A 230,686-nucleotide genomic window follows, 5' to 3' on the forward strand; every position below is an offset into this window, starting at 1 on the left:
TCAAGGCTGCGCTGCAGGGGATTGATTGGGGCGGGGTGGCGTGGCCGTTGACTGCCGATTCGATAAGAATGATTCAAAACGCGGTCATGCCGAAATTGGAAGACGCGCTTGGTGCCGGGCCCTTTGGATTACCACGACGCGATGCCGCTAGTCCGGAAACTAGTGATGGCATGCCACAGATCGTGATAGTCGATCCAGAGCGGACAACGCAGTACAACCTGCGACAGGACGTCAGTGCCGCGTTCATCGGGAAGTACTGGCTTATCGCCGTCAACGAGAGCGAGATCGCGCACATCGTCGAACTCAAGCACCAGCCGACCTTGCTGGATAACCGCCTCAAGGCATTTGCCGACACGCTGTATCACGAGTGCCGCCACTGCCAACAGTACTTTTGGATGTTTTCTTTGCTTCAGCACTTTCCAGACGACTACAAAGACCTGCCGAATGTCCAGAGGTTGTATTGGTCGACGATTCTAAAAGAAGCCTATACAGCGGCTGGAAACACGCCACTACCTGACGATCGCCGCGTTCACATCGGTCTGCACAGGATGCTTGTCTTCCACTACTACTGGCTGGTCTCTTACATGCGGGACATGCCCGGTTGGGAGTATCTCAGCCGAGATCTCCCGCTTGCCGAAAGGAAGGTATGTGACCTGCTGAACGTATCTCCTGAAACAGCACAAAAAATGGTGCAATTCGAAACCGGCTATAGGAGCCAACTTCATGAAGAAGATGCCTATGCCTGCGCGGAAGTGGTCCAGGCCTACTGGCAAAATCCTCGTGATCCTCTCGTTCGCAATCCCGGTACATGCACAGCTCAGTACACCGACGCCCTCAGGATCGTCGGGGCCAGGAGTTGAGATGAGACCGACTGTGACCGACGCCCAGCGCGATATGGCATTCAGCATTTTGACCACTGCAATAGCGATCCTGCGGGACGACCAGCCATTCGATCCCGCTCATACGATTTTCGGCCGCATTCTTGCGGCTGACCCTCTGCGCGGCAAAGGAGGTGGGACGGAGTATTTCTTCGTGAATCCGGCTTTCCCGCGGACGCAAATCATTCTCTATGTGGTACCCGATCCGCTTGCTCCCTCCGCCGACCGCACGAAAGTCAAGCAAGTCGTGACCCACTTCACGATTCGCTTCAGTCCACTATTGACCGACGTTAACCGCTCGACACTGGAAGATCTCCTCCAGGTCGATATCGGTTACTGGATCGACGGCAATGGCGAGCGGCGGCCCGGCAATGATATGGGCACGGCTCCGCCGCAGATTCGGCTGCATAGCTATCGCTATCGTGCTTCGAATCTGCCAACGAGCCAATTTCCGGTGGACGTCGAATTTGCTTTCGGCGACCCGGACCCAAACAATCCAGCGCCTGATGAACCCAAAACGCCGGTCCTAATGGACGTTCTCCTGAATCGTGACTATTCCGCGCTGAAACCGCGACGCCATGGACAGAACCCTTCTTGAGTGACCTGTTGAACGTCTCTGCGGAAACAGCACAAAAGATGGCGCAATTCAAACCCGGCTATAGGTGCCACCTTCATGAAAAAGATGCCTACGCTAGCACGGAAGTGGTCCAAGTATACTGGCGGAATCCTGATGATCCTCTCATTCGCAACCTCAGTACCTGCACAGCCCAGTACGTCGACGCTCACGGGACCGTCAGCGCCAGGAGCGGCGACCAGAGAGACCGTGACCGACGCGCAGCGCGACATAGCCTTCAGGATATTGACCACTGCAATGGCGATCCTGCGGGACGACCAGCCCTTCGATCCCGCTCGTACGATATTCGGCCGCATTCTTGCGGCGCGGCCTGAGCGCGGTGTGGTGGGTGTTACGGAGTATTCCTTCGTGAATCCGGTCTTGCCGGATACGCAAATCATCGTAGTTGCGATACCCGATCCGCTCGTCCCCTCCCCCGACCGCGCAAAAGTGAAGCAAGTCGCGACGCACTTCACGATCCGCTTCAGTCCACTATTGACCGACGTTAACCGCTCGACACTGGAAGATCTCCTCCAGGTCGATATCGGTTACTGGATCGACGGCAATGGCGAGCGGCGGCCCGGCAACGATATGGGAACAGTACCGCCGCAGGTTCGTCTGCATCACTATCGCTATCGTGCCTCAGACCTGCCAACCAGCCGATTTCCGGTGGACGTCGAGTTTGCTTTCGGGGACCCCGACCCAAAGGACCCGGCGCCCGACGAATCCAAAACGCCGGTCCTGATGGACGTTCATTTTGATCGTGACTATTCCGCGCTGCGACCGCACCACCGTGAACAGAATCCGTCGTGAACAGCTGGTGGCAAAGGGTGTCACCCGATGACGAAGAACAGGAGTGAACTGGCGTGGTCCCAAACCGTTTTCGCAGGCGTTTCAGAAGCAAACGCCAGGCGCAAACCTGTTCCCCGGTGATCTAACCTCAGCTCCGAACACTATTCCTCCCCAACCGTCTCGACATAGTTATCAACCGCACTACTGACCGTCGGATGAAAGCGCGCATCGCCGATCAGATCGGTCAACTCGAAGCGCCTGAGCTTGTCGCGAACCGGGTCCTTCATCTCCGCAAAGTGCAGTGCAATCCCGCGCTCGTCGAGCGTGCGCGTCAGCTCCCGCAGCATGTCGGCCGAGGTGACGTCCACGCTCGTCACCGGTTCGGCCGCCACCACCACGCGCCTGACCGGTGGCGGCGATTCGGCGACGGCTTCGAGCAGGCGCTCCTGAAACTGCTCGGCATTCGCAAAGAACAGCGGTGCGTCCCAGCGAAACAGCACCAGTCCGGGGATTCGCTTCCCGTGCGGATAACGCTCCAGGTCGTGATAGCCGCGCAAACCCTCGACGCGACCGAGCACCGCGTAATGCGGTCGCCAGCCGTCCCACAGAAACTCGATGACCGCGATCACCACCGCGAAACCGATGCCCGGAATCGCGCCGAACACCGCGACGCCGGCAAAGCAGGCCATCGACAGCCAGAACTCCCATTGCTGGATGCGGAATATCCGCTTCAGGTCCGTGATCTCGAACAGACCGATCGCCGCCGCGATGACGACCGCGGCGAGCGCGCTGTTGGGCAGGTAGTGCATCAGGTTGGGCGCAACCATCAGCAGCGCCGCGACCGCCAGCGCGCCGACGACGCCCGTCAGTTGCGTCTTCGCGCCCGCCGCCTCGGCGACCGGGGTGCGCGACGAGCTGCTGCTGATCGGGAAGCCGTGGAACAGGCCGGCCGCGAGATTGGCCACGCCGAGCCCGACCATCTCCTGATTCGGGTCGACGCGGCTGCGAAAACGCGCCGCGAATGTCCGCGACAGCACGCTGGTATCCGCGAACGAAATCAGCGCGACCGCGCACCCGCCGAGCAGTATCTTGACCAGATCGGCGTCGGTGACCCACGGTAGCGCAAAGGTCGGCAGGCCCTGAGGAATTTTGCCGAGCACCTTCACGCCGACGCTATCGAGGTGCAATGCGGTCACGCACAACGTCGCGACGATCACGGCGATCAGGATGCCCGGCAGCTTCTCGAAGCGCTTGAGAAACAGGATCAGCACGAGGCTTCCCGCCCCCACCGCGAAGCTGTACCAGTTGGATTTGCCATCGGCGATGGCCTGCACGAGACTCAGGATGTCCCGCAGTGGGCCGCGCTCTTCGATCGAGATGGCAAACAGTTTGGGTAACTGGCTGATCAGCACCGCGAGCGCGATGCCGTTCATGTAGCCGTATCGAATGGGCTTAGACAGCAATTCAGTGATGAATCCCAGCCGCAGCAAGCCCATCACGATACAGAACACGCCAGACACGATCGCCATCATGCTGGCCGCCGCAATCGCGCGCGACGGGTCGCCCGCCGCGACTTGCACGACGACCGCGAGGATCGGAGCCGCGAGCGCGGAGTCGGGGCCGAGCACGAGAATCCGGCTCGGGCCGAACAGCGCATACGCCAACAACGGAACGATCGTCGCGTAGAGGCCGAACACGCCGGGCACGCCCGATGCCGCCGCGTAAGCGATCCCGACTGGCACCAGCATCGTGGTCAGTACCAGTCCGGCCGTCAGATCGCTCGGCAGCCAGCTCAACCGGTACGTCTTGAGCACCGTCAGCCCCGGCAGCCAGCGCATCCAGCGGCGCGCGCTGCTTGCAGCGGTCTGTTCTTTGGGAGGAACTGGCCTGTCCGCTTCCATTTTTGGAATGTTCGCAGTCGATGACGCCGCGCCACGGATCGTGGGGGCACTGTCATTCGTAGAATAGTCCAGAGCCTCCATCGGCGACAGTGAGGTGGCACACCGTTTGCGCATCAAGGCCGCTTGCGCCTCAGCAGCCACCCAACGCCGCCGGCTAGCGCCACCACCGCCGCGCCGTACACCGCATTGCGATGCCGGTCGGTAAACAACTCCCAGCAGTACGCACGCGCTTCATCATCGAAGCGGCCATGCGCGGCGTAATGGCCGGGCACCGGCTCATAGAGATTCGCGGGCGCATCGGCGGGCAATGGCTCATCGGTCAATTGCCCGTCGTAACCGGCACGCGCGAGATAGTGGTCGAGCAGCGTCGGCGCGATCCGGTTCGCAAGGATCGCCTTGACCGTCGACCACCCGACCCACACCTGGCGCCGCCGATGGGTGGCCGCGAAATAGATCGCCCGCGCCGCCACCTCCGGCTGAAACACCGGCGCCACCGGCCGCGCCCTGCGTCCCGTGCGATTGAGCGCCCAGTCGAATTGCGGGGTATTGACCGCGGGCAGATCGACCATCGTCAGATGGATATCGACTCCGTCGTGCAGCAACTCGGAACGCAATGAATCGGTAAAGCCGCGCACGGCGAACTTCGCTCCGCAATAGATCGACTGCAACGGCACCGACCGGTACCCGAGCGCCGAGCCGACATTGACGATCGTCCCGTGCCCCCGCGCGCGCATCACGGGGAGCGCCGCCAGCATGCCGTTGACCTGCCCCAGATAGGTCACCTGCGTGCCGCGTTCGACATCGCGCGCGCTGAGCGCGGACACCGGCGCAAACGCGGTCGCCATTGCGACGTTGACCCAGACGTCGATGCCGCCCAACTCGCGATCCACGCGCTGCGCGGCGCGCTCGATCGCGTCGGCATCGGCGACATCGGCGGGCAACGCGAGTGCGCGCACGCCATAGGTCGCGGCGATCTCCTCGGCGGCACGCGCGAGCCGTCGCGGCTCGCGCGCGATCAGCCCGACGTCATAGCCCTGCCGCGCGAATTCGGACGCGGTGGCGCGCCCCACGCCGGCACTTGCCCCTGTAATGACGACGACGCCCTTGCGCTCGACGTCGCCGCCGCGGGTGTCGGTTTGCACCGTCATAGCGTCGCTGGCCACTTTGAACACCTCCGAGGTTGCGCATCCAGTGAGGTGTGAAGCAAAGCGCAGTCCCGCAAATTCGAACCGGACAGCGGTGCCGGAAAAACAAATGGCCGCAGCGCGAGGCTGCGGCCATCTGGTAGCGGTTAAAGAGGCTTAACTCACGTCACATTCATCGCCAATGCACTCTCACGATAGTGCTGGCTCGCCTTGTCGGTGTCTCCAAGCTGCTCGTGCAGACGCGCGAGCGCGCGATGCGAGCGGATCTTCAGCGTCTCGTTGTCGGCGAGCTTCAGCGCGCGTTCGAGGAACGACTGCGCCTTGCCCCACAACTGCTGATGCAGGCACAGACGCCCCAGCGCAAACATCAGGTCCGCGTCTTCCGGCCGATCCTTCTGCCACGCCTCGGCCTTCTGGATCAGCGGCAACGCATCGCCGGCGGCCGTATCCGGATAGCGGCGCAACAGGCGCGCATCCCAGTTCTGCGCAAGCGCTTCCTCGACGATCTTGCGCGCCTCCTGCGGACGGTTCAGCGCGACCAGCAGTTCGGCGGCGGTATCGGCGAGACGCGGCGAATGACGCTCGGTCGCCGACAGCGAACTCCACAATTCGAGCAGCGCGTCCGCGTTGTGGCGACGATCGCGCAGCAGATTCTCCGCCGCCAGCTGACGCAGCCGCACCGCGACCGCCGGATGGATCGCCTCGCGCTTCTCCAGCGTCTTCACGAGCTTCAGCACTTCGCCCCAGTTCTTCAACTGCTGCTGCGCGCGCAGCATGATCTGCTGCGCGTGGATCCGCCGTGCGCCCTGCGATTGCATCTCGGTCAGCGCATGGAGCGCGCCGTCGGCGTCGCGGCCATCGGCGCGCATGTCGGCGGTGGCCATCAGGCGTGCGTCCTGCCACTCGGCTTCGTCGATCTGCGCGAGCCATTCGTCGCGCCGCCCGTACTCATGCATGCGATGCGCGGCGGTCGCCGCGATCAAACCGGCCGCGCCCTTGTTGTCGCCATTCGTGAGCGCGTCCTTGGCGGCCTTTTCCGCGCGCGAGAAACGTCCCGCGTACAGGTTGCCGATCGCGTCGCGCAACGCCGCGTGCGCCTTCGCGACCCGCGCGCGCGCCCGGTACGCGGCGACGCGCTGCGGCATGCGCCAGATATTGCGGATGATGCGCAACAGCGCGTAGAGCAGGATGAACAGCACCACCAGCCCGACGATGAACAGATTCAGCGACATGTCGACGCGATACGGCGGATAGATCAGCAGCACCTGCCCCGCGTCGAAGCGCCCGCCCACCGCGAGCATGACCGCGACGGCGAACAGCGCCGCGAGCCACAGAAGTCCCCGGATCGCCATGATTAACCCCGGTTCCGGTATTGATTGACGGCCTGCAGGCTCGTGTCGAGGTTCGGCAGCTCGACCGCGGCCGAACCGGCGTCCACCTGCTTGACCAGATCGATGACCATCTGCGTGTCTTTCGACGACGTGTCGAAGTAGCGCGTCAACGCGGACTGCGCCGCCTGCAGGTCGGACTTCAGCGTGGTCTGGTTGCGCGACAGCAGCGCGAGACGCGCCGACAGCAGACGCAGCTTCAGGTTCTGGCGCACGAAGTAGCCTTGATCCGGCGAGACCAGCATCGCATCGGCGTTATCGATACGGCGCACCTGCACGAGGCTCGACAGCTGTTCGCCGATGCCGTGCGTGATCTCGTCGATCCACACTTCCCAGCGCGGCTTGCCGGTGGCCGCTGCGACCTTCGCGGTGTCGGCCCGCGTGGCCGCGTGCGGCGTGGCACGCGGAATCGGCGCTTCACCCGACAGCGGCAGGCCGCTCACGTGATCGATCGCGTTGTCGAGTTTGATGGCCAGGCCAGTCAGATCGGTGGACGGTGCCGCCTTCAGTTTGTCGATATCTTGCGCGATGGCCTTGCGCACCGCGACCGCTTGCGGACTGTCGGATGCCGCGAGGCGCGTATCGGCGCTTTGCAACGCGAACAGCGCGAGCTGCGTATTGCCGGTCAGCTGCAACTGCTGGCTCGCCGCCGACAGCATTTGCCCGACCTCGGCGAGGGTCCAGTCGTCCCGATTGCGCGCGAGATCCGCGTACTGCTGTTGCAGCGCCTGCTGCGCGGCCTGCGCATCGGCGAGCTTGCCTTCGAGCTGCGCAACCTGCGAGTCAGATTGATGCACGGTGGCGAGCGCCTGGTCGATCTTGATGCGCAGCTCGTTGGTCTGCGTGTCGTTGGCCTGCTGACGCTGCGCGAGCTCCTGCTCGGTGCGCACCAGCTTGCGGTTCATCGCGAAGCCGCCCACGCCCACCGCGCACGCGATGACCACGATGACAAACCACAGCAGCGGTCCGCTCGTGCTGCGGCGCTTTTGCGCTTCGTACGGCGTGAAGGGTTGGTTCGGCGACAAGGGAGCGCTTGCCGGCGGCTGAGGTGAGGCGTTCGTGGATGCGTTCGTTTCAGTCATGCGTGATTGAGCCGGGTTGGACGATACCGGTTGGACGACGGGAGGCACGGCGGCCGCGGCCACGAGGGCTCGGACTATGCGTTCGTCGCCCGCGCCGGACACCGTAATCCTATCAAAACCCAATGCCCGCGCGGTCTGCGCGATGCGGGGATGCGGCGTGACGAGCGGCGCGTGTTTGAGCTGCTCGATCTCGCCGGCGGTCAGGTGTTCGTGTGCGAGTTCCTGCAGATTGCGTACGCCTTCGGAGCTGGTCAGAAGCCATGCGTGCGGCGCGCCCGCGAGCAGTTCGTGCACGCGCGCCCAGGCGCCGATCGACGGCTCCGGCACGATGCGCCGGTACGCAGCGACCGTGTCGACTTCGGCGCCAGCTTCACGCAGGCGCTCGCTCAGCCATTCGCGGCCGCCGTCGCCGCGCACGATCAGCACGCGCTTGCCTTCGAGGCCCGCGGCGCCGAATTGCGCCTCGATCGCGGCAAACAGGCCCTCGGAGTCGAAGCTCGTCGATTCGTCGTCGGCGCCGGCCGCGGGGCTGATCACGCGATGCTCCGGCGCGCTGACGCCGTGGCGCGCGAGCGCATGCACGCTGCCCGGGCCGACCACGCCGACCGGCAGCGCGTGCGGCCAGATATCGTGATGGCGCGCGAACGCGTGATCGACCGCGTTCGGCGACACGAACACGACCAGCGCATAACGTTCGAGCGACGCGAGCGCGGCGCACAACGGCGCGTCGTCGATGACGGGCGCGATGTCGATCAGCGGGAAATCGAGCGACGCGAGTCCGGCTGCTTCGAGCTGTTCGACGAGCTCGCTCGACTGGCCGGCCGGCCGGGTGATCACGACCGTGAACGGCGCCTTCTCCGGCGTGCCGGCGGCCATCACTCGCTGGCCGCCGCGCCGGGCGCGGCAGCGGGACCGCTGGCGGTACTGAGCGCGCGGACGATCTCGAGTGCGCCTTGCTGCGCGAGCGACTGCGCCACTTCCTCGCCGAGCGCGAGCGCGCGTTCGACGGTGGGCGCAGGCGCCGACGCCTGCGCGCTCAGCACGCGCTGGCCGTCCGGCGTCGCGACGATGCCGCGCAGATGCAGTGCGCCGTCGCCCCAGGTTGCGTAGGCGGCGAGCGGCACCTCGCAGCTGCCGCCGAGCGCGCGCGACACCATGCGCTCTGCCTCGACGGCTGCCGCCGTGTGCTGATGATGCAGCGGCGCGAGCCATGCGGCGAGGTCCGCGCGATCGGCGCGAATCTCGATGCCGAGCGCGCCTTGTCCCGCCGCGGGCAGACTATCCTCGGGATCGAGCAGCGCGCGGATACGATCGGCGAGACCGAGACGCTTCAGCCCGGCCGCGGCCAGAATGATCGCCGCGTAGTCGCCGCGATCGAGCTTGGCGAGTCGGGTATCGAGATTGCCGCGCAACGGCCGCACGTCGAGATGCGGATAGCGCATGCGCAGCATCGCCTCGCGCCGCAGACTCGAGGTGCCGACCACGGCACCGGCCGGCAGCGCGGCGAGCGAGTCGTACTGATTGGATACGAGCGCGTCGCGCGGGTCCTCGCGCTCCATGATGGTGGTCAGCGCGAAACCGGCGGGCAACTCCATCGGCACGTCTTTCAGCGAATGCACCGCGAGGTCGGCGCGGCCATCGGCGAGCGCGGCTTCGAGCTCTTTGACGAAGAGCCCCTTGCCACCCACCTTCGACAGCGTGCGATCGAGAATCTGATCACCGCGTGTGGTCATTCCGAGGATTTTTACGTCACAAGATGGATATAATTTGTGCAGCGCACATCGCACGTGCTCGGCTTGCCACATGGCAAGGCGGCTCTCTCGCGACGCAATCACAAGCGTGTGGGGTGGCGTGGAAAACGTCTCGGTGTTCATTAGCTTGCGGCTTGATGTCGGGATGGAATAACAATCAATGTTAGCACGCGCCCTTATTTGTGCCCTTGGCTTGCAAGGCACCGCGGGGCGCCGTGCGGAAGCGGTATCGACGGAGGAGACGGGCTTCGCGCCGCGCGCGAAAGCCCCATTCAGCGTTGCCACGCACGGTCGTTCGCGCACCACGCGGCGGCATGCGGGATGATGCAATGCGGCGAACATGCTGCGGCAATGCGTGCCGCGCGTTCAGTCTCTTCGCGGGCTGGCAGCCCGTGGCTCCCCTCTCCCTCGTCGGCGTCGCGCGATCGGCAGCGCTTGCGTCGTTTCTCGCAGGCGGTGCGGCGAGCGCGGCTCGCTTCGTAGTGGGTCGAGCAATCGCCGTTTGCAGTCGCCGTCTCGTCTCTGTTGCAGTCGCATTAGCAGTCTGTCTTGTAGTCCGTTGCGCAGTCCCTGTTGCACGCAGTTCACGTTGTATTGCTGGTTGCAGTTCCGCAGTCGCAGTTCATCAATCAACAGACCCTGGCTTTCCCGAGGAAACTCATCGTGACGTCTTCCGGATCGGCGCGCCCCGCCCGCCGCAACACTGCCTCGCCCACCGCTCGCCCGGCCGACGCCGCGGCGCCCGACGTCCTGTCCGACGCTGCCGCGCACGGCAGATCGTCGAGCGTCGCCGACCAGCGCGCGAAGCGCCGCGCCATCGCCGCGCAAGCCGCCAAGGCCTCGAAGGCCTCGCAAACCTCAGTGCCCGTCAAGCAGGACAAGGCGCAAAAGGCACCGAAAGCCGGCAAGGCCGAAAAAGCCGCGACTTCGGCCACCGCCAGCAAACCGGCCAAGGTCAAGATCAAGGTCGACGGCGACGCAACGCCCCCACGCGCCGCGAAAGCGGAAAAGCTCGAAGCCATGCCGCAGGCTGAGTCCGCCACCGCCCCCGCCGTCAAGAACGGCGGCCGCACGCGCGAGGACAAGGACCACCCGCTGTTCCAGGACATCCGCTATCTCGGCCGCCTCCTCGGCGACGTGCTGCGCGAGCAGGAAGGCGACGCCGTGTTCGACGTCGTCGAAACGATCCGGCAGAACGCCGTGCGCTTCCGTCGCGAGGACGACAGCGCCGCCGCGCAGACGCTCGACAAAAAGCTGCGCTCGCTGACGCCCGAGCAGACGGTCAGCGTCGTGCGCGCGTTCAGCTACTTTTCTCATCTCGCGAACATCGCCGAGGACCGTCACCGCAACCGTCGTCACCGCATTCACGCGCTCGCGGGCTCGGCCTCGCAGCCGGGCACGATCGCCCATGCACTCGAGCGGCTCGTCGCGGCCGGTGCCGCCGCGACGCCGGTGCTGCAGCGGTTTTTCGACGACGCGCTGATCATGCCGGTGCTGACCGCGCACCCGACCGAGGTGCAGCGCAAGAGCATTCTCGACGCGCAGCACGACATCGCGCGTCTGCTCGCCGAGCGCGACCAGCCGCTGACGAACCGCGAGCGCGCGCACAACGAAGCGATGCTGCGCGCACGCGTCACGTCGCTGTGGCAAACGCGGATGCTGCGCGACGCGCGTCTGACGGTCGCCGACGAAATCGAGAACGCGCTGTCGTATTACCGCAGCACCTTCCTCGAAGAACTGCCGGCGCTTTACGCCGATATCGAGGAAGCGCTGAAGGAGCACGGCCTCGAAGCGCGCCTGCCGCCGTTCTTCCAGATGGGCAGCTGGATCGGCGGGGATCGCGACGGCAATCCGAACGTCACCGCCGAAACGCTCGAAAACGCGATCACGCGTCAGGCCGCGGTGATCTTCGAGCATTACCTGGTGCAGGTGCACAAGCTCGGCGAGGAGCTGTCGATGTCGAATGTGCTCGTCGGCGTGAGCGATGCGCTCAATGAACTCGCGGACATCTCGCCCGACCACTCGCCGCATCGCACCGACGAGCCGTATCGTCGCGCGCTGATCGGCATCTACACGCGGCTCGCGGCGAGCGCGCGCGTGCGTCTCGGCGAAGGCAGCGTGCCGCTGCGCAGCGCCGGCCGCGGCGTCGCGCCGATTCGCGCAACCCCCTATGACGACGCCGCCGACTTCGTGCGCGACCTGCACGTGTTGATCGACTCGCTGGCCGAGCATCACGGCGCGCCGCTCGCCGCGCCGCGTCTCGCGCCGCTCGCGCGCGCGGCCGAAGTGTTCGGCTTCCATCTCGCGAGCATCGATCTGCGGCAAAGCTCCGACATCCACGAAGCGGTGATCGCCGAGCTGCTCAAGCGCGCCGGTGTCGAGGACGACTACGCGGGGTTGTCGGAAGCGGACAAGCTCAAAGTGCTGCTCGCCGAGCTCGCGCAACCGCGCGCGCTGCGCGTGCCCTACGCTGAGTACTCCGACCTCGTGAAGAGCGAGCTCGCGGTGCTCGAGGAAGCCCGCATCACGCGCGAAAAATTCGGCGCGCGCGCGGTGCGCAATTACATCATTTCGCATACGGAGACCGTCAGCGATCTGGTCGAGGTGATGCTGCTGCAGAAGGAAACCGGCCTGTTGCTCGGACATCTGGGCGACGAGCACGACCCCGCGCGGGCGGGCCTAATGGTGATCCCGCTGTTCGAGACGATCCCCGATCTGCGCAACGCGCCGCACATCATGCGCGACCTGATCGCGCTGCCGGGCATCGACGCGCTGATCGAACATCAGGGCAACGAGCAGGAAGTGATGCTCGGCTACTCGGACAGCAACAAGGACGGCGGCTTCCTGACGTCGAACTGGGAGCTGTATCGCGCGGAGCTGGCGCTCGTGTCGCTGTTCAACGAGCGCGGCGTGACACTGCGTCTGTTCCATGGACGCGGCGGCACCGTCGGCCGCGGCGGCGGCCCGACCTACCAGGCGATCCTGTCGCAGCCGCCGGGCACCGTCGCCGGTCAGATCCGTTTGACCGAGCAGGGCGAGGTGATTGCGAGCAAGTTCGCGAATCCGGAAATCGGCCGGCGCAATCTGGAAACCGTCGTGGCCGCGACGCTCGAAGCGTCGCTGCTGCCGCACGACCACACGTTGGCCGAGCTGCCCGTGTACGAGGAAACGATGCAGCAGCTGTCCGATACGGCGATGGCCGCGTATCGCGCGCTCGTCTACGAAACGCCGGGCTTCAAGGAGTATTTCTTCGAGTCGACGCCGATCGCGGAGATCGCCGAGCTGAACATCGGCAGCCGCCCCGCTTCGCGCAAGCTGCAGGACCCGAAGCAGCGCAAGATCGAGGATCTGCGCGCCATTCCGTGGGGCTTCTCGTGGGGCCAATGCCGGCTGCTGCTGACCGGCTGGTACGGTTTCGGCAGCGCGGTCACCGAGCATCTGGACAGCGCGCCGTCCGACGCCGAACGCGCGCGCCGTCTCGCGCTGCTGAAGAAGATGCACAAAAGCTGGCCGTTCTTTGCGAACCTGATGTCGAACATGGACATGGTCATCGCGAAGACCGACCTCGCGGTCGCGTCGCGTTACGCCGCGCTCGTGACCGACAAGAAGCTGCGCAAGCACGTGTTCGAGCGCATCGTTGCCGAGTGGGAACGCACGTCGAAGGTGTTGTCGGAGATCACCGGCAAGAGCGAGCGGCTCGCCGAAAATCCGCTGCTCGCGCGTTCGATCAAGAACCGCTTCCCATACCTCGATCCGCTCAATCACCTGCAGGTCGAATTGCTCAAACGCTATCGCGCGGGCGACACGAATGCGCGCGTGCGGCGCGGCATTCATTTGTGCATCAACGGGATCGCGGCGGGGTTGCGCAATACCGGTTGAGGCTGGCGTTGAAGAAAGCAAAAGCCGGGTGTGGCCAACGCAGGCCACACCCGGCTTTTTTCATTGCGCGTCGAGATGCCGAACAACGCGTCGCGCGAATCCAGCCGCTACAATAGAGCCCGCCATGTACCAGTACAAGTTCGGCAATTATTCTGGTATCTCTATTACTCCCCTCCACGCGCAGCCGATAGCATGACGACGCCGTCCTCCGCCGATCACCCGCCGCCGCTCGACGCCACGCCAGCCCGCGCGCTCGGCGACTTCATCCGTGCCCATCGCGAGCGGCTGTCACCGCAGGCGGTCGGTCTGCCGCCGGGGCCGCGCCGCCGCACGCCCGGTCTGCGGCGCGAGGAAGTCGCGCAGTTGTGCGGCGTGAGCCCGACCTGGTACACGTGGATCGAGCAGGGCCGGCCGGTGTCCGCTTCCGCCGATGCGCTCGCGCGCATCGCGGTCGCGTTGCAGCTGTCGCGCGCCGAGCGCGCGTATCTGTTCGAACTGGCCGCGCAACGCGATCCGGCCGAGCCCGACCCCGCCGCCGCCGATGCGCCCGCCACGCTGCTGCAAACCGTGCAACTGATCGACACGCCGGCCTATGTGCTCGACCGGCAGTGGAATGCGCTCGCGTGGAACGAGCGCGCGGCCGATCTGTTCGTCGGCTGGCTCGACGGCGCGTACGACCGCAACCTGCTGCGCTACACATTCACCGAGCCGGCCGCGCGCGCGTTGATCGTCGACTGGGAAACGCGCGCGCGGAGGCTTGCCGCCGAATTCCGCGCCGACTCGATCCGCCATCTGAACGATGCGCCCACGCGCGGGCTGATCGATTCGCTGTCGGGTGCGAGCGACGAGTTCGCGCGCTACTGGGCCTCACAGGACGTCGGCGGGCGCGAAGGGGGCAGGCGCGAGTTCAACCATCCGCGCGACGGCCGCATCGTTTATGACCAGATCACGTTCAAGCCCGCGCATCGCGAAGATCTGAAGCTGGTGGTGCTGGTGCGCGAATAGGCTCGCGAATGGGGCCGCGAATGGGTCCGCGTTAGGCGGCAGCGCCTTGGCCGCCGTCGCCCGGTGTTAAAATCTTCGTCTTTCTCCGCTGCGGTGGCGCTTTTGCACGACTCGCGCACTCGCGCCGCCAGCCTCTTCACCGCTCGTTTTTACCGCCCAACACCATGACGTCCCAACTGCACAAAAAAGGCGAAGCCTGGTCGGCTCGCTTCTCGGAGCCGATGTCGGAGCTCGTCAAACGCTACACGTCGTCGGTCTTCTTCGACAAGCGTCTGGCGTTCGTCGACATCGAAGGGTCGCTCGCGCACGCGTCGATGCTCGCCGCGCAGAAGATCATTTCCGCCGACGACCTCGCCGCGATCCAGCGCGGCATGGCGCAGATCAAGGGTGAAATCGAGCGCGGCGAGTTCGAATGGCAGCTCGATCTCGAAGACGTGCACCTGAACATCGAAGCGCGTCTGACCGCGCTGATCGGCGACGCCGGCAAGCGCCTGCACACCGGCCGCTCACGCAACGACCAGGTCGCGACCGACATTCGGCTGTGGCTGCGTGGCGAGATCGACCGCATCGGCGAACTGCTGACCGGGTTGCGCGTCGCGCTGCTCGAAATCGCCGAGAAGAACGCCGCGACCATCATGCCGGGCTTCACGCACCTGCAGGTCGCGCAGCCGGTCACGTTCGGCCACCATCTGCTCGCCTACGTCGAGATGTTCTCGCGCGACGCCGAGCGCATGGTCGACTGCCGCAAGCGCGTGAACCGTCTGCCGCTCGGCGCGGCCGCGCTCGCCGGCACCAGCTATCCGATCGACCGTCACGCCGTCGCGAAGACGCTCGGCTTCGACGGCATCTGCGCGAATTCGCTGGATGCGGTTTCCGACCGCGACTTCGCGATCGAATTCACGGCCGCCTCGGCGCTCGTGATGACGCACGTGTCGCGCTTCTCCGAAGAACTGGTGCTGTGGATGAGCCCGCGCGTCGGCTTCATCGATCTGGCCGACCGTTTCTGCACCGGCTCGTCGATCATGCCGCAGAAGAAGAACCCGGACGTGCCCGAACTCGCGCGCGGCAAGACCGGCCGCGTGAACGGTCATCTGATGGCGCTGCTCACGCTGATGAAGGGCCAGCCGCTCGCGTACAACAAGGACAACCAGGAAGACAAGGAGCCGCTGTTCGACACCGTCGATACGGTCGCCGACACGCTGCGCATTTTCGCTGAAATGGTCGCCGGCATCACGGTCAAGCCGCAGGCGATGCGCGAGGCCGCGCTGCAAGGCTTCTCGACCGCGACGGACCTCGCCGACTATCTGGTCAAGCGCGGCCTGCCGTTCCGCGACGCGCACGAAGCCGTCGCGCTCGCGGTGCGCGTGTGCGCCGATCGCGGCTGCGATCTCGCGGACCTGACGCTCGACGAAATGCGCAGCGAGTTGCCGAACGTCGCGCATCTGATCGGCGACGACGTGTTCTCGTATCTGACGCTGGAGGGCTCGGTGGCGAGCCGTAATCATCCGGGCGGCACCGCGCCCGAGCAGGTACTGGCCGCGGTGAAAGCGGCGCGTACGGCGTTGAAGTAATCGGTGATTGGGCCGCGTCGTGAGCCTTGGCTCGCGGCGTGGCTGGTTGAACCGAGATCGAAAAAGGCGAACCCTTTCGGCGGGCTCGCCTTTTTTATTGCCGCGTGTGATCGGCGAATCGCAGGCAAAAGAAAGCCCGCCAGAAGCGGGCCGAAAAGACTTCCACCGATGCCTCAGCATGAGGCCACCAGAGTGTAGGCGGGTTTCGCTCGCCGACCAACGCGCGCACATTTCCGGCCATTACATCGGCAAGCAAAGCGCCCCGTCGGAGCACGCGCAATGACATCCAGCGGGCGAACGCCAATTGAATCCCGGCGGTTTTTGACTACCATTCAATCAGGTTCTCCTCGCGGTTGGTCGACGATGCTCTCGCGCACTTCTCCCCCTCCTGTTCCCCGTGTGGCCCAGCACTTCTTCATCGCGGCACGCAGACATCGGCTGTTGCTCGCCGTGCTCGGCGGCCTCGCCGTGGCCGGTTGCACGATCACTCCTCTGACGCGGCACGAAACCGTCAGCACACCGGTGGCCGCGATCAACAGCGCGACGCTCGATCAATATCGCGACGCGGTCGCACGACGAATCGTCGAACGCAATCCGTCGTATGTGCTCCAGGGCAGACCTCAGCCGATGCTGCGCTCGCTGGTGGTGGTGTCGTTCACGGTCGATCGTGATGGACGCATCGTCCAGTCGTCGGTGTATCGCACCAACGGCGACGACGAAGCCGAAAGCACCGCGCTCGCGTCGCTGCGCCGCTCGGCGCCGCTGCCGCTTCCGCCCGGCAAGCTGCTGAACGGGCGGGGCCAGCTCGAGCTATTCGAAGACTGGCTGTTCAACGACAACGGCAAGTTCCAGCTGCGCGAGCTCGCCTCGCCGCAAGCGGAAACGTACGACTGAGCGCGGTTGGCGCGTGCGCCGACACGCGCCATCACGCGCATCACCGCATCGGGCGGGCCACGCGTGACCTGCTCGAGTCATGGCGCATCGCTCTTAACGCACCCCTCGTTGCCGCTCGAGCTTACGTCGCCATTGCTGCGCGACGAGCGCGCTCGCTATAATTTTCGGATTCCCCGCGCCGGAGCCTTCCGGCATGGCTCACGCCGCCCGCACACCCGCCGGCGCGGCGCATGAGCCGACTGCAGTGCCGCGACGCCACCCGCGTGCGGCGCCCAAACCTATACCTCAACGAGGATGCCGCCCTTGCGCGCGCCGCCTGTCTGCGAAGCAAGGCTCAGCGCGCCGCGGCCCCACGACAATTGGAGACCCCTGCATGTCCACTTCGCCGATTTCCGCGGCTCAGCCCGCAAGCGGGCAAAACAGTAGCGCGCGGATCATCTTCGCGAGCTTCATCGGCACCGCGATCGAGTTCTACGATTTCTATGTCTACGCGACCGCCGCGGCGCTCGTGATCGGACCGGTGTTCTTCCCGCACGGCTCGGCCACCGCGCAAGCGCTGTCGGCGTTCGTCACGTTCGGCATCGCGTTCGTCGCGCGACCGATCGGCTCGTTCCTGTTCGGCCACTTCGGCGACCGTATCGGCCGTAAGTCAACTTTGGTCGCGTCGCTGCTCGTGATGGGCGTGTCGACCACGCTGATCGGCTTCGTGCCGGGCTACGACGCGATCGGCAGCCTCGCGCCGATCCTGCTGTGCGTGCTGCGTTTCGGCCAGGGTATCGGCCTCGGCGGCGAATGGGGCGGCGCCGCGCTGCTCGCCACCGAAAACGCGCCGGCCGGCAAACGCGGCTGGTTCGGCATGTTCCCGCAGCTTGGACCGTCGATCGGCTTTCTCGCATCCAACGGCCTGTTCTTCGCGCTCTCGATGTCGCTGTCCGACGAGCAGTTCCGTAGCTGGGGCTGGCGCGTGCCGTTCCTCGTCAGCTCGGTGCTGGTCGCGCTCGGCCTGTATGTGCGGCTGAAGATCGCCGAGACGCCCGCGTTCCAGGCAGCGATCGAGCGCAAGGAACGCGTGCGCGTGCCGATCGCGACGCTGTTCTCGCAGCACTGGGTGCCGACCGTGCTCGGCGCGCTCGCGATGGTGGTCTGCTACACGCTGTTCTACAACGCGACGACGTTCTCGCTGTCGTATGGCGTCGGCTCGCTGCATATTCCGCGGCAGACGTTCCTCGGCCTGCTGTGCATCGCGGTCGTGTTCATGGCAATCGCGACGCCGCTGTCGGCCCGCGCGAGCGACCGCTTCGGGCGCAAGCCGGTGCTGATCGTCGGCATCATCGCGGCGATCCTGTCGGGCTTCACGATGGCGCCGCTGCTCGGCAGCGGCGAGCCGTTGCTGGTGCTGCTGTTCCTCGTGATCCAGCTGTTCCTGATGGGCGTGACTTTCGCGCCGATGGGCGCGCTGCTGCCGGAGCTGTTTCCGACCAATGTGCGCTATACGGGCGCCGGTGTCGCATACAACCTCGGCGGGATTCTCGGTGCGTCGGTCGCGCCGTATATCGCGCAGGTGCTTGCCGCGCATGGCGGCTTGCCGTGGGTCGGCGCGTACGTGTCGGTCGCGGCGGCCGTGAGCCTTGTCGGCGTGCTGTGCATGCGCGAAACGCGCAATGCGAGTCTGATGAAGTGATGCAATGCGAATCGACGCATCCACGCTTGCGTCGATTCGCGTTTGCCGAAGTTCGACCGATGTCACACGCGCGCAGTTGTTACGCGACTTCGGCAGTATGCAGCGGGCATTATTGCCTCGCCGTTTCCGCTCGGCGGTCCGGGTAAATCCCCCGCCTTGCGCGTCTTTTTGACTTGCCTATACTCCCTGACATAACCCTATAAAAACCAGGGAGACTCGCATGAACGTCCATCTTCACAATGCCGATATCGTGATGATCATCGCGCTGGCCTTGCTCGGCTCGCTATTGCTCGCGCTGCGCTTCCGCCCGGCGTCATGGAAATCCATCGTCGTCGAAGCGCTGGCCGCGAACGCCGCGGCCATTGCCGCGGTGGTCGCATTCGAAATGCTGGTCGCCTGAGGTCAGTGGCTTCGGCCCGAGCGCGGCTTAGCGATAGTAGCCGTGATGGTAGTAGCCACCGCCGCCGTAGTAGTAGCCCGGCGCCGGCGCGATGACGCAGCCGCCGAGCGCCGACGCAAGCAGTGCGCCGGCCACGAGAGTCAGGATCAAGCGTTTCATGTTGTTCTCCATCGAGTCAGATTGATTCGAGCGCAAACCCCGAATGACCCGATTGGACACGATGCGCGCTGCGCCGAGCGTTGCCATTTGTAAGGGAAGATCACCGGGCTGTTACAGGATCGGCGCGCCGGATCGGCCCGGTCGATCGACACGCCCCGCTGTCACCTGATCACGCCGCCAGGGCGGAAAACACCGCCTATACTCCGTTGAGTGCACCGTCGCGATAGAAGCCTTGCTGGCCGCACCAGCGTCGCCGCAACGGAACGGTTCAACGCGCGCCGCGCGAGGCTCGATGTACCGCGACCTACCGGTTGGCCGCCTTCGCGTGCGCGCATCGGACGCCGCGGTGTCCAACGAAAAGCGACAGTTTTAACAGACGTGTAATCGATTCCTCTCCGCCCGCTGTTCCCCGACACGGGCGTTCTTTGAGGCGCGACGATGCAGTCCCCGCCCGTAAGGGTGGACTACGCGTCGCGCCTCTTTTTCTTTTGCGCAAACGATTGCGCGATCGCGAGAACGAACTCAGGCGGCGGCCGATCCCTGCTGCATCCCGAGCACCGGCTCTGCCGCGTATACATAGTCGATCGCTTCGAGTGCCGCGCTGATGGGCGGCACCGAGCGACCGTCGCCGATCGAAGTAGAGCGATACGGCGTCTCGACGCCGCAATGCGACGGCGACGTCGCGACGAAGATCATCACGGTGCGCTTCTGCAGCGCATGCGCGAGATGCACGAAGCCCGTATCGGTACCGACCACGAGCGCGCACGCGTCGATCATCTGCGCGACTTCGGTCACGCTCATTGGCGGCAACACCGTCGCGCCCGGTACCTGTGCGCAGATCTGCCCGGCTTCGGCGAGCTCGCCGTCCGAACCCCACGGCAGAACCACACGAAAACCGCGCTCGCTCAACTCGCGCCCAACAGCCACCCAATGCGTGAGCGGCCATTTTTTGTCGGCTTTCGAGGTGGCATGAAACAGCGCCGCGACAGGCGCGTCCTGCGTCGCGAACGGCTGCGGGACGGCGTCGGGTAGCTGCAGGTCGTAGATGGGTGGCCCTTCGACTTCGTAGCCGAGCGCCTCGCTGGCGCTGATGCGCATGCCGTGCCACGCGCTGCCTTGCGGGCGTGGCCCGAAACGTCCGGTATAGGCGAACGCGGCGCCTCGCTCGCCCAGATCCTGAGATTGATAGCCGATGCGCCGCGACGAGCGCGCGAGGAATGCGATGATCGCGCTCTTGTAGACGCCGTGAATGTCGATGATGTAGTCGTAGTGATACGCGCGCAGCTCGCCGATCGATGCCAGGATCGCCTTCAGATCGCTCCAGCGACGCGCCTTCTTGAAGCGGCGCAGCGGCGCGCACAGCACGCGATCGACGCCCTGGCTCCACTGCACGACTTGCGCAAATGCTTCGTCCGCCGCCCAATCCACCTGAACACCAGGAAATGCGCGTTTGATATCGGCGACGACTGGCAACGCCTGCACGATATCGCCTAGTGAAGTGACCTTGACGATTAGGATTCGCTTCATTGAGGGTCCCTTCGTTTTCCGAAGTGGAAACTATTCTAGCTGACGTTTTTACCGCTCCCTCGCCAAATGGGCATCGCGCTGTCCGGTTCTCGATACGGCGAATGACAACAAAAGGTCTGCGCCTGACGATCCAGCGTAGTTCATTTTTTCAAAAGTCTTTCACGCGTTCTGGTCGGTCCCGCACGTTTTATACTTTGGCCTTTGCACTAATCCAATTCATGTCCCGGCCCTTCCCTTCCCGTTCGCACGCTGTCATGCGTCGCGCGAAACGCCTGTGGCGGCAATACGGCATCTTCTGGCTCGGTGCCATCGGCGTCGGTCTGGTCGCGGTGCTCTATGCGCGCCTGATCGACTGGGGCTATGACGCGTTTCTCGATCTCCGGCAGCGGCATCCGTGGGCACCGCTCGTGATCACACCCGCGGTCGCGGCACTCGCGGTCTGGCTCACCCGCAAGTTCTTTCGTGGCTCCGAGGGCAGCGGCATCCCGCAGGTGATCGCGACGCTGCACACGAAGCAGCGCGGGTACGGCGCGAGGCTGCTATCGCTGCGAATTCTGCTCGGCAAGATCGGCGTATCTTTTATCGCGATTCTCGGCGGCTTGACGATCGGCCGTGAAGGACCGACCGTGCAGGTGGGCGCCGCGCTGATGTTCAATCTGCGCCGCTTCTATCCGCGCTCGAATGCACAGATAGAACGTCAGCTCGCGTTGGCGGGCGCGGCAGCGGGTCTATCGGCGGCGTTCAATACACCGCTCGCGGGCGTCGTGTTCGCAATCGAGGAATTGACGCGCAGCTTCGAGGCGCGCACGAGCGGTGTGCTGATCACGGCGATCGTCGTTGCGGGGGTTGTCGCGCTGGGCTTGAACGGCAACTACACGTATTTCGGCACGATCAGGATTGGCGCGCATTTCCCCGATCTGCTGGCCGTCGCGGTGGTGCTCACCGCGATCGTCACGGGAATCGCGGGCGGCATCTTCGGCTGGCTGCTGCTCAATACCGCGCGCTGGATTCCGGCGCCGCTGCGCCGGTTGCACGGCGAGCGGCCGGTCGTGTTCGCCGCGCTGTGCGGCTTCGCAATCGCCGTGGTCGGCGTGATTGCGGGCGGCACGACGTTCGGCAGCGGCTATACCGAAGCGCGTGGCCTGCTCGAGGGACACGGGCAGTTGTCGGTGTTCTATCCGTTCCTGAAGATGATCGCGATGGTTGGCTCGTACCTGCCGGGCATTCCGGGCGGCATCTTCGCGCCGTCGCTGTCGATCGGCGCGGGCTTCGGCAATCTGCTGCACATCGTGTTCGGTTCGATGCAGTTGCCGATGCTGATCGCGCTCGCGATGGTCGGTTACCTGGCCGCGGTCACGCAGTCGCCGATCACGTCGTTCGTGATCGTGATGGAGATGATCGACGGCCACGCGCTCGTGATTTCGCTGATGGCCACCGCGTTGATCGCGAGCCGCGTATCGCGCCTGTTCGCACCGCCGCTCTATGAGTCGCTCGCCGAGCGCTACATGGCGCCGCTGCCGCAACCGGCGCCCGCGCCGGTGCCGGAAGTGCCCGAGGCCGAGGTGCCGGAAGCGGAAAGCGTCGACGGCGAGCCGCCCGCAGGTGATAGCGGAGACGACCTCACGACGGATACGTCCGGCTCGCCGCGTCAGTAGACGACCACGCGCGGCGCATGCACATACAGCGGCCGCGCGAGCACGACGACGCAGCCGGCCAGCATCACCGCCAGCGCGGCGAGCACGAGCAGATTCTTTGTCATTCGCATCTTCTCCACGGTCACGTTGATCTGCACGATCAAAGGCGCGCCATTGGCACGCCCGCCGTGGAGGCGCGAAGAGGCGGCTTCACAGAGAAGCCAGAGGAACAGCCGAACGCCGCACGGCATCGCGTCGAACCAACACGACGCAATGCGACGTCCTGCACATGATGCGAGATGGACCGCGGTCCATCCGAAGCTCAGGCCTGCGGTATTTCGATCTTGACTTCGAGCACCTCGAGATCGTCCTGACGCTCGAGACTCACGCGAATGTCGTCATCGGAAATCTTCACGTACTTCGAGATCACGGCCACCAGTTCGCGTTGCAACGCAGGCAGATAATCGGCGGGTGCATGACCGCCGGCGCGCTCGTGCGCGATGATCAACTGCAGGCGTTCCTTCGCTACCGACGCGGACTTCTTTTTCTCGCCCAGCAAAAACGAAAGAATCGACATTACGTGCGCTCCCCTTACTTGGTGCCGAAGAGGCGCTGCAGCAGCCCGGGCTTCTGGTAATCGACAAAGCGAAGCGATTTCTGCTCGCCGAGGAAACGCGACACGACGTCCTTATAGGCTTCGGCCACATCGGTGCCGTCCAGATGCACGGCCGGCAGACCCTGGTTCGACGCGTGCAGCACCGCTTCCGATTCCGGAATCACGCCGATCAGATCGATGCGCAGAATTTCCTGAATGTCGGTCAGCGACAGCATTTCGCCTTCGCTGACACGCTTCGGGTTGTAGCGGGTAATCAGCAGATGCTCCTTGATCGGCTCCTTGCCTTCGATCGCACGCTTGGTCTTCGACGACAGGATGCCGAGAATGCGGTCGGAGTCGCGCACCGACGACACTTCCGGGTTCGTCACGATCAGCGCTTCGTCGGCGAAGTGCATCGCAAGCAGCGCGCCCGACTCGATACCGGCCGGCGAATCGCAAACGATGTATTCGAAGTCCATCGCGATCAGATCGTTGATGACCTTTTCGACGCCTTCCATCGTCAGCGCGTCCTTATCGCGCGTCTGCGATGCCGGCAGGATGAACAGGTTTTCGCACTTCTTGTCTTTGATCAGCGCCTGGTTCAGATTCGCTTCGCCTTGAATCACGTTGATCAGGTCATACACGACGCGGCGCTCGCAGCCCATGATGAGGTCGAGGTTGCGCAGGCCGACGTCGAAGTCGATCACGGCGGTCTTGCTGCCGCGCAACGCGAGGGCCGACGCAAAGCTCGCGCTCGTGGTCGTCTTGCCCACGCCACCCTTGCCCGAAGTCACCACAATGATTTTTGCCATTACCCTTACCTTGTGTTCGTCAAATGCGTCAATTGGTGCGCGGCGCGCGTCGCCCTGAAACGCCGCATGCCGAAATCGCTCGGGCAGCGCGCGTTTCTCGGCGCTTTACGTGAGCCGCAGCGGTTCGATCATCAGTTTTTCGTCTTCGAGCCAGATCTGCACCGGCTTGCCGAGCACGTCGGCCGGCAGCGGGTTCTCGGTCGTTCGATAGATACCCGCGATCGAGATCAGTTCCGGTTCGAGACACGTACAGAAGATGCGCGCGTCGTGATTGCCCTGCACGCCGGCCAATGCCCGGCCGCGCAGCGGCGCGTAAATATGGATGTTGCCTTCCGCGATCACCTCGGCGCCATAGCTGACGAGACCGAGCACGACCAGATCGCCTTTCGCGTAGATGCGCTGGCCGGAGCGCAGCGGCTTGTCGACCACCATCGTTTGCGGCGACGTGGCGAGGCGCACCGGCTCGGCCGCGGACGTGGGCTCGCCGGCGGCGGCAGCGGTGCTGGCGGTTGCGGATGCGGTGCTGGTGGCAGTGCTCGTAACGGCGCCTGCCTCGGTGCCTGATGCCGTGCTTGCCGCGCTGGACGTGTTGTCCTCATCGGCCTGCCTGGCCGGCGCGCCGCGTCGGTCGCGCGCTTCGAGCAGCGGCAATCCCGACTCCGTCGCCCACTGCTGCTCCGCATTCGCGACCACGCCGACCGGACGCATGCGCACGCTGTCGAGCAGTTGCGCGATGTCGGCGAGCGGCACGCGTTCGTTGTCGGCGAGGCGCCGCACGTCGATCGCGACGACGTCGTTAGCGAAGAATTCGGGGGTCGCCTCGAAGCGTCGCGTCAGCTCTGCACGCATCGCATCGAGGTCGGTCGTTTTGACCACGAACATCAGCGTGTCGACAGAGCCGCTGCGCAGTTCGAAAAAGGGCGATTTCTTGGGCGACATAGCGTTCGGCAAAAAATTTTGCGTATTTTACAGGCGTACGTGCGCGCGGCCACTATTTTTCCCGGGAGAATCAGTGCTCGCACGCGTGGGCGCAACGCGTGTCGTCGATGCAATCGACGCGCGACGGTGCGAAAGAAATGCTGGCGGGAAAAAGACCGTGATGAACGGACGGCGAAGACGAGCGGCGCGCGCGACGCGCCGCCTGGGTGATCACTGTTGAAGCACTTGCGAAGTGGTCGGCACGTGCCGCACCAGCAGACTTTCGACCTGCTCCGGCGCGCGCTCGACGCGCCGGTGCTCGCCGGTCGGGCCGAAGCCGAGCGCCTCGTAGAAGCGCATCGCGTTGCGGTTCGTGTCGGCGACCCACGCGTAGATTTCCGTGGCGCCCGCATTCGCGAGCCAGCTGCTCGCGGTGTCGACGAGCAGTTCGCCGCCGCGCAGATGACGCACGGCCGGCGCCACCCACAATTCGCAGACGAACGCGCGGCGCGCCGCGGTATCGTCGAAATGCGCCTCGACGAGGCCGGCCGGATGGCCCTCGGTGTAGAGCAGGAACGTGCCGACGGACTGCGAAACCGCGTGATTCGCCGCAGTCGCGTCGAAACTGGCGGCATCGGCCGACAACGCATCCTCGAGCGTCGCGCCGAAGGCATATGGCGCCTCCCGCAGCGAGGCGGTGCGGAGTTCGCGAAATACGGCGCCCTGATCAGCAGTGATGCGGCGAACGGTCAATGACGGACTCATGCAGACGAATACCCCTGGAAACCCTAACGCGTAGCTTTAACCGAACCGGCCGGCGAGTCAAATTTATTATTGACCAGAATATGCGATCCCGCTCACGGCGCGTCGTAGTTGCCCGTGCCGTCCGGCCACGGCGTCAGTAGTTCATAACCGTCGTCGGTCACGGCGACCATGTGTTCCCATTGCGCCGACAGCGAGCGGTCCTTCGTGATCACGGTCCAGCCGTCGCGCTGCACCGACGTGCCGGCGCGGCCCGCGTTGATCATCGGCTCGATCGTGAAGACCATGCCCGGCTTCAGGCGCACGCCCTGCCCCGGCTGGCCGTAGTGCAGCACCTGCGGGTCCTCGTGATAGACCTTGCCGATGCCGTGCCCGCAGTAGTCGCGCACGATCGAGAAACCCTCGCGCTGCGCGACCTTCTGGATCGCGTGGCCGACGTCGCCCAGCGTCGCGCCCGGCTTCACCTCGCGGATGCCGGCCACCATCGCCTCGTAGGTCGTGTCGATCAGCGCACGCGCGACCGTGCTCGGCTGGCCGACGCAGTACATGCGGCTGGTGTCGCCAAAATAACCGTCCTTGATGATCGCGACGTCGATGTTGATGATGTCGCCGTCCTTCAGGATCTCGCCGCGATTCGGAATGCCGTGACACACGACATGGTTGACCGACGTGCAGACTGTCTTCGGAAAGCCCAGATAGCCTACGTTGGCCGGAATCGCCTTCTGCGTGTGGACGATGTAGTCGTTGCACAGCGCGTCGAGGTCGTCGGTGGAGACGCCTGCCTTGACGTGCTCGCCGATCATTGCCAGCACATCGGCCGCGAGGCGGCCAGCAATGCGCAGCTTCGCGATATCGTCGGGAGTCTTGTAGGTAATGGCCATGAATTCAGTCGATGTGAGTCGCGGGTCAAACGCGAGATGACCCGCCGCGCCCGAAAGCCCGGCGGCCCGCAACCGCCGCTCGATGGGCGATTTCGGGCAATTGTACAGAGGATCGCGGAGGGACTCGGAGCAAACCGGCTGAAGAGATGCTCGGAAGGCGGCGGCGCTGGCGGGGCACGCGCCCGAATCAGGGTGACCCGTTCGTGCGTGGTGGGCTCGCCCGGCCTGCGCGTTCACATGGAGTTGCGCAGATAAGGCTCGAACCTTCCTCGAGCCATGCAACGCCATGCCGACCCAGAGCCGGAACGCGCGAATGAATGCTTTCTCCGACGCATGATCGACGCTCTGCGGCGCTCGTCGAGGAAAGCGCGGCGGCGGGCGCGTCACTCGCGGATCAGGCCCGGGCGTTGACGGAGGTGATGAAGGGGTTGCGGATGGCATGAGGCGCCCACCCCCTCGCCTCGATACGCTGAGGCAAGGGTTCGGGCGCGATTCTTATCGACGCTCAGGGCTGCTTGCGTCGATATCTGCGGCTTAGTTGTCGGGATGCGCCGCCGTGAAGCTTTGGAACGCACTGTACGCCGGATTCAACGGCGTGCCGTTTTTCATGATGCCGAACGTCTGGTCGCCGCTGTCGAGCACGTAGTACATGACGCCCTGGATATTGTGCGTCTTGCGATTCTGATAGTACTCGCCGAGCCTCGTCGTGATGTAGTTCCCACGATAGGTCTCGTTTTGTTCCGGTCCGGTGTTCCACTCGGTGATGAGGAACGGCACGCCGTAACGGGCCTTGCAATAGATCGGCAGATCGAAGCCCGGTTGGGCGCCGTCCGCACCGAGGGAGAACACGTCGCCATACACCTCGTAGTTGTGCCACGTGGTGATGTCCCAGCGCACGGTCGGGTGGCCGCCGCTGCCATCGGGCTGCATACCGTCCCACAGCGCGTCCGCTGCGCCGATATCGTTCACACAGAAGTTGATGCCGCATTTCGCGTTGGACTGGACCGACTTCACACCGTCGATCATGCCGCGCATCACGCCGCGCATCACCGGCCAGTTCGTGTTGTTGAAGTCCGACGCCTTCGTGCCCGCATAGGTGAAGTTCATCACGGTGGCGTTAGTGCGCGTCAGCTCGTTGCCGCATTCGTAAATGGTCACGCCATACGGCTTCAGTGCGTTCGCGATGCCTTGGGCGACCGAATAACCCTGGTTGTAAGCGGCACTCTCGTTGGCGAACAGGTTGCCATTGGAGTCGTAGACGCCCTGATTGATCAGCACGATCAACGTCATGCCCGCCGACTGGAAAGCCTGCGCAAGCCCGATCAGTGCGTTCAGCTGGGTCGAAGTGTTGGTGCAGCCCACGCGATAGCTGGTGCAGCCCATGCCCTTCAGGATCGACACGACCTGTTGAGGCGTGTAGTTGTAGTCGAAGTGGCCGTTCATGCCGTAGAACATGCCCGCGGCCGGTTCGATCGCGATGCGTGGATCGTTACATGCCAGCCAATGACCGGCGCTGTCGTTGTTCACGTAGAACTGGCCACCCGTGCCGCAATGCCAGATCTTGCCGCCGTACCACAACAGCAGCGAGACGTTGTACGTGTTGCCTACGGTCGCCCCATTGCAGTAAATAACACCGTTGGTCACCGTCCAGACGTTGTTGGACTTGTCGATGATGTACGACGAACCGGGGATCGTGGTGCCATCAGCCGAGGTGCCGCCGAGGCGCGGGTCGAGGCTACCCTTCCAGCCCGAGCCCGTCCATTGATAGAACTGACCACCCGTGCCCTCGTGATAGATCACGCCGGCGTAAAACAGGATCATCTGCACGTTGTAGGTGTTGCCTGCCGCCGAACCGTTGCGGTAGACCGAGCCACCGACACCTCCGGACAGCGTCCAGACGTTGCCGGAGTTGTCCGTGATGGACGAGGCGGGCGGAATGGAGGCACTGTTCGGATCGCTCGTCTTCGCGACGGCCGTTTTGGAAGCCGCGGTACCTGAAGCGCCGGTTGCACCGGCAGCAGCGGCAGCCTTGTCGTCCGTGGTGCCGGAGCCGCCACCACCACATGCGGCCAAAAGATAACTTGCGCTCAGGGCCGTCAGGCCCCCAATGAATTGACGTCGTTTTATCATCGCGGAGTAATTCCAAATGTCGGGAAAATTCCCGATAAAAAGACCAAAGGTGAATTCGCTGTGATTCGGACGGACAATGCATAAGGATTCGATGCAAATGAATTTGCATTCCTTAAAAACATTTGTCCCGAGGGTGCTTGGAACGCACGTCTGTGATGTCCGATTGAACCGATGCGCGCGAAGAGGCTCCTCGCGGTGGTCCAGATTGACAATGCTGGTGCGCGTCAGTCCGCAAACGTTTGCCTTGCGAACCTTTTACCGATTACTGCGACAGCTGTTGTTGGTAGGAAAAATCTTCCCGTAAAAGCTGCTGACGGCGTAAATCGTACCCTGAACGAATGACCGAGCCCAGCCAAAAATCGTATTTATTTGTAAAAAAAGGCAGTTCTTGCGGATATCTGTGGGGTCGGCGTAGATTCGCACTTTAAGAAGTCGATCGGGGGGCGGGTTGCCCGCGAATTTTCTTACTTCGACCCCTTATAGCATGCAACAGCCATCTGCCTAATATGTCCGGCATATCAATTTGGGGGACAGTGACGCACGTATCGTTAAAGGTATTTGTATGGAAATGGAAACGAAAAAGACCACGAGCAACCGATAGCTCATGTACAAAAAACCGGAACAATGAATTTCGCCAATAGAAAGGATGCTTGAACTATTTCGGATTGCCTTGGCAAAACAATTCGAAAACCCAAAACAAAAACCCCTTGATCTCGGTGAAATCAAGGGGCTTCAGAATTTGGCGGAAAGGGTGGGATTCGAACCCACGGTACGGGGAAACCGTACGCCTGATTTCGAGTCAGGTACATTCGACCACTCTGCCACCTTTCCGGGTATTCCAACACGCTGCTGCTTCGTCGGATCCAAGCGGGTCGTTGCTTGGGAGAAAAAGATTATAAAACAGCTCGAATCGGTTTTCCAAGCCCCTCGACGAAAAAACTTCTAAATTTTTTCGAAAGACCTGGCTGCCGGCAGCGGCACCGTCAAACACGCGACGATACCGCGCCTACGCACATGCCAGCGACACTCATCAAGCAGCCGGCACCTCCAGCCGCTCGACGCCGCCGAGGTAAGGCCGCAGTGCCGTGGGCACGGTCACCGAACCATCGGCGTTCTGGAAGTTCTCGAGCACCGCGACGAGCGTGCGACCCACCGCGAGACCCGACCCGTTCAGCGTATGCACGAGCTCAGGCTTGCCCTGCGCGTTGCGGAAACGCGCCTGCATGCGTCGCGCCTGGAACGACTCGGTATTCGAGCAGCTCGAAATCTCGCGATACGTGTTCTGCGCGGGCAGCCACACTTCGAGGTCGTAGGTCTTCGCTGCGGAGAAGCCCATGTCGCCGGTGCACAGTGTGATCACGCGATACGGCAGTTCGAGCTTCTGCAGAATCGCCTCGGCATGGCCGACCATCTGCTCGAGCGCGTCGTACGATGCATCAGGCGCGACCACCTGCACCATCTCGACCTTGTCGAACTGATGCTGGCGAATCATGCCGCGCGTGTCGCGGCCGTACGAGCCCGCCTCCGAGCGGAAGCACGGCGAGTGCGCGGTCAGCTTGATCGGCAACGCGTCCGCATCGACGATGCTCTCACGCACCGTGTTGGTCAGCGAAATTTCCGAGGTCGAGATCAGGTACTGCGTGACCGTGCTTTCACCACTGCCCTTCTCGACGCGGAACATATCGTCGGCGAACTTCGGCAGCTGGCCGGTGCCGTACAGGATGTCCGGATTCACGATGTACGGCGTGTAGATCTCGGTATAGCCATGCTGCTGCGTGTGCGTATCGATCATGAACTGCGCGAGCGCGCGATGCAGCCGCGCAATCTGGCCGCGCAGCATCGTGAAGCGCGCGCCCGACAGCTTCGCGCCAGTCTCGAAGTCGAGGCCGAGCGGCGTGCCGACGTCGACGTGATCCTTGACCTCGAAGTCGAACTGTCGTGGCGTGCCCCAGCGACGCACTTCGACGTTATGGGTTTCGTCGTTGCCGACCGGCACGCTTTCGTGCGCGAGGTTCGGCACGCCGAGCAGCAGATCCGACAGACGCGTCTGGATGTCTTCGAGCTTGACCGCCGACGCTTTCATCTCGTCGCCGATGCCGCTCACTTCGGCCATCACCGCCGACGTGTCTTCGCCACGCCCTTTCATCGCGCCGATCTGCTTCGACAGGCTGTTGCGGCGCGCCTGCAGTTCTTCGGTACGGGTCTGGGTATCGCGGCGTTCCGCTTCGAGCGCGGTGAACGCCGCGACGTCGAGGGTATAGCCGCGGTCGGCGAGGCGCTTGGCGACGCCGTCGAGGTCTTTGCGCAGCAACTGGATGTCGAGCATGGGATGGGACGGATGTTCGTTGTATGAAAACGCGATTTTAGCGCACCGGCACAGGCGAAACGCCTCAAGCCTTCTTCGGCTTGTTCTCGGCGCGCCATCGCGCATCGAGCTCGCCGAGGCGCGCGAGCTTTTCGCCGATCTTGCCTTCGAGACCACGCGGCGTCGGCTCGTACCAATGCGGCTCGCGCATGCCGTCCGGCAGATAGGTCTCGCCGGCCGCGTACGCATCGGGCTCGTCGTGCGCGTAGCGGTAGTCGTGGCCGTAGCCGAGTTCCTTCATCAGCTTCGTCGGCGCGTTGCGCAGATGCACCGGCACCGCGCGCGACTGGTCCTTGCCGACGAAGCGCCGCGCCTCGTTGTACGCGTTGTATCCGGCATTCGATTTCGGCGCGACCGCCAGATAGATGATCGCCTGCGCGAGCGCGAGCTCGCCTTCGGGCGAGCCGAGACGCTCGTAGGTTTCGGCGGCGTCGAGCGTGATGCGCGCGGCGCGCGGGTCCGCGAGGCCGATGTCTTCCCACGCCATGCGCACGATGCGACGCGCCAGATAGCGCGGGTCCGCGCCGCCGTCGAGCATGCGGCAGAACCAGTACAGCGCGCCGTCCGGGTTGCTACCGCGCACCGATTTATGCAGCGCGCTGATCTGGTCGTAGAACGCGTCGCCGCCCTTGTCGAAGCGGCGCAGATTTTCCGCGAGCGCGCTGCCCAATAACGCGCCATCGATTTCAGTGGTCTTCTGCCGGGCGGCCGCGCGCGCGACGATCTCGAGGTTGTTCAACAGCTTGCGGCCGTCGCCGTCGGCAGAGCCGATCAGCGCGGTGCGTGCTTCGTCGGTGAACGTGAGGCCGCCGAGCTCCTTCTGCGCGCGCTCGAGCAGCTCGCGCTGTTCGTCGTCGGTCAGGCTCTTCAGCACGTAGACAGCGGCGCGCGACAGCAACGCGCTATTGACCTCGAACGACGGATTCTCGGTCGTCGCGCCGACGAACACGAACAGGCCCGACTCGACGTGCGGCAAGAACGCGTCTTGCTGGCTCTTGTTGAAGCGATGCACTTCGTCGACGAACACCAGCGTCTGATGGCCGTTCGCGCGATGGATCTGCGCGGTCTCGACCGCCTCGCGGATATCCTTCACACCCGACAGCACCGCGGACAACGCGATGAACTGCGCGTCGAACGCATCGGCCATCAGCCGCGCGAGCGTGGTCTTGCCGACCCCCGGCGGGCCCCACAGGATCATCGAATGGGCCTCGCCCGATTCGAACGCGACCCTGAGCGGCTTGTTCGGACCGAGCAGATGCGACTGGCCGATCACTTCGTCGATATTGCGTGGCCGCAGGCGTTCGGCGAGCGGAACATTGGCACGGGTTTCTTCAAACATGACGTTTTGGGGATAATCTCGGCTTTCCGGGTACGCGCCGCTTCGGAGCGGCGCCGCGCGGCACAAGCGCAAAGCCCGCGCACGGCCGCAAGCAGAGGCAACAACGCGGGCAACGTCCTGCATTATGACAGTGACGGCGGCGGCGCGATGGCCGACCCGGCGCGCCGGCGGCGCAAATATTCACAGCAAAGAGCTTCACCGCACCACCAGGAGGAACACACATCAGATGGCTCAAGATACTGTCGCCGGCGAAGCCGGCTCTACCTACGCGCCGCTCACGCCGGTGCCCGACGCGCGCCGCGCGTTCCGTACCGGCGACGCGTTCGCGCTGTGGTTCTCGCTCGGCATCGGCCTGCTGGTCGCCCAGGCGGGCGCATTGCTCGTGCCGGGCTTGTCGCTGCCGCACGCGCTCGTCGCGATCGTGCTCGGCAGCGTGATCGGCGTCGTGCTGCTCGCGCTCGCGGGCGTGATCGGCACCGACACTGGGCTCGCGGCGATGTCGTCGCTGCGTCCGACGCTCGGCGTGCGCGGCGCGTCGGTGCCGGCCGTGCTGAACATGGTGCAACTGGTCGGCTGGGGCTCGTTCGAGGTGATCGTGATGCGCGATTCCGCCGATGCGCTCGCGAAACAGGCGTTCGGCCTGTCGATGCCGCTCGTGTGGACCGTGATCTTCGGCCTGCTCGCAACCTTGCTTGCGATCAGCGGCCCGCTGTCGTTCGTGCGGCGCTTTTTGCGCAAGTGGGGGATCTGGCTGCTGCTCGCGGGCGCCGCGTGGCTCACGTGGAACCTGCTCGCGCGCCACAATCTTGCCGACCTGATGCAGCGTCCCGGCACCGGCGACATGTCGTTCGGCGGTGCGGTCGACCTCGTGGTCGCGATGCCGCTGTCGTGGCTGCCGCTGATCGCCGACTACACGCGCTTCGGCCGCCGTGCTGGCGAGACGTTCCGCGGCACGCTGTACGGCTATGGCATCGCGAACATCTGGTTCTATGCGCTCGGCGCGGTCTATGGCCTCGCGGCCGGCGGCGGCGACGCATTGCTGACCGGCGCGCTCGCGCAAGCGGGCGGCGGATTCGCGCTGCTGCTGATCCTGATCGACGAAATCGACAATGCGTTCGCCGATATTCACTCGGCTGCGGTATCGACCGGCACGTTCTGGACGCGCGCCAGCGTGCCGTTGCTGTCGGCCGCGTTCGGCGCGCTCTGCACGCTGATCGCGCTGCTCGTGCCGATGGCGAAGTACCAAAACTTCCTGCTGTTGATCGGCTCGGTATTCGCGCCGCTGTTCGGCGTCGTGCTGATGGATCACTTCGTCGTGCGCAAGCGTCGCATCGATGCCGCTGTGCTCGCCGATGTGCGCGGCCGCTACGGCTTTTCGGGCGGCTGGCACCTGAGCGCGTTCGTCGCGTGGGCGATCGGCATCGCCTCGTACCAGGTGATCAATCAATGGTTGCCGAATCTCGGCGCGACACTGCCGTCGCTCGCGATCGGCGCGGTGTGCTACTACGTGTTCGTATCGACGCGAAAGACCGCGTATGCGTGAGCGCGTCAGTTCGAGCGCGTTGCATTAGACGCGGCTGCCAGAAAATAAAAAAGACCTGCAATGCAATTGCAGGTCTTTTTTTTATGACCTCGAAACCGCCAGCCGCGGTTCGCGCCGCCGGCTATTTTTTCGCGGCTTTGCGCCGACGCGATTCGACCTTTCGACACAGGTCCGTGAGCAGCCAACGGGCGACGGTCTCGGGCCGGTTCGGTGCGTACGACGCGAATTTGCTCTCGTTCGCGAAATGGACGATGACGGTGCCCGTCATCACGCGATAAGTTCCGGCATAGTTCACGCCGCCCACTTCCACGCTGAGTGCGTGCGTAGTTTCATATTCCGCGAAAGTCAAAGTAAGAGCGATATCTCAAAAACGAGACATTATCGCTACGATTTTTCGGAAGTCCAAAAAGATATGCAATTCGTTGCATATTGAAATATTACCGACAGGTAATCATTGCGGTTTTTTGCGCGGCACCAAAATAATGTGCACGTTATATGCAGGAAAATTCTCCGGTCTATTGCCGCTCAAAGGAAACCGCCTGCGCATCGGAGAAACGTTCGAGCGCGCGATTGCCTTCCCGATGGGCTTCGGCCTCATCGAGAAAGGTTGTTTCGCTATATGCAACGACCTTGAAACCACTTCCGGCCGACCGCGGAACCGTGATTCCCCAATGCCATCCGCCCTCCTGTTCGAATACATGGAGGGACGGGGCCAAGCATAACTCGTGTGAAGAAGACAATCTCATGACATGCCTCACCTTTCCAGACATTCGAAGCGACAACCAGCTTCGACCAGTTTAGGCGTTATTTTGTTGCGTCGCAGCAAAAAATTGTTAGAGACTGCGCGCCCAATCCTGGAATGATCGGAGGCGCTAACTCGAGCCCATCTGCGATGCCGGTCTTTACAGTCTCGCACTAAATCATTACGTCTGCCGGTACGACGAAATGAATTTCATCGCGGCGCAGAGCGCGCATCATAAGCAATCCACGCGCCGCATGCCCGCGCGAAATAAAAAAGCCGCGCTCGACAAGCGCGGCTTCGCCGGCGTTTGCGAAGGCGCCGCGCGTCGGCGCCCATCGCGTGGATTATCCGTTGATCACATCCGCGCCCTTCGGCACCGTGAACTTGAATGCATCGGACGGCAGCTGCGGATTTTTCTGGATGTTCGAGAACGTCAGCAGCGTGACATTACCGAACACGTCGTGCAATTCCATCGCTTCGAGATTGCCGTCCTTGAAACCGATGCCAACCCGCTCGAACTGCGTGTCCTTCGCTTTCGGCGTCAGTTCGAGCCAGTCGATGCCGGCCTTCACGCCCGCGTCGCGCAGCGTGAAATTCTTGTCCAGGTCGTTGCTGCCGAACAGAATTGCCGCCGGACTCGCGCCGAGCGCGTTGCCGAGCGCGCGCACTGTCACCTGGTTCAGATCCTTGTCATAGACGAAGAGCTTGTCGCCGTCCGCCTGCAGCAATTGCGAGTAGGGCTTCTCGTATTGCCAGATGAACTTGCCGGGCCGCGCGAACATGAAGGTGCCGCTCGACGTGGTCGGCTTGGCCGGGTTCGCGGTGGACAGCGCACCGCTCGCGCCCTGCGCCTTGCTCGGCGCGCGCACCTCCTGCTGCACGAAGGTTCCGCGCGCCGAATGGACCTGCGAGACGAATGCCTTCAGTTGCTCGGTGCCGCTCGCGAACGCGTGCGACGCAACGAGCAGCGACGCACCGATCCCGACACTGCCAGCGGCGCGCGCGATCCTGCGGGCGAGTCCGCCGAGGCCAACCGCTCGACGCTTTCGGGCGTCCTGCTGCGCGATTGCTTGCATAGGTTTTTCTCCCTTGATTGAATTCGGTGATGGGCCGGGCCGATCCACTCGCAGAACATAAAGTGATTGGCGCGACGTCGAGCCATAACGGTGCGCACACCACGGTGCGCGCGGCGGCGCACGCAATGGCCGCAAGCGGCGACGCTATTCCGCTTCGCGCGCCGGCGCCAGAATCTCGCGATTGCCGTTCGACGACATCGCCGACACCACGCCCGAATTCTCCATCTGTTCGAGCAGACGCGCCGCCCGGTTGTAGCCGATGCGCAGGTGCCGCTGCACCAGTGAAATCGACGCGCGACGATTCTTCAGCACGACGTCGACTGCCTGATCGTATAACGGGTCCGACTCGCCTTCGGAGGACGCGGTTCCCGCCGAGCCTTCGTCGCCCTCGCCGCTCACGCCGCCTTCGAGAATGCCCTCGATATAGTTCGGCTCGCCCTGCTCCTTGAGCTTGTCGACGACGCGATGCACTTCTTCATCCGACACGAACGCGCCGTGCACACGCACCGGCAAACCCGTGCCCGGCGGCAGATACAGCATGTCGCCCATGCCGAGCAGCGACTCGGCGCCCTGCTGATCGAGAATCGTGCGCGAGTCGATTTTCGACGACACCTGGAACGCCATCCGGGTCGGCACGTTGGCCTTGATCAGGCCGGTGATCACGTCGACCGACGGACGCTGTGTGGCGAGAATCAGATGGATGCCGGCCGCGCGCGCCTTCTGCGCGATCCGCGCGATCAGCTCCTCGACCTTCTTGCCGACGACCATCATCAGGTCGGCCAGTTCGTCGATGACGATCACGATGTTCGGCAAACGCGTCAGCGGTTCCGGATCGTCCGGCGTCAGGCTGAACGGATTCGGCAGCTTCTCTTCGCGCTTGGCCGCTTCGTCGATCTTGTTGTTGTAGCCGGCGAGGTTACGCACGCCGACCTTGCTCATCAGCTTGTAGCGGCGCTCCATTTCGGCGACCGCCCAGTTCAGCGCGTGGCCCGCCTGACGCATGTCGGTGACGACCGGACACAGCAGATGCGGAATGCCTTCGTAGACACTCATTTCGAGCATCTTCGGATCGATCAGGATCATGCGCACCTGCTCGGCGCTCGCCTTGTACAGCAGCGACAGGATCATCGCGTTGATACCGACCGACTTGCCCGAACCGGTCGTGCCGGCGACCAGCAAATGCGGCATCTTCGCGAGATCCGCGCACACCGGCTTACCGCCGATGTCCTTGCCGAGACCCATCGTGAGTGGCGACGCGGCATCCGCATACACGGTCGAGCCGAGAATTTCGGACAGGCTCACGGTCTGACGGCGCTGGTTCGGCAGCTCCAACGCCATGTAGTTCTTGCCCGGAATCGTTTCGACGACGCGGATCGACACGAGCGACAGCGAACGCGCGAGGTCCTTCGCGAGATTGACGATCTGACTGCCCTTCACACCCGTGGCCGGCTCGATTTCATAGCGCGTGACGACGGGCCCCGGATAGGCGGCGACCACGCTGACTTCGACGCCGAAGTCCTTCAGCTTCTTCTCGATCAGGCGCGACGTAAATTCGAGCGTGTCCGCGGAAATGGTTTCCTGCGCGGCGGGCGCGGGGTCGAGCAACGAGATGGGCGGCAGCGTCGAGTCGCCGGGCAGATCGGTGAAGAGCGGCACCTGGCGTTCCTTCTCGACACGCTCCGACTTCGCCGGCGTGGCGAGCGGCGGCACGATCACCACCGGCTCGTGCTCTTCGATGCGCACGCGGCCCTTCTCGACCTTGCCTTCGCGCTTCACGGCGGCCGCTTCGCCGAGCTTGCGATCGAGCCCGGCCTCGCGGCGCAGCTTCGCGAACGTCACCGCGGAAATGATCGATTCGCCGACCTTCTCCGCGACCGACAGCCACGAAAAACGGAAGTACAGCGACAGCCCGATCCCGAGCCCGAGCAGTAGCGCGAGCGTGCCGCCGGTGAAGCCGAGCGCATGCGAGATGCCACGCGCGACAGCCTCGCCGATCACGCCGCCGGGCGCTCGCGGCAACTGCACTCTCAGCGACCACATGCGCAGCGCCTCGAGGCCGTTGCACGACAGCAGCACGAGCATGAACGCGAACGCATCGGCGAGCCAGCTGACGCCGCGCGGCGCGTCGTCGTCCTGCGGATCTTCGTTGCGGGTGATGCGCTTGTAGTTCGCGGAGATGTGGCGGCCGAGCAGCACGATCCACCAGTAGGCGGACAGGCCGAACAGCAGCAGCAGGATGTCTGAGGTCCAGGCGCCGACGCGGCCCGCCCAGTTCGAGATATGGTCGACCTGCGCGGCATGGGTCCAGCTCGGGTCGTGCCTGCTGTAGCTGACGAGGGACATCAGCAGGAACACGCCGAGGGCCACCTGCAGAATCCAGCGGATTTCGGTGAAGAGGCGCGACATGCGGTGCGGCAATGCCTGCGCGCTCGCGGTATAGGGAGCTTTTGCCATTGATCCTGTTGCCTGGGGTAGCCGGTTCAGGCTGAAACTGCCGCCGGGAACGCGGCCCGAGCCTCGCCGCGCGCGGCTTCGGGCCCGATCCCGGCTACCGGAAACTTCGATCCGGGCTATTGTAAACGCTGTGTCCCGCGCGAGGCTGTAAATGACGGTAACTTGGCGGTTTGACCACAGATGCGTGCGCGACGCGCGCTGACTTCGTCGTATCGGGCCCCGTGCTCACAGCGCGCGCGCAAGCCGCCACGCTATCGCGGCGATGAGAAAGCTTGATGGCGCAGCCACGCGCCCCGCCCTTTATAATGCCGGTCTGATACCCATCTACAGTTTCAGTTCAAAAACGCACGGCTACGCAATGGCGAGCCGCGCGCCGTTCAAGGATTCGATCATGCCCGCAACTGCAACGAAACACGCCAAGGTTCTGATTCTCGGTTCCGGCCCCGCCGGCTATACGGCGGCGGTTTACGCGGCGCGCGCCAACCTCGCGCCGGTACTCGTCACCGGCCTCGCGCAAGGCGGCCAGCTGATGACCACGACCGACGTCGAAAACTGGCCCGCCGACGCGAACGGCGTGCAAGGCCCGGAACTGATGGCGCGCTTCCTCGAGCACGCCGAGCGCTTCAACACCGAAATCATCTTCGACCACATCCACACGGCGAAGCTCGATGAGAAGCCGATTCGCCTGATCGGCGATTCGGGCGAATACACGTGCGACTCGCTAATCATCTCGACGGGTGCATCGGCGCAATATCTCGGCCTGCCGTCGGAAGAGGCGTTCATGGGCAAGGGCGTGTCGGCCTGCGCGACCTGCGACGGCTTCTTCTACAAGCAGCAGCACGTCGCCGTGATCGGCGGCGGCAATACGGCCGTCGAAGAGGCGCTGTACCTCGCCGGCATTGCGAAGAAGGTCACCGTGATCCATCGCCGCGACAAGTTCCGCGCCGAGCCGATCCTGATCGACCGTCTGCTCGCGAAGGAGAAGGAAGGCGTCGTCGAGATCAAGTGGAACCATGTGCTCGAAGAAGTGACGGGCGACGATTCCGGCGTGACCGGCCTGCGCATCAAGCACACGCAGACTGGCGAAACCACCGACATCGCGTTGCAGGGCCTGTTCGTCGCGATCGGCCACAAGCCGAACACGGACATCTTCGAAGGTCAGCTCGAAATGAAGAATGGCTACATCATCACGAAGGGCGGCCTGAACGGTTTCGCGACCGCGACGAGCGTGCCGGGTGTGTTCGCCGCCGGCGACGTGCAGGACCATATCTATCGCCAGGCGATCACGAGCGCGGGCACCGGCTGTATGGCCGCGCTCGATGCACAGCGCTATCTCGAGACCATCAACGAGATGGCCGGCGAGCACGCGATGAGCGCCGAAGCGGACCGCTGATGCGCGGTGCGCCGCCATCGCGGCGGCGCGAAGTCGCGGCAACGGGCGCGACAGTAAAATGACGGTGGCGCGCAGCGCAACCGTCATTGGCTCACGAAGGCCGCGGCTGCAATGCCGGCGGCCTTTGTCGTTTCTGCCGCCTCAGTTCCGCACTACCCACCGACCTTTCCGCCTGTATTGCCGACATGCCGAAAAATCAGCCCCATCCGAACGAACCGAAACGTCCGCAAGCCGCCACCCGTCCCGCGCCCGCAACGGCTGCGCCCGCCGTCGCGCCGAAGCTCGATCGCGCGGCCGGGCTTGCCGGCCTCGGTGCGTTGCGTGATGCGTTGAAGGGTGACGCCGAGCGGCGCCAGCGCGAACAGGCGGCCGCGCGAGCGGCGCAGCGCGAAGCGGCCGCCGATGCCGATCTGTTCCGCCGCGAGATCGGCGAAGTCGCGCCGCTCGCGATTCCGCCACGTGCGACGCTCACGCGCAATCCCCCGCCGCCGCTGCCGGTGCAGACGCTGCTCGATGAGGAAGCGGTGCTGCACGAAGCGATCTCCGACGAGTTCGACCCTGAAGTCCTGCTCGAAACCGACGAAACGCTGTCGTATTGCCGCCCCGGCGTGAGCCGCGACGTCGTGCGCAAGCTGCGGCGGGGCGACTGGATCGTGCAGGCGCAGATCGACCTGCACGGCATGCGGCGCGAGGAAGCACGCGAGGCGCTCGCGGAATTCATCCGCGAATCGGTCAAGCGCGGCCTGCGCTGCCTGCGCGTGATTCACGGCAAGGGTTTGGGGTCGATCGGCAAGGAGCCGGTGCTGAAAGGCAAAGTGCGCGCGTGGCTCGTGCAGAAAGCCGAAGTGATCGCGTTCTGTCAGGCGCGCCCGCATGACGGCGGCGCCGGCGCGGTGGTCGTGCTGTTGCAGCCGGGGGCGTTGCCGCCGCATGGGGCAAATGTGAAGGTCTGAGGTCGATTTTTTCGGCCGTCGTTCGTCGTGGGGTAAACGGCCAGCCTGGCCGTCGCGCGGTGGCTCTCGTCGCCACCGTGGATTCGTGCTGTGCAACCTTCAAAGGTGATCGCGATGCCCCTGAAGCTTTATGCCCATCCGTTCTCGTCGTACTGCCAGAAGGCCTTGACCGCGTTGTACGAAAACGGCACGCCGTTCGAGATGCGCGTGCTCGCGTACGACGACCCGCAGATCATGGCCGAATTCGCCGCGCTGTGGCCGATCAAGCGCTTCCCGGTGCTCGTCGACGGCGGGCGCACGGTGGTCGAAGCGACCATCATCATCGAGTACCTGGGCCTGCACTATCCGGGGCCTGTCGCGTTGTTGCCGGCCGACCCGCGCGCCGCGCTCGAGGTGCGCATGTTGGACCGCTTCTTCGACAACTACATTTCGACGCCGCAACAAAAGGTCGTGTTCGATAGCCTGCGTCCCGAGGCCGAGCGCGACGCGCGTGGCGTCGCCGATGCACGCGCGATGCTCGACACCGCTTATGCCTGGCTCAACCGCCACATGGCCGAGCGCGAATGGGCCGCCGGCGACAGCTTCAGCCTCGCCGACTGCGGCGCCGCCCCGTCTCTGTTCTACGCCGACTGGACGCATCCGATCGACCCCGCGTTCGCGCACGTGCGCGCGTACCGGCAGCGGCTGCTCGCGCGGCCGTCGTTCGCCCGCGCGGTCGACGAGGCGCGGCCGTATCGGCCGCTATTCCCGCTGGGCGCGCCGGACCGGGATTGAGCCGCGAGCGGCAGGCTGATTCACGCGAACGAGGCACGGCAGACAACCTGATTTCGTGGCTGTAGACTTCGTGTCGTGTCGCAAACCTGCCCCGCCCTTCTTTTGGCTCATCACCCACAAGGCACACCATGGACCGTTTCGAAGCGATGGAGATCTTCACGCGCGTGGTCGAAGCGAACAGCTTCACCAAGGTTTCGGAATCGCTCGATCTGCCGCGCGCGAAGGTCAGCCGCACGATCCAGGCGCTCGAGGAACACGTCGGCGTGCGGCTCCTGAACCGCTCGACGCGCCAGGTCAGCGTGACCGAAGACGGCGCGTCGTTCTACGAGCGCTGCGTGCGCATTCTGGCCGACGTCGCCGATGCCGAGTCGTCGCTATCGAACAAGCGCGAGAATCCGGCCGGCACGATCCGCGTCGACACGTCCGGCACGCTCGCGCGCTCGCTGCTGCTGCCCGCGCTCGACGACTTCTACGAACAATACCCCGCGATCGACGTGCGTCTCGGTCTGGCGGACCGCAACATCGATCTGATCCAGGACGGCGTCGATTGCGTGATCCGCATGGGCACGCCCGAAGAGTCGAGCCTCGTCGCGAAGCGCATCGGGCTTGCACGCATCGTCACATGTGCATCGCCCGCGTATCTGCGGAAGTTCGGCACGCCGACCACGCTGGCCGACCTCGGCGAGCATCGCGCGGTCAACTACGTGTCCGCGCGCAGCGGCCGTACCTTCCCGTTCGAATTCGAAGTGGACGGCGAAATCGAGCGCGTCGCGATGGATAGCACGCTCGCCGTCAACGACGGCTCGGTCTACATCACCGCGGGCGTGCTGGGCCACGGCATCATCCAGCCGTCGCGCTTCATGGTCGCCGAGCTGATCGAGCAAGGCGCGCTCACGGAGATCCTCGGCAACTACACGAGCCCCGGCACACCGCTGTCGATCCTCTATGCGCATCGCCGCAATCTGAGTTCGCGGCTGCGCGCGTTCATCGATTGGGTCGGCGAGCTCGCGCGCAGTAATCCTGATTTGCGTTTGCCAGAGTCGGCGTAACGGCTGCAAAAAAGCAAAAGCCCCACGCGCAACTGAACGCATGGGGCTCTTCTGAAGCGACGTCTCTAGCGCGTATACGACCGGTTACGCAATGCGCTCTTCATTCGCGGGATCGAACAACACCGCCTTCGACGTATCGAACAGCAGCGTCGCGTTCTTCTCCGGCTGCGGGTTCGACGCCGGGTGCACCCGGCTCACGATGCGCTTGCCGTTGACCTGCGCGAACACCAGCGTGTCCGGACCGGTCGGCTCGATCACATCGACCTTCACTTCGACCGGCTGCAGCTTCGAGTCGTCGCCGTGCGCGCTGCGCGCATCGGTGATGCGCTCCGGACGCAGACCGAGAATCACGTTGTTGCCGACGTGCGAGCGCACCTTCGCCGAATCGAACGGCAGCACCAGCACCTTGCGCCCGATGCCCGTATCGAGTTCGATGCCGACGCCCGAGCCCTGCTCGACCAGCTTGCCTTCGATGAAGTTCATCGGCGGCGCGCCGATGAAGCCCGCGACGAACAGGTTCGACGGCGAGTCGTAGATTTCCTGCGGCGCGCCGAACTGCTGGACGATGCCGTCCTTCATCACCGCGATGCGGTCGCCGAGCGTCATCGCTTCGATCTGGTCGTGCGTCACGTAGACGATCGTCGTGCCAAGGCGCTGATGCAGCAGCTTGATTTCCGAGCGCATTTCGATACGCAGCTTCGCGTCGAGGTTCGACAGCGGCTCGTCGAACAGGAACATCACCGGATCGCGCGCGAGCGCGCGGCCCATCGCGACGCGCTGACGCTGGCCGCCCGACAGCTGGCCCGGCTTGCGGTCGAGCAGATGCTTGATCTGCAGCGTGTTCGACACGCGCTCGACGATCTGCGTCTGCTCCTGCTTCGGCACCTTGCGGATGTTCAGGCCGAACGAGATGTTGTCGCGCACCGTCATCGACGGATACAGCGCGTACGACTGGAACACCATCGCGATGTCGCGATCTTTCGGCGACAGGTTGTTGACGGTCTTGCCGTCGATCTGGATCTCGCCCTTGGTCACGGTTTCGAGACCGGCAATCATGTTGAGCAGCGTCGATTTACCGCAGCCCGAGCCGCCGACCAGAATCAGGAACTGGCCGTCTTCGATGTCGATGTTGACACCCTTCAGAACCGGCACCCCGTTCGGGTAGGTCTTGTACACGTCACGGATGGAAAGGCTTGCCATGCTGTGAATCCTCTTGTCTCTGATACTGCCTGAAAACGTCTGTCTGACGGCGGCGCCCGATCAGTCGCGCTGATTCGCCGAAGCGCCGCCGCGCTCGCAGGGGTACGCCCCCCGGGTTAAGCTGGTTAGCCCTTCACCGCGCCCGCGGTCAGGCCGCGCACGAAGTAACGTCCGGCGATGATGTAGACGAGCAGCGTGGGCAGCGCCGCGATGATCGCGCCGGCCATGTCCACGTTGTATTCCTTCACGCCGGTCGAGGTGTTCACGAGATTGTTCAGCGCCACGGTGATCGGCATCGAATCGACGCCGGAGAACACGATACCGAACAGGAAGTCGTTCCAGATCTGCGTGAATTGCCAGATCAGGCACACCATGAAGATCGGCAGCGACACCGGCAGCAGGATCTTCGTGAAGATCGTGAAGAAACCCGCGCCGTCGATACGCGCAGCCTTCACGAGTTCAGCCGGCACGCTGACGTAGAAGTTGCGGAAGAACATCGTCGTGAACGCGATACCGTAGATCACGTGCACGAGCACGAGGCCGGTCGTCGTGTTCGACAGGCCGAGCATGCCTTCGAGGCGCGCCATCGGCAGCAGGATCGCCTGGAACGGAATGAAGCAGCCGACCAGCAGCATCGTGAAAATCGGATCGGCGCCGCGGAACCGCCAGTGCGTGAGCACGTAGCCGTTGAACGCGCCGATGATCGACGAGATCAGCACGGCAGGAATCACCATGCGCACCGAGTTCATGAAGAACGGCTGCATGCCGTCGCAACGCACGCCCGTACACGCGCCGCTCCACGCCTTGATCCATGGGGCGAAGCTCCAGCTCGTCGGCGGCGTCAGCAGGTTGCCGGTGCGCAGCTGGTCGATGTCCTTGAACGACGTCGACAGCATCACGTACAGCGGGAACAGGAAGTACACGGCGAACAGAACCAGGGCCGCGTAAATGACGGCACGGCTAATCGTCATCTTAGGCTGCATTGCGGGTGCTCCTCGATTCCAGGTACATCAGCGGCACGAGCACGGCCACCACGGTGGCGAGCATCATGATCGACGATGCCGCGCCGACGCCGAGCTGCCCGCGATTGAACGAAAACGTGTACATGAAGATGGCCGGCAGCGACGACGACGTGCCCGGACCGCCGGCGGTCAGCGCGACGACCAGGTCGAAGGTCTTGATGGTGATGTGGCAAAGAATCAGCAGCACGGAGAAGAACACCGGCCGCATGCTCGGAATCACGATCTTGCGGTAGATGGTCGGCAGGCCCGCGCCGTCCATCTGCGCGGCCTTGAAGATTTCACTGTCGACGCCGCGCAAACCGGCGAGGAACAGCGCCATCACGAAGCCGGTGGACTGCCAGACCGCCGCGATCACGATACAGAAGATCGCCCGGTCCGGGTCGCCGAGCCAGTTGAACTCGAAGCTCGTCCAGCCCCAGTCGTGAAACACCTTCTCGATGCCGATGCCCGGCGACAGAATCCATTGCCACGCGGTGCCGGTCACGATGAACGACAGCGCCATCGGATACAGGAACACGGCGCGCAGCGCGCCTTCGTTGCGGATCTGCTGATCGAGCAGGATCGCGAGCAACAGACCCAGACCGATGCAGATAGCGATGAACGGAATGCCGAACCAGCCGAGGTTCTCGGCCGAAGTCCAGAACACGTCGTTCTGGAACAGCTCGCGATAGCGGTCGAGACCCGCGAATTCCCAACGAGGCATCAGTCGCGAAGTAGACAGCGACAGATAGCCGGTGATTGCGATAAAGCCATACACGAAGATCAGGCTGATCACGACGCTGGGTGCGAGCACCAGCTTCGGAATATAGCGATCGGCAAGGGCCGCCATGGGCGACGTGCGGCGGGTGACGGTGGCCGTTTTCCCGTTCCCGCTGATGGAAGCAGTCACTACTCGACTCCTGCTGAAACTGTACCGCCGGGCTGCCCGTGCGCGCATGGCGCGGGACCGCGACGGCCTGGGTGTGACTCCATGAAACCCGGGTAAGCCGCGTTGTACCGGACTGCGCTGCGAACCAAAGCAGCTCGAGGTCCGACCCGACACGGCCCGAAGGGGGCGCCCGGCGCTTCAGATGGAAGCCGCCGGGCGCAACGCTTCGTACCTACGCTTACTTGGTTTTCGCCGCCTTCGCGAGAGCCTGAACCGCGGTCTTCGAATCTTGCTGCGAGTTCATGAACTTCGTGACGACGTCGGAGATCGCGCCTGCAGCGGCATCCGGCTGAGCCATGCCGTGAGCGAGCGACGGCACATAACCGCCGGCCTTGATCGCAATCTGCTCATCCGCGTACGACTTCTTCGCGCAGTCGTCGAACTTGTCCATCGGCACGCCGAGACGCACCGGGATCGAGCCCTTGTACAGGCTGAACTGCTCCTGGAACTCCGGCGACATGATCGTCTTCGCGAGGGAAAGCTGACCCGGCGTCGCGGCCTTCTGGCCCTTCTGCTGGAAGAACACGAACGAGTCGACGTTGAACGTGTAGGCCTTGTCCGTTTGCGGCACCACCGCGCAGATGTAGTCCGTGCCCGACTTCTTGCCGGCGTTGGTGAACTCGCCCTTCGCCCAGTCGCCCATGAACTGCATGCCGGCCTTGCCGTTGATGACCATCGCCGTGGCGAGGTTCCAGTCACGGCCCGTGCGGCCCGCGTCGAAGTAGCCCTGGATCTTGCGGACGGTGTCGAACACCTGAACCATCTTCTCCGAGGTCAGCGTCTTCTCGTCGAGGTCGACCAGCGCCTTCTTGTAGAAGTCCGCGCCTTCCGACAGCACCACGTCTTCCCACAGCGTCAGGTCTTGCCACGGCTGGCCGCCCATCGCGATCGGCTGGATGCCCGCGGCCTTCATCTTGTCGGCCACCGCGAAGAACTCAGGCCACGTAGTCGGCACCTTGCCGCCTGCCTTGTCCAGTGCTGCCTTGTTGATGTACAGCCAGTTCACGCGATGCACCGAGAACGGCGCGCCGACATAGTGGCCGTCCGCTTGCATGATCTTGTCGATTTGCGGCGGCAGGTTCTTCTTCCAGTCGCCCGCGACCGAGTCGATCGGCACCAGCACGCCCTGCGAAGCCCAGTCCTGGATCAGCGGACCCTTGATCTGCGCGGCGCTCGGCGCGTTGCCCGAGATCACCTGCGTCTTCAGTGCCGTCATCGCAGCCGCGCCAGCGCCGCCTGCGACCGCGAAGTCCTTCCACGTGTAGCCCTGCTTCGTCATGTCGTCCTTGAGGACGCCGACGGCCCTGGATTCGCCGCCCGAAGTCCACCAGTGCAGCACTTCGATCGACTCGGCGGCCTGCACGGCCGACACGCCACACATCAGACCCGCAGCGCACAGAGCGCCCATGATCGCGCGAAATTTCATTGCTTATCTCCTCCAGACACCTGAACAAAAAAACGAATGGCCCCTGATGTCGCCAGGGTGCTGTGGTTGGTTCAAACAGGCAAAACACCGGGCGATCGAGCATGGTCGGGCGCATGCGCGAGGGCATGTGCCGGCGGACCGATGTCCGGCCGCTGGACGCTCAAGAGGTGAGTGGTTCGGGATGCAACTGACTGTCTCCTCTTTTGATTTTTGCCTGCCCGCATCGCGCGGCAGACTCGAGGCACCTCATACACCAATCCGACGCCAGCCTGACGTCGGCCACGGGAACGACCCCGCAAGCCCGTCGACTCCCCGACTTCCCCTAAGGTCCGCCGGCACCCTGCTGGCGCGTACCGGAAAGCGTTGCCCCATTGTCCGTTAGCATGCCGGGGACGCCCGCCGATTCGCAAAAAGCGTGCATTTCGTCTGCACAGCGCACGCTTTTTTCTCCGAATTAACGCTACCTCTTGATTTGGATTGTAGTTAAACTACAATTCAGTGTCAAAAAATATTTTATCGGACTACGGTCGCTTTTCCGGGTCGCTGCACGTGCAGTGTCCGATCAGCGCGGCGGCCTTTCAGGATATCGACGGAGACTCATGCATACCGACTCAAGCTTCACCTTCGTTCTCTTCGGCGGCACCGGCGATCTGTCGATGCGCAAGATCCTGCCCGCGCTGTTCGAAGCACACCGCGCGGGCGGCATGCTTGCCGACGACGGCAAGATCGTCGCGGTCGCGCGGCACATCGCGGATCGCGGCGAGTACCTGCAGTGGGTCGACGAGCACGTCAAGCCGCATGTGTCGAAAAACGGCCTCGACGAAGCCGCGTGGACGAGCTTCCTCGCGCGCATCGAGTTCGTGAAGATCGATCTCGGCAATCCGGATGACTTCGCGCAACTGCGCGACGCGATCCAGGACATGCCCGGCATCCGCGTGTTCTATCTGGCGACCGGTCCGTCGCTGTTCGTGCCGATCTGCCATGCGCTCGCCGCGGTGGGTCTGAACCACAACGCGCGCATCGTGCTCGAGAAGCCGCTCGGCTACGATCTGAAATCGTCGAATGCGATCAATGACGCGGTCGGCGAAATTTTCGCGGAAGAGCAGATCTACCGGATCGACCACTACCTCGGCAAGGAGCCGGTGCAGAACCTGCTCGCGCTGCGCTTCGGCAATGCGCTGTTCGAGCCGCTGTGGCGCCGCGAGTGGGTCGAGAGCATCCAGATCACGATCGCCGAGGAACTCGGTGTCGAAGCGCGCGGCGATTTCTACGACAATACTGGCGCGCTGCGCGACATGGTGCAGAACCACCTGCTGCAACTGCTGTCGATCGTCGCGATGGAGCCGCCCCACTCGATGGACTCCGACTCGGTTCGCGACGAAAAGCTGCGCGTGCTGCGCGCGCTAAAACCGGTCGATTCGCAGGACATCGGCAAGGTCGCGGTGCGCGGCCAGTATCATTCGGGCGTGATCCGCGGCAACACGGTGCCGGCCTACGCGACCGAGCACGGCGTGAAGCCGGATAGCTCGACCGAGACCTTCGTCGCGCTGAAGGTCGAGATAGAGAACTGGCGCTGGGCCGGCGTGCCGTTTTTCCTGCGCACCGGCAAGCGGCTCGCCGATCGCGTCGCCGAGATCGTCGTGAATTTCCGCGCGGTGCCGCATTCGGCGCTTGGCGCGTCGGCGCTGCGCGCGGGCGCGAACCGCCTCGTGATCCGTCTGCAGCCGAACGAGACGATTCGGCTGTACTGTCTCGCGAAGCAGCCCGGCGAGGGGATGAACCTCGCGAGCGTGTACCTCGATCTCGCGTTCGACCGGTTCTTCCGCGAAGGCCAGATGGAGGCGTATCAGCGGCTGCTGCTCGACGTGATTCACGGGCGCCTCGCGCTGTTCGTGCGGCGCGACGAACAGGAAGCCGCATGGCGCTGGGTCGAGCCGATCCTGAACGATTGGAAGGCCTCGACCAAACCGCCCAAGCCGTACGCGGCGGGCACGTGGGGACCGGCCGCGGCGAGCGCGATGCTCGCCCAGCACGGCACCTGCTGGCTCGAAGAAGAGAATTGAGTTTGATGAATTGACGGACGGCGCCGCGCGCGATGAACATCTCGGCGCGCGGCGCCGGCAACACCACCGACGAACTGAACGGAGTCGCGCCGGTATCGCGTCAGGCGTCTGCGGGCCACCCCGCCTTGCAGGCATCGCGCGACAGCAGTCAGGCTGATTCCGCAGATCCAACAAGAATGCAGCACGGAGGAGAAGTGATCGAGCTTCACGCTTTCGACGACCAACGCGCCCAATCCGACGCGCTGGCGAAAGCGGTGGGCGATGCGTTACATGCGTCGCTTGCCGCACAGGCGGCCGGCACCGGCACGTCAACCCCGCTCGCGCGCCCGGCCATGCTGGCCGTGTCCGGCGGCAGCAGCCCGCGTCCGTTCCTGCAAACGTTGTCGACGCAGACGTTCGACTGGCCCCGCATCGCGATCACGCTGGTCGACGACCGCTGGGTGCCGGAGACCGATAGCGCGAGCAACGCGCAGCTCGCGCGCGCCACGTTGCTGCAAAACGCCGCGCAACACGCGACCTTCTGGCCGCTCGTCGACACCAGCCAGGATCTGCACTCGCACGTCGCCGCGCTGAACGCGGACGCGCGCTTCGCCACCGCGCCCGATGTCGCGGTGCTGGGCATGGGCGAAGACGGCCACACCGCGTCGATCTTCGCCGACGCGCCCGAATGGGATCACGCGATCACCACGACCGAGCGTTTCGTCGCCGTGCATCCGGGCGCGGCGCCGCACGCGCGCGTGAGCTGGTCGCTGTCCGCGCTGAAGGACGTCAAGCACCTGTTTCTGCTGATCGCAGGACCGCGCAAGATGGACGTGCTCAACGCCGCATCCGCTGCGCTACAAAAAAATGCCATCTCGCAACTGGCAAACGACAAGGGAGTGAGACTCGATGTCTACTGGTGTGCAAACTAAAGCTGTGCCGGGCGCGGCCCAGCACGCCGATGGACCGAGGCTGCTGGCCGACATCGGCGGTACCAATGCGCGTTTCGCGCTCGAGACGGGCCCCGGCGAAATCGGCTCGGTGCAGGTCTATCCCTGCGCCGAGTATCCGAGCGTCGCCGATGTCATCAAGAAGTACCTGAAGGACACGAAGATCGGCCGCGTCAATCACGCGGCGATCGCAATTGCGAACCCGGTCGACGGCGACCAGGTCAGCATGACCAATCACGACTGGACCTTTTCGATCGAAGCGACGCGCCGCACGCTCGGCTTCGACACGCTGCTCGTCGTCAACGACTTCACCGCGCTCGCGATGGCGCTGCCCGGCCTCACCGACACGCAGCGCGTGCAGGTCGGCGGCGGCCAGCGCCGGCCCAACAGCGTGATCGGCCTGCTCGGCCCCGGCACCGGCATGGGCGTGTCGGGCCTGATCCCCGCCGACGACCGCTGGATCGCGCTCGGCAGCGAAGGCGGCCACGCCACCTTCGCGCCCGCCGACGAGCGCGAAGAGATCGTGCTGCACTACGCGCGCAAGAAGTGGTCGCACGTGTCGTTCGAACGGGTGGCCGCGGGTCCGGGCCTCGAGGTGATCTATCGCGCGCTCGCGGGCCGCGACAAGAAACGCGTGCCGGCCAGCGTCAACCCGGCCGATGTGGTCAAGCGCGCGCACGAAGGCGAGCCGCTCGCGGCCGAATCGGTCGACGTGTTCTGCGGCATTCTCGGCACCTTCGCCGGCAACATCGCGGTGACGCTCGGCGCGCTCGGCGGCATCTATATCGGCGGCGGTGTCGTGCCGCGTCTCGGCGAGTTGTTCGCGCGTTCGTCGTTCCGCCAGCGCTTCGAGGCGAAGGGCCGCTTCGAGGCGTATCTGCAGAATGTGCCGACCTATGTGATCACCGCCGAATACCCGGCGTTCCTCGGCGTATCGGCGATTCTCGCGGAGCAGCTGTCGAACCGCGCGGGCGGCAGCTCGTCGGCGGTGTTCGAGCGGATTCGCCAGATGCGCGACGCGCTGACGCCGGCCGAGCGCCGCGTCGCCGATCTCGCGCTGAACCATCCGCGTTCGATCATCAACGATCCGATCGTCGACATCGCGCGCAAGGCCGACGTCAGTCAGCCGACCGTGATCCGCTTCTGCCGCTCGCTCGGCTGCCAGGGGTTGTCGGATTTCAAGCTGAAGCTCGCGACCGGTTTGACCGGCACGATTCCGGTCAGCCACAGCCAGGTGCATCTCGGGGACACCGCGACCGACTTCGGCGCGAAGGTGCTCGACAACACCGTGTCGGCGATCCTGCAGTTGCGCGAGCATCTGAACTTCGAGCACGTGGAACGCGCGATCGACCTGCTGAACGGAGCACGGCGCATCGAGTTCTACGGGCTCGGCAATTCGAACATCGTCGCGCAGGACGCGCACTACAAGTTCTTCCGTTTCGGTATTCCGACCATCGCATACGGTGACCTGTACATGCAGGCAGCCTCGGCCGCGCTGCTCGGCAAGGGCGACGTGATTGTCGCGGTGTCGAAGTCGGGGCGCGCGCCCGAGCTGCTGCGCGTGCTCGACGTCGCGATGCAGGCCGGCGCGCAGGTGATCGCGATCACGTCGAGCAACACGCCGCTCGCGAAGCGCGCGACGGTCGCGCTGGAAACCGATCACATCGAGATTCGCGAGTCGCAGCTGTCGATGATCTCGCGCATCCTGCACCTCGTGATGATCGACATTCTGGCGGTCGGCGTGGCGATTCGCCGCGCGGTGCCGAGCGACGAAGTGGCCGAAACCGTCGAGAAAGCGCGCGAAGGCGCCGACGACGACGCGACGGCCGTACTCGACTGGCTGAGCCACGGCGCGGCTTCGTCGGCGCGCGACTGAGGTTAAGTTAGCCGCTGTCCCGCTCCGCTCGCGGTAAACGAACCCGCGGCGTGTGCATCGTCCGTGATGTGCACGCCGCGGGTTTTTCTGTTCGGGCCACACGAAAAGCAATCGATAATAGGCGCTCTATCGCTTCAGACGAACCGCGCGTCCATGATCATTCGCCCGCATCTCCACTGGTTCCGCATGCTGCTCGCGTGGCGCGGCTCGGTGCTGCCGCAGTTGCTGCCGCGGCTCTTCCTGATCTTCGTCATCTCGATCATTGCGCTCGCCGCGCACGATCATCTGCTGCCTGTCAGCCTGAACCTGAACTCGATTGCGCCGTTCTCGCTGGTCGGCATTGCGCTCGCGGTGTTTCTCGGCTTTCGCAACAACGCGAGCTACGACCGCTGGTGGGAGGCGCGCAAGCTGTGGGGGCAATTGCTCAACGAGTCGCGCTCGCTGACGCGCCAGGCGCTGACGCTGCCGTCGCGCGAGTTGCCCAAAGAGGAAGCCGCCGCGTTTCTGGCGATATTGAGCGCGCTCCCGCATGCGCTGCGTCATCAGTTGCGCAAGACCGAAGCCCGCGACGACCTTGCCGCGCGGCTGCCCGGCGCACTGTTCGAGCGGGTGATGGGATCACGCTACAAGCCCGCCGCGCTGATGCTGTGCCTCGGCGAATGGGTGCAGCGCGCGGCACGCGCGGGCAGCCTCGATCCGATGTCGGTGCTCGCGTTCGACCGCAATCTGAACGGACTATCGGACGTGATCGGCGGCTGCGAGCGCATCGCTTCGACGCCGTTGCCGTTCGCGTATTCTGTGATGATCCACCGCACCGTGTACTTCTTCTGCGCGTCGCTGCCGTTCGGGCTCGTCAACAGCATCGGCATTTTCACGCCGGTGTTCGCGGTGTTCGTCGCGTACACGTTCATGGCGCACGAAGCGATCGCGTCGCAGCTCGAAGAACCGTTCGGCACCGACGACAACGACCTCGCGCTCAACACGATGTCCGCGATCATCGAGGATGCGATGCGCGATCTGCGCGGCGAGCCGGCGCTCGCGGCGCCGCAGCCGCGCGCAGACGGTGTTCAATGGGATTGAAGCTGCGGCAGGTCGCGCCGCTCGGGGGCCGTCAGTGGTTGCCGGCCGTTTCGGAGAGCCGTTTGATCGTCGCGACGCGCGCGCCGATGATGTCGATACGTCCGCGCTCGTCGACGAGCGGCGTCGATGCGGTCAGATACGCATTCCACGCGCGTTGTGCGTGCACCAGCGTCGGCCGCGACTTCGCCGGCATCTTCGATTCGAGCACACGGTAGTAGCGGTTCAGATCGAACATCGCGTGTTCGCAACGCGCATCGGCGTTGCACGCGCGCGGCCGGCGCGGCGCCGGACCGCTCGCATCGGCGAGTGCGCTGCGCAGCACGAGCGCACGGTCGCGCACCGGCTGCAGCTGCATGTCGGCTTCGGAAAGCACGTACATCGAACCCTGGGTCGTCGCGAAGACGGCGGCGAGCAGCTGCTTCTCGGCATCGCGCGACGCGAGCCAGCTCGACTGGCTCTTCTCCCACAGCCTGCGCCGCGCCGGCGGCACCTTCGCGAGCAACTGCTGGTACGCGTTATCGACCGCGGCCATCCAGCCGATGCGCGCATTGTCCATGCATTGCACCTGCCCGATGGTCGTCGACATGTCGGCGCGCGCGAGACACGTGCGCATCGCCGCATCGATCGGATCGGCGGCGGCGACCTCGGCACGCGCCGCCGGACTCGCGACGGCGCCGAGCACCAGTGTGCCGGCCGCGAGCGCGAAGGCCAGCACGCCGGCCCCGCGCCGCCAACGCCCGATAGCGGGCAGCCCCGTCAGCAACTTCACCCACCCCATCGTCAGATGCGCACGCAATCGACGAAATATTCGATGCGCCCGTTGACCATTTCGCCGACGAGCCCGTGGATATCCGTATGGAAGCCCGGGAAGCGCTCGTTGAACTCGCGCGCGAAACGCAGATAGTTGACGATGGTCTTGTTGAAGCGCTCGCCCGGAATCAGCAGCGGAATGCCCGGCGGATACGGCGTCAACAGGATCGACGTGACACGGCCTTCGAGCTCGTCGATCGGTACCCGGTCGATCTCGCGGTGCGCGAGCTTCGCGAATGCGTCGGACGGCTTCATCGCCGGCTCCATGCTCGACAGGTACATCTCGGTCGTCAGACGCGCGATGTCGTTCGCGCGATACACGCCGTGGATCTGCTGACACAGATCGCGCAGGCCGACACGCTCGTACATCGGATGATGCGCGACGAACTCGGGCAGCACACGCCACAGCGGCTGGTTGGTGTCGTAGTCGTCCTTGAACTGCTGCAGCTCGGTCACCATCGAGTTCCAGCGGCCCTTCGTGATGCCGATCGTGAACATGATGAAGAACGAATAGAGGCCCGTCTTCTCGACGATGATGCCGTGCTCGGCCAGGTACTTCGTGACGATCGCCGCGGGAATGCCGGTGTCGTCGAAGCCGCCATCCATGTTCAGACCCGGCGTGACGATCGTCGCCTTGATCGGGTCGAGCATGTTGAAGCCTTCGGCGAGCGGGCCGAAGCCGTGCCACGCGTCGTCCGGGCGCAGCATCCAGTCTTCGCGCGAGCCGATGCCTTCCTCGGCGAACTGGTCCGGGCCCCACACCTTGAAGAACCAGTCGTCGCCGTATTCGGTGTCGACCTTGGTCATCGCGCGGCGGAAGTCGAGCGCTTCAGCGATCGACTCTTCGACGAGCGCGGTGCCGCCCGGCGCTTCCATCATCGCCGCGGCCACGTCGCACGACGCGATGATCGCGTACTGCGGGCTCGTCGACGTATGCATCAGATAGGCCTCGTTGAAGCGATGCTTGTCGAAGCGGCTGTTCTTCGAATCCTGCACGACGATCTGCGACGCCTGCGAGATGCCGGCGAGCAGCTTGTGCGTGGAGTGCGTCGCGTAGATCATCGCGCCGATGCGCGGACGGCCCGCGCCGATCGCGTGCATGTCCTGGTAGAACTCGTGGAACTCCGCGTGCGGCAGCCACGCTTCGTCGAAGTGCAGCGTGTCGAGCCATTCGCCCAACATCTCCTTGATCATCTCGACGTTGTAGACGACGCCGTCGTACGTGCTTTGCGTGATCGTCAGGATGCGCGGCTTCAGGTTCGGGTTCTTCGCGAGCGCTTCGCGCGCGAACGGGTTCGCCTCGATCTTCTTGCGGATGTTCTCCGGTTCGAACTCGCTGCGCGGGATCGGACCGATGATGCCGAAGTTGTTGCGGGTCGGCGTCAGGAACACCGGGATCGCGCCGGTCATCGTGATCGCGTGCAGGATCGACTTGTGGCAGTTGCGGTCGACCAGCACGATGTCGCCCGGCGCAACCGTGCCGTGCCAGACGATCTTGTTCGACGTGGAGGTGCCGTTGGTCACGAAGAACACGTGATCGGCGCTGAAGATGCGCGCGGCGTTGCGCTCCGAGGCCGCGACCGGGCCGGTGTGATCGAGCAACTGGCCGAGTTCGTCGACCGCGTTGCAGACGTCGGCGCGCAGCATGTTTTCGCCGAAGAACTGGTGGAACATCTGGCCGAGCGGGCTCTTCAGGAACGCGACGCCGCCCGAGTGGCCCGGGCAGTGCCACGAGTACGAACCCTCTTCCGCGTACTGCACCAGTTCCTTGAAGAACGGCGGTGCGAGCGAATCCAGGTACACCTTCGCCTCGCGGATGATATGGCGCGCGACGAATTCCGGCGTGTCCTCGAACATGTGGATGAAGCCGTGCAGTTCGCGCAGGATGTCGTTCGGCAGATGGCGCGAGGTGCGCGTCTCGCCGTACAGGAAGATCGGGATGTCGGCGTTGCGGCGGCGCACTTCGGTCACGAACGCGCGCAGCGCGACGATCGCGGCCGCGAGCTCGGGTGTCTCGCCTTCGACGACCACGTTGTCGACGTACGGCAGCAGTTCGTCGTCGTCGATCGACAGGATGAAGCACGACGCGCGGCTCGACTGCTGCGCGAACGAGGTCAGATCGCCGTAGCTCGTCAACCCGAGCACTTCCGCGCCTTCTTTCTCGATGGCTTCGGCCAAAGCCCGGATGCCGGAACCGGAGATGTTCTCGGAGCGGAAATCTTCGTCGATGATGACGACGGGGAAACGGAACTTCATGGGCGATTCTCCAAAAAGAAAACGACCGCTGCGTTACGTAGAAAGCGCAGCGGTCACCCGAATAACTGGTGGGTCGAGACGCTGCCGACGTCAGGTCTTCGGCAACGTGACGCCGTGCTGACCTTGATACTTGCCGCCGCGATCCGAGTACGACGTTTCACAAATCTCGTCGCTTTCGAAAAACAGCACCTGGGCGACGCCTTCGTTCGCGTAGATTTTCGCAGGCAAAGGTGTCGTATTCGAGAATTCGAGCGTGACGTGCCCTTCCCATTCCGGCTCGAACGGCGTCACGTTGACGATGATCCCGCAGCGCGCGTACGTCGATTTGCCGAGGCACACCGTGAGGACGCTGCGCGGGATGCGGAAGTACTCGACCGTGCGCGCGAGCGCGAACGAGTTCGGCGGGATGATGCAGACGTCGCCCTTGAAATCAACGAACGACTTCTCGTCGAAGTTCTTCGGATCGACGATCGTCGAGTTGATGTTGGTGAAGATCTTGAATTCGTCGGCGCAGCGAATGTCGTAGCCGTAGCTCGAGGTGCCGTAGCTGACAATCTTCCGGCCGTCTTGTGAGACGCGAACCTGATCGGGCGCAAACGGCTCGATCATCTTGTGCGACTCGGCCATGCGCCGGATCCACTTGTCAGATTTGATGGTCATAGGTGAACGCTGCTCGACGTGAATGTCAGGTGTGACGGAAAGATAGATGAAAACTGCCGGCGGCGCTGCGGCGCTCAGCCGGCGAAGGCCGCTTATTTTACGCGATCACGGAATCGCTGCCGCCGATGGCGTCATGCGCGCCACCGAGCTGTGGCCTGGCAGTGAAAGCGCGCTCGCCGTTCACTGCTGGCGGATCACGCCGCAGGCGATGGCCGTGCCAGCGCCATGCTGAGGGTACGCGTAGGGATCGGTCGCGTCGCGGTGCAGCAAGACCGCGCGCTGCAGCACCGAGCGGATGCCGTCGAGCGCAACGTCCGGCGCGACGATGAAGCCGGTGGCCACGCCGTTCGCGTCCGCATGGATATTGCCGAGATCGCCCTCGACGCGCGCGCCGGCCTTGAGCCGTTCGGCCGCCGGCGAAAACACCGGACCGGCGCTGGAGCCGTCGGCGGCGTTGCAGTCGCCGCGCTCGTGCACCTGCAGCGCGTGGTCGCTATTGGGCGGCAAGCCGGTGAGATTGTAGGTGACCTGGACGCCGTCCGAGCGCTCGATAAAGGTCACGAGACCGTGTGCCTGATTGCCCACGGTGGGCAGCAATTGCGCGTCGGCGCGCTTTTCCTGTGGTCTCAGGAAGACGCCACAGCCGCTCAACAGCACACAGCCGGCGGTCAGAACGATGAACGCATGTACCGCGTGCCCGTCGATTCGTTTTCCCATGCGATCCTCTTGTCGGCCTGGCGGCCGCCCCTGCGGCCGCCGAGCCGAACTCGTGAAGTCGACATGATACCGCGAGAGCTCGTGAAAACAGGGATCGAGATCGCCCCTAATCCCTTGCCCGAACGGCCGCTCAGGTGTTTTGCACGACGATGTTCGGAAACTTCGAGCTCATGTCGCGCGCGCGTTCGGCGATATGCACCGCGACCTTGCGCGCGATCGAACGATAGATCTCCGCGATGCGCCCGTTCGGGTCCGCGGCGACCGTCGGATGGCCCGAGTCGGCCTGCTCGCGGATCGTGATGTCGAGCGGCAGGCTGCCGAGCACGTCGACGCCATATTCCTTGCTCATGCGCTCCGCGCCACCGGCGCCGAAGATGTGCTCCTCGTGGCCGCAATTCGAGCAGATGTGCAGACCCATGTTCTCGACGATGCCGAGGATCGGGATGCCGACCTTCTCGAACATCTTGAGGCCCTTCTTCGCGTCGAGCAGCGCGATGTCCTGCGGCGTCGTGACGATCACGGCGCCCGTGACCGGCACGCGCTGCGCGAGCGTCAGCTGGATGTCGCCGGTACCGGGCGGCATGTCGACGATCAGGTAGTCGAGTTCGTGCCAGTTGGTCTGGCGCAGCAGCTGTTCGAGCGCCGAGGTCGCCATCGGGCCACGCCATACCATCGGGTTGTCCGCCTCGATCAGGAAGCCGATCGAGTTGGCCTGCACGCCGTGGCCGGTCATCGGGTTCATCGATTTGTCGTCGGGCGATTCGGGGCGGCCCTCGATGCCGAGCATGGTGGGCAGCGACGGGCCGTAGATGTCGGCGTCGAGAATGCCGACCGACGCGCCCTCGCTCGCCAGCGCGAGCGCGAGATTCACGGCGGTCGTGCTCTTGCCGACGCCGCCCTTGCCCGACGCAACCGCGACGATGTTCTTCACGCCGGGCAGCAGTTTCACGCCGCGCTGCACCGTGTGCGCGGCGATCTGCTGCGAAATTTCGACGCGCACGTTTGCGACGCCCGGCACCGCGCGCAGCGCATCGCCGAACTGCTGGCGGATCGCGTCGAACTGGCTTTTCGCCGGATAGCCGAGCGTGACCTGAAGGCTGACCGCGTCGCCCTCCACAACCACGTTGCGGATGCTCTTCGCGGCCGCGTACGGCGCGCCCGTGTTGGGGTCAGTGACGGCCGCGACGGCGGCGTCGACCAAAGCCCGATCGATACTCATTGATACTCCGTGGGGAAGAGGTGCGGCGTGGCGAAGTGGACGAATCGACCACGCGGCGGAATTTGCAAGAAATTGTTATGCGGCATTGCGAAAATCTTACGTGCCGGGCACCCTTCGGGGCACGCGGGACGCCGTAGGGACGCATCGCTGCGTGTTCAGGCATATTGTAGTGTCTGACGGCACAAGGTGCCCGAAGACCCTGCTTCGCTGTCGGACCGCGCGAAGCAAGGCGCAGGAATCGTTCCTGACTTTCTGAGTGGTCGCTGCGTTGCCGTAATGTTCGCTGCATAGACTGACCGCTACCCGCTGGTTTATTCGCACCCGAAAGGAACCCAAGATGAATGCAAGAATCATGACTCGCGTGGCCGTATTGGCCGTGGCAGGCTCACTGGTGGCAGGCTGCGCGACCCAACAGGGCACCAACACAGCAGTCGGCACGGGCGTGGGCGCCGGTGCCGGAGCCGCGCTCGGCGCGATCTTCGGCGGCGGCAAGGGCGCGGCGATCGGCGCGGCCACCGGTGCTGCAGTGGGCGGCATCACCGGCTACAACTGGGACAACATCCGCAACCGCATGTCGGGCGCGACCAAGGGCACCGGCACGCAGATCACCGAGCAGCCGGACGGTTCGCTGAAGCTGAACATCCCGAGTTCGGTCACGTTCGACACCAGCAGCTACGCGATCAAGCCGACGTTTGCGCCGGTGCTCGATCAGCTCGCCCAGACACTGCAGCAGAATCCGGAAGTCGTCGCGTCGGTCGTCGGCCATACGGACAACACCGGCTCGCTGCAATACAACCAGACGCTGTCGGTCAACCGCGCGCAGAGCGTGACCGGCTACCTGACGCAACGCGGTATCGCACCGCAGCGCCTGTCGGCCACCGGCATGGGCCCGAACCAGCCGATCGCCGACAACAACACCGAAGCCGGCCGTGCGGCGAACCGCCGCGTCGAAATCTATCTGCGCGCCACCGCCCAGCACGCGACGCAATAAGGGCAAGTCCCAAGGAGAAGCCGCCGCCGGGCCGGCCGGGCGTTTCAGCAGCAAGAGCCCGGCTGGCGGACGGGACAGGCCGTCGGACAGGTTTGTCGCTGAATCGAAAAAAATTTCGAACTCTACGGAAAATCCGCGGTCTGTCTTTACGGTACGTGACTGGCGAAGCCGTCACGTCACCATTCTCCTCTTGTCGTTGTTGCTCCGGGGTTTATCGACCCCGGTTTTTTTTGCCCGCGCGGTTTTGCATCCCGCTTCGCGAGACGTCGCTTCCCTCTTTCGGCCATCGCTCGCGACCATCCCCTCTGCTCCGCTCGTCCAGCCCGCCGCGCCCGGCCCGCGTGCGGCGTGCGCCCTGCTAAAATCACCGTTTCGTCCCACCGCAGGCACCCCCGATCCTTATGTCAGCACCCGCCACCGACCTTTCCGCAGGCGCGCCGTCCGGCCGCCGTCAGATTCTCGTCACGTCGGCCCTTCCGTATGCGAACGGGCAGATTCATATCGGCCATCTGGTCGAATATATCCAGACGGACATCTGGGTCCGGGCGCTGCGAATGCACGGCCATGAGGTCTACTACGTCGGCGCCGACGATACACACGGCACGCCGGTCATGCTGCGCGCGGAAAAAGAAGGCCTGACGCCGAAACAGCTGATCGATCGCGTGTGGCTGGAGCACAAGCGCGACTTCGACAGCTTCGGCATTTCGTTCGACAACTACTACTCGACCGATTCCGACGAAAACCGTGTGCTCAGCGAAAACGTCTACCTCGCGCTGAAGGAAGCGGGGCTGATCGACGCACGCGAGATCGAACAGGCCTACGACCCGGTCAAGGAAATGTTCCTGCCGGACCGCTTCATCAAGGGCGAGTGCCCGAAATGCGGCGCCAAAGACCAATACGGCGACAGCTGTGAAGTCTGCGGCTCGACCTATCAGCCCACCGAGCTCGTCAATCCGTACTCGGTCGTCTCCGGCGCGACGCCGATTCGCAAGACTTCGACGCACTACTTCTTCCGCCTGTCCGATCCGCGCTGCGAGAGCTTCCTGCGTGAATGGGTCGGCGGCCTCGCGCAGCCGGAAGCCACCAACAAGATGCGCGAATGGCTAGGCGACGCCGGCGAAGCCAAGCTCGCCGACTGGGACATCTCGCGCGACGCGCCGTACTTCGGCTTCGAGATTCCGGGCGCACCCGGCAAATATTTCTACGTGTGGCTGGACGCACCGGTCGGTTACTACGCGAGCTTCAAGAACCTCGCCGAAAAGCGCGGCCTCGACTTCGACGCGTGGGTTCGCAAGGGGTCGACCGCCGAGCAGTACCACTTCATCGGCAAGGACATCCTGTATTTCCACACGCTGTTCTGGCCCGCCATGCTCGAATTCTCGGGCCATCGCACGCCGACCAACGTGTTCGCGCACGGCTTTCTGACCGTCGACGGCGCGAAGATGTCGAAGTCGCGCGGCACCTTCATCACCGCGCAAAGCGTGATCGACACCGGCCTGAATCCGGAATGGCTGCGCTACTACTTCGCGGCCAAGCTGAACAGCACGATGGAAGACCTCGACCTGAACCTCGACGACTTCCAGGCGCGCGTGAACAGCGATCTGGTCGGCAAGTACGTGAACATCGCCAGCCGCGCGGCCGGCTTCCTGATCAAGCGCTTCGACGGCCGTGTGCAGGACAGCGCGATGCACCATCCGCTGCTCGGCACGCTGCGCGCCGCGCTGCCGCAGATCGCCGCGCACTACGAGGCACGCGAGTACAGCCGCGCGCTGCGTCAAACCATGGAACTCGCCGACGCGGTCAACGCCTACGTCGATACCGCGAAGCCGTGGGATCAGGCGAAAGACCCGGCCAACGCGGTCGCGCTGCACGAGACCTGCAGCGTCAGCATCGAGGCGTTCCGTCTGCTGTCGCTCGCGCTGAAGCCGGTGCTGCCGAAGCTCGCCGAAGCGGTCGAGGCGTTCCTCGGCATCGAGCCGCTCGTGTGGGCCGACGCCACCGCGCCGCTCAGCTCGGCGCGCCCGATCAACGCGTACAAGCATCTGATGACGCGCGTCGACCCGAAGCAGATCGAGGCGCTGCTCGCGGCCAATCGCGAGTCGCTGCAGGCCACGCCGGAGGCGGCGGCGGCCGACGCGAAGGCTAAGGCGAAGGCCCACTCCAAGGCCGCCGCCGCCGCGAAGGAAGAAGAGTCCGGCATCATCTCGATCGACGACTTCGCGAAAGTCGATCTGCGCATCGCGAAGATCGTCGACTGCAAGGCCGTGGAAGGCTCGGACAAGCTGCTGCAACTGACGCTCGACGTCGGCGAGGAGAAGACCCGCAACGTGTTCTCGGGCATCAAGTCCGCGTATCAGCCCGAGCAGCTGATCGGCAAGCTGACCGTGATGGTCGCGAACCTCGCGCCGCGCAAGATGAAGTTCGGCATGTCCGAAGGCATGGTGCTGGCGGCTTCGGCGGCGGACGAGAAGGCCGAACCGGGCCTCTACGTGCTCGAACCGCATAGCGGCGCAAAGCCCGGCATGCGCGTGAAGTAACGCGAGGCGCGTTCGGGCGCCCCACCCCACCTCGCAGCAGGCAGGTAGGACAAAAACGGCACGCTTCCAGGCGTGCCGTTTTTTTATGCCGCCCGCGTCACCACGCGATCCGATCGAAGCGCCGCGTGTAGAGCACGTCGGCGCCATAGAACGTGCCGCCGTAGACGACCAGCGACCAGTACCGCGTCAGATTGATCGTCGCCTTGATCGCATTGCTCGCCGACTGCAGCCCCTGCTCGTAGCCGATCACGAGCCACTCGTTGATCGCCTTCGACACCATCACCACTTGCGGATCGGTCAGACCGACGTCGCTGCGGCCGATCGAAAACTCGTCGAGCCCGACGGTCTGCGCGATCCGCGCGCCCGTCGCGCTGCCGAGCAGCGCGAGCGCGGTCGTCATCGTGCTCTGCTGGCCGAGGTTGTTACCCTGGTCGGTGCCGTGGCCGAACAGCAGCCACGACAGTTTCTCGTTGTCCGGCACGCTCGGCTCCGACACGAGCCGCGCGACCGGCGCCTGCAGCGTGCCGGTCACCTGCACGCCGGCCTCGACCTGCTGGTTGCGGCGCATCGCGAGAATGTTGATGCCCGGATTGGTGACCGGCCCGTTGAACGTGAAGAAACCGTTCTCGATCGCGAGCTTGCGGCCGAACGCGGTGTAGGTCGAACCCGGCGTGACGCGCACATTGCCGACCGCGCGCAGCGGCGTATTCGGCGCGCTCGTCGCGGTGATCGTGCCGGCGAGGCCGAGGTCGGCGCCCTTGCCGCGGAAGCGGAAGTCGTTGCCGAGCCCGATCTCGATGTTCGCGCGTGGCGCGAACGGGCTCGCCGGCGGCTGGCCGCCTTCGATCGGACGCGGCCGGCCGCCCGAGCGCGTGCCGTCCGGGCGGATGATCACGACGTCGTCGCCGAGGCTCGGCGCGGCCTGCTCGGGCAGATCGAACAGCGCGCTGTCGACCACGAACTTGCCGTCGATCACGGGGCCGCGCTCCACGCCGCCGTTCGAGATGTTCGCGCTGCCCGACAGCGACAGATGGCGGTCCGGCGACGCGAACACATCGAGCTTGTCCGCGACGATGCTCGCAGTCATGTCGGGCTCCGCGCTGTCGAGGCGCACGCGCCCGGTCGCACGCAGCGTGCCGCTCGCGCCGTGGAACTCGACCTGCTGAAAGTCCACCGTGTTCTGCGACAGCGCGATGCGCACGACGCCGTCCTTCAGTTGCACGCCCTGGCTCACGACGGTCGCGGACAGACCGTCGCCGGTCAGCGAGCCGGTCACGTTCGGCTTCGCGACCGTGCCGCCGAGCGCAAGCTGCAGCGCGAGACGGCCGTCGAGCAGGTAGCTCGGGCCGAGCAGGCCGCCCGTCGTGCGCAGCGACGGCACGTTCGCGTTGACGTTGCCCGACAGCGCGCTTTGCGGATCGACGGTCAACATGCCGTCGCGCAGCACGAGCGGCGTGTGCGCGTCGGCATCGATCACGCCGATGCGGCTCGCCTGCGCATGCACGGTCGCGTTGAGCCGGTTGCCGCCGGTGAATTCGGCGCGCGCGCGGATCGCGCCAATGCCCATCGACGCGAGCCCGCGGCCGATTTCGACCGTCACGTCGCCGCTGCGCCGGCGCAGCTCGATGTGGCCGCTCGCCGTCGCGCCGAGCGAGAAGTCCCAGTCGCCGTCGAACACGAGGTCGGTGCGCACGGCGGGCGGCTCGCCAGTGATCTGGCGACGCAGTTCCTGCAAGTGCGCGAGCGACACATCGGTCAGGCTACCGGCCGACTGGATGCGGCCGTGATCGAACGCGAACGACTTCAGGGCCAGCACCGAGCCTTCGATCGTCAGGCGCGTCGCGCCGAGCGTCAGGTGACCCGGCCCGGCGCTGACCGCGAGCGGCGCTTCGAGGTTCAGCGCCGGCGTGCCGCGATTCTGCAGACGCGTGACGGTGCCGTCCCAGCGCGAGCCGTCGCGCGTGTCGGTCAGCTTGCCATTGGCGGCGAGCGTCAGGTCCAGTGGACGGTCTTGCAACTTGCCGGTCGCGGCGGCCTCGAGCGTGTGATTCGCACGCGTGCCGGACAGGCGGGCGGTCAGCGTGGCGAGGTCGACGCCGCCCGCGCTGACATTGCGCGCGTCGGTCGTGAACGCGAGCGCGCCGTTCGCGCCGTCGCGCAACTCGGCGTGGCCCTGTGCGTGGCCGACACGGTTGCTCGCGAACACGACGCTGTCAGCCTTGTAGTTCAGCGTCACGTTCGGATGCGCGAACGAACCGGTGACATCGCCGTCGGCGGCGATCGCGCCCGCGAGGCCGAAGCCGAGCCGATCGAGCTGCGGCGCGTCGATGGCGAAGCGCAGCCGGTCGCCGGCCGCGCCGAAGCTGCCTTGCAGATTGACCTGATTGCCCGCCACGGAAAGATTGGCGCGGCTCGGCAGGATTCGCGAGCCGGCCAACTGGATCATGCCGCCGCCCGTCAGCGGCAGGTCGTTGTAGACGCTCGGGCCGAGCGTGAATTCGGCGCGCGTCGTGAAGACCGGCGCGAGCACGCCGGCCGCGCTGATTGTGGCGTTCACGCGCGCCTCGATCCTGCGCGCGGGCGTGGCCGGGCGCGGGGCCGCGTGCGCGGCTGCGCGGGGCGCATGGGTCGCGCGATGGGCGGGCGCTGGCGTCCTGCGCTCGAGCACTTCGGTCTCCACCGCGGCCTTTGCGGTGTTCTGCGCGATGGCCGCGGCCTGATCGCCGGGCGCCGCACGCTTGGCGCCGGCGGTGCTGCCCGCGAGCGCCGCGGCCTGCGCTTGCCGCTCGCTCCGCCCGCCGCTCGCGGCGGGCGCGCCGGAACTCGTGACCGGCGTGCGCGCGGGCATCTGCGAGGTCAGCGACAGCGGATCGAAATCGGTCAGTTGCGCCTTCAGGTTGTAGGTCGAGTTCGCATCGTGCTTCAGCGCGCCCGATAGATCGATGCGGCCGCGACCCGACGTGACGCGCACGTCGTTGAAGCTGATGCGCGCCGGATCGAACGTGATCTTGCCCTGCGCGCGCAGCGCGGCGGCGGGGTCGGCGAGATCGAGCGTCAGGCTCTGGATGTCGTCGTTCAGGCGAATGCCGATCGGGCCGGACAGTTGCGTCGGCCGCACGGTGGCCTGCAGCGCGTTCAGGTCGAGCCGCGCGACGTTCAGATCGAGCTGGCCGTGCCGGCCGCTCAGCGTGCCGCCGCCGGTGAGCGTCGCGTTGCGCACGAGCCGCACGTTCAGGTTCGAGATGCTCTGCGTGCGGGCGTCGAGCCGCACGTCGGCGTTCGCGTCGATCAACGGCAGCAGTTTCTGGTCGATTGCGCCGGGTTTCGCGTTGACGATCGAGATGTGACCGGCGACGGCGAAGCCCGCCGCCGGTTTGGCCGGCGCCTGGTGGCCGAAGACTTGGTGCGGATGGCTGGCGGCCGACGGTTCGGCCGCGCTGGCTGTGCTGGGCGTGCTGGCCGCGCTCGCTGTGTCCGCCGCGCCGTGCTCCACCGGCTGCAACTCGGCGCGCACCGCCAGATCGGCCAACGGCGCACCGGGCGCGAAGGCCTGCGGATTCACGTGATCGAAGCTCAGCGTCGCGCGCTGCAACGGCACCGCGGCGAACGGCGCCGCTTCGACCCGCGCGTGACCGGCGAGCTTCATGCCGCTCGCATCGAGCTCGGCGACCAGCTGCTCGAGCGTGCCGCTCAGGTGACCGGCCACCTGCACCGCTTCATCGTTGACCTTGCCCGAATAACCGACTTCGCCGGTGAGCGGAAACGGCTGCACGCCATCGAGTTTCGCCGCTGCGGTCAGCGCGCCGAACGGCGTCTCGAGCCGATCGATCGCCGCCTCGTGATGACGCCCGTCGCTGCGTCCATGAAATGCGAAGCTCGACAGCTCGGTCGTCGACGATCCCTGATGCAGCAGCAGCCGCTCGACTCGCACATCGCGGATCTCCAGCTGCATCGGCAATTGCAGATCCTGCGGCAGTTTCATCGGCTCGTTGCTGCTCGGCGACGACGGGCCGACACGCGCCTCGATCGTGCCGACGTGCAGATAATCGATGGTGAACCGCCACGGCTCGCGCGCGAGCGCCCAGCTGCCCGCGACCCGGTCGATCTGGATGTCGGTGCCGTTGCCGTCGAGGCTGCGCCAGCGCACGTCGCGCAGTTGCACACCGTGCGCGAGCGTGCCGCCGTCGAGCGTGCCGGCGAGCCGGCCGCCGAGCAGCTTGACGGCCGCGTGCCACACGTACGCGGTGCCGCGCTCGGTCGTCAGCGCGCCGTACAGCAAGCCGACCGCGAGCACGGCGAGCAGCACCAGCATGATCACCGTGCCCGCGATCGTCTTCAGCAGCAGCCGGCCCCAGCGCCGCTTCGGCGGCGGCGTGTCGGGCGGCTGCTGCCCATCCGGCGGTGCTGGCGGCGTGGCGCCGGGCGGCTGCGCGGGGGGCGGGTCGGTGACGTCGGTGGTCATGCGCGAATACGGTGGCAAATAAGGTAGCGGGTTGTCGTCAAAACATCAGAACGCGATGCCGAGCGTGATATACGGCCGCACCCTGTTATCGCGTATCCCGTAAGCAACATCGAGATTGACCGGGCCGACCGGGCTGCGCCAGCGCGCGCCGACGCCGGCGCCCGGATAGAAAATTTTCTCGCCCCAGGTGTCGGTGGCGGTGCCGATGTCGAAGAACACGGCCGCGCCCCAGTTGCGCGAGAACCAGTGCTGGTATTCGGCTGCGCTCGTCACCAGGTATTTGGTCGGCAGGACCGAGCCGGCGACGTTGTTACCGATGCTCTGAAAGCCGTAGCCGCGCACCGAGTTCGAACCGCCCGCGCGGAACAGCAGCGACGCCGGAACGCCGCTCGAGCTGCCGCTGGTGAAGACGCCGCCGAGCTCGGCGCGGATCAGCACGATGTCGTTGTCGCCGATCGGGAAATACTGCTGGCCGCGCGCGTAGCCGCGGATGAACGACTGATCGGCGAGCACTCCCTTGACCGCGAAGCCCGCCTCGACGTGGATCAGGTTGCCACGGCGCGGGAACAGCGGGTCATCGGTGTCGCGCCGCGTCCACGACCACCCCGGCACCAGCGCGTGCGCGCGGGTCGGCGGCGCGGCGTTCTGATTGAGCTGATCGTTGTAGAACAGCAGCGAATAGCTGTAGTCGAGAAACTGCGACGTGCGCGAGCGCTGCACGCCGCCGCGGATGCTGTAGATACGCGTGTCCGAGACGTCGGTGGTCGTGTACGACGCGAGCACGCTATTGGTCCACCCACGCTGGCCCGGCGGCATCGATAGCTGGACCTGGCCGTATTGCTGCGTCTGGTCGGCGCGGCCCTCGACGGTGAACGGCCACGCCGCGCCGAACGTGTTCAGATAGGTGTAGCCGCCCTGCACGAGCGGGCCGTTGTCAGTCGAATAGCCGACGCCGCCGCGGAAGCTGTGATACGGAAACTCCGACACCTTCACGTGCACCGGCGTGTCGAGCGGCTTGCTGGGGTCGTTGTCGAGGTCGATCGCGACGCTCGCGAAGTACGGCGTGTTCTGCAATTGACGCTGCAGTTCCGCGACGGTGCGCGTGTCGTAGATGTCGCCCGGCGAGATCGGATTGACGTTATGGACGATGCGTTCCGGATAGCGCTTGGTGCCCTGAACGTCGAGTTGGCCCATCGTGAAGGTCGGCCCGCTGTCGTAGATCACCGACAGCTTCGCCGTGTGCGTGCGCGGATCGATCAGCGCCTCGGAGTGATAGATCTTCGCGGCGAGGTAGCGGCGCGATTGCAGCTCGCGCAGCGACCCGTTCTTCGCGTCGTCCCAGTCGCCCTGCGAAAACGGCTGGCCCTCGCGCAGCGAGAACGCGAAGCGCGTCGCGTTTTCGCGCGACGGGTCTTCGGTCAGCACCGCGCCGCGAAACGACAGATCGACCGACGTGACCTTGGTCTGCGGGCCCGGCTCGACGCGCACGGTGACCTGCCGCGTGTTGTCGACGGTGCGCACGTCGGTGCTGACGAGCGGCGAGAAATAGCCCTGCGTCGCGGCGAGATCGCGCACCTGCTGCGGCGTCGCGGTGATCAGGAACGAGAACTGGTCTTCGGTGACGTCTGGGCGCTTCGCGAAACGCGACACATCGAGGTGCTGTTCGAGCAGCCGGCGCAGCGCGCGCGGCTCGGCGACCACCTCGACCTTGTAGCTCGGCGCCTTGCTCGCCGCGTAGGCCTCGCCTCCGGCGAGCAGCAACATCAGGAGGCCGAAGGCGAACGACACGCGCAGCCAGCACCGCGCGAGCGCCTCGCGCTCACGCGCGCGCCCTCGCGTGTGGCCGGTCTCGCCGCGCCACGCACGCGGCTTGTCGATCGTACCTCCCGCCAAACAGGACCTCCGGCCTCAATGAGTGAATTCTCGCGCCCCGGCCGCGCTGCGCGATCGAGCCATGCTATTTGACCACAATGCGACCCCAATCGGCCCCTATCGTGCCCCAGGTGGCGCCCCGCGCTTCATCTCTAAATAGACGGCCTGCGGTGATTTTCGACCGCGCGCTACGCATGCGGTAAAATCGCGGACGACGGCGCCCTCCTCGCGGCACCGCGCAGCGGCCAGCCCGAGAGCCGCCACCTTACCCACCACGGACGTCGAGCCATGTATCAATCGGACATCACCCAGTTCCTGAACCAGCTCAAGCAACAGAAGCCCAATCTCGAGGCCGAGCAACGCAAAGGCCGCGCACTGCTGTGGGACAAACAGCCGATCGATCTGGAAGAGCGCGCCGAGCAGAAAGCTTCGCGCGTGCAGCAGACGCCTTACTCGTACTACCAGAACTTCTAAGCGCCCAGTCACGCCGACGATGAGTCACGCTGACGAGGTGCATGGTCCGCTTCACGGACCCATACCCGGCCCGGTTCACGGCCCGGCGCCGGCACCGTCCGACACGGCGCTTTCCACGCCCGCCACCGATTCGACCCCCGACACGGTCGACGGCGTCGCTTTCGCGCGTTTGTACGGCGAGCCGCTGTTCAAGCTGCCGAACGACCTGTACATCCCGCCGGACGCGCTCGAGGTGTTCCTCGAGACCTTCGAGGGGCCCCTCGACCTGCTGCTGTACCTGATCCGCAAGCAGAACTTCAACGTGCTCGACATCCCGATGGCGGATGTCACCGAGCAATATCTCGGCTACGTCGAGCAACTGCGCAAGACCAATCTCGAACTCGCGTCCGAGTATCTGCTGATGGCCGCGATGCTGATCGAGATCAAGTCGCGCATGCTGCTGCCGGTCAAGAAGGCCGACACCGGCGAGGAAGCCGAAGACCCGCGCGCCGAACTGGTGCGCCGCCTGCTCGAATACGAGCAGATCAAGCTCGCCGCGCAACGCATAGACCAATTGCCGCAGCTCGGACGCGATTTCCTGCGCGCCGAGGTCTACATCGAGCAGAGCGTCACGCCGCGTTTCCCGGACGTGAACAGCGACGACCTGCGCGCCGCGTGGGCCGACGTGATCAAGCGCGCGAAGCTGGTCCAGCACCACAAGATTTCGCGCGAGGAGCTGTCGGTGCGCGAGCACATGAGCCTGATCCTGCGGCAATTGCAGAACGCGCGCTTCATCGAGTTTTCAGATCTGTTCGACACGAGCCGCGGCGTGCCGGTCGTGGTCGTGAACTTCATCGCCGTGCTCGAGCTGTGCCGCGAATCGCTCGTCGAAATCACCCAGGCGGAGCCGTTCGCGCCGATTTACGTGCGGCTGGCGTATCTGCCGGCCTGAGCGCGGAGTGACGGCCGCTTAACGGCCGGACCGCGGCCGGACCGCGGGAACATCGTTATGAGCCGTCGCAGCGAAGCCTGGCGGGCCTCAGCGGGAACTGCGCGACAAGCGCGCGGCGCGCCGCTGCTAGGAGCCACCGCGATTCGGTGCGCCCGCTGCCCAAATCCACTACAATCCGCGCTCCGAACCCGTCATTTGCCGGCGAGGCGATGACCGCGCGATTCCGCCCGGTGTCGCGCCAACCGGATCGCGCGCCGCGCGAGCCTATCCCTGTCCGATCATGAAAGTCATCAGCTCGATCCATGAATTGCGCGACCAGTTGCGCGGCCAGAATCGCACGGCCTTTGTGCCGACGATGGGCAACCTGCACGAGGGCCATCTGTCGCTGATGCGCCTCGCGCGCCAGCATGGCGACCCGGTCGTGGCGAGCATTTTCGTCAATCGCCTGCAGTTCGGCCCGAACGAGGATTTCGACAAATATCCGCGCACGCTCGAAGCCGACATCGAAAAGCTGCAGAAGGAAGGCGTCTACGTGCTGTTCGCGCCGACCGAAAAGGACATGTATCCGGAGCCGCAGGAGTATCGCGTCCATCCGCCGCACGATCTCGGTGACATCCTCGAGGGTGAATTCCGCCCCGGCTTCTTCCACGGCGTCTGTACCGTGGTGATGAAGCTGATGTCGTGCGTGCAGCCGCGCGTCGCGGTGTTCGGCAAGAAGGATTACCAGCAGCTGATGATCGTGCGCCAGATGTGCCACCAGTTCGCGCTGCCGACCGACATCGTCGCCGCCGAAACCGTGCGCGACACCGACGGCCTCGCGCTCAGCTCGCGCAACCGCTACCTTTCGGCCGCCGAGCGCGCCGAGGCGCCGATGCTGGCCGCCGAACTCAATCGCGTGCGCGACGCGGTGCTCGCGGGCGAGCGCGACTTCGCGAAGCTCGAAGAGTCGGCCAAAGCGACGCTCGCGGCGCGTGGCTGGAATCCCGATTACATCGCGATCCGCAAGCGCTCGAACCTGATCGCGCCCGGCGCGCAGGACGCCAACGCACCGCTCGTCGTGCTGGCCGCCGCCAAACTCGGCGCGACCCGGCTCATCGACAACCTCGAAATCTGACGCCGCACCCGCCCGCGCAAACCCAGTTACACTGCGCAGTCACTCAGGATTGGATTGATCATGCAACGCAATATGCTGAAGTCGAAGATTCACCGCGTCGCGGTCACGCACTGCGAGCTCCACTACGAGGGCTCGTGCGCGATCGACGAAGACCTGCTCGAAGCGGCGAACATCGTCGAAAACGAACGGATCGACATCTGGAACATCAACAACGGCGAGCGCTTCTCGACCTACGCGATCAAGGGTGAGCGCGGCAGCGGCATGATTTCGCTGAACGGCTCGGCCGCGCGGCGCGCGCAGCTCGGCGATCTGGTCATCATCGCGGCGTTCGCGGTGGTCGACGAGGCGGAGCTGAAGGCGGGCTGGAAGCCGGACCTCGTGTTCGTCGATGAAAACAACAAGATCAAGGGCAGCCGCGACCACGTGCCCACGCAGGCCTGGAGCTGAGCGCAGCTCATGATGCTTCACTGATGGCGGGCAGCCCCCGCCTCAACCCTTCTTCCCCGTGCCGTTCGTCCACTCGACGATCGGCTGCCATTGCTCCAGATCCTTCTCCACGCGGCTTTTCGCGACGTCCCACAGCGTCAGGCCGTGCGCCGCGAGCTGCACGTAGTTTTGCGTGTCGCGCAGAAAGCCGAGCACCGGCAGCTTCAGTCCCTCGACGAAACGATGCAGCTGCTCGGCCGAGCGCGTGCGTGCATCGACGCGCATGCCGACCACGCCGATCTCGATCGCGCCCTTCCTGACCGCCTTTTCCTTCGCGAGCCGCTCGAGAAATTCCTGGGTCGCGAGAATATCGAACAGCGACGGCTGGAGCGGCACGATCACCTTGTCGGCGAGATCGAGCGCGATGTTCATGCGATTGCCGTGCAGGCCGGCCGGCGTGTCGACGACCGCGTGCTCGAGGCCTTTCGGCGGCTTGGCGGGCGTGTCGGGATTGACCTCCCAGGTTTCGATGGTCGGCAGCGTGGAGGGCCGCAATTCGAGCCACGCATGCGCGGAGTGCTGCTTGTCGAGGTCGGCCAGCGCGACCCATTCGCCCTCCGCGGCGAAATAGCCGGCCAGATTGGTCGATAGCGTGCTCTTGCCCACGCCGCCCTTCGGATTCGCCACCACGATCACCGACATGAAATCTCCCGGAAAGAAGGCTGGACCGCTGCCAGCCGGTTTGCCGCGCTATTGCTCCGTACCCGCCGATCCGCTGTGACCGGCGCCGGCGGGCTCCACGATCGCTGCCGTTCGATGTTCGGTTTCCAGGTACGCCCACCGGTTCAGCCGTTGATAATATCGACAAATCCCGCGCGGCCGAAACCCCCGCATCGCGAATCGGCCGCCGCAACCCGCCGTTTTTATCGACAAGGACCTGAATCTCATGAGCAAACTGCGCCCGGAATACACCGTCGAACGCCTGCAGGAGCGCCAGAAAGGCACGCTGCCGGACCTGCTGGGCCTGCGCGTGCTGACCGTGGACCAGGGCACGCTGATCGCCGAACTGACCGTGCGCGAAGAGCTGCTCGCGCCGAACGGCTTCCTGCACGCGGCCACCGTGATCGGCCTCGCCGACACCGCCTGTGGCTACGCGTGCATCGCGCATCTGCCCGAAAACTCGCGCAATTTCACGACGGTCGAGCTGAAGAGCAACTTCCTCGGCACCGCCACGCAGGGCACGATTCGCGCGGTCGCGAAGAGTGTCCACCTCGGGCGCAGCACGCAGGTCTGGGACGCAACGGTCACCGGTCCGGATGGTAAGACCATCGCACTGTTTCGTTGCACGCAGATGGTGTTGTACTAAGCGTACCGCCCGCGCAGCAATGACGCTCAAACCGATGAAAAAGTCCGGTCCAAAGCGTCACCCCAGCGCCGCAAACAGCCTGCGCATATCGACATGCGCGGCGAGCGTGTCGGCCAGCCGCTCCAGCGACGCCTCGCGCAACGCCGGATAGTCGACCGCTTCGGCGCCGCTCAACCCCGCCCACGCGAGCAGCGCCGCGCACGCGGCCGGCGTGTCGAACAGGCCATGCACGTAGGTCGCGAGAATCTGGCCGTCGGCGGACAACGCGCCATCGGGACGGCCAAGGTCCGCGCCGCCCTCGTGCGGACCAGCACGATCGAGCCGCAGCGCCGGCGCGTCCAGGGCCGGCCCGCGCGTCTCCCCCATATGAATTTCGTAGCCGGCGACGTCCGGTGCGCCGGGCAGCGCGAGGCGCCCGCTCACGTTCTTCAGCGTCTTGTCGCGCGTCAGCACCGTCGCAAAGTCGAGCCAGCCGAAGCCCGCGAAGGTGCCGGGTGCGCCCTCGACGCCATGCGGATCGGCGATCTCGCGGCCCAGCATCTGCATGCCGCCACAAATGCCGATCACGCGGCCGCCATAGCGCAGATGCCGCGCGAGCACCTCGCCCCAGCCCTGCGCGCGCAGAAACGCGAGGTCGTCCGGCACGTTCTTCGAGCCCGGCAGGATGATCAGATCGGCGGCCGGTGGCGGCGTACCCGCGCGCACATAGTGAAAATCGACCTGCGGATGCGCGCGCAACGCGTCGAAGTCGGTGTGGTTGCTGATGTGCGGCAGCACCGGCACGACCACGCGCAGCAGCCGGCGTGCATCACCGCTCGCCGCAGCGCGCAGCTCGGGCGGCAGCATGTCCTCGGCGTCGAGCGTCAGGCCGTGCAGGTATGGCACGACCCCGAGCACCGGCTTGCCGGTCTTCGCTTCCAGCCAGTCGAGCCCGGGCTCCAGCAGGCCGATGTCGCCGCGAAAGCGGTTGATGATGAAACCGCGCACGCGCGCCTGCTCGCTGTCGGACAGACACGCGAGCGTGCCGGTCAGGTGCGCGAACACGCCGCCTCGGTCGATGTCGGCGACCAGCACGACCGGGCAATCGACCGCCTCCGCGAAACCCATGTTCGCGATGTCGCGCTCGCGCAGATTGATCTCGGCCGGACTGCCCGCGCCTTCGACGAAAATCGTGTCGTACGACGCGCGCAGCCGCGCATACGACTCCAGCACCGCCTCGAACGCGACCGGCTTGTAGTCGTGATAGGCGCGCGCGTCGAGATTGATGCGCGCCTTGCCGTGGATGATCACCTGCGCGCCGCGATCGCTGGTCGGCTTCAGCAGCACCGGGTTCAGATCGGTGTGCGCGTCGATGCCCGCGGCGAGCGCCTGCAATGCCTGCGCGCGGCCGATCTCGCCGCCGTCGACGGTGACCGCGCTGTTCAGCGCCATGTTCTGCGGCTTGAACGGCGCGACCCGCGCGCCCGCGCGCCGCGCGAGCCGGCACAGTCCCGCGACCAGCGTGCTCTTGCCCGCGTCGGACGTGGTGCCCTGGATCATCAGCGTGCCGCGCGGCACGGGCAGGGTGTCGGGAGAAATGGGCATTCGGGTCACGGCGATGCAGGTGGAAGGTGGACAGTGGCGTTGCAATGGAATCGAGCGGCATTATCCCATCGCGCCGGTACAATCATAGGATGACTCCCCGCGACCTCACCTTCGTCCTTGGCGGCGCCCGCTCGGGCAAGAGCGCGCATGCCGAGCGGCTCGCCAGCGACAGCGCCCTCCCCGTCACCTACATCGCCACCGCCCGCGTCACCGACGACGCCGAATTCAACGCGCGCATCGCGCATCATCGCGAGCGGCGGCCCGCGCATTGGGGGCTCGTCGAAGCGGACGACGATCTCGCGGGCGCCCTCGCGCAACACGACGCGCCGGGCCAGTGTCTGCTGATCGACTGTCTGACGCTGTGGCTCGCCAACCTGCTGTGTCCCGCCGACGGCGCCGCGCCGCCGCTGTCGCACTACTACGAGCAGGCCGCCGCGTTCGAAACTGCGCTCGCCGGCGCACGCGGCAAGATCATCATCGTCAGCAACGAGATCGGCCTCGGCGTCGTGCCGCTCGGCGAAGCGACCCGTCTTTACGTCGACGAACTCGGCCGCCTCAATCAACGGATCGCCGCATTGAGCAGCGCGGCCACGCTGATGGTCGCGGGACTGCCGCTCGCGCTGAAAAGCGCGAACCGCGCGTGATGCCCCCGCTGACGATGCCGCTGATCGCGACGCTCGCGGTCGCGGGCGTCGCCGTCGATCGCTGGTTCGGCGAGCCGAGCCGCCGGCATCCGCTGGTCGGCTTCGGCAACTGGGCCGCGCGCATCGAGGCGCGCTTCAATCACGACCGGCGTCTGCGGCTCAAGGGTCTGCTCGCATGGGCGCTCGCGGTGCTGCCGCCGGTGCTGATCGCGTGGTGGCTGGTCGCCGTGCTGCCGTTGTTCGCGGCCTGCGCGCTGCATGTCGCGCTGCTGTGGTTCGCGCTCGGCGCACGCAGCCTGCGCGACCACATCGCGCCGATCGCGCGGGCGCTCGGCCAACGCGATCTCGCCACCGCACGTGAGTTGACCGCGCGGATCGTGTCGCGCGACACCAGCCAGTCCGACGAAGCCGCGCTCGCGCGCGCCGCGGTCGAATCGGCGCTCGAAAACGGCAACGACGCGATCTTCGGCGCGCTGTTCTGGTTCGCGCTCGCGGGCGGGCCTGGTGCGCTCGGCTTTCGCCTCGCCAATACGCTCGACGCGATGTGGGGGTATCGCACGCCGCGCTATCTGCGCTTCGGCTGGGCCGCGGCGCGCATCGACGACGTGCTGAACTGGATTCCCGCGCGGCTGACCGCCACCAGCTACGCGCTGCTCGGCGACACGCTGGCCGCATGGCGCTGCTGGCGCGAACAGGCGCCGCGCTGGGACAGCCCGAACGCGGGCCCGGTGATGGCGTCCGGCGCCGGCAGCCTGAACGTGCTGATCGGCGGGCCGGCCGTGTATCACGGCACGCTCGAGCATCGGCCGACGCTGGGCTTCGGGCATCCCGCCGAGGCGCGTCACGTAGGCGCCGCGTTGTTGCTGGTCGAACGCACGGTGATTCTGTGGCTGGCCGTGCTGATCGTGCTGGCGTTGTTGAGCGTGCCCTTCCATGGCTGAGCGGAGCGACACGCGTAGCGATGGGACGAGCGCATGACCGAGCGGATACAAGCGCGCGAGCACGCCGCAGGCGATCCGATCGCGCACGGCGGCAACCTGCACGAAGCGGCGGCGCGCTACGGCATTCCGTACGCGCAGTGGCTAGATCTGTCGACCGGCATCAATCCGCACGGCTATCCGGTGCCGCCGCTGCCTGCCGATGCGTGGCGCCGTTTGCCCGACGACGGCGACGGCTTCGCCGAGCGGGCCGCGCGCTACTACGGCGCGCCCGATGCCACGCACGTGCTGCCGGTGGCCGGCAGCCAGGCGGCGATTCGCGCGCTGCCCGCGTTGCTGCCGCGCGCGGCGGTCGGCATCGCGCCGCTGACCTACGGCGAGTACGCGCCCGCGTTCGCGCGCGCCGGACACGAGGTCGCGCCGCTCGACGTGCAGCGAGACACGCTGCCCGCGGCGCTCACCCATGTCGCGATCGTCAATCCCAACAATCCGACCGCTACGCATCTCGATGCCGCGAGGCTGCTGCGCTGGCACGCGCAGCTGCGCGAACGCGGCGGCACGCTGCTCGTCGACGAGGCGTTCGCCGATACGCTGCCGGCCGCACGCGTCGCGTCGCTGGCGGCGCATACGCAGCGCGACGGGCTCGTCGTGTTGCGTTCGCCCGGCAAGTTCTTCGGGCTCGCGGGGGTGCGCGCCGGCTTCGTACTGGGCGCGCCCGCCATGCTCGCCGCGTTGCGCGACAGATTGGGGGCGTGGACGGTCAGCGGTCCCGCGCGTCATGCGGTGAGCGCCGCGTTCGCCGATGCCGCGTGGCAAACGCAGATGCGTGAGCGGCTGATCACCGAGAGCGCGCGGCTTGCCGGGCTGTTGGATGCGCATGGATTCGCGACACACGGCACGCCGCTTTTCGCATGGACCGACGATGCGCGCGCCGCCGCATTGCATGAAGCGCTCGCACGGCGCGGCGTGTGGACGCGTCTTTTTCCGCCATCGCCCCGGGTGCCATCGGCCAGCGTGCGCTTCGGGCTGCCGGGCGATGAAGCCGAATGGACCCGCTTCGAACAACTGCTGCAACAGGCGGTTGAATCGATCGATGGCGCGCGCTCGGGCTAGCGGATCGTCCTTTACACCTGACTCGTTCAACGCTTCGTGTTTCGCCCTCGCCCGATGACCTGCCTCACTCGCTCCGCTCGCTTTGCTCGGCCCGCGCGCCGCTTGATCCATTGGTTCAGCGCCGCAGCGCTCGCTCTAACTGCACTGAGCGCGCACGCCGCGGTCACCGTCACCGACGACAGCGGCGCGACCGTCACCCTCGCCGCGCCCGCACAGCGCGTGATCAGCCTCGCCCCGCACGTGACCGAATTGCTGTACGCCGCGGGCGGTGGCCCGAAGATGGTCGGCGCGGTGTCGTACAGCGACTATCCACCCGAAGCGAAACAACTGCCACGCGTCGGCGACAACAAGGCGCTCGACCTCGAACGCATCGTCGCGCTGAAACCGGATTTGATCGTCGTGTGGCGGCATGGCAATGCGCAGCGCCAGCTCGAGCGCTTGCGCGAGCTGCACGTGCCGCTCTTTTTCAGCGAGCCGCGCCGTCTCGACGATATCGCCGTGTCGCTGACGAAGCTGGGCCGGCTGCTCGGCACCTCGACGAGCGCGGACGCGGCGGCGGCCGTCTATCGCGAAGACATCGCCCGTTTGCGCGCGCTGTATGCGAATCGCCCCGTAGTCAGCGTGTTTTATCAGGTATGGGACCGGCCGCTGATGACGCTCAACGGCGAGCACATGATCAGCGACGTGATCGCGCTATGCGGCGGCCGCAACGTGTTCGCGGACCTGCAGCCGCTCGTGCCGACCGTATCGACCGAAGCGGTGCTCGCGGCGAATCCGCAGGCGATCGTCACAGCTGCGTCCGGCGCGACGCAGCCCGACACGACGCTGCCCCAACTCGACACATGGCGCGCGTGGCCGCGTCTCGCGGCCGTCGCGAACAACAACCTGTTTGCGATCGACGGCGATCTGATCAATCGCCCCGCGCCGCGCATCGCACAAGGCGCGCGGCAACTGTGCGAGGACCTCGAACTGGCGCGCTCGCGCACAAACAAACCCGCGCCATGACGCGCCGCGGGTCGCCCAAGAAACACGCTCAGTTCTGCGGATGACCACGCGGTTCACGCATTCCATCGCACCAGCGACCACTGCAGCGTCTCGTCGTTACGCCGCAACCAGACGATCCCCGCCATATCGAGCGACCACTGCAGACAACGCGCGAGCGGCACCTCCAGCACCCACGACGCGATCGCGCGCATCACGCCAGCGTGCGTAACCACGTACGCGGGCGACAGCTCGCGCGTCAGCGCGAACGCATCGAACCACGCTCGCACACGCGCGACGAATTGCGCGACGCTCTCGCCGCCATGCGCGCGCGCATGCTCGAAATTGGCGGCCCAGTCGTCGAGCTGGGCGCGATCGATCGTATCCCAGCGCTGCGCTTCCCAGTCGCCGAAATCCATCTCCTTCAGACGCTCGTCGTGGCTGACCACGCAGCCGAAGTCGTTGGCGATCTCGTTCGCGAGCGCGGCGCAGCGCGTGAGCGGACTCGTGATCAGCACGCGCGGCGCCGGCACCTGCAAGCTCGCGAGCTTGACCGCCAACGCATTGGACGTGACCTCGGCGCTTTCCGCCAACGCGACATCACTATGGCCGTAACAAACCCCCGCCTCGAGCGCGACAGCGGGATGTCGAATCAGGACGATATCCATGCAAGCCCCACCAGATAGATGCTCAATTCGAAGATCTGCTGCGCGAAGCCGAGACAGTCACCGGTATAGCCGCCGATGCGTCTGACGAAATAACGGCCCATCGCGAAGCGCAGCGCCAACAGCACCACACCCGTGAGCGCGGCGAAACGCCAGTCGGGCGCGCCGGGGCCGTTCGGCCACAGCAGCCACGGCAGCCCGAACAGCGCGGCGCACAGCAGCTCCGGCCCGCTCAGACGCTGCGCGACCGGCTTGGCTTTGCCTGCGGCGCGCACATAGTCGAGCGTGGCCAGATAACTGATCGCGCACGCGCGGCTCGCGCCATGCGCCGCAACCATCAGACTTGCGGCGCAGAGCGGCGGCAAAGCGGCGAGCGTTTGCCACTTGATCGCCAACGCGATCACGAGCGCGATGGCACCGAAAGCACCGATGCGCGAGTCCTGCATGATGCGCAACGCATCGTCTCGCGTATAGGCGCCACCGAACGCATCGACGCAATCGGCCAGACCGTCCTCGTGGAACGCGCCCGTCAGCAGCAGCGACGCGGCCATCGACAGCAGCACCGCGACGCCCGCCGGAAACACACGCAGCGCGGCCAGATAGACGAGCGCGCTGAAGCCGCCGACCAGCACGCCGACGAGCGGAAAATAACGCGCCGCCGCGTTCAGATAATGCGGCTCATAGCCGACCCAGCGCGGCACCGGCACGCGCGTGAAGTAACCGAGCGCCGTGAAGAAATAGCGCAGTTCCGCGAGCGGGTTCATGGGCGTGACGAGTGCATGTTTGCAGCGATGCGGGCGGAGCTTCGCGTTCCCGCGAAGCATGGGTTCGAGCGCGTCACGGTTCGCGATCCGCGACGCCTGCGGAATCGAAGCTGGCCATCTCGTTGACGAAGGCCACCGCCGCGCGCAGCAGCGGCACCGCGAGCGCGGCGCCGGTGCCCTCGCCGAGCCGCATGTCGAGCGACAGCAGCGGCTGCGCGCCGAAATGGTCGAGCATGCGCCGATGGCCAGCCTCGTTCGACGCATGCGCGAACACGCAGTACTCGCGCACTGCGGGCGCCAGCGCATCGGCGACCAGCAGCGCGGACGTCGCGATGAAGCCGTCGACGAGGATCGTCATGCGCGCCTCGGCGGCCGCCAGAAACGCGCCCGCCATCATCGCGATTTCGAAGCCGCCGAAGGTCGCGAGCACGTCGAGCGGCGCGCATGCGTCGGCATGACGCGCGAGCGCCGCCGCGAGCACGTTGCGCTTCTTCGCGAGTCCGGCATTGTCGAGACCGGTGCCGCGGCCGACGCAGTCGTCGATCGGCACGCCGCACAGGCGGCTCATCAGACACGCGGCCGCCGATGTGTTCGCGATGCCCATCTCGCCGAAGCCGATCACGTTGGTGCCGAGCGCCGCATGATGACGCACGCGCGCGGCGCCCGCCTGCATCGCGGCGAGCGATTCGGCGTGCGTCATCGCTGGCTCGTGAGCGAAGTTGCGCGTGCCGCGCCCGACCGGAATGTCGACGAGTCCGTCCGTCGACGGCAGCGGCGTCGCAATACCCGCGTTGACCACTTCGAGTTCGAGACCGGCGACGCGGCTGAGCGCATTGATCGCCGCGCCGCCCGCAATGAAGTTCGCGACCATCTGCGCGGTCACCGCTTGCGGATACGGGCTCACGCCTTCGGCGGCGATACCGTGATCGCCCGCGAAAACGATCATCGCGGGACGCCGCACGGTGGGATGTGTACTGCGCTGGATCAGACCCATCTGGCGCGCGAGCGTCTCGAGCCGGCCGAGGCTGCCGGGCGGTTTGGTGCGCGTATCGATGATCCGTTGCAACTCGGCGCGCAGCGTCTGATCGAGCGGCGCGACTTCGGGCAAACCGGCCGGGAGTGGGATGCGAGTCATAGGTGTGATTGAGACAAGATATGGGGGTAAATATCAGCCTGACTGTCCGTCATGTCCGGCTGGCGATTCATGACGCGTGCGCGGCGCGGGAATCAGCGCCTCGTGCTCGCCGTCGCGAATCAGAATCAGCGGATAGCCGAACGCGCGGCTCGTCAACGCGGGCGTCAGCACGTCGCGCACCGGGCCCGCATACGCGCCGCCCGCGCCGTCGAGCAGCAACGCGTGCGTCGCGAAGCGGCGCGCGAGGTTCAGGTCGTGGCATGAGAACAGCACGCTGCGCGGTATGTTGCGTCCCGGTTCGCGCGTCCATGCGACGAGCGCTTCGAGGCAGTCGATCTGATGATGCAGGTCGAGATGCGACAACGGTTCGTCGAGCAGCAACAGCGGCGCGTCCTGGCACAGCACTGCAGCAAGCGCGACGCGCTGACGCTCGCCGCCCGATAGCGACAGCACGTCGCGCGCCGCAAAGTCCGCAAGGCCGAGCGATTCGAGCGCCGCCTGCGCGGCCGCGCGATCTTCATCGCGCTCCCAGCCCCAGCCGCCCAGATGCGGGAAGCGGTTCAGCAGCACGATGTCGAGCACACTTGCATTGAACGCATCGGCCGCGCTTTGCGGCATCAGCGCGCGGCGCCGGGCGAGCGGCAGCGGCTGCCAGTCGGCCACGCGCACGCCATCGAGTTCGACATGGCCCGCCGCCGGATGCAACAGGCCTGCCAGCGTCGACAGCAAGGTGGTCTTGCCCGCGCCGTTCGGCCCGGCGATACACCAGACTTCGCCCGCGTTGAAGGTGTGCGTGAACGCGTCGAGCAAGGTGCGCGCGCCGGCGCGCAACGTCAGGCGCTGCGTGCTCAGCATGGCAGAGGTCGGGTTGGGTTCGGCTTGCATCATCGGCGGCGTTTGAGCAGCATCCACAGGAACACCGGCACGCCGACCAGCGAAGTAATCACGCCGACCGGCAATTGCGCGGGCGCGATCACGGTACGCGCGATCAGATCCGCGCCCATCACCGCGACACCGCCGCCGAGTGCGGCCGCCGGCAGCAGCATGCGCTGGTCGTTGCCGAACGCGAGCCGCAGCATGTGCGGCACGACGAGGCCGACGAAGCCGATCGTGCCCGCGGTCGTCACCGCCGCGGCCGCCGCCAGCGACGCGACCAGATACACCCGCAAACGCAGCGGCATCACCGCGACGCCCAACGCTTGCGCGGCCGCGTCGCCGCGCAGCAGCACGTTCAGACGCGGCGCGGCCGGCACGATCGCGAACAACACGAGCGCGAGCGCGATCAGCGCGGTCCACGGCAGCGCGCCGCCGTTGAGGTCGCCGGTCAGCCAGAACAGCATGCCGCGCAGACGGCTATCGGGCGCGAGATTGAGCAGCAGCGTGATCATTGCGCCCCACCCGGCCGCGATCACCGCGCCCGTCAACAGCAAACGCGGCGACGTGTCCTGCGGCTCGCCGCGCCACAGTTCGCGACGCGCGAGGCCGAGCACCAGCAGGATCGACACGAACGCACCCGCGAACGCGCTCGCATCGACGATCCACCATGCGCCGCCCGCGATCATCGCGACCAGCGCGAAGGTGGCCGCGCCGCCCGACACGCCGAGCACGTACGGCTCGGCCAACGGATTGCGCAGCAGCACCTGCAGCAGCGCGCCGGCGAGCGCGAGCAACGCGCCGCACGCGAAGCCCGCGAGCGCGCGCGGCAAACGCAACGTGCGCACGATTTCGCCGGCGAGATCGTCGGTGCCCGTGGCGCCGAACGTGTGCGTTGGCACGAGCGCTGCAAGCACACGCGACGGCGCGAGCGGCACGCTGCCGAGCACCAGCGACGCGCCGAGCAGCCCGACGGCCGCGAGCGCGAGCCCGAGCCAGATCGCGGCCGCGCGTTTCGCGTTCATCGGGCGCGGCGTTGCCATCGCGGCGGATAGAGAACCCGACGCGCGACTCATCCGCGTGCGCTCACGCATGCGGCCAACCCGGCGCGCGCGTCACTGCTGCTGCCAGCCGAGCGTGACGTACGCACCGCGTCGCGGCGAGTTATACGAGTAGGCCGTTTCATAGTCCTTGTTGAACAGATTGTCGATTTGCGCGCTGACGTACCACGCCTTCGTGACGTTGTAGCGCGCGGACAGATTCACGATGCCATAGCCGCCCAGGTTGCCGGTGCTGTCGGTACGCGGACCGCTGACGATCCACTCGCCGCCAACCCGCCATCCACCGATGCTGCGGTTCACCGCGAACGACCCAAAGCGTCGGGCGCGCCGCACGAGGTCGGTACCGCTGTCGAGATCGACCGGGTTCTGCACCGTAAACGTCGCGCGTACGTCGGTCTTGCCGACATGACCGCTCCACGATCCTTCGAGTCCCTGCACCTTCGCATGGCCGACGTTCTCCGCGAGATAGATGCCGGGGATCGTCTGCACGTAGTTGATCAGATTCGTATAGCGCGTCTGGAATGCGTTCAGACGCATCACGCCGAGCGCATCGGTCGCGTACTGCACAGCGGCTTCGACCGAGTGACTGCGCTCGGGCTGGATCGACGGGTTGCCGCTGATCGGATAGTACAGATCGTCGAAGCTCGGCGCGCGGAACGCATCCGAATAGCTTGCGGTTACCTTCCAGTGCGACGTGATGTCGAAACCGTAGCCGAGATAGTAACTGTTCGCTCCGCCGAAATCGGAGTACTGGTCGCGGCGCACGTTGGCCTGAATCTGGTTGCGCCCGAAGCGCGCGCTGTAGCCCCCGAAGACCGAATCGACGTGACGGTCGGGCGCGGCGAAGGTGTCGGAGTCGAGAGTCTGGTCGAGATGCTCGTAGCCGAATTGCAGCTTCTGGTTCGCGGCGAGCGCGAAATCGTTCTGCCACGTGTACTGGCGATTGTCGGTATCGAAGCGGTCGTCGTAGATGCCATTGGTGTTCGATACGCTGCGGTCGTCGCCCTCGGCGACCGTGAAGTGAGTGGTCCACCAGTCGGTCAGCTTGCCGTTCGCGAACACCGACACCTGACGCACCTTGCTATAGAGGTTGTTCAGATCGGTCGGCACGCCGTACGCATTGTCGTAGCTGTTGTTGTTGTTCGACTGAAAGTAGCTGACGCCCGCGTCCCACTTGTCGGTGAACTTGTGACGCAGCGAAGCGCTGATGCTCTCGTTCAGATTGCCGTTCGCGTTCGGATTCGCGGCCGGCGCCTCGAGCGGATTGAGCGACGAAAAGCCGTCGTCCTTCGTGCGCGCGAGCGAGATGTTGAAGGTCGTGCGGCCGTCCTGATCGAGCGCGCCGTTCACGCCGGCCGTTTGCGTCTGCGTGTGATAGCTGCCGTAGCCGACCGAGAAATTGAAACGCGGCGGATGAGCGCCGCCGTCTTTCGTGAACACCTGCACGACGCCGCCGATCGCGCCCGAGCCGTACAACGCCGACACGTTGCCGTTCACGACTTCGACGTGATCGACCTGGTCGAGCGGAATCTGTGCGAGCTGAGCGGAGCCGAGACTGACCGAATCGACGCGCACGCCGTCGATCAGCAGCAGCGATTGCGTCGACGACGCGCCGCGCAGAAAGAGGCTCGTGGTCGAACCGGGGCCACCCGCGCGCGAGATTTGCGCGCCCGGCGCGAGTCGCAACAGGCCGGGCAGATCGGTCGCGGTCGTGTCGGCGATGTCCTGCTGATCGAACTGCGTGGTCTGCGGGATCGCGTCGCGCAACGCTTGCGCTCCGCGTTGTGCGGTCACGACGATCGGCGACAGCACGTTGCCCGGCGCATCGGCGGAAGTGGAATTGGCCGCGTCGGCAATGTTTGCGGCGTTCGCGCTGCTGGCATCCGTAGCGGACGATGAAGACACAGGCTCGGCGCTTTGCGCATGCACGACGAGCGGCAGGCTCGCGAACGCGAGCAGCGTCGCGCGGGCGATGGGGGACAGCATGGGATGACATTCCTGTGGATAGCGTGCGCGGCCTGCTTCCCCGCGGGCCGACGCGTCACGAGGCGTCCCCTTGTTTAACGTTTTCGCGGGGACGTCCCTCTTTTCTGGCCGGTATCCGGGCTACGACACATCGATCCCGCCTTCCCACGCGTGACGCGCAGTGGCACACTCGCAGGTTGAACTTCCAACCTTGCGATTAGGACCGACCTGCATGAGCACATCACATGCGGTCGTTTACCGTTGCGGGGGCAGCGCAGGTTCGCGCATCCGGTTTTGGCACCGCGCGCGCCCTGCTTCCCGTTTAACTGCGCGCGCCGAAAAGCGCGCGCGGGCACCAGAGTGCGGGAAGTGTAGGAGCGGCCTCGCGGGGCGTCAAGAAAGGTCCCTAGGAGCGCAAGCCGTTCTGTTGAATGCAGGTTATTGTCCGATGGATTGCCGGCCTTTTATCTTATGGTCGACGATACAACTCGCAACGAACCTGCACGAAGCGATGCTGTTACGTCTCGAAACGAGACAATTGTCGGAACCTGTAATATTCCGCGCTAAAATGCGATGTCTTTAGAGGACGCAGCACATGCTCACCGAACTCGAATCACTCTCCCAGAATATCGGCAAGCTGATTGCGATCAGCCAGCGCCACAACGAAGCGCGGATCGCGCTCGAAGAGCAGCTCGCGCAAACGCGTGCCGAAGTGCAAGCCACGCACGCGGAACTCTCGCAATTGCGTGCCGAGCGCGACGCACTGCAAGCCGAACGCGACGCGCTGTCCGCCAAGATCGACGACGCTCAAGTGCGCCTGAATGCGATTCTCGAAAAATTGCCGCGCGCACGCGCGAGCAGCGAACCGGATAACCAGCTCGATCTGCTCGAGTCCGCCCAGCCCGAACACGAGGAAGCGGAAAGCGACGTGAGCCGACACGGAGAAAGCGCATGACCACCAAGCAGATCGAAGTATCGATTCTCGAAGTACCCTACCGTCTCGCCTGTTCGCCGGAAACGGAAGGCGCGCTGCTCGAGGCGGTCGCGCGCGTCGACGCCGAGATGAAGAAAATTCGCAGCGGCAGCAACGTGCGCGGCACCGATCGCATCGCGGTGATGGCTGCGCTGTCGCTGGCATCGGAACTGCTTAAGCTGCAAAGCAGTGTGCGACACGGAGAAGCATTTCCTGCTGAAGAAATCCGGCGTACAATGCAGCAAATGAACGAACAGCTAGGTACTGTGATTGAGCAGTACAACATGCAGTAAGCAGTAGTTGACTCAATAGCAGGCCGGTTTCGAACCGGTCACTTGTTCAACGGTTGGTGTTGTTGCTTCATCGGTTTAGCTTCCCTGCCTGGTTCGCCAAGGTCATATATTCCTTGAACCAATGCCATGTGCACGGTTGCGGAAATTTGTAGCACGGGTGTGCGCGTCACTCTGTCTGATGTACCCGAAGTGTTGCTAACTGCGACCAATTCTGAACCCTCGGTTCAGGATGCCGGCCTAGCGGCTAAGGCGGGGACCTTATCTGGAACGGCATCGGACTTCGGTTCGATGCCGTTTTTCTTTGGTCGTCGTTTTTTCGTTTGAGTGCCTGTTTCAGGGGCTTTTCCGCACGCGCCCGCTATTGTCGCGCGTCGTTCAATCTCACACGCTCACTCCGATTCATGCGCTACTGGCTGATGAAGTCCGAACCGGACGAAGCAAGCATCGACGACCTCGCCAACGCACCGCATCGCACGTTGCCGTGGACCGGCGTGCGCAACTATCAGGCGCGCAACTTCATGCGCGACGTGATGCAGGTCGGCGACGGCGTGCTCTTCTACCATTCGAGCTGTCCGGAGCCCGGCATCGCGGGTATCGCGGAAGTCTCGTCGACCGCGTATCCGGACCCGACGCAGTTCGATAAAAAGAGTCCGTACTACGACGCAAAATCGTCGCCGGAAACGCCGCGCTGGATGCTCGTCGATGTCGTGTTCAAGAAGAAAATCCCGCTGATTTCGCTTGCCGCACTACGCGAGCATGCCGAATTGCAGGACATGCGCGTGCTCGCCAAAGGCAACCGTCTATCGATCACACCGGTGACCGACGCCGAATGGCGTTTTATCACTGAACAGCTGGTTTAACGGCAAATGCGCGACGCGGGCACTGTCGTGATCGCGTCCAGGTCATCGTTTCCGATGCGGCGGCGAAGCACTAATTGGGGAACCAAGCGTCGGTAAAACCCGCCTAATCGGACGACGAAAGCGCGAGCTCGGACCAACCGCTAGACGGCACCCGATCCCTTCGCCAGCGCAACCGTCGAACCGCGCGCCACATTGCGTCATCACGCGGCGCTCGCGTCGAACGTGCACAACCTGCTCAAACAAGGATTCCAGCCATGACGACAAAACCCGCACGGGCCCTCGCACTTGCGCTCGCCTTTGGCGCGCCTGTGGCGCTCGCGCTGAACCCGGCGCCCGCTCGCGCGCAGACCATGATGCCGCAGCCTTCGGGCGTGCTGTCTCTGAATGCGCAGGCGAGCGCCGAAGTCCCGCAGGACGAAGTCGAAATCACGCTGTTTTACGAGCAGGAAGCGAGCGAGCCGTCGGCCTTGACATCGACGCTGAACCAACGCGCCGACGCGGCATTGCAGAAAGCGCGTGGCGTCGCCGGCGTGACCGCGCGCTCGGGCGCGTTCTCGATCTTCCCGTCGACGGACCGCGACGGACGCATCTCGGCGTGGCGCGGCCGCACGGAAGTCGTGCTCGAATCGCGCGACTTCGCCGCGGCCTCGAAGCTCGCCGGACAGATGGCATCGATCATGCAGGTGGGCAACGTGCGTTTCTCGCTGTCGCCGGAAGCGCAGCGCGCCGCCGAACAGCGGCTCAGCGGCGAGGCGATCAAATCGTTTCGCGAGCAGGCCGCGGCGTCCTCGCAGGCGTTCGGCTTTAGCGGCTATTCGATCCGCGAGGTCAACGTGAATCACAGCGGCGTGATGCCGCGTCCGATGATGATGATGAGCGCACGCGCGATGGGTGCCGACGCGAAGAGCGCGCCGATGCCGCTCGAAGGCGGTACGTCGACGGTGACGGTCAACGTGTCGGGGTCGGTGCAGATGAAGTGATGCGCACGCGCGAACGCCAGCGCATCAAAGAAAACGCCACGGCATCCATCGATGCCGTGGCGTTTTTTCATGCAGCGTTCGCTACGCCGGCCGGGGCGCGGTTCAGTTCGCGCCAACCGCCTGCGCCGGCTCGCGACGCGCACGGCGATACGCCCACACCATCAGGCCGATGCCCGCGAGGATCATCGGCAGCGACAGCCATTGACCCATCGACAGCCCCATCGCGAGCAGGCCGAGGAAATCGTCCGGCTCGCGCGCGAATTCGACCGTGAAGCGCGCGAGCCCATAGCCGATCAGGAACATCGCGGAAATCGCGCCGAGCGGCTTTGGCTTGCGCGAGAAGAAGATCAGCACGAAAAACAGCGCCACGCCTTCGAGCGCGATCTCGTACAGCTCGGACGGATGCCGCGGCAGCATGTGATATTGCGCAAACACTTCGTTCAGATGCCATTGCGCGGCCAGTTGCGGATGCGCGGCGAGCCAGCTGGCGTCGTCGGGCGCGGCGCCGGGGAACAGCATCGCCCACGGCGCGGCCGGATCGGTCACGCGGCCCCACAGCTCGCCGTTGATGAAGTTGCCGAGCCGCCCCGCCGCGAGGCCCGTGGGCACCATCGGCGCGACGAAGTCGGTGACCTGCAGCCACGAGCGCTTGCGCTGATACGCGAACAGCATCATCGCGATGGTGACGCCGAGAAAGCCGCCGTGAAACGACATGCCGCCTTCCCACACCTTGAAGATGTCGAGCGGATGCGCGAAATAGAAGCTGGCCTTGTAGAACAGCACATAGCCGAGCCGGCCGCCGAGGATCGTACCCAGCACGCCGAAGAACAGCATGTCGTCGATGTCCTTCGCGGTCCAGCCTTGCGCGGCGACGTACGGCAGCCGCAGCCGCAGCCGGGCGACGACGATCGCAGCGACGAACGCGACGAGGTACATCAAGCCATACCAGCGCACGGCGAGCGGCCCCAGATGGATGGCGACAGGGTCGAAATTCGGGTGAATGAGCATCGTGTAGTTATGGGCAGTTCAGGTTCGAAAGCAGTTTTACAGGAAGAAAAAGCGGGATCTAGACACGCGACGCCACGCTCGCCGCATGCGCGCGCACGATATCGATGAAGCCCGCCAGCACCGGGCTGACCTCGTCGGTGCGCCAGACGAGGCCCGTTTCGATTGCGGGCACCGACTCGGACAGGGGCCGGTATACGACGCCCGTGCGCCGCAGGTTACGCAACGATTGCGGCACCAGTGCGACGCCCATGCCGGCCGACACGAGACTCACGATGGTTTGCATCTGGATCGCCTCCTGGCCGATCCGCGGCGCGAGGCCGGCGACGCCGTAGCAATCCATAATGATGTCATAAAAGCCTGGCGCGAGACGTCTTGGGAAGACCACGAGCGGCGCGTCGCCGAGATCGCGCAGGCTGACGGGCGTATCGAGCCATCCGGCGGCGGGGTCTTCATTTGGCTTGCCCTTGCCCGTTTTGTTCACGCCGCCTTGCAAGCGTTGCGCCATCTCCGTCGACATCGCGATCACCAGCGGCTCGCGCGCGATCGGCAGCCATGACAGCTGCGCCGCATGCCGCGACGGCAGCGGCGCGATGACCAGGCCCGCGTCGATACGCCCGGCCACCAGTTCCTCGACCTGCACGTCGCTGGTCGCCTCCGTCAGCTCGAGCCGCACGCGCGGATGCCGTGCGCCGAAATCGCGCAGCAGGAGCGGCAGCAGGCCGTAATCCGCGGTCGATACGAATGCGAGCGACAGCACGCCCGCCTCGCCGCGCGCGAGGCTCTGCGCGAGCGGCCTCAACCCTTCCGCGGCCGCGAGCAGCCGCTGCACCTCCGGCAGCAGATCGGTGCCGACCGCGGTCAGCTCGACCGAACGCTTGGTGCGCGCGAACAGCTCGACGCCGAGCGTCTCTTCCAGCGCGCGAATCGCCTGCGACAGCGGCGGCTGCGTCATCGACAGACGCGCGGCTGCGCGCCCGAAGTGCTTTTCCTCGGCGACGGTGACGAAATAGCGTAACTGGCGCAGATCGGGAATCGTCGGCAGCATGATTAATATATTTTACGACCTAAATAGCCGCGAATAATACACGCGACGCGCGTCATGCAAAACCGCCTGTTTGCACGGTCTGGCGGAACTACACTGAACGGATGCGCGCGCGGACGCCGCCGCGCGCATTGATCAGAACAGCCAGACTTGGAGCTCCCCATGGCCTACAACCGTCGTTCTAAGAACATCACGCAAGGCATCGCGCGTTCACCGAATCGCTCGATGTACTACGCGCTCGGCTATCAGAAGGAGGATTTCGACAAACCGATGATCGGCGTCGCCAATGGCCACTCGACGATCACGCCGTGCAACGCCGGCCTGCAGCGGCTCGCCGACGCAGCCGTCACCGCGATCAAGCGCGCCGACGCGAATCCGCAGACCTTCGGCACGCCGACGATCTCGGATGGCATGTCGATGGGCACCGAGGGCATGAAGTACTCGCTGGTATCGCGCGAGGTGATCGCCGACTGCATCGAGACCTGCGTGCAGGGGCAATGGATGGACGGCGTGGTCGTGATCGGCGGCTGCGACAAGAACATGCCGGGCGGCATGATCGGCCTCGCGCGCATGAACGTACCGGGCATCTACGTGTATGGCGGCACGATCCGCCCGGGAAACTGGAAAGGCACCGATCTGACGATCGTGTCGTCGTTCGAGGCGGTCGGCGAATTCACGGCGGGCCGCATGTCGCAGGAGGATTTCGAGGGCATCGAGAAGAACGCATGTCCGTCGACCGGTTCGTGCGGCGGCATGTACACGGCCAATACGATGAGCTCGTCGTTCGAGGCGCTCGGCATGTCGCTACTGTATTCGTCGACGATGGCCAATCCCGATCAGGAGAAAGTCGACTCGGCCGCCGAATCGGCGCGCGTACTCGTCGAAGCGGTCAAAAAGGATCTGAAGCCGCGCGACATCATCACGAAGAAGTCGATCGAAAACGCGGTTGCCTTGATCATGGCGACCGGCGGCTCGACCAACGCGGTGCTGCACTATCTGGCGATCGCGCACGCGGCCGAGGTCGAATGGACGATCGAGGACTTCGAGCGCATGCGCAAGAAAGTGCCGGTGATCTGCAACCTGAAACCCTCGGGCCAGTACGTCGCCACCGATCTGCACAAGGCGGGCGGCATTCCGCAGGTGCTGAAGATCCTGCTCGACGCCGGGCTGCTGCACGGCGATTGCATGACGATCACCGGTAGAACGATCGCCGAGGAGCTGAAGGACGTACCCAGCAAACCGCGCGGCGATCAGCAGGTGATCTTCCCGATCGATAAGGCACTGTACGCGGAAGGCCACCTCGCGATCCTGAAGGGCAATCTCGCCGAAGACGGCGCGGTCGCCAAGATCACCGGGCTGAAAAACCCGGTCATCACGGGTCCGGCGCGGGTATTCGACGACGAGCAGAGCGCGCTCGAAGCGATCCTCGCCGACAAGATCGTCGCCGGCGATGTCGTGGTGCTGCGCTATCTGGGCCCGAAGGGCGGCCCCGGCATGCCGGAGATGCTCGCACCGACCTCGGCGATCATCGGCAAGGGGCTCGGTGAATCGGTCGGGCTCATCACCGACGGCCGCTTCTCGGGCGGCACGTGGGGCATGGTGGTCGGGCACGTCGCGCCGGAGGCATTCGTCGGCGGCACGATCGCGTTCGTGCAGGAAGGCGATTCGATCACGATCGACGCGCACCAGCTGCTGCTGCAGCTGAACATCGACGACGCCGAGTTGCAGCGCCGCCGCGCCGCATGGCAGGCGCCGAAACCGCGCTACACACGCGGCGTGATGGCGAAGTATTTCGCGCTCGCGCTGCCGGCGAATCGAGGGGCGGTCACGGGTTAATTACTACAGCCGGCGCGCCCCGCTCCGCGGGACGAACCCGCCGCCACGCTACGCAAAAACGCAAGGGGCGCACGAAAATCCGTGCGCCCCTTTGCTCTTATAATGCGTGCACCACGAGCCGGGCATCTGCACTGGCGGAGACCATAATGAAATCGATGTCGTACGCAGCCGTAGCAGCTTCTGTTGCGCTCGCCGCCGCATTGAGCGCCACGAGTCCCGCAGTCCGTGCCGAAGCAGCCGGCCTCGCGCTCGCCCAGCAGAAGAACTGCATGAGCTGCCACTCGGTCAACCGCCCGTTCATGGGGCCGGCATTGCACGACGTTGCGATCCGGTATGCGGGACGCGACGACGCCGCGACCTATCTGAAGCACAAGATCCTCGATGGCAGCACCGGCGCATGGGGAACCGTGCCGATGCCCGCGAACACGCAGCTGACGCCGGATCAGGCAGCCACGCTGGCGGCCTGGGTACTGACGCTCAAATAACGGACCTCTCGTGTCGCCGTGGCGTCAACGCGAGCGCCGCGCGATTTCTTCTTCCACCGCTTCACGTACCCAATCGGTCATCTCGGCTTCGAGCGTCTGCGCGACCTCGCGCGTGATCTGACTCACGAGCAGACTCGCGTGCTGCTGCACTGCATCGCGGCAGCGCGCCTCGATGATGCCGCGCCCTTCGCCTGTCAGAAAACTCTGGAAGCGTCCGTGCAAACGTGCGGCGAGTGCGTCGGCGTCGAGTGGGAGCTGAGCGGGAGCGGCTTCGTGCGCGCCCTCATGATCGAGATCCGGCGGTACGGTCGCGCCGGCTTCGAGCGGTATGAAGGGCTCGGTGCGATCGAACACGCCGGGCGACACCTCGGCCACGTCCTCATGCAGGCCTTCATGCCGGCCTTCATGCAGTTCCTCATGCCCATGTCGCGCATGAATGCCGTGATGCGGCCGCGCCTGTTTTTTCGCGTGAGTGTGATCGGCCACGTGCGGCCGGTGAAGTTCGGTCTGCGCCGGCTCGGGCGCGAGAACCGGCTCCGGCGAACTCAGTTGCTCGGGTGTGGGCACTGGCTGCGGCGCGAGCACGGGCTCGAGCGCAAGCGTCGGTTCGGCCGGATGCGCGGCCGGCGGCGCGAACGCGGGCTCGGCGCGCAATCCCGGCTCGCGCGACGCCGGTTGCGCGGCGGCTGGGGCTGCGGGTTTGGCGCCCTGGGGCACGGGTGCGGCGGCATCGGCCGACGCCTCGCGCGTCTCGCGCGCGTGGCCCGGCACGAGGACCTCGCTCAGGACCGGAATCGAATTGTCGTGGGGATCGGACACGTGCGCTCTCCGTGTTTTGAGTCGAAGCCAGGGCTGGCGGTCCGCAGCCGCGCTCCTCGCGGCCGTGACGCGAGAGCGGAACGAACTAGCCGCCCTGCTTGTAGTTGTTCAAAGCATAGCCGCGATCGCGATAGAAGCGATAGCGCTCGCGGCCCGCAGCGAGTTCCTCGTGTGCGTTACCGACCACTTCGAGCAATCTTTCGAAGCGCGCGAACTGCGCCGGTACCGTTGCGCCCAGATTGAGCAGCACCTGATGATGCGGCACGTCGTCGAGATTCGTGGCCAGCACGACGGGCGTATCGGCGGCAAGCGGCGTGCCCGCCATGCAGTGCGGTATGAAGTCGAGCGGCGAGAAGGTCCACAGCATCTCGTCGAACGCGCGCAGGCGCGCGGGCTCGGCCAGCACGACGAGCGGCTGGCCCGCCAGGTATGCCTTGCGCGCGAGGCGGCACGCGTACAGCAGCGAATCGCCGACGTTCGAGTGAAAGTCGATTCTGGTCATCGGCCGCCCCGTCCCGCTTGCCGCGCGCCGTGTGCGCGCTTACCGCACTGCGTCATTGGCCGGCGCGGTCGATCAGGAACTGCGCGAGCAGCGGCACCGGACGGCCCGTCGCGCCCTTCGCCGCGCCGCTCTTCCACGCGGTGCCCGCGATGTCCAGATGCGCCCACGGGTACGAATCGGTGAAGCGCGACAGGAAGCACGCGGCCGTCACGCTGCCCGCCGGACGTCCGCCAATGTTCGCGACGTCCGCGAAATTCGACTTAAGCTGATCCTGGTACTCGTCGTCGAGCGGCAGGCGCCAGGCCGGGTCGGCCGCTTCACGCGACGCGTCGAGCAGTTCGCCCGCGAGCGCGTCGTCCTTCGAGAACAGGCCGCTGTTGTGATGGCCGAGCGCGATGATGCAGGCGCCCGTCAGCGTCGCGATGTCGATCACCGCGGCCGGCTTGAAGCGCTCGGCGTAGGTCAAAGCGTCGCACAGAATCAGACGGCCCTCGGCGTCGGTGTTCAGCACCTCGATCGTGAGGCCCTTCATGCTGGTGACGATGTCGCCCGGCTTGGTGGCCGTGCCCGACGGCATGTTCTCGACGGCCGGGATGATGCCGACCACGTTGATCTTCAGACCCATCTCGGCGACCGCGCGCAGCGTGCCGAGCACCGAGCCCGCGCCGCACATGTCGTACTTCATCTCGTCCATGCCCTCGCCCGGCTTCAGCGAGATGCCGCCCGTGTCAAACGTGACGCCCTTGCCGACCAGCACGACCGGCGCGGCCTTCGCGGCGCCGCCCTGGTACTGCAGCACGATGAACTGCGCCGGCTCGACCGCGCCTGCGGTGACCGACAGGAACGAGCCCATTTTCAGCGCTTCGCACTGCTTCTCGCCGAGCACCTCGACCTTCAGCTTCCAGTCTTTCGCGAGCTTCTTCGCGGTGTTCGCAATGTAGGTCGGCGTGCAGACGTTGCTCGGCAGATTGCCGAGGTCGCGCGTCAGGTCCATGCCGTTCGCGAGCGCGGCGCCCTGCTTGGCAGCGAGCTTGGTGGCCTTCTCGTCGCCGGTGTTGACGCTGAACACGATGCGCTTCAACGCGCGCGGCGTGTTGTCGGCCTTGCTCTTCATCTGCGTGAAGCGGTAGGTCAGCTCGCGCAGCGCGAGGATCGCGGCGCGCACGCACCAGTCGGCCGTGCGTTCGAGCACCGGCAGTTGCGCCAACGTGAACGTGACCTGCACGATCTTCGTGCCGAGCAGCGCGCGCCATGCCGCACGGACCGCCTCGCCGTAGGCTTTCTGACTGAAAGCATCCTGTTTGCCGAGGCCGACGAGCAGTACGCGCGACGCGCCGATGCCCGACACTTCGTGCAGGAACAGCGTGGTACCCGCCTTGCCGTCCATGTCACCCGCCTTGATGATGCGCGTGAGCAGGCCCTTGGTGGCCGCGTCGATCTCCAGCGCAGCGCCCGACAGCGTTTGCGACTCGAACACACCGATCACGATGCAATCGGATTTCCCGGTCAGGAAACCGTTCGTCGAGCCTTTGGTCCAATCACAGGCTTTTATGCTAAAGTCCATCGCGCTTGTCCTCGGATAAAATCTGGGCTTAGGATGAAAGCCGCAATTATCCGCTATTTTTCCCGCGGCGGCTGCACCGGAGGCGTGACGGGAACGAACCCCCGCGTCGCCGTGAGCGCCCCCTCTCGTCATCAATAATGATCTTCGAACGCTCCCTCCAGCGCGAGCTCGCGTACACGGCTGGCGCCGTGTTCATGGTTCTCCTCACGCTCGTGCTGACGACGATGATGATCCGCATCGTCGGCTTCGCGGCCTCGGGTGAGATCGATCCGCGCGACGTACTGGTCCTGATCGGCCTCACCGTGATCGGCTATCTGGCCATCATGCTCGTCGCGACGCTATTCGTGTCGATCCTGTTCGTGCTCACGCGCTGGTACAAAGACTCCGAGATGGTCGTGTGGCTATCTTCGGGCGTCAGTCTCACGCAATTCATCAAGCCGATCGGTATCTTCGCCACGCCGATCATCATCCTGATCATGTTCTTCGTGTTCGTCGGCTGGCCGTGGTCGAATCAGCAGAGCAAGCTGATCCGCGCGCGCTTCCAGCAGCGCGACGAAGTCTCGCTGCTGGCTCCTGGGCAGTTCCGCGAATCGCCGAGCACGCACCGCGTGTTCTTCATCGAGAAGATGTCGCCCGACCAGGGGCACGTGGAAAACGTGTTCGTGACGAGCACCGAGGGTGGCAAGGTCAACGTCGTGGTGTCGAAGAACGGCCACGTCGAGACGCACAAGAACGGCGACCGCTTCGTCGTGCTGGAAAACGGCCGCCGCTACGACGGCGAGCCCGGCCACCCCGATTTCCGCATCATGGAGTTCGAGCGCTACGGCGTGAAGATCCAGAGCCAGCCGGTCGTCAATACACCGACCACCACCGGCTTGCCGACGATGACGCTGCTGCGCAATCCGACCAACGAGAACCTCGCCGAATTCGCGTGGCGCGCCGGTCTGCCGTTGATCGCAATCAACCTGATGCTGCTCGCGATTCCGCTCGCGCACCAGAACCCGCGGCGCAGCCGCACGATCAACCTCGTGATGGCCGTGTTGATCTACCTCACCTATTCGAATCTGCTGAACGTCGTGCAGGCATGGATCGAGCAGGGCAAGATGTCGTTCGGCATCGGGCTCGTGATCCTGCACGTGATCGTGCTCGGCATCGTCGCGTTCATCTTCTGGATGCGGGTGCGCAACCGGCCGCTGTTCACGCGCGCCATGTTCAGCCGTTCGCAGGGAGCCTGACCGATGCGCATTTATGAAAGGTATTTCGCGCGTCAGATCTATCTCACGTTCGTGTTCATCCTGTTTGCATTTTCAGGTCTGTTCTTCTTCTTCGACCTGATCAACGAACTGAACTCGGTCGGCCACGGCAACTACAAGTTTCAGTACGCGGTGCTGCGCGTCGCGCTGCAAACGCCGTCGCGCTTTTACGAAATCATTCCGGTCGCGGCGCTGATCAGCGCGATCTACGTGTTCGCGCAGATGGCGGCGAACTCCGAATACACGATCTTCCGCGTGTCCGGTCTCGCCACCAACCGGGCGCTGCGCTCGCTGCTGAAGATCGGCATTCCGCTCGTGATCGTCACCTATCTGATCGGCGAAGTGGTCGGCCCGTACACGGATCAGTTGTCGGAGCGCGTGCGGCTCGAGGCGCTCGGCTCGTCGGTGTCGAGCAACTTCCAGTCCGGCGTGTGGGTCAAGGACACACTGACCGAGCGCGCCGACGGCGAGCAGGTCACGCGCTTCGTCAACGTCGGCGAACTGAGACCCGACGCGACGATCAGCAACGTGCGCATCTACGAGTTCGATTCGAAGTTCCGTCTGTCGAACATCCGCATCGCGCAGAGCGGCCGGTATCAGCCGCCGGGCCACTGGCTGCTGACCGGCGTGACCGACACGCAACTGCTCGACGTGGCCCGAGTTCCCGGCACGCCGGCCGATGCGCTCAATCCGGTGTATCGCGCGAACCAGGTCACGCTGCCCGAGTATTCGCTGCGCTCGGAGCTGACCCCGCAGATTCTGTCGGTGCTGCTGGTGTCGCCGGACCGGATGTCGATGTTCAATCTGTTCCGCTATATCCAGCATCTGACCGAAAACCATCAGGACACGCAGCGCTATGAAATCGCGCTGTGGAAAAAGGTACTGTATCCGTTCGCGGTGTTCGTGATGCTGGTGCTGTCGCTGCCGTTCGCGTATCTGCATACGCGCGCGGGCGTGGTCGGCGTGAAGGTGTTCGGCGGCATCATGCTCGGCATGAGCTTCCAGCTGTTCAACACGCTGTTCTCGCACATCGGCACGCTCAATACGTGGCCTGCGCCATTGACCGCGGCGACGCCGGGGCTCATCTACCTGGTGCTCGGGCTCGTCGGGTTGAAGTGGGTCGACCGGCACTAACTCACAACGCCAGAGGGCGTTGAGGGGCATCGTCAGGAGCTGACGCGATGGCTATCCACGGACTGATACTGTTTGGCCACGGCGCGCGCGATGCGCGCTGGCGCGAGCCGTTCGAGCGGCTCGCCGACAAGCTGCGCGCCGCGCGCGCGGCGACGAGCGAAGCTCAGGCGGTAACGCTCGCCTTTCTGGAACTGATGGAACCGGACCTGCCGACGGCCGTCGCGCAACTCGTCACGCAAGGCTGCGCTGCGATCACCGTGGTGCCGGTGTTCTTCGGCCAAGGCGGACATGTCCGCCAGGATTTGCCCGCGCTCGTCGATCAATGCCGCGCCGCGCATCCCGGTGTCGAGATTCGCTGCGCGGTGGCGGTCGGTGAGGATGATTCGGTACTGGATGCGCTCGCGCAGTATTGCTTGCGGCAACTCTGATTTTTTCGTTCTGCTTGTTCAGATTCGCCGCTGTCGGGCCGGCCCTGCCGGGACATTCAGGCCGCGGCGACCAGCATCCCGTTCGACGAGCGCTTCGCCTCGGTCTGCCGCGCCGCGAACGCCTCGCCAATCATCAACAGGCTCGGCTGCGACGCATCGACCCAGCACTGCGCAACGCCCGCCGCCAGATCTTCCAGCGTCAGCGTCAGCATGCGTTCGCGCGGCGTGCTGCACGCCTCGACGATCGCCACGGGCGTGGTCGCGGGCTTGCCGGCATCGATCAGTTGCTGCGCGATCTCGACGCCGCTGTCGCGGCCCATGTAGAACACCAGCGAATCGGCGTTGACCTGCTCGCGGATTTCATCGGAACCGGGCGCGCGGCTGAACGTCGCGAGCGCGACGCTGCGCGACACGCCGCGCAGCGTCAGCGAACGCTTCAGCGTGGCCGCGCTCGCGAGTGCGGCGGTGATGCCCGGCACGACTTCATAGTCGATGCCCGCGGCTTCGAGCGCGCGCATCTCTTCGTCAGCACGGCCGAACAGCATCGGATCGCCGCCCTTCAGACGCACGACCACGTCGTGCTCCAAAGCCGCATCGACGATCTGCTTGTTGATGAACTGCTGGGCCGTCGATAGCTGGCCGCAGCGCTTGCCGACCGCAATGCGCTTTGCGCGCGCGGGCGCGTAGTCGAGCATTGCCGGCTCGACCAGCGCATCGTGCAGCACCACGTCGGCGGCACCGAGCAGCCGCGCGCCGCGTACCGTAATCAGGTCCGCGGCACCGGGTCCCGCGCCGATCAGATAAACCTTACCCATTGACCTCAACCTGTTCGTTGGAGCGTACGCGGCGGCGCGTTGCGCCGCCTGCGTAGCCCTTCCGTCGCCTGCCTGCCAGCCGATGCCGTGCTCAGGCAGAAAACGCCCGGATCATGCCGGCCGCGACGGTGTGGTTCGTCGCCTCGTCGATCAGCACGAACGCGCCCGTGCCCTGATGCGCGTCGTATGCGTCGCACACGAGCGGCTTCTGCAAGGTCAGCGCGACACGACCGATGTCGTTCATCGCCAGTTCCTTGCGATCGGTCGCCTGCGACAGCGTATGCACGTCGAGCACTTCCTTGATCGCGCCGATCTTCGCGAACACCGTGTTGGTGGTCTGCTTCAGCAGATACTTGCGCTGCGTCGACAGCGGCGTGTCGTCGAACCAGCACAGGTCCGCTTCGAGCTTCTTCGCCGGTTCCGGCGCCGCTGCGCGCAGCACGAAGGTGTCGCCGCGCGACACGTCGACGTCTTCGGCGAGACGGATCGTCACCGTCTGACCGGCGAACGCGCGGTCCACCTGCGCGGTACCGCCGACCACCGGCGCGATGATCTCGGCCACGGTCGCTTCGCGATTGGCCGGCAGCACGACGATCGTGTCGCCCAGCTTCACTTCGCCCGATTCGACGCGGCCCATGTAGCCGCGGAAATCGTCGGCCTGGCTACCGTCCTGACGCGCGACCCACTGCACCGGGAAGCGCAGCGCCTCGCCACTAGCGGTTTCGACCGGCAGCGCTTCGAGCACGTCGAGCAGCGGTTGGCCCGCGTACCACGGCATTCGCTCGCTCGCGGTGACGATGTTGTCGCCCTTCAGCGCCGACACCGGCACGAAGCGCACATCCTGCAGACCGAGGTGACGCGCGAGCTCGACGTACGCGTCGCGGATCTCGTTGAAGCGCGCTTCGCTGTAGTCGACGAGGTCCATCTTGTTGATCGCGACGATCACGTGCTGCAGACCGAGCAGCTTGACGATCGCGCTATGACGCTTGGTTTGCGGCAGCAGTTGCGCGACGCCGTTCTCGAACGTCACGCGCGTCGCGTCGACGAGGATGATCGCCGCATGCGCGGTCGACGCGCCCGTCACCATGTTGCGCGTGTACTGCTCGTGGCCCGGCGTATCGGCGATGATGAACTTGCGCTTGGCGGTCGCGAAGTAGCGGTACGCGACGTCGATCGTGATGCCCTGCTCGCGCTCGGCTTCGAGGCCGTCGGTCAGCAGCGACAGATCGATTTCGTCGCCGACGGTGCGCTTGTTCTTCGCGCGCGACAGCGCCGACAGCTGGTCGCTCAATACAGCCTTGCTGTCGTACAGCAGGCGGCCGATCAGCGTGCTCTTGCCGTCGTCGACGCTGCCCGCGGTGATGAAACGCAGCACGCCGAGGTCTTCTGGTTGATGAATACTGCTCATGATTGCATTGCCCTCGTCGTGTGCTTAGAAATAGCCTTGCTTCTTGCGTTGTTCCATCGCAGCTTCAGAGACCTGATCGTCCATCCGCGTCGCGCCGCGTTCCGTGATTTCGGTAACGGCGGTCTCGGCGATGATCTTCTCGATGTCGTCCGCGTCGCTTTCGACCGGGCACGTGCAACTGATGTCGCCGACCGTGCGGAAACGCACCAGTGCCTGTTCGCTCGTCTCGCCTTCGCGCATCGGCGTGAGCGGCGTGACCGGCACCAGCAGGCCGTTGCGGCGCACGATCTCGCGCTGGTGCGCGTAGTAGATCGACGGCAGTTCGAGCTGTTCACGCGCGATGTACTGCCACACGTCGAGTTCGGTCCAGTTCGAAATCGGGAACACGCGCATATGTTCGCCGTTGTGCAGACGCGCGTTGTAGAGGCTCCACAATTCCGGGCGCTGCGCCTTCGGGTCCCACTGGCCGAATTCGTCGCGGAACGAGAAGATGCGCTCTTTCGCGCGAGCCTTTTCTTCGTCGCGGCGCGCACCGCCGATCATCGCGGTGTAGCCGTATTGCTCGATGGTTTCGAGCAGCGTGACCGCTTGCGCGGCATTGCGCGAATCCGTTTCGCGACGCAGACGCACGGTGCCGCGCTTGATCGAATCCTCAACGTGACCGACCACCAGTTCGGCGCCGATTTCTTGCGCGCGACGATCGCGGAAGTCGATCACTTCGTCGTAGTTATGACCGGTGTCGATATGCACGAGCGGGAACGGCAGCTGCGTCTTGCGGTTCGCGCCGAGGCCGAACGCCTTCAGTGCAAGCGCGAGCACCACGACGGAATCCTTGCCGCCCGAAAACAGCAGCGCCGGCTTGCTGCACTCGGCGACCAGTTCGCGCAGGATGTGAATCGACTCGGCTTCGAGCCAATCGAGGTGATCCATCCGGTTGACCGTGTTGGCAAGCGGAGCGTTGACAGCGGAATCGAGCGTGGTGCTCATAGCGGGTCCTTCGTTGGTTCGCCGGCAAGCGCATGCATGCGGGCGGAAGTATTCAAATCGGTTTCGGCGGCGGTCGAGTGCGAGCTCGGGGCGCTGCGGTCAGGCCGGCGCGTTTTCGTTGCGCTCGACCGCGATCGGGGTAATCGCCGTGATATGCAAGCCGCATTCCTTCGTATCGCGCGACTCCCACCACCAGCGCCCCGCCCGGCTGTCTTCGCCGGGGCGGATCGCACGCGTACACGGCTCGCAGCCGATGCTCGGATAACCGCGCGCATGCAGCGGATTGACCGGCACATCGAACGCCTTAAGATAATCCCAGACTTCGGCTTCGGTCCAGTCCGCGAGCGGGTTGAACTTGGCGATGTTGCGCGCGCCGTCGTGCTCTTCCTCGTGCAGCTCGGCACGCGTGACCGACTGCTCGCGGCGCTGCCCGGTCACCCAGGCGCTGACGTCGGCAAGCGCGCGATTGAGCGGCTCGACCTTGCGGATCTCGCAGCAGCGCTTGCGCAGTTCGACGCTTTCATAGAACGCGTTCAGGCCATGTTCGCCCACGTACTGCTCGACCGCAGCCGTCTGCGGATGAAACTGCTCGATGTCGTAACCGTAGCGCTCTTTCACGCGATCGAGCATGCCGAGCGTTTCCGCATGCAAACGGCCCGTGTTCAGCGAGAAGATGCCGATCTTCACGCCGCGCGACAGGATTGCGTGCGTGAGCAGCATGTCTTCGGCGGCGAGGCTGCTCGCGAGCTTCACGTTCGCGTGACGCGCGGCGATCGAATCGAGCAGCGCGTCGAGTCGATCGGCCTTCGCCGCCAGCTCCGGGCTCAACGATTGAGCGGTGCTCATGCCGGCACCTTGTCGACGCCAGCCTGTGCGGCACGGCGGCGGAACAGCGGCGACGGGTCATCGACGGCGCCCTGGTACTGCACGGTGAAGTCGTCGAACGCCTTCAGCGCGTCGTTGATGTCCTTGTCAGCGCGCACCGCGAACGCGTCGAAGCCGCAGCGGAACATCAACCTGACCTGGTCGCGCAGCACGTCGCCGATCGCGCGCAGTTCGCCCTTGTAGCCATAGCGCTCGCGCAGCAGACGGCCGATGCTGTAGCCGCGGCCGTCGCGGAACACCGGGAAATCCACGGCGATCAGCGCGAGCTTGTCGAAGTCGCCGGCGATGTCCGCCGGTTCGCTATCCGGCGCGAGCCACACGCCGATTTCGGTGGCGCCGCGCGCGGCGACCAGCGCTTCACGCTCGGCCTGCCACAGCACCAGCGGCACGATGACCTTGCCGGCCGGCAGTTCGCTCACCGTCGGCAAAGCGCCGTCTTCCGCGGCACGCACGACGCTCCAGTCGTCGTTGACGATGTCTCGGTTCTTGATGATAGAAGCCATCTGTTCAGTATCCTTTTCGCGGTTACGCGTGTGCCGGTTGACGCGCGGCGTACACGCGCTCCTTGAACGGCGTGATGCCGATGCGGGTGTAGGTATCGATGAAACGCTCGCCTTCCTGGCGGTTGTCCACGAACGTATCGATCACCTTGGTTATCACGTCGGGCATTTCCTCGGCCGAGAACGACGGGCCGATCACGCGGCCAAGATGAGCGCCGGTCGCGCCCGTACCCTGCTCGCCGCCGAGCGTCACCTGGTACCACTCGGAGCCGTCCTTGTCGACGCCCAGAATGCCGATGTTGCCGACGTGATGGTGACCGCACGCGTTGATGCAGCCCGAGATGTTCAGCGACACGTCGCCGAGGTCGTACACGTAGTCCAGATCGTTGAAGCGTTCCTGAATCGCGAGCGCGATCGGGATCGACTTCGCATTCGCGAGCGAGCAGAAGTCACCGCCCGGGCACGAGATGATGTCGGTCAACAAGCCGATGTTCGGCGTCGCGAAACCCTGCGCCTTGGCCTTTTCCCACAGCGCGAACAGGTCGCGCTTCTTCACGTCGGCGAGAATCAGGTTCTGTTCGTGCGACACGCGGAGCTGGCCGAACGAGTACTCGTCGGCCCAGTCGGCGACCGCTTCCATCTGCACGTCGGTCGCATCGCCCGGCGCGACCGTGGTCGGCTTCAGCGACAGCGTGACCGACGCATAGCCCGCGACCTTGTGCGGACGCACGTTGCGCTCGACCCAGCGCGCGAACGCGCGGTTTTCCAGCAGATGCTTTTCGAACGACGTATCGGTGTCCGGCAGCTTGTCGTAAGCGGGCGGCGCGAAGTACTGCGACACGCGATCGACTTCCGCTTGCGTCAGCGTCGACGGGCCGTCCTTCAGGTGCTGCCACTCTTCCTCGACCTGCGCGGAGAATTTCTCCGGCGACAGCGCCTTCACCAGAATCTTGATCCGCGCCTTGTACATGTTGTCGCGGCGGCCGTAGCGGTTGTACACACGCAGCACGGCTTCGGCGTAGGTCAACAGATGCTGCCACGGCAGATCGCGGCGGATGATCGCGCCGACGATCGGCGTACGGCCGAGACCGCCGCCTGCCAGAATGTCGACCACCAGTTCGCCTTGCTCGTTCTTCTTCAGATACACGCCCATGTCGTGGATCTGCACGGCCGCGCGGTCTTCCTTCGAACCGGACACGGCGATCTTGAACTTACGCGGCAGCCATGCGAATTCCGGGTGGAACGTCGACCATTGACGCAGGATTTCGGCCCACGGACGCGGATCGACGACTTCGTCGGGCGCGACGCCGGCGAATTGATCGGCGGTGATGTTGCGGATGCAGTTGCCCGAGGTCTGAATGCCGTGCATCTGCACGGCGGCGAGCTTGCGCAGGATTTCCGGCGTTTCTTCTAGCTTGATCCAGTTGTACTGGATGTTCGAGCGGGTCGAGAAATGGCCGTAGCCGCGGTCGTGTTCGCGCGCGATCTGAGCAAGCACGCGCATCTGGTCGCTGCGCAGGTTGCCGTACGGGATCGCGATGCGGTGCATGTACGCGTGGCGCTGGTAGTACAGGCCGTTCTGCAGGCGCAGCGGACGGAACTCCTCTTCGCTCAATTCGCCCGACAAGCGGCGGCGAACCTGATCGGCGTACTGCGCGACCCGTTCATCGACGATGGTCTGGTCGTACTGATCGTATTGGTACATTCGGGGACCCCAATTTTTTTCGAAACTTGCGTGACGCACGACGGTCCGGCGGCCGGCGCTCCGGTTCCGCTGCGGCTCGAATATCCGTGTTTGTCAGCTGTGGCAAGCAGGCGTTTAGACCCATCGCTCATTTGCTTATAACAAATACAGATATCCATATTGAAAAAGATGGACAGATCGTAATAAACTCGCCTTATATTTCAAACGACTAAAAAATTCTTTTTATATGCGGCGAGGTTATATATGAACCTGCACCAATTCCGCTTCGTCCGCGAGGCTGTGCGGCAGAACTTCAACCTCACCGAAGCGGCCAAGGCGCTGTTTACGAGCCAGCCGGGAGTCTCGAAGGCGATCATCGAGCTGGAGGACGAACTCGGCGTCGAAATCTTCACCCGCCACGGCAAGCGCGTGCGCTCGCTGACCGAGCCGGGCCGCATCATATTGCAATCGATCGAGAAAATCCTGCAGGAAGTCGAAAGCCTGAAGCGGGTCGGCAAGGACTACGCGGCGCAGGATCAGGGCAACCTGACGATCGCCGCGACCCACACGCAGGCGCGTTACTCGCTGCCGGCGGCTATCGCCGAGTTCAAGAAGCGCTTCCCGAAGGTCCACCTTTCGATTCTGCAAGGCAGCCCGACCCAGGTCGCCGAGATGGTGCTGCACGACCAGGCCGACCTCGCGATCGCGACCGAGGCGATCTCGAACTACAAGGATCTGGTGTCGCTGCCCTGCTTCCAGTGGCACCACGTCGCGGTGATGCAGCCGGACCATCCGCTGCTCGACCGCAAGCTGCTGTCGCTCGACGACCTGACCCAGTACCCGCTGATTACGTACGACAACGCGTTCGCCGGCCGCACCAAGATCAACGAGGCGTTCCGCCTGCGCGGGCTGCATCCGGACATCGTGCTCGAGGCGATCGACGCCGACGTGATCAAGACCTACGTCGAGCTGGGCCTCGGCGTCGGCATCATGGCCGACATCGCGTTCAACGGCGAGCGCGACCGCCATTTGCGCGCGATGCCGGTCGGCCATCTGTTCGGCAGCAACGTGACGCGCGTCGCGCTGAAACAGGGCGCGTATCTGCGCAGCTACGTCTACACACTCGTCGAGCTGCTGTCGCCGAGCCTGAACCGCAAGCTGATCGAGCAGGCGCTGAAGGGCGAACACGAAACCTATGAGCTTTGAACCGCTTCCCTATCGCTTCCATACCGCTCTCTCGCTACGGAGACACTTCTGATGAAGTTGCATAACAATAAAGTACGCAACACCCTGCGCGGCCTCGCGGCCGCGGCGCTGCTCGTCGCCGGCGCGGCGCACGCCGACCTGAAAGTCGGCATCGATCTGTCGAATACCGGGCCGGCCGCCGTGATCGGCATCACCAGCAAGAACGCGATGCTGATGTGGCCGCAGACGATCGCCGGCCAGAAAGCCGACTACATCTTCCTCGACGACGCATCCGACCCCGGCAACGCGGTGCGCAACATCCGCAAGCTGATCAACGAGGACCACGTCGACGTCGTCGTCGGCCCGAACATCACGCCGGCCGCGATGGCCGCGCTCGATCCGGTCGCCGACAGCCAGACGCCGATGATCACGCTGATCGGCTCGGCGAGCGTCGTCGAGCCGCAGGAAGGCAAGAAGGTGTGGGCCTACAAGATGGCGCAGACCGACAGCGCGATGGCCGACGTGATGACGCGCTACATGTCGAATCACAACGTGAAAACGGTCGGCTTCATCGGTTTCGCGGACGGCTACGGCGAAAGCTGGCTCAACGAGTTCAGCAAGTTCGCGGCGCCGCGTCATATCCAGCTGGTCGCGACCGAGCGCTACAACCGCACCGACGCGAGCGTGACCGGCCAGATCCTGAAGCTGATGGCCGCGAAGCCCGACGCGATCCTGATCGCCGGCGCGGGCACGCCGACGGTGCTGCCGCAGCGCACGCTGATCGAGCGCGGCTACAAGGGGCCGATCTATCAGACGCACGGCATCGCGACGCCGGAGTTCATCAAGCTCGGCGGCAAAGACGTGGAAGGCACGCTGTTCCCGACGCAGCCGGTCGTCGTCGCGCGCACGCTGCCGGCCGATCATCCGTCGAAGAAGGCGGCGCTCGCGTTCGTCGACGCGTACGAGGCGAAGTATGGCCCCGGCAGCGTCACGCAGTTCGCGGGCGACGCGGCCGGCGTGTACCCGCGCCTGCAGGACGCCGTCGCGCGTGCGTTGAAGACCGCGCAGCCCGGCACGCCGGCGTTTCGCGTCGCGTTGCGCGACGAACTCGAGCACGCGCATGAGCTGGTCGTGCCGAACGGAGTCGTCAATACGAGCCCGAAGGATCACGTCGGCCTCGACCAGCGCGCGAGCGTGATGGGCACCATCAAGAATGGCAAGTTCGTTTATCTGAGCCAGTAATCTGGCAGCGGGGCGTCGATGACGCTCCGCCTTCCGGTAGAACTGCCCTCCCGGCGCCTCGGCACGATCGGCCACACCGCGACAGCGAACGCCTACACTGCATGGAGTTCGCGTCACCGTTGACGCACGGGAGGCAAGATGGCCACCGCTTCGATCGCAGAGAACGCCAGCACTGGCATCGTCACGGTTCCAAGCGCCCACGCGGGCAGCGCGACCGCCGAGCGCCTGCAAACCCTGATTCTGGAGCGCGGCCTGACGGTTTTCGCGTGCATCGATTTCAGCGGCGACGCTGAGCGCGCGGGACTGGCGATGCCGTTCAGCCGGCTCCTGATCTTCGGCAATCCCAAAGCCGGCACGCCGTTGATGCAACTGGCGCCGACCGCCGCGCTCGATCTTCCCCTGAAGGTGCTCGTGTGGGAAGACGCGGACGGCCGTGCGTGGTTATCGTTCAACTCGACGGCCTATCTTCGCGAGCGTCATGGCCTGCCGGACGACTTGATGAAGCCGGTGAGCGGTGTGGCCGCCCTCGTGGATGCGGCCGCGCGGTAACACGTCGAACGGTCCCGAACAACCCTACAAAATCAGCGCCGTCACGCGACTCAGGTATGCTGGGCCCTTTGTAACTGCTTCCGTTCGAGGGGAGACCATGCGGCGCGTTGTATTCAATCAGAAAGGTGGCGTAGGCAAATCGACCATCGTCTGCAACCTGGCGGCCATCAGCGCGAGCGAGGGGCTGCGCACGCTGGTGATCGACCTCGATGCCCAGGCGAATTCGACCCAGTATCTGCTCGGCCCGCAGGCGAGCGAAGTCCACCCCACTGTCGCAGGCTTCTTCGAAACCGCGCTCGGCTTCAGCTTCAAGCCCGTCGAAGCGACCTCGTTCATCCATCCGACGCGCTTCGAGAATCTCGACGTGATGCCCGCGCATTCCGACCTCGACACGCTGCACGGCAAGCTCGAATCGCGCTACAAGATCTACAAGCTGCGCGACGCGCTGAACGAGCTCGACATCTACGACGCGATTTACATCGACACGCCGCCCGCGCTGAACTTCTATACGCGCTCGGCGCTGATCGCGGTCGAGCGTTGTCTGATTCCGTTCGACTGCGACGACTTCTCGCGTCGCGCGCTCTACACGCTGCTCGAAAACGTCAAGGAGATCCAGCAGGATCACAACGACGCGCTGCAGGTGGAAGGCATCGTCATCAACCAGTTCCAGCCGCGCGCGAGCCTGCCGCAGAAGCTCGTCGACGAACTGATCGGTGAAGGCTTGCCGGTGCTGGGGTCGCGCTTGTCATCGTCGGTGAAGATCCGTGAGTCGCATCAGCTGGCGACGCCGGTCATTCATCTCGATCCTGGGCATAAGCTTTCCCAGGAGTATCGGGCGTTGCATCGCGAGTTGAGCGAATAAGCTCGGGCGGCGTCATTGGCCCAGCGACCTCAGCAGCCGTGTGAGATTTTGCGGCTCGATATGAATGATCCCACCTCGCGGACTGTCGATGTCCGCGATCAGCGTCAGCGACAGCGCAACCGTGACGGGCAGCACGATGATCAGGATGCCTCGTCGAACGCTGCCTCTCGCTCCATAACCCTGCACGACGCACGCAAATAACCCGATCAGGATCATCAGCGTCCACGCGCCCAGCGGAATCCGGTTCAACAGCGCCGCCTCGGAATAGTCCTGCGAGTTGAGGACATCGTTCATGCCGGTCATCACGACGGCGCCGATCGGCGTCGGCTGATCCTTCGCGACCTGTGCCGCCAGGCGCCACAGCGCGGCCTGAGACTTCGCTGTGTCTGCCTCGATGCGAGCGATTTCCTGCGCGTCTCGTGTTTGAAAATGGGCGAGCCTCAATTGCGCGTAATGCGTCAATTCAGCCTTGAGCTGCGCGCTGACGGGCGGCGCGACCACATCGGCCCGGACGTACTCGGTGCCGATCGCGTTCGCTTCGTTTTCTTCCAGGTTCTTGCGCTGGTCGTAGCGGTTGACCGCCATCGACAGATTGAAGCCGATCAGCAGCGCGAGCAACGTCAACGTCGACGTCTCCACGATCGTGAAATCTTCGCGCTCCTCGCTCTTCAGTGCGAAAACGCGTCGAAGCGCCAATGCGCCAAAAGTGATCGCGCCGATGAAAGCGACCAGCAGTATCACGAACAGCGTGCCAGGACGATCGACCAATGCTTGCATGCAATGCCTCCGTTTCGGACATCTGCGTTAGACGCGGTAGCTTGGGCGGCCGGCTAGCCGGTCGCCCGCGCGCGGAAAATCACCGACGCCGGTTTGCCGGTTCGCGGATGCAAAGGCACTTGCCACCCTTCTCCACAGCCCAGGTCGAGGACCGTGGCCGGGTCGCAAGCGAGGACCGCGTCGAGCACGGCCTGATCGGTGACCAGTCGGCGGCTGTCGATCTCACCCGCGCGCACCGCATTCGTCCACGGCGACGCGTCGCGCTGCCAGCTATCGATGATCTTGCCGTCGCTGAGCGGGTCGAGGCTCATCGGGTGTTGTCGTGCGTGGGTGCCAACCGCACACCGTCAGCAAAATTGTTAAAGTAACGCTCTCTCTTCGATCAGCGGCCGCAGTCCCCATCATGCGCACCACCCGAGCCATCCACGCCGTCGAGCGCCTGAAAACGCGCACCGGCAACCCGCGCTTCGCCGCGATCAGTCTATCCGGCGGCCTGTTCTATCTGGTCGACAAATCGAGCGGCGTCGACAACAAAGTATCCGACCCACTGACGCTCGACGACTTCGTCAAGTTCGTCGACGCCTACGGCCCGCAGAAACCGCGCAAGGCCAGCAAGCTCGATATCGCGTTCGAAGCGCAGATCAAGAAAAGCAAGGGCGGTTGACGCTGCGGCATCGCCGACCTTGCGCTTGGTTGCAACGCTCTACGCCCCTTCGATCTCCACCCACCGTCCATCCGCCGCACTGCTTTTCAGTACCGCGTCGATAAACCGCAAACCGTCGACGCCATCATCGACCGTCGTCAACAACAGGCTTTCCGCCGGCGGTGCGCGACCTTCGTTCAATGCATCGATCTGCAACGCCGCATCCTTGTACAACTGCGCGAACGCTTCCAGATAGCCTTCCGGATGCCCGGCCGGCACGCGCGTCGCATGCGCGGCAACCGGGCTTTTCACTCGCGCGCGCGTCAATCGTTCGGCAGCGCCGCCCAGTGGCGTGAACCACAACGCGTTCGGCTCCTCCTGATCGAACGCGAGTCCCGCCTTCGTGCCATACACGCGCAAGCGCAGCGCGTTTTCCGCGCCGCTCGCCACCTGGCTCGCCCACAACATGCCGCGCGCGCCGTTCGCATAACGCAGCATCGCCTGCACGTGATCGTCGATACGACGCCCCGGCACGAACGTGTGCAGCTCGGCCGATAGCGCGCGCGGCATCGCCCCCGTCACGAAGGCAGCCAGCTGATAGGCGTGCGTGCCGATATCGCCGAGGCACCCGGCCGGCCCCGCCAACGCCGGATCGGTGCGCCAGCCCGCCTGCTTGTTCGCGCCGCCCGTTTCGAGCGGCTCGGCGAGCCAGTCCTGCGCGTATTCGACCTGCACGACGCGTATCTCGCCCAGCTCGCCACCTTCGACCAGCTCGCGCGCATGCCGCACCAGCGGGTAGCCCGAATAGGTATGGGTCAGCGCAAACAGGCGCCCGGTCGACTGCGCGAGCTTCGCGAGCGCTTCGCCTTCGGCGAGCGAAACCGCCAGCGGCTTGTCGCAGATCACGTGGATGCCCGCTTCGAGAAACGCCGTCGCGACCGGCGCATGCAGATGATTCGGCGTAACGATCGCGACCGCGTCGATGCCGTCGTCGCGCGCGGCCTCGGCGCGCGCCATCTCGCGCCAGTCCGCGTAGCTGCGCGCGATACCCGCTTCGACGGCGCTCGCCCGCGCGCGCTCGGGATCGGACGACAGCGCGCCCGCCACCAGTTCGAAACGATCGTCGAGCCGCGCGGCGATCCGATGCACGGCGCCGATGAATGCGCCCTGCCCGCCGCCGACCATGCCCAGCCTGAGCCTTCTTCGCTGCATCGTTTGCGCTCCCATGTCAGATGCCCAGCACGCTCTTCAACTGCGCGGTATCGACACCGCTGCCCGCGAAGTCATCGAATGCTCGCTCGGCCACGCGGATGATGTGCCGGCGAATGAACTCCGCGCCTTCGTGCGCGCCGTCGTGAGGATGCTTCAACGCGCATTCCCATTCGAGCACAGCCCAGCCCGGAAAATCGAACTGCGCCATCTTCGAGAAGATCGCGCCGAAGTCGATCTGCCCATCGCCGAGCGAACGAAAGCGCCCCGCGCGTTCGACCCAGCCGCTATACCCGCCGTACACGCCCTGCTTGCCGGTGGGACGGAACTCCGCGTCCTTCACATGAAACGCCTTGATGCGCTCGTGGTAGATATCGATGAACGCGAGATAGTCGAGTTGCTGCAGCACGAAATGGCTCGGGTCGTACAGGATGTTCGCGCGCGGATGCTGATTGACCGCCGCGAGAAAGCGCTCGAACGTCACGCCGTCGTGCAGGTCTTCGCCCGGATGCAGTTCGTAGCAGACGTCGACGCCCGCCGCGTCGAACGCATCGAGAATCGGCGTCCAGCGGCGCGCGAGTTCGTCGAACGCGGCCTCGACGAGACCGGCCGGCCGCTGCGGCCACGGGTAGATATAGGGCCACGCGAGCGCGCCCGAAAACGACACGTGCGTACTCAGGCCCAAGCGACGCGACGCCTGCGCCGCGAGCTTCATCTGCGCGATCGCCCACTCGGTGCGCGCCGCCGGATTGCCGCGCACATGCGGCGCGGCGAAGCCGTCGAACAGCGTGTCGTAAGCCGGATGCACGGCGACCAGTTGGCCCTGCAGATGCGTCGATAGTTCGGTGATCGCGACGCCCGCGTTGTCGACGGTCTCGCGCAGTTCGTCGCAGTACGCGTCGCTCGTCGCTGCCTTGTCGAGATCGATCAGGCGCGGGTCGCACGGCACCTGGATGCCCTTGAAGCCGAGACCCGCGGCCCATTCGGCGAGATGCGCGAGGTTGTCGAACGGCACGTCGTCGCCCATGAATTGCGCGAGAAAAATCGCTGGCCCTTTGATGGTTTTCATCGTACGGTTCCTCGAACGTTGCGCGCGGGCCGGGCCCGCGCGCGTTAGACGATGCTCCGAGCGCCGCTCAGAACGGCGAGTCGGGGAAATAGAACTGCTGGGCGTTTTCCTTCGTGATCAGCACCGACGGAATGATCGTCGTCGGCGGCAGCTTGTCGCCCTTGAGCCGCGCTTCGGCCGTCAGCTTGATCGCGTCATAGATGAATTTCGGCGAGTACGACACGTCGGCCTTGATCATCGGCGCGCCGTCCATCACGTTCTTCACCATGCCCTTCGAGCCCGCACCGCCGAACACGATCTTGATGTCGTTGCGCTTGGCCTGATCGATCGCCTTCAGCACGCCGACCGCCATGTCGTCATCGGCGGCCCACACGGCGTCGATGTGCTTGAAGCGCGTCAGGTAGTCCTGCATCACCTTGAACGCGTCGTCGCGATTCCAGTTCGCGTACTTCGCGTCGAGAATCTTGATGTCCGGGTAGTTCTTCAGCACGCCGGTGAAGGCGGTCCAGCGCTCGTTGTCGAGCGTGGTCGGAATGCCGCGCAGCGCGACGATGTTGCCCTTGCCGTCGAGCGCCTTCGCCAGATACTCGGCGGGAATCTTGCCGAACGCGGTGTTGTCGCCGGCCACGTAGGCATCCTGCGCACTGGTGTTCGTCAGGCCGCGATCGACCACCGTCACGTACACGCCTTTACGCTTCACCTGCTCGACCGGCTGGGTCAGCGTCGCCGATTCGTACGGGAAGATCACGAGCGCGTTGATCTTGTTGACCGTCACGAGATCCTGCAACTGGTTCGCCTGCTCGGGCGCATTGGCCGCGGTCTTCACGATCACTTTCAGATCGGGATGCGCCTTCTCGAGATCCTCCTTCGCCTTGTTCGCCCACCAGACGATGCCGCCGGTAAAGCCGTGATCGGCCGTCGGAATCGCGACGCCCAGCGTGACCTTGTCGTCGGCGCGCGCCGCGCCGCTCGTGCCCAGCATCCCCAACGCCAGCACGCCGGCGCCGATCGCTCGAATGACTTGCTTCATGGTGTGTGTCTCCAGTCAAGAGGCGTTCGCTCGCCCCGATTTTTCGGACCTGCCGTTGGTTTACCGCGCCTGCCTTGCTACACCTGCTTGAAACGCACGTCTACCGCCGCCCGCGCTGCACGAACGCGACGAAGATAATCACGACGCCCTGCACCGCCGCGTTCAGATACACGCTGATGATGCTGGTCAGGTTCAGGATATTCGCGATCACCGACAACAGGATCGCGCCGATCACGGTGCCGATCACGCGTCCCTCGCCGCCCTTCAGCGCGGTGCCGCCGACCACCACCGACGCGATTGCTTCGAGTTCCCACAACAGGCCCGTGGTCGGCGTGGCGGAGCCGAGGCGCGGCACGTAAAGCACGGTAGCCACGCCCACGCAGACCCCGAGCAGCACATAGGTGACGATCTTGACCGTATCGACGCGAATCGCCGCATAACGCGCGACCTGTTCGTTCGAACCGATCGCCTGCACGTGCCGGCCGAACGCGGTGCGATTCAGGATCAGCGCGCCGCCCGCCGCGACCACGAGAAATACCCAGATCGGCACCGGCACACCGAACAGGCTCGCGTAATAGACGGGACCATACAGATTGGAGAGAGAATCATTGAGCGTCAGCGCGCCGCCATCGGCGAGCCATGTGAGCACCGCGCGAAATATCCCCAGCGTGCCGAGCGTGACGATGAAGGGCTCGATGCGCCCTTTGGTGATCAGCAGCCCATGCGCGCAGCCGAACAGCGCGCCGAGCACGAATGCCGCGACGATGCCGATCGTCACGATCAGCAACGGCGGCAGCGCATGACCGGTAGCACCGGCCGCGAGCCCGTTCATCAGCCATATCATGATGCCTGCGATCAACGCGGCCATCGAGCCGACCGACAGATCGATGCCGCCCGAGATGATCACGAAGGTCATGCCGACCGCGATGATGCCGATGAACGACGTGCGCGTGAGCACGTTCATCAGATTGTCGAGTGTCGCAAAGTCGCGATTGAGCAGCGTGCCGACGATGCACAGCACGATCAGCCCGGCGAGCGGCCCGAGCGTGTAGAGCCGCTGCGCGACGCGCAGCGCGCGCCGTGATTGCACGGCTTCAGTGGGTGCCGGTCGCATGAGCGATCAACTCCTCTTCGGTCAGATGCTCGAGCGTCAGCGTCGCTTGCAGGTGTCCCGCGCGCATCACGGCGACGCGATGGCACAAGCCGATCAGCTCGATCAGTTCGGATGAAATGACGATCACCGCGCGGCCCTGCGCGGCGAGACGATGAATCAGGAAGTAGATGTCACGTTTCGCGCCGACGTCGACGCCGCGCGTCGGTTCGTCGAGCACGATCACGTTCGGGTCGGGCTGCAGGAACTTCGCGAGCGCGAGCTTCTGCTGGTTGCCGCCGGACAGCATGCGCGCGCGGCTCGACAGGTCGCCGGTGCGGATGCCGAATTCGCCGACGGCCTTCTGCAACGCCGCGCGCCCCGCTTTCAGGTCGAGCAGCGGATGCGCGTAGCGTTCGAGCGTCATCAGCGTGACGTTGTCCTGCAGGCTCATGTTGACGTGCAGGCCTTTGCCCTTGCGGTCCTCGCTCAGATACGTGAGACCGTGGCGCATCGCGTCGCGCGGGTTTTTCAGATCGACTGCCCGGCCGGCGATTTCGATCGTGCCGCCCGCGCGTTTGCGCAAGCCGATGATCGCCTCGAACGCCTCGGTGCGGCCCGCGCCGACGAGACCGGCGAAGCCGAGCACTTCGCCTGCGCGCACGTCGAAGCTCAGATCCTCGACCCAGTCGGGCACCGTCAGGCCGTTCACACGCAACGCGACCGGCGTGTCGGCGGGCACCGTCTGCTTGTCGGGGAACATGTCGGACACGTCGCGCCCGACCATCAGGTTCGCCATCTGCTGGCGCGCGAGCCCCGTGGTTTCACCGCGCGCGACGAAGCGGCCGTCGCGCATCACGATCACTTCGTCGGTGATGCGCTCGACTTCATCGAGCTTGTGCGAGATATAGACGATCGTCACGCCATCGGCCTTCAGCTTCAGCATCAGCGCGAACAGCCGTTCGGTTTCGGCGGGCGTCAGCGTCGCGGTCGGCTCGTCCATGATCAACAGACGCGCGCGGCGCGACAGCGCCTTCGCGATCTCGACCATCTGCTTTTCCGCGACGATCAGCTCGCGCACCTTCGTGTCCGGCGCGCGCTCGAGCCCGACCTGGGCGAGATAGCGCGCGGCGTCGCTGCGCATCGCGGCGTCGTCGACGAACCAGCCGCGGCGCTTCTCATGGCCGAGATACATGTTCTGCGCGATCGTCAGATGCTCGGCGAGGTTGAACTCCTGGTGGATCAGCACGATGCCCTGCGCCTCGGCGTCGCGCGAACCGGCGAAGCGCTGCGCGTGGCCATCGACCAGCACGTTGCCCGAGGTTGCCGTTTCATAGCCGGCGAGGATTTTCATCAGCGTCGATTTGCCCGCGCCGTTCTCGCCGAGCAGACCGTAGATGCGGCCGGGCGCGAGCTCGAAGCTCACGCCGTGCAGCACGCGCACCGGGCCGAAGTCCTTGCGGATGTCGTCGAAGCGGATCGCAAGGCTCATGGCTCACGCACTCCCACGGATCACGAGACGATGCGGCAGCAGCACGCCTGGCACGTTGGCCTGCGGATTCGCGAGGCGTTGCAGCAGCAGACGCGCGGCGGTCTCGCCGAGCTCGCGCATCGGCTGCGCGATCGTCGTCAGCGGCGGATCGATCTGCGCGGCGACAGAGATGTCGTCGAAGCCGGCCACCGCGACGTCGTCGGGCACGCGCTTGCCGACGCTGCGCAAGCCGTGGATCGCACCGATCGCGAGCGTGTCCGACACCGCGAAGATCGCGCTCGGCGCGTCCGGTTCCTGCATCAGCCCCGCCGCGGCCGACGCGCCCGCCTCGTAATCGAGGCAGTTCAGATTCATGCGCCAGCGCGGGTCCGGCGCAATGCCCGCGTCGCTCAACGCGTCGAGGTAGCCCTGCTGACGCTGGCGCGCATACAGATAGTCGACGTCGGAATTGACCAGGCCGATGCGCCGGTGACCACGCGCGAGCAGATGGCGCACCGCGTCGCCGGCCGCGCGGTAGTTGTCGATGCCGACGTACGGCACGCCCATCTCCGGATCGAACTCGCAGCACGCGACCCACGGCAGCGCCTGCGACGCCTCGCCGAGCGCCTGCTGGATCGTCGCCGGATCGAGGCAGATCGCGCCGTCCGCGCGGCGGCGCCGCAGCATGTCGAAGTAGCTGCGCTCGCGGCCCGGGTCCGCGCCGGTGTCGCATAGCAGCATGAAGTAGCCGTGCTGACGCGCGACGCTGTCGATGCCGCGCACGATCTCCGCGTAAAACGGATTGCCGAAGTCGGGCACCATTGTCAGCAGCAGGCGGCTCTCGGCGGTGCGCAGATTGCGCGCGAGTTCGTTGACACGGTAGCCGCTCGCGTCGATCGCCGCGAGCACCTTGTCGCGCGTGGCGGGCCGCACGTTGTCGTGGCCGTTCAGCACGCGCGACACCGTCGCGACCGACACGCCCGCCTGCTCGGCCACGCCCGCGATCGACGGCCCGTCGGCCGTGCGCGGCCAGCGCCTCTGCGGCTGACGTAGCGGTTGACTGGTCGCGCCGGACGACGCGGTCGGCGACGATCGGGACGGCGTTCGGGACACACGACCTCGCAGCACAAAATGTAATCGATTACATTTTGTGGCGATCGCGATGCGAATCGCAAGGACGGATCGCTAGGGATTAACACGGGGGCGGACCGGCCTCGCGCTTGCCCGCGAGCGTCCGGCGCGAGTCCGCCATTTGGTACAATCCCGCAGTTCCCCTGACGCGGCTTGCAAGCGAACGCCTTGCTCCGACGCCGCGGCCGCCGGCAATCCGCCGTGGCCGGGTCAGGACAAAAGTCAGCGGCAATCGTCGCCCGCTCGCCAAACCAAAACCGCCGAATCCACCATGAACATCGAGCAAGCGCGTTTCAACATGATCGAACAGCAGATCCGCCCCTGGGAAGTGCTCGACCAGGACGTGCTGAATCTGCTGTCGATCGTCAAACGTGAGAATTTCGTCCCCGCCGCTTACCGCGACCTCGCTTTCGCCGACTTCGAAGTGCCGCTGCCGGCCGGCCAGCACATGCTGGCGCCGCGCGTCGAGGCGCGCGTGCTGCAGGAGCTGGCGGTGAAGAAGCACGAAAGCGTGCTCGAAATCGGCGCGGGCTCGGGTTACATGGCGGCGCTGCTCGCGCATCGCGCGCAACACGTGCTGACCGTCGACATCGAACCGGAACTGGCCGAGCTCACGAAGAGCAACCTGATCGCCAACGGCGTGCTGAACGTCGAAGTCGCGACCGGCGACGCTTCGCGCGGCTGGACCGGCGCGGCACCGTACGACGTGATCTGCGTGTCGGGCGGTCTGCCGGTGCTGCCGCAGGAAATCCTCGAACAGCTGAAGGTCGGCGGCCGTCTCGCGGCGTTCGTCGGCAGCGCGCCGGTGATGAAGGCGCAAATCATCACGCGCATCGACGAGAAGCAGTACCGGATCTCCGACGTGTTCGAAACCTATGTCGAGCCGCTCGCCAATGCAGTGCAGCCGGCGCGGTTCAGGTTCTAAGCGGCGGTTTTCGCTGCGCTTCGAGTTGTATTGTTGATCTGGACGGGCGGCGAGCAAGCCGCCGTCCCACGAACTGGATGTCACGCTGATGCAAAATCTGACCGCTCCCGCACTCGCCGAATGGCTCGCCGATACTTCGCGTCCCGCACCCGTGCTGCTCGACGTGCGCGAGCCGTGGGAACTGCAAACCGCGTCGATGGCCGGCGTCGTGTCGATTCCGATGCGCGAGATTCCCGCGCGCAGCGAAGAACTCGATGACGACGCGCAGATCGTCTGCATTTGCCATCACGGCGCGCGCAGTGCGCAGGTCGCGATGTTCCTCGAATCGCGCGGACATACCAACGTGTTCAATCTGCAAGGCGGCATCGACGCGTGGTCGCGTCAGGTCGATCCGTCGGTTCCGACTTATTGAGGTTCGGCGCGAAGGTAGCGCGTTGAAGCGGCGCAAGGGCTGATGGTCCTTGCGCCGTTTTTCTTTTGTGCCGCGTCGGAAATGCAGGCAAAGACTCCGCAAGATCTTTGCCTTGGGGGGTCTTTGCTGTTTTATTGGCCCGTCATTCAACCCATCACTGAGCAAGGTCCGGCGCTTCTTGTGGGGCTACCCCGCTGAGCGACGGGTGTTGCACGCCCTCATTAAGGAAGGGAAATTTGGGCCGTCGCCCATATACGGACAACCTGTTGCACGGCGAATATCTGATCGCTGCCGATCCGGGCAGCGACTCTGGATAGATGTTCGACACACGTATGTCGCTGTCTGTATCGGAGTCGTTTATTAGACACTATTGCTTCGGATTCCCGGCGCTATGTTGAGTTCAACCCCAAGGAGGAGTCATATGGCTGTTCATGCACCACCGAAGACTGGCGATGATTTGGGTGGAGACCGGTGCGGAAAGCAAGAAATGGGAATCGAATCCGATTCAAATAGGTAATCCCGGCGATCCAGGATTGCGAGCGCTTTTAGCTGGCAATGAAGGAGGAGATTTAATTATTCCCCCAACGTGGATGAATCGCCTCACCTTTGGTAGTGCAATAACGAATCCCTATCATAGTATCGCTGCTGGCATTGGCTACTTACTGATGCGGACGGCAAATTATGCGATCAAAGCCGTCCCGGACGCAGACGCCACAATTTACGAAGCCAGGGTACTGGCAGGGGACAGCATCGCCAAGATCGCCAAGACAAATGGAAGCACTATTGAAGTGATACAGAAACTCAATCCTTCCTTCCATTTATTGAGACCCGGTCAAATACTGAAATATCAGAAGGCTTCGCTGAAGAAAGTCATTGTTAGCTGGAAAATTATTACGACACCAAGCATCGCGAAAAACTACAACTCCGGCGATTCCCTCTATCCCCAGAAGCTGGATTATGCTCTCAGCCTGATCCACAAGGGGGAGGCTGCATTATGTGCTCAGTGAAAATGACGGCGATGTGCATCATTCTCTACAGCATGTCAAGCATAGCGATCGGCGCCGAAGTCGGTCTTAAAGGGGATTTTGAGGGAACAGGTCGTGCGTGTTCCGGTGCGCTCTACGTGCGAGCTAACACAATTGAATGGAATTCAACATATAGCGTCTGTAAGCCGACACGCTACGAAATCTTGGAAAAGAATTTCAGCGATGATCAAAGACGCATTGTCTTTCACTTGAAAAATCCAGGTCGCCAGTGTCGATTCAAGATTGTGGAAGTTGAGCACGCAAGTGGGCACAACTGGAATGTGAGCGGTTACCGGTCCCTGGAAGGATTTCAAAAAAGGGATTTGCCAGACTGGAATAATTCCCCGTTACCCGAACGGCAAGTTTTGTCTTGTTTAATGGTAGAACGGGACTAAGCTCATTGCGTGGTGTAGTACATCCGTTTCGCGCTCACAAGCAGCCGCGGCGTGCTCTCTTACTGTCGGTTCGCGGTGAAGGGCATTTAGAAAGCGGACTTATCGGTTGGGCTGACGACGGCGCGTCCGATCAGGTTCGGACTCCCTGATCAGCATTCAATATCACCGTGTTCCGGTGTGGGCAACACCCACACCATGCACAAAAGCGCGGCGTCCCCAGGGCGCCCATGCACCGCCGATGCCCCGCCTGCGCCAGCAACGCTTCACTGGCGTCGAAGCACGCTTCGTCGCGGCGCGACGCGCACCCGAACGAGGCGCGCCGCGCGCGACTGCACCAGTTTCGCGCCGCGCCATCGATGGACCGATTCCCCACCTCCCGCCCCGGTAGCCGCGCCGCATCGGGCATTCCACACGCATCACGTCGAATGCGTCACATGGCATGTGCCTTGCAGTAGACGAGCGGCTAGTCGTGCGAGCTCAGCCTGGCTGGCTGAAATCGGCGCTCATAAACAGTGACCATCAATGACAAGGGGAAAGCACATGAAACGTCGCAGTCTGTTGAAGTTCGGCTCCATGTCCGGCGCGCTCGCGCTCGCGGGCCGCGTGCCGTTCGCGCACGCGCAGTCCAATAGCGGTCCGATCAAGGTGGGCATCCTGCATTCGCTGTCCGGCACGATGGCGATCTCCGAGACGTCGCTGAAAGATACCGCGTTGATGACGATCGCCGACATCAACAAGAACGGCGGTGTGATGGGCCGTCAGATCCAGCCGGTGATCGTCGACCCGGCTTCGAACTGGCCGCTGTTCGCCGAGAAAGCGCGCCAGCTTCTGACGCAGGACAAGTGCGCGGTCGTGTTCGGCTGCTGGACCTCGGTATCGCGCAAGTCGGTGCTGCCGGTGTTCGAGGAACTGAACGGCCTGCTGTTCTATCCGGTGCAATACGAAGGCGAGGAAATGTCGCGCAACGTGTTCTATACGGGCGCAGCTCCTAACCAGCAGGCCATTCCCGCGACCGAATACCTGATGAGCGCCGAAGGCGGCGGCGCGAAGCGCTTCTTCCTGCTCGGCACCGACTATGTGTATCCGCGCACGACCAACAAGATCCTGCGCGCGTTCCTCAAATCGAAGGGCGTGCAGGAAGCCGACATCCAGGAGGTCTATACGCCGTTCGGTCACAGCGACTATCAGACCATCGTCGCGAACATCAAGACCTTCTCGCAAGGCGGCAAGACCGCGGTGATCTCGACCGTGAACGGCGATTCGAACGTGCCGTTCTACAAGGAACTCGGCAACCAGGGGCTGAAGGCGTCGGATGTGCCCGTCGTCGCGTTCTCGGTCGGCGAAGAGGAACTGCGCGGCATCGATACGAAGCCGCTCGTCGGCAATCTTGCGGCCTGGAACTACTTCATGTCGGTGCGCAACCCGTCCAACGAGAAGTTCAAGAAGCAATGGGCCACGTGGGTCAAGGACAACAACCTGCCGGGCGGCACCAAGCGTGTGACCAACGATCCGATGGAGGCGACCTTCGTCGGCATCCACATGTGGAAGCAGGCGGTCGAGAAAGCAAAGAGCACCGACGTCGACAAGGTGCGCGTCGCGATGGTCGGGCAGACCTTCGCGGCACCGTCGGGTTTCACGCTGGAGATGGACGGCAACCACCATCTGCACAAGCCGGTGATGATCGGCGAGGTACGCGCGGATGGCCAGTTCAACGTCGTGTGGCGCACCAAGGGGCCGATTCGCGCGCAACCGTGGAGCCCGTTCATCGCCGGCAATGCGGGCAAGCCGGATGTGGTCAGTTCGATTCCCGCGTTCCTGCGGCGCTCGCGCGTCGCATGACGTGTCGGCGTGAGTCGCGCCGCGGCGCGCGAGTCGCCGCGCGTGTCTCGCCGCAGCGGCCGCGACGTGCGGCCTGCGTACCGGCACGCGCGGCTCGCGCGCGACCCAGACGCGTTGCGCGGCATGACCGCGCACGCCAATGCCCGGCGACGTCCCGCTGAAGCGGCGGCGGCGTCCTCGCGCGTGAGCGGCTCATCGATTCAACCCAGTGCAAAGGCCATCATGGCGTTTTCATTTCCGACTTCCATGCGACGACGCGGCGCGGCGCTCCTGCTGCCGCTCGCGGTTCTTCTCACCGTCGCGCCACGCGCTGCATTCGCGCTGACCGAGGCCGATGTCGCGCCGCTCGCCGGCGACGACTTCGAGGCGAAGTCCGCCGCGATCGACAAACTGATCGCCACGCACGATACCGCGTCGCTCGCGGTGCTGAAGGCACTCGCCGACGACAGCGCGCTCGCCACCGACTCAGGCGCGGTACTGCTGCAGGACGGCGACGCCACCCGCGATGCCGTCACCGGCCAGCCGGTCGCCGCGAGCGACGCGCAGCCCATCACGCTGAACAACCTGCTGCGCTCGAAAGTAGCGGGGGCGCTGTCGGGCCTGCAACTCGCGTCGCCCGACCAGGCGACACGCGCAGCCGCCATCGATGCGCTGCTGCAAAACCCCGACCCATCGATCAAACCGCTGGTCGACGCCGCGCGCGCCAAAGAAACCGATCCCGCGCTGAAGAAGCGTCTCGACACACTGTGGGCAATGAGCGCATTGCACGACCCGGACCCTTCGAAGCGTCTCGAAGCAGTGCAACTGGTCGCCGCGCGCCACGACCTCGAAATGAACGAGTTGCTGCGCCCGCTGATCGCGAAGAAAGCCGACGGCACGTTTGCCGAAACCGACGAACGCGTGCGCGCGGCCGCGCAGAGCGGCATCGATGAGCTCGATGCGATCCAGCGTCGCAGCCAGATCGCGGGCACGCTGTTCGCGGGGCTGTCGCTCGGCAGCGTGCTGCTGCTCGCCGCGCTCGGCCTGGCGATCACGTATGGCCTGATCGGCGTGATCAACATGGCGCACGGCGAATTCCTGATGATCGGCGCGTACGCGACCTACGTCGTGCAGAACCTCGTTCAGCGCTTCGCACCCAACGCGTTCGACTGGTATCCGCTCGTCGCGATACCGGCCTCCTTCGTCGCGGCCGCGCTGGTCGGCATCGTGCTCGAACGGCTCGTGCTGAGGCACCTGTATGGCCGCCCGCTCGAAACGCTGCTGACCACCTTCGGCGTGAGCCTGATCCTGATTCAGGCGACCCGCATGCTGTTCGGCGCGCAGAACGTCCAGGTCGTCAATCCGTCATGGATGAGCGGCGGCGTGACCGTACTGCCGAACCTGATCCTGCCGTACAACCGGCTCGCGATTCTCGCGTTCTCGCTGATCGTCGTCGCGATCGCCTGGGCCGTGCTCACGCGCACGCGGCTGGGTCTGTTCGTGCGCGCGGTCACGCAGAACCGCCGCATGGCCGCGTGCGTCGGCGTGAAAACCGCGCGCGTCGATTCGTATGCGTTCGCATTCGGCGCGGGCATCGCGGGACTCGGCGGCTGCGCGCTATCGCAGATCGGCAATGTCGGGCCCGACCTCGGCCAGAGCTACATCATCGATTCGTTCATGGCGGTCGTGCTCGGCGGTGTCGGCCAGCTTGCGGGCACCGTGCTCGGCGGCTTCGGCCTCGGGCTCGTCAGCAAGGCGATCGAACCGTTCTGGGGCGCGGTGCTCGCGAAGATCGCGGTGCTCGTGCTGATCGTGCTGTTCATCCAGAAGCGTCCGCAGGGCATGTTCGCCTTGAAGGGCCGTAGCGCGGAGGCATGAGATGGCATCGGCTACTTCATCGGCGAACTCCTCTTCCGCCGCGTCGTCGCGCGCCGGAGCCGCTAGCGCGGGTGCCGGCGCCGCGCGCGAGCCCAGCACCGGCTTCGCGCTCGGCCTGCCACCGCGGCCCGCGCTGCTGTCGCGTCGCGCATGGCTCGCGCTGCTCGCGTTGATCATCGTGTTCGGCCTCGGCGTGCCGTTCGCCGCGCTGGTGATTCCCGAGACGAGCGCGTTGCATCTGTCCGCGTATGCGATGACGCTGACCGGCAAGTTCATGTGCTATGCGATCGCCGCGCTCGCGCTCGATCTGGTGTGGGGCTACTGCGGCATCCTGAGTCTCGGTCACGCGTTGTTCTTCGCGCTCGGCGGCTATGCGATCGGTATGTACCTGATGCGCGCGATCGGGCACGACGGCAAGTACGGCAGCGATCTGCCCGACTTCATGGTGTTTCTCGACTGGCACCAGTTGCCGTGGTACTGGCAAGGCACGCAGCATCTCGGCTACGCGCTGCTGCTCGTCGTGCTGGTGCCGGCCGTGGTCGCGTGGGTGTTCGGCTTCTTCACGTTCCGTTCGCGCGTGAAGGGCGTGTATCTGTCGATCATCACGCAGGCGATGACCTTCGCCGCGATGCTGCTGTTCTATCGCAACGAAACGGGCTTTGGCGGCAATAACGGCTTTACCGACTTCAAGCGCATCGGCGGTTTTCCGATCACGCATCAGGGCACGCGCGCCGCATTGCTGCTGATCACGTTCGCGGTGCTGATCGCCGCGTTCATCGGCGCGCGCGCAATCGTCACGTCGAAGCTCGGCCGCGTGGTGACTGCGGTGCGCGACGGCGAAACGCGGCTGATGTTTCTCGGCTACAGCCCGCTCGCGTACAAGCTGTTCGTGTGGACCGTGTCGGCGGTGCTGTGCGGCATCGCGGGCGCGTTGTACGTGCCGCAGGTCGGCATCATCAATCCGGGCGAGATGTCGCCGGGCAACTCGATCGAAATGGCGATCTGGGTCGCAGTCGGCGGACGCGGCACACTGATCGGCCCGATCATCGGCGCGTTCGCGGTGAACGGCGCAAAGAGCTTCTTTACGGCGAACTTCCCCGAATACTGGCTGTTCTTTCTCGGCCTGATCTTCGTGCTGGTGCCGCTGCTGCTGCCGAACGGCATCATGGGTCTCGCCGATCTGCTGACGCGTAAAAGAGACCGCTGAGGAACCGCTGATGAACGAAAACCCGATGGTTCCCGATCTGGATTTGCCCGAAGCACCGGCGGAACGCTCGCTGAGCGGCGTCGCGAGCATGGGGCACACGGTCGTGCCCGGCGAGATCGACGTATCGCACGGCACGATCCTGTACCTCGAAGACGTGACGGTCAGCTTCGACGGCTTTCGCGCGCTGAACGCGCTGTCGCTCGCGATCGACGCGGGCGAACTGCGCTGCATCATCGGCCCGAATGGCGCGGGCAAGACGACGATGATGGACGTGATCACGGGCAAGACCGCACCCGATCACGGCAAGGTGTTTCTCGGCCAGTCGATCGATCTGACGCGGATGAACGAACCGGCGATCGCGCGCGCCGGCATCGGCCGCAAGTTCCAGAAGCCGACCGTGTTCGAGCAGCATCCGGTGTGGGAAAACCTCGAACTCGCGATGAAGACCGACAAGGGCTGGTGGGCGTCGCTGCGCGCGCGGCTCGATCGCGACGCGCAGGCGCGCATCGAGCAAACGCTCGCGCTGATCGGACTGGAAAGCGAAGCGCGCAGGCTCGCGGGCGAGCTATCGCACGGCCAGAAGCAGCGCCTCGAAATCGGCATGCTGCTGATGCAACGCCCAGCGCTGCTGCTGCTCGACGAACCCGCGGCCGGCATGACCGACGACGAAACGATGCAACTCGCCGAATTGCTCAATCACCTGCGCGGCACCTGCTCGATGATGGTCGTCGAGCACGACATGGAGTTCGTCGCGGCGCTCGCGGGCGACACGGGCAAGGTGACGGTAATGGCCGAAGGCCGCGTGCTCGCGCACGGCACGCTCGACGAAGTGAAGCGCGATGAGACCGTGATCGAGTCTTATCTAGGCCGCTGATCGGAACTCAACGCGGTACCGCATCGTCAACCCGACAGGATGACTGAAACATGCTCGAAGTAGACCGACTGAACCAGTACTACGGCGGCAGCCATATTCTGCGCGACGTGAAGCTCACGGTGCCCGACGGCAAGCTGACGGTGCTGCTGGGGCGCAACGGCGTCGGCAAGACCACGCTGCTGCGCTGCCTGATGGGCGTCGTGCCCGCGAAAAGCGGTGCGATCGCGTGGCGCGGCGAACCGCTGATGAAACTGCCCACGCATGCGCGGGTCGCCCAGGGGCTCGCCTACGTGCCGCAGGGCCGCGATATTTTTCCGCGCCTCAGCGTCGAGGAAAACCTGCTGGTGGGCGCGGCCAGCCGAAAGGCGCCGAAGAAGATCCCCGAGCGCATCTACGAGCTGTTTCCGGTACTGAAGGACATGCGCAACCGGCGCGGCGGCGATCTGTCCGGCGGTCAGCAGCAACAGCTCGCGATCGGCCGCGCGCTGATGAGCCAGCCGCAACTGCTGATCCTCGACGAGCCGACCGAGGGCATCCAGCCGTCGATCATCCAGGACATCGGCCGCACGCTGCGGCAGCTCGTCGAGGACATGGGCATGACGGTGCTGCTCGTCGAGCAGTACTACGATTTCGCCAAGGCGATCGCCGATCGTTACTGGGTGATGAGTCGCGGCGAAATCGTCGCGGGCGGTGACGGGGCGAACATGGATGCCGATGGAGTGCGGGGGTTGATTGCCGTGTAAGCGTCTCTTTCAGTCTCCGACAGCCGCTCGAAAGCTTGCACCCCGCGCCGTCGGCCCCGTCTGACGCGACTGAAGCTCACTACTCAAGTTATCCGCCACGCAACCGTTACACAGGCTAGGCAGCGCCGCAACGGTTCGATCAGGTGGACACCATGGACGACAACAAGCAGGTCAGACGCGAGTTTTACAGAAACCCAGCTTCCTATTGCCGGGTGATGAACGTCGTGTCCGCAGTCACCTTTGGTTTATTCGAGGTGGACAGCGGCGGTACGGTCGGCATGCTGTCGGTGCGCTGGGAGAAGCTCGGCAACGAACTCGCGCCCCAGCTGCACGCGTACTACGACAGCTGGCACGTGCTCGCATCGTTCCCCGACGTCCTCGCGAGAATGGCCGAGACGACCGGTCCGGCGTGTTCGCCGGAAGCTTTCTGTCAGCTACTGCTCGAGTGCGGATTCATCAATCGCGCGGAACGAGGCGTGGACGATCACGCCGAGCCGACACTCGTACGCCAGACACTGCCGCAGTAAAACCTGGGTTAGCAACACAACATCGTTAGAGAAGGGAGAAAAGCATGTCCGTGACGGTTCACGTCGAGTATCAGTACTGCCCACATGGCAAGAAAACAATCCAGACAGGCAGCGACTCGTTGACCGTCCAGGAAAACACCCCGCGCGCTGTCGTCGCGCTGCTGCGGCTGCTGCATCCGCAGTGGGAGGGCATCAAGGTGCTGTCGGTGACCGAGGCATCGCCTGAAGGCACTGCGTCGTAGTCGCTAGCGCGCGAGTCTCGCGACGCGACCCGCGTGCTATCCTCGCCGCACGCCGGTTCCCCCATCCATCCGCATGTCGCTCCACGAAAACCACGCCACGCTCGCCGCCTCGCACTCGCCGTGGCGCGCGCGACTCGAACTCGGCTTCGTCGGCGGCGACGCTCGCACGACGCTCGCGCACCGGCGGCACGATGGGCCGCTGCGCGTGCAACGACCGCTCTATCCGGAAGGCCCGGCAATCTGTCACGCGGTGATCGTGCATCCGCCCGGCGGCGTCGCGGGCGGCGATCAGCTCGACATCGACATCACGCTCGCCGCGCACACGCATGCGGTGCTGACGACGCCGGGCGCAACCAAGTGGTACAAGTCGAACGGCCGCGCGGCGCGGCAGCGCATCGCGCTGCAGGTCGACGCGCAGGCGAAGCTCGACTGGCTGCCCCAGAACAACATCGTGTTCGATCACGCGAACGCGCAACTCGATTTTTCGCTGACGCTCGGCGACGGCGCGAGCGCGATCGGCTGGGACGCGACCCAGCTCGGACGCCAGGCGGCCGGCGAACGCTGGTCGGCGGGTAGCTTGCACGCGGTGTCGCGCATCGTCGGCGCGAATGGCGAACTGTTGTGGTTCGAACGCGCGAGTCTCAGCGCCGACGATCCGCTGCGCGACGCGCCGCAGGGTCTCGCCGGCTTTCCGGTCTACGGCACGCTGTGGGCGGTAGGCGCCGCTTGCGACGACGCACTCGCCGAGTCGCTAACCGCGCAACTGCCGTTCGACGATACGTTGCGAGCCGCAGCCTCGTGCGTGACCAACGGCGTCCTGCTCGTGCGCGCGGTGTCACGCTCGATGGAAACGCTGCAGCACGCGCTCACGCGCTGCTGGCTGCAATTGCGGCCAGTCGTGCATGGTGTGGAGGCGGTGCCGTTGCGGATCTGGTCGACCTGAGAGCGCGGCTTCCCGCTTTTGTCTTCATCACCCTGTTCGCGCACCAAGGCGGCGCACGCGCACGCCCCAACCGTGTGCGCGAGCCGGCGTAGCGTGCCGCCCAGCCACAGCCCAGCGCGATGGCACACAGCTTGCATTGGAATCGCCACTTCGCGGCCGGACACGAAGAAGCCAGCGACGACCCGACTCCAACGACACCACCACCGCTCACGCCGATGACCCGCACCCTCTCCCGCTCCGCGCGCCGCGCCTTGTTGGCCGCATTGCTCGCCCTGCCCATCGTCGCCGACCTCGCGTTTCATGCGGGCGCCGCGCACGCCGACACGCTCGACAACATCGCCAAGACCGGCGTGCTGAAAGTCGCCGTGCCCGAGGACTATCCGCCGTTCGGCTCGGTCGGTGCCGACATGAAACCGCAGGGCTACGACATCGACACGGCCGCGCTGCTCGCCAAAGCGATGAACGTGAAGCTCGAACTGGTGCCGGTCAACAGCGCGAACCGGATTCCGTTTCTGCAAACGGGCAAGGTCGATCTGGTGATCTCGTCGCTCGGCAAAACGCCCGAGCGCGAGAAGGTGATCGACTTCTCGAGCGCGTACGCGCCGTACTACCAGGGGGTGTTCGGTCCCGCCGATATCAAGGTGAGCGGTCCCGCCGATCTGACCGGCAAGACCGTCGGCGCGACGCGCGGCGCGCTCGAGGAAATCGGTCTCACACAGATGGCGCCGAATGCGACGATCAAACGCTTCGAGGACAACAACGCGACGATCGCCGCGTTCCTGTCCGGCCAGGTGCAGCTGATCGCGGCCGGCAACATCGTCGCGGCCGCGATCCTCGCGAAGAACCCGCCGCGCCGTCCGGAACCCAAGTTCGTGATCAAGAACTCGCCGTGCTTCGTCGGCATGAACAAGAACGAGCCGCGCCTGCAACAGAAGGTCGATGCCGCGATCGCGCAGGCCAAACACGACGGCACGCTCGGTGCGATGTCGAAGAAGTGGTTCGGCGCCCCGCTGCCCGCCGATCTGTAATCTTGCAAGCGCGGCTGTAAGCGCGCCGTTAGCCGGACTTGATACCGTGACCGGCTGATGGCGCATCGCGACGACCACGCCGCCACGACACCTCAACGCCGAGACCCAACACCCGATGAAGCTGACACCTCGCGAGAAGGACAAGCTGCTGATCTTCACCGCCGCGCTGCTCGCCGAACGGCGCCGCGCGCGCGGCCTCAAGCTGAACTATCCGGAGGCGGTCGCCTTCATCACCGCCGCGCTGATGGAAGCCGCGCGCGACGGCAAGAGCGTCGCCGAGGTGATGCACTACGGCACCACGCTGCTCACGCGCGCCGACGTGATGGAGGGGGTGCCCGAGATGATCCCCGACATCCAGGTCGAAGCGACGTTCCCCGACGGCACCAAGCTCGTCACCGTCCATCATCCGATTCCCTGAACTCTCTCCGTCAAGGCAGGCCCCCATGATTCCCGGCGAACTCCTCATCGACGACGGCGAGCACGAACTGAACGCGGGCCGCGCGACGGTCACGGTGGTCGTGTCGAATACCGGCGACCGTCCGGTGCAGATCGGCTCGCACTACCACTTCTACGAAGTGAACGACGCGCTGTCGTTCGATCGCGAAGCGGCGCGCGGCTTTCGCCTGAATATCGCGGCCGGCACCGCGGTGCGCTTCGAGCCCGGCCAGGAGCGCACGGTCGAGCTCGTCGCGCTGGCGGGCGAGCGCGTCGTCTACGGCTTCAACGGCAAGGTGATGGGCAAGCTGTGATGCGCTGCCCGCGCCCTGGCGTTTCGACCGCCTGCTCCGCCTTGCGTTGCTCGTAGCTCGCTTGTAGCCCATTTCGGACCCACACCATGACACTACGCATTGGCCGCCGCGCGTACGCGGAGATGTTCGGCCCCACCACCGGCGACCGCGTGCGCCTCGCCGACACCGAACTGCTGATCGAGATCGAACGCGATTTCACGACCTACGGCGAAGAGGTCAAGTTCGGCGGCGGCAAGGTGATCCGCGACGGCATGGGCCAGTCGCAGCGCGTGCACGCCGAGGTCGTCGATACCGTCGTGACGAACGCGGTGATCCTCGACCACTGGGGCATCGTGAAGGCCGATATCGGCATCAAGGACGGCCGCGTCGCGGCGATCGGCAAGGCCGGCAATCCTGACATCCAGCCGAACGTGACGATCGCGATCGGCGCGGCCACCGAAGTGATCGCCGGCGAAGGTCTGATCGTGACCGCGGGCGGCATCGATACGCACATCCACTTCATCAGCCCGCAGCAGATCGAGGAAGCGCTCGCGAGCGGCGTGACGACGATGCTCGGCGGCGGCACCGGCCCCGCGACCGGCACGAATGCGACGACCTGCACGCCCGGGCCGTGGCATCTCGAACGCATGCTGCAAGCGGCCGACGGATACCCGATGAACCTCGGCTTTCTCGGCAAGGGCAACGTGAGCCAGCCGGCACCGCTGACCGAGCAGATCGCCGCGGGCGCGATCGGCCTTAAGCTGCACGAGGACTGGGGCACGACGCCCGCGGCGATCGACAACTGTCTTTCCGTTGCCGACGATACCGACACGCAGGTCGCGATCCACACGGACACGCTGAACGAAGCGGGCTTCGTCGAAACGACGGTGGCCGCGTTCAAGGGCCGCACGATCCACACGTATCACACCGAAGGCGCGGGCGGCGGCCACGCGCCGGACATCATCAAGGTGTGCGGCGAAGCGAACGTGCTGCCGTCGTCGACGAATCCGACGCGGCCCTATACGGTCAACACGCTCGACGAGCATCTCGACATGCTGATGGTGTGCCATCACCTCGATCCGTCGATTGCCGAGGACATCGCGTTCGCCGAATCGCGGATTCGCCGCGAGACGATCGCGGCCGAGGACATCCTGCACGACCTCGGCGCGCTGTCGATGCTGTCTTCGGATTCGCAGGCGATGGGCCGGGTCGGCGAAGTGATCATCCGCACGTGGCAGACCGCGCACAAGATGAAGGTGCAACGCGGCGCGCTGCCCGAGGACAACGCGCGTCACGACAATTTCCGCGCGAAGCGCTACGTCGCGAAGTACACGATCAATCCGGCGATCACGCACGGCATCGCGCATGAGGTCGGTTCGATCGAGCCGGGCAAGTGGGCCGATCTGGTGTTCTGGGAGCCGGCGTTTTTCGGCATCAAGCCGTCGCTGATCCTGAAGGGCGGCATGATCGCGATGGCGCAGATGGGCGACCCGAATGCATCGATTCCGACGCCGCAGCCCGTGCATTATCGCGAGATGTTCGCGACGCGCGGCGGCGCGCTAGGCCGCACGTCGCTGACCTTCGTGTCGCAACTCGCCGCCGACGCAAACGTCGCCGAACGCTATGGTCTGGAGAAGCGCATCGTCGCGGTGAAGAACTGCCGCAACATGACGAAGGCCGACATGATTCACAACGCGTGGCGCCCGAACATCAGCGTCGATCCGGAAACCTACCAGGTGATCGCCGACGGCCAGTTGCTGACCTGCGATCCGGCCACCGTGCTGCCGATGGCGCAACGCTATTTCCTGTTCTGATCATGCGAACACTGAACAAACTTCTCGCGCCGCATCTGAAGATTGCGCCCGTACTCGTCAAGCGAGCGCCGACGTTGACGCTCGCATTCGATGAACGTCGCAAGAGCCGTCTTGCGGCGACGCTCGATAACGGCGAGGAAATTGCATTGCTGTTGCCGCGCGGCACCGTGCTGCGCGATGGCGACGTGCTCGTCGCCGATGATGGCGGGCTCGTGCGTGTCGTTGCGGCTGACGAAGCCGTGCTCGTCGTACGCGCTTCGGATGCGTTGACGTTGACGCGCGCCGCGTACCACCTCGGCAATCGTCATACGCCGGTCGAAGTGGGCGCCGATTTTCTGAAGCTCGAATACGATCCAGTGCTCGCCGACATGCTCGAGCGCATCGGCGCGACGGTCGAGCGGGTGTCACTGCCGTTTCAGCCTGAGGCCGGCGCATATGGCGGCGGGCATAAGCATGGGCACGACGAGACGTTCGCCGAGGACTACGCGATCGCGCAGCAGGTGTTTGGTGAGCATCATGGGCATGAAGGTTCTTCGCACTCGCACTCGCACTCGCACGACCACGTGCACGACGAATCGTGCGGACATGGGCACCACTCGCATCACCATGCGCATCGCTGAACTCACCGCGCTGCTGCATCTCGCGTCGCCGGCGCTGCCGATCGGCGCGTTCAGCTATTCGCAGGGTCTCGAAGCGGCGATCGAAGCGCAACTGATCACCGATGCCGACTCCGCGCGCAGGTGGATCGAACGCGGGCTGACCGACGTGCTCGCGCGCGGCGAGTTGCCGTTCCTCGCGCAGCAGATCGAACGCTGGCGCACGCACGACGCCGTCGAACTCGCCGACGCGAACGCCGAATTCCTCGCGAGCCGCGAGTCCGCCGAACTGCGCCGCGAAACGGAGCAGATGGGCTGGTCGCTGCGGCAGTTGTGCGTGTCGCTCGAATGGGGCGATGCGGCGAGGCGCGAAACGCTCGCGTCGCTGACGCCGCTCGCGCAGCCGAGCGCGTTCGCATTCGCCGCCTACGCGCACGATGCGTCCACCGATGCCGCGCTCGCCGCCTACGCGTTCAGCTGGGTCGAGAACCAGGCCGCCGCCGCGCTGAAGGCGGTACCGCTCGGCCAGCTCGCGGGACAGCGCATCATCGTCGCGCTGCGCGAACCAATCGACGCGGCCGTCGCGCGCGCGCTCGCCATTGCGCGTGACGGCCTCAACACATTCGCGCCGCAGCTCGGCATTTTGTCGGCGCGCCACGAGTCGCAGTATTCGCGGCTCTTCCGCTCGTAACCCGATTCCCACGATCCATCATGAACGCACCTCATCATCCGGCTTCCCATACCGCGACCCAGACCCGCACCAAGAAGCTGCCGCCGCTGCGCGTGGGCGTCGGCGGCCCGGTCGGCTCGGGCAAGACCACGCTGCTCGAAATGCTGTGCAAGGCGATGCGCGATCAGTACGATCTCGTCGCGATCACGAACGACATCTATACGAAAGAGGATCAGCGTCTGCTGACAGTCGCGGGCGCGCTGCCGGCCGAACGCATCATGGGCGTCGAGACGGGCGGCTGCCCGCACACGGCGATCCGCGAGGATGCGTCGATCAACCTCGAAGCGGTCGACCGCATGCTCACGCGTTTTCCGGACGCGGACATCGTGTTCATCGAATCGGGTGGCGACAACCTCGCGGCAACCTTCAGCCCGGAGCTGTCGGATCTGACGATCTACGTGATCGACGTCGCGGGCGGCGAGAAGATCCCGCGCAAGGGAGGACCCGGCATCACGAAGTCGGATCTGCTCGTGATCAACAAGACCGATCTCGCGCCACTGGTGGGCGCGAACCTCGACGTGATGGCGTCGGACGCGAAGAAGATGCGCGGCGAGCGGCCCTTCGTGATGTGCAATCTGAAGGCGCTCGAAGGCCTCGGCGAGGTGGTGAAGTTTATTGAAAAGAAGGGGTTGTTGAAGGTGTGAAGGGAGGAGTTGGGAATGCGCGTGGTGTCGTCTTTGCACGCCACGCCGCTAATCCCTATTCCGGCAGCAACGCCGCCAACACATCCACCGTTCTCGCCGTCGCCCCGCGATGCCTCGCCGCAAAGGCGGCAGCCGCGCCGCCCATCGCGAGCCGCCGCGACTTGTCGCCGAACAGCTCACGCAGCGCGCGCGCCAGATCGGCCGGGTCCTGCACCTGCACGGCGGCGCCGGCCGCGACCGCATCGGCGGTGGCCTGCGTGAAGTTGAAAACGTGCGGCCCGATCAGCACCGGCACGCCGACCGCGCATGCTTCGATCAGGTTCTGTCCACCGAGCGGCAACAGACTCCCGCCGATAAACGCAAGATCCGACGCCGCGTAGTAAGCGCCCAACTCGCCCATCGAATCGCCGAGCAGCACGTTCACGTCGCGAGGCAGCGGCGGCACGCCATCGTCGGCGGTGCGCGCCGCCGACGCGATCTTCGCATCGGGTGCCCAGTTCGATCGGCGCTCGAGCCGCAACCCCGCCTTCTCGACGAGCGCCGCGACTTCATTGAAGCGTTGCGGATGACGCGGCACCAGAATCAGCAGCGCATCGTCGACACCGAGCGCCGCGAACGCCTCGAGCACCAGCGCTTCTTCGCCCTCGCGCGTGCTCGCCGCGACCCACACGGGCCGCGTGCCGATCGCCGCGCGCCACGCGTGGCCGCGCGCCGCGAGTTCGGGCGGCGTGCTCATGTCGAACTTCAGATTGCCGAGCACCGCGACGTTGCGAGCGCCGAGCGAGGTCAGCCGCTCGGCATCGGACGGGCTCTGCGCGAGCACGCGCGCGAAGCCGCCGAACACGTCCTTCGTCGCGCCGCCGAACTTTGCCGCGCGCTTGAACGAACGCGCCGACATCCGCGCGTTGGTCAGCACGAGCGGCACGTCGGCGCGCCGGCATTCGTCGATCAAGGTGGGCCACACCTCGGTTTCCATCACCAGACCGAGCGACGGCCGCCACGCGCGCAGAAAGCGCCGTACCGCATGCGGCATGTCGTACGGTAGGTAACTGCGCAATACGCGGTCGCCGAAAATCTCGGTGCCGGTCGCGCGGCCGCTCGGCGTCATGTGCGTAAGCAAAATGCGCGCGTCGGGGCGCGCCTTCATCAGCGCATCGATCAGCGGCTGCGCGGCACGGGTCTCGCCGACCGACACCGCATGCACCCAGATCAACGGCGCGCCGTCTTCGGGCAAGCGTCCACGCGAATAACCGAAACGCTCGCCGATATGCTCTCGATAACCGCGTTCCTTGCGCGAACGGATCAACAAACGCAGCACGGCAAGCGGCGCGATCAGCCACCAGAGCGCGCGATAGATCGCTCTTAGCATCGGCGCTCCGCGTGGTTCGTCCGCTTCGCAAAGTCCACGGCGCTGATATGCGCGATGCGGGCCGGCACTCGCCCGGCCCTCGAATCGACCGCCGCGCTCAAACCAGCGCCCTGCCCTTCAGGCGCTCGAGAATGCCGAGCGGCGCGCATTCCGGCTGCGCCATCGCCTTGACCGGCAGGAAGAAAGTCTGCTCCAGCATGAACTGGCCGGACATCACCGCATGCGAGGTCTGGTCGGAGAAACACACCCACACGCTGCCCGGCGGAAACGGCATGGTCTCCTGCGGGCTCGTCTTCTGATAGTCGAGGTCGGCCTTCATGCCGTCGTGCAGATTGAGCATCAGATGGTCGTACTCGCTGCGCGGCGACTTCGTCACATGCAGCAGGTTCAGCAGCCATGCGGAGCCCGGCATCTGCGGCTTGATGCGCGGCAGGAAGCGCCGCGCCATGTCCTCGAACGGCTCGCCGACGCGCCACACGCGCGGCACGCCATGCGGGTTCACGTTGGTGAACACGCGCAGGATGCGCTCGCCGTAATTGGGCCGCGACGGAAACGCGTCGACGTGCAGACGGCTATCGTCCTTGCGCCACGAGGTTTCGCGTGTCTCGACCTGATGCAGCCGCAGGCTCGTCGGCGCGACCCGCAGCTTGCCGTTGTACTCGGGAAAGAGTCCGTCGACGAGCGTGCGCGCATTCGCCTGATAACGCGCGATCAACGCGCGCACCGCCGATTGCGTCACCGCATCGCCGGCCACGCCATGCAGCGCGCCGCCGTTCGGTTCGAGACTGATGTTCTTGCGGTTCGGATCGGCCAGCGCCGGGTCGAGCAACGCCTGCTCGCCGCCGTCGATCGCAAAGCGCAGGTTCGGAAAGTACAGAACCTTGCCGCGCTCGACGCCGGCGAGCAGCGTTTCGCGCGGCACGGACAGATTGCAGCCGTGCCAGTCGGCGTTCGCTACTTCGATGATCTGGGTTTCGTTCATGGTCGCCCTTTGGAACGGAGGGTGCGCAAGGCGAAGCGCACCGACAGGTTGCAGCAGGTGCTGATGACTGCCGGCCGGCTTACAGCAAACCAAATGCGGCCAGCGCCGACTTGACCTGCTGCAGCGTGGGCGGCTGCCCGGCCGCGCCGAGATTGACGACGTTCGGCGACCAGTAGCCGCCGGTGCGCCACGCGGTCGAGAAATTGTACAACTCGACCGTAGGCCGCTTCAGCGCCGCCGCGATGTGGACCAGACCTGTGTCAACCCCGACCGTCGCGGCCGCGCCATCGATCAGCCCGACCACCGCCGGCAGCGACAGCTTCGGCGGCACGATCGCGGCCGCGCCGAATTCCTTCGCGAGCCGCTCGCTGGTCGCGCGCTCGGCGTCGCTGCCCCACGGCAGCACGATCGACGCGCCGCGCCGCACCAGCGTTTGCCCGAGTTCGATCCACGCGGCGTCCGGCCACTGCTTGTCGGCGCGCGAAGTCGCGTGCACGAACACCACGTACGGCACTGGCAGATTCAGATTGGCTTGCGACAGCGCGAGCGCGGCACGGCCTGTATCGAGACCGAAGTCGATGTCGTCGGTGGGTTGCGGCGGCGGATCGTTCAGCGCCGCGGCCACCAGTTGCCGCGTGCGTTCGACCACGTGCGTGCGTGGCGCGATCGGCACGCGTCGCCCGTAGAAGAAGCGCACCGGCCATTCGTAGCCGGCGCCGTCGGTGCGGTTGCCGAGGCCGACGAGCGGTCCGCGCGCCATGCTCGCGACCCACGCGGTCTTGATGAGCCCTTGGCAGTCGATCACCAGATCGTAGTGCTCGGCGGCGAGTGCGCGACGAAACTCGCCGATCTCGCGCCAATTGTCGACGGACAGGATGCGCTTGCGCCAGCGCCGCAGCGACACCGGAATCGCGCGCCGCACGCCGCTCACGAGTTCCACGAGCCCGACGAAGCTCTCCTCGACGAGCCAGTCGATCTGCGCGTCGGGATGGCGGCGCCGGATGTCGGCGATCACGGGCATGTTGTGAACGACGTCGCCCAGCGACGACACCCTCACGATCAGTATCTTTTGCGCGCTCAAGAGTGGGAAAACCGGCTATCCGGCTCGAAGATGCGTTGAAAGGACCGCAATTCTAGCGCGCCGTCCATGAAAGACATGAAAAACGCGGCGCGGTAAGGCAACCCGCGCCGCGTTCGGTAGCGGCGACGCTTCGACCCGTGTTGACGAATTTCGAAGCGCGCCGCCGCATCAGCCGTCAGAACGGCAATTTCGCATCGGCCTTCTCGGCGAGAATCACGCGGCGGAAGTCGTCCTGGATGCGTTTGAGCGCCGCGTCGTTGTCGGCTTCGAAACGCATCACGACGACCGGCGTCGTGTTCGACGAACGCGCGAGGCCGAAGCCGTCCGGATACTCGACGCGCAGACCGTCGATCTTCACGACGTTGTCCGCGCCGGTGAACTTCGCGTTCTGCTGCAAACGCGCGATCAGTTCAAAGTTCTCGCCTTCCTCGAGCTTCAGTTGCAGCTCGGGCGTGGAGTGCGAGTTCGGCAGCGAGTTCAGCAGCGCGCTCGGGTCGGCGACGCGCGTGAGGATCTCGAGCAGACGCGCGCCGGTGTACAGGCCGTCGTCGAAACCATACCAGCGGTCCTTGAAGAACACGTGTCCGCTCATTTCACCCGCCAGCGGCGCGCCGGTTTCGCGCAGCTTCGCCTTCACGAGCGAGTGGCCGGTCTTCCACATCAGCGGCTCGCCGCCCTTGTCCTTGACCCACTTCGCGAGATTGCGCGTGCACTTCACGTCGTAGATGATCTGCGCGCCCTTGTTGCGCGACAGCACTTCTTCGGCGAACAGCATCAGCTGGCGGTCCGGGTAGATGATCTGGCCATCTTTGGTGACGACGCCCAGGCGGTCGCCGTCGCCGTCGAACGCGAAGCCGATTTCCGCATCCGTTTCCTTCAGCGCGCGAATCACGTCTTCGAGGTTCTCCGGGTGCGCCGGGTCCGGGTGGTGATTCGGGAAGTTGCCGTCGACTTCGGTGAACAGTTCGACCAGTTCGCAGCCGAGCTTTTTGAACAGCTTGGGCGCGAGCCCGCCGGCCACGCCGTTGCCGGTATCGACGACGATCTTGATCGGACGCGCGAGCTTCACGTCGCTCGCGATGCGCTCGAGATAGGCGTCGGCGATGTCGTATTCGGTGTAGCTGCCGTTACCGTCGGCGAAGTTCTCGTCGACGATGCGCTGATGCAGCGCGAGGATCTGCTCGCCGTAAATGGCGGCGCCGCGCAGCACCATCTTGAAGCCGTTGTAGTCCGGCGGATTGTGGCTACCCGTCACGACGATGCACGAGTCGACGCGGCGCTCGCCGCCCGCCAGCTTCAACGGTACGCTCGCCGCGAAGTAGCCGACCGGCGTGGGCACCATACCCACGTTCACGACGTCGACGCCGGCCGCACGCAGGCCGTCGGACAGCGCGCCGATCAGTTCGGGGCCCGACAGGCGCCCGTCGCGCGCGACCACGACCGCGTCGCCGCCCTGCGCGCGCACTTCGCTGCCGAAGGCGCGGCCGATGGAACGCGCGGCGTCGGCGTCGAGCGTCTTGCCAATGACGCCACGAATGTCATACGCCTTGAAAATCGATTTGGAGATCATGTTGGCTCACTTGCGTGCAATGGAAAATTTTGACCTGCGCACAGACGATAACCGGTAAAAACGCGGAAAAAATCGCATTAAAAACCACGGTAATACGCGCGTTAAAAAACCGCGTTATCACGCCTCGTTGCGCCCTTGCCGGAAGCGGTCCGGTTCCAACTTATAATTGCGTTCTTCTGACCAGCCTGAATAACGCCATTCTAATGCTTAGACGCCCTCCTTTTGTAAAGTTGCCGTGGCTGCCGGCCGGGCGGGCGAACGCGCATAGCGCCGCATGCATGGCCGCACGAGGTGGCTTGACCGACGCGCAGCGGCGAGCGGCCAACGGATGCTGACACTCAAGCGCTTCGCCAATCCCGACGTCACGCGCGCGTTTACGAACATCGTCTGGCTGGGTCTCGAGCGGCTCACGCAGATCGGCGTGGCCATCGTGATCAGCGGCATGCTCGCGCGTTACTTCGGGCCCGATACGTTCGGCAAATGGCAGTACGCGAACACGCTGCTGCTGGTGCTGTCGCCGATCACATGGGTGTGCGGCGCGGAAATCCTCGTACCGACCATCGTCAACCGGCCACCCGAACAACTCGGCACCGTACTCGGCAGCGCATTCGCGTTGCGCTTCTCCGTCTCGACGGTTGCGCTGCTGCTTACGTGGCTCAGCATTGCGCTGCATTTCTTCGAACCGCTCGTCGGTGCAATGCTCGCCGGCCTCGCGGTCACGATGCTGTTTCGCGAGCCGTTCGTCGGCGTGATCAACGCGTGGCTGCAAAGCATGACCTACAGCAAGCCGCAGTTGCTGACCAGCATGAGCACCGCTGTGATCAAGGCCGGCCTCGTCTATCTGCTGGTTCGCGCGGCAGCCGCGCCCGCACGCTTCGGCTGGCTGTGGGCGCTCGAGTCGGCGGCGATCGGCGCGGTGCTGTTGCTCTACTTCATGCGCCGGCATGGCGGCAAGCTGGACTGGCATGTCGAACGGTCGCTCTTCAAGCACTTCGCGAGCGCGGGCACGGTGTTCTGGCTCGGGCTCATCTGTATGTATCTGTTCCTGAAACTGGACCGGCTGATGCTCGAGCGCGCGATTTCGTTCGCCGATCTCGGACGCTACTCGGCCGCCCAGCAATTGAATGAAAACTGGATCACGCTCGCACTGATGCTCGCGCAAACCATTGCGCCCGCATTCGTCTATCGAGTCCAAGGCATCGCGCAACTGCGCCGCAACATGTGGCGGCTCACCGCGCTGACCGCCGTGCTGATGGTGTGCGGCGCATTCGTGCTCGATCTGCTCGCGGGCTTCATCATCCGCCATGTGTTCGGGCCGGACTTCGAAGGCGCGATCGAGATTTTCCGCTGGGCCGTGTGGCTGTCGGTGCCCGCGGGTATCGAGGCGATCGGCAATCTGGTCGTGCTCAAGTATCAGGCCAGGTTCGTGTTGCTGGCGAAGTGGCTGCTCGCGCTCGCCGTCGCGTTCGCCGTCAATCTGTTGGCGATCCCGCGACTCGGCGCGTATGGCGCGCTCGTCGGCCTCGCGGCCGGCTATCTGGCGGCCGCCTCGGTCAATCTTTATTACATCCGTTTCAAATTGCGCCCATGACGAATTCATCCGCCACCGCGCAAACCACGCTCGACGACGTCGCGGTGCTGATGCCCGCCTACAACGGCCAGGCGGACGTCGATTCTACGCTCGCATCGTTTGAAGAAAGTGCGCTGGTGCACGTTTTGATCGTCGATGACGGCAGCACGCCGCCGATCGTCGCGCCGGCGCTGCCGAACCTGAAGATCGAAGTGCTGCGCATGGCGCGCAACAGCGGCATCGAGCGCGCGCTGCAAACCGGCATCGATGCGCTCGCGCAGCGCGGCTTTCGTTTTGCGGCGCGCATCGACGCGGGCGATCGCGCGGTGCCGCAGCGGCTCGCGAAGCAGCGCGCGTTCATGGGAGCGCATCCGAACGTGGCGGGCCTCGGCATGTGGACCCAGGTCATCACGCGCGCGGGCGAGCCGCTTTTCATGCTGACGCCGCCGGCCGAGCCGAAGGTGATCCGGCGCCAGCGCTTTTTCCGTTCGTGCCTCGCGCATCCGTCGATGATGCTGCGTATCGATGCCGTCCGCACAGTCGGCAACTACCGCGCCGCGTATCCTTCGGCCGAGGACCTCGATCTGTTCTTACGTCTGATGGAACGCTATGACTGCGCGAATCTGCCGGAACTCGGCCTTTTCTACGAGCTGAACGAAGGCGGCATCAGCGCGACGAAGCGGCGCCGGCAAATCGGTTCGACGCTGCGTTTGCAGTTGCGCTACTTCAACGTGGCCAATCCGTACGACTGGTTGGGCCTCGCGAAGAATCTGTCGCATCTGCTGCTGCCTTATCGCACGTTGCAGCGGGTCAAGCGCGCGCTGCTGACGCCGCGCGAGAGCCGTTGAACCTCGCCACGTGTGAGCGATGTCGCTGTCGCTTCGTTCGCCGAGGTTCGCGCCGCTGAGTACGGCGCTGTATTCGTATCACTGGTCCACACTTCATTCAACGCCGTGCCCTTTTTCGCATGAAGCCCTCTTTCAAGTCGACGCCCGCGCTGCGCATTACACTCGTCTGCAACACGGCCTGGGCAATCTATACGTATCGGCAAGGGCTGATCCGCACGCTGATCGGGCGCGGGGTCGATGTGACGGTGCTTGCGCCGCGCGACCGCACGTTCGAGTTGCTCGCCGCGATGGGCTGCCGTTGCATCGAGTTGCCGGTGGCGTCGAAGGGCACGAGTCCGGGCGAAGATCTGCGCACGCTCGTCGCGCTCTATCGGCAGTACCGGACGATCCGTCCGCATGTCGTGTTTCACTACACGATCAAGCCGAACATCTACGGCTCGATCGCGGCGAAGCTGGCTGGCGTGCAGTCGGTGGCGGTCACCACCGGCCTCGGCTATGTGTTCATCCAGCACAGTCGCGCCGCGCAGATCGCCAAAAGGCTGTATCGTTTCGCGTTCCGCTTTCCGCGTGAAGTATGGTTCCTGAATCGCGACGATCAGGCCGCGTTCATCGACGGCAAGCTGCTCGTGCACCCGGAGCGCGCGCGGCTGTTGCACGGCGAGGGCGTCGATCTCGAGCAGTTCGCGTTCACGCCGCTGCGCGCTCGCGCGGAGTTTCGCTTCGTGCTGATCGGGCGGCTGCTGTGGGACAAGGGCGTCGGCGAATACGTCGAGGCGGCGCGGCAACTGCGCGCGCGCTATCCCCATGCGCGTTTCCAGTTGCTCGGGCCGGTCGGCGTCGACAATCCGAGCGCCATCACGGGCGACGAAGTCGCCGCGTGGGAACAGGAAGGCGTGATCCAATATCTGGGCGAAGCGCACGACGTGCGGCCGTTCATCGCCGATGCCGATTGCGTGGTGCTGCCGTCATATCGCGAAGGCGTGCCGCGCACGCTGATGGAAGCGTCGGCGATGGGCCGGCCGATCGTCGCGACCGACGTGCCCGGCTGCCGCGAGGTGGTGACCGACGGTGTCAATGGCTTGTTGTGCGAAGCGCGCAATGCGCAGAGCCTCGCCGCGAGTCTCGCGCGCATGCTCGATATGAGCGGCGCGGAGCGGCGCGCGATGGCGGAACGCGGCCGGCAGAAAGTCGCGACCGAATTCGACGAACGCAAGGTCGTCGAAACGTATAAAGACCTGGTGCAAAAAATCACGGGTGTTTTACTTTAATGGGAGCAACAGCATGACCATGAAAGGCACGATTCTGGTAACCGGCGGCGCGGGTTTCATCGGCTCGCACACCTGCGTCGAACTGTTGAACGGCGGCTACGACGTCGTTGTGATCGACAACCTCGTGAACAGCAAGCGCGAATCGTTGCGGCGCGTCGAGCAAATAACCGGCCGTGCGGTGAGCTTCTACGACGACGACGCACGCGACGCAGCCGCGCTGCAGCGCATTTTCGATGCGCATCCGATCACCGGCACGATCCATTTCGCGGCGCTGAAAGCGGTCGGCGAATCGGTCGCGAAGCCGATCGAGTATTACGCGAACAACGTCGGCAGCCTGCTGACGCTGCTCGGCGTGATGCGCGATCGCAACGTCAAGCAGTTCGTGTTCAGTTCGTCGGCAACGGTGTATGGCGTGCCGAAAAGCTCGCCGATCGACGAATCGTTCCCGCTGTCGGCGACCAATCCGTATGGCCAATCGAAGCTGATCGCCGAGCAGATCCTGCGCGATCTGGAAGTGTCGGACCCGTCGTGGCGCATCGCGACGCTGCGCTACTTCAATCCGGTCGGCGCGCATGAGAGCGGCCTGATTGGCGAAGATCCCGCCGGCATTCCGAACAACCTGATGCCGTACGTCGCGCAGGTCGCGGTCGGCAAACTCGAAAAGCTGCGCGTGTTCGGCGGCGACTACGAGACGCCCGACGGCACCGGCGTGCGCGACTACATCCACGTGGTCGATCTCGCGCGCGGGCATCTCGCCGCGCTCGATGCGCTCGTCGAGCGCGATGCGAGCTTCGTCGTCAATCTCGGCACGGGCCAGGGCTATAGCGTGCTCGACGTGGTGCGTTCGTTCGAGAAAGCGTCGGGCCGGCCGGTGCCGTACGAGATCGTCGCGCGCCGCCCGGGCGACGTCGCGCAGTGTTTCGCGGACCCGAGCGCGGCCGAGAAGATCATCGGCTGGCGCGCGCAGTTCGGCATCGAGCGCATGTGCGCGGACCACTGGCGCTGGCAGTCGATGAATCCGCAGGGGTTTGCGTAAAGCGCTTCGGCTTCATCGCGTCGGTATAAAAGACGGCGGCGGCATTCGCATAGCGCGGATGCCGCCGCCGTTTGCTCGCCTACTGCGCGAATTCGCGCGGATAAAAATACAAACCGGCGACGTTCACCGCACCGGCCATTCCTTCCTTCGGCACCGCCGACACCAGAAAACGCCGGTGGGCGCCTCGCATTTCGTCAGGCGTGCAGCGCGCCGCTCGGCTGAACACGAGCTGCCAGTTTTGCGCGATGCAAAACGGTACGCTGCCCTGACGTTTCGCATACGCTTCGATGCCCACCACAATCGGCCACAGCCGCTCCCAATCCGCGGACCCATCGAGGTCGAAAACCGCCACGCCGCCCCCCGCTTCAAGATTGCGGATAGTCGAATAAGCAGCGGGAATTCGCGGATCGTCGTACTGGGAAACGTTTTCAGGCGGCTGATGAATCCGGACCGCCGTGAAAGCCGCCACGATCACACAAACGATCACGGCAACGGGCAGCGTCGCAACCGTCACATTGTCGAGGAAACGCTTGACCAGCAACGTCAGCGCCAGAGCAGGAACGACGTAGTAGAAGATTCCGACATAGGTCAGCGAAAGATCGTCGACTCCGAATACGGCATAAAACACAAAGGCGACTGTTGCACTGGCTAGCGCCAGCGACAATGCCCGCTCAGGCGCGACGCGGCTTTCATTGTCGCGCGCAGGGTCGTTCGTCACGAGCACGGCACAAGCCGCCGCGCCCAGCAGAATGCCGAACAGTCCATTACTCCAGAAAAGACCGGCAAAGCGCGCCGCGTCCACTAAACGATTGGCTGGGTGGGCACGGCTAAAAGCGGCATATTCAGCGAGCGGTCCGGGAAAATGAAGGATCGTCTGGATCGCGAGAGGAATCAGGAAAAGCACCACGATCGCCAATGCAACCGCGATCGTTCGAACATTGCCCGCGAGGAAATGCCGGCTCAACACCCAGGTTTCATTGGAACCCGATCCGACGGAAATCCAGGTATTCGCTATCAGCGCGCACGCCAGCATCACGGCCGTCATACCAAGAAAAGAAGCATGACCGTTTAGCAGGAATCCAAGGCTTACGGCAAGCAGGAGAAGCCCGTCTGCGCGTCCCATGATCAATGCGGCTACGGACACCGTGAACGCCGCAAAAGCAAAATAGTAGAGATGCGGGAACCAGGGACCCGCAAAGGCCTGAAAGTTGAGGTAAGCGGTGACACCGACGAATATAGCCGTGGTGACGACGGCTGCCGCGGTGGCTCCTCTCGTCGCCTGTTGCATCCTGATCAAGAGCGTCCCGATTGCCGCGATCCAGAAACCGGAAAGCAGCGCAACCACAAGGATCTGACCGGAAAACGGCGACGCGACCGCGTGCGTCAGGTCGAAAAATACGATCTCGCCCGCTGCCAGCGCGTAAAGAAGCGCAGGACCAGGATGATTGAACCCCACGCGCGAGTAATGTCCGACGAGCAGCTTCAGATGCTTCGCGTCGTCGATCAGCAACGAGTTAGCCGCAAAGTCTCCGACCTCGTGCAGTTGCGCGGACGCAAAGGTCTGACCGAATACGATAATGAACAGCCAGACACAGAGCGCCGAAATAACAAACGCTGCCAACCTTTTGAGCATCGAACACCTGTTTTCGTTTTGTCGAACCAGATGGAAAACAGGATTCTAAGGTAGCTGTCGGCGCGCTATGACGTCGACAGTCACGCATTTCTTCGCTAGGCCGCCGCCCCCGACTCTTCAAGCCGGAACACGGCAATGGCTTCCTTCAGAATCACGGCCTGCTCCTCCAGCGACTTCGCCGCGGCGGCCGCCTGCTCGACGAGCGCCGCGTTGTGCTGCGTGACCTCGTCGATCTGCGACACCGCCTTGTTGACCTGCTCGATACCGTCGCTCTGTTCGAGCGCCGACGCCTCGATCTCGCTCATCACGCCGGTCACGCGCTCGACGGCCTTCATCGCTTCCTGAATCGTCTTCTGCGCATCCGACACCAGCGACGCCCCTTCCTCGACCTTCGCCGCCGACTCGCCGATCAGCTCCTTGATCTCCTTGGCCGCCGCGCCCGAGCGCTGCGCGAGGCTGCGCACTTCCGAGGCGACCACCGCGAAGCCGCGTCCCTGCTCGCCCGCGCGGGCCGCTTCGACGGCCGCGTTCAGCGCGAGGATGTTGGTCTGGAACGCGATCCCCTCGATCATGCCGATGATCTCGGTGACCTTGCGCGACGAATCGCTGATGCCGTCCATCGTCTCCGTCACGCGCGACACCACCTTGCCGCCGCGCGTGACCGTATCGAGCGCGCCGTGCGCGAGGCGGTTCGCCTGCTTCGCGTTGTCGGCGTTCTGCTTCACGGTCGCCGACAGCTGCTCCATGCTCGCCGCGGTCTCCTGCAGCGCGGCCGCCTGCTGCTCGGTACGCGCCGACAGATCGGCATTGCCCGACGCGATCTCGTTCGCGCCCTGCGTGATCGCGCTGGTGCTGCCGCGCACTTTGCCGACCGTTTCGACGAGGCCGTCGCGCATCCGCGTCAGCGCACCGAGCAGCTGACCCATCTCGTTGCGCGATTTCACCTTGATCGCGACGCTCAGGTCACCGGCCGCGATGCGCTCGAAATGCTTGACCGTCGCGTTGACCGGCTTGATCAGCGCCGACGACAACGCGACGCGCGCGCCCACGGCGATCACGAGTGCGATCACCGCGATCGCGCCGAACAGCACTGTCGCGAGCTGGAAGCGTCGCGCGCCGGTCGCCGCCTGCTCATGCTGATTGTCCATCTGCGCTTTTTCGAGCGCGTCGATCGCTTTCGAGTAAGACGCGTACAGGCTATTCGCGGTATCGCCCTGGATGGTACGGAAGGTGTTGAAGTCGAAGTCGGTCAGTGCCTTGAATTCCGGTTCGACCGCCTTGTCGACGAGCGCCGCGCGCGCCTCGCCGACGCTGTGCGCGAGCTTGCGCTCGGCGTCGCTCGCGAACGGGCCGGCCATGTAGTTGCGGAAATCGTTGTTCGATTCGAGCAGCACCTTGTGCGCGGCCGGCAGCAGATCGTCGGTCTGCTTGCCGACGCTGAACAACGTCTGATAGGTGCCCAACGCAAGCTGTACCTGCAGGAGCTTCTCCGAACTCGCCTTCAGATGCGACAGCGCGGCCTCGCTGCGCTGCGTGTCGGCGAGGCTGTCGTTGGCGAGCTTTAGCGCGCCGTATCCGACAGCGATTACTGTCAGCAGGAAGGCGACGAATACGCTGATCACGAGCGTCAGTCCGCCGCGAATTGTGATGTTGTTTAGCATTGGGTCTCCGGAACGCCTTTGTTGCGCGCGACTGACACTTCGTCGCATCCAGGTTTACGGTTGCGGCGCGCGTGCGGCGCATAGGGGAAATCCATGAGAAGCCAGCGCTGACGGGCCTTTGCAGGCCGCTTCGATCTCGCTATCTGGGATATTTCCACTGGCGCGCATGAAAGCTTTGCGTCCCTGCCGCGCGCCGGCCGCCGTGCGTTTCGTTTGTATAATTCCGCGTCTTCGCTCAGGCCCATTTTCATGCTTAGTTTTGCGCTCGGCTTTCTCGTCTCTCTGCTGATCACGCTGTTGATCGTGCGCTATGCGCATCTGCATGAAAAGTTCTCGACCGATACCGATCTGGCCGGCGTGCAGAAATTCCATGTGCGTCCCGTGCCGCGTATCGGCGGGACCGGGATTCTGCTCGGGCTGCTCGCCTCCGCGGTGCAGTTGCATCGCGCGTATCCGGCCGTGTCGGGCAGCATTCTCTGGCTGATCGCGTGCGGCACGCCGGCGTTCGGCTCGGGGCTCGTCGAAGATCTGACCAAGCGCGTGTCGCCACTCACGCGCCTCGTCTGCACGATGGCGGCCGCCGCGCTCGCCTGGTTCTTTCTCGACATCGCGGTCACGCGCATCAGCGTGCCGCCGCTCGACTTTCTGCTGTCATATGCGGCGATCTCGTTCGTGGTCACGGTGCTCGCGGTCGCGGCCCTCGCCAACGCGATCAATATCATCGACGGCTTCAACGGCCTCGCGTCGATGGTGGCGTTCATGATGTTCGCGTCGCTCGCGTATGTGGCGTTCCAGGTGCACGACCCGGTCGTGCTGTCGGCGTCGTTCATGATGATGGGCGCGGTGCTCGGCTTCTTCATCTGGAACTTCCCTGCCGGGCTGATTTTTCTCGGCGACGGTGGCGCGTACTTCATCGGCTTCATGCTCGCCGAGCTGTCGATCCTGCTCGTGATGCGCAATCGCGACGTGTCCGCGTGGTATCCGGTGCTGCTTTTCATGTACCCGATCTTCGAGACCTGTTTCTCCATCTACCGCAAGAAGTTCATTCGCGGCATGTCGCCGGGCATTCCGGACGGCGTGCATCTGCATATGCTGGTCTACAAGCGGCTGATGCGCTGGGCGGTCGGCGCGCGCACCGCGCGCGAGCTGACGCGCCGCAACTCGCTGACGTCGCCGTACCTGTGGCTGCTGTGCCTGATCGCGGTCGTGCCGGCGACGCTGTTCTGGCGGCACACGCTGCATCTGTTCTGCTTCGTTGTCGTTTTTGCGGCGACTTATGTGTGGCTTTACGTGAGCATCGTGCGGTTCAAGTCGCCGAGGTGGATGGTGGTGAGGAAGGGGAAGCGGTAAGTGGAAACGACAAAGGCGCCCGAGGGCGCCTTTTTATTGGTCGAAATAGCCTTAGCCGCATCGAAAGTGGCTCATATGTAGCATGGGTATCGGCCGAAAATTCGAATTCCGTTTACTCGGCTCGAAATGTAGCAATAGAACCCCCTCGTCACCGACATCCCTCGAAATTCATTAATGCACGGGAAAAATAAAACCCCGTCGCCGACGCTTTCGTCTACTTCGTGCGATACCACCGCCATAGCTTCATGATCGCCACATACGCCAGCACCGCCGCGATCAGTTCGATAGTCAGCCAGACCGCAATGTACAAATCTTCAGGATCGCGAATACCAAGCGCTTGCGATGTGTACAACCATGCGCGCATTTCTACCTGTGACCATTCATAGTGAAGCGGGCGCACAAAAACGAATGACAGAAGGAACAGGCCTAAGAACAGCACAACCTTAGACCCTTTACGGGCAGGTGTTGCCATACGTGATGACCTCGATTGTTCCGTACGCGCGAAGCCCCGGACGGCCGGTGAGAATCGTACTGGTGTTCAACAGCGAGTTCCGGATGACCAGAAAATCAGCACGGCTCGGCAGCGTGATGCAGCCGAGTGAAGCACCTTCACCGCCTGCCGGATGCAACCGGAAATGCCCGCGCTTGACACCATTGACCCATGTAAAGTCATCAATGCTGCCGTCATCCCGATACAGGGCGAACCATTCATTGTGATTCGTTGGGCTGCCCCATGCGGCATTCCACGTATCCTTCGCCAAGGCAAGGGCTTGTGAACCGAGCCCGCCAGTGGGTTGGTCTACGATCCAATACTTACCGGCGGGGCCCACTGGCGCGCTACAGGACGACTGCGGATTTGCCACCTCTCTCGCCTGGGCAAACAAAGCGCGCCTCAGGGGCGCGCAAAACAGTTGCATCATGAGAATGCCAACCGAGCCGCAACCTCAGCGGGAATGACATACCGGGTGGCGACGGTTCAATGCTAGGTGTATGTGCCGGGCGCAGGCTTCAGAGAACTCCGAAAAGCAGGGGCATGTGCGAATGTCGTCAACTCTCCTCGGCAAAAAAGCCCCGTCGCCAGGGCTTTCGTCCACTACGTGCGAGACCACCGCCATAGCTTCATGATCATCACATACGCCAGCGTCGCTGCTAGCAGTTCGATAGTCATCCATACCCCGATATACAGGTTTTCGGGGTCGCGGACACCGAGCCAATCCGAAGCCCCCCACCATGCTCGCGCTTCACCTTCTGTCCACGGATCGGATATCCGGACATAACGAAATGAAAGAAGAAACAACCCAATAAACAGCGCGATCTTGAAGAGCCTACGGACAAGTGTTGCCATATGTGATGACCTCAATTGTTCCATAGGCTCGAAGCCCCGAATTGCCGGCAGGGATCGTCATGGTGTGCAGCAGTGAGTTGCGGATTCTCAGGAAGTCCGTACGGCTCGGCAAGGTAATGCAGCCAAGCGAAATACCCCGACCACCTGCCGGATGCAACCGGAACTGGCCACGCTTGACGCCGTTGACCCATGTCCAGTCATCAATCACACCATCGTCACGATATAGCGCGAACCATTCACTGTGATCGGTCGGACTCCCATCATAGGCACTAAACGCATCTTTTATCCACGCTAATGCCCTGGAGCCAACACCGCCAGCGGGACGCGCGACGATCCAGTATTTACCGGTGGGAATCGGCCCCTTGTCGGGCACCGCCGTGCAGCCGCCCCGATTGCGGTATTGCCGGTCGCCCGAGTAAGCGTCGAACGTGCCGATGCCAGAAATGATCAGCGGTGATAGTGGCTCGTTATTCACGAGAAATTTGCCGGTGTAGGCCATGTGTCACGCCTCCTGATTGCGCTGGCCGTAGGTCATTGCGTCCTGCATAGGTTCCTCCCGTTGGTGAGCCTTGACCGCAAGCACGCGTGCAACTGGCGCTAATGGTCGAGTCCGGATTTGCCGCCTCAATTGCCTGGACAAAAAAAGCGCGCCTCGAGGGCGCGCAAAACATTTGCATCACAGATAAAAGAGCCAACAGAGCCGCCACCTCAGCGGGCTGACATACCAGGCGGCGACGGTTCAATGCTAGGTGTATGTGCCGGGCGCAGGCTTCAGACGACTCCGAAAAGCCGGGGCTTGCGCGATGGCCCTCAACTCTGATGGGCAAAAAAGAGACTCGTCGCCGGAGCCTTCGCCTACTTCGTGCGATACCACCGCCATAGCTTCACGATCGCAACATACGCCAGCACCGCCACGATCAGTTCGACGGTCACCCAGAACACGAAATAGAAGTCCCTAGGGTCCTGCACACCGAGCCACTCGGAAACCGCCCAATATGCGTTCGACTCGCTTTCTGTCCACACATTATTTGGCGGGACATAGCGAACCGACAGCAGGAACAACGAAATGAATAGCCCAATCTTGAACAGCCTACGGACAAGTGTTGCCATGCGTGATGACCTCGATTGTTCCATAGGCGCGAAGCCCCGAATTGCCAGCAGGGATCGTCATAGTGTGCAGCAGTGAGTTGCGGATTCTCAGGAAATCCGTACGGCTCGGCAGGGTAATACAACCAAGTGATACGCCGTCACCGCCTGCCGGATGTAGCCGGAAATGCCCGCGCTTGACACCATTGACCCATGTAAAGTCATCAATGCTCCCGTCCTCCCGATACAGCGCGAACCATTCAACGTGATATGTCGGCTTTCCCCGGAAGGCATTCCATTCATCTGCCAACCACGCCTGAGCCTGTGAACGGATGCCGCCAGTCCGACGGTCAACGATCCAGTATTTACCGGCGGGAATCGGCCCCTTGCCAGGCACCGCCGTGCAGCCGCCCCGATTGCGGTATTGCCGGTCGCCCGAATAAGCGTCGAACGTGCCGATGCCAGAAATGATGAGCGGTGATAGTGGCTCGTTATTCACGAGAAATTTGCCGGTGTAGGCCATGTGTCACGCCTCCTGATTGCGCTGGCCGTAGGTCATTGCGTCCTGCATAGGTTCCTCCCGTTGGTGAGCCTTGACCGCAAGCACGCGTGCAACTGGCGCCCTACAAGTCGATTCCGGATTTGCCGCCTCAATTGCCTGGACAAAAAAGCGCGCCTCGAGGGCGCGCAAAGCATTTGCATCACAGATAAAAGAGCCAACAGAGCCGACACCTCAGCGGGCTGACATACCAGGCGGCGACGGTTCAATGCTAGGTGTATGTGCCGGGCACACGCTTCAGACAACTCCGAAAGCGCGGTCGTGCGCGATGGTCGTCTACTCTGATGGGCAAAAAATAAAAAAGCCCCAGCAGGTCTGCAGGGGCTCATATCGATCAACATCCACCAGCCAATTTCAACGGCTCGAATGACCTACCTTCTGGGGCGACTACTCCGACGACCCGCGGCAGCGCAACGCCTACGACACCCGCGTCGCCGGCGCCACACTACGCAGCGTCGTCGCCGTAGCCGGCAGATACTCCGGCACCCAGCGCCGCAGATCGCGCCGCACTTCATCGTCGGCAGGCACGCGATGCTGCATCAGCCACGGCAGCAGGTTGTCGATCAGGCTGTCCGGCACCTCGCGCGCCTGCGCGATGCGCAGCTTCGGATGCGGCGTGCGCGTGGTGGTTTCGTCGTCGGCGAGCAGTTCCTCGTAGAGCTTCTCGCCAGGCCGCAAACCCGTGAACACGACACGAATCTGCTCTTCGGTGAAGCCGTACAGGCGGATCAGATCGTGCGCGAGATCGGCGATACGCACCGGCTTGCCCATGTCGAGAATGAAAATCTCGCCGCCGCGCCCCATGCTCGACGCCTGCAACACGAGTTGCGACGCCTCCGGAATTGTCATGAAGAAACGCGTGATTTCCGGATGCGTGACCGTCACGGGTCCGCCGCGTGCGATCTGCTCCTGGAACTTCGGAATCACGCTGCCCGCGCTGCCGAGCACGTTGCCGAAACGCACGATTTCGAACTGCGTGCGCCGCGCGCCCTGCTGCTGCAGCGCCGAGCACGCCATCTCCGCGAGCCGCTTGCTCGCGCCCATCACGTTGGTCGGGTTGACGGCCTTGTCGGTCGAGATCAGCACGAAATGCGCGACGTCGTGGCGGATCGCCGCGCGCGCGACGCGGTACGTGCCGAGCACGTTGTTGCGCACCGCCTGCCACGTGTTGACCTCTTCCATCAACGGCACGTGCTTGTAGGCTGCCGCATGAAACACGATGTGCGGACAGTAGCGCGCCATCACCTGATCGAGCAGCAGCGAGTCCTTCACGTCGCCGACGAGCGGTACCACCGACACTTCCGGATATTTGTCGCGCAACTCTTCGTTCAGGCGATAGATCGAGAACTCGGAGATGTCGAACGCGACCAGTTGCACCGGACCGAAGCGCAGGATCTGCCGGCACAGCTCCGAGCCGATCGAGCCGCCCGCGCCCGTCACCATCACGACGCGGTTTTTCAGCAGCGCGGCGACGTGCTCGGTGTCGATCGTCACCGGATCGCGGCCGAGCAGGTCTTCGAGATCGATCTGCCGCACGCGCGACAGGAACGCCTGGCCTTGCGTGAGCGGCGTGAGCGCGGGCAGCGTCATCGCGCGTACGCCGGCGCGCACGCACAGCGTGGCGATGCGCCGATGCGCTTCCACCGACGCCGACGGCACCGCGATGATCACGTGCTCGACCTTTAGCTCCGTGCAGATTTTCTGCAGATCGCTGATCGCACCCACCACGCGATAGCCGTAGATTTCACGGCCCTGTTTGATCGGATCGTCGTCGAGCAGACCGACGAGGCGCCATTGGCCCGAGCGCTTCAGCTCGCGCACGAGGTTCGCGCCGGCATTGCCCGCGCCGAGCACGAGCACCGGCTTGCCCTGACCAACCAGCCCGCCGTAGCGATAGAACTCCTTGGCCGCCCGATACAGCGCGCGTGAGCCGCCCATGGTCAGGAACAGCAGCATCGGCGACACGATCAGCACCGAGCGCGGCACGACCGGCGCGGGCTGCAAAAGCGCCGAGCCGATCACGACGACGAGCGCGCCGACGCCGATCGCCTTGGCGATCCGCACGAGATCGGGCAGGCTCGCGAACACCCACATGCCGCGATAAAGGCCGTAGCTGCGAAACATCACCGCGTAGATCAGCAGCACCCACACGAGTGCATGCAGCCCGCTCGACCAGAACGGCGCGGGCACCGGTCCGTTGAACCGGATCACATAGGCCAGCATCCAGGCCATGGCCACCGCGCACAGGTCGAACGCAAACGCACTGAACGAAAGCCATCTGGCTTTGAAGCTTTTCATTGCGCAGAACCTCAGATTGGCCCGGAACGGGACACATGGCGCCGCCAGCGGCGATCAATACACAGCCCTGCTATCACCAGCACGGCAGCCCATGCGACGACAACCAGCCATTGATACAGAAGAGCGAATTGTAGCGCCCAGATAGCAAGCATTATGCCCGCCGCCATGAACAAGTACCAAATCCACGCGGTCGATGCATGCCCCAAACCCGACTGCACCAGTCTTTGATAGTAGTGTTCACGATGCGCCTGCCAAAATTTTTCACCGCGCAGCAGGCGCTTGAGCAGCGTGACCGACGCGTCACCGATGAATGGCGCGAAGCATAGCGCCGGAAACCACACCGGCCACACGCCCTCGCGCCAGCCCCAATAGCCGAGCGCGCCGGCCAGAAAGCCGAGCGGGATCGAGCCGGCATCACCGAGAAAGATGCGCGCTGGGTGAAAGTTGAACAGCAGAAAGCCCGCGGCCGCGCCCGCGACGATCAGGCTCGCCGTGGCGAGCGCAGGGTCCGCGTGCCTCGACAGCGAGGCCGCCACTGCGTAGCCGCCGAAACCGAACAGCGCCATGCCGCCCGCCAGGCCGTCCGAGCCATCCATAAAGTTGTAGAGATTGACGAGCCACACCAGTAGCACCGCCATGCATGCGAGCGCCCACCAGGGCACGTCGGCCGGATAGACGGCGATCAGCGCCGCCACCGCCGCCGCATGGCCGCCGAAGCGCACGCGCGCTGGCAGGCCGCGTCGATCGTCGATCTGCGAGAGCGCCGCGAGCAGCGCCGCGGCAAGCGCCGCCAGCCACAGCGACGGCGCCGCGAGCACGATCAGCAGCACCGCGACCGGCACGATGCCCCAGCCGCCGACGCGCGGCGTCGGGCGCGTGTGCAGCGAGCGGTCGTTGGGCATGTCGGTGGCGAGCCGCCACGCGAGGCCGGTGCGCAAGAGCGTCCACAGGATCGCGGCGCAGGCGGCAAGTGCGGCGACGGCCCACACGAGCAGATGGAACAACGGGCAAGTGGTGAGTGCAGCGACTGGCATCGTCGAGGAATCGAGTGTTTACGGAGAGTTCTTGAGAATCGGTCAGTGACGAATGCGTTCAGACGCAATTTGTTTCCGATGCGTACCGTTGATTACGTAGTGCCATCGCAGGCTGTTTTTCTAACCAGGTTCGAGGTCACGCGGCGGATACTAACAGACGCTCGCGGAAGGACGCCGTCGAGCCGCAAGTCGCCGGCAAGTCGGTCGACCTAGACGCCGGCGTAGTGCTGGATGGCGTCAAGTGCGCGCTCCGCTGACGCAGTCCACGAAAAAGTCCGGGCATGCGCGATTGCATGCCGATGAAGCGAATCGCGGAAGGTCTCATCGGTCAGCGCGAGTCGCATCTTGTCCGCGATCGAATCAGCCGAATGTGGATCGAACAGTGCATCGGCGCGCCCAATAACCTCGGGCAGACTGCTAGTGTTCGATCCGATAGATGGTGCGCCGCATGCCATAGCTTCGAGAGCCGGAAGACCGAAGCCCTCATAGAGTGACGGGAAAATATTAATTCGGCAGAGGTTATACAGAGCAATGAGATCGCACTCAGGCACATACCCCGTCAGGATCAAATCCGACTCCGACACGCCGCATTTGCTAGCAAGGCTGTACAGCGCATCACGTTCGTGCTGACGCACATTGCTGGCGATCACGAGCTGCTGCCCGCCGCGCGGGAGACGGGCGAATGCGTCGAAAAGGTTTCCGAAGTTCTTGCGCGGATCGAAGCCTCCTGGCACGTACAGCACGAATGGTGTACCCGTTTGGATTCCGTAGCGTGCAAGGATGACATCAGGTTCGGCTATGTCAACTGGGCGGAAATCCGCGTCAATGCCCGCTGAGATATTGACGATCTTGGATACATCGATGCCGAGATGCTCCACCGCGTCGCGCTTTGAATGTTCCGATATGGACAACAGAAGGTCCGCCTCACGCAAGGACCGAATCTTGCCGTCGTAGTAGCGCTGGAACTGGTCATTGGTGATGTAAATGTCGCTCAATACGTACGGAATGATGTCGTAAAGGGTGACAGCCGTCGGAACTCGGCTTGAGCCGCGTCCGACGGACACTACCGCATCGTCAACCGATCCTTCGAAAAGGCTCGAAACATGCACGAAGTCCGGATTGAGGGATGCGATAAAGTCCTCGCGCGCTATCTCTGCTGCGCGTAGCCGGCTCTCATTCTCCGAGACGGTTCCCTGCACTGCACCGTGGGCCACGTGGAACGCTCGAAACTGGGATGCTTTACAGACGGACGAGAAGTCGCGTATCAGCCCTGGAATCGTTTCTGGAAATCTGTCGCTGGTGACCAAAATTATTTCATGTCCGCGGTTCGTCGCTTGCCGGGTCATCTCAATAGCAAGGGATTTGCAATACCTTCCAACACCGCGAAATCTGCTGTCATTCTGCGCGGCTTGAAGATCAATGACGATACGCATCGTTGTCTTACCTAGCTCTGGTTAGGGCGGAAGTATATCCGGTACGGCACCATGTGTAATTTTTGCCCATCTGGTAAAGATGTTTCGCGCTGGGATAAGTCGCGCATGCGAGCGCCGCTGCCTCTGGCGCGGCGGACCATGTCCAGGGTCATTGCGGACCGGCTCCAGGCGAGTTGACACAGGCAATCTGACGGGTCTCACATATGACCCGGTGTGCGGCCAGAGAGTGGCCACGACAAGGTCCGTCAGCCCGCGTCGTTTGACGCAATGACCAGCGCGGCCCATGGGGTGACCAAAAGTAAGTCGTCGACTCTCGTTGAGTTTGGACAACGCGTAAGTGACCAACAGCTACTATGCCGAGCTGTTTCGCTCGGTGGGGCATTTTAACAAAGGCGTGGAGCCGTTTGACGTGGCGACTCGCAGTGGTCGACAGTTATAACTTAGCATCCCATACCGAGCGATTAACACTTCTCCGAGCGCTGAAGTTTATTTTTGCAGAAGTCGCCGGACTATGCGATTCAAAGGAGATTTTTGGAGGCGTGTCAGCTCGTCCCGAAGTGCCGTATTATCGGCTTCCAGCTTCCACACCAGATGATCCTTTTCTTTAATCACATTCTCAAGCGCCCAACTCCGATATTCCGCGACACGAAGGCGAATTGCTTGTTCATCCACCACGTAGTCTTCGCGAGCGACAAGATCGGTGTTTACCCAGACTTGCGTCCCGTCTACATAGGTGTGCGCCTCAAGTGAACCACCATTTGTCGTATGAAACTTGCACGGTTTCTCATACAGAACATGCCATCCGCGATCATATAGAAGGTCAAATAGGTTACCCTCGATTTTTCGGCTGTGCGTTGCAATAAGCAAAAAACGGACCTTCTTTCGAATTGCCTCAATCGACGCCTTGATTGACTTGTATTCGAAACCCTGAATATCAATGTGCATGAAATCGACAGTGTCCAGGTTGCGGATCACATAGTCGATCGTGTAAGCATTGACGGTCCGCGCGTTGACATTACATCCTCGATAATCAATCGTCCCACCATCAGTTATCGGCGCAGCTCCCCAATCATGGATATTCTTAGAGCCGAACGAAAGAGTACCGTTCGAATCAGAAATCGCGCCGTGGTAAACGGTTGTCGATACGCTTTCTCGCGAATCGCGTCCCGGTTCAAGCGGCTCAGGAAGCGAATTGTCGGCGAGATGAGTGCGAAGGAGTGCGTGTCGATCGAGATCAGCCTCGACAGCAACCAGCCGAATATTTCCCATACCTCTCTTTTGCGCTGACTTAGCGCTGAAAGCGAGCCAAGGGCCATAACCGGCACCTAGTTCCACAGCAGTGAACGTGCCTTTCGCGGCTTTCACGGCCTTGATTGCAGCGAGATACTCGATCGCCTCCGCGTGAACACCGTCGTCTGGGAACGGAATTGAACCAACGGAAGAATCCAGCGTCCCGGAAGGCAGTCCAAAGTAAGAGAGCCGAGTTTTGACGCCGGACCAGTCTGTATAAAATCCCTGGCTAGGTTGAGCTAGCGGATCTGCAAACTCGTCCAATATATGAAGCTCAAGTGGGTTAATACCCAAGTAGATTTGATTGTCGTTGAGCTTTTCTTGCATTGCTCGGTCCATCCGCTTCCCTCCAAGTTTTGTGAGGATAGGCAAGACCCTATTGGATTGTACGCCCCCGAAGTCACTGCCAGCGCGATACGCCGCCGCCAACAGGTTGAGTTCAGCGACACCATCGCCCACGCCCTTTACCCGCCCAATGCATCCGCTCTTTGTCCGCGATCGGGCGTGCGTGGAACTTCAACATCCGTCACGCCCGGAAGCCCGCCGCGTCCTGGAAGTAGTACCTATCAAGTCAAGCATCCGAATGTGCAGTTGAACCCAAGCAATCGGTTCCCCCAATGCCGACAGAGTCGGTTATCGCGGCACGATCGTTATTGATCTGATGCCGATCCCGATGCGACGGGGGTCTTCGATGCCGAGGGCAGGCAGATCTTTGGGACGGCAGGGATGAGGAATCAAAATCTCGAGTTCATCGGCTTCGACATTGTCGAAATGAAATAAATACGACGCTCCGTCTTCAATCGGTCGCAACTTTTGAGCGATCCTTTTTCCTCCGGCCCGCACCTTGAGGCTTTTCCTGACGTTCGGACCAAAAACGCTTGCGAGCTCCAGCTTGAGCGCAAAGTCGCGCGGCAGCGGCTCCGAAAACTCCAGCTTCACGATTTCGCCAATGCTCCACCGTCCCCAAGCTTCTGCTATCGATAGTCCCGAAAAGCCGGAGATAAAAATAGGCATCGCGTCGATAGATAGGTCAATGCGATCCTGGAGGGCTGCCGGATAACGATTTCCGTTATCAATTGTTCGATTGACGTTGTTGCTACGCTTCTGGCCAATGACGATTTGGGAAAGAGGCAAGCCGTCTTCACAGCTGAACGTTTCCATGGAAAGCGAGAAATCGTCGAAGAGGCGTTTGATATAGGCGCGCGTAAATCCTAGTTCGAGCCACCCCCAGCGGCGCATTGCACGCAAGGATTCGCCGTCCAGGCGCGGCCCCCAGGGATATGGAAGGAGAGCGTTTTCTGCTTCGAAGACAGGTTCCGCAGCCAGTATGATCTTTGCGTCAGGCTCCAAATGACAATTGAGTAATTCGCGCAAACAGTCCCGATGGTCGATGACGTGATGAAACGACTCGAAGAAGATTACGGCATCATATTTGTAGTTGCTAGTCTTTGAGACGAGCCATTGGTCCAGAGTCTGCGCAACGACATTTGGCGGCTCAGGATAGTGCCTCGTTGCATCCCGAACGATGCTGCATTGCAACTCGTTCGGGTCGAGGGAATCGACCCGATACCCCATGCGCGAGAGATTCGTCGTCAGTGAGCCCACGCCACAGCCAACTTCCAGAATACGGGCACTCGGCGGCAATTCAGCAACCTTGATGAGAAACCCGTACGCGATCAGGAATGTCCCCACAGTCCGTGCTGATTTGGTTCCCCACGGATAGGGCCAATCGCGTTCGTGGTCCGCACTGAGGTTTGCATCAGGTAACCCTTCCAGATGAGCATCATGTGTCCGACCAATGATTTCCTCGTGTACCAGCTTTACCTGGGCAATATAAGAATCAGTAACAGGATCGAGGCGTTTCATTTCAGAGAGATCGCCATTGAGCGAGATCGAAAACGTCGCTAAGCGCTGAACAAGGTCGGCATTGTCCTGCGCATCATGCTCCACCTCGGCGAGCATGCGATCCAATTCAGCGAATTCGGGCTGGTTAAAGAAGGTCATCGGTGCTCTCTCTCCTATGGGTTACGTGGCGTGGACAGCGGTAAAACTGCACCATCCAGCAGACCGCCCGGTAGTTCCACGGCGCGCGGCTCGCTCGGCATCCCAAGCCGGGTTGCTGTCTCTGCCTCGGTCAGACTCGACCGAACGTCGTTCTCGGAAATCCTGCGAGTCGACAATCTCTCATCGCAAAATCATATGCGGTACCGAATCGAACCAGAAAGCAATAGTCCTGTTTTTTCCTCGTGAACGCGCAGCAAACGATTCTGCAGCAACATGTCGCATGGCCATGTTCTGGGTCCTCCATTGAGGAAGCCGGTTCCACAATTGCATTTCCTTTGCCCCAACGGACAGTCAACCACACGAATGAACCGGAACAGATGCAAACATACTTCAGGAGCGGAAAGCGAAGCCCCGGCTTCGTGCGCTCGACGCATATCACCTTGCAGCAGACAAGTTGGGGGGACGAAGTCGGGTAATTCATGTGCTCGCCTGCTTCGACAACGCTCCGACTCGATCATGGAGAGTCTCCACAATACCGAACCATACCCCGCACCATCGCACCCAATGGAAACGAAATGCCGATCGATGCTGTCGCCGCCAGTTGTGGATCTTTTACTTACCCGCCGAGGGCGCCATTTCCATGGATTTAGAAAATGTGCGGTGCTTATGGCTATGTCTGCACTCTCCGACCTTAGGGAACCGTTCCTTGCGCCCCGGTCTAGAGTTCGCGGAATGAAATTGAGCGAATTGCGATCCCGATCTGACGAGCGTCCTCATTGCATAGCTCAGGGATGTCCTTGGGCCTAGTCGGGTGAGGGATCTGCAGCGTCATGATCTTCGTCTTTATGTCACGAAATTTGAACGAATAGGTCTTCCTGTCCTCAACAGTTCTGAGAATCTCGGCCTGAGACTTCTGGTCAACGGTCACCGTGAGGTGCTTGCCGACGTTTGGCCCAAAGACGTCATTGAGTTCGAGCACAATTTCCACTCTTGATGGCAACTGCTCGTTAAACACCAGATCAACGCGAGGCCCGACCGTCCATCGCCCGCCGCCTTCCGTAATCGATAGGCCTGAGGCCCATTTGAGGAACATCGGGAATCCCTCTACAGTGAGGTCAAATCCCTCTTCCAAGGTAGCCTCGTGACGGCGCGATTGCGCTGTAAGTAGAACTTCGTAATATGGCCGCCGAATTCGACGCGAGCCAACGACGATTCGCGATAACGGAAGGGCCGACTCCGCTTCGAAATGCTTGTATTGCATGCCCACCCGCGCGAGCAAGTGTTGCAAATACCTTCTTGTAAACCCGAGTTCAAGCCGCCCCCATTTGCGCATCGAGCGCAGTGATGCGCCATCCAGACGAGGCCCCCAAGGATACGGGAGCAGCTCGGAAGTGCTCGGAAAAATTGACTCTGCGGCAATGATGATTTTGGCGTTATCTTCAATGTGCCCGTCTCGCGTAAGCTTCTCGAGACAAGACTTGTGATCCATGATACGGTGGAACGATTCAAAAAAAATCACTGCGTCGTATTTATAGCTTTTTTGGCGTTTATCGATCCAGTCGTTAAGCGTCGACGCGATGACATTCGGCACGAATGGCAGATCCCTGGTCGTGGCGACGACCGAATCGCATTGCGCGAAGCTCGGGTCCAGCGCGTCGACTCGATATCCCATACGCGCCAGATTCCAGGTCAGCGAACCCGTACCGCAACCCACTTCGAGGATGCGTCCGTGACGCGGGATGTCTGCAACCTGGATCAGGAACCCGCATGCGATAAGCATCGCAGCAACCGACTTCGGATGTCGGGCATCCCATGGATACGGCCCCGAACTTTCACCTTCATGGTTCGACTGACGCGTGGCTTGCGGCTCCATAGTATGCATTTGACCCACGATCTCTTCGTGCACTTGGCGAATTTTCGTCAGGTACTCGTCGGAGAAGGGATCCATCTCGTTCAGCGTACGAAGTTCGCCGGCAGCTCTGATCGAAATCCTCGCCAAGCGGTCCTGCAAGTTGACGTCACGAGTGGCTCCGTTCTCGATGGAGGCCAGAATCTCGTCGATTTCTTTCAGTTCTCCCTGGTCGAAAATTGCCATAGAATCCTCGGAAAGTTAATGGACCGTTGCCTGGTCGGCATCCCGGCGCGGCCTGAAATAAGCCAGCGGAATACTCAATGGCGGAGCACGAAAGGTAGTTTTCGCGGTCAATCAAGCTGCATATGTGCTATCGAAAAGTTCGTCTCGCAACCTTACCTCAAAAGGTGTGTTCATGGTTCGCAGTCGAAACCGTTGGGGATATTTACGCTCGCCAATATATCTATCCGCATTCATTGTCCTCACGGTAACGTACTTTTCGCTGTTTCATTTTTTGGCACGAACCAGCGATGACGTAAACTCGTTGTTGGCAGCCCGAGACATAGTGCTCGGCAATCCTCTGCTTCGCGGTTGGGAATTCCCCCCCGACCCATTCTATTTCACGGATTTGCTTCCAGAGGGTGTGTTGACTCTCTTCCTGGGGTTAACCCCTCGAATCCTGTTTATTTTTCCAGCGATGGTCTGGGCAGCTGTTGTCTGCTCCTGCATCTGGATGACCGGTCAGATCACCCCGGATAGCCGATGGCAACAGGCAGCGGTGTTCGTGTGCCTGGGACTTCCAATCGTCATCGACGACCACTCGATGCGTGTTCTCGGCACCGCACCCACGCACATCACGACGATCCTTCTCGGGGCAGGTCTGTTCTGGTTCGCGTATCGTCAATGGTGCGCGCCACAGCTTTCGAAGGCAATTTTTTTTTGGCTGGCGTTGCTCGCGTTCATGGGGAGCTTCAGCGACCCTTTTATCGTATCCGCCGCGATCGGACCCGCAATCGTGGTTTGCGGATTGCACTGGCTCGCTGCAGTCAAGCGCGACAAATGTGTCTGGGTCGCCGCTTCACTGGCGCTCGGCCTCGTCATTGGAAGGTTGGCCATTGTGGTGGTGGCAAAGGTCCACGGCTTCGCGATTTCGCCTCAACCTGCGGCCTTCGCGGATTTCGAACGGCTTTCGGGTAACTTCGCACTAGTGACTCGCGGCTTGCTGATGATCTTTGGCGCGGACTTCACAGGCAGACCGCTAGCTCCCAGCGGCGGCATGAGCTTCAGAGAGGCTCTGGCCGCGACGCCGGCTACGATGTTCGCTCGCGTCGTATTTCTGGTCGCCGCGATCGCTGGTAGCCTGCTGATGGTCAGACGCATGTTCTCGGGCAGGCTCGAGCAGCTCAGAAACACAGACTTTCTATTGATGTGCTTCGCGTGGTCTAGCGTCATCGCCATGCTCGCCGCGCTTCTCAGCGACCAGATGCAGAACCTGACGTCGTATCGCTATCTTTTGCCGACGTTGGTGTATGGATCGATCGTAGGTGCAAAGCTGCTTGGCGGCAGCACTTTGGGACGATTGCTAATCGTTGCTGCCGGCATATTGTCGGCCGGATCGTTTTGGGGAACGCTCCATGTAGCGCGTGAAAACCCGACTTACTTTGGCCCTGCAATCCAGGGTCTTGCAGCGTGGCTTCAAGAGAATCGCTTGACTGACGGGTATGGGCCATATTGGTCTGCCTCGTCGACCACGCTCGCGTCAGGCAACTCCGTGCGTACGCGCGCCGTAATAAAAGGTGCGGATGGCTTGATCCGGCCATACTTGTGGCTATCGCGGCACGAGTGGTACGGATCTCCCACCGGGAAGCGATTCATCCTCGTCGACACGGTTAATCCGGACAACTACACCACAGCCGATGTTATCGCGCAGTTCGGCCAGCCCTCTGTGCTAAAGCGCGTGAACGGTTACGACATACTCATTTATGCCGACCCGGACTCGCGCCTTTCTCAGCTTGTGGCCAAGTGATGCCGGACGACGGATGGCGGAAAAAAATGTCGGCCGTTAACGGGAGCGCTGGGAAGGTGGTGGAATCGAGATTCGCCAGCAGCGATTTTCAGCGCGTCGCCCGATACCATGCTGCAGTTTGCAACAGTCCTTGTTCGACAGTGTGCGGCGGATACCAGCCGAGCGTCTTACCGATGTGCGAGCTATCGAGCCGTAACTCGCCGATCAGCCGGTCGACTTGCGCGGAACGCCCGCTAATCTTGCCCAGCATGCGCAGCACGCTTGGCGGCACAGGCACGAGACGGCACGGCGCGTGAAGTTGCGTCGCGAGCATGCGAGCCAGTTCGGCGACGCTCAAATCGTGCCGGTCCGTCACGTGAAACGTCTCCCCCGCCGCGCGCGGATCGGTCACGGATTGGACGATCGCATCGGCGAGATTATCGACGAACACGAGGCTGCGCCGCGCGGTAATCGCGCCAAGCGGCAGTGGAAGACCTCGGGATATTGCATCCATCAGCTGCAGGAAGTTCGCCCGCACGCCCGGCCCATAAACCAGCGGCGGGCGCACCACGACCACTTCCAGTCCGCTTTCACGCGACAAGGCGAAAAGCGCCCGTTCAGCTTCGAGCTTGGATACACCATAAGGATCGCATGGGGCCGGCTCGTCGCTCTCGCGCAGCGGACGGCCCTCATCGCGTTCGCCAATCGCCTTGATACTGCTAACGAATACGAACCGGCGCGCACCGGCGTGGAGCGCTGCCTTGGCAACACGCAACGTCCCTGCAACATTGGTCTCGCGGTAGGCGGCCAGTGGATCGGTACTGGTGTCGCGCATCATGTGCACTCGCGCTGCCAGATGCACCACCGTATCGGGAACGAGCGCCGCAGGCCAGCGACTGCCGACCTCCAGGAAGTCACTCGTTTCGAGAACCCACTCGCGCACTCCGTCGCAAGTAGTGCCCGGCTGGCGCACGACGCCTGTGACGGCGTCTCCGCGCTGCAGGAGAGCACGCGAAACGGCATGACCGACGAAACCGTTCGCGCCAGTGATGAGTACGGTGTGAGTCATGGTGGAATGCGCAAAATAAGGTGGTCCGGCACGAACCTCTGCACGCCGTAAGGTATGCGCGGGCTATGATCCGCGCATCGGCGTCGTTTCGGCCGGCAGAACAGTTCCGGGTTCGGTGCGGATGCACCCGATCGAACAGCAACCCATACGCGGTCTCTCCCGATCCGGTTCACATTCGCTCAGCGGTCGCTACCTGGTCGTACAGCCGTCGGTACGCGCGGCCTAGTGCGGGCGCTGAACACAACCGCTCATAACGGGCCCGCGCCGCCAGTCCCATCTGTCCAGCCAATGTTTCGTCGGCGAGCAACTGGCAAGCAGCCGCGGCGAACTCACGCGGAGATTCGGGCGGAACGACGAAACCAGTCACATTGTGCTCGTTCACAAACGACGTGCCCGAACCGACCTCACAGCAAACCATGGGTTTGCCGAACATCGATGCTTCGACCAGCACCATCCCGAACGCTTCCGAGCGGAGGTGCGAAGGCAGGAGCATCGCACGGCACCCCTTCAGCAATGCGATTTTCTCTTCTTCGCTGACCTGGCCGGCAAAGATGACATTGGAAGCACCGACATCCGCCGCGAGTTTCTTCAGGTTTTGCATCTCTGGCCCCGATCCCGCGATTACCAGGGTTGCCGGAATCAAGGGCGCGGCTTCGATCAGCGTGTGCAAACCCTTGTAGTAGCGCAGTACACCAAGCGAAAGAAAATACGGTTTATCGCCGAGTGCCATGCGGGCGAGCGTTTGCGGTCCGCATCGCTGGGCGAAATCGCTGTTCGCGTAGTCGCCGATCCCTAGCGGTATGACTTGCAGCCGCTGCGGCGCGACCAGCGAAGCCAGTACGGTGCTCGATTTCGCGTAAGCCGGCGAGGTCGCGACGACGGCCGACATCGAAGACAACATGCGCGCCATCAACGGCCCGTATATGGAGCCGAGGAAGCGCTGACGGACGACATCGGAGTGATACGTCATGACGGCGGGTTTGCCGCTGCCGCCCATCATGCGCAACACATCGCCGAACGGCCAGGGGAAATGGAAATGCAGAACGTCGGCCCACTCCGCGAGCCTACGATACTGCCGGAACGCATCGAGACCGCCAAGATCGCAAGACGCGGGCGCCGCCCATGATTTGGATCGAATCACCTGCCCTTCTGCAACCGTCAGTTCGCGCGGCACAGGCCGAGGTGAAAGCGTGAATATCTTCGATTCGACGCCGCACGCCTTCGTCGCCAGGCTGATTTGCCGGATCGCCTCCTGAAGGCCGCCAGGGGGATCGGGAAAATAAGTGCGGTATATATGCAGCGCCTTCATACGGCTTCCTTCGCGCGGCAGACACGCATGGTTACGGAGCGCTCCGCGCTGGGCGTCCGATTCCGTCGTCGCGTGATCTGGTGGATTTCGTCGCCCAGCCGGTAAAAGAGCGGGCTCGTGTATTCGCGAGAACGTGGCCGAGCCCGTGCAGCGTTCTCCAGCGCACGGTCACGACCGGACATCCTGTCGCGCAAGACTGCCGACATGCGGCTACGCGCGTTGCTGCAATTGCGCCGCGGCCAGACGAGCAAAGCGTTGTGCGCTCAGCGCCCACGTGTCGAATGTGAGACGACGCGGGTCCGGCACCTTGCCTTGCGCGTGCAATTCGAGCCAGCGGTGAATGGCCTGCTCAAGATCCGCCGCCTGCGTGCCGGTGAAATAGAAAGCCGCGTCGCCCGCGACTTCGCGAAAAACCTCGATGTCACGCGCGATCATGGGAAGACCGTGCTTGGCAGCTTCGATCAGCGGCAAACCGTACCCCTCACCTTCCGACGGCGATAGCAGGCAGGATGAAACGGCATAGACCCGTTCGAGATATTCGTCGCTGATGCCTTCTAGCCAGAAAAGGCGCTTGCCGAGTTCCGGCGCGTTGCGGATCGCCTCGACCGTCGCGGGAATGGTGCGCCGGTCGCTGGCAGGCAACGACTTCCACCCCTCGTAACCGACGATCACGAGATTGACGTCCACCCCCGCCTTCCACAGCTGCTCGAAAGCCTGAACCGCCTGCAAGTGCCCTTTGCGCGGTTCGATCGTGCCGACCATCAGAAACGTTGGACGCAGCTTCATCTGCTCCAGGGTCGCCTCCGCGTCGTCGGGCAGACCCGAGCTCGGGAACGATGCGTTGACATCAGCACCGTGATGCGACACCAGCAGGACCGGCTTGCGCGCCTGCGACGCATGGTGATCGGCCAGCCATTGAGCGACGTCTTTGCGCACATGTTCGGAGATGCAGAAAAGCATGTCGGAGTTAGCGCAGATCGTCGCAGCCCACGTCTTATGCGTGTCATGCGCCCACGGCGGGAAAAACTCGGGACGGGTAACTGGCAACAGGTCGTGTACAACGAACCCGATCTGGGCTCCCGCTGAGCGCCAATAGTTATACAGACCGTTCCCAGCCGCGGCAGCGACACCGTCCGAGTACAGGTCGAGCGCGATCAACGCATCGCCTCGTGCGGGGATGACGAGTTCGTCGATCGGATCGACAAGCTCGTAGCCGGGCTGCTTCGACAGGTACGTCTGCGCCTTCCGCACGCGCCAGCGGCCGTTTTCCTGATTCAGATACACGGGAACGATGTTGTAGCCGTTCGGCGGGGTGACGAGCAACTCGCGCAGCAGCGAGCGGGCCACGCGCTCGATGCCGGTCTTCAGATCGTTGCGGGCGGTCGCCGAAATATCCAGGTAGATGCTCGGCTTGACGGGCGACGCAAGCAGATTGGTGGCGACCTGCACGCTATGCCGGTCCAGCGCCGCGGAAGGCGGGAACTGACGCCAGAACCGGGTCGCGGTCTGCTTCGTCTGCTGGAGCGCCCGCGTCTCGTACACATGCTCGATCACCGCCGCATAGCCAGCAGTGGTCTTGTGCGGCTCATGATTGTCGTAGATGTACTCTTTCGCTCGTGCGCCGAGCCGCTCGCGCAGCGACGCGTCGCGCCACAGGCGTTCTAGCGCGGCGACGAGATCGCCGGTCTTGAACTCGTCGTCGAGCTTGATCAGCGTGTCATCGGGATACTCGGCCATTGGACCGTTCGCGTTCACGATCAGCGAAACACCATGCACGAGACAGTCGAGCACGGTGCGGGACGTTTCTCCACGCGAACACGTGCGCAACTGTACCGCCACGTCGACAACCGACAGATAGTCGACGAACGACTCGTGGTCGACGAACCCCGTGATGCTGATGCGCGATGCACCTTCACTGCGGCTGATCGTCTCGTCGATGCTGAGGCCGTAGTCCGACTCTTCGCGGCCACCGACGAAAATCAGTTTGCAATGCTTGTCCTTGACGAGCGCCGAACGATCCCACGCTTCGAGCAACGTGTGATTCAGCTTCGTGAAGTCCATGAAGCCGAACGCGCAGACGACGAAATCGTCACTGGCAAGGCCGAGCTTGCGTCGTGCCTCGTCTCGCCGCGCGGTGTCGACAGCCGCTCGATGCTGACGGACGACGCGCATCTTGTCCATGAACGCTTTGCCATAGAAACTGCCGGCGAGTTCACGACTATAGTTCGAGTGAACGATCACCCCGAGCGCGTTCGACATCACGTCCACGCTGCAGGGCCACTGACGCTTCGCGGCCTGGCCGCCTTCGCGCGCATACTGCTCGAGCGCGCCGTAGCCATGCGAACGGACCAGCGCGTGCTTCATCGCGTCCGGCTCGCGACCGGTCATATCCATCCAGAGCACCAGCGAACTCAGATAGAAGTCGTGCGCCACGACAACGCCGGGATAGCGACGCATCAGATCGAACATGTGTTCGTGGAATGGCGAATTGCCCATCTGATACACGACACGATCGAACAGGTCCGCGTTTTGTTCGAACCACGCGATAGGCTTGACGTCGAAGATCTCGCCCGCTGGGCCGGGCAAAACTTCATCTCCCTGCTGATCCGAAATCACAGTGATTTCATACGTCTCGCCGAGCGTCGGCAATAATTCCGACACGTAATCGGCAATGCCCGTGCGTTCGGGCGGCAGCGGCGACACCATCGCAAGGCGTGGCCGACCCACTGGCGTCGCGGCACCGGGCTGCCCGGCACCGCGCCGCGCATCGTGTGCACGACGTTCGAGTTGCGCGGCCACGCCCGACTCGATCGCGCGCAAGGCGCGCTGCGCCGTCTTGTCCCACGAAAATTCCTGTGCCTGCTGAAGCGCGCTTGCGCGCAGAGACTGGCGGAACGAGTCGTCAGTAAGCGCTTTGGTCATCAACTCGCGAAGCTGCGAAAGCGACGCCGGATCGAACATCGCGTCTTCGCGCCCGATGACCTCGGGTACGCTCGTCGCATTCGAGCCGAGTACCACCGCACCGCACGCCATCGCCTCGAGCGGCGGCAGCCCGAAGCCTTCATGAAACGACGGAAAGACGAACAGTTCGCATGCCCGATACAGCGAAAGCAGGTCCTGGTCCGTTACATGCCCCAGTACGCGCAGCTGATCCGGTTCGAGCCCGACTTCCGCGGCGAGAGTCTCGATCTGTCTGATCCGCTCTTCGTCGGCGCCCCCGACGAGGACGACCTGACGCCCGTTGCGCAGCTCGGCCGGCATCGATGCGAAGGCCCGGACGAGTTGCGCAAAATTCTTGCGCGGTTCGAGATTACCGGCGCTCATGACGAACCGTTCGGCAAGACCGAACTTGTCGCGTAGCGCAGCAAGTTCGCCTGGCGCAAACCCTCCCGGTGTGAACATACTGTCGCAAGCTGTCGACATGTTCACAATTCGGCCTTCCATCTCCGGCAGTGCGCCAAGGCACTCCAACCGCGCGTAATCCGAGATCGACAGAAGCAGATCTGCGCGTCTTAGCGATTCGATCTTGAGATCGTAGTAATTCTTGTAGTGCGCGGGCCAGTGAGGATCCGGATTCAAATAGGGAATCAGATCGTACAAGGTCACGGCCGTGAATGGACCATCCCCGAGCAAGCCCACGGAAGTTACCGCGTCGTCGACGAAACCTTCGAACAGACTGGTGAGGAACACCGCGTCCGGATTGATCGACTGGATCAGACGCTCGCGGGCCAACTCCGCCAGACGCGCGCGGGCCTCGTTAGCCGTATCGAATGCGGCAACAGGACCTTCAGCATCGAAAACGATGATGTCTTCGGCAGGCACATCGGCCTGCAGCTGCTGGCGCAGCTCGTCGAGTCCTTCGGTGTATAGACCATTAAGCAGCAACTTGATCGAATGGTCTCCGCGGTTGCGTAGCACACCCTTCACGAGCGCGAGCGAATAGCGACCGATACCACGAAAACGGCTGGCCGATTGACAACCTTGAAGGTCTAGTACGATTTTCACAGTTATTTCTTCGCGAGCAGGATGGATTATCCGAGCAGTGACCGGTAGCAACGCACGATTTCAGGCATGACGAGCGGCCAAAGCAAACGATGGCGCGCAGCCCATATCGAGCGATCCGGCGACGATGCGATGGCCGCCGCAATCCCCGCACGCAACGAGTCTCTTGACTTCGGATCGACCCAGGTGACGGAGTCACCGAAATATTCTGTCGTGGAGCCGACTTGCGTCAGCAGCACTTTGGCGCCCAGCGCAGCGGCCTCAATCGCAGCGATGCTCGGCGTCTCGAGCAGGCTCGGCATGGCGAAGAACTCGCAACCGGCCATCGCCGAGCGCAACATCTCCGACGCGTACGGAAGCGTTCCAACGATTTTCAACTGATCGCCACCCGCCTCGATACAGGCACGTGCGTATTGCTTGTCGCGCGCGGCCCCGGCGATGACGAACTGCAGGTCAGGCCGCTCTTCGCGCAACACCCGAATAAACTCGAGCTGGTTTTTGCGCGGCTCGAGATTCGCAACATTCAGTACAAACGGGCCATCGATATCGTGAGCTTCGCGAAACACGTTGGTGTCGGCGGGCACGAGAAAATCCGCCTCGGCGGCGTTGTACACGCAATGAAATTTTTCGCGCGCGATGCCGAAAACATCGCTCAACGCGTCGCCTTCCATGTGCGAATTGACGATCACCCGATCAGCCAATTCCAGGATATTCCATATCGCCGCATAGGGATAGTCGTCTTTCGTCTCGCGCGTGATCCACAGGTTCGGATTCACGACGAGCTTGAGCCCGCGCTTCTTCGCGAAATCGCACATTTCGACAACGCCGGGCATGACCGAGAACGCGTGGAAGATCTGATAGTCATCCAACGAGGGGTTCCACATGTCGTACAGATCGGCCTGCACGCCGAACCGCGGCAGGTGATGCGCATACGCCGCCATCTGCCGCTCACCGCCGCCGGGGACGTCCATCGCCCAAGGGTAGTTGTAGAAAAGCGCTTTCATTCATTGTCCCGAGTCAACGCGTCACGAGACGCAACAATTGTTATTTGCAGAATCACGACTGGTTCCACACCGTATGCATCAACCAGTCACGCCCCGTCACACCCGATGCCTCATCCGAAACAAGAAACGCCACCAGGTTGGCCACTTCGGCTGGCGTATTGAACCGCTTCAACTCGAGCGGCGCACAGGTTTCTTCATAAAACTGCTGCGCGCTGATACCTCGTTCGGAAGCCATCCGTTCGATATCCTTGAATGACATCTCCGTGCCCACCCAACCCGGACACACAGCATTCACGGTAATGCCTTCGGCGCCCAGCTCTTTCGCCCAGCATTTCGTCATGCCGATCAGGCCGAACTTCGACGCGCAATAGGCCGAATAGCCGGCCCGGCCTTCCTGCCCCAGTTGCGATGCAATGTTGACGATACGTCCCGGACGCGCCAGCCGAGCGATCAGGCCCTTCGTCAGCAGATATGGGCCGATGAGGTTGGTGCCCAATACTTCGTCCAACGGATCGTCCCCACTGTCCAGCAGGCCGAAGGTCTTGCAAATCCCGGCGTTATTGACAATGGCCCACAGTTCATCCCGCCAGCTGCTCGCGAATCGACTGACCGCCTGGGCGTCGGCAAGATCCAGCGCATGAACGCGCGCCTGCATATCGGCCACGAACGGCTCGCCGCGAAGTGCGTCTGCCGATGCTTCGCTGCTCGTCAACAGGTCCAGAGCATACCCCTTGCCTGCCAGCGTTTGCGCGATCGACAGTCCGATGCCGCGACTCGCACCTGTCACGAGAATGCGTTTCGTCATGTTCCGATACTCCAGAAAAATTCGTCGCCGCGCATCTTTCCGACTGCGCGCATCAACTGCATCGCCGACTCGGGCCACGACAGCACTTCCATGTTGTCCGGAAAGAGTATCTCGCCGTTCGCGCGCTGGCTGATCCACTGCTGAAGCAGCGCGTGCAACTCAGTGTGCGACGAACCGGTGAAATAGGTCGCCGCATCTGCGCAAATTTCGCGGAACACCGGAATGCTGCGGGCGATCAACGGAAGCCGGTAGTGCGCGGCCTCGACGAGCGGCAAGCCGAAGCCTTCGGCGCACGACAGCGCAAGCAGCGCCGACGACGCCATGTACACTTCTCTCAGATACTCGTCGCTAATGCCGTCGAGCCAGAACAACTGCCTGCCCAGGCGCGGATGGGTCTTGAGCCGCTCGATCAGCCGCTCGATCTTCCAGCCCGCCCGCCCGACGAAGGCCAGATTGACGTCTTTGCCTTCGGCCCACAGTGCCTCGATCGCATCGAGCGCCAGTTCATGCCCTTTGCGCGGTTCGAGCGTGCCCACCATCAGGAAAGTCGTAGCGGACTTGAGGCGCGCCAGTACTTCGCCAGCTTCTGCTGGCAATCCAGTCGAGGGAATGCTTTCTGCGATGTCTGAACCGAGATGGAAGTAACCTAGCTGAGGCGGCTCGGGGCGCCTCAACGGATGTTGCCTGATCCATGCCTGCACGTCGGTTTGCACCGACTCCGAGATACAGATCAGTCCATCGCCTTCCTCGCTGACGCAATCGAACCAGTAGTTGAAAAGCTGCAGGTAGTCATTGCCTTCGAACCAGGCATTCGTCCCTTCGAACCATTCTGGGTACATCAGAGGTATCAGGTCGTAGACGACGAAGTAAATGCCGACTCCGTGCGAGCGAAAACGAACCAGTTCCTCGCGCAACGACCGCGTGATGTTGTACGCGAGGTCGACGCTCAGAAAGATGTCGCCCGCAGCGGGCTCGATCGCAATTTCGTCGGGCGATTCCGGTTGCCCTGTCAATTGGTGCTCAGCCAGAGAAGTCGCCGTCACGAACCGGCCGCTCGAGCCGTCGCCACGTACGGCCACTACTTTCCAGTCTTTCGGAGGTCGCTGCCTCAACGCTTGAAGCAATGCCCGCGTGACCCGCTGGATGCCCGTGCCCTTGTCGAAGCCGGCAAGTTCGGTCACGTCAAAATATAGTCGATGGCGCATGAACCGTTCGTATCAATAGTGTGCTTGACGTTGTCCCCAAAGGAATCCATTGTCTATCTGGGTTGTCGCCCCCATCTACGCAAAGTCCGGCATCGCGTGTGACTCGATGCCGGACTCGCGCACAACCCGTCGACCGCAGTTAGCTGACGCGCCGTGCGTCGCGCTGGCCCTGCTGGCGATTCTTTTCGATGGCTTCGAAGATCACGGATTGCTCAATGTAGTGACCGAAGTTGCCATTGTTGGTCGGCGCCATGACGCCGGCCGTCCGGACGAGACCCATATAAGCCTTGCCGCTCAAAAAGTGCTTGTCATAGCGGATTTTTTCCCACAGATCCGACAGCGAGAAAGCTTCCGGTACCGTGGTGGGCAAGCCCATACGGCGGAACACGTCGTAATGTAGCTCGACCGTTTCCTCGTCGGACAAGCCGAGCAGCAATGCCACTTCCGCCGATACGCACATGCCGATCGATATCGCCTCTCCGTGGTACACGTCGCCCTCGGACAGGTGTTCGACGGCATGGCCGATCGCGTGCCCGTATTGCTTGAGTGTTTCATCGTAATCCGAATCGAGATCGCCGCTCATCACCTCGAGCTTCAGTTCAATCGACTTCTTTACAACTTCGGTCAGGAAGTCCGGATCCACCAGATGCTCGCTGTTGGACATCAGGTACGACAGGAATTTGGTGTCCTGACAGATCGCATGCTTGATCGTTTCGGCAAGGCCGTCGCGAATCAGACGAACGTCGAGCGTTCGCAGCACGAGCGGATCGACCACGATCTTCGACGCCGGGTAATAACTGCCGATCAGGTTCTTGCCGTGATCGAAGTTGATCGCCTGCTTGAAGTCGATCGCCGCGTCCACCTGCGACAGCAGGCTCGTCGGAAAATGCACGAGGCCGATACCGCGATACAGCGTCGAGGCGAGAAAGCCCGCGAGATTGTTCACCACCCCGCCGCCCAGACTGAAGATCACGGAATGCTTGTCGAATCCGTAGTCGAGCGCCTTCTCGACCAGCTGAGAGTAGATCTTGAAGCTCTTTGAGGCTTCGCTTGCCGGCACGACCAACGTACGCACCGACCGCCCCGAGCGCTCGATTCCTTCGAGCACGCGGCGCAGGTACAGCTTTTCCACATTCTTGTCCGTCACCAGCAGGTGATTGGACTCTTTCCGGATGTGGTTGAACACGCCCATTTCGTCGAGATGACGCAGGGAATCCTTCTGAACAATGACCTCGCTAACCAGCCTCTTGTCAGCGTGGAAATTGAAGTGGCGTACGTCTGTCTGGTCGCTCATATGAATCTGATGCACGGCAGCCCGTGCCGAATGAATTGAAGACGCGGTTAAGACCGCACGCGCAAGACCCGGACCAACGGCTCCAGACATTGCGGCATCAGGTACTGGTTGTGTACATTGCGCTGCAACTGGGGCGACACCGGCGTATTAAGCGCCGCTTCGACGCCCTTCTGGATCGATTCGGTCGACATCGGATCGACCTGATGAACCAGTTCGTTGCCGAAATGCTCTTGCGTCCACGGCCCGCTCGACAGCACCATCGGTACGCGTGCCAGCGCCGCCTCGAACGCGGAGAAGCCGGCGGGCTCGAGCGACACTTCGATGAACGCCTTGCAGCCGCGCACAGCCGAGCGAAGAATTTCCGACTTCGGCGCCAGGTACGGGAGGAACTTGAAGTGCGCCGGCGCGGCTTTCACACAAGCTTCGTAATATTCGCGGTCGCGGTAGTCGCCTACGAATACGAGCGGAATTCTGGAGTCGCGCAGAGCATGGATAGCCGCAAGCTGGTTCTTACGCTCTTCGATAATACCGACCGACAGCAGATAATCGTCGACCTTATAAGCCTGTTTGAAGAGATCGCCGCTGATCAGCTCTTCGAAGCAGGAATCAGCGCCCCAACGACAAAACGCGACTTTCGACTGGTCGACGGGAACGTGCGCGTTGACATTCTCAAACTCTGATTTCGACTTGAAAACGATCATGTCGGCCAGAGCGAAGAACGCCGCGGCGGAATTCTTCTCCCCTTGCGACGGCTCCTTCGACCACCACAGGCTCGGCATCAGCACGAGCTTCTTGCCCTCCGCCTTGACTTCGCGAACGAATTCCATGCCGGTTGGGATAACGGAATAGTGCAGCACGACGTCGTATTTGTTCAGCGGTTGGGCCGTCGGGCCATACAGGTCCGCACGCACACCAAGCTGCCGCAGGTTCACCATCAGGTCGACGAGTTCGAGCTCACCGCCGCCGCGATGCAAGAACGCAGCCGGATAAGTGGTAATAAGTACACGCGAATCGGTCATTCAACGCTCCATTTAATGTCGCCAGCCAACGGGTCGGTGCTCGACTCGACCGGCTCGGCCCATACCAGATCCAGCATTTTAGCGGTTCGGGCATCCCAGGTATTATCGCCCACGTATTGGCGCGCCTCCACGGGATCGAGCCTGCCGCGTTGCAACTGCCGCTCGATAGCGGCGATGAACGCTTCGGGCGAGCCGCCCACCTCCAGCCCCGCGAGGCGTTCCTTCGTAAAGTCGAGCGGCGTCGCGACGACCGGCAGCCCGGCCGCGAGGTACTCGAAGAACTTCATCGGAAACATCGACCGGGTGTAATTGTTCAGCAGCGTCGGCAGCAGGCCGACGTTCATGCCTCGCAAATACGAGGGCAGTTGCTGATAGCTCCGATACCCCAGGAAATGAACGTTCGGCAGCGCCCTGAGCCGCGCAACCATTTCGCTTCGCTGACCTTCCCGCTCTTCACCGATAAAAATCCACTGCCAGTCCGGTCGCCGTTTCGCCGCTTCGTGGATCAGCGGAAAGTCGACCTTAAAGTCCGACAGCACACCGTGATAAATCAGTCGGGGGGCGGGGATCGATGCGACATCGGGCGGCAGTTCGCTTCCTTCGAATGCTCGCCCGAAATGGCGCGCATCCACCACATTCGAGAAGTAATGAGTGTTGGCGTTGTAGCGCAGACAGTGATCGCGAAGCGCGACTGCCGTGGTGAAAACGGCCTTGCTCTGCGCCAACAATTGCTGCTGCGCGACATCGAAAGCCTCGACATCGACGCCCGGGATGGCCGCCAGATCGTCCACACAGTGATAGACGAAGGCGCCATGCGGCAAGTCTTCGATCGCGCCCAGCATGAAAGGGTGATACGTCCAGACGAGCGGATCGGCAAACCGATGCTTCCGCGTGAACCGGGCAATGCTCCATTTCAGCAAGGCCTGATTGAACATCCGGAACATCGGCATGTGATGCCTGGCCGGAATCATCAGTGGCGATAGGACCCAGACGTTTTTCTCGCGCTGCGGTGGCGCAACGAAATTCGAACGCAAGCCGCTCCACAGCCGCCGCCAGATTCTTGCCCAATCCTTCCCGCTCGACACCTTCGGCGAGCGCAGCCCCGGACTTTCCACATACAGCACGCGCCAGCCATTCTGCGCGAGGATATGCGCGGTGTGCTGCTTGTTCGTCCAGTACGGTTCGTCCCAATCGGCGGTCGAAAACAGAATGCAATCGGTCGTTCGCCGCCTGGCGTGCACGCCCTCACCCATTGAAGGCCTCGACTGCATGATCCAACAGGCTCGCCACCATACGTTCGGAGGCGCGACCATCTCCATACGGATTCGGCCGGTTGCGCAGCGCCCGGCGCCGCTCCGGATCGTCGAGCCAGTCGATCACCGCGGCTTCGATGCTTTCCGGACGCTGACCGGCAAGCGTCGAGAAGCCGGCATCGACGCCTTCCCTTCGCTCGGTATGACTGCGCATCACGACGACGGGTACGCCGAAGGTCGGCGCCTCTTCCTGGATGCCGCCCGAATCGCTGATCACCAGCGCACTGCGGCTGATCAGGTACAAGCTGGACGGGTAATCGACGGGCTCGATCAGTGCGAGATTGCGAATGTTGCCGAGTTCTTGCATGACCGGCTCGCGCACGGCGGGATTCAGATGGACGGGGAAAACCCATTGGTATTGCCCGTATCGGCTGCACAACGTGCGTAGCACATGGCAAATCCCCAGCAGCGTGTCGCCGAAATTCTCTCGCCGGTGACACGTCACCAGGATCGTCTCGCGGCCTGCCTCGCCGCCCGCAGGCAGCACCAGACTCTGCGATGCGCGCTGCCACGAATCGCGCGCCATCATGATCGCATCGACGACGGTATTTCCGGTCACCATGATCTTCGAGTCGTCGATGCCTTCGCGCAGCAGATTTTGCCGCGCGAGTTGCGTAGGTGCGAAATGACGGCTGACGATGCGGCCAAGCAGACTCCGATTGGCTTCTTCGGGGAACGGGTTCTGCAGGTCACCGGTACGCAGGCCGGCTTCCACGTGGGCGACCCGAATGCCCCGGTGAAACGCCGCGAGGCCCGCGCAAAACGCCGTGGTCGTATCGCCTTGCACGACGACCCAGTCAGGCCGCACGCGGGAGAATACCTCGTCCATTTCCGTGAGCAGACGCGCCGAGAGGATGTTCAGCGAACTGCCAGGGCTCATCGTATCCACACTGACATCGGGCACGATGCCGAAGAAATCCAGTGCCTGCGCGAGCATTTCGCGATGCTGGCCGGTCGCGCACACGATCGTATCGACCTGCTTGCGCAGTGCCGCGACGACGGGCGCCAGCTTGATGACTTCGGGGCGCGTCCCCATGACGACCATGATTTTCATGTCAGGCGTGTCCCGTTCAAGGCTTGCACCGATTCGCCCCGCCATTCGAGCGTCATGCCATACGGCGTCGGCGCCGCCGCCGAAAGCTGCACGCGCCACGCTCCGTGATCGGCAATCACATTGGCCAGCGATTTCGCGCGCAGGAAATCCATTGCGTCGTCTTCGTGCATGAAGAGCGGCTTGTGAGCCCGCGCCTGCATATAAGCGATGAACTGCTGGTGCGCCTCGATTCGCGCATCCTCGTCTGGCCAGCCATATTGATACCGCTCGGAGAATGGATGATCGAGATAGCCGAATAGCGTGTGACTGTCGAAGGCCAGATCGAAAGCCTGTTTGAATACCGCGAGCGGGTCGCCCGAAGCCAGCATGCAGTCGCCATGCAGCATCGTTTGCTGGCTATGACCGATGAACCCGGCGGGAAGGCCTGCAAGGCCACCACCACGGGCTATCAGGAACTCGGGGTCGTTGCGGATGATGCCGCCGATACAGCCGGCGTAGCCCGCATCCGATAGGGCCGCGAGCGCATAGGGCGGACTTTGGTGAAAGGGCGATACGGCATACCGCACCGGCTTGCGAATCACCTCTTCAATGAGCCGCATGGATTCGCTGCCTTCGACCAGTGCGGCCTCCAAAGAGCCGCCCCAGTTCGGCGCGTGCGTCGCTGTATGCGACAGGATTGCGGCGCGCGGATCGGCGGCCAGTTCGCGCAGGATTCTGTGATGAGCCTCGTTGCCGAGATTGCTCGTATGCACGGCCAGCGAGAACGGAACGCCGAGACGGCGGTATGCATTCCACAGCGGCCGTGCCGATTCGACGTCCTCGTCGCAATCGAGTCGTGAAGTGATTGCCGCGTCGTGGCCCCAAGGAATCTCTGTGAGCACAGGCTGGCATGCGGTTCGATCGCTCCGATGCGACGACACGAAGTTTTCGACCAGGCGCCATTCGAACGAATCGATGGGTCCAACTGGCCGGTTGAACCACAACACGCTGGCGGCATCGCGTTCCCACAGCGCGGCATAGGTAAAACCGCGCTCGTCGTCGATATCCACCGAAGCGAGACGGCAATCTTGCGGCGCGTCGATCGGTGCGCTGGTCGCCCAAATCGAGCCGTCCGCGCGAATGGCCCCGAAGCCGAGGTTGTTCCACTCGTCGGCAAAGTCAAAGCGCTCGAACGGCCGGAGCCACGCGCGCCCGCCAAGTTGCGACGCGCGTTTCGTATAACGCACGACGGCGCGGCTTTGCGCGGTCTCGCGACTGGGAGCCGAAGGACTGCGCGCTGCCTGCTGGAAGCCGTCCGGCCAGGGGCGTTCCTGGCAGCCCAGCTCGCTTGCCAGCGAAAGAGGCAGCCGCCCGAATACGATGAGCTTGTTGCGCGGTTTGCCCAACCATTGCACCAGCGCATCGCCCCATGCATCGGGAACGTCGACGGCCGTAACGATCGTCGCTCCAAGATCGCGCAACATGCCCGGCGAAATGGCGCGAGCGCCAGTCGAGCTGACCGAGCGGCGCAGTGCGGCCAGCACATACTCGCCGGCTGCCTTCGAGGCGCAGGAGTGGAGTACGCCGATCATGCGGTCACCACATGGCGGAATTTGGCCCGGCGTCCGACGCGAAGGAGTTCGCCGTGACCGACATACGAAATCGCGAAGGCGTCCTTCCAGTAACCCTTCAGCTTGCGCGTCGTATCCTCCTCGTTCGCCCACGGTTCGAGCACGATGCGCAGTGTCGGCGGAGAAGTGCGCAGGTCGATCTGGAACTCCTGGATGCCGCCGACGCGATGGTCGAGCATGTCCTGAATATGGTGCGTCGGATGTGCGACGCCGTTGATCGGAACCACATCGTGAATTCGCCCGACGACGTCGGTCAGGAACAGACCGGTGCTGCGTTCTTCGACGGTCGCGAGGTCGCCCGTGGCATAGCGGATCAGCGGCATCAGGCGGTTTCGGAAACCGGTGAAAACCAGTTCATTCCTGCCGTCCGCGCCGTCGCCCGCATCGCTGGGGACCGGACGGTTTTCCGGCCACCCCTCGGATTCGAGAATCTGGAAACCGTTCTGGTGTCCATCGAGCTCGTAGGCCATCACGCCCAGCTCTGCCAGACCGTAGCGATTGATCACGCGGCAGCGCAGCGCTCTTTCGATCACTTCGCGCTGATGCGCCTCGAGCAGCTCCCCGCTGGATTCGAATATTTCGAAGGCTTTGCCTGTTTGGTATTTGCGCTCGATATAGCATGCGAGCGCGTACATCGTCGACGGGTGGCCATGCGCGAGATAAGGCCTGCGTCGCTTGAGCGTGCGCCACATCTCCTCGAGTCCTTCGTCATCGATCCGATCGAAAAAGATGTTGCTGCGGTTCATCGCGAAGCATTTGAAATCCTCGCGCGATGGCCATTGGGGCACGACCTCGTCGGGAAACCGGCAGGCGAAATGCAATTCGGATCGGTAACCGCGCTTGCCTGCGCGGCGTCGCGCGTAGAACGTGACGGCCGACGAATAGTCGGCGGCTTCCTGGTCGTAAGAGATCGTGCAGGACAATCCCGTCGAACCGCCGGTCTTGCAGGCGTGATGGCGCGTACCTTCAAGCGGGCGAGAGAACAGGCGTGCGCCCTGCTCGCGAATGACGTCCTTGGTCAGATACGGGAGTTCTTCCAGATAGCGCGGGTCCTTCCCTGCCTTGATGGGATCGAACTGCTTTTCGCGAAACAGATCGCGATAGTAAGGAACGTGCTCGCCAGCGAATTGCAGGATCGATGTGAGGCGCTCAAGCGCGATGCGGCGCCGCGCTTCGAATGGCAGCTGGTAGTGCCGACGGAGTTCGGCGATCTTCGGCCGCACGCTGCGCTGTTCCCGGCTTTCGGCAATCGGATAGGCGACGTATGCGCCTGCAACGCCCTTCAGCAGGCGGAACGGTTGATGCAAAAACAACGATTCGCCATAGCGAACCAGAGGGTGATCTGCGCGCATGGATGCATGCCTTAGCTTTGCCCCGGTTTAGCAGGAGCCGAAATAGAATAAGCTTCGAGCCACGCGGCCCGGACGGGCCGCGGCCTTTCGCTTGACACAGGTCAAACGGACGAAGCCGGAAGGCTCAGAGCTTCCGCTTCCACCGGACGAACCACCGGTTCGTCCGCTGTCACTTTCCCATGCTCGAGGCTGATCTTGCGGGTGCAGACCCGCTCGATCAAACCCGGATCGTGCGTTGCGACGACCACGATGGATGCATTACCGACAAGCGTCTCGAGACGTTGCGCAGCCTTGACGCTGAAATCGGCGTCACCGACGCTCAGCCATTCGTCCATGATCAGAATGTCTGCTTCGATGCTGGTCGAAATAGCAAACGCAAGCCGCAGCATCATCCCGCTGGAATACGTTCGAACCGGCAGATTCAGGTATTCGCCGAGATCGCTGAATTCGGCAATTTCATCGATTTTGGCTCGGATCCTGGCCGGCTTCAAACCGTCGATCACGCCTCGCAGATAGATGTTTTCGAAGCCGGTGGCATCTGGATCGAGGCCCATCGACACATCGAGCAGCGAAGCAATCTTGCCACGCACCGTCAGCTTGCCACGCACCGGCTCATAGACGCCGGAGAGCGTTCGCAACAACGTCGTCTTGCCGGAGCCGTTGTGCCCGACGAGTCCGACGCGCTCACCGTCCTGGAAGGTGAAATTGAGGTCGTCGAGAGCCCGTACGATCGCGTGATGGCCGGCATCCTGCCCGATGCGACCGCCCGTCGTCAGATTCAGCACAGCCTTTTTCAGAGAACGATGAGAATTCTCGTAAATCGGGAACTCGACGTAAATTCCCTCGGCAACAATAGATGAACTCACGATATCAAAGCCAATAGGGAACGCGATTGCGAGCGCGACGCATCAGGAACTGCGAAAAAGCAAAGCCGACGATCAGCAAGCCGATCGACCAGACCCACGACTCCCAATGGATCGGGCGGCCGGTGATCGGCGCACGCACCGTTTCGATCAGGTGATACAGCGGATTGTATTCGGCAACCCATGCACGGTCTTTCAGGATTTCCGGCGACCACATGACAGGGGTAAAAAAGAAAACCACCTGAATGAGATTGGTCACGATCGGCGGAATATCGCGGAAACGCGCACACAGCACACCCAATGTGACACCAACCCAGATGCCATGCAGCAGCAGCATGAACAACCCGATAGGCACCAGCAGGAACTCGAAGGTTGGCCAACGACCGAAGACAATCAGCAGAACCACCACGACGGGCAGGCTGTGCAGCAGAATCACGAAATTGCGCCACACGATTCTGCACACATGAATGGTCAGCGGTATGCGTATCTGCTTGATCAGATAGGATGCGCCAATGAACGCATTGCAGCCCTCGTTCGCGACTGAAGACAGATAGCCCCAGATGACCAGCCCCACGGCCAGATAAGGCAGATAGTCCTCGACGTTCTGGTGCAGCAGCGTCGAGTACAACGCGCCCAACACCAGAACCATGATGGCCGTGCTGAGCGTGAACCAGAACGGGCCGATGACCGAGCGGCGGTAGCGCTGACGAATGTCGTGCCAGCCGAGCGTTCCCCACACGCGCACGGACCTGATTCCGACCGCCAGGTCATCGCTTCCGCTATGAGCTGCAAGGTCGGACTTGCCGCGATCGATTGCTGCTATGTCCATCTCAGGCCCTTCCGTACACGTCCTCGAAGCGGACAATGTCGTCCTCGCCGAGGTATTCGCCACTCTGCACCTCGATCATCACGAGACCGATCACGCCAGGGTTCTCGAGCCGATGCTTGTGGCCGGCAGGAATATACGTCGACTCGTTGGTCGAAACGAATAGCGTGTTCTCGCCGTTGGTCACCTTCGCCATGCCGCTGACGACGATCCAGTGCTCGCTACGATGATGATGCATCTGCAGGCTGAGACTGGCGCCCGGCTTGACCTCGATGCGCTTGATCTTGAACCGCGACGCGTCTTCGAGGACCGTATAAGTACCCCATGGCCGATGTACCGTGCGATGCAACTTGTGCGCCTCATGGCCGCGGGCCTTGAGTTTCGAATAGATGTGACGAACGTCCTGCGCACGGTCCCGGTCCGCCACGAGCAGCGCATCCGGCGTATCGATCACGATCAAGTTTTGTACACCCACCGCACCGATGACCCTTTCGCGGCTCATCAAATAACAGTTCTCGACGTCGTGCAGCATCGCATCGCCTTCTACCCGATTGCCGTTGCCATCGGGCTTGCACAGATCGCTGAGCGCGGTCCATGAACCGATGTCGCTCCAGCCGATAGAACACGGTACGACCGCCGCCTTATCACAACTCTCCATGACTGCGTAGTCGATGGAATCATCCGGTACGGCGCTGAAGGTTTTCGGTTCGAGTTGAACCTGCGTCCAGCCGTTGCCCTCGGAAATGCGGGAGACCTTCATGCAAGCGTCAACCGCCTCGACGATTTGCGGACAGTGTCGACGCATCTCGCTCAGCATGGCGGCAGCGGTGAAACAGAACATTCCCGAGTTCCACAAGAAACGCTCGCAGGCCACATATTCGCGCGCCGTTTCAAGCGGCGGCTTTTCAATAAAACGCACGACCGCGTTGCCGTCCGCCTCGATGTATCCGTAACCCGTCTCGGGCCGGTCAGGCTGGATACCAAACGTTACAATTTTGCCTTCCTGCGCGAGCGCCGTTGCGCGCTCGACGGCAGCCGCAAAAGCGGCCTGGTCGGAGATGAGGTGGTCGGCGGCCAGCACGAGCATGACCGCGTCCGGGCCTTTCTTTCCGGCGATATGGAGAGCGGCTGCCGCAATCGCAGCGGCGGTGTTGCGGCCGAAAGGCTCGCAGATGAACGACGCGGCCACATTGTCGGTATTCACCTCGCGGAACTCGTCCTCGGCTTTGAAAAAGAGTTCGCGGTTCGCGACCGTCAGAACCTCATTCACATGCGGCAGAGCGACAGCCCTCAAGAAAGCCTTCTGCAGCAGACTTTGTCCATCCGAAAGACGAATGAAAGGCTTGGGGTGCAGCTCACGGGAGACCGGCCACAGTCGGGATCCCGCACCTCCGCATAGGATGATAGGTGTCAAACTCACAAATTCCTCTCTGTCAACTTTGGAAGCGGCGCTTCGCAGTCTTGATATCGGTGCGGCCAAGGGTTTGACGGGTGCGCGTTGCGCAAACCAGGTTCATACATTCGGCCGCTTTAACCTCGAACGAATTAATCATTCTATCGTACGGCGTAGGGCGCTGAACACAGCGAAGGGATTGTAGGGCCGCATTGACACTGGCGGAGCGTGGCAATGCTACAAATTGCAAGCGGCAGAAACCCGAGAAGCGGTAAATAACGGACCGAGTCGTGCCGCCGCGCCCGGTTTCGACGAACGTCGCCACGCTCAACAGTGAATGATGCGTGCCGTTGTCGGCCCGCATACCTAGGCCCATGAACTGGAGGCGTGACATGGTGGCATCCACATCCCGCAATTGAACGGTGTTTCGAATTTGTTGCGAATGACGGTTCGGCATCTGCAGCGATGCCCCCGGTGCGCTGGAATCTAGATTGCCTACCATCCGGCGTGACGGCCGCAATGGTATGAGTCCGCACTGTTTAGCGCCAGCCACCCGCCAACGGGGCAGACGCTGCTGGCTTTCCCCAGCGCGGCCGCTCGCCAGGCAGCGCTGGCGCTTACAATCGCGGGTCTTCGCCGCCAACCATCCATTTGATGGTTTCGGAAAAGTCGAATGGCTGCACGCCGGGCACGAGACGACGCAATTTCTCGGTCGAACCCACCAGGACTCTGACCTCGTTGGCCCGAACGAACGCCGGATTGACACGCACCTCGAGCTGGTGTCCGGAGACCTCGCTCACTGCCTCGAGCACTTGCTGAAGCGTATAAGGCTTGCCGCTGCACACATTCACTACCTCGGATTCGACATTCGACTCCAGCAGTCCGCGATAGACCTCCGCGACCGTGCGCACATCGGAAAAGTCGCGCGCCACATCAAGATTGCCTAATTCGATGACAGGCAGTCGCTTGACGAAGTGCGAAACGATCTTTGGGATCAGGAAACGCTCAGCCTGGCCACGCCCGGTGTAGTTGAACGGACGCACGATCACGATCGGCAACCGGTCAAACCACGTCTTGACCAGATGCTCCATCGCAAGCTTGCTGGCCGCGTAATGATTAATGGGCGCCGGGATCACACCTTCGTCGATCACGCCGCCGGAATTACCATAGACGTTCGCGCTGCTGACAATCAGAATCTTGTCCGGCCGGTGGCCGACGTCGGCGCAGGCCTGAAGCAGATTGAGCGTACCAAGCACGTTGACCCGGTACATGTCGAGTGTCACTTCGTGCGCGACGAAGCTGATTGCAGCCAGATGCGCGATGCAATCAGGGCGGACCGCCTCGATCACGCGACGGCAATCGTCGAGCGACGTGATGTCGAGCTGCAGCTCGCTTCCTTGCCGAAGATCGCCGACACAGGTACCCGTCACCTCATACCCGGCGCTCAGCAGTTCCTCGCGAAGATAAGCGCCCGTAAAGCCATGGGCACCTGTGATCAAGACGCGGCGCATAGGCATATCAGAACGAGAAACCAATCTGGTTGCGGCGCCGATCCGACTCGACCATCAGTGTGCACAACTCTTCGAGCGTAGTGCGTGGCGTCCAGCCAAGTTTTTCCTTCGCCTTGGTGGCGTCGCCGATCAACAGATCGACTTCCGCCGGACGATAGAACTCCGGATTCACACGCACCAGTACCTTGCCGTTGGATACGTCGAGCCCTTCTTCTTTCTCCGCCTTGCCACGCCACTCGATGTCCGTGCCGATAGCACGGAAGGCCATCGATACGAAATCGCGCACGGTCTCAGTGCGGTTGGTCGCAAGAACGAAGGTGTCCGGCTCGTCGGCTTGCAGCATGCGGTACATGCCTTCGACGTATTCCTTCGCGAAACCCCAGTCGCGCTTCGCGTCGATATTGCCGAGTTCCAGCACGTCGAGCTTGCCGAGCGAAATCTTGGCGACCGAGTCCGTAATCTTCCGTGTGACGAATTCACGGCCGCGCAGCGGCGATTCGTGATTGAACAGAATGCCGCTCGAGCCAAAAATATCGTAAGACTCGCGATAATTGACCGTGATCCAGTGTGCGTAAAGTTTCGCTACGCCGTACGGACTGCGCGGATGGAACGGGGTGTCTTCCTTTTGGGGGATCGCCTGCACCTTGCCGAACATTTCGGAGGTAGACGCCTGATAGAAGCGAATCGAGCGATCGACGATGCGGATCGCCTCGAGCACGTTCAGCGCCCCGACACCGGTGATCTCAGCCGTAGTGGCCGGCTGCTGGAACGACACGCCGACGAAGCTCTGCGCCGCCAAGTTATACACCTCGCGCGGCTTGGCCATTTCGAGCAGGCGAATCGTTGCGCCGAGATCGGTCAGGTCGTGCTCGACCAGATGAAGCTTCGGATGCTGCAATACACCCACTTCATCGAGACGCCAAAAGTTGACCGAGCTGGTACGCCGATACGTGCCATAGACGTCGTAGCCACGTTCGAGGAGCAATTGCGTCAGATACGCACCATCTTGCCCGGTAATGCCAGTCACCACAGCGCTCGTCAAGTCCTTCTCCTTCAGTAAGCCGCTCACGCAAGTCCCCGCGTTGAGCATGGGTAATAATGAACGCCGATTATAGCCGACGGGGCAACCCTGCCGGGGCGCCGAGATAGTCGCGGACGGCGCACGTGCCAGCTACCGACCGATTCCGCTGGGTATCGATGGACGGCTCCGGGACCGAATCCGCCGGCACGCTGACACGCGACGAGCATGCGATTCGCCCCGGCACCGAGTCCGTCACTCAGCCCGCGAACGCGCACCACGCTGGCAGAAGCTCGATCTTCCTGGCGGTAAGCGCGCGCTCGCAAGACTGGGTGATGACGAGCCCGTGCGCGTCCAGCGTGTCCTGGATGTGATCCCGGCCGGAATAGCGCAGGTTCTCGCGCACATTCGGCGCTGGAGAAATGCTTACGCGCCGCCCTGCCAGCTCGGCAGTGAGCGGCGCAAATACATCCTTGTTCGTTTCGATGTCCGGGACGTCGATAAAGATCGGCCCTCTGAAGCCGCTAGCCAACACGTACGCTGCCACCGTCCTGGCCACTGCAACCCCGGCCGGCAGCGTCGGCGGGGGCGCGCCACGCCTGAGGACCAATACCGACCTGATATCTTCGAATTGCACGACAGTGAGCAGAGCGACGACGAGCGCGAACACGGTGATGCCGGACCGCCACGATCCGCTCGATCGGGCGCGCACATGCCGGTAGAGGTTCGAGAATACGACGAGCAAAACCGGATAGACCACGAACCATCCATAGCGCCCCGAGGCGCGGAAGGGCGACACCAGCCCCATTAACGCGCGTGGAAGCTCGATTCCGAACACCAGCGAGGAGCCCAGATAGACCTGATTCGAAAGACTCAGTATCGTCAGCGCCAGCCATAGCGACCAGACGGGTGCGTCGACGCCTGCAACGATCCGGCGCCCGAGCATGAAACCCGCCATCAGGACGAACAGCAAGAGGCCGAGACCGAGATATTGATAACCCTCGTACTGTCCGGCAGTGCCGGTCGGCAGCGTCGATACATACCTCGACGTATCTTCTCCGTCTGCGCCTAGCGGATTGATGAACGCGTTCAGGTTCATCGAGTAGAAGCCGAAGCCGCTGCTGTCATCACGGAAATGCTGGAAATAGCCGGCCGCGAACATTGCCGACAGCATGAGCGCGAGAATGATGCAAGCCTGACGCGCAACGAAGCGCAGCGTTGCCGTATCAGCGCGGTAGCTGCATGCACGCCACTGTGTCAGCACCGCCATCAGCACGAGAGGCGGCGTGAAATAGAAGTGCGTGAATACCGAAAAGACGATTAGCGCGAGAAAAACGCGCAACCGGTCGCTAGACGTCATCGACGCGGACAGAAGCGTGCCCCAACCGATGATGATCAGAAAATGCGGCAACAGGTTGAGATGGCCTACCCTGTAGTAAAACGTCGGCAGAAGCCCGATCAACAGCGCGCCCAGGAACGCACACACCGATGAGACTGCGAGCTGCCTCAGCGCCCAATAAATGGACCAGAATTGCAGCAACGCGCACAGATAAACCCAGGCGCCGTAGGTCTGCGCCGCCGGGCCGAGGAACGGCGCGAGCAACTTCGTGACGATCGCCAATAGCAGGTTACCGTCCATGAACACGATGTTTGCGCCCACCGGAAAATCGCTCGTCTCGATATGTCCTAGCGGAAACTGCCACGACGAGCTACGGAACAGGTTGAGCGCGGCCAGATTCCTCCGGTAGTCGCCGAGGTACAACCATTCGAGATGCGAAGGATGCAATGCCGAGAGACCCATCCAACCGTCAAAGATGAAGACCGATACCGCCAACAGCAGCGCGTACGCGACGAGATCGAGCGACACGCGCGGCGCACGCTTGGGTGCGGGCGCATCGACGAGGCCATTCGGTCTTGAATCGACGGACATGGATCGAAGACGTCCAGTGACGATGATTCGGATGCGGGGCGCCGCCGCACGCTTGCATCAGGCAAAGACGAACCGCCTGTCGAGTCGGTACTTCACGACATAGCCGATCGTCAGGCCGATGGCGCCCCCGACGAAGCGTGCCGGCTCGGAATGAAAGATGGCGTCGGCGCCAAACTCGAATCCCCAGAAGATGAACGTGGTCGCCACGCCCATCAACGAATACAGAAAGAAGCTCGCCACCCCATGCGAAAGATTATTGTGGCGATAGCGAAAAATCCAGATCTTGTCGAGGACGAACTTCAGTACGAGACCGCCTCCGGTGCCGACCACCACCGAGAGCATGACGTCGAAAGGACCCTCGTACACAATCAGCGACAGCTTTTGCAGGCCGATGTTCACGACGATCGACAGGGCCGCGAAGACTGCATAAAGAATGACGAGGTGGGGGGTGGCGAGAGGTTTGGCCGATGAATTCACGGTATCGTTGCGTTGATCTATCGACTGTCTGAAAGCGGTCGGCCTGCGCGAGCGCGACTGGCCCGCCGGCCGGCTTCCATTACAGCGACAGCCGGTTGAAGATGCGGCGCGGAATCGAGCGAATGATCAGCATAATGCCCGCCCAGAACCACGGGGTATACAGCACGTCGCGGTGACGCGCCACGGCTTTCACGATGTCGGCGGCCACAGCCTGCGGTGTCGCTACGAGGGGCTTGGGCAACGGCAGGCCCTGCGTCATCGGTGTAGCGACGAAGCCAGGCTTGATCGTCACCACATGTCCACCGACCTTTTTCAGGCGTGCATTGAGTCCTTCGCAGAACGTGGCAAGTGCGGCTTTCGCACTGCCGTAAAGGTAGTTCGACGGACGTCCACGATCGCCGGCGACCGAGGCGATCACCGCCAATGTGCCGCTGCGCTGTTCCTCGACGATATTAGCGAAACGCGTCAGTAGCGCGATCACCGAAACGACGTTCGTCGTGAACTCGCGCACCGCGACGGCTGCGTCGCGCTCGCATTCGCGCTGATCGGGCAAGGTGCCCGGCGCAACCAGCACGATGTCGATGCTGCCGAGAGCGGCCCGGCATGCCTGCACGACCGCCTCCTGCGCGCCGAGATCGTCGATATCCAACTGGTGGCAGCTAACGAACCCGGCGCCGCGCGCCTTCAGATCGTCGGCGGTTTCCTGAAGGCGCCGCGCGTTGCGGGCGACCAGCGCGAAGCGTACACCCGGTCCATTCCATGCACGCGCGCAGGCCGAAGCGATGGCCGAAGTGGCTCCAATGATGACGATGTTCTTCATGAGCGAGTCGTTCGTTCCCAGAATCGAGAAAGCAAAGCAGGATCCCTCAGTGTCTCCAGGTCGGTCCACCGCGGGTAGGCCGCGCGGAAATCCTCCCCCGACATGTGCGCATCCTTTGCCGGATACAGACGTCCACCGCTCGCGCGGACGATCGCGTCGAGCGTATCGAACAGGCGCCGGTTGGACGCCTCGCGCTGCGGGAAGTCGAGCGCCAGCGAAGTGCCCTCCCGCGGAAAGGAAAGCCACCCCGGCGACCGAAGATCGCCGCAGCGCTTGAGCACGGCAAGAAAGGAGCCGGTGCCGCTGCGCGAAATCGCATCGAGCACGTCGCGTATCGCCGCGCGCGCGCAATCTGGCGGGATTACGCATTGATATTGCTGGAAGCCGGAGCGTCCATAGATGCGGTTCCACTGCAGTAGCGCGTCGAGCGGATAGAAATAGCTATCGTATCCGACCTTCGCCTTGGTCTCGCCAGCGGCCTGGCGGCGATAATACGCCTCGTTGAAAAGACGCAGCGTCAGTTTGTTGAACACAGGAACGGGCGAGACGATGGGGACCGTGTGCTTTTTGCGGCGCTCGACTGCGAGCGGCCCTTCCGGCGCATGATCGCCGACCATGAAAATCCCCCGTCCCAGCGCCGCGCCACGGCTCTGGCAATCGATCCACGCGACGCTGTATTCATGATGCGGATCGAGGCGCTCGGACAGGACGAAGAATTCGTCGACATTGTCGAAGCGGATGCTCGATACATCCATCAGGCTCGTGCGGATTCGCATCAGTTGAATCTCGACCCACGTGATCAGTCCCGTGAGCCCCAGTCCGCCGATAGTCGCACCGAAAAAATCGGGCTCGGCGTCCGTCGCGTTTCTGGGCGCGCATTCGCGCTCGCTGCCATCGCTGCGCAACAGGCCGAAGCGGCGCACATGACGGCCGAAGGTGCCTCGGACGTGATGGTTCTTGCCGTGAACATCGTTGGCCACAGCGCCACCAAGCGTCACATATTTGGTTCCCGGCGTGACCGGCAGCATCCAGCCGCGCGGAATCGCGAGCTCGAGAATCGTCTCCAGCGTGACGCCCGCCTCGGCGCGCAGCACGCCACTCGACGCGTCGAAGTCGATGAGCCTATCGAGACCCCGCATGCACACGACCTGGCCCGAGGACGCGAGACAGCTGTCGCCGTAGCTGCGGCCCTGGCCGAATCCGAGCGTCGTGCCGCTAGCCGACGCCGCCGAGCGCCAGGCTGGCGCTACGCCGTCGCGCCACGCCGGTGTGTGCGGATTCTGCGGCGCATAGGGATAAAGCCCCCAGGACTGAACGTGCGCCATGTTTCAGATGGCCAGCCAGAACACGACAGCGCACAACCCGATGACGGCCCAGCTACCTCGATCCTTGGCGGCGAAAACGACAGGATCGTCGTGCATCTGACCACGATGGGCGATGATCCAGATACGGCTGACCCAATAGAGCAGAAGCGGACAGGCCAGCCAGATGAACTGGGGATGGCGATACAGCAAAAGCGTGTTGGCGTCCTGGATATACAGCGCCAGCACCAGCACGGATAGATAGCCAGCCGCCGCTCCGAGCGATGAGACCAGCGAAAGATCACCCGCCACATATCCTCGGCCCCGCGACGTGACGAGCCCGCGCGCCTGCAGCAGGTGCAGTTCGGCAAAGCGCTTGACCAGGGCGAGACTGAGGAAAATGAACATCGAGAAAGCGAGCAGCCAGAAGCTCAGCCGTGCATCGATGGCCGCGCTCCCCGCCACGATTCGCGATGTGTAGAGGCAAGCGAGCGCCACGACGTCCACCATGACGTGCCGCTTCAGATAGAAAGAGTAGGCGAGCGTCAGCGCGTAATAGGCGATCAGCGCCAAGGTGAATCGGTACGGCAGTAACGCGTGGGCGATTCCAAACCCGATCACCAATAGAACCGGAAACAACATCGCGCCCTGCCATAGCGGCAAGGTTCCTGCCGCGAGCGGGCGCCGACGCTTGGTCGGGTGGTGCCGATCGTCCTCGAGATCGAGCAGATCATTCAGCAGGTAGACGCTCGATGCGCACAGCCCGAACGATATGAAACCGAGGGCGGCCATGGCGAGCAGATGCATCGACGTTGCCTCGTGCGCGGCCAACAGCGGCAAGAAAATCAGCAGGTTCTTGAGCCACTGATGCAACCGCAGTGACTTCGCCCACACCCGGGTGCGAGGCGGACGCGTCTCGATGACGGTCTCGACGTTGCCCCGCCTGCGCGCGACCCGCTCGACACCGACCGATGGGTTGACCACGTAGGCGCGGTCGGCAACCTCCCACACGGGAACGTCCGCATGCGAATTGCCGGCGTAATCGAAGCCCTTTTCGCTGAATTCCGCGACCAGCCGATCGCGCTTGTTGCGCGAGCTCAGGTTCACGTTGCCATTGGTCGCGAAGGTTTGGTCGAACAGACTCAGGTGATCGGCAATCGCATGCGCGAAGCGCTCATGGCTCGCGGTGGCAAGCACGAGGCGGCGACCGGCGGCGCGCTCCTGCTTGAGCCAGTCCAGGACCGTCTCGTCATAGGGCAGCACCGTCACGTCGATATTGGTCGTCTGCGCGAGACGCGACTTGAGCCCAGGCTTGCCAAAGCGCAACAGCCAGAGCAGCGGCTCATAAAAACGGTGAGGCGCGGCTTTGAAAAATGCGAATGCGCTTTCGATCAGCACATCGGAGCGCATCAGCGTTCCGTCGAGATCGACTACGAGGGGCTTTTGACTCATTTGAGCGGGCCTAAACAGAGAAAAGTGTGATCACGCGAAACGCTCTTCCGCTCCCCCACTCCCCGAATGATGGCAATCGCTGGCGGCCAACAAGGATCTCGTTCGCCGAGTGATATTTACACCGCCCTTCCCGGCATAGGGTTGGCAACATGGGCGCCCGCATTATGCGAGGCGCTCGTCGCGCGACAGGCACAACTTCAACGCCTCCTTCCAATGCGGCGCGGCGAGCCCGAACACACGCGCCAGTTTGTCGTTCGACATCCTCGAATTGGCGGGGCGCTTTGCGGGCGTCGGGTAGTCCGCGGCCGGAATCGGCAGCGTGTTCGGCCTGTTCGGCAAATCCGCGAGTTCGAAGATGGCCGACGCGAAGCCGTGCCACGACGTCGAGCCGCCCGCGCACAGGTGATAGATGCCGGAACGCTCGTTCCACCACTTCACGCCGTCTTCGGCGGCGAAGCCCTGCGCGCACAGATGCGCGGTCAGCGTCGCGATCGTGTTGCACCACGTGGGCGCGCCGAACTGGTCGGCCACCACCTTCAACTCGGCACGATCGGCGCCTAGCCGCAGCATCGTCAGCAGAAAGTTCTTGCCGCGCGTGCCGTACACCCAGCTGGTGCGCAACACGAGATGATTGACGCCGCTCGCCGCGATTGCCTGCTCGCCCGCGAGCTTGCTGGCACCGTAGACGTTCTGCGGATCGGTCGGATCGTCCTCGACGTACGCGCCTTCCTTGGCGCCGTTGAACACGTAGTCCGTCGAATAGTGGATCAGCGCGGCGCCGACCTTTCTCGCTTCGTCGGCGAGCACGCCCGGCGCTTCGCCGTTGATGCGCATTGCCAGCTCGCGCTCCTCGTCGGCCTTGTCCACCGCCGTGTACGCGGCCGGATTGACGATCAGCGCGGGACGCAGCTCGCGCACCACTGCGCGAATCTGATCGAGGTTCGACAGATCAAGCCGTGTGCGATCGACCGCCACCACGTTGCCGAGCCCTTGCAGCGTGCGAGCGAGCTCATAGCCGACCTGGCCGTTTACGCCAGTGACGAGAATCGTCCGTGTCGCGTGGTGTGCGCTCATGCGATCCCCTTATGCGTAGACTTCGGCGTCGGCGAGACGCTTGCCCGCCGCATCCTTGGCCGCGAGCAGCGGCTCGAAGTCGATCGGCCATTCGATGCCGATCGCCGGATCGTTCCAGGCGATGCTGCGCTCGTGTTCCGGGAACCAGTAGTCGGTGGTCTTGTACAGGAACTGCGCGGACTCCGACAGCACGACGAAGCCGTGCGCGAAACCGGGCGGCACCCACAGCTGCCGGTGGTTCTCCACCGACAACGTCACGCCGACCCACTTGCCGAAGTTCGGCGAACTCTTGCGGATGTCGACGGCGACGTCGAACACCTCGCCCTCGACCACGCGCACGAGCTTGCCCTGCGCATGCTGGATCTGATAGTGCAGACCGCGCAGCACGCCGCGAGCCGAGCGCGAGTGATTGTCCTGCACGAACTCGACGCCCGGCTCGACTTTCTCGGCGAATTCGAGCGCATTGAAGCTTTCGAAGAAAAAGCCGCGCGCATCGCCGAACACCTTCGGCTCGATGATCTTGACTTCGGGCAGCGAGGTTGGGGTTACCTGGATGGCCATGCGACTCGATCCGTCAGAATGTTTTGCAGGTACTGGCCGTAGCCATTTTTCGCGAGCGGCCTGGCGAGCGCGAGCAGTTGCTCGCCGTCGATCCACTGGCGCCGGTACGCGATCTCTTCCGGACACGCGACCACCAGACCCTGGCGCTTCTGCAGCGTTGCGATGAAGGTCGCGGCTTCGATCAGCGAGTCGTGCGTGCCGGTGTCGAGCCACGCATAACCGCGGCCCATGATCTCGACGTTGAGCGCCGCGTTCGCGAGGTAGCGCGAGTTCACGTCGGTGATTTCGAGCTCGCCGCGCGCGGACGGCTTGATGTCAGCGGCGATGTCGCAGACCTGCTTGTCGTAGAAGTACAGACCCGTGACCGCGTAGTTAGAACGCGGCTTGGCGGGCTTTTCCTCGATCGACAACGCGCGGAACTGCTTGTCGAATTCGACCACGCCGTAGCGCTCCGGGTCCTGCACGTGATATGCGAACACGGTGGCGCCTTCGGTCTGATCGTCGGCGCGTTCGAGCTGCTTCGCGAGATCGTGGCCGTAAAAGATGTTGTCGCCGAGAATCAGCGCCGACGGATCGTTGTTCACGAACTCGCGACCGATGATGAACGCCTGCGCGAGCCCATCGGGCGACGGCTGCACCGCATACTGGATGTTCATGCCCCACTGGCTGCCGTCGCCGAGCATCGCCTCGAAGCGCGGCGTGTCCTGCGGCGTGGAGATGATCAGCACGTCGCGAATGCCCGCCACCATCAGCGTGGACAGCGGGTAGTAGATCATCGGCTTGTCGTACACCGGCAGCAGCTGCTTGGAGACGACATGCGTGATCGGATACAGGCGGGTGCCCGACCCGCCCGCGAGAATAATGCCTTTGCGCGCCATTGCCGTGCCTTTACGCGCGCTGCGCGTAGTTGGTCTCGACCCACTTCCGGTATTCGCCCGAAGCGACTTCGTCGACCCATTGCTGGTTGTCGAGATACCACCGGACCGTTTTGGCGAGCCCCGTCTCGAACGTTTCCGCCGGCTTCCAGCCGAGTTCGCGCTCGAGCTTGCGCGCATCGATCGCGTAACGGCGGTCGTGACCCGGACGATCCGTCACATAGGTGATCTGGTCGCGATAGGAGCCCGCCGCCTTCGGACGCTGCTGGTCGAGCAGGTCGCACAGCGTGTGCACGACCTCGAGATTCTTCTTCTCGTTCCAGCCGCCGACGTTGTACGTTTCGCCCGGCGTGCCGCGCGCGAGCACTTGGCGGATCGCGCTGCAGTGGTCGCCGACGTACAGCCAGTCGCGCACGTTCTGCCCGTCGCCATACACCGGCAGCGGCTTGCCGCCGAGCGCGTTGGCGATCATCAGCGGAATCAGTTTTTCGGGGAACTGGTAGGGGCCGTAGTTGTTCGAGCAGTTGGTGGTCAGCACCGGCAGGCCGTACGTGTGATGGTAGGCACGCACGAGGTGATCCGAGCCGGCCTTGGTCGCCGAATAGGGGCTATTCGGCGCATAAGGCGTCGTTTCGGAGAACTGCGGATCGGTTGCGGACAGCGAACCGAACACTTCGTCGGTCGACACATGCAGGAAGCGGAACGCGGCGCGCTCCGCTTCGCCCAGCGTGTTCCAGTAGCTGCGCGTAGCTTCGAGCAGCGTGAAGGTGCCGACCACATTGGTCTGCACGAAATCTGCCGGACCGTGAATCGAGCGATCCACATGGCTCTCGGCCGCGAAATGCAGCACGGCGCGCGGCTTGTGTTCGGCCAATAGCGTGTCGAGCGCGGCGCGATCGCAGATGTCGACGCGCGCAAAAATGTGTTTGGAATTGCCCTGTAGCGACTTCAGCGTGCCCAGGTTGCCGGCGTAGGTCAGTTTGTCTACGTTGAGCACCGCTTCGTCCGACGCATTCAGCCAGTCGAGCACGAAATTAGCGCCGATAAAGCCGGCACCGCCCGTTACGAGGATCATGTAATTCCCTTGTGGGTGTGAGCGGCGCCCGAAATCGACTCGCCGACCTTCTCACGATGCGTAATGGTTTCCGATTCTGCAGCAATCCGTTGCATTCGCTTGTGCGCAAGCAAACGCTCGGACGCTATTCTTATGATGACCCGATTATACGGTTGTCCACGCCAAAAATTCGAATTCAACAATTTGAAACAGCCTCACCATTCTGGCTGCCGTTTGCTGTCATATTGACTATTTATGCGGTCGCTCACGCGAACCGAGCACAGAAACGCTATGACATGTCGCGCTCGACACCGTTAATGGATCGTGTCCAGTCGACCGGACGCCGCCGCGGCGTGTGCTGTGCCCTGCGTGTCAGGCTCACCCGCCCCCACACCGCTTCGATCACGGTGTGCCCACGCCCGCTCAACTTCTCGACCAGATAGCGGCCGGTAAAACCGTTCGCACCGGTGACGAGCGTGCGAAACAATTGCTTCGCGACGGGAGACGACATGCTGGCTTCGTTCACGAGAGAGTCATCCTGTTGTTGTATTGGAATAGCGCACGCGGTCCATGCGAGGTTGCCCGCGTCCCACAACGTGATCGCGCAATGTCCGAACCCCAAACGGGCTATTATGTCACGCTAGCTTGCTGCTCTGCCCAGCGTGGCACGCGTCGTGCAACACCGCGCGTGTCGAATCGACCTGATTTCCTCGATGACACCCCACAACGCTTCCAGTACGTCCGCTCCTCTCGTTCCGCTTGCTTTCGGCGATCTGCAAGGCTGCCGTGCGCCGTTTCAGCAACTGCTCGCCAAAGCCGCGCCGCCGGACGACACCCCGCTGTGGTTCGCCGGCGATCTGATCAACCGCGGCCCCGACTCGCTCGACACCTTGCGCGACGTGATCGCGTTCGGCAAGCGCGCGGTGCCGGTGCTCGGCAATCACGATCTGCATCTGCTGTCGGTGTCGGCGGGGATTCGCAAGTCGAAGAAAGGCGACACGATCGAAGACATCCTCGCCGCGCCCGATGCCGCCGATCTGCTCGAATGGATACGCCACCGGCCGCTCGCGCATTTCGACAACGGCATGTTGATGGTGCATGCGGGCGTGTTGCCGCAATGGGATACGACGCTGACGCTGGAACTCGCCGACGAATTGCAACGTGCGCTGCGTGCGCCGAACTGGAAAGAAACGCTTGCCGGCCTGTACGGCAACGAGCCGAACCGCTGGAAGCCGGGCCTGAAGGGAATCGAGCGTCTGCGTGTCACGTGCAGCGCGTTGACGCGCATGCGCTTTTGCAGCCCCGATGGCGTGATGGATTTCAGCAGCAGCGGCACGCTCGCATCCACGCCGAGCGGCTGCATGCCGTGGTTCGACGTGCCGTCGCGCCAGACCGCCGACGTGACCGTGGTGTTCGGTCATTGGGCCGCGCTCGGCCTGATGTTGCGCGACAATCTGATCGGCCTCGACTCGGGTTGCGTGTGGGGGCAGAAGCTGTCGGCGGTACGGCTCGCGCCAAATCCGGCGGAGCGCACGCTGACGCAAGTCGATTGCGATTCGTGCGGCGTGCCGCGCGGGGGCAATTAAACAGAAGACGGCAACGCTGCACGGCAGCGCCGCCGCTCAGGCCGAGCGGCGCGGCTGATCGACGGGCTCGATCAGCGTTTCCGGCGTTTTGGCAGCATCGCTCGACGCGGCAGCGTCCACAACGTCGCCCTCTTGCGCGACCGTTCCCGCCACTGCGTTGCCGGCCTGCATGTCCCGCAACGCGTTCGCCACCACTTGCTGAGCCTGCGCCGCGAGCACCCGCCGGTCAGCGTCCGGCGCGAGCGGTGCGCCGACATAGACGTGAGCGGTCAGCGGACCGCCACGCAACAGCATGTCGAGCGAGTCGGACAACGACACATCGTCGATATACGCGGGTGCCGTCGACTGCCGGCCCTGCGCGTCCTCGTACATGATGCACAGCGGCTGCACCGGCACACCGGCCGACACCGCCGCCTGAAACATGTTCGCGTGAAACGGCAGCAACTCGAGCCCGTCCGACGTCGTGCCTTCGGGGAACACGCACATCAGTTCACCCGCACTGAGGCGATCGGCGAGTTCGTGCATGATCCGCTTCGCGTCGCTGCGCTTCTCGCGCTGGATGAACACCGTATCGAGCTGCTGCGCGAGCCAGCCGACCACCGGCCATTGCCGGATCTCCGCCTTCGACACGAACGGCGTCGGCCGCCACGCGTTGATCACGTAGATGTCGATCCACGAGATGTGATTGGCGACGACGAGCGCGCCATGATCGAGCCGCACCGCATCGTTATGCACGACGAGGCGCATGCCGCACAGCCGCAGCATCTTCAGCGACCACGCGCGATTGAGCGCATGACGCCGCTCGGCGCTCGCGTTCGGAAAGCGCGTCGCGACGGTCCACATGCCGTGCAGCAGATGCGTGATGAGACGGATCTTGCGTAACGCGAGCTTCATGGACGGGGCTTTCCTTGACTGGGCCGAAACGATACCGCTCAGCGCTGTTCGTACGCGAGCTGACCGGACACGACGGTCGCGCGCACCTGTGCCGGCAGTTCGTAGCCGAGGAACGGCGTGTTGTGCCCCTGGCTCTTCAGCGCGCGCGGCTCGACGCGCCAGTGAGCATGACGGTCGAACACACAGAGGTCGGCCACCGCGCCGACCGCCATGCGGCCAGCCGCTTCGAGGCCCAACACCTGCGCCGGCGCCGCGGTGATGCGATTGAGCGCGCTCGCGAGCGGCACGCCCGCTTCGTCGGCCCACTTGACCGTCAGCGACAGGAACAGCTCGAGGCCGGTCGCGCCGGGCGTCGCTTCGGCGAACGGCAGCAGCTTTTCGTCGTCGTCGACCGGCGTGTGCGCGGAGCAGATCGCGTCGATCGTGCCGTCGACGAGACCCGCGCGGATCGCTTCGCGATCGCGCTGCTGGCGCAGCGGCGGATCGAGCCGGAACTGCGCGTCGAAATAGCCGATGTCGAGGTCGATCAGATGCACATGGTTCACGGTGACGTCGCACGACACCGGCAGGCCCTCGGCCTTCGCCGCGCGCACGAGCGCGACGCCCGCCGCCGACGACACATGCGACACATGCACGCGCGCGCCGGTCACGCGCACGAGTTCGAAGATCGTATGCAGCGCGATCGTTTCAGCCGACACCGGCACGCCCGACAAACCGAGCCGCGACGCCAGCGCGCCGCTCGCGGCGACGCCGCCCTTGCCGAGATACGCATCGACGGGACGCAGCCACACGGTGAAGCCATAGGTCTTCGCGTATTGGAGCGCGCGCATCAGCACCTGGGTATCGACGATCGGCGTATCGGCCTGCGAGAAGCCGACGCAGCCCGCCTCGGTCAGCTGGACCATCTCGGTGATGACCTGCCCCTTCAGACCGACCGTCAGCGCGCCGAGCGGATACACGTGCGCCTTGTTCAGATTGCGCGCGCGGAACTTCAGCATTTCGACGAGGCCCGGTTCGTCGAGCGTCGGATCGGTGTCCGGCGGACATACGAGGCTCGTCACGCCGCCCGCGAGCGCCGCGGCCATTTCCGAGCCGAGCGTCGCCTTGTGCTCGTAGCCAGGCTCGCGCAAACGCGCGCACAAGTCGACGAGACCCGGCGCGATCGACAGACCGTGGGCGTCAAGCGTGCGCTCCGCCTGAAAGCCGGCCGGCGCCTGGCCGAGGGCGGCGATCTTGCCCGCCTCGATAAAAATGTCCTGCTGCTGTTCGGTGCCCGCTGCCGGATCGATCAGCGTGCCGCCTTGAATATGAATCTTCATGCGCTGCCTTTGTTAAACCTGTGGTTCAGCCTGTGCTTCGGCTTTCTGATCAGTCGTCGCTCAGTCGTTATTGCCCGCGACGATCCCCATCACCGCCATGCGCACCGCGATACCGAACGTCACCTGATTCAGGATTACCGATTGCGGGCCGTCCGCGACCTGCGAGTCGATCTCGACGCCGCGATTCATCGGGCCGGGGTGCATCACGATTGCATCCGGGGCGGCGAGCGCGAGACGCTCGGGCGTCAGCCCCCAGCTCTTGAAGTACTCCTGCGACGACGGCAGCAACGCCCCGCTCATCCGTTCGTTCTGCAGGCGCAGCATGATGATCACGTCGACGTCCTTCAGGCCTTCGTCGAGGTTGTGGAACACGCGCACGCCCATCTGTTCGAGGCCGCCCGGCAGCAGCGTGCGCGGACCGATCGCGCGCACTTCGGGCACGCCGAGCGTGGTCAGCGCATGAATGTCCGAACGCGCGACGCGCGAATGCAGGATGTCGCCGACGATCGCCACGCGCAGCTTCGTGAAGTCCTTCTTGTAGTGGCGAATCGTGTACATGTCGAGCAGACCCTGCGTCGGGTGCGCGTGACGGCCGTCGCCGGCGTTGATCACGTGCACGTGCGGCGCGCAATGCTGCGCGATCAGGAACGGCGCGCCGCTCGACGCATGACGCACGACGAACAGATCCGCGTGCATCGCCGACAGGTTGTTGATCGTGTCGAGCAGCGATTCGCCCTTGCTCGTCGACGACGCGTTGATGTTCAGATTCAGCACGTCGGCCGACAGCCGCGTGGCGGCGATTTCGAACGTAGTACGGGTGCGCGTCGAGTTTTCGAAGAACAGGTTGAACACCGACTTGCCGCGCAACAGCGGCACCTTCTTCACTTCGCGATCGGTCACGCTGACGAACTGGTCGGCGGTTTCGAGAATGTGACTGACGATGGACTTGGGCAAGCCCTCGATCGACAGCAGATGTTTGAGCTCGCCGTTCTTCGTGAGCTGCGGGTTGCCCTTCAGGAAGCCGTAACGAAAGCGCTCGGACGCGCTAGCGGAGGAATCTTGCGGAGCCTGGGTGGCGGTGTTCATGATGTACCTGCTTCAAATACGGGCTTCAACGTGATCGAGGTCGGCGCGTCGCTCGCGCGAGTTTCAATCGACGCGTGCTTCAGTGTGAAAAGAGAACCGCTGGCCGCCCGCGCCGTCGTCTTCGTGGGCCAGCACGAGCGTCGCGTCGGCCGGCACGTCGACCACGCCGCCGACGAAGCGCGCCGCCACCGGCAACTCGCGTCCGCCGCGATCGGCGAGCACCGCGAGTTCGACCGATGCCGGCCGGCCATAGTCATACAGCTCGTTCACCGCCGCGCGAATCGTGCGGCCGGTGTACAGCACGTCGTCGACCAGCACGATGCGGCTGCCATCGACCGCGAACGGCAGCGAGGTCGGGCTCGCCTGCGCGTGCAGCCCTTTCTTCGCGTAGTCGTCGCGATGCAGCGCAACATTCACCACGCCGAAGTTCGGCAGGTTCAGGTCGCGCGCGAGCCGCTCGGCGAGCCATGCGCCGCCGCTATGGATACCCGCCAGCACCGCCGCGGGGGCGCCGTGCTGCGCCGCGGCGAGCTGGTCGCCATAGGCCGCGCGAATCTGGTCGAGCAACGCGCGATACAGCGCTTCGGCGTCAATGGAACTCATGATCGTCGGAAAGTTCGTCAAGATATTGCTGGAGGATGATGCTCGCGGCTTCGGCATCGAGCATGTCGGCGCGGGCGTTGCCGGCGCGGATTTCCGCCTCGGCCTCGACCGACGAGTAGCGCTCGTCGACCCACGTGACCGGCAGATTGAAGCGGCCGTTAAGCTGATTGCCGAAGCGCTTCGCAAGCTGCGTGCGCTCGTGCGGTGTGCCGTCGGGGTGCATCGGCAGGCCGACCACCAGCGCATCGGGCTTCCATTCGGCGATCAGCTTGCCGAGCGCTTCGAAACGGTACTCCTTGCTGCGGTTCTGCACGACGACGAGCGGCCGCGCGCGGCGCGTCAGCGAATTGCCGACCGCCACGCCGATGCGTTTCATGCCGTAGTCGAACGCAAGCAGCGTCGCCTCACGTCCGGCCGGCAGATTCATGCGCGGCCCCTCATGCGTGCCCGGCCTCGCCCGACAGCATCGACAGCGACACGCCGAGCAGCGCGAGCGCCGCTTCCAGACGATCTTCGGCCGGCACGTCGAAGACGATCTTCGGATCGGCCTCGACCGTCAGCCAGCCGTTCTTCGAGATTTCGTCTTCGAGCTGACCCGCGCCCCAGCCGGCGTGGCCGAGTGTCAGCAGGAAACGCTCCGGACCGTTGCCGCTTGCGACAGCCTCGAGCACGTCTTTCGACGTGGTCATCTCGAGCCCGCCCGGCACCGACATCGACGATGTATACGCGCTGCCGCCTTTCGGATCGTGCAGCACGAAGCCGCGCTCGGTTTGCACCGGGCCGCCGAAATACACGGGAACGTGGAGAAGAGGTTCGATCTCGAGCTTCAGATCGATGCGATTGAAGAGCGCTTCCAGGTCGATATCGGTCGGCCGGTTGATCACGAGGCCGAGCGCGCCGCGCTCACTGTGATCGCAAAGGTAGACCACCGTTCCTGAAAACGTCGGATCGGCCATGTTCGGCATGGCGATCAGGAACTGGTTGGTCAGATTGATGCGATCGGTACTCTTGGACATAGTTCGGATTTTAGCAAAGACGATGCGCGATGGCGGGCTGCTTTGAGCATTGCAACGCCTTGGTTGCACGCTACGTGCGGCGTCATCGACGCCGGATCATGTTGCACTCTATCACGCGCGCGACTCGCGCCATGCCGCGATCAGGCGCCGAAACACCGCGTAGAACGGCAGGTTCGGCGCGTGTCGCGAAGTAGCGGGATTGTGAGTTGTCTCAGTGGGTTTCAGCGGATTCCGCGCGCGCGGGTCGACGCATTGCGGACGCAATTAGCGCGCCACGTCGCGCGTTTGGTCTGGCTTTGCTGCGCTTTACGCGCCTCCCTGCTCGATCGCGCGCGTCAGCGCGGCGTGCGCGGCCTGCGTGAAACTGCCGCCGGCCGGCCCAACGCCTGCTGCGACCTTGTGCAGCGACGCGCGCAACGCCTCGGCGGCCTGCTCGAGCGTGTCGGCCGCCGGCGCGCCGACGATCACGTGCGCGCGCACCGCCGGCGTCGCGACGGCCGCATGCGCACGACGCCGCCATGCGAGACCGAGCGCATCGGCGAGCAGCGCCACATGACCGAGGCCGAGCGCGCAGGCGGCCGAACCGAGCCGGTAGGCGGCTTCACCCGCCTGCAGCGCTTCGCTCGGGTCGGCTTTCTCCGGCTGATCGGCCGCGCGGGCATGGGCGGCGAGCGCCTCGATCGACGCTTCGGCGGTCTGCAGGAAATCTTCGTACGCGTTCGCGTTGACGCTCAGCACGCCGAGATCGCGCGTGTGCGGCAGCGACTGCGCCTCGAGCGCGCGCGCCTCCCACAGCGCTTCCGACGACTGCGTGCCGGCGACGTGCCAGTCGACGGTCAAGCCGTAATCGTGCAGCACCTCGACCTGGTCGGCGTCTTGCGCGGCCGCGCCGAACAACGCGTAGTCGCGCCACAGCAGCGCGAGCGTCGCGCGCACCAGCGAACGCGGCGCGCGCTCGATGCCACGCGCGTGATCGGCGAGCGCGAGATTGCAGCGCGCGTAGAAGCGCCGTGCTTCGATATCGCGAATTGCGTGGCCGCGCGCGCGCAGCGCCTTTGCGCAGGCGCGCGCGAGCCGCCAGAAGTCGTAAGGATCGGGGCCGGCGAGTTCGGTTAGCACGGCGTCGAGCTCGTCGAGCGCGGCGTTCGTGACCGCAAGCGCCACCGCGCTGCCGGTGTCGGCCTGCGAGCGCAGCACCGGCAGCAACGCGCGCTCGTAGCGTGCCCGCAGATGTGCCAGCTGGTCGGCCGATTGCGCGTGCAGCGACGCCGGCGGCACCGGCCGCGCACACAGCGCGAGGTCTTCGAACGCGACGATGGAGCCCGGCGCGGGTTCGACGAGTTGCGAACACAGCTCGCGGTAGTGGTGAAACAGCGTCGGCGAGCAGCTGAGCTCGCGCAGATTGTGACGTTCGAGCGCCGCGCGGAAGTCGCGCAGCGCCGCGCCGAACACTGGCCGGGCGCTTTGCGCTTCGGCCGACTCGTCGCTCGCGAGCGGCGAGAGCCGCACCAGCGCGTCGGCGAAACGCTGCGCGCTGAGCCAGCCCGCCGTGCGCAATGCATGCGACGCGCGCAGCAGCGCGGCACCGCTCTCGTGGTGCTGCTCGAACGCGAGCGACGCCTCCGCGAGCGCCAGTTCCGCGGGGCGGACAGCGCCGCCGCGCGGGTTGGGCAGTGCATCGATGGAAACGGGTGCGGCGGATCGAAGAGTCATGGGCAGGCGACACGAAGCTGACGGGGCCGTCGCTTCGCGCCGCGTACTGAGGAGCGGCCACCGCGCGAACCGGCGACAGGACAATGACAGACTACCGTTGCGACACGACGCGTGCGGCGATGTTCCGCGCCAGCGCGCTCGGACAGGCGCCGGGCGCGCCGGACGCATCAAGCGATTGCAGCAATTGTGCGGTGAAGACACCGCTCACTTTCGGAATTGAAGCTCAGGGTTCAGCTCAGGGTTCAGGTTCGGGACCGAACCTCGGGACCCCGTTTTGGGGCCGAAGCTTCCGGCGGCTCGCCGTACTTCAGATCTGGACCATTTCGAAGTCTTCCTTGCGCGCTCCGCACTCGGGACACGTCCAGTTGATGGGCACGTCTTCCCAGCGCGTGCCCGGCGCAATGCCTTCGTCGGGCAAGCCGGCCTCTTCGTCGTAAATCCAGCCGCAAATCAGGCACATCCAGCTTTGATATTCCATTCTTTTGTCGCGTCGTTGAGTCCGTGGAAACGGGAGCCATGATGGTACCGTGTTGCCGCCCCCATGCCTAGCAATCGAAAACGCGCAATCGTAGCGTGGACCGGCCTTCGGCGGGACGCCCGCGTGCCGTGCCGGCACGCCTTGCGGCGTCATGCCGCGCGTTGGGCGGCCAGCAGGACGGTAGAGCACACCCTCGGGCAAGCCGCGCGAAAAAACGCCCTGTCCACGGTTTAGGCCGCATAATTGAGCCAATTGCGCACTGTGCGCCGAAATCCTGCTTTTCTTATCCATTTTCATGCCCAGCGACACGCCTCCGATCGTCCTCACCTTCGGCCTCTCCGATCCCACTGGCGGCTCCGGCCTGCAGGCGGACCTGATGACACTTGCCAGCATGGGCTGCCACGGCGTTTCCGTGCTCACGGGCTATACCGTGCGCGACTCGGCGAGCTGCGATGAAGTGACCGGCCTCGACCCGGACATCGTCGCGACGCAGGCCCGCATGCTGCTCGAGGACATGCCGATCGCCGCCTTCAAGGTCGGCGCGTGCACGCGCGCGGAAGTGGTCAGCGCGATCGCGGAAGTGGTCGCCGACTACGACGACGTCCCGCTGATCCTCGCCCCGGACTTCACGCTCGACGACGAACACGTGCTCGCCGCCGACGAACTGCGCGAAGCGATCGCCGATCTGCTCGCGCCGCAAACCACGCTGCTGGTCGCCGACTCGTCGACGCTGCTCGCGCTCGCGCAGCCCGACGGCGACGCGGAGGCGCCGAGCCTCGACGCCGCGATCTCGCATCTGCTGTCGCAGGGCTGCGAATACATTCTGTCGACCGAAACGGGCACACACCGGCTCGTCAATACGCTGTTCAGCGAGGACGGTCAGTTGCGTCAGGACATGTGGGACCGCGCGCCCCATCGGCTGACGGGGCTGACCGATACCCTCGGCGCGGCGATAGCCGCGCTGCTCGCGAACGGTCAGGAACCCGCGGAAGCGGTGCGCGAGAGCCAGGAGTATCTGTATCAGGCGGTGCGCAACGCGTTCCGGCCCGGCATGGGGGCGTACATGCCCGATCGCTTCTTCTGGGCACGCAGCAGTGACGAAGAAGAAACGCCGCCCGCGCAAGGCAAAGGCGCGGCGCCTGGAGAAGCGCGGCACTGACCTCGTCATTCATCGGCAATCGACTAAAAAGCCCGCTATCCAGCGGGTTTTTGTTTAATGCATCTTTCGCGATTTGTGCGATCTTTGATTCGATTTATCTAAAAACAAATAACCCAATTTGCATATCGCTATCGATACTGCCGGCTCCGTTCATAGCGTGACGGTTTTATTCGATTTATTTCGCATAGGCGCATGAATCTTGCTGGCTCCAAGGTAACCATACGTTTTACTGCGTAATTAAACGTTACAACGTCAATGACACCTTTTGTCTAGACTTTACGCATCACTAACGCCCGTATGTCCCCACATGTCTTTTCCCACCTTCTTTATCCATCCACCGAAATGCGGCGGTTCGACCGTTATTTCGTGTTTTGATTTGAATAAAGGTAATGACCAATTCATTAGCTTTGCCTGGGACGAGGATGGATGGGGAACCTGTCGCGCCAAGCTGCTGGAGACCGGGGTCGGCGGCGGCCATCAACCGTATGGCATTCACCGGGTGATCAAACATCCGGTCGACTACTGCACGATCCTGCGCGATCCGCTTGCGCGCCAGATCTCGCACTACTGGTATGCGGTGAACGGCAAGAACGGCGAGGTCACACGCGGCGTCTGCGTGTCGACAAAAGAGGCACTGGCGCAGCAAGGCGTGTTGTCGCTCGACGAGTGGATCAGCGAATCGCTCGGCGGCAAGAACCTGTTCGTGCAGATGCTGAGCGGCGAGCCGGCGGTCAACGAAGCGAGCCTCGCCGTCGCGCGAATTCATTTGCGCGAGCAGATCAGCACCGTCGGCGTCTGCGAGGACATGAGCGAATTCTTACTGCGGCTTTGCGGTTCGACCGGCATGAAATTGCCGTTCTATTTCGAAGCGAATCGCACCAGCGGCGCGTCAAAAGGCAAGGCTCACCTAAGCGATGCAGCCAGACAAAAGTTTATTGATGACAATAGCCTTGATTACGAACTGTTCCGCGACGCCACTCGGATCGTCGAAGCTTATGCGAAAGAGACGGGCAGCATCTTTTCGAATGCCCTCGAATTGGTCCGCGTGATTCAGTCGGAAATAAATCAGCTCGAGAATCCGCACGTCTACAGTTCTTGGGTTTTCGGCTTCGACGGCTCATTCCTGTCGCGCGTGCACGAAGTGATCCGCCGCTTCGACCTCGCGCCGATCACCGCCTACCTGGAATTCGCGCAAAGCCAGCGGCGTCCGGAGGTCGACCTGTTCGACGGCTTCGTCGACACGGTGGGCGACGGCGTGGTGCGCGGCTGGGCCATCAACCTGAGCCAGCCCGAGCGGCAAGTGCCACTCGAGGTGCGGATCGGCGCGCAGATCGTCGCAACCGGCCTCAGCGGCGAGCCGCGGCCCGATGTGGCGAGCGCCGGCTATCCGAGTTCGAACAGTGGATTTTCGATTACGCTGCCGGACGGCATTCCGGAAGGCTTTTGCGTTACGATCGCGGATTCCACGGAACGCCTGCACAACGCTGGCACGTGGCGACAAGGCTGGCACTGCGAGTGAGCCAGAGGAGTCAGGAGAACTTATACATGAAAGAGCCGCCCAGCTTCGTGCAACGCTTCCCCAGCAAGATCGCGGTGCAGGACCGCATACGCATATTCGATCAGACGCCCGCCACGATCTGGCTGACCGGCCTGTCCGGCGCCGGTAAATCGACATTGGCGTTCGCGCTCGAGGAGCGGCTGATCGCGCTCGGTCATGCCTGCTATGTGCTCGACGGCGACAACGTCCGCCACGGTCTGGCGAGCGACCTGGGCTTCGAGCGCGACGACCGGCGCGAAAACATCCGCCGCGTCGCGCACGTCGCCCAGTTGATGAACGATGCGGGTCTGATCGTGATTACCGCGCTGATTTCGCCGCTACGCGAAGACCGGGCGATGGCGCGCGAGATCATCGGAGCCGACAAGTTCGTCGAAACCTATGTGTCCGCCTCGCTCGCCACCTGCGCGAGCCGCGATCCCAAAGGTCTTTATGCAAAAGCGAGGTCTGGCGAGATCAGCTCGTTCACCGGCGTATCAGCGCCCTATGAAGCACCGATCGATCCTCACCTGCACGTCGACACCGGAACGCTGAGCCCCGCGCAAAGCGTCGCGCAGATCTTCCACTACCTGCGCGAAAAGTGTCTCGGAAGATCTGCTCATCGTACGGCTCACGTCGCGGGCGCCTGAATCGGACAAAGGGCGCCCGGAAGGGTTCACCGGCCGCCACATCAACGTCGGCCACAAACGAAAAAACCCGCCTAAGCGGGTTTTTCCGTTTGGAGAAACGCCTCGCGGCGCACTTCCCCACATGGACTTCCAGACGGGCATCGTCCGTGATCCAGACGCGCGGCAATTCAACCACGCGGCCGGACCACGAGGCCCGAGCGGAATTACATGTCCATGCCCATGCCGCCCATGCCGCCGGGCATGCCGCCAGGCATCGGAGCATCTTCCTTCGGCAGTTCGCAGACAGCTGCGTCGGTCGTCAGCAGCAGGCCAGCAACCGAAGCTGCGTTTTGCAGCGCCGTGCGCGTCACCTTCGTCGGGTCCACGACACCTGCGTCGACCAGGTCGACGTACTCGCCGGTCGCTGCGTTGTAGCCGTAGTTGCCCTTGCCAGCAGCAACCGCTGCCACGACGACGCTCGCTTCTTCGCCACCGTTGGTGACGATCTGGCGCAGCGGCTCTTCCATTGCGCGCAGAACGATCTTGATACCTGCGTCCTGATCGGCGTTAGCGCCCTTCAGGCCAGCGATCGCCGTACGTGCACGGATCAGCGCGACGCCGCCACCAGCCACGATGCCTTCTTCCACCGCTGCGCGCGTTGCGTGCAGTGCGTCTTCGACACGTGCCTTCTTTTCCTTCATTTCGACTTCGGTCGCAGCACCGACCTTGATCACTGCAACGCCGCCTGCCAGCTTGGCAACGCGCTCTTGCAGCTTTTCACGGTCGTAGTCCGAGGTCGCTTCTTCGATCTGCTTGCGCACTTGCTTGACGCGAGCTTCGATGTTCGCTGCTTCGCCAGCGCCGTCGATGATCGTGGTGTTTTCCTTGCCCACTTCGATGCGCTTCGCCTGGCCCAGTTCAGCCAGCGTTGCCTTCTCGAGCGTCAGGCCGGTTTCTTCAGCGATGACCTGACCGCCGGTCAGGATCGCGATGTCTTCCAGCATCGCCTTACGACGATCGCCGAAGCCCGGAGCCTTGACAGCAACGGTCTTCAGGATGCCGCGGATGTTGTTGACGACCAGCGTTGCGAGCGCTTCGCCTTCGACATCTTCAGCGATGATCAGCAGCGGACGGCCAGCCTTCGCAACTTGTTCGAGCACCGGCAGCAGATCACGGATGTTCGACACCTTCTTGTCGTGCAGCAGCACGAACGGGTTGTCGAGCACGGCAACTTGCTTGTCCGGGTTGTTGATGAAGTACGGCGACAGGTAGCCGCGGTCGAATTGCATACCTTCGACGACGTCCAGCTCGTCTTGCAGCGACTTGCCGTCTTCGACGGTGATCACGCCTTCCTTGCCGACTTTGTCCATTGCTTCAGCGATGCGCTCGCCGATCGACGAATCGCTGTTCGCCGAAATAGCGCCAACCTGGGCGATTTCCTTGTTGGTCGTGCACGGCTTGCTGATCTTGCGCAGTTCTTCGATTGCGGCTGCAACAGCCTTGTCGATGCCGCGCTTCAGGTCCATCGGGTTCATGCCCGATGCGACGTACTTCATGCCTTCGCGGACGATCGATTGCGCGAGAACCGTAGCGGTCGTCGTGCCGTCGCCTGCGTTGTCGCTGGTCTTGGAAGCGACTTCCTTGACCATTTGCGCGCCCATGTTCTGGAGCTTGTCTTTCAGTTCGATCTCTTTTGCGACCGACACACCGTCCTTGGTGACCGTCGGGCCGCCGAAGCTGCGCTCGAGGACCACGTTGCGGCCCTTCGGACCCAGCGTGACCTTCACGGCGTTGGCGAGAATGTTCACGCCTTCGACCATCTTGGCACGGGCGGAATCACCGAATACGACGTCTTTAGCTGCCATCTTCTAACTCCTTGAATACTTTGGATATAACCGGGGAAGTAGCGACTTTGCGCTTACTTCTGCACCACGGCCATGATGTCTTCTTCGCGCATCACCAGCAGTTCGTTGCCGTCGACCTTGACGGTCTGGCCTGCGTACTTGCCGAACAGGACGCGGTCGCCGACCTTCACGTCGAGCGCAATGGCTGCGCCCTTGTCGTCGCGCTTGCCCGGGCCGACTGCGAGGATTTCACCTTGATCCGGCTTTTCCGCTGCGGCTTCGGGGATCACGATGCCCGACGCGGTCTTGGTTTCCTGATCCAGACGCTTGACGATCACGCGATCATGCAAAGGACGAAGGTTCATACATACTCCTCTCTGATTGAGACTGAAGAACGCTGAGAAAACCCGGCTGGCAGAGCCAACCGGAGATGTTGTTAGCACTCTCGTGCAGCGAGTGCTAATTATATGGACGGGTAGTGACAAATTCAAGAAGTGGCGAGCAGCGGCATCGCGGACGGGTTTTTGCCCGAGCGGCGCGGCGCGGGAGCGGCGGCGCAATCATCAGCGTGAGCGGCGAACCCGAGCAAAAACAAGTACTTGCAGCGAGATTTGCGGCTTGTCGCCGCACGGCGAAGGGGCGATATCGCCGACAAACAGCAGCCGCGCACCGTAATCGATACCGTCGGATCTCCTATTTCCAGGGAAAACCCCGTCCGACTGAACATAAGGTCGCCAGGCCCGAACGGCTCGCGACACCGACCGGCTCGTCTCGTTCGACTCACTTCTGCGCAGGCGGGTGCAACGCATTGCCCGCCATCCACTTGAGCCGTTCGCAATTGACCTTGATACGCGCGGCGAATTCCTTCGGATCTCGCTCGCGCAGTGCGTTCATCTGGCTATTGGTGTCGTCGGCCCGACGCCAGCCCGCGTCCCAATGCTGGTCAAAATTGGTCGCACCGGTCAGCACCTTTCGGAGCCGCTCCTTATAGGCGCCGATGCGCTCGGGCGATGCGCCGCAAAACGCCTGCGCGAAACTCGCCCGCTCGCCTGCCGTCTCCGCGCTCATGTTGGCGTCGCTCGCGCCGCTCGCGAGCGGCGTGGCGAGCGACAGCATCGACCAACACAGAGCAGCACAAAGCGGTCGATAGCGATACGATAGGTTCTTCATCTTCGACTCCTGACGATCCTTCGTAGCGACCAGGGATTGTCCCGATCTTCAACGCCGCCTCGCCGATTGTGTCCTGATTGCACTGCACGATGGCGTTTTCGCGCGCTATTCGATGCATCGCGCGGCCAAGCCGCGGTGCTACGCTCGTTAAAGCGGCATCCGCGACGCGCCCGTCCGGGGAGCCGTGGCACGAGCACCGCAACGCCACGGCCTATCGGCAGGCCGCGACAGAAGCACGAGCGCCAGGCATCAACAACAAGCTCGAAACGACACGAAATCAAACACAAAAAGGCGAGACATCGCTGCGGGAGTGACTGCGATGGCATTTAGAACATATACCGTACTGACGCTGTTGGTGACGAGCACTGCCGCGTTCGCGTGGCGGCCAGTCACCTATCCGATCCGAAGTCAGAGCCCTTATGAGCGCAGCATCGACAACGCGATGTGCTACGCCGAGGCGAACCGCGTGACCGGGGTCAACATGGCCCACGAATCGCAGATTCCGCCGCATCGGCCGCCCGCGGCCAAAGGTGCGTCGACCGGCGTACCGTCGAAACCGCCGCTTCCCCCCAGTTCCTTCTCAGCCACGCCGCTGCCGTGGAACGCGAGCGCGCCCGAAGCCGCGAGCGCGCCGCTCGCCGGCGCACAAGCGCCTGGCGGCGCATCGTCGGCGAAACCCGTGAACGAAGCCGGGGCCGGCGCCAACGCGCCAGGCGCGCCGGCCACTGCGGCGGCGAATGCACCGCCAAACGCGTCGGCGGCGGCACCGGGCGCGAGCGCGGCAGCCGACGCATCGGATGGGGCGGCCGCTTCGACGCAGGCCAACGCGGCGTCGAACGTGAAGCTGCCGCCGCTGCCCGCGCCCGAGCCACCGATGACCCGCTATTGGGCCGCCTACGGCGCGTGCATGCAGGCGCGCGGTTACGTCGTCCAGTAGTTCGGCCGACGCCGCTTGCGAGCGTCGTCGCATTCATTCTTTTTGATGGCGCCGGCCTTCGGCGCCAGTGGAGCGACACGGCCATGCCGCGCGACTCGACCTCCGACCAGCCATTTTTCCATCACTGCGCATACTGCGGCGTGCCGCTGCCGGGCCGCTTTTCGCCGTGTCCCGCGTGCCATGCGCTGCCGATCGATTCGTTCGATACGGACGACAAGCCCGGCGAGCGCACCGCGCGATCCCGGGCGCTGAGCACATCGCGCGCGCAACTCGACCCGCTGCCAGCGGCCGCGGGCTTGGCCGCGGACCGTGCGTCGCGACGCTCCGCGCAACTGAAGATGAGCCCCTACGAACTGCTTGACGAAGCGACGTTCACGCCAGGCAGGCGTCGCAGGCGGCACCCGCTCGCGCTTACCGCGGCCGCGCTCGCGACGCTCGGCGCCGTGTATATCGGCTTCGTACTTCTCGACGACGATGCGAGCGTCGACACGCCGGTCACGGTCTTCGGCACGGTGCACCCGGACAAGCCTGGGCAAGTCCCTGCGCAGAACGTTGCGCACAGTGCGGCACCGTCGGTCGCCGTCGCGCCGACGCCCGTGGCGCCGAAGCCCGCGTCGATCGTGGCGGAATCGCCGCGTCCCGTTGTCGTCGCGCGGCAGCAACCGGCGAACGCGCGCGGGACGCCCGTAGCGTCATCGGCGCCGCAGGTCGTGGCGAGCGCGCCTGCCGTAGCGCCGGCATCGCCGGTCGTTGCGAACGGGCCCACCGTAGCGCGATCGTCAACGCCCATCGTGGCGACGACGCCGATCCCGGCTCCATCCTCACCGCCCGTCGTGGCGACCGCCCCCACCGCCGCGCGATCGTCACCGCCAGTCGTGGCGACCGCGCCGACCGTCGCACCATCCTCACCGCCCGTCATGGCGACCGCGCCAACCGTAGCGCGCACGGCACCGCCCGTCGCGGCGACCGCGCCGACCGTGACGCGCTCGTCACCGCCCGTCGTGGCGACCCCGCCGACCGTTGCACCCCCCTCACCGCCCGTCATGGCGACCGCGCCAACCGTGGCGCGCACGGCACCGCCCGTCGTCGCGTCCGCGCCTACCGTGACGCGTTCGTCTCCGCCCGTCGTGGCGACCGCGCCTACCGTAGCGTCATCCCCACCGCCAGTCGTCGCGTCCATGCCAACCGTAGCGCGCTCGTCACCACCCGTCGTCGCGACCGCAGCCGTCCCAGCGCGACCGTCACCGCCAGTCGTTGCAACTACGCCGGCCGTCGTGCCATCGTCCCCTCTCGTCGTCACAACCGCACCCACCGCAGCGCCAACAACGAAATCGAGCGCGGCCATCTCCGCGCCCACGCCGCGCGGCACGGCGGTCGCGTCGACCAACCCCAAGCCCGGCACCAACGCCGACACGATGGCCACCCCGCTCACGCTAGCCGACAAGCAGCGCGCCGACGCCGAGCGCAATCTGAAAGCCGCGCACGGCTATCTGCAACGGGGCAATCTGGCGGCGACCAGAGCGCGCCTCGCCGCGGCCATCACCGCACAGCCCGACAATCGCGACGCGCGCCGCATGCGCGCCCAGGTCGGCACGCTAGAGCAGCAGCGGGACGCGTTGCTGAGTCTCGCGCGCGGCTGTAGCAACGTCGGACGTTGGGAGTGCGCGTCGCACAACGCCAACGAAGCGTTGCGGATCGATTCGAGCAGCAAGGACGCGCAGCGCCTCGTCTCGCTCGCGTCGCACGAATCGGCGTGGCAGACCATCCCGCCGTCGGCGTGGCAGACCGTGCAGCCGCCGGCGGAAGAGTCGCGCGCATTGCGCGATCTGCTGCGTCACCACTGAGGATTGCGAGGAATCTCGCGAGAGAGCGGCACGAGCGTGCCGCCCAATCAAGCCCGTCCGTGCGGCGCCCTCAAAGACGCGCCGCGCGGGCAGCCGTGTCAGCCGGCGATGCTGTCGTAGCCGTAATAGCCGCCCTGATACCCCGAGCCGAGGAACGCGGCTTCCTGCGGCACGTCGGTGAGCAGCACGCCGCGCAGGCCGACGCCACCGTTACGCAGGCGTTTGGCGGTTTCGATGATCTCGTGCAGCGGCTGACGTCCATGCCGCACGACGAGCAGCGTCGTCGCCGCGTATTTGCCGATCAGCGTCGAATCGGTTACGGCGAGCACCGGCGGTGTATCGATGATCACGACGTCGTATTGCGGCTTCAGCACCTCGAGCATCGCCTCGAAGCGTCGGCTCATCAGCAGCTCGGCCGGGTGCGACGGCAGCGTGCCTTTCGCGAGCACGTCGAGGCCGGGCAGCACGTCGCGCTGGATCATCGCGTTGAGATCGCCGCCACATAGCACGTCGGAAAGTCCCGGCCGATGGCTGACGCCGAAATGGGAATGCACGTCGCCGCGCCGCATGTCGGCGTCGATGATCAGCACGCGCTTATTCGCCGACGCGACCAGCGTCGCCAGATTCACCGACAGGAACGACTTGCCTGCATCGGGCCGCGAGCCGGTGATCATCACGACGTTATTGGCCGCATGATCGAGCGACAACTGCAGCGACGTGCGCAGATTGCGCACGCCTTCCACCGCCAGATCCTCGGGCGCCTGCTGCGCGAGCACATGCTGCCCACGCTGGCGCAGCGACACCTTTTCCTGCAGGCGCAATTGCGTCTGGCTGCGCGGCACCACCGCGAATACCGGCACGCCGAGCATCCCTTCGAGTTCGTCCGGACGCTCCACGCCGCCGCGGATCGCGCGCTTCAGGAACACCAGCAGCAAGCCGAGCGCGAGGCCGCCGCCGAGCGACATCAAAATCACCAGCACGCGCTTCGGCCGCACCGGATCGTCGGGCGTTTCGGCGAAGTCCACCACGCGCACGCCGCCCACCTGCCCGGCCTGGGCCACCCGCAGTCGCTGCACGCTGTTGAGCAGGTTCGTGTACAGATCGGTGTTCACGTGCACGTCGCGCTGCAGACGTAGCGCGGTCTGCTCGGTGTCGGGCATCGTCGAGACGCTGCGGTTCATCGTGCTCTGCGCGCCCTGCAACGCGGCGATCTGCGCATCGAGCGCGGCGACCGTCGGATGGTTCGGCGTGAACTTCTGCAATAGCTGCGCGCGCTGCTGCTGCAGATCGAGCAGCTTCGTCTTGTTGTCGACGATCTGCTGCAGCAGCAGCTTGCTTTCCTCGCCGAGATCGACGGTGCCATGGGTATTGCGGAACTTGCCGTAGCGCTCTTCCGCATCGTCGAGCGCCTTGCGCGCGGCGGGCAGTTGCTGCTCCAGATACGCGAGCGTGTGATCGGACTCGCTGGAACGGCTCGCCAGATCCTGGCGCACGAACTGGCGCGCCACGTTGTTGACGATCGCCGCGGTCAGCACCGGGTCGGCGCCTTCGAGGCTCACGCGGATTACGCCGGAGTCCTCGGCCGTCTCCTGCACGACCATCGTCTTGGCCAGACGCTCCACCGTGCCGAGCGTCGACGCGCGCGTCAGTTCGAAACGCGAGCCCGGCGCGCCGACCAATGTGTCGACGTGCAGCGTGATCGGGCCGACCGCGGTATCGGTCTGCACGGTCTCGCCGACGCGCCCCGACAGAATCGCGCTGCCGTGAGGATCGCGCAGCATGAAGGTGTTGCCGGCGCCCGCAACCAGCGTGAAGGTCTCGCCGTACAGGTCCTTCGACACGTCGAAGCGCGACACCGCAATGCTTTCGTTGCCCCACGCGAACCCGCGCAGGTTGATGAACGACGGCAGCCGGAACCACCAGTGCCCGTTCACGAGTCCCGCGATCTTGCTGCCGATCACCGGCAGATAACGCGGCTTCGCCGTGATGTCGAGGTGCAGCGCGCGGACCGCTTCCTCGGTGACGAGACGCGACTTCAAGAGCTCGATCTGCGCCGCGGTCGACGGCTTCGAATCGTACGCGCCGGGAAGCGGCGATGCCGCATCCCGGCCGTTCGCATTGACGTTCGCCGCGTTCGCCGTCCTGTCCTGAACGTGAAACAGCACGTCCGAACGATAGACCGGCGGCGCGAGGAACGCGTACGCGCTACCGACCGCGAGCGCGATCAGCGTCACGATGAGGATCGTGCGCCAACCGCGCACAATCGTGCGCACGTAGTCCGACAGATGCAACTGCCCCGGTTCATACACGCCGGCGTAGCGATTTTCGTAATTGATTGCCATGTTTTTCACCCAACAAGGCCTGCCGGTTCAGATATCGCGTCACGCCTGCGTCACTTCGACACGACGACTCCCGTCACCGCCGCGTTGATCGCCGGCAACAGCAGGTTCAGCACGCGGTTGAAGCGAACGAGACCGCCCTGGCCGACGTACACGATGTCCTTCGGTTGCAACTCGAACTGGTTCGCGAGCAGCATCGCCACCGGCGAGGTCGCATCGAGGTGATAGATCTGCGGCGACTCGCTGGTCGAATTGCGGATCACGAACAGTTGCTGCCCCGAGGCCGTGTTCGAGTCGAAGCTGCCGCCGTCGGAGATCGCCTGCGACAGCGTCAGCGAGCCGTTGCGCAACGGCAGCACCGTGGCCGGCTTGTTGACTTCGCCCATCACGTAGACGCCACTGTCTTCGCGCGCGTTCACGCGCACGGTATCGCCCGGCTGCAGATAGATATCCCCCGGATTGCGGCCGCGTTTGACGAGGTCGTCGATGTTCAGCCTATAGGTCGTGCCGTTGCGGATCAGATCGACGCGGCTGCGGTCCGCGGTCGTGGTGAAGCCGCCGCCCAGGCCGATCGCGTTCGTCAGCGACATCGGGACGTCGTTGATCGATTGCGTGCCCGGCGTGCGCACTTCGCCATCGACATACACCGTCGCGTTACGGAATGACGCGACGCGCACCGTCACCTCAGGCTTCTGGTACACCTTGCTCAGACGCTGGTTCAATTCGCGCTGGATCTGCGAGACGGTCTTGCCCACAACGTGCATCGTGCCCGCATACGGAAACTGGATGTCGCCGGTTTCATCGATCAGGAAGCCCGGCATCGCATCGCTAGGGCGCGAATTGGTCGGCGGCTGCCCAAGAGCGGCCGCGAGTTCCGGGTGATCCCACACGACGATCTGCAGCACATCGCCAGGGCCCAGCTTGTATGGCGCCGGCTTGCCGAACAGCCCCGCCGTTTCCGGCGGCAGCTGGGAAGCCTTCTGATCGGTACCCAACTTCTTCAGCAGTTCCAGATTGATATCGGTGATCGGAATCTGCTTTTGCTGCGAAGCTTCGGTACTGAATTCGCCACCTGTGTCCTGAATCGCGGCCGGCGTGATCATCCGTTGTCCCGGTACGATCGAGCATCCGGAAAGCAGTGCCGCACTAGCGAAAACCACAAGACTTCCTGTGCGAAAACCAAGTGAGCTCATGATCTTTACTCCTTCGCCCCGAGGCGTTGTTATCGACTTTCTAATAAGCGTTTCGATGCACCAGTCCGGCGACAATCGTCGCGCCGATGATCCGCATATCGAGCGCGAACGACCAGTGACCCAGGTAGTACAGGTCATGTTCGACGCGACGCTCCATCTTCTCGATGCGGTCGGTTTCGCCACGGAAGCCGTTGATCTGCGCCCAGCCCGTGATTCCCGGTTTGATCCGGTAGCGATTGATATAGCCCGCGACCACCTTCTGATAGAGGTCGTCGTGCTCGAGCGCATGGGGACGCGGTCCTACGACCGACATGTCGCCACGCAACACGTTGAAAAATTGCGGCAGCTCGTCGAGGCTCGTGCGGCGCAAAAACGCGCCCACTTTCGTCACGCGCTTGTCGTTGCGCGTCGCCTGGCTCACGATGCCTTTCGCTTCGGTATGCACGCGCATCGAGCGGAACTTGTAGATCGTAAACACGCGGCCGTCCGCGCCCTTGCGCTTCTGTTTGAACAGCACCGGTCCGCGCGACGAGAGCTTGACCGCGATCGCGATGCCAAGCAGCAGCGGCGCGAGAGCCACGATCGCGGTCGCAGCGAACAGCCGGTCGAAAATTTCCTTCTTCAGCATCGCGTTGGCCGACAGCGGCGAGGCGACCAGATTGATCGCCGGCATGCCTAGCAGATCGACCACGCCGCTGCCTTCGAACAGCGCATGGCTGCGCACGTCCGGCATGAAGCGGATATTCACGAGGTCGTCGCGGAACTCGTCGATCAGCGCACAGATCAGCGGCTCTTCGGACAGCGACAGCATCAGCCATAGCTCGTGCACGTCGTTGGTGCGGATGTAGTCGGCCAATAGGTCGACGCGATCGAACACCGGCACGCGCGGATTCGTCACGCCGGACTCGTCCGGGCGCGTGTTGTAGACGACGGTCGCGCGAAAGCCCGCGGTCGGCGCCGACTCGATGCGGCGCAGGATCGCATCGCACTGCGAGCCGCTGCCGACGATCGCGACCTGATGCAGGTTCATGCCCGCGCCGCGCGCCCGTGCGAGCACCGCGTGCGTAATCAGCCGATTCGCGATCAGCAGACCGCCCGTCGTCGCGGTCCAGTACGAGAACCACAGCCGCGACACGATGTCGATGCGATGCAGCGAGTACATCAGCACGAGCGCGCAGGCCTGCACGATCAGCCACGCGAGCGACACCTGGCCGGCGAGCCCGAGCTTCGAGCGGCCGCGCCATGATTCGTAGACCCCGAACGCGGGGAAGATCGCAAGCGCGAACGCAGCCGAAAACATCACCAGCGCCCAGTAGAAACCCGACTGGCCGAGATAGTCGAAGCGGATTTGCGACGCCACGGCCGCACCCGCCAATACCAAAGCGACATCGAAAATCCGCGCGAGCAGATCCTGAAACTTGCGCATTTTACTTACCTCGTTCTGCCGTTCCTGTACGCAAAAAGGGGTGTGCATGGGCTGCCTACGGGCAGCGGCCGTAGTTGTCGTCAAACCTCACGATGTCGTCTTCGCCGAGATAGGTACCCGACTGAATTTCGATGATCTCGAGCGGCACCCTGCCCGGGTTTTCGAGCCGGTGACGCGTGCCAAGCGGAATGTAAGTCGATTCGTTTTCGCTGAGCAGGAACTGCTCTTCGCCGCGCGTGACGAGCGCGGTGCCGCGCACGACCACCCAATGCTCGGCGCGGTGATGATGCAGTTGCAGCGACAGCTTCGCGCCGGGCGTCACGACGATGCGCTTGACCTGGAAGCGCTCGCCGCGATCGATCGAGTCGTAGAAGCCCCACGGGCGCCGCACCTTGCGATGCGCGTCGGCCTCCGGCGCGTGCTGCGCCTTGATGCGCGATACGAGCCCCTTGACGTCCTGCACGTGCGAGCGATCCACCACGAGCACCGCGTCGGCGGTCTCGACCACGACGACGTTGGCGGTGCCGACACACGCGACGAGCCGCCCTTCCGAATGCGCATAGCAGGACACCGCGCCTTCGAACGTCACGCGGCCGCGCCCGGCGTTGCCGTTCGGGTCCTTCTCCATCGCGGCCCATACCGCGTCCCACGAGCCGAGGTCGGACCAGCCGGCTTCGAGCGGGATCACGACGCCGGGGGGCAAGTCCGCGGCCGGTTTTTGTGCTGGCGTCTCGCTCTGCGCCGCGCCTTGCGTTTCGACGTTGCTCGCGCTGCCGCCTTCTGCCGGCGGCGGTTCGGTCAGACGCTCCATCACCGCGTAATCGATCGAATCGGCGGGCACGTCGAGGAACGCGTCGTGCGACGGCCGGAATACGTCGCCGTCGTGCTTGCCGCTCGCGAACGCGCTCGTGCACGGCGCATGCATGTCCGGCCGCAGCGACGCGAGCGTGTCGAGCCACACGCGCGCACGCACGATGAAGATGCCGCTATTCCACCAGTAGGTGCCCGCGCTCAGGTATTGCCGCGCGATTTCCTCGGCGGGCTTCTCGACGAACCCGTCGATCGCATGGCCGCCGGCGGCCAATGCCGCGCCGATGCGGATATAGCCGAAGCCGGTGTCGGGACGCGTCGGCGGCACGCCGAGCGTCGCGATCGCGCCCTCGCTCGCGTGGTGCGCCGCGCACGCCAGCGCGCGCTGCAGCGCGGGCACGTCCGCGATCGCGTGATCGGCCGGCATCACGATCAGGATCGCGTCGTCGCCGGCGGCAACCGCGAGCGATGCCGCGAGCGTCAGCGCCGGCGCCGTGTCGCGGCGCGCGGGCTCGACGATCAAACGCGCGTCGACGCCGTTCTCATGCAACTGTTCGGCGATCACGAAGCGATGCTCCTCGCCGCACACGACGATCGGCGATGCGTCGACGCTCCAGCCCGCCGGGAAGCCCTCGAGCCGCCGCGCGGTCGCCTGCAGCAGCGAGTCGGAGCCGACCACGTCGATCAGCTGCTTCGGAAAGTTTTCGCGCGACACCGGCCAAAGCCGCGTGCCCGAGCCGCCCGCGAGAATGACCGGGACGATGTGCGCGCAGCGCGCGCCAGCAACCCCGGCGCTTGCGCCGTTCGGCTCGACGGATCGGGCGCTCACACCTGCCTGCGTCAACATATCGGGGATCCTTATCGGTCTGCGAGGTACGACGAACGACGGACCGGTCCCCGCCTGCACTGCGCGGTTACCGGGCTGGCTCCGTCGGTGCTACTCGCCTGCCATGCGGCGGCTTTGAATCCTGAACTCAGTCGGCGAAATCCTCATCCGCTTGCGAAACACTTTCGCGAGCCGGTCGCCATTGCCCATCCCAGTGCGACGGGCGATCTTGTCGACCGGCAATTCCGATTCGGTCAACAGGCTGCACGTCACCGCAAGGCGCTCGTGCAACAGGAAACTCGACGGCGTGATACCCATTTCCATCTTGAAGCGGCGCAGAAAGTTGCGCTCGCTCATCGCCGCGAACTGCGCGGCATCCGCAATCGAAATCGCCTGCTGGCAGTTTTCCTGCAGCCAGCGCGCCGCCGCGCGAACCTTGTCGCCGGGACTCATGCCGCCGTCCTCGCCGAGCAGCGGCGCGAGGTTCGTGCACGAATCCGACAGCAGCCGTTCGGCAGCCGAGCGCGCGGTCGCGTTGCCCAGATCGCGCTTGATCATCGCGAGCGCGCTGCGCATCGATTCCAGCCGGTCGCTCAGTTCGACGGCGCCCTGCTCTGCCACGCCCGCACCATTCCTGGCCACAGTTGGCTGGCGCAGGTCGCTCGCATCCTTGTCCTCAGGCAGCGCCGCCGCGTCGAGCACCGCGCGCCCTTCGGCGATCGAGCGGATCATCGCGGTGTTGCGGCGCACGCGCCGCAACCATCCGAGCAGCCGCTCATCGCGCGCCGCCGACGCCGCGCCCTTGCCGCCCGCCACATACAGCGCATCGAAGCCGACGTAATGGCGCGCGTCGAGTCCGTCGGTCCACACGCGCAACCCCGACGACGAACTCACCATGCCGCCGTCGGCGGATAAAAACGATACGTCGTACAGCCACGCGCCCGAACCCGAAGTGGAGAGTTCGTTGGCAGCCTGGAACACCTCGGCGATCACTCCCGCCCCTTGCAGCGAGCAATCGTTGAACAACAGAATCGCGACACGACGCACGCCCTTGTTCGGCGCATGCACCCAGCGCAGCATTGCAGACTCGAGACTCGCGCAGGTCATAGTCATCCTCTCGACAGAAAACGATCAACTACACCTTTTACGATCACGCACAATGCGAACTCCGCGCAGTGCATCATAGCGACGACCTCCGGCGCTCTGCCGCCATGTCCGAAAGTGCAGACATATTGGCACTATGACTACATGATCGGCCAGTGCAATTCGGCTCAATACCGAAACGACCGTCTTTTCAATGGATTAATCGTCTATCCGCATATGGTTGAATATGCACTCGCGAATCTTAATGCAATTTAAAAAATGAATGCGTACGCCAGCGCACACTGTGGGGCCACTCGAAAATCGGCGCACATCCGCCTTATCCACCCGGCGAGGCGTATTTTAAAAGAGATTTTTTGCCGAAATTTGCCAGCTACGAGTGGAACCCACCCCGCCCCACCAGGCGAGCCCGGTTTCCTTGACAGGCTCACCGGAACGTCGGCGCAACCGCCGCGCAACCGCCCCTCGCGCCGTCCAATACAAGCACTCAACGCGCCAGAAAAGATTATTTAAATCATTTTTATTGACGATCGGAATATAAACACGGCGATTAACGTTTCAGACCTGAAACATGGATATCGGACAACTTTAGTGTCAACGCAATAGACGGGCCAATGGCGGAATACATCGGGTGCGACTGGGTGCATTTCCGCCAACCGCTACGGAAATGCACTATGAGGTTCTTCGCGAGGATCGACGCGGACACCGAACGAAGTCCGCTTCCCTTTACGCAACGAAGGTGACACCCATCGAGAACGCGCCGAGTAATGGCACGTTGCGACGATAGTTCGGCGTCGCCTGACAGGCTTACGGCGGGCAAGCGCACATAGAAGTGATGTTGAACGGGTTACGATGCCCCCCGACAAACGCGCTGGAACCGCACACATGAACGGCATTTCATGGATCACGCTGATACTTGCCACGATGATCGGCGGGTTGCTGTTCGCCATGATCGGCGTGGTGCTGCTCGCGCTGCTGCTCGGCAACGTGTCGGACCGGCTGTCGAGCAACGACGAGACTCGCCAGGACTCCTAGCGCCTGTTAGCACCCTCGCTACTTCGAAAGGTCCTCGAGCGCGACATCGCGCGTCTTCGGACCCAGCGTACCGATCGCGACCATGACGATCGCCATCGCCCCCGAGATGAACACGAACACGCCGTTCACGCCGAAGCGGCCGAGGCAGGCGGCGATCACGAACGCCGAGAACATCGCCGAAATCCGGCTCCACGAATAAACGAAACCGACCGCGCGCGCCCGGATGCCGGTCGGAAACAGCTCGGCCTGGTACGCGTGATAGCTGTACGAAATGATGTTGCCCGCGAGCACGAGGCACACGCCGAGACTCACGAGCAGCACCGTCTCGCGCGCCTGGCTGAACGCGAGTCCGCACACGACGTTGACCGCGGCCATGCAGATGATCACGCTCTTGCGCTCGAAGCGATCGGCGATCAGCAAACCCAGCAACGGCCCGAGCGGCGCCGCGATGGCGATGATGCTCGCGTACATCAGACTCGTCGTCACCGTGATGCCTTGCTTGATCAGCAGCGTCGGAATCCAGTTCGCGAAGCCGTAGTAGCCCATCGTCTGGAACACATGAAAGATGATCAGCATCAGCGTGCGCTTGCGATACGGCGGCACCAGCAGATCGCGAAACGCCGCCCGCGCGCGCACCGGCTCGGGCAGCGCGGGCTCGGGCAGCGGCCGGCCGCATTGACGCTGGTACTCGCGCGCGACGCGGGCTTCGAGACGCGTCATCACCGCGTCGGCTTCGTCGAGCCGGCCCTTTTGCGCGAGCCAGCGCGGGCTCTCCGGCAAGCCGCGGCGAATCCACCACACGACGATCGCGCCAATCGCGCCGATCAGCACGACCACACGCCAGCCGTCGAGGCCGAACACGCGTTGCGGCACCAGCAGATAGGACAGGAACGCGACGATCGGCACCGCGCAGAAGCCGACCGCCTGCGAGCACGCTGAAGCGCGCCCGCGAATGTGCTTCGGCACGAGCTCGGAGATATACGTGCCGATCGTGACGATCTCGACGCCGATGCCGATCCCCGCGATAAAGCGCCAGCAGTTCAAGCCGAGCGCCGTGTGCTGGAACGCCATTACGACGTTGGCCGCGGTGTACCACAGCAGCGACCACGTGAAGATCGCGCGGCGGCCGAAGCGGTCGGCGAGGAAGCCGCACGCCGCCGTGCCGATGAATAGACCCGCGAACAGCGCGGCGATGAAACTCGCGACGCCGCTCGTGCCGAACAGACCGCGCGTCGTGGCGGTGAGCAGGCCGCTATGCACGAGGCCCGGCGCGATATAGCCGGAGTACATCAGGTCATAGAGTTCGAAGAACATGCCGAAGCTCAGCAGCATCACCAGCTGCCAGATCGTGCGGGTGGCGGGCAGCCGGTCGAGCCGCGCGGAAATGCGCGCGCCATCGAGCGCAATCGCGCCGGCGCGGTCCGTCGCTGCCGCATCGGCGCCCGCGTCCGTGGGTGAGCCATCGAGCGCGCCGGCCGCCTCGCCGAGCGCAGTGGCGTACATCGCCTGATTCGACGATTTCATCGTCTGTCTCCAGAATTTTTGGTCTATTGCCTGTTGCAACGGGTGCGGCGCGGCACGACGCTCATGCAACCGCGCCCGGCGCCCCCGATTGCACGGCACAGCTCAGCTCCGCGATCCGCGCGTCGTCGAAGCCGAGTTCGCGCAGCACGTCGACGGTGTGCTCGCCGATCTTCGCGATCGGCTGGCGCGGCCCGAGACGCGCGCCGTCGAGCGAAATCGGCAGCAATGGCATCGCGGTTTCGCTGCCGTCGTCGAGCGTCAGCGGCACGAGGCCGCCGCTCGCGTTCAGGTGCGGATCGTCGAACAGTTCCTCGGGCTTCGTAATCGACGCGAACGGAATGTGATTGCGCTCGAACAGCGGCACCAGCGTCGCGCCGTCGAAACGGCTCAGGCTTTCGCCGAGCGTCTGCAGCAGCCAGCTGCGCGCGAGCACTCGGTCGTTGTTGGTCGCGAGGCGCGCATCGGCGAGCAGATCGTCGCGCTCGAGAATCGTGCACAGCGCGCGCCACTGCGCGTCGCCGGTCGCGGCGATGAACATCTGCTCGCCGTGCGCGAGCGTGAACACGTCGTAGACGGCCCAGGCGCTGATGCGCTCGGGCATCGGCGCCGGGGCCACGCCGGTCGCCGCGAACTGCTGCATGTGCTGCGCCGAGAGCAGCACACAGTTTTCGAATAGCGCGCTCTGCACCTCCTTGCCGCGGCCGGTCGCGTGCCGCTCGTGCAATGCAGCCAGCACGCCGATCGCGCCGAACATGCCGCCCATGATGTCGTTGACCGAACTGCCCGCGCGCAGCGGTCGGCCCACCGGCCCGGTCATGTACGCGAGGCCCGCCATCATCTGCACGACTTCGTCGAGTGCCAGACGATGTTCGTAGGGACCACTGAGAAAGCCCTTGTGCGACACGTAGATCAGCTTCGGATTGCGCTCGCGCAGCGTCGCGTAATCGAGGCCGAGACTCGCCATGCGGCCTGGTTTGAAGTTTTCGACGAATACGTCGGCGCTATCGACCAGTTGCTTCAGCGCGGCGAGACCGGCTTCGCTGTCGAGATCGAGCGCGACGCTCTTCTTGTTGCGATTGAAGGTGCGGAAGAAACCCGCGCCGGTGCCGAGCAGCCGGCGTGTGCTGTCGCCGCGCGGCGGCTCGACCTTGATCACTTCGGCGCCGAGGTCGCCGAGAATCATGCCGCAGGTCGGGCCCATCACCATATGCGACAACTCGATCACGCGGATGCCCGCGAGCGGCAACGTGCCCGGCTGCGGCGAAGTCGTCGAAGACGAAGACGAAGCTGAGGTAGCGGAGGAAAGCGAAGTCATTGCGGCACCTGCGGAACGGAAGAATGGGAATCTCCGCAGGATTCGGACGACCCCGCGGATTCGCGCGCGGCCGGTTGCACGTGCGCGAACTGCTTGGGCAACCCCGCTCGCGCGAGATAGCCATATAGCGGCTCGCCCGGCAGCGCTTGTGCGAGCACCGCGCGCGAGGCGAGCAGCCGCGTGATGTCGATGCCGGTGTCGTAGCCCATGCTGTCCAGCATGAACACGAGGTCTTCGGTATTGACGTTGCCGGTCGCGCCCGGCGCATGCGGACAGCCGCCGAGACCGGCCAGCGACGCATCGAATTCGCGAATCCCGTGCTGCAGCGCGACCAGCGTGTTGGCGAGACCGAGCCCGCGCGTGTCGTGGAAGTGCAGCGAACGCAGTTTGTCGCCCGCGACGTCGCGCACCAGCTCGATCACCTCGCTGACCTGACGCGGCGTCGCCTCGCCGGTCGTGTCACCGAGCGCGATCACGTCGGCGCCGGCCTGCACCGCGGCGCGCGCGATCGCGGCGATATCCGCGTACGGCACCGCGCCTTGCAGCGTGCAGCCGAACACCGTCGACAAACCGGCGATCAACTCGATGCGGCGCCCACCCGCCGAAGACGCGCGATCGATCAGTTCACGCATCGCGGCGAACGTATCGATCATCTCGGCGGGCGTCTTGCGCACGTTCGCGACGCTATGCGCGACGCTCACCGAAATCGGCGCGACGATGCGCTTTACGCCGGCCTCGAGCGCGTGCTGCGCGCCCTTCAGGTTCGGCACGAGCGCAGTGACGCTCAAATCGTCGTAGCTACGGGCGTGGGCGACTACGTCGGCGGCGTCGGCCATTTGCGGTAGCAGCTTCGCCGGCACGAACGACGCGACTTCCATATGGCGCACGCCGGCCGCATACGCGGCGTCGATCCAGCGGCGTTTGTCGTCGGTGGACATGATGCGGGCAATGCTTTGCAGACCGTCGCGCAGACCGACTTCGGTCACGACGACGCGCTCGCGGATGTCATTCATCGGTTTGAATCCTGGACGTGGACGCGGGCTTCGGAAGCCCGTTGGATAGAAGTGATGCGCTAACTGGATCACAGCGTGCCCGCGTGCCGACGCGCGGCAAAGTCTGGGTTCACGACGCCCGCCATCGCCGCTCGCGATGGCCGCTCAGGCCGATGGGGCGGGCATTGGCGCTCGCCTGGGTGAAACGCCTAGGGGTTTGTCCGGGGAGCTGGCGAAGGGCGTCGCCGAGGGTAGGTGGCAGGGACTGGCGGTGCGAGTGACCGGGCGCGTTGTCCGCCTTACCTGGCGCCCAGCAGATGCTCGAGCAAACGCGCGGCCGCCAGCGTCAACGCCGCGCGATCGCGCATGCAGATCACGAAGCGCCGCTCGGCCCACGCCTCGCGCAACGGCACGGCGACGATGCCGTACTCGTCGGCGGCATGGCGCGGCAGCGCCTCGCGCGGCAGGATCGCGACCGCGAGTCCGGCCTGGATGAAGCGGTAGGCAGCATCGAACGTCGATACATAGGTGCGGTAGTTCAACTCGCTGCCCTTCTCCAGCGCGATGCGCTGCATCAGCGCATTGACCGACGCATTCGATGCGAGCCCCAGGTGATCGAAGCCGAGCGTCTGCTCGAACCCGACCTGCGTCTCGCCCGCGAGCGGATGCGCGCGGGGCACGATCAGCGCCAGATGGTCGGCGCGATACGGCAGTGTGTCGAGACTGCCGAGCGGCACCGTGTCGCGACAGATGCCCAGATCGGCGACGCCCTCTTCCAGCCCGCGCACGATGTCCGCGCTGACTCGCTCCTCGACATCGACCCGAATCGCCGGATTGGCCTGCAAAAACGCGGACAACGCCTCGGGCAAGAACTCCACCATCGATGACACGTTCGCCAGTACTCGCACATGGCCGCGCGCGCCGGCCGCGTATTCACTGAGCTCGGCCTGCAAGCGCTCGTGGCCGCGCATGATGAGCCGCGCGTGGCGCAACAGCGCTTCGCCGGCGGCGGTCGTACGCACGCCGCGCTGGCTGCGCGACAGCAGTGCAACATCGACGAGCGCTTCGAGATCGGCGAGCCGCTTGCTGACCGCCGATGGTGCGATGAACTCGCGCTCGGCCGCGCGCGCGATCGTGCCTTCCTCGCACACGGCGATGAACAGGCGCAGCGTGACCTGATCGATTTGCCACATGGGCGGAGCGGATTCGGGAGTTGGGAGTGGGGAAAATTATGCCCTGACGACGGCGGGCGCTGAAGAGCGATCAGCCAGCCGGGCGTCTCGCCCTTGGCCGAGCTTGCCCGTGCTTTTCGGTCTGGCTATGCTGGCGGGTGCGTCGGCTACCCGCGCACGACCGGGCCGCATCTGCCGCGCCCACTCCAACCAGAACAACCGCTCGAGAACCTGCTCATGTCCACCACGAGTCTGTTTTTCACCGCCGCCGGCGTCGGCCTGGCGATCGCCGCGCCGGTCGGCCCGATGGGCATGCTGTGCATCCGCCGCACGCTGACGGGCGGCCCGCGCGCGGGACTCGCGATCGGCCTCGGCATCGCGAGCGGCGACGCGGCCTACGGGCTGATCGCGGCGCTCGGCCTCGTCGGCATTTCGCAGTTCATGCTCGCGTACGACCGCCCGCTGCATCTGCTCGCGGGCCTGTTCCTGCTGTATCTCGGCGTGCGTGCTCTGCTGCAGAAGCCGGCCGCTGAAAGCGCCGATGGCAATGGCAACGGCAAGCTCGCGCAGATCGGCCGCGCCGGTGCGCTGCGTGCGTACGCGAGCGCGCTGCTGCTGACGCTGACCAATCCGCAGACCATCATCATGTTCGCGGCGTTGTTCACGACCCTCGCGCCGCGCGGCGCGTTCTCGCCGGCCATCGCGCTGACGACGGTCGGCGGCGTGTTCGCCGGTTCGATCGCGTGGTGGTGCTGTCTGGTGACGATGGTGTCGCTCGCGCGTCATGCGATCGGCAGCAGGCTGCGCCATGCGATCGATCGCGTGGTGGGCCTCATGCTCGCGGCGTTCGGCGTCGTCGAAATCCGCCGCGCGCTCTGAGCGGTACCTCGCACGCGATGCGGCACAGCGAGGCCGCCGAAGCGCTCCCCTGTGTAAGTGCCGCACGCAGGCGCGGCAGTTTTGCGACAATAGCGCCTTTCGCCGCTCAGGCGCCGGCCGACGCGGCCGTGCAGCGCACCGCACACCGCCGCCGCTAGCCGCCCCGGCGCGTACGCCGGCCCTGCCGCCCACCCCTTCATCTGCGCTGCGTCAGCTGTCCGTTCAATGGCACTACCCCACATCGATCTGCTGTACTCCGTCTCCGGCCTGTTCGTCGGTTTTCTGGTCGGGCTGACGGGCGTCGGCGGCGGATCGCTGATGACGCCGATTCTCGTCCTGCTATTCAAGGTGCACCCTGCCACCGCGGTCGGCACCGACCTGTTGTACGCGGCCGCCACCAAGGCGACCGGCACGCTGGTGCACGGCCTGAAGGGCTCGGTCGACTGGCAGGTCACGCTGCGCCTCGCGGCCGGCAGCGTGCCCGCGGCCACCATCACGCTGATCCTGCTGCATCGCTACGGGATGGACACGCCGGGCGCGGGCCGGCTGATTCAAGTCGTGCTCGGCGCGGCGCTGCTGGTTACCGCGATCGCGCTGGTGTTCCGTCCGCAGCTGGCGGCGCTCGGCGCGCGCAAGCTACGCGCGCCGAGCCAGGGACGCACGCTCGCGCTGACGATGCTGACCGGCGCGATCCTCGGCGCGCTGGTGTCGTTGACGTCGGTGGGTGCGGGCGCGATCGGTGTGACGGTATTGTTGCTGCTGTATCCGATGCTGCCGACGACACGCATCGTCGGCTCCGACATCGCGCACGCGGTGCCGCTGACCTTGCTCGCGGGCGCCGGACATTGGCTGCTCGGCTCGATCGACTGGTCGATGCTGCTGTCGCTGCTGGTTGGATCGCTGCCCGGCATCGCGATTGGCAGCTATCTGGCGTCGCGCGCGCCGGAAGTGCTGCTGCGCAATCTGCTCGCGGCGACGCTGACGCTGGTCGGCGTGCGGCTGGTGTTGTCGTGACGCGCTGAAGACGCGTCAAGCGCGCACGCCGCAACCGTGTCTATTTGAAAAACCGGCTGGTCAGATCCGCCTCGAACTGCCGGACCCACTGACCGTGGCCGTCGCGATACGACTGTGACCAGCCGACACGCCGCACGGTGACGACCCGCTCGTGCGCCGGCTCACCGGGTGCCGCGCGCGCGCTGATGTCGAAATGCGCAGGCGCGAAACCGTGTCTTGCGCACACCAGTTCGAATGCCGCGCGATCGCCGATCGGCAGATCGATGTAGCGAAACAGCGTGGTTTGCATGACCTTGGCTCCCCGTTCCCTCCTCGTCACACTACGCCTCGCGATGCGTCGGCAATGTGTCGCAGCGCACGAAGCCGGGACAGCCGCGCCTCCATCAGCACCTGTGCGTGCGGCAAGCCGCATTGCTGCGGTCCCGCAAACCTCGCACGTGTCACGCCCAAAACCGGCGGCAAAAAAAAGCTCCGGCGAAAATGCCGGAGCCTCCGGGTTGATTGATCGACCTCGCGACGCGATGCAAGCGCGGCGTCAAACCGTCTGCACGACGCCGATGACAGCGCCCTTGCACCACGCCGATGCGCACAACCGCGCGACGCGGGCCTTGCGGCGCCGCGCGTACGCGCACCGCTTACTGCTGCTTCGTCGTCAGCTTATTCGTCACCGACGTCACGCCCTCGACGCCTTTGGCGGCTTCGCCGGCCTTCTCGGCCTGGCCCTGGTCCGGCACCGTGCCGGTCAGCGTCACTGCGCCGCCACGCGCGCGCACGGCGATGTGCGACACGTCGAGACCCTGGGTCTTGGTCAGCGCGTGGCGCACCTTACGGCCAAGTTCGTGATTCGCTGCCTTGCCGGACTTGACGGCGGCTGCCGCCGACGCCGTATCCGGAGCGTTCTGCGCGTAGACGCTGCACGCCACTATCATCGCCACGACCGAACCCAGTGTTTTCAGAAAACCGACCGTCTTCATAGCTCTCTTCTCCTTGATTTCACATTGGACCGCATGAACAAGCGGCTTCGTTACGACTACGGGCGGCCGTCATCGCGCGAACGCGTGCGTGCGGGACGGCCATCAACGTTTGACACGATGTGCAAGAGGCGAGAGAGGCTGATTACCGGAAATCGGTAATCGGCAAACCGCGAAGTCCGCCGACGTGCCCGGTTCTTGTCCGTCTTGCCGGGATATCGCCGCAAACGTTGGATCGCGGTAGCGATGCACAATTTAATCTAGCCGGCACAGAAGCGCAAAGGGTTTAGCGCGCGGCGTGGCGCACCGACAGCGGGTGCGTGATGCGTGCCGATAAAGACGGCCACGCTCCGTGGTCGCGCAAAATTTGCATGGGCATCATGCTGGCGCCCACCCGCGACGCTCACCATTTGTTACGCGTTTGTCGGCGTGACGGGCGGCTACGCGTTTCGCGGCCATGCCAATCTCAGGTACCATCGGCGCGACGCGCGCTGGCGCGCCGCCCAAGCCGCCTCCGCGCATCCGAGCCCGACCGACCGCCGTTTTCAGAAGATCCGATGAAGCCCGACACCGGCCGCAGCCGCCCTACCCATCTCGTCGCCCGTTTTGTCGCGATCTCGTGGCGCGACCTGGCGGTCTCGTTCGGCCCGCTCGTGCTGCTGGTGATCGTCGCGATCTGGGCCGCCGTGCGGCTGATCGAGCCCGCCCCGCCGAATACGCTGACGATTAGCGCCGGCCCGGTCGGCAGCACGTTCTGGATCGCCGCGCAGAAGTACAAGGCGATCCTCGCGCGCAACCGCATCACGCTCAACGTGCTGGCCTCGCAGGGCTCGCAGGAAAATCTGAAGCGGCTGTTGGACCCGCAGGCCAACGTCGATGTCGGCTTCGTGCAGAGCGGCATTGCGCCCGCCGCAGTCGACAAGGACAAAAGCCTGATGTCGCTCGGCAGCGTCGCTTACGTGCCGCTCGCGATCTTCTATCGCGGCGCGCCGGTCGACTGGCTGTCCGGCTTCAAGGGCGAACGCCTCGCGATCGGCCCCGAGGGCAGCGGCACGCGCGAGCTCGCGCTCGCGCTGCTGAAGGCCAACGGCATCGTGCCGGGCGGCCCGACCCAGCTGCTGCCGCTGACGGGCGACGCAGCCGCCGACGCGCTGATCGACGGCACGATCGACGCGACCTTCCTCGCCGGCGACTCGGCGCAACCGGCCGTGATGGGCAAGCTCTACCGCACGGGGAACGTACGCTTCTACGATTTTTCGCAGGCCGACGCGTACACGCGCCGCTTTCCGTACCTGACGCAGCTGAAAGTGCCGATGGGCGCCTTCGACCTCGGCAAGAACCTGCCGGCGAACTCGATCAGCATCGTCGCACCCACCGCCGAGCTGATCGCGCGCGATTCGCTGCATCCGGCGCTTTCGGATCTGCTGATCGAAGCCGCGCGCGAGGTGCACGGCGGCGCGACGACGATGCAGCGCGCCGGCGAATTCCCCGCGCCGCTCGCACACGACTTCCCGCTTTCCGACGACGCCGCGCGCTACTACAAGTCGGGCAAAAGCTTCCTGTACCGGACGCTGCCGTTCTGGATCGCGAGTCTCGCGGACCGCCTGCTGGTGATCGTCGTGCCGCTGATCGTGCTGCTGGTGCCGGCGCTGCGCGTCGTGCCGGGCTTGTATGCGTGGCGCGTCAAGTCGCGCATCTATCGCTGGTACGGCGCGCTGATCGCGATCGAGCGCAGCGCGCTCAGCGAACACTCGTCGGCCGAACGCGCGTCGCTGATCGAGCGGCTCGACACGATCGAAGACTCGGTCAACGGCATGAAGATGCCGCTCGCGTACGCGGACCAGTTCTACGTGCTGCGCGAGCACATCGGCTTCGTGCGGCGGCGGCTCACGGAAAGCCGCGACGCGCCGGGCAGGCAGGACGAGGCCGACGAGCAGGCGGCCGATAAGGTCAAAGGCTGAACGCCCCGAAGACGCCGCCGGAACCCGCACCAGCCGCCCGCCACCAGGGGATATCGACCGGTGCAAGCCGGGACCGCACCGCGTAAGATCGCTACAATTTTGATGAGTTAACGGACGCACCCTCCGTTCCGTCCGACGCAGGCAATCCGGGAGACATTTATGACCGTTGGCATCGACGCCCAACAGCCGCTGTGGTTTTACGATTTCGTCTCGCCGTTCACCTACCTGTTGCTCGAGCAACACGACAAATGGCCCGGCATGGACTTCGCATTCACGCCGGTCGTGCTGAACGATCTGTATCGCCACTGGGGCCAGCGCTCCGCGTACAGCGTGCCCGCCAAGCGCACCTTCATGTACCGGCATGCGCTGTTTCGCGCGGAGCAGCTCGGCATTCCGTACAAGATGCCGCCCGCTCATCCGTTCGATTCGATGAAACCGCT

205 protein-coding genes, 1 tRNA gene, 1 other RNA gene and 1 riboswitch (2 of these 208 only partly in view) are annotated in these 230,686 nt (G+C 63.9%); of the genes, 80 read left to right on the forward strand and 127 right to left on the reverse strand.

Going from position 1 to position 230,686, the window contains the following annotated elements; translation table 11 throughout:
- The 3 genes from GCT19_RS00775 to GCT19_RS00785 form a co-directional block, all read left to right on the forward strand.
- On the forward strand, window positions 1-860 hold the final stretch of the coding sequence (locus GCT19_RS00775) for a type VI secretion system Vgr family protein (protein WP_321576727.1). 3,010 nt of this gene lie to the left of the window's left edge; only the last 860 of its 3,870 coding nucleotides appear in the window; its start codon lies off the left edge, out of view; the stop codon is at window positions 858-860.
- 1 nt (window position 861) lies between these two features.
- On the forward strand, window positions 862-1,476 hold the full coding sequence (locus tag GCT19_RS00780) for a hypothetical protein (RefSeq protein ID WP_152850772.1): 615 nt from the start codon (window positions 862-864) through the stop codon (window positions 1,474-1,476).
- A gap of 225 nt (window positions 1,477-1,701) precedes the next feature.
- A complete protein-coding gene (locus GCT19_RS00785) occupies window positions 1,702-2,304 on the forward strand; it encodes a hypothetical protein (protein WP_311548512.1) in 603 nt (200 codons plus the stop codon).
- A gap of 140 nt (window positions 2,305-2,444) precedes the next feature.
- Here the strand turns inward: GCT19_RS00785 and GCT19_RS00790 are convergent, their stop codons facing one another.
- From GCT19_RS00790 to hemC, 5 genes are all read right to left on the reverse strand, one after another.
- Window positions 2,445-4,184: a SulP family inorganic anion transporter gene (locus GCT19_RS00790; protein WP_026227952.1), complete on the reverse strand. Its 1,740-nt coding sequence runs from the start codon at window positions 4,182-4,184 to the stop codon at window positions 2,445-2,447.
- Window positions 4,185-4,297: 113 nt separating this feature from the next.
- Entirely contained in the window at window positions 4,298-5,332 is a 1,035-nt protein-coding gene (locus GCT19_RS00795; RefSeq protein ID WP_152850917.1) for an SDR family oxidoreductase, read from the reverse strand.
- 158 nt (window positions 5,333-5,490) lie between these two features.
- Complete coding sequence (locus GCT19_RS00800) at window positions 5,491-6,681, reverse strand: heme biosynthesis protein HemY (RefSeq protein WP_018431650.1); 1,191 nt, start codon at window positions 6,679-6,681, stop codon at window positions 5,491-5,493.
- A 2-nt stretch (window positions 6,682-6,683) separates the two neighbouring features.
- On the reverse strand, window positions 6,684-8,675 hold the full coding sequence (hemDX, locus tag GCT19_RS00805) for a fused uroporphyrinogen-III synthase HemD/membrane protein HemX (RefSeq protein WP_152850773.1): 1,992 nt from the start codon (window positions 8,673-8,675) through the stop codon (window positions 6,684-6,686).
- A complete protein-coding gene (gene hemC, locus GCT19_RS00810; protein ID WP_152850774.1) occupies window positions 8,675-9,673 on the reverse strand; it encodes a hydroxymethylbilane synthase in 999 nt (332 codons plus the stop codon). The genes hemDX and hemC overlap by 1 nt, the downstream gene beginning before the upstream one ends.
- A gap of 540 nt (window positions 9,674-10,213) precedes the next feature.
- Here hemC and ppc point away from each other — a divergent pair.
- The 6 genes from ppc (at window position 10,214) to GCT19_RS00840 (ending at window position 18,980) form a co-directional block, all read left to right on the forward strand.
- A complete protein-coding gene (gene ppc, locus GCT19_RS00815; protein WP_321576729.1) occupies window positions 10,214-13,429 on the forward strand; it encodes a phosphoenolpyruvate carboxylase in 3,216 nt (1,071 codons plus the stop codon).
- Between the two features lie 192 nt (window positions 13,430-13,621).
- Window positions 13,622-14,434: a helix-turn-helix transcriptional regulator gene (locus GCT19_RS00820; protein ID WP_013088758.1), complete on the forward strand. Its 813-nt coding sequence runs from the start codon at window positions 13,622-13,624 to the stop codon at window positions 14,432-14,434.
- A gap of 164 nt (window positions 14,435-14,598) precedes the next feature.
- On the forward strand, window positions 14,599-16,005 hold the full coding sequence (argH, locus tag GCT19_RS00825; RefSeq protein WP_026227955.1) for an argininosuccinate lyase: 1,407 nt from the start codon (window positions 14,599-14,601) through the stop codon (window positions 16,003-16,005).
- Window positions 16,006-16,368: 363 nt separating this feature from the next.
- The gene (locus GCT19_RS00830) at window positions 16,369-16,899 is read left to right on the forward strand and encodes an energy transducer TonB (RefSeq protein WP_026227956.1); all 531 of its coding nucleotides are present in this window, start codon (window positions 16,369-16,371) and stop codon (window positions 16,897-16,899) included.
- A gap of 373 nt (window positions 16,900-17,272) precedes the next feature.
- Window positions 17,273-18,580: an MFS transporter gene (locus tag GCT19_RS00835; RefSeq protein ID WP_013088755.1), complete on the forward strand. Its 1,308-nt coding sequence runs from the start codon at window positions 17,273-17,275 to the stop codon at window positions 18,578-18,580.
- Window positions 18,581-18,800: 220 nt separating this feature from the next.
- Complete coding sequence (locus GCT19_RS00840; protein WP_013088754.1) at window positions 18,801-18,980, forward strand: hypothetical protein; 180 nt, start codon at window positions 18,801-18,803, stop codon at window positions 18,978-18,980.
- Window positions 18,981-19,007: 27 nt separating this feature from the next.
- Here GCT19_RS00840 and GCT19_RS44315 read toward each other — a convergent pair whose 3' ends face one another.
- Window positions 19,008-19,139, reverse strand: coding sequence for a hypothetical protein (locus GCT19_RS44315; RefSeq protein ID WP_013088753.1), 132 nt, complete (start codon window positions 19,137-19,139; stop codon window positions 19,008-19,010).
- Window positions 19,140-19,661: 522 nt separating this feature from the next.
- On the reverse strand, window positions 19,662-20,666 hold the full coding sequence (gene waaC / locus GCT19_RS00845; RefSeq protein WP_152850775.1) for a lipopolysaccharide heptosyltransferase I: 1,005 nt from the start codon (window positions 20,664-20,666) through the stop codon (window positions 19,662-19,664).
- 254 nt (window positions 20,667-20,920) lie between these two features.
- Between waaC (GCT19_RS00845) and GCT19_RS00850 the strand changes: the two genes are divergently transcribed.
- A complete protein-coding gene (locus GCT19_RS00850; RefSeq protein WP_193727357.1) occupies window positions 20,921-22,321 on the forward strand; it encodes a chloride channel protein in 1,401 nt (466 codons plus the stop codon).
- 301 nt (window positions 22,322-22,622) lie between these two features.
- On the opposite strand, the gene minE is transcribed toward GCT19_RS00850, so the two are convergent.
- The 9 genes from minE to GCT19_RS00895 all read right to left on the reverse strand — a co-directional run bounded on the left by minE (window position 22,623) and on the right by GCT19_RS00895 (window position 32,102).
- Complete coding sequence (minE, locus tag GCT19_RS00855; protein WP_008922443.1) at window positions 22,623-22,877, reverse strand: cell division topological specificity factor MinE; 255 nt, start codon at window positions 22,875-22,877, stop codon at window positions 22,623-22,625.
- 14 nt (window positions 22,878-22,891) lie between these two features.
- Window positions 22,892-23,707, reverse strand: coding sequence for a septum site-determining protein MinD (gene minD / locus GCT19_RS00860; RefSeq protein WP_013088749.1), 816 nt, complete (start codon window positions 23,705-23,707; stop codon window positions 22,892-22,894).
- Window positions 23,708-23,812: 105 nt separating this feature from the next.
- A complete protein-coding gene (gene minC, locus GCT19_RS00865) occupies window positions 23,813-24,646 on the reverse strand; it encodes a septum site-determining protein MinC (RefSeq protein ID WP_018431661.1) in 834 nt (277 codons plus the stop codon).
- Between the two features lie 210 nt (window positions 24,647-24,856).
- Entirely contained in the window at window positions 24,857-25,390 is a 534-nt protein-coding gene (locus tag GCT19_RS00870) for a GNAT family N-acetyltransferase (protein ID WP_026227959.1), read from the reverse strand.
- Between the two features lie 92 nt (window positions 25,391-25,482).
- The gene (gene map / locus GCT19_RS00875; protein WP_013088746.1) at window positions 25,483-26,268 is read right to left on the reverse strand and encodes a type I methionyl aminopeptidase; all 786 of its coding nucleotides are present in this window, start codon (window positions 26,266-26,268) and stop codon (window positions 25,483-25,485) included.
- Window positions 26,269-26,802: 534 nt separating this feature from the next.
- On the reverse strand, window positions 26,803-28,398 hold the full coding sequence (locus GCT19_RS00880; RefSeq protein ID WP_026227961.1) for a hypothetical protein: 1,596 nt from the start codon (window positions 28,396-28,398) through the stop codon (window positions 26,803-26,805).
- Window positions 28,399-29,138: 740 nt separating this feature from the next.
- Window positions 29,139-29,229 (reverse strand) — tRNA-Ser (locus tag GCT19_RS00885).
- Window positions 29,230-29,428: 199 nt separating this feature from the next.
- Window positions 29,429-30,724 carry a serine--tRNA ligase gene (gene serS / locus GCT19_RS00890; RefSeq protein WP_152850777.1) on the reverse strand — a complete coding sequence of 432 codons (1,296 nt, stop codon included), beginning with the start codon at window positions 30,722-30,724 and terminating at the stop codon, window positions 29,429-29,431.
- Window positions 30,725-30,788: 64 nt separating this feature from the next.
- On the reverse strand, window positions 30,789-32,102 hold the full coding sequence (locus tag GCT19_RS00895; protein WP_018431667.1) for a replication-associated recombination protein A: 1,314 nt from the start codon (window positions 32,100-32,102) through the stop codon (window positions 30,789-30,791).
- 226 nt (window positions 32,103-32,328) lie between these two features.
- Here GCT19_RS00895 and cytX point away from each other — a divergent pair, with 226 nt between their 5' ends.
- A complete protein-coding gene (cytX, locus tag GCT19_RS00900; protein ID WP_152850778.1) occupies window positions 32,329-33,645 on the forward strand; it encodes a putative hydroxymethylpyrimidine transporter CytX in 1,317 nt (438 codons plus the stop codon).
- A 121-nt stretch (window positions 33,646-33,766) separates the two neighbouring features.
- Here cytX and GCT19_RS00905 read toward each other — a convergent pair whose 3' ends face one another.
- The 4 genes from GCT19_RS00905 to GCT19_RS00920 form a co-directional block, all read right to left on the reverse strand.
- A complete protein-coding gene (locus tag GCT19_RS00905; RefSeq protein ID WP_227749162.1) occupies window positions 33,767-33,940 on the reverse strand; it encodes a hypothetical protein in 174 nt (57 codons plus the stop codon).
- A 220-nt stretch (window positions 33,941-34,160) separates the two neighbouring features.
- Window positions 34,161-34,391: a hypothetical protein gene (locus GCT19_RS00910; RefSeq protein ID WP_152850780.1), complete on the reverse strand. Its 231-nt coding sequence runs from the start codon at window positions 34,389-34,391 to the stop codon at window positions 34,161-34,163.
- 340 nt (window positions 34,392-34,731) lie between these two features.
- Window positions 34,732-35,463 (reverse strand): outer membrane lipoprotein chaperone LolA, encoded by a 732-nt coding sequence (gene lolA / locus GCT19_RS00915; RefSeq protein WP_152850781.1) that lies wholly within the window; start codon window positions 35,461-35,463, stop codon window positions 34,732-34,734.
- Between the two features lie 144 nt (window positions 35,464-35,607).
- A complete protein-coding gene (locus GCT19_RS00920; protein ID WP_193727358.1) occupies window positions 35,608-37,917 on the reverse strand; it encodes a DNA translocase FtsK in 2,310 nt (769 codons plus the stop codon).
- 391 nt (window positions 37,918-38,308) lie between these two features.
- Here GCT19_RS00920 and trxB point away from each other — a divergent pair, with 391 nt between their 5' ends.
- From trxB to GCT19_RS00940, 4 genes are all read left to right on the forward strand, one after another.
- Window positions 38,309-39,310, forward strand: a complete 1,002-nt coding sequence (gene trxB, locus GCT19_RS00925) for a thioredoxin-disulfide reductase (protein ID WP_026227962.1) — start codon at window positions 38,309-38,311, stop codon at window positions 39,308-39,310.
- A gap of 185 nt (window positions 39,311-39,495) precedes the next feature.
- Window positions 39,496-40,263: a Smr/MutS family protein gene (locus tag GCT19_RS00930; RefSeq protein ID WP_152850783.1), complete on the forward strand. Its 768-nt coding sequence runs from the start codon at window positions 39,496-39,498 to the stop codon at window positions 40,261-40,263.
- A 114-nt stretch (window positions 40,264-40,377) separates the two neighbouring features.
- Window positions 40,378-41,037, forward strand: a complete 660-nt coding sequence (locus GCT19_RS00935) for a glutathione S-transferase family protein (protein ID WP_013088735.1) — start codon at window positions 40,378-40,380, stop codon at window positions 41,035-41,037.
- A 128-nt stretch (window positions 41,038-41,165) separates the two neighbouring features.
- The gene (locus GCT19_RS00940) at window positions 41,166-42,086 is read left to right on the forward strand and encodes a LysR family transcriptional regulator (protein WP_018431676.1); all 921 of its coding nucleotides are present in this window, start codon (window positions 41,166-41,168) and stop codon (window positions 42,084-42,086) included.
- A gap of 84 nt (window positions 42,087-42,170) precedes the next feature.
- On the opposite strand, the gene GCT19_RS00945 is transcribed toward GCT19_RS00940, so the two are convergent.
- The 4 genes from GCT19_RS00945 to GCT19_RS00960 all read right to left on the reverse strand — a co-directional run bounded on the left by GCT19_RS00945 (window position 42,171) and on the right by GCT19_RS00960 (window position 46,662).
- A complete protein-coding gene (locus GCT19_RS00945; RefSeq protein WP_018431677.1) occupies window positions 42,171-43,286 on the reverse strand; it encodes an ABC transporter ATP-binding protein in 1,116 nt (371 codons plus the stop codon).
- 125 nt (window positions 43,287-43,411) lie between these two features.
- On the reverse strand, window positions 43,412-44,269 hold the full coding sequence (locus GCT19_RS00950) for a carbohydrate ABC transporter permease (protein ID WP_026227963.1): 858 nt from the start codon (window positions 44,267-44,269) through the stop codon (window positions 43,412-43,414).
- Entirely contained in the window at window positions 44,259-45,197 is a 939-nt protein-coding gene (locus GCT19_RS00955; protein ID WP_321576730.1) for a carbohydrate ABC transporter permease, read from the reverse strand. The genes GCT19_RS00950 and GCT19_RS00955 overlap by 11 nt, the downstream gene beginning before the upstream one ends.
- Before the next feature lie 217 nt (window positions 45,198-45,414).
- Window positions 45,415-46,662, reverse strand: coding sequence for an ABC transporter substrate-binding protein (locus GCT19_RS00960; protein ID WP_013088730.1), 1,248 nt, complete (start codon window positions 46,660-46,662; stop codon window positions 45,415-45,417).
- Between the two features lie 599 nt (window positions 46,663-47,261).
- Between GCT19_RS00960 and zwf the strand changes: the two genes are divergently transcribed.
- From zwf to GCT19_RS00980, 4 genes are all read left to right on the forward strand, one after another.
- Entirely contained in the window at window positions 47,262-48,725 is a 1,464-nt protein-coding gene (zwf, locus tag GCT19_RS00965) for a glucose-6-phosphate dehydrogenase (protein ID WP_152850784.1), read from the forward strand.
- A 194-nt stretch (window positions 48,726-48,919) separates the two neighbouring features.
- Entirely contained in the window at window positions 48,920-49,636 is a 717-nt protein-coding gene (pgl, locus tag GCT19_RS00970) for a 6-phosphogluconolactonase (protein WP_026227964.1), read from the forward strand.
- Window positions 49,614-51,530 (forward strand): bifunctional transcriptional regulator/glucokinase, encoded by a 1,917-nt coding sequence (locus GCT19_RS00975; RefSeq protein WP_013088727.1) that lies wholly within the window; start codon window positions 49,614-49,616, stop codon window positions 51,528-51,530. Before pgl ends, GCT19_RS00975 begins: the two co-directional genes overlap by 23 nt.
- 153 nt (window positions 51,531-51,683) lie before the next feature.
- Entirely contained in the window at window positions 51,684-52,610 is a 927-nt protein-coding gene (locus tag GCT19_RS00980) for a bestrophin family protein (RefSeq protein ID WP_026227965.1), read from the forward strand.
- A 31-nt stretch (window positions 52,611-52,641) separates the two neighbouring features.
- Here the strand turns inward: GCT19_RS00980 and GCT19_RS00985 are convergent, their stop codons facing one another.
- From GCT19_RS00985 to apbC, 5 genes are all read right to left on the reverse strand, one after another.
- Entirely contained in the window at window positions 52,642-53,388 is a 747-nt protein-coding gene (locus GCT19_RS00985; protein ID WP_026227966.1) for a lysozyme inhibitor LprI family protein, read from the reverse strand.
- 2 nt (window positions 53,389-53,390) lie between these two features.
- On the reverse strand, window positions 53,391-55,676 hold the full coding sequence (locus tag GCT19_RS00990; protein ID WP_018431685.1) for an arginine/lysine/ornithine decarboxylase: 2,286 nt from the start codon (window positions 55,674-55,676) through the stop codon (window positions 53,391-53,393).
- A 90-nt stretch (window positions 55,677-55,766) separates the two neighbouring features.
- On the reverse strand, window positions 55,767-56,336 hold the full coding sequence (gene dcd, locus GCT19_RS00995) for a dCTP deaminase (RefSeq protein WP_152850785.1): 570 nt from the start codon (window positions 56,334-56,336) through the stop codon (window positions 55,767-55,769).
- A 180-nt stretch (window positions 56,337-56,516) separates the two neighbouring features.
- Window positions 56,517-57,053 carry a superoxide dismutase family protein gene (locus GCT19_RS01000; RefSeq protein WP_018431686.1) on the reverse strand — a complete coding sequence of 179 codons (537 nt, stop codon included), beginning with the start codon at window positions 57,051-57,053 and terminating at the stop codon, window positions 56,517-56,519.
- Window positions 57,054-57,183: 130 nt separating this feature from the next.
- Window positions 57,184-58,272 carry an iron-sulfur cluster carrier protein ApbC gene (gene apbC, locus GCT19_RS01005; protein ID WP_018431687.1) on the reverse strand — a complete coding sequence of 363 codons (1,089 nt, stop codon included), beginning with the start codon at window positions 58,270-58,272 and terminating at the stop codon, window positions 57,184-57,186.
- Between the two features lie 337 nt (window positions 58,273-58,609).
- Here apbC and GCT19_RS01010 point away from each other — a divergent pair, with 337 nt between their 5' ends.
- Both GCT19_RS01010 and metG read left to right on the forward strand, forming a co-directional pair.
- Window positions 58,610-59,263, forward strand: a complete 654-nt coding sequence (locus tag GCT19_RS01010) for an OmpA family protein (protein WP_013088720.1) — start codon at window positions 58,610-58,612, stop codon at window positions 59,261-59,263.
- A 401-nt stretch (window positions 59,264-59,664) separates the two neighbouring features.
- Window positions 59,665-61,800 (forward strand): methionine--tRNA ligase, encoded by a 2,136-nt coding sequence (gene metG, locus GCT19_RS01015; RefSeq protein WP_018431688.1) that lies wholly within the window; start codon window positions 59,665-59,667, stop codon window positions 61,798-61,800.
- Between the two features lie 97 nt (window positions 61,801-61,897).
- On the opposite strand, the gene GCT19_RS01020 is transcribed toward metG, so the two are convergent.
- Both GCT19_RS01020 and GCT19_RS01025 read right to left on the reverse strand, forming a co-directional pair.
- Entirely contained in the window at window positions 61,898-66,262 is a 4,365-nt protein-coding gene (locus tag GCT19_RS01020; protein WP_152850786.1) for a translocation/assembly module TamB domain-containing protein, read from the reverse strand.
- Window positions 66,263-66,307: 45 nt separating this feature from the next.
- On the reverse strand, window positions 66,308-68,155 hold the full coding sequence (locus GCT19_RS01025; protein WP_152850787.1) for an autotransporter assembly complex protein TamA: 1,848 nt from the start codon (window positions 68,153-68,155) through the stop codon (window positions 66,308-66,310).
- A 267-nt stretch (window positions 68,156-68,422) separates the two neighbouring features.
- On the opposite strand from GCT19_RS01025, the gene GCT19_RS01030 reads away from it, so the two are divergent.
- The 4 genes from GCT19_RS01030 to panD all read left to right on the forward strand — a co-directional run bounded on the left by GCT19_RS01030 (window position 68,423) and on the right by panD (window position 71,100).
- Window positions 68,423-68,608, forward strand: coding sequence for a DUF3460 family protein (locus GCT19_RS01030; RefSeq protein ID WP_013088716.1), 186 nt, complete (start codon window positions 68,423-68,425; stop codon window positions 68,606-68,608).
- 19 nt (window positions 68,609-68,627) lie between these two features.
- Window positions 68,628-69,539, forward strand: coding sequence for a segregation and condensation protein A (locus GCT19_RS01035; RefSeq protein ID WP_018431691.1), 912 nt, complete (start codon window positions 68,628-68,630; stop codon window positions 69,537-69,539).
- Between the two features lie 280 nt (window positions 69,540-69,819).
- The gene (gene panC / locus GCT19_RS01040; RefSeq protein ID WP_013088714.1) at window positions 69,820-70,653 is read left to right on the forward strand and encodes a pantoate--beta-alanine ligase; all 834 of its coding nucleotides are present in this window, start codon (window positions 69,820-69,822) and stop codon (window positions 70,651-70,653) included.
- Window positions 70,654-70,713: 60 nt separating this feature from the next.
- Window positions 70,714-71,100, forward strand: coding sequence for an aspartate 1-decarboxylase (gene panD, locus GCT19_RS01045; RefSeq protein WP_018431692.1), 387 nt, complete (start codon window positions 70,714-70,716; stop codon window positions 71,098-71,100).
- Window positions 71,101-71,142: 42 nt separating this feature from the next.
- Here the strand turns inward: panD and GCT19_RS01050 are convergent, their stop codons facing one another.
- Complete coding sequence (locus tag GCT19_RS01050; protein ID WP_013088712.1) at window positions 71,143-71,781, reverse strand: ParA family protein; 639 nt, start codon at window positions 71,779-71,781, stop codon at window positions 71,143-71,145.
- 244 nt (window positions 71,782-72,025) lie between these two features.
- On the opposite strand from GCT19_RS01050, the gene GCT19_RS01055 reads away from it, so the two are divergent.
- Entirely contained in the window at window positions 72,026-72,445 is a 420-nt protein-coding gene (locus GCT19_RS01055) for a PaaI family thioesterase (RefSeq protein ID WP_013088711.1), read from the forward strand.
- A gap of 57 nt (window positions 72,446-72,502) precedes the next feature.
- On the opposite strand, the gene GCT19_RS01060 is transcribed toward GCT19_RS01055, so the two are convergent.
- Window positions 72,503-74,029 (reverse strand): cobyric acid synthase, encoded by a 1,527-nt coding sequence (locus GCT19_RS01060; protein ID WP_152850788.1) that lies wholly within the window; start codon window positions 74,027-74,029, stop codon window positions 72,503-72,505.
- Between the two features lie 89 nt (window positions 74,030-74,118).
- On the opposite strand from GCT19_RS01060, the gene cobU reads away from it, so the two are divergent.
- From cobU to GCT19_RS01080, 4 genes are read left to right on the forward strand one after another with little or no spacing between them, the layout of a single operon-like run.
- A complete protein-coding gene (gene cobU / locus GCT19_RS01065; protein ID WP_152850789.1) occupies window positions 74,119-74,673 on the forward strand; it encodes a bifunctional adenosylcobinamide kinase/adenosylcobinamide-phosphate guanylyltransferase in 555 nt (184 codons plus the stop codon).
- Window positions 74,673-75,614 (forward strand): adenosylcobinamide-phosphate synthase CbiB, encoded by a 942-nt coding sequence (gene cbiB / locus GCT19_RS01070; protein WP_152850921.1) that lies wholly within the window; start codon window positions 74,673-74,675, stop codon window positions 75,612-75,614. The genes cobU and cbiB overlap by 1 nt, the downstream gene beginning before the upstream one ends.
- A 33-nt stretch (window positions 75,615-75,647) precedes the next feature.
- A complete protein-coding gene (gene cobD, locus GCT19_RS01075; RefSeq protein WP_152850790.1) occupies window positions 75,648-76,724 on the forward strand; it encodes a threonine-phosphate decarboxylase CobD in 1,077 nt (358 codons plus the stop codon).
- 54 nt (window positions 76,725-76,778) lie between these two features.
- Window positions 76,779-77,729, forward strand: a complete 951-nt coding sequence (locus GCT19_RS01080; protein WP_152850791.1) for a cobalamin-binding protein — start codon at window positions 76,779-76,781, stop codon at window positions 77,727-77,729.
- Between the two features lie 53 nt (window positions 77,730-77,782).
- On the opposite strand, the gene cobC is transcribed toward GCT19_RS01080, so the two are convergent.
- The 6 genes from cobC to GCT19_RS01110 form a co-directional block, all read right to left on the reverse strand.
- Complete coding sequence (cobC, locus tag GCT19_RS01085) at window positions 77,783-78,373, reverse strand: alpha-ribazole phosphatase (protein WP_018431698.1); 591 nt, start codon at window positions 78,371-78,373, stop codon at window positions 77,783-77,785.
- Entirely contained in the window at window positions 78,358-79,134 is a 777-nt protein-coding gene (locus tag GCT19_RS01090) for an adenosylcobinamide-GDP ribazoletransferase (RefSeq protein WP_152850792.1), read from the reverse strand. Before GCT19_RS01090 ends, cobC begins: the two co-directional genes overlap by 16 nt.
- Window positions 79,135-79,207: 73 nt before the next feature.
- A complete protein-coding gene (gene cobT / locus GCT19_RS01095; RefSeq protein WP_152850793.1) occupies window positions 79,208-80,269 on the reverse strand; it encodes a nicotinate-nucleotide--dimethylbenzimidazole phosphoribosyltransferase in 1,062 nt (353 codons plus the stop codon).
- Between the two features lie 33 nt (window positions 80,270-80,302).
- Window positions 80,303-81,154 carry an ABC transporter ATP-binding protein gene (locus GCT19_RS01100; protein ID WP_408582366.1) on the reverse strand — a complete coding sequence of 284 codons (852 nt, stop codon included), beginning with the start codon at window positions 81,152-81,154 and terminating at the stop codon, window positions 80,303-80,305.
- The gene (locus tag GCT19_RS01105) at window positions 81,154-82,218 is read right to left on the reverse strand and encodes a FecCD family ABC transporter permease (RefSeq protein WP_152850794.1); all 1,065 of its coding nucleotides are present in this window, start codon (window positions 82,216-82,218) and stop codon (window positions 81,154-81,156) included. Before GCT19_RS01105 ends, GCT19_RS01100 begins: the two co-directional genes overlap by 1 nt.
- A 39-nt stretch (window positions 82,219-82,257) precedes the next feature.
- Window positions 82,258-84,189, reverse strand: coding sequence for a TonB-dependent receptor domain-containing protein (locus GCT19_RS01110; protein WP_152850795.1), 1,932 nt, complete (start codon window positions 84,187-84,189; stop codon window positions 82,258-82,260).
- Window positions 84,190-84,278: 89 nt separating this feature from the next.
- A riboswitch (cobalamin riboswitch) is annotated at window positions 84,279-84,543 on the reverse strand.
- Between the two features lie 220 nt (window positions 84,544-84,763).
- On the opposite strand from GCT19_RS01110, the gene GCT19_RS01115 reads away from it, so the two are divergent.
- From GCT19_RS01115 to GCT19_RS01135, 5 genes are all read left to right on the forward strand, one after another.
- Entirely contained in the window at window positions 84,764-85,123 is a 360-nt protein-coding gene (locus tag GCT19_RS01115; RefSeq protein ID WP_018431704.1) for an ATPase, read from the forward strand.
- Window positions 85,120-85,434, forward strand: a complete 315-nt coding sequence (locus tag GCT19_RS01120) for a cell division protein ZapA (protein ID WP_018431705.1) — start codon at window positions 85,120-85,122, stop codon at window positions 85,432-85,434. Before GCT19_RS01115 ends, GCT19_RS01120 begins: the two co-directional genes overlap by 4 nt.
- Window positions 85,435-85,512: 78 nt before the next feature.
- Window positions 85,513-85,694: non-coding RNA, 6S RNA (gene ssrS / locus GCT19_RS01125), on the forward strand.
- Between the two features lie 141 nt (window positions 85,695-85,835).
- Window positions 85,836-86,294, forward strand: a complete 459-nt coding sequence (locus GCT19_RS01130) for an EVE domain-containing protein (RefSeq protein ID WP_018431706.1) — start codon at window positions 85,836-85,838, stop codon at window positions 86,292-86,294.
- 254 nt (window positions 86,295-86,548) lie between these two features.
- Window positions 86,549-87,274: an SIMPL domain-containing protein gene (locus GCT19_RS01135; protein ID WP_018431707.1), complete on the forward strand. Its 726-nt coding sequence runs from the start codon at window positions 86,549-86,551 to the stop codon at window positions 87,272-87,274.
- A gap of 102 nt (window positions 87,275-87,376) precedes the next feature.
- On the opposite strand, the gene lgt is transcribed toward GCT19_RS01135, so the two are convergent.
- Together lgt and GCT19_RS01145 are read right to left on the reverse strand one after the other, a co-directional pair.
- On the reverse strand, window positions 87,377-88,282 hold the full coding sequence (lgt, locus tag GCT19_RS01140) for a prolipoprotein diacylglyceryl transferase (RefSeq protein WP_018431708.1): 906 nt from the start codon (window positions 88,280-88,282) through the stop codon (window positions 87,377-87,379).
- 58 nt (window positions 88,283-88,340) lie between these two features.
- Window positions 88,341-89,327: a LysR family transcriptional regulator gene (locus GCT19_RS01145; protein ID WP_152850796.1), complete on the reverse strand. Its 987-nt coding sequence runs from the start codon at window positions 89,325-89,327 to the stop codon at window positions 88,341-88,343.
- Between the two features lie 159 nt (window positions 89,328-89,486).
- Between GCT19_RS01145 and ilvD the strand changes: the two genes are divergently transcribed.
- Window positions 89,487-91,160 (forward strand): dihydroxy-acid dehydratase, encoded by a 1,674-nt coding sequence (gene ilvD / locus GCT19_RS01150; RefSeq protein ID WP_152850797.1) that lies wholly within the window; start codon window positions 89,487-89,489, stop codon window positions 91,158-91,160.
- Between the two features lie 146 nt (window positions 91,161-91,306).
- On the forward strand, window positions 91,307-91,645 hold the full coding sequence (locus GCT19_RS01155) for a c-type cytochrome (protein WP_152850798.1): 339 nt from the start codon (window positions 91,307-91,309) through the stop codon (window positions 91,643-91,645).
- A gap of 24 nt (window positions 91,646-91,669) precedes the next feature.
- Here the strand turns inward: GCT19_RS01155 and GCT19_RS01160 are convergent, their stop codons facing one another.
- The 3 genes from GCT19_RS01160 to GCT19_RS01170 all read right to left on the reverse strand — a co-directional run bounded on the left by GCT19_RS01160 (window position 91,670) and on the right by GCT19_RS01170 (window position 94,530).
- Window positions 91,670-92,464: a DUF2486 family protein gene (locus GCT19_RS01160; protein WP_321576731.1), complete on the reverse strand. Its 795-nt coding sequence runs from the start codon at window positions 92,462-92,464 to the stop codon at window positions 91,670-91,672.
- An 85-nt stretch (window positions 92,465-92,549) separates the two neighbouring features.
- Window positions 92,550-92,966 carry a DNA polymerase III subunit chi gene (locus GCT19_RS01165; protein WP_013088690.1) on the reverse strand — a complete coding sequence of 139 codons (417 nt, stop codon included), beginning with the start codon at window positions 92,964-92,966 and terminating at the stop codon, window positions 92,550-92,552.
- Window positions 92,967-93,018: 52 nt separating this feature from the next.
- Window positions 93,019-94,530 carry a leucyl aminopeptidase gene (locus tag GCT19_RS01170; RefSeq protein WP_018431715.1) on the reverse strand — a complete coding sequence of 504 codons (1,512 nt, stop codon included), beginning with the start codon at window positions 94,528-94,530 and terminating at the stop codon, window positions 93,019-93,021.
- 137 nt (window positions 94,531-94,667) lie between these two features.
- On the opposite strand from GCT19_RS01170, the gene lptF reads away from it, so the two are divergent.
- From lptF to GCT19_RS01185, 3 genes are read left to right on the forward strand one after another with little or no spacing between them, the layout of a single operon-like run.
- Window positions 94,668-95,765, forward strand: coding sequence for an LPS export ABC transporter permease LptF (gene lptF / locus GCT19_RS01175; RefSeq protein WP_013088688.1), 1,098 nt, complete (start codon window positions 94,668-94,670; stop codon window positions 95,763-95,765).
- A 3-nt stretch (window positions 95,766-95,768) separates the two neighbouring features.
- Complete coding sequence (gene lptG, locus GCT19_RS01180) at window positions 95,769-96,917, forward strand: LPS export ABC transporter permease LptG (RefSeq protein WP_018431716.1); 1,149 nt, start codon at window positions 95,769-95,771, stop codon at window positions 96,915-96,917.
- Between the two features lie 47 nt (window positions 96,918-96,964).
- Window positions 96,965-97,345 (forward strand): sirohydrochlorin chelatase, encoded by a 381-nt coding sequence (locus GCT19_RS01185; RefSeq protein ID WP_018431717.1) that lies wholly within the window; start codon window positions 96,965-96,967, stop codon window positions 97,343-97,345.
- Between the two features lie 56 nt (window positions 97,346-97,401).
- Here the strand turns inward: GCT19_RS01185 and cobA are convergent, their stop codons facing one another.
- The 6 genes from cobA to GCT19_RS01215 form a co-directional block, all read right to left on the reverse strand.
- Complete coding sequence (gene cobA, locus GCT19_RS01190) at window positions 97,402-98,160, reverse strand: uroporphyrinogen-III C-methyltransferase (RefSeq protein ID WP_152850799.1); 759 nt, start codon at window positions 98,158-98,160, stop codon at window positions 97,402-97,404.
- Between the two features lie 91 nt (window positions 98,161-98,251).
- Window positions 98,252-99,568, reverse strand: a complete 1,317-nt coding sequence (locus GCT19_RS01195; RefSeq protein WP_018431719.1) for a sulfate adenylyltransferase subunit 1 — start codon at window positions 99,566-99,568, stop codon at window positions 98,252-98,254.
- A gap of 24 nt (window positions 99,569-99,592) precedes the next feature.
- Window positions 99,593-100,555 carry a sulfate adenylyltransferase subunit CysD gene (cysD, locus tag GCT19_RS01200; protein WP_013088683.1) on the reverse strand — a complete coding sequence of 321 codons (963 nt, stop codon included), beginning with the start codon at window positions 100,553-100,555 and terminating at the stop codon, window positions 99,593-99,595.
- Between the two features lie 99 nt (window positions 100,556-100,654).
- Window positions 100,655-101,401: a phosphoadenylyl-sulfate reductase gene (locus GCT19_RS01205; protein ID WP_152850800.1), complete on the reverse strand. Its 747-nt coding sequence runs from the start codon at window positions 101,399-101,401 to the stop codon at window positions 100,655-100,657.
- The gene (locus tag GCT19_RS01210) at window positions 101,398-101,943 is read right to left on the reverse strand and encodes a DUF934 domain-containing protein (RefSeq protein WP_013088681.1); all 546 of its coding nucleotides are present in this window, start codon (window positions 101,941-101,943) and stop codon (window positions 101,398-101,400) included. The genes GCT19_RS01205 and GCT19_RS01210 overlap by 4 nt, the downstream gene beginning before the upstream one ends.
- A 22-nt stretch (window positions 101,944-101,965) precedes the next feature.
- Complete coding sequence (locus GCT19_RS01215) at window positions 101,966-103,645, reverse strand: nitrite/sulfite reductase (protein ID WP_018431722.1); 1,680 nt, start codon at window positions 103,643-103,645, stop codon at window positions 101,966-101,968.
- Between the two features lie 243 nt (window positions 103,646-103,888).
- Between GCT19_RS01215 and GCT19_RS01220 the strand changes: the two genes are divergently transcribed.
- From GCT19_RS01220 to GCT19_RS01235, 4 genes are all read left to right on the forward strand, one after another.
- Window positions 103,889-104,830: a CysB family HTH-type transcriptional regulator gene (locus GCT19_RS01220; RefSeq protein WP_013088679.1), complete on the forward strand. Its 942-nt coding sequence runs from the start codon at window positions 103,889-103,891 to the stop codon at window positions 104,828-104,830.
- Between the two features lie 51 nt (window positions 104,831-104,881).
- A complete protein-coding gene (locus GCT19_RS01225; protein WP_152850801.1) occupies window positions 104,882-106,051 on the forward strand; it encodes an ABC transporter substrate-binding protein in 1,170 nt (389 codons plus the stop codon).
- A gap of 138 nt (window positions 106,052-106,189) precedes the next feature.
- On the forward strand, window positions 106,190-106,600 hold the full coding sequence (locus GCT19_RS01230; protein ID WP_018431724.1) for a DUF302 domain-containing protein: 411 nt from the start codon (window positions 106,190-106,192) through the stop codon (window positions 106,598-106,600).
- A 97-nt stretch (window positions 106,601-106,697) separates the two neighbouring features.
- Window positions 106,698-107,462: a ParA family protein gene (locus GCT19_RS01235; protein ID WP_018431725.1), complete on the forward strand. Its 765-nt coding sequence runs from the start codon at window positions 106,698-106,700 to the stop codon at window positions 107,460-107,462.
- A 12-nt stretch (window positions 107,463-107,474) separates the two neighbouring features.
- Here GCT19_RS01235 and GCT19_RS01240 read toward each other — a convergent pair whose 3' ends face one another.
- Both GCT19_RS01240 and GCT19_RS01245 read right to left on the reverse strand, forming a co-directional pair.
- The gene (locus GCT19_RS01240; RefSeq protein ID WP_018431726.1) at window positions 107,475-108,239 is read right to left on the reverse strand and encodes a bestrophin-like domain; all 765 of its coding nucleotides are present in this window, start codon (window positions 108,237-108,239) and stop codon (window positions 107,475-107,477) included.
- 53 nt (window positions 108,240-108,292) lie between these two features.
- The gene (locus tag GCT19_RS01245) at window positions 108,293-108,550 is read right to left on the reverse strand and encodes a hypothetical protein (protein ID WP_152850802.1); all 258 of its coding nucleotides are present in this window, start codon (window positions 108,548-108,550) and stop codon (window positions 108,293-108,295) included.
- Window positions 108,551-108,642: 92 nt separating this feature from the next.
- On the opposite strand from GCT19_RS01245, the gene GCT19_RS01250 reads away from it, so the two are divergent.
- The gene (locus GCT19_RS01250; protein ID WP_018431728.1) at window positions 108,643-108,903 is read left to right on the forward strand and encodes a hypothetical protein; all 261 of its coding nucleotides are present in this window, start codon (window positions 108,643-108,645) and stop codon (window positions 108,901-108,903) included.
- 39 nt (window positions 108,904-108,942) lie between these two features.
- Here the strand turns inward: GCT19_RS01250 and GCT19_RS01255 are convergent, their stop codons facing one another.
- The 6 genes from GCT19_RS01255 to GCT19_RS01280 all read right to left on the reverse strand — a co-directional run bounded on the left by GCT19_RS01255 (window position 108,943) and on the right by GCT19_RS01280 (window position 115,864).
- Window positions 108,943-110,094: a Gfo/Idh/MocA family protein gene (locus GCT19_RS01255; RefSeq protein WP_152850803.1), complete on the reverse strand. Its 1,152-nt coding sequence runs from the start codon at window positions 110,092-110,094 to the stop codon at window positions 108,943-108,945.
- Between the two features lie 16 nt (window positions 110,095-110,110).
- Window positions 110,111-111,160 (reverse strand): sugar phosphate isomerase/epimerase family protein, encoded by a 1,050-nt coding sequence (locus GCT19_RS01260; RefSeq protein ID WP_152850804.1) that lies wholly within the window; start codon window positions 111,158-111,160, stop codon window positions 110,111-110,113.
- A gap of 67 nt (window positions 111,161-111,227) precedes the next feature.
- Window positions 111,228-112,190 (reverse strand): substrate-binding domain-containing protein, encoded by a 963-nt coding sequence (locus GCT19_RS01265; protein WP_018431731.1) that lies wholly within the window; start codon window positions 112,188-112,190, stop codon window positions 111,228-111,230.
- A gap of 100 nt (window positions 112,191-112,290) precedes the next feature.
- The gene (locus GCT19_RS01270; RefSeq protein WP_018431732.1) at window positions 112,291-113,304 is read right to left on the reverse strand and encodes an ABC transporter permease; all 1,014 of its coding nucleotides are present in this window, start codon (window positions 113,302-113,304) and stop codon (window positions 112,291-112,293) included.
- Window positions 113,285-114,772, reverse strand: coding sequence for a sugar ABC transporter ATP-binding protein (locus GCT19_RS01275; protein WP_018431733.1), 1,488 nt, complete (start codon window positions 114,770-114,772; stop codon window positions 113,285-113,287). Before GCT19_RS01275 ends, GCT19_RS01270 begins: the two co-directional genes overlap by 20 nt.
- A gap of 3 nt (window positions 114,773-114,775) precedes the next feature.
- Complete coding sequence (locus GCT19_RS01280) at window positions 114,776-115,864, reverse strand: LacI family DNA-binding transcriptional regulator (RefSeq protein WP_321576732.1); 1,089 nt, start codon at window positions 115,862-115,864, stop codon at window positions 114,776-114,778.
- 289 nt (window positions 115,865-116,153) lie between these two features.
- On the opposite strand from GCT19_RS01280, the gene GCT19_RS01285 reads away from it, so the two are divergent.
- The 18 genes from GCT19_RS01285 (at window position 116,154) to ureG (ending at window position 132,411) form a co-directional block, all read left to right on the forward strand.
- The gene (locus GCT19_RS01285; protein WP_152850805.1) at window positions 116,154-116,807 is read left to right on the forward strand and encodes a protein-L-isoaspartate O-methyltransferase family protein; all 654 of its coding nucleotides are present in this window, start codon (window positions 116,154-116,156) and stop codon (window positions 116,805-116,807) included.
- 88 nt (window positions 116,808-116,895) lie between these two features.
- Complete coding sequence (locus tag GCT19_RS01290; protein ID WP_018431735.1) at window positions 116,896-117,219, forward strand: rhodanese-like domain-containing protein; 324 nt, start codon at window positions 116,896-116,898, stop codon at window positions 117,217-117,219.
- Window positions 117,220-117,650: 431 nt separating this feature from the next.
- On the forward strand, window positions 117,651-118,226 hold the full coding sequence (locus tag GCT19_RS01295; RefSeq protein WP_152850806.1) for a LysM peptidoglycan-binding domain-containing protein: 576 nt from the start codon (window positions 117,651-117,653) through the stop codon (window positions 118,224-118,226).
- A 953-nt stretch (window positions 118,227-119,179) separates the two neighbouring features.
- On the forward strand, window positions 119,180-120,478 hold the full coding sequence (gene urtA / locus GCT19_RS01305) for an urea ABC transporter substrate-binding protein (RefSeq protein ID WP_013088664.1): 1,299 nt from the start codon (window positions 119,180-119,182) through the stop codon (window positions 120,476-120,478).
- Window positions 120,479-120,700: 222 nt separating this feature from the next.
- On the forward strand, window positions 120,701-122,335 hold the full coding sequence (gene urtB, locus GCT19_RS01310) for an urea ABC transporter permease subunit UrtB (protein ID WP_152850925.1): 1,635 nt from the start codon (window positions 120,701-120,703) through the stop codon (window positions 122,333-122,335).
- A gap of 1 nt (window position 122,336) precedes the next feature.
- The gene (gene urtC / locus GCT19_RS01315) at window positions 122,337-123,542 is read left to right on the forward strand and encodes an urea ABC transporter permease subunit UrtC (protein WP_018431738.1); all 1,206 of its coding nucleotides are present in this window, start codon (window positions 122,337-122,339) and stop codon (window positions 123,540-123,542) included.
- Window positions 123,543-123,552: 10 nt separating this feature from the next.
- Window positions 123,553-124,416: an urea ABC transporter ATP-binding protein UrtD gene (gene urtD, locus GCT19_RS01320; RefSeq protein ID WP_013088661.1), complete on the forward strand. Its 864-nt coding sequence runs from the start codon at window positions 123,553-123,555 to the stop codon at window positions 124,414-124,416.
- Between the two features lie 50 nt (window positions 124,417-124,466).
- Window positions 124,467-125,159, forward strand: a complete 693-nt coding sequence (urtE, locus tag GCT19_RS01325) for an urea ABC transporter ATP-binding subunit UrtE (protein ID WP_152850807.1) — start codon at window positions 124,467-124,469, stop codon at window positions 125,157-125,159.
- Between the two features lie 152 nt (window positions 125,160-125,311).
- Complete coding sequence (locus tag GCT19_RS01330) at window positions 125,312-125,686, forward strand: hypothetical protein (RefSeq protein ID WP_227749155.1); 375 nt, start codon at window positions 125,312-125,314, stop codon at window positions 125,684-125,686.
- Between the two features lie 44 nt (window positions 125,687-125,730).
- A complete protein-coding gene (locus GCT19_RS01335) occupies window positions 125,731-125,928 on the forward strand; it encodes a hypothetical protein (RefSeq protein ID WP_018431740.1) in 198 nt (65 codons plus the stop codon).
- Window positions 125,929-126,001: 73 nt separating this feature from the next.
- Complete coding sequence (locus GCT19_RS01340) at window positions 126,002-126,871, forward strand: urease accessory protein UreD (protein ID WP_152850808.1); 870 nt, start codon at window positions 126,002-126,004, stop codon at window positions 126,869-126,871.
- Between the two features lie 215 nt (window positions 126,872-127,086).
- Complete coding sequence (locus GCT19_RS01345) at window positions 127,087-127,899, forward strand: transporter substrate-binding domain-containing protein (protein WP_152850927.1); 813 nt, start codon at window positions 127,087-127,089, stop codon at window positions 127,897-127,899.
- Between the two features lie 115 nt (window positions 127,900-128,014).
- Complete coding sequence (gene ureA / locus GCT19_RS01350) at window positions 128,015-128,317, forward strand: urease subunit gamma (RefSeq protein ID WP_008923043.1); 303 nt, start codon at window positions 128,015-128,017, stop codon at window positions 128,315-128,317.
- Window positions 128,318-128,342: 25 nt separating this feature from the next.
- Window positions 128,343-128,648, forward strand: coding sequence for an urease subunit beta (locus tag GCT19_RS01355; RefSeq protein ID WP_013088655.1), 306 nt, complete (start codon window positions 128,343-128,345; stop codon window positions 128,646-128,648).
- Between the two features lie 86 nt (window positions 128,649-128,734).
- Entirely contained in the window at window positions 128,735-130,441 is a 1,707-nt protein-coding gene (ureC, locus tag GCT19_RS01360; RefSeq protein ID WP_152850809.1) for an urease subunit alpha, read from the forward strand.
- A 2-nt stretch (window positions 130,442-130,443) separates the two neighbouring features.
- The gene (gene ureE / locus GCT19_RS01365; protein WP_152850810.1) at window positions 130,444-131,061 is read left to right on the forward strand and encodes an urease accessory protein UreE; all 618 of its coding nucleotides are present in this window, start codon (window positions 130,444-130,446) and stop codon (window positions 131,059-131,061) included.
- Window positions 131,048-131,728 (forward strand): urease accessory protein UreF, encoded by a 681-nt coding sequence (locus GCT19_RS01370; RefSeq protein WP_018431745.1) that lies wholly within the window; start codon window positions 131,048-131,050, stop codon window positions 131,726-131,728. Before ureE ends, GCT19_RS01370 begins: the two co-directional genes overlap by 14 nt.
- A gap of 20 nt (window positions 131,729-131,748) precedes the next feature.
- Complete coding sequence (gene ureG / locus GCT19_RS01375) at window positions 131,749-132,411, forward strand: urease accessory protein UreG (protein ID WP_152850811.1); 663 nt, start codon at window positions 131,749-131,751, stop codon at window positions 132,409-132,411.
- Between the two features lie 55 nt (window positions 132,412-132,466).
- Here ureG and waaA read toward each other — a convergent pair whose 3' ends face one another.
- The 4 genes from waaA to GCT19_RS01395 form a co-directional block, all read right to left on the reverse strand.
- On the reverse strand, window positions 132,467-133,780 hold the full coding sequence (gene waaA, locus GCT19_RS01380; RefSeq protein WP_018431747.1) for a lipid IV(A) 3-deoxy-D-manno-octulosonic acid transferase: 1,314 nt from the start codon (window positions 133,778-133,780) through the stop codon (window positions 132,467-132,469).
- 97 nt (window positions 133,781-133,877) lie between these two features.
- Window positions 133,878-134,762, reverse strand: coding sequence for a Kdo hydroxylase family protein (locus tag GCT19_RS01385; RefSeq protein ID WP_152850812.1), 885 nt, complete (start codon window positions 134,760-134,762; stop codon window positions 133,878-133,880).
- A 79-nt stretch (window positions 134,763-134,841) separates the two neighbouring features.
- A complete protein-coding gene (gene waaC / locus GCT19_RS01390) occupies window positions 134,842-135,843 on the reverse strand; it encodes a lipopolysaccharide heptosyltransferase I (RefSeq protein WP_018431749.1) in 1,002 nt (333 codons plus the stop codon).
- A gap of 175 nt (window positions 135,844-136,018) precedes the next feature.
- Window positions 136,019-137,413, reverse strand: a complete 1,395-nt coding sequence (locus GCT19_RS01395; RefSeq protein WP_013088646.1) for a phosphomannomutase/phosphoglucomutase — start codon at window positions 137,411-137,413, stop codon at window positions 136,019-136,021.
- Between the two features lie 328 nt (window positions 137,414-137,741).
- On the opposite strand from GCT19_RS01395, the gene GCT19_RS01400 reads away from it, so the two are divergent.
- The 4 genes from GCT19_RS01400 to galE all read left to right on the forward strand — a co-directional run bounded on the left by GCT19_RS01400 (window position 137,742) and on the right by galE (window position 142,135).
- On the forward strand, window positions 137,742-139,004 hold the full coding sequence (locus GCT19_RS01400; protein WP_018431750.1) for an oligosaccharide flippase family protein: 1,263 nt from the start codon (window positions 137,742-137,744) through the stop codon (window positions 139,002-139,004).
- Window positions 139,001-139,831, forward strand: coding sequence for a glycosyltransferase (locus tag GCT19_RS01405; protein WP_018431751.1), 831 nt, complete (start codon window positions 139,001-139,003; stop codon window positions 139,829-139,831). Before GCT19_RS01400 ends, GCT19_RS01405 begins: the two co-directional genes overlap by 4 nt.
- Window positions 139,832-139,950: 119 nt before the next feature.
- Entirely contained in the window at window positions 139,951-141,099 is a 1,149-nt protein-coding gene (locus GCT19_RS01410; protein ID WP_013088643.1) for a glycosyltransferase family 4 protein, read from the forward strand.
- Between the two features lie 13 nt (window positions 141,100-141,112).
- Window positions 141,113-142,135 (forward strand): UDP-glucose 4-epimerase GalE, encoded by a 1,023-nt coding sequence (galE, locus tag GCT19_RS01415; protein WP_152850813.1) that lies wholly within the window; start codon window positions 141,113-141,115, stop codon window positions 142,133-142,135.
- 79 nt (window positions 142,136-142,214) lie between these two features.
- On the opposite strand, the gene GCT19_RS01420 is transcribed toward galE, so the two are convergent.
- Together GCT19_RS01420 and GCT19_RS01425 are read right to left on the reverse strand one after the other, a co-directional pair.
- Entirely contained in the window at window positions 142,215-143,768 is a 1,554-nt protein-coding gene (locus GCT19_RS01420; protein ID WP_152850814.1) for a hypothetical protein, read from the reverse strand.
- A gap of 95 nt (window positions 143,769-143,863) precedes the next feature.
- Entirely contained in the window at window positions 143,864-145,429 is a 1,566-nt protein-coding gene (locus GCT19_RS01425) for a methyl-accepting chemotaxis protein (RefSeq protein WP_018431754.1), read from the reverse strand.
- A 249-nt stretch (window positions 145,430-145,678) separates the two neighbouring features.
- Between GCT19_RS01425 and GCT19_RS01430 the strand changes: the two genes are divergently transcribed.
- Window positions 145,679-146,779, forward strand: coding sequence for an MraY family glycosyltransferase (locus GCT19_RS01430; protein ID WP_018431755.1), 1,101 nt, complete (start codon window positions 145,679-145,681; stop codon window positions 146,777-146,779).
- Window positions 146,780-146,993: 214 nt separating this feature from the next.
- On the opposite strand, the gene GCT19_RS01435 is transcribed toward GCT19_RS01430, so the two are convergent.
- The 12 genes from GCT19_RS01435 to GCT19_RS01490 all read right to left on the reverse strand — a co-directional run bounded on the left by GCT19_RS01435 (window position 146,994) and on the right by GCT19_RS01490 (window position 159,923).
- Window positions 146,994-147,251 (reverse strand): hypothetical protein, encoded by a 258-nt coding sequence (locus GCT19_RS01435; RefSeq protein WP_152850815.1) that lies wholly within the window; start codon window positions 147,249-147,251, stop codon window positions 146,994-146,996.
- Window positions 147,232-147,699: a DUF2778 domain-containing protein gene (locus GCT19_RS01440; RefSeq protein ID WP_227749156.1), complete on the reverse strand. Its 468-nt coding sequence runs from the start codon at window positions 147,697-147,699 to the stop codon at window positions 147,232-147,234. The genes GCT19_RS01435 and GCT19_RS01440 overlap by 20 nt, the downstream gene beginning before the upstream one ends.
- 173 nt (window positions 147,700-147,872) lie before the next feature.
- Window positions 147,873-148,124, reverse strand: a complete 252-nt coding sequence (locus tag GCT19_RS44775) for a hypothetical protein (protein WP_018431757.1) — start codon at window positions 148,122-148,124, stop codon at window positions 147,873-147,875.
- The gene (locus GCT19_RS01450; protein WP_152850816.1) at window positions 148,105-148,623 is read right to left on the reverse strand and encodes a DUF2778 domain-containing protein; all 519 of its coding nucleotides are present in this window, start codon (window positions 148,621-148,623) and stop codon (window positions 148,105-148,107) included. The genes GCT19_RS44775 and GCT19_RS01450 overlap by 20 nt, the downstream gene beginning before the upstream one ends.
- 356 nt (window positions 148,624-148,979) lie before the next feature.
- Complete coding sequence (locus tag GCT19_RS01455; protein WP_152850817.1) at window positions 148,980-149,234, reverse strand: hypothetical protein; 255 nt, start codon at window positions 149,232-149,234, stop codon at window positions 148,980-148,982.
- A complete protein-coding gene (locus tag GCT19_RS01460; protein WP_152850818.1) occupies window positions 149,215-149,733 on the reverse strand; it encodes a DUF2778 domain-containing protein in 519 nt (172 codons plus the stop codon). Before GCT19_RS01460 ends, GCT19_RS01455 begins: the two co-directional genes overlap by 20 nt.
- Window positions 149,734-150,186: 453 nt before the next feature.
- A complete protein-coding gene (locus tag GCT19_RS01465) occupies window positions 150,187-152,067 on the reverse strand; it encodes a polysaccharide biosynthesis protein (RefSeq protein ID WP_152850819.1) in 1,881 nt (626 codons plus the stop codon).
- An 11-nt stretch (window positions 152,068-152,078) separates the two neighbouring features.
- Entirely contained in the window at window positions 152,079-153,101 is a 1,023-nt protein-coding gene (locus tag GCT19_RS01470) for an MraY family glycosyltransferase (RefSeq protein ID WP_152850820.1), read from the reverse strand.
- A gap of 209 nt (window positions 153,102-153,310) precedes the next feature.
- Window positions 153,311-154,534: a glycosyltransferase family 4 protein gene (locus tag GCT19_RS01475; RefSeq protein WP_152850821.1), complete on the reverse strand. Its 1,224-nt coding sequence runs from the start codon at window positions 154,532-154,534 to the stop codon at window positions 153,311-153,313.
- Between the two features lie 486 nt (window positions 154,535-155,020).
- Window positions 155,021-156,151 (reverse strand): FkbM family methyltransferase, encoded by a 1,131-nt coding sequence (locus GCT19_RS01480; RefSeq protein WP_193727359.1) that lies wholly within the window; start codon window positions 156,149-156,151, stop codon window positions 155,021-155,023.
- A gap of 306 nt (window positions 156,152-156,457) precedes the next feature.
- Window positions 156,458-157,828 (reverse strand): class I SAM-dependent methyltransferase, encoded by a 1,371-nt coding sequence (locus GCT19_RS01485; protein WP_152850823.1) that lies wholly within the window; start codon window positions 157,826-157,828, stop codon window positions 156,458-156,460.
- Window positions 157,829-158,546: 718 nt separating this feature from the next.
- A complete protein-coding gene (locus GCT19_RS01490) occupies window positions 158,547-159,923 on the reverse strand; it encodes a class I SAM-dependent methyltransferase (protein ID WP_152850824.1) in 1,377 nt (458 codons plus the stop codon).
- A 322-nt stretch (window positions 159,924-160,245) separates the two neighbouring features.
- Between GCT19_RS01490 and GCT19_RS01495 the strand changes: the two genes are divergently transcribed.
- Complete coding sequence (locus GCT19_RS01495) at window positions 160,246-161,706, forward strand: hypothetical protein (RefSeq protein WP_152850825.1); 1,461 nt, start codon at window positions 160,246-160,248, stop codon at window positions 161,704-161,706.
- An 88-nt stretch (window positions 161,707-161,794) separates the two neighbouring features.
- Here GCT19_RS01495 and GCT19_RS01500 read toward each other — a convergent pair whose 3' ends face one another.
- The 28 genes from GCT19_RS01500 to GCT19_RS42535 all read right to left on the reverse strand — a co-directional run bounded on the left by GCT19_RS01500 (window position 161,795) and on the right by GCT19_RS42535 (window position 194,387).
- Window positions 161,795-162,754 carry a UDP-glucose 4-epimerase family protein gene (locus GCT19_RS01500; RefSeq protein WP_152850826.1) on the reverse strand — a complete coding sequence of 320 codons (960 nt, stop codon included), beginning with the start codon at window positions 162,752-162,754 and terminating at the stop codon, window positions 161,795-161,797.
- A gap of 169 nt (window positions 162,755-162,923) precedes the next feature.
- Entirely contained in the window at window positions 162,924-164,063 is a 1,140-nt protein-coding gene (locus tag GCT19_RS01505; RefSeq protein WP_152850827.1) for a glycosyltransferase, read from the reverse strand.
- Window positions 164,064-164,273: 210 nt separating this feature from the next.
- Window positions 164,274-168,068, reverse strand: a complete 3,795-nt coding sequence (locus GCT19_RS01510) for a glycosyltransferase (RefSeq protein ID WP_152850828.1) — start codon at window positions 168,066-168,068, stop codon at window positions 164,274-164,276.
- Between the two features lie 26 nt (window positions 168,069-168,094).
- Window positions 168,095-169,069: a glycosyltransferase gene (locus GCT19_RS01515; RefSeq protein ID WP_152850829.1), complete on the reverse strand. Its 975-nt coding sequence runs from the start codon at window positions 169,067-169,069 to the stop codon at window positions 168,095-168,097.
- Between the two features lie 52 nt (window positions 169,070-169,121).
- Window positions 169,122-169,952: an SDR family NAD(P)-dependent oxidoreductase gene (locus GCT19_RS01520; protein ID WP_321576733.1), complete on the reverse strand. Its 831-nt coding sequence runs from the start codon at window positions 169,950-169,952 to the stop codon at window positions 169,122-169,124.
- Entirely contained in the window at window positions 169,871-171,079 is a 1,209-nt protein-coding gene (locus GCT19_RS01525; protein WP_152850830.1) for a glycosyltransferase family 4 protein, read from the reverse strand. The genes GCT19_RS01520 and GCT19_RS01525 overlap by 82 nt, the downstream gene beginning before the upstream one ends.
- 139 nt (window positions 171,080-171,218) lie before the next feature.
- Window positions 171,219-172,373 (reverse strand): 2-deoxy-scyllo-inosose synthase, encoded by a 1,155-nt coding sequence (locus tag GCT19_RS01530; RefSeq protein WP_152850831.1) that lies wholly within the window; start codon window positions 172,371-172,373, stop codon window positions 171,219-171,221.
- A 47-nt stretch (window positions 172,374-172,420) separates the two neighbouring features.
- The gene (locus GCT19_RS01535) at window positions 172,421-173,392 is read right to left on the reverse strand and encodes a glycosyltransferase (RefSeq protein WP_152850832.1); all 972 of its coding nucleotides are present in this window, start codon (window positions 173,390-173,392) and stop codon (window positions 172,421-172,423) included.
- On the reverse strand, window positions 173,389-174,645 hold the full coding sequence (locus tag GCT19_RS01540; RefSeq protein ID WP_152850833.1) for a glycosyltransferase: 1,257 nt from the start codon (window positions 174,643-174,645) through the stop codon (window positions 173,389-173,391). Before GCT19_RS01540 ends, GCT19_RS01535 begins: the two co-directional genes overlap by 4 nt.
- On the reverse strand, window positions 174,638-175,759 hold the full coding sequence (gene wecB / locus GCT19_RS01545; protein ID WP_152850834.1) for a non-hydrolyzing UDP-N-acetylglucosamine 2-epimerase: 1,122 nt from the start codon (window positions 175,757-175,759) through the stop codon (window positions 174,638-174,640). The genes GCT19_RS01540 and wecB overlap by 8 nt, the downstream gene beginning before the upstream one ends.
- Window positions 175,756-177,330: a polysaccharide deacetylase family protein gene (locus GCT19_RS01550; RefSeq protein ID WP_152850835.1), complete on the reverse strand. Its 1,575-nt coding sequence runs from the start codon at window positions 177,328-177,330 to the stop codon at window positions 175,756-175,758. Before GCT19_RS01550 ends, wecB begins: the two co-directional genes overlap by 4 nt.
- Window positions 177,327-178,721 (reverse strand): phenylacetate--CoA ligase family protein, encoded by a 1,395-nt coding sequence (locus GCT19_RS01555; RefSeq protein ID WP_152850836.1) that lies wholly within the window; start codon window positions 178,719-178,721, stop codon window positions 177,327-177,329. Before GCT19_RS01555 ends, GCT19_RS01550 begins: the two co-directional genes overlap by 4 nt.
- A 101-nt stretch (window positions 178,722-178,822) precedes the next feature.
- Window positions 178,823-179,590, reverse strand: coding sequence for an ABC transporter ATP-binding protein (locus GCT19_RS01560; RefSeq protein ID WP_321576738.1), 768 nt, complete (start codon window positions 179,588-179,590; stop codon window positions 178,823-178,825).
- A gap of 1 nt (window position 179,591) precedes the next feature.
- Complete coding sequence (locus tag GCT19_RS01565) at window positions 179,592-180,413, reverse strand: ABC transporter permease (RefSeq protein WP_152850837.1); 822 nt, start codon at window positions 180,411-180,413, stop codon at window positions 179,592-179,594.
- A gap of 1 nt (window position 180,414) precedes the next feature.
- The gene (locus GCT19_RS01570) at window positions 180,415-181,830 is read right to left on the reverse strand and encodes a mannose-1-phosphate guanylyltransferase/mannose-6-phosphate isomerase (RefSeq protein ID WP_321576734.1); all 1,416 of its coding nucleotides are present in this window, start codon (window positions 181,828-181,830) and stop codon (window positions 180,415-180,417) included.
- Window positions 181,831-181,843: 13 nt separating this feature from the next.
- Window positions 181,844-182,305, reverse strand: a complete 462-nt coding sequence (locus GCT19_RS01575) for a hypothetical protein (RefSeq protein WP_152850839.1) — start codon at window positions 182,303-182,305, stop codon at window positions 181,844-181,846.
- Between the two features lie 115 nt (window positions 182,306-182,420).
- Entirely contained in the window at window positions 182,421-183,314 is an 894-nt protein-coding gene (locus GCT19_RS01580) for a GDP-mannose 4,6-dehydratase (RefSeq protein ID WP_408582365.1), read from the reverse strand.
- A gap of 7 nt (window positions 183,315-183,321) precedes the next feature.
- Window positions 183,322-184,356 (reverse strand): GDP-mannose 4,6-dehydratase, encoded by a 1,035-nt coding sequence (gmd, locus tag GCT19_RS01585; protein WP_152850929.1) that lies wholly within the window; start codon window positions 184,354-184,356, stop codon window positions 183,322-183,324.
- A 235-nt stretch (window positions 184,357-184,591) separates the two neighbouring features.
- Window positions 184,592-186,262: a DUF6311 domain-containing protein gene (locus tag GCT19_RS01590; protein WP_152850841.1), complete on the reverse strand. Its 1,671-nt coding sequence runs from the start codon at window positions 186,260-186,262 to the stop codon at window positions 184,592-184,594.
- Between the two features lie 57 nt (window positions 186,263-186,319).
- Window positions 186,320-186,739, reverse strand: coding sequence for a GtrA family protein (locus tag GCT19_RS01595; RefSeq protein ID WP_321576735.1), 420 nt, complete (start codon window positions 186,737-186,739; stop codon window positions 186,320-186,322).
- Window positions 186,740-186,818: 79 nt separating this feature from the next.
- The gene (locus tag GCT19_RS01600; RefSeq protein ID WP_152850842.1) at window positions 186,819-187,559 is read right to left on the reverse strand and encodes an SDR family oxidoreductase; all 741 of its coding nucleotides are present in this window, start codon (window positions 187,557-187,559) and stop codon (window positions 186,819-186,821) included.
- The gene (locus tag GCT19_RS01605) at window positions 187,556-188,884 is read right to left on the reverse strand and encodes an FAD-binding oxidoreductase (RefSeq protein ID WP_152850843.1); all 1,329 of its coding nucleotides are present in this window, start codon (window positions 188,882-188,884) and stop codon (window positions 187,556-187,558) included. Before GCT19_RS01605 ends, GCT19_RS01600 begins: the two co-directional genes overlap by 4 nt.
- Window positions 188,885-188,887: 3 nt before the next feature.
- Window positions 188,888-190,312: a UbiA family prenyltransferase gene (locus tag GCT19_RS01610; protein WP_152850844.1), complete on the reverse strand. Its 1,425-nt coding sequence runs from the start codon at window positions 190,310-190,312 to the stop codon at window positions 188,888-188,890.
- Between the two features lie 162 nt (window positions 190,313-190,474).
- Window positions 190,475-191,386, reverse strand: a complete 912-nt coding sequence (gene rfbD, locus GCT19_RS01615) for a dTDP-4-dehydrorhamnose reductase (protein ID WP_152850845.1) — start codon at window positions 191,384-191,386, stop codon at window positions 190,475-190,477.
- 9 nt (window positions 191,387-191,395) lie between these two features.
- Window positions 191,396-191,947: a dTDP-4-dehydrorhamnose 3,5-epimerase gene (gene rfbC, locus GCT19_RS01620; protein ID WP_152850846.1), complete on the reverse strand. Its 552-nt coding sequence runs from the start codon at window positions 191,945-191,947 to the stop codon at window positions 191,396-191,398.
- A complete protein-coding gene (gene rfbA / locus GCT19_RS01625) occupies window positions 191,932-192,825 on the reverse strand; it encodes a glucose-1-phosphate thymidylyltransferase RfbA (protein WP_152850847.1) in 894 nt (297 codons plus the stop codon). Before rfbA ends, rfbC begins: the two co-directional genes overlap by 16 nt.
- Before the next feature lie 10 nt (window positions 192,826-192,835).
- Window positions 192,836-193,897: a dTDP-glucose 4,6-dehydratase gene (gene rfbB, locus GCT19_RS01630; protein ID WP_152850848.1), complete on the reverse strand. Its 1,062-nt coding sequence runs from the start codon at window positions 193,895-193,897 to the stop codon at window positions 192,836-192,838.
- A 268-nt stretch (window positions 193,898-194,165) separates the two neighbouring features.
- Complete coding sequence (locus GCT19_RS42535; RefSeq protein ID WP_227749157.1) at window positions 194,166-194,387, reverse strand: NAD-dependent epimerase/dehydratase family protein; 222 nt, start codon at window positions 194,385-194,387, stop codon at window positions 194,166-194,168.
- Between the two features lie 202 nt (window positions 194,388-194,589).
- Between GCT19_RS42535 and GCT19_RS01640 the strand changes: the two genes are divergently transcribed.
- Window positions 194,590-195,462 (forward strand): symmetrical bis(5'-nucleosyl)-tetraphosphatase, encoded by an 873-nt coding sequence (locus GCT19_RS01640; RefSeq protein WP_152850849.1) that lies wholly within the window; start codon window positions 194,590-194,592, stop codon window positions 195,460-195,462.
- 36 nt (window positions 195,463-195,498) lie between these two features.
- On the opposite strand, the gene GCT19_RS01645 is transcribed toward GCT19_RS01640, so the two are convergent.
- The 8 genes from GCT19_RS01645 to GCT19_RS01680 all read right to left on the reverse strand — a co-directional run bounded on the left by GCT19_RS01645 (window position 195,499) and on the right by GCT19_RS01680 (window position 202,571).
- The gene (locus tag GCT19_RS01645; RefSeq protein ID WP_018431790.1) at window positions 195,499-196,356 is read right to left on the reverse strand and encodes a lysophospholipid acyltransferase family protein; all 858 of its coding nucleotides are present in this window, start codon (window positions 196,354-196,356) and stop codon (window positions 195,499-195,501) included.
- A 38-nt stretch (window positions 196,357-196,394) separates the two neighbouring features.
- Entirely contained in the window at window positions 196,395-197,675 is a 1,281-nt protein-coding gene (locus GCT19_RS01650) for a dihydroorotase (RefSeq protein ID WP_152850850.1), read from the reverse strand.
- Between the two features lie 60 nt (window positions 197,676-197,735).
- Complete coding sequence (locus GCT19_RS01655) at window positions 197,736-198,761, reverse strand: aspartate carbamoyltransferase catalytic subunit (RefSeq protein ID WP_018431792.1); 1,026 nt, start codon at window positions 198,759-198,761, stop codon at window positions 197,736-197,738.
- A gap of 63 nt (window positions 198,762-198,824) precedes the next feature.
- A complete protein-coding gene (gene pyrR / locus GCT19_RS01660) occupies window positions 198,825-199,364 on the reverse strand; it encodes a bifunctional pyr operon transcriptional regulator/uracil phosphoribosyltransferase PyrR (protein ID WP_013088595.1) in 540 nt (179 codons plus the stop codon).
- Window positions 199,351-199,791, reverse strand: coding sequence for a Holliday junction resolvase RuvX (gene ruvX / locus GCT19_RS01665; protein ID WP_152850851.1), 441 nt, complete (start codon window positions 199,789-199,791; stop codon window positions 199,351-199,353). Before ruvX ends, pyrR begins: the two co-directional genes overlap by 14 nt.
- A 10-nt stretch (window positions 199,792-199,801) precedes the next feature.
- Window positions 199,802-200,380: a YqgE/AlgH family protein gene (locus GCT19_RS01670; protein ID WP_013088593.1), complete on the reverse strand. Its 579-nt coding sequence runs from the start codon at window positions 200,378-200,380 to the stop codon at window positions 199,802-199,804.
- Window positions 200,381-200,686: 306 nt separating this feature from the next.
- On the reverse strand, window positions 200,687-202,093 hold the full coding sequence (locus tag GCT19_RS01675) for a hypothetical protein (RefSeq protein WP_152850852.1): 1,407 nt from the start codon (window positions 202,091-202,093) through the stop codon (window positions 200,687-200,689).
- 307 nt (window positions 202,094-202,400) lie between these two features.
- The gene (locus tag GCT19_RS01680; protein ID WP_006047743.1) at window positions 202,401-202,571 is read right to left on the reverse strand and encodes a rubredoxin; all 171 of its coding nucleotides are present in this window, start codon (window positions 202,569-202,571) and stop codon (window positions 202,401-202,403) included.
- A gap of 295 nt (window positions 202,572-202,866) precedes the next feature.
- Between GCT19_RS01680 and GCT19_RS01685 the strand changes: the two genes are divergently transcribed.
- The 3 genes from GCT19_RS01685 to cysC all read left to right on the forward strand — a co-directional run bounded on the left by GCT19_RS01685 (window position 202,867) and on the right by cysC (window position 205,914).
- The gene (locus tag GCT19_RS01685; protein WP_152850853.1) at window positions 202,867-203,730 is read left to right on the forward strand and encodes a hydroxymethylpyrimidine/phosphomethylpyrimidine kinase; all 864 of its coding nucleotides are present in this window, start codon (window positions 202,867-202,869) and stop codon (window positions 203,728-203,730) included.
- 307 nt (window positions 203,731-204,037) lie between these two features.
- Window positions 204,038-205,249 (forward strand): sulfotransferase family 2 domain-containing protein, encoded by a 1,212-nt coding sequence (locus tag GCT19_RS01690; RefSeq protein WP_152850854.1) that lies wholly within the window; start codon window positions 204,038-204,040, stop codon window positions 205,247-205,249.
- A gap of 26 nt (window positions 205,250-205,275) precedes the next feature.
- Window positions 205,276-205,914, forward strand: coding sequence for an adenylyl-sulfate kinase (gene cysC / locus GCT19_RS01695; RefSeq protein WP_018431796.1), 639 nt, complete (start codon window positions 205,276-205,278; stop codon window positions 205,912-205,914).
- A 203-nt stretch (window positions 205,915-206,117) separates the two neighbouring features.
- Here cysC and groL read toward each other — a convergent pair whose 3' ends face one another.
- From groL to GCT19_RS01710, 3 genes are all read right to left on the reverse strand, one after another.
- A complete protein-coding gene (gene groL, locus GCT19_RS01700) occupies window positions 206,118-207,758 on the reverse strand; it encodes a chaperonin GroEL (RefSeq protein ID WP_013088588.1) in 1,641 nt (546 codons plus the stop codon).
- A gap of 53 nt (window positions 207,759-207,811) precedes the next feature.
- The gene (gene groES / locus GCT19_RS01705; protein WP_008923887.1) at window positions 207,812-208,102 is read right to left on the reverse strand and encodes a co-chaperone GroES; all 291 of its coding nucleotides are present in this window, start codon (window positions 208,100-208,102) and stop codon (window positions 207,812-207,814) included.
- 415 nt (window positions 208,103-208,517) lie between these two features.
- Complete coding sequence (locus GCT19_RS01710; protein WP_018431797.1) at window positions 208,518-208,907, reverse strand: hypothetical protein; 390 nt, start codon at window positions 208,905-208,907, stop codon at window positions 208,518-208,520.
- 319 nt (window positions 208,908-209,226) lie between these two features.
- Between GCT19_RS01710 and GCT19_RS01715 the strand changes: the two genes are divergently transcribed.
- Window positions 209,227-209,844 carry a hypothetical protein gene (locus tag GCT19_RS01715; protein ID WP_152850855.1) on the forward strand — a complete coding sequence of 206 codons (618 nt, stop codon included), beginning with the start codon at window positions 209,227-209,229 and terminating at the stop codon, window positions 209,842-209,844.
- Between the two features lie 346 nt (window positions 209,845-210,190).
- On the opposite strand, the gene GCT19_RS01720 is transcribed toward GCT19_RS01715, so the two are convergent.
- The gene (locus GCT19_RS01720) at window positions 210,191-211,258 is read right to left on the reverse strand and encodes a hypothetical protein (RefSeq protein ID WP_152850856.1); all 1,068 of its coding nucleotides are present in this window, start codon (window positions 211,256-211,258) and stop codon (window positions 210,191-210,193) included.
- A gap of 1 nt (window position 211,259) precedes the next feature.
- Here GCT19_RS01720 and GCT19_RS01725 point away from each other — a divergent pair, with 1 nt between their 5' ends.
- Entirely contained in the window at window positions 211,260-211,688 is a 429-nt protein-coding gene (locus GCT19_RS01725; RefSeq protein ID WP_152850857.1) for a hypothetical protein, read from the forward strand.
- Between the two features lie 98 nt (window positions 211,689-211,786).
- On the opposite strand, the gene GCT19_RS01730 is transcribed toward GCT19_RS01725, so the two are convergent.
- The 5 genes from GCT19_RS01730 to GCT19_RS01750 all read right to left on the reverse strand — a co-directional run bounded on the left by GCT19_RS01730 (window position 211,787) and on the right by GCT19_RS01750 (window position 219,389).
- On the reverse strand, window positions 211,787-214,030 hold the full coding sequence (locus GCT19_RS01730; RefSeq protein WP_018431803.1) for a polysaccharide biosynthesis tyrosine autokinase: 2,244 nt from the start codon (window positions 214,028-214,030) through the stop codon (window positions 211,787-211,789).
- A gap of 50 nt (window positions 214,031-214,080) precedes the next feature.
- Entirely contained in the window at window positions 214,081-215,220 is a 1,140-nt protein-coding gene (locus tag GCT19_RS01735) for a polysaccharide biosynthesis/export family protein (RefSeq protein WP_193727361.1), read from the reverse strand.
- Window positions 215,221-215,260: 40 nt separating this feature from the next.
- Window positions 215,261-216,646, reverse strand: a complete 1,386-nt coding sequence (locus GCT19_RS01740; RefSeq protein WP_152850859.1) for an undecaprenyl-phosphate glucose phosphotransferase — start codon at window positions 216,644-216,646, stop codon at window positions 215,261-215,263.
- 55 nt (window positions 216,647-216,701) lie between these two features.
- Window positions 216,702-218,303, reverse strand: coding sequence for a sugar phosphate nucleotidyltransferase (locus GCT19_RS01745; RefSeq protein WP_152850860.1), 1,602 nt, complete (start codon window positions 218,301-218,303; stop codon window positions 216,702-216,704).
- A 90-nt stretch (window positions 218,304-218,393) separates the two neighbouring features.
- Entirely contained in the window at window positions 218,394-219,389 is a 996-nt protein-coding gene (locus GCT19_RS01750) for a GlxA family transcriptional regulator (protein WP_026227980.1), read from the reverse strand.
- Window positions 219,390-220,268: 879 nt separating this feature from the next.
- On the opposite strand from GCT19_RS01750, the gene GCT19_RS42540 reads away from it, so the two are divergent.
- Window positions 220,269-220,418 carry a hypothetical protein gene (locus GCT19_RS42540; RefSeq protein ID WP_018431808.1) on the forward strand — a complete coding sequence of 50 codons (150 nt, stop codon included), beginning with the start codon at window positions 220,269-220,271 and terminating at the stop codon, window positions 220,416-220,418.
- An 18-nt stretch (window positions 220,419-220,436) separates the two neighbouring features.
- On the opposite strand, the gene GCT19_RS01755 is transcribed toward GCT19_RS42540, so the two are convergent.
- The 4 genes from GCT19_RS01755 to GCT19_RS01770 form a co-directional block, all read right to left on the reverse strand.
- Entirely contained in the window at window positions 220,437-221,942 is a 1,506-nt protein-coding gene (locus GCT19_RS01755; RefSeq protein ID WP_018431809.1) for an MFS transporter, read from the reverse strand.
- A 61-nt stretch (window positions 221,943-222,003) separates the two neighbouring features.
- A complete protein-coding gene (locus GCT19_RS01760; protein WP_152850861.1) occupies window positions 222,004-223,257 on the reverse strand; it encodes a CaiB/BaiF CoA transferase family protein in 1,254 nt (417 codons plus the stop codon).
- On the reverse strand, window positions 223,254-224,270 hold the full coding sequence (locus tag GCT19_RS01765) for a hydroxymethylglutaryl-CoA lyase (protein ID WP_152850862.1): 1,017 nt from the start codon (window positions 224,268-224,270) through the stop codon (window positions 223,254-223,256). The genes GCT19_RS01760 and GCT19_RS01765 overlap by 4 nt, the downstream gene beginning before the upstream one ends.
- A gap of 278 nt (window positions 224,271-224,548) precedes the next feature.
- Window positions 224,549-225,442, reverse strand: coding sequence for a LysR family transcriptional regulator (locus tag GCT19_RS01770; RefSeq protein WP_018431812.1), 894 nt, complete (start codon window positions 225,440-225,442; stop codon window positions 224,549-224,551).
- Between the two features lie 216 nt (window positions 225,443-225,658).
- Between GCT19_RS01770 and GCT19_RS01775 the strand changes: the two genes are divergently transcribed.
- Window positions 225,659-226,300, forward strand: a complete 642-nt coding sequence (locus GCT19_RS01775; RefSeq protein WP_152850863.1) for a LysE family translocator — start codon at window positions 225,659-225,661, stop codon at window positions 226,298-226,300.
- Window positions 226,301-226,525: 225 nt separating this feature from the next.
- Complete coding sequence (locus GCT19_RS01780) at window positions 226,526-227,314, forward strand: sulfite exporter TauE/SafE family protein (RefSeq protein ID WP_018431814.1); 789 nt, start codon at window positions 226,526-226,528, stop codon at window positions 227,312-227,314.
- 40 nt (window positions 227,315-227,354) lie between these two features.
- On the opposite strand, the gene GCT19_RS01785 is transcribed toward GCT19_RS01780, so the two are convergent.
- On the reverse strand, window positions 227,355-227,603 hold the full coding sequence (locus tag GCT19_RS01785) for a hypothetical protein (protein ID WP_018431815.1): 249 nt from the start codon (window positions 227,601-227,603) through the stop codon (window positions 227,355-227,357).
- A gap of 346 nt (window positions 227,604-227,949) precedes the next feature.
- The gene (locus GCT19_RS01790) at window positions 227,950-228,288 is read right to left on the reverse strand and encodes a BON domain-containing protein (protein ID WP_152850864.1); all 339 of its coding nucleotides are present in this window, start codon (window positions 228,286-228,288) and stop codon (window positions 227,950-227,952) included.
- A gap of 554 nt (window positions 228,289-228,842) precedes the next feature.
- Here GCT19_RS01790 and GCT19_RS01795 point away from each other — a divergent pair.
- Window positions 228,843-230,246 (forward strand): TAXI family TRAP transporter solute-binding subunit, encoded by a 1,404-nt coding sequence (locus GCT19_RS01795; protein ID WP_152850865.1) that lies wholly within the window; start codon window positions 228,843-228,845, stop codon window positions 230,244-230,246.
- Between the two features lie 159 nt (window positions 230,247-230,405).
- A protein-coding gene (locus tag GCT19_RS01800) for a 2-hydroxychromene-2-carboxylate isomerase (protein WP_013088569.1) crosses the window boundary here: on the forward strand, window positions 230,406-230,686 show its beginning. Its footprint extends 379 nt past the window's final position; only the first 281 of its 660 coding nucleotides appear in the window; its start codon is at window positions 230,406-230,408; its stop codon lies off the right edge, out of view.

Origin of the sequence: Paraburkholderia atlantica, assembly GCF_009362785.1 — a bacterium.
Taxonomy (GTDB): Bacteria; Pseudomonadota; Gammaproteobacteria; order Burkholderiales; family Burkholderiaceae; genus Paraburkholderia; species Paraburkholderia atlantica.

Bases quoted from the DNA above. Each gene is read 5' to 3' on its own strand.
- GCT19_RS44315 (WP_013088753.1), bottom strand. From the start codon at position 19,139: ATGAAACGCTTGATCCTGACTCTCGTGGCCGGCGCACTGCTTGCGTCG.
- GCT19_RS00840 (WP_013088754.1), top strand. From the start codon at position 18,801: ATGAACGTCCATCTTCACAATGCCGATATCGTGATGATCATCGCGCTG.
- GCT19_RS00975 (WP_013088727.1), top strand. From the start codon at position 49,614: ATGTCTACTGGTGTGCAAACTAAAGCTGTGCCGGGCGCGGCCCAGCAC.
- GCT19_RS00985 (WP_026227966.1), bottom strand. From the start codon at position 53,388: ATGGGGTGGGTGAAGTTGCTGACGGGGCTGCCCGCTATCGGGCGTTGG.
- metG (WP_018431688.1), top strand. From the start codon at position 59,665: ATGTCAGCACCCGCCACCGACCTTTCCGCAGGCGCGCCGTCCGGCCGC.
- lgt (WP_018431708.1), bottom strand. From the start codon at position 88,282: ATGCTCATTCACCCGAATTTCGACCCTGTCGCCATCCATCTGGGGCCG.
- urtA (WP_013088664.1), top strand. From the start codon at position 119,180: ATGAAACGTCGCAGTCTGTTGAAGTTCGGCTCCATGTCCGGCGCGCTC.
- GCT19_RS01135 (WP_018431707.1), top strand. From the start codon at position 86,549: ATGACGACAAAACCCGCACGGGCCCTCGCACTTGCGCTCGCCTTTGGC.
- GCT19_RS01220 (WP_013088679.1), top strand. From the start codon at position 103,889: ATGAACCTGCACCAATTCCGCTTCGTCCGCGAGGCTGTGCGGCAGAAC.
- GCT19_RS01120 (WP_018431705.1), top strand. From the start codon at position 85,120: ATGACCACCAAGCAGATCGAAGTATCGATTCTCGAAGTACCCTACCGT.
- GCT19_RS01465 (WP_152850819.1), bottom strand. From the start codon at position 152,067: ATGAAAAGCTTCAAAGCCAGATGGCTTTCGTTCAGTGCGTTTGCGTTC.
- GCT19_RS01750 (WP_026227980.1), bottom strand. From the start codon at position 219,389: ATGACCTGCGCGAGTCTCGAGTCTGCAATGCTGCGCTGGGTGCATGCG.
- GCT19_RS00990 (WP_018431685.1), bottom strand. From the start codon at position 55,676: ATGAAGTTCCGTTTCCCCGTCGTCATCATCGACGAAGATTTCCGCTCC.
- urtC (WP_018431738.1), top strand. From the start codon at position 122,337: ATGGCATCGGCTACTTCATCGGCGAACTCCTCTTCCGCCGCGTCGTCG.
- GCT19_RS01130 (WP_018431706.1), top strand. From the start codon at position 85,836: ATGCGCTACTGGCTGATGAAGTCCGAACCGGACGAAGCAAGCATCGAC.
- GCT19_RS01260 (WP_152850804.1), bottom strand. From the start codon at position 111,160: ATGAAAACCATCAAAGGGCCAGCGATTTTTCTCGCGCAATTCATGGGC.
- GCT19_RS00850 (WP_193727357.1), top strand. From the start codon at position 20,921: ATGCGTCGCGCGAAACGCCTGTGGCGGCAATACGGCATCTTCTGGCTC.
- GCT19_RS00820 (WP_013088758.1), top strand. From the start codon at position 13,622: ATGACGACGCCGTCCTCCGCCGATCACCCGCCGCCGCTCGACGCCACG.
- GCT19_RS01530 (WP_152850831.1), bottom strand. From the start codon at position 172,373: ATGAGCGACCAGACAGACGTACGCCACTTCAATTTCCACGCTGACAAG.
- trxB (WP_026227962.1), top strand. From the start codon at position 38,309: ATGCCCGCAACTGCAACGAAACACGCCAAGGTTCTGATTCTCGGTTCC.
- GCT19_RS01055 (WP_013088711.1), top strand. From the start codon at position 72,026: ATGAGCAAACTGCGCCCGGAATACACCGTCGAACGCCTGCAGGAGCGC.
- cysC (WP_018431796.1), top strand. From the start codon at position 205,276: ATGAAAGAGCCGCCCAGCTTCGTGCAACGCTTCCCCAGCAAGATCGCG.
- ureE (WP_152850810.1), top strand. From the start codon at position 130,444: ATGCGAACACTGAACAAACTTCTCGCGCCGCATCTGAAGATTGCGCCC.
- GCT19_RS01735 (WP_193727361.1), bottom strand. From the start codon at position 215,220: ATGAGCTCACTTGGTTTTCGCACAGGAAGTCTTGTGGTTTTCGCTAGT.
- GCT19_RS01215 (WP_018431722.1), bottom strand. From the start codon at position 103,645: ATGTACCAATACGATCAGTACGACCAGACCATCGTCGATGAACGGGTC.
- GCT19_RS01610 (WP_152850844.1), bottom strand. From the start codon at position 190,312: ATGAGTCAAAAGCCCCTCGTAGTCGATCTCGACGGAACGCTGATGCGC.
- GCT19_RS01410 (WP_013088643.1), top strand. From the start codon at position 139,951: ATGAAGCCCTCTTTCAAGTCGACGCCCGCGCTGCGCATTACACTCGTC.
- GCT19_RS00780 (WP_152850772.1), top strand. From the start codon at position 862: ATGAGACCGACTGTGACCGACGCCCAGCGCGATATGGCATTCAGCATT.
- GCT19_RS00895 (WP_018431667.1), bottom strand. From the start codon at position 32,102: ATGTTTGAAGAAACCCGTGCCAATGTTCCGCTCGCCGAACGCCTGCGG.
- GCT19_RS01655 (WP_018431792.1), bottom strand. From the start codon at position 198,761: ATGAACACCGCCACCCAGGCTCCGCAAGATTCCTCCGCTAGCGCGTCC.
- GCT19_RS01265 (WP_018431731.1), bottom strand. From the start codon at position 112,190: ATGAAGCAAGTCATTCGAGCGATCGGCGCCGGCGTGCTGGCGTTGGGG.
- GCT19_RS00930 (WP_152850783.1), top strand. From the start codon at position 39,496: ATGCCGAAAAATCAGCCCCATCCGAACGAACCGAAACGTCCGCAAGCC.
- GCT19_RS01270 (WP_018431732.1), bottom strand. From the start codon at position 113,304: ATGCGACCGGCACCCACTGAAGCCGTGCAATCACGGCGCGCGCTGCGC.
- GCT19_RS00940 (WP_018431676.1), top strand. From the start codon at position 41,166: ATGGACCGTTTCGAAGCGATGGAGATCTTCACGCGCGTGGTCGAAGCG.
- GCT19_RS01480 (WP_193727359.1), bottom strand. From the start codon at position 156,151: ATGCAAGAAAAGCTCAACGACAATCAAATCTACTTGGGTATTAACCCA.
- GCT19_RS01775 (WP_152850863.1), top strand. From the start codon at position 225,659: ATGTCCACCACGAGTCTGTTTTTCACCGCCGCCGGCGTCGGCCTGGCG.
- GCT19_RS01485 (WP_152850823.1), bottom strand. From the start codon at position 157,828: ATGACCTTCTTTAACCAGCCCGAATTCGCTGAATTGGATCGCATGCTC.
- GCT19_RS01730 (WP_018431803.1), bottom strand. From the start codon at position 214,030: ATGGCAATCAATTACGAAAATCGCTACGCCGGCGTGTATGAACCGGGG.
- GCT19_RS01275 (WP_018431733.1), bottom strand. From the start codon at position 114,772: ATGAGCCTTGCGATCCGCTTCGACGACATCCGCAAGGACTTCGGCCCG.
- GCT19_RS01680 (WP_006047743.1), bottom strand. From the start codon at position 202,571: ATGGAATATCAAAGCTGGATGTGCCTGATTTGCGGCTGGATTTACGAC.
- GCT19_RS01230 (WP_018431724.1), top strand. From the start codon at position 106,190: ATGGCCACCGCTTCGATCGCAGAGAACGCCAGCACTGGCATCGTCACG.
- serS (WP_152850777.1), bottom strand. From the start codon at position 30,724: ATGCTCGACATCCAGTTGCTGCGCAAAGACCTCGACGGCGTCGCCAAG.
- GCT19_RS42540 (WP_018431808.1), top strand. From the start codon at position 220,269: ATGAACGGCATTTCATGGATCACGCTGATACTTGCCACGATGATCGGC.
- GCT19_RS01295 (WP_152850806.1), top strand. From the start codon at position 117,651: ATGCACCACCGAAGACTGGCGATGATTTGGGTGGAGACCGGTGCGGAA.
- GCT19_RS01030 (WP_013088716.1), top strand. From the start codon at position 68,423: ATGTATCAATCGGACATCACCCAGTTCCTGAACCAGCTCAAGCAACAG.
- GCT19_RS00960 (WP_013088730.1), bottom strand. From the start codon at position 46,662: ATGAAATTTCGCGCGATCATGGGCGCTCTGTGCGCTGCGGGTCTGATG.
- rfbA (WP_152850847.1), bottom strand. From the start codon at position 192,825: ATGGCGCGCAAAGGCATTATTCTCGCGGGCGGGTCGGGCACCCGCCTG.
- GCT19_RS01195 (WP_018431719.1), bottom strand. From the start codon at position 99,568: ATGAGCAGTATTCATCAACCAGAAGACCTCGGCGTGCTGCGTTTCATC.
- rfbC (WP_152850846.1), bottom strand. From the start codon at position 191,947: ATGGCCATCCAGGTAACCCCAACCTCGCTGCCCGAAGTCAAGATCATC.
- GCT19_RS01170 (WP_018431715.1), bottom strand. From the start codon at position 94,530: ATGGACTTTAGCATAAAAGCCTGTGATTGGACCAAAGGCTCGACGAAC.
- GCT19_RS01165 (WP_013088690.1), bottom strand. From the start codon at position 92,966: ATGACCAGAATCGACTTTCACTCGAACGTCGGCGATTCGCTGCTGTAC.
- pyrR (WP_013088595.1), bottom strand. From the start codon at position 199,364: ATGAGTTCCATTGACGCCGAAGCGCTGTATCGCGCGTTGCTCGACCAG.
- GCT19_RS01115 (WP_018431704.1), top strand. From the start codon at position 84,764: ATGCTCACCGAACTCGAATCACTCTCCCAGAATATCGGCAAGCTGATT.
- GCT19_RS01515 (WP_152850829.1), bottom strand. From the start codon at position 169,069: ATGAAAGCGCTTTTCTACAACTACCCTTGGGCGATGGACGTCCCCGGC.
- GCT19_RS01405 (WP_018431751.1), top strand. From the start codon at position 139,001: ATGACGAATTCATCCGCCACCGCGCAAACCACGCTCGACGACGTCGCG.
- GCT19_RS01425 (WP_018431754.1), bottom strand. From the start codon at position 145,429: ATGCTAAACAACATCACAATTCGCGGCGGACTGACGCTCGTGATCAGC.
- GCT19_RS01500 (WP_152850826.1), bottom strand. From the start codon at position 162,754: ATGACTCACACCGTACTCATCACTGGCGCGAACGGTTTCGTCGGTCAT.
- GCT19_RS01290 (WP_018431735.1), top strand. From the start codon at position 116,896: ATGCAAAATCTGACCGCTCCCGCACTCGCCGAATGGCTCGCCGATACT.
- GCT19_RS01395 (WP_013088646.1), bottom strand. From the start codon at position 137,413: ATGATCTCCAAATCGATTTTCAAGGCGTATGACATTCGTGGCGTCATT.
- cytX (WP_152850778.1), top strand. From the start codon at position 32,329: ATGGCTCAAGATACTGTCGCCGGCGAAGCCGGCTCTACCTACGCGCCG.
- GCT19_RS01580 (WP_408582365.1), bottom strand. From the start codon at position 183,314: ATGCGCCGCGTCTTGATCACAGGTGCCCATGGCTTTACGGGCGCTTAT.
- GCT19_RS01535 (WP_152850832.1), bottom strand. From the start codon at position 173,392: ATGACCGATTCGCGTGTACTTATTACCACTTATCCGGCTGCGTTCTTG.
- minD (WP_013088749.1), bottom strand. From the start codon at position 23,707: ATGGCAAAAATCATTGTGGTGACTTCGGGCAAGGGTGGCGTGGGCAAG.
- GCT19_RS01755 (WP_018431809.1), bottom strand. From the start codon at position 221,942: ATGAAATCGTCGAATCAGGCGATGTACGCCACTGCGCTCGGCGAGGCG.
- ureC (WP_152850809.1), top strand. From the start codon at position 128,735: ATGACACTACGCATTGGCCGCCGCGCGTACGCGGAGATGTTCGGCCCC.
- GCT19_RS01400 (WP_018431750.1), top strand. From the start codon at position 137,742: ATGCTGACACTCAAGCGCTTCGCCAATCCCGACGTCACGCGCGCGTTT.
- GCT19_RS01675 (WP_152850852.1), bottom strand. From the start codon at position 202,093: ATGACTCTTCGATCCGCCGCACCCGTTTCCATCGATGCACTGCCCAAC.
- GCT19_RS01740 (WP_152850859.1), bottom strand. From the start codon at position 216,646: ATGCGCAAGTTTCAGGATCTGCTCGCGCGGATTTTCGATGTCGCTTTG.
- GCT19_RS01080 (WP_152850791.1), top strand. From the start codon at position 76,779: ATGACCTGCCTCACTCGCTCCGCTCGCTTTGCTCGGCCCGCGCGCCGC.
- ilvD (WP_152850797.1), top strand. From the start codon at position 89,487: ATGGCCTACAACCGTCGTTCTAAGAACATCACGCAAGGCATCGCGCGT.
- GCT19_RS01145 (WP_152850796.1), bottom strand. From the start codon at position 89,327: ATGCTGCCGACGATTCCCGATCTGCGCCAGTTACGCTATTTCGTCACC.
- GCT19_RS01715 (WP_152850855.1), top strand. From the start codon at position 209,227: ATGGCATTTAGAACATATACCGTACTGACGCTGTTGGTGACGAGCACT.
- rfbB (WP_152850848.1), bottom strand. From the start codon at position 193,897: ATGATCCTCGTAACGGGCGGTGCCGGCTTTATCGGCGCTAATTTCGTG.
- cobT (WP_152850793.1), bottom strand. From the start codon at position 80,269: ATGACTCGCATCCCACTCCCGGCCGGTTTGCCCGAAGTCGCGCCGCTC.
- cbiB (WP_152850921.1), top strand. From the start codon at position 74,673: ATGCCCCCGCTGACGATGCCGCTGATCGCGACGCTCGCGGTCGCGGGC.
- GCT19_RS00980 (WP_026227965.1), top strand. From the start codon at position 51,684: ATGATCATTCGCCCGCATCTCCACTGGTTCCGCATGCTGCTCGCGTGG.
- GCT19_RS01000 (WP_018431686.1), bottom strand. From the start codon at position 57,053: ATGGGAAAACGAATCGACGGGCACGCGGTACATGCGTTCATCGTTCTG.
- GCT19_RS01345 (WP_152850927.1), top strand. From the start codon at position 127,087: ATGACCCGCACCCTCTCCCGCTCCGCGCGCCGCGCCTTGTTGGCCGCA.
- GCT19_RS01330 (WP_227749155.1), top strand. From the start codon at position 125,312: ATGGACGACAACAAGCAGGTCAGACGCGAGTTTTACAGAAACCCAGCT.
- GCT19_RS01010 (WP_013088720.1), top strand. From the start codon at position 58,610: ATGAATGCAAGAATCATGACTCGCGTGGCCGTATTGGCCGTGGCAGGC.
- GCT19_RS01370 (WP_018431745.1), top strand. From the start codon at position 131,048: ATGCGCATCGCTGAACTCACCGCGCTGCTGCATCTCGCGTCGCCGGCG.
- GCT19_RS00945 (WP_018431677.1), bottom strand. From the start codon at position 43,286: ATGGCAAGCCTTTCCATCCGTGACGTGTACAAGACCTACCCGAACGGG.
- waaA (WP_018431747.1), bottom strand. From the start codon at position 133,780: ATGCTAAGAGCGATCTATCGCGCGCTCTGGTGGCTGATCGCGCCGCTT.
- urtD (WP_013088661.1), top strand. From the start codon at position 123,553: ATGAACGAAAACCCGATGGTTCCCGATCTGGATTTGCCCGAAGCACCG.
- map (WP_013088746.1), bottom strand. From the start codon at position 26,268: ATGGCCATTACCTACAAGACTCCCGACGATATCGCGAAGCTGCGCATT.
- lptF (WP_013088688.1), top strand. From the start codon at position 94,668: ATGATCTTCGAACGCTCCCTCCAGCGCGAGCTCGCGTACACGGCTGGC.
- GCT19_RS01600 (WP_152850842.1), bottom strand. From the start codon at position 187,559: ATGAAGAACATCGTCATCATTGGAGCCACTTCGGCCATCGCTTCGGCC.
- ureG (WP_152850811.1), top strand. From the start codon at position 131,749: ATGAACGCACCTCATCATCCGGCTTCCCATACCGCGACCCAGACCCGC.
- GCT19_RS01240 (WP_018431726.1), bottom strand. From the start codon at position 108,239: ATGCAAGCATTGGTCGATCGTCCTGGCACGCTGTTCGTGATACTGCTG.
- GCT19_RS01460 (WP_152850818.1), bottom strand. From the start codon at position 149,733: ATGGCCTACACCGGCAAATTTCTCGTGAATAACGAGCCACTATCACCG.
- GCT19_RS01525 (WP_152850830.1), bottom strand. From the start codon at position 171,079: ATGCGCCATCGACTATATTTTGACGTGACCGAACTTGCCGGCTTCGAC.
- GCT19_RS01475 (WP_152850821.1), bottom strand. From the start codon at position 154,534: ATGCGTATCGTCATTGATCTTCAAGCCGCGCAGAATGACAGCAGATTT.
- GCT19_RS01650 (WP_152850850.1), bottom strand. From the start codon at position 197,675: ATGAAGATTCATATTCAAGGCGGCACGCTGATCGATCCGGCAGCGGGC.
- GCT19_RS01725 (WP_152850857.1), top strand. From the start codon at position 211,260: ATGGCCACCCCGCTCACGCTAGCCGACAAGCAGCGCGCCGACGCCGAG.
- GCT19_RS00795 (WP_152850917.1), bottom strand. From the start codon at position 5,332: ATGACGGTGCAAACCGACACCCGCGGCGGCGACGTCGAGCGCAAGGGC.
- lptG (WP_018431716.1), top strand. From the start codon at position 95,769: ATGCGCATTTATGAAAGGTATTTCGCGCGTCAGATCTATCTCACGTTC.
- GCT19_RS00950 (WP_026227963.1), bottom strand. From the start codon at position 44,269: ATGCAGCCTAAGATGACGATTAGCCGTGCCGTCATTTACGCGGCCCTG.
- GCT19_RS00880 (WP_026227961.1), bottom strand. From the start codon at position 28,398: ATGATAAAACGACGTCAATTCATTGGGGGCCTGACGGCCCTGAGCGCA.
- GCT19_RS00800 (WP_018431650.1), bottom strand. From the start codon at position 6,681: ATGGCGATCCGGGGACTTCTGTGGCTCGCGGCGCTGTTCGCCGTCGCG.
- GCT19_RS00920 (WP_193727358.1), bottom strand. From the start codon at position 37,917: ATGGCAAAAGCTCCCTATACCGCGAGCGCGCAGGCATTGCCGCACCGC.
- cobU (WP_152850789.1), top strand. From the start codon at position 74,119: ATGACTCCCCGCGACCTCACCTTCGTCCTTGGCGGCGCCCGCTCGGGC.
- GCT19_RS01250 (WP_018431728.1), top strand. From the start codon at position 108,643: ATGCGCACCACCCGAGCCATCCACGCCGTCGAGCGCCTGAAAACGCGC.
- GCT19_RS01785 (WP_018431815.1), bottom strand. From the start codon at position 227,603: ATGCAAACCACGCTGTTTCGCTACATCGATCTGCCGATCGGCGATCGC.
- waaC (WP_152850775.1), bottom strand. From the start codon at position 20,666: ATGAAGCGAATCCTAATCGTCAAGGTCACTTCACTAGGCGATATCGTG.
- zwf (WP_152850784.1), top strand. From the start codon at position 47,262: ATGCATACCGACTCAAGCTTCACCTTCGTTCTCTTCGGCGGCACCGGC.
- GCT19_RS00790 (WP_026227952.1), bottom strand. From the start codon at position 4,184: ATGGAAGCGGACAGGCCAGTTCCTCCCAAAGAACAGACCGCTGCAAGC.
- GCT19_RS01555 (WP_152850836.1), bottom strand. From the start codon at position 178,721: ATGCGCGCAGATCACCCTCTGGTTCGCTATGGCGAATCGTTGTTTTTG.
- GCT19_RS01060 (WP_152850788.1), bottom strand. From the start codon at position 74,029: ATGCCCATTTCTCCCGACACCCTGCCCGTGCCGCGCGGCACGCTGATG.
- GCT19_RS01790 (WP_152850864.1), bottom strand. From the start codon at position 228,288: ATGAAGACGGTCGGTTTTCTGAAAACACTGGGTTCGGTCGTGGCGATG.
- GCT19_RS01590 (WP_152850841.1), bottom strand. From the start codon at position 186,262: ATGTCCGTCGATTCAAGACCGAATGGCCTCGTCGATGCGCCCGCACCC.
- panD (WP_018431692.1), top strand. From the start codon at position 70,714: ATGCAACGCAATATGCTGAAGTCGAAGATTCACCGCGTCGCGGTCACG.
- GCT19_RS01335 (WP_018431740.1), top strand. From the start codon at position 125,731: ATGTCCGTGACGGTTCACGTCGAGTATCAGTACTGCCCACATGGCAAG.
- GCT19_RS01505 (WP_152850827.1), bottom strand. From the start codon at position 164,063: ATGAAGGCGCTGCATATATACCGCACTTATTTTCCCGATCCCCCTGGC.
- GCT19_RS01645 (WP_018431790.1), bottom strand. From the start codon at position 196,356: ATGAAGCTCGCGTTACGCAAGATCCGTCTCATCACGCATCTGCTGCAC.
- GCT19_RS01235 (WP_018431725.1), top strand. From the start codon at position 106,698: ATGCGGCGCGTTGTATTCAATCAGAAAGGTGGCGTAGGCAAATCGACC.
- GCT19_RS01245 (WP_152850802.1), bottom strand. From the start codon at position 108,550: ATGAGCCTCGACCCGCTCAGCGACGGCAAGATCATCGATAGCTGGCAG.
- GCT19_RS01670 (WP_013088593.1), bottom strand. From the start codon at position 200,380: ATGTCCAAGAGTACCGATCGCATCAATCTGACCAACCAGTTCCTGATC.
- hemC (WP_152850774.1), bottom strand. From the start codon at position 9,673: ATGAACACCGAGACGTTTTCCACGCCACCCCACACGCTTGTGATTGCG.
- cobD (WP_152850790.1), top strand. From the start codon at position 75,648: ATGACCGAGCGGATACAAGCGCGCGAGCACGCCGCAGGCGATCCGATC.
- GCT19_RS01155 (WP_152850798.1), top strand. From the start codon at position 91,307: ATGAAATCGATGTCGTACGCAGCCGTAGCAGCTTCTGTTGCGCTCGCC.
- GCT19_RS01385 (WP_152850812.1), bottom strand. From the start codon at position 134,762: ATGAACGAAACCCAGATCATCGAAGTAGCGAACGCCGACTGGCACGGC.
- GCT19_RS01090 (WP_152850792.1), bottom strand. From the start codon at position 79,134: ATGAACCCGCTCGCGGAACTGCGCTATTTCTTCACGGCGCTCGGTTAC.
- argH (WP_026227955.1), top strand. From the start codon at position 14,599: ATGACGTCCCAACTGCACAAAAAAGGCGAAGCCTGGTCGGCTCGCTTC.
- minC (WP_018431661.1), bottom strand. From the start codon at position 24,646: ATGTCGCCCAAGAAATCGCCCTTTTTCGAACTGCGCAGCGGCTCTGTC.
- GCT19_RS01550 (WP_152850835.1), bottom strand. From the start codon at position 177,330: ATGATCGGCGTACTCCACTCCTGCGCCTCGAAGGCAGCCGGCGAGTAT.
- GCT19_RS01450 (WP_152850816.1), bottom strand. From the start codon at position 148,623: ATGGCCTACACCGGCAAATTTCTCGTGAATAACGAGCCACTATCACCG.
- hemDX (WP_152850773.1), bottom strand. From the start codon at position 8,675: ATGGCCGCCGGCACGCCGGAGAAGGCGCCGTTCACGGTCGTGATCACC.
- GCT19_RS42535 (WP_227749157.1), bottom strand. From the start codon at position 194,387: ATGTCGTCTCCCGTCGCGAAGCAATTGTTTCGCACGCTCGTCACCGGT.
- GCT19_RS01205 (WP_152850800.1), bottom strand. From the start codon at position 101,401: ATGAGCACCGCTCAATCGTTGAGCCCGGAGCTGGCGGCGAAGGCCGAT.
- GCT19_RS00935 (WP_013088735.1), top strand. From the start codon at position 40,378: ATGCCCCTGAAGCTTTATGCCCATCCGTTCTCGTCGTACTGCCAGAAG.
- ruvX (WP_152850851.1), bottom strand. From the start codon at position 199,791: ATGAATCTGCCGGCCGGACGTGAGGCGACGCTGCTTGCGTTCGACTAC.
- GCT19_RS01745 (WP_152850860.1), bottom strand. From the start codon at position 218,303: ATGTTGACGCAGGCAGGTGTGAGCGCCCGATCCGTCGAGCCGAACGGC.
- wecB (WP_152850834.1), bottom strand. From the start codon at position 175,759: ATGAAAATCATGGTCGTCATGGGGACGCGCCCCGAAGTCATCAAGCTG.
- panC (WP_013088714.1), top strand. From the start codon at position 69,820: ATGAAAGTCATCAGCTCGATCCATGAATTGCGCGACCAGTTGCGCGGC.
- GCT19_RS01690 (WP_152850854.1), top strand. From the start codon at position 204,038: ATGTCTTTTCCCACCTTCTTTATCCATCCACCGAAATGCGGCGGTTCG.
- GCT19_RS01355 (WP_013088655.1), top strand. From the start codon at position 128,343: ATGATTCCCGGCGAACTCCTCATCGACGACGGCGAGCACGAACTGAAC.
- GCT19_RS01565 (WP_152850837.1), bottom strand. From the start codon at position 180,413: ATGGACATAGCAGCAATCGATCGCGGCAAGTCCGACCTTGCAGCTCAT.
- GCT19_RS01340 (WP_152850808.1), top strand. From the start codon at position 126,002: ATGTCGCTCCACGAAAACCACGCCACGCTCGCCGCCTCGCACTCGCCG.
- GCT19_RS00830 (WP_026227956.1), top strand. From the start codon at position 16,369: ATGCTCTCGCGCACTTCTCCCCCTCCTGTTCCCCGTGTGGCCCAGCAC.
- rfbD (WP_152850845.1), bottom strand. From the start codon at position 191,386: ATGAGCGCACACCACGCGACACGGACGATTCTCGTCACTGGCGTAAAC.
- GCT19_RS01185 (WP_018431717.1), top strand. From the start codon at position 96,965: ATGGCTATCCACGGACTGATACTGTTTGGCCACGGCGCGCGCGATGCG.
- GCT19_RS01110 (WP_152850795.1), bottom strand. From the start codon at position 84,189: ATGCTGTCCCCCATCGCCCGCGCGACGCTGCTCGCGTTCGCGAGCCTG.
- cysD (WP_013088683.1), bottom strand. From the start codon at position 100,555: ATGAGCACCACGCTCGATTCCGCTGTCAACGCTCCGCTTGCCAACACG.
- minE (WP_008922443.1), bottom strand. From the start codon at position 22,877: ATGTCGATTCTTTCGTTTTTGCTGGGCGAGAAAAAGAAGTCCGCGTCG.
- GCT19_RS01225 (WP_152850801.1), top strand. From the start codon at position 104,882: ATGAAGTTGCATAACAATAAAGTACGCAACACCCTGCGCGGCCTCGCG.
- GCT19_RS01765 (WP_152850862.1), bottom strand. From the start codon at position 224,270: ATGAATGACATCCGCGAGCGCGTCGTCGTGACCGAAGTCGGTCTGCGC.
- GCT19_RS01435 (WP_152850815.1), bottom strand. From the start codon at position 147,251: ATGGCAACACCTGCCCGTAAAGGGTCTAAGGTTGTGCTGTTCTTAGGC.
- GCT19_RS01540 (WP_152850833.1), bottom strand. From the start codon at position 174,645: ATGGGTGAGGGCGTGCACGCCAGGCGGCGAACGACCGATTGCATTCTG.
- GCT19_RS01285 (WP_152850805.1), top strand. From the start codon at position 116,154: ATGAACATCGAGCAAGCGCGTTTCAACATGATCGAACAGCAGATCCGC.
- GCT19_RS01770 (WP_018431812.1), bottom strand. From the start codon at position 225,442: ATGTGGCAAATCGATCAGGTCACGCTGCGCCTGTTCATCGCCGTGTGC.
- GCT19_RS01420 (WP_152850814.1), bottom strand. From the start codon at position 143,768: ATGCTCAAAAGGTTGGCAGCGTTTGTTATTTCGGCGCTCTGTGTCTGG.
- GCT19_RS01780 (WP_018431814.1), top strand. From the start codon at position 226,526: ATGGCACTACCCCACATCGATCTGCTGTACTCCGTCTCCGGCCTGTTC.
- GCT19_RS00870 (WP_026227959.1), bottom strand. From the start codon at position 25,390: ATGAGTCCGTCATTGACCGTTCGCCGCATCACTGCTGATCAGGGCGCC.
- urtB (WP_152850925.1), top strand. From the start codon at position 120,701: ATGGCGTTTTCATTTCCGACTTCCATGCGACGACGCGGCGCGGCGCTC.
- ureA (WP_008923043.1), top strand. From the start codon at position 128,015: ATGAAGCTGACACCTCGCGAGAAGGACAAGCTGCTGATCTTCACCGCC.
- GCT19_RS44775 (WP_018431757.1), bottom strand. From the start codon at position 148,124: ATGGCAACACTTGTCCGTAGGCTCTTCAAGATCGCGCTGTTTATTGGG.
- urtE (WP_152850807.1), top strand. From the start codon at position 124,467: ATGCTCGAAGTAGACCGACTGAACCAGTACTACGGCGGCAGCCATATT.
- GCT19_RS01470 (WP_152850820.1), bottom strand. From the start codon at position 153,101: ATGCCAGTCGCTGCACTCACCACTTGCCCGTTGTTCCATCTGCTCGTG.
- GCT19_RS01050 (WP_013088712.1), bottom strand. From the start codon at position 71,781: ATGTCGGTGATCGTGGTGGCGAATCCGAAGGGCGGCGTGGGCAAGAGC.
- cobA (WP_152850799.1), bottom strand. From the start codon at position 98,160: ATGGGTAAGGTTTATCTGATCGGCGCGGGACCCGGTGCCGCGGACCTG.
- GCT19_RS01760 (WP_152850861.1), bottom strand. From the start codon at position 223,257: ATGACTTCGCTTTCCTCCGCTACCTCAGCTTCGTCTTCGTCTTCGACG.
- GCT19_RS01795 (WP_152850865.1), top strand. From the start codon at position 228,843: ATGAAGCCCGACACCGGCCGCAGCCGCCCTACCCATCTCGTCGCCCGT.
- GCT19_RS01605 (WP_152850843.1), bottom strand. From the start codon at position 188,884: ATGGCGCACGTTCAGTCCTGGGGGCTTTATCCCTATGCGCCGCAGAAT.
- GCT19_RS01100 (WP_408582366.1), bottom strand. From the start codon at position 81,154: ATGCAAGCCGAACCCAACCCGACCTCTGCCATGCTGAGCACGCAGCGC.
- groL (WP_013088588.1), bottom strand. From the start codon at position 207,758: ATGGCAGCTAAAGACGTCGTATTCGGTGATTCCGCCCGTGCCAAGATG.
- apbC (WP_018431687.1), bottom strand. From the start codon at position 58,272: ATGAGTATCGATCGGGCTTTGGTCGACGCCGCCGTCGCGGCCGTCACT.
- GCT19_RS01035 (WP_018431691.1), top strand. From the start codon at position 68,628: ATGAGTCACGCTGACGAGGTGCATGGTCCGCTTCACGGACCCATACCC.
- GCT19_RS01575 (WP_152850839.1), bottom strand. From the start codon at position 182,305: ATGGTAGGCAATCTAGATTCCAGCGCACCGGGGGCATCGCTGCAGATG.
- GCT19_RS01640 (WP_152850849.1), top strand. From the start codon at position 194,590: ATGACACCCCACAACGCTTCCAGTACGTCCGCTCCTCTCGTTCCGCTT.
- GCT19_RS00910 (WP_152850780.1), bottom strand. From the start codon at position 34,391: ATGAGATTGTCTTCTTCACACGAGTTATGCTTGGCCCCGTCCCTCCAT.
- GCT19_RS01490 (WP_152850824.1), bottom strand. From the start codon at position 159,923: ATGGCAATTTTCGACCAGGGAGAACTGAAAGAAATCGACGAGATTCTG.
- groES (WP_008923887.1), bottom strand. From the start codon at position 208,102: ATGAACCTTCGTCCTTTGCATGATCGCGTGATCGTCAAGCGTCTGGAT.
- GCT19_RS01105 (WP_152850794.1), bottom strand. From the start codon at position 82,218: ATGAGTCGCGCGTCGGGTTCTCTATCCGCCGCGATGGCAACGCCGCGC.
- GCT19_RS01210 (WP_013088681.1), bottom strand. From the start codon at position 101,943: ATGGCTTCTATCATCAAGAACCGAGACATCGTCAACGACGACTGGAGC.
- GCT19_RS01685 (WP_152850853.1), top strand. From the start codon at position 202,867: ATGCCCAGCGACACGCCTCCGATCGTCCTCACCTTCGGCCTCTCCGAT.
- GCT19_RS01255 (WP_152850803.1), bottom strand. From the start codon at position 110,094: ATGCAGCGAAGAAGGCTCAGGCTGGGCATGGTCGGCGGCGGGCAGGGC.
- GCT19_RS01440 (WP_227749156.1), bottom strand. From the start codon at position 147,699: ATGATGCAACTGTTTTGCGCGCCCCTGAGGCGCGCTTTGTTTGCCCAG.
- cobC (WP_018431698.1), bottom strand. From the start codon at position 78,373: ATGGATATCGTCCTGATTCGACATCCCGCTGTCGCGCTCGAGGCGGGG.
- GCT19_RS01430 (WP_018431755.1), top strand. From the start codon at position 145,679: ATGCTTAGTTTTGCGCTCGGCTTTCTCGTCTCTCTGCTGATCACGCTG.
- galE (WP_152850813.1), top strand. From the start codon at position 141,113: ATGACCATGAAAGGCACGATTCTGGTAACCGGCGGCGCGGGTTTCATC.
- GCT19_RS01455 (WP_152850817.1), bottom strand. From the start codon at position 149,234: ATGGCAACACTTGTCCGTAGGCTGTTCAAGATTGGGCTATTCATTTCG.
- dcd (WP_152850785.1), bottom strand. From the start codon at position 56,336: ATGACCATCAAATCTGACAAGTGGATCCGGCGCATGGCCGAGTCGCAC.
- lolA (WP_152850781.1), bottom strand. From the start codon at position 35,463: ATGCAAGCAATCGCGCAGCAGGACGCCCGAAAGCGTCGAGCGGTTGGC.
- GCT19_RS00835 (WP_013088755.1), top strand. From the start codon at position 17,273: ATGTCCACTTCGCCGATTTCCGCGGCTCAGCCCGCAAGCGGGCAAAAC.
- GCT19_RS01020 (WP_152850786.1), bottom strand. From the start codon at position 66,262: ATGACCACCGACGTCACCGACCCGCCCCCCGCGCAGCCGCCCGGCGCC.
- GCT19_RS01710 (WP_018431797.1), bottom strand. From the start codon at position 208,907: ATGAAGAACCTATCGTATCGCTATCGACCGCTTTGTGCTGCTCTGTGT.